A 227,769-nucleotide genomic window follows, 5' to 3' on the forward strand; every position below is an offset into this window, starting at 1 on the left:
TCGCCGCCAGGTCCCCTCGCTCACCCACCCCCATAAAAACCACCCACCAACGCGGGGTGGAGCAGCCCGGTAGCTCGTCAGGCTCATAACCTGAAGGTCGTAGGTTCAAATCCTACCCCCGCATCCATACCCACAAAATCAGATACCGCCAGATAGCCATGGTCCTCCCGTGGGTCCACACGTTCCCCAACCATCTGTCATGAATAGAGGGAACAGACTCCACGAGGGGATATGACCATCCTCATGTGAGAATCGATATCTTGTGTGCTGTGGATGCAAAGAACCACAGCATCTTGTGTTTCTAAAACCTGATTCTCTGGCTTATAGAAAACTTTAATAACGTCAATAACTGGCTGTTTTTGTAGCTCTTTGCGTATTTTTGCCGGGAGAGAGGGGATTCAGGTCGCATCTTTCTGTTGAAAGTGAGAAGAGTTCTCATCTAACGTCATTCGTGAAGCAACTCGCAGAGAGAGGGAGAGGCCTCATGAACATCATTCAGATTGCCGAACGGCGTGACACCATCCATGACGCTTCCATGAAGACACTGGCGCGGGAGGAGCAGACGGCCCTGTGGGCCCTGCGGTATCTGCTGGGGCCGAGCTGCTGGCGGCGCTCCATGTCTCTGTCTGGGCTCCTGGGGCAGGAGGCAGAGCGCCTTCAGGAGCGGTTCAAGGCGCTTTTTCTTCATGCTGTCTGTGCAACCGCAGCCTTGGAATATTCGGCCACGGAGGAACATCTTCTGAACATTCTGTCAGATATGCAGAATGCTCCGGAGGAGCAGACTCTACATTCTGAGCTGGGCGAAGCGCTGATGCATCTTGGGCAGGCTCTGGCTGCTTATGGGTACTGGCTCCCCGTGCGCAAGAGGATGCAGTCTGTGGCCGAGAGGATGCCAATGCCGGCCTTGGCTCAGGATAACTATCCGGAAATGCTGGAAGCAGCGGAATAAGCAGTTTTCGGAACGATGCCGTGGGCTCCGTGCTTATTCTGTCTTGAAACCATGAGTATGGCAGTGTTTTTATACGGGTTTCTCGTTACAGACAGCCGGAGCCGATGTTGGAAGTACAGTCTATCACTTTCCCTGAGGGGATGACCCTTCAGTGTGGGGAGAAGATCGCTTCGCTGGATATTGCCTATCAGACATATGGTGAGCTTTCTCCCACAAGGGATAATGCCATCGTCATATGTCATGCTTTTACCGGCGACCAGTATGTGGCCAGCCCGCATCCCGTTACGGGGAAGCCGGGCTGGTGGTTCCGTATGGTCGGTCCCGGTTTGCCTATCGATACGGACCGTTTCTTTGTCATCTGTGCCAACGTGCTGGGTGGCTGTATGGGGACCACCGGCCCCACAACGGTACGGGCCGGGACAGAGCGGCCATGGGGGAAGGATTTTCCTCCAATCACCATGCACGATATTGTGGCCGCTCAGGTAAAGCTGGTGGACCATTTTGGCATTGACAGGCTTTTTGCTGTCATTGGTGGCTCCATGGGTGGGATGCAGACATTGACATGGGCCACGGATTATCCAGATCGCGTCTTTGCTGCCATGCCGATTGCAACATCGCCGTTTCAGTCAGCCCAGAACATTGCGTTCAACGAGGTCAGCCGTCAGGCCATTTATGGTGATCCGGACTGGCACGGGGGGGATTATCAGGCCCATGGCGTCATCCCGGCCCGTGGTCTGGCCGTGGCCAGAATGGTTGGCCATATCACCTATCTTTCGGAAGAAGCCCTGACCAGGAAGTTCGGGCGGGAAATCCGTCCCGGCACCATGCCGGCCCCCCATGATCCACTGGCTGCCCTCCCTTTTGGGGGCATGTTCCAGGTGGAAAGTTACCTGCGCTACCAAGGGTCCAACTTTACGCGCCGCTTTGATGCTCATTCGTATCTGAGTATTTCGAGGGCCATGGATTTTTTCGATCTGGGCAGCGAGCATGGAGGCAGTCTTTCGGAGGCGTTCCGAGGCGTGAAAACCCGTTTCTGTGTTGTGTCTTTCAGTTCTGACTGGCTGTTTCCGACATCCCGTTCCCGGACACTGGTTCGGGCCATCACCCAGGCAGGAGGGCATGTGTCTTTCGTAGAAATAGACAGTGACCGGGGGCATGATGCGTTTCTTCTGGAAGAGCCGGATTTTGACAGAACGGTTCGTGGGTTTCTGAATGGAATGGCCCGTCAGGCCGGTCTGGCTGAGGGAGACCATCATCATGCGCTTTGATCAGGAGTTGATTGCCGCCATGGTGGCTCCCCATAGCCGGGTGCTGGATATCGGGTGTGGCGACGGAAGCCTGATTGGCCACCTGTCCAGGGAGAAGAATTGCGACGCCCAAGGGCTGGAGCTGGACATGAAAGCGGTCACGCAGTCGGTAGCCCATGGTCTGCCCGTCATGCATGGTGATGCCGATGTGGTGCTGGCTGATTATCCTGATGGAACGTTTGATTACGTCGTTCTGCAAAGGACGCTTCAGGCAGTGGACTGTCCACGGGATGTCCTGAGGCACATGCTGAGGATAGGTCGGCTGGCGCTGGTCTCTTTTCCCAATTTTGGACATTGGCGGCTGCGCTGGCATCTGTTGCGGACGGGGCGGATGCCGATGACATCCGTCTGGCCTACCCCTTGGTATGAAACGCCGAACATCCATCCCTGTACGATCTATGATTTCTTTGCATTGTGTGAGGAAGACGGGTACGAGGTCTGTCAGTGGATGGTCGTGAACGGAAACCGTCAGTCCCGTCTGGCAGGGTGTTCGCCCCATCTGGCCAATCTGTTCGGGGAGCAGGGACTGTTTCTTCTTCGCCGCAAAAGTGAACAGAAATAGAATTCACGGAGACGTTATAAGGCAGTTTGTAGGCCCTAACGATCTGTTTTCATTGTTTTTTATGGAAACAGAGGTGGCCTGCCTTTTTTGCGAAATAAGGTCATAAAAAGACATCGTCTTTTTCCTCTTGTTATAAGACAAATAGAGTCCTATTTTTGGGCGAGACGAGCGGAACGCCTCAGGAAAGAGGGGTTCAGGCGTTTATTTTATGCGGTGTTGCCAGATCAGAGTGCTGGAGTAACGCCGGTTTTGAGGAAGAATCATGAGCAGTTTCAAAGCGCTCGGTCTGGCGGTCCCAATTTTGCAGGCGCTGGACGGAGAGGGCTACACCACGCCAACCCCCATTCAGGCTGGGGCAATTCCCCATCTCATGGAGGGACGGGATCTTCTCGGTCTGGCGCAGACAGGAACGGGCAAAACAGCAGCATTTGCTCTGCCCATCCTCCATTATCTTCTGGAACATCCCCACAAGGCGGCCCCTCGTAGTGCGCGTGTTCTGGTGCTGGCCCCGACGCGGGAGCTTGTGGCGCAGATTGCCGACAATTTTGCCGCCTATGCCCGGCACATGAAATTCTCCCATGCGGTGATCTTCGGTGGCGTGGGGCAGAACCGGCAGGTGGAAGCCATGAAGCGTGGCGTTGATGTCATGGTGGCGGCCCCCGGCCGTCTGCTGGACCTCGTCGGGCAGGGGCATATTGATCTTTCCACGCTGGAGATTGTCGTGCTGGATGAGGCAGACCGCATGCTGGACATGGGGTTTGTTCATGACATCCGTCGCATTGTGGCCCGTCTCCCGGAGAAGCGACAGACATTGCTGTTCTCGGCGACCATGCCGCCATCCATCCGTGAGCTGGCCCATTCCCTGCTGAATGACCCTGAAACTGTTCAGGTCACGCCGGAATCCAGTACGGTGGATCGCATCCGGCAGGCTGTCCTGTTCGTGGATTCCACAGCGAAGAAAGAAGCCTTGATGATGCTGGTCAATAATGACCGTGTCGTGCGGGCCGTTGTTTTTACGCTGATGAAGCATGAAGCCAACAAGGTGGCGGAATATCTCAGCAAGAATGGGATCCCGGCAGCCGCCATTCATGGGAACAAGTCGCAGGGGGCCCGGGAGCGTGCCATGCAGGGCTTCCGCGATGGCAGTGTCCGCGTGCTGGTCGCTACGGACATTGCCGCCCGTGGCATTGATGTGGATGAGGTCTCTCACGTCTTCAATTATGACCTGCCAAATGTGCCGGAAGCTTACGTCCACCGTATCGGTCGGACGGCCCGTGCTGGTCGGGAGGGCTGGGCCGTGTCCCTTTGTGATGCTGAACAGCGTGCCTGGTTGCGGGATATTGAGAAGCGTATCGGCAAGAACGTGCCGGTGATTACGGATCACCCATACCATTCCACAGAGGCCCAGAACTCGACCCTGCCACCGCCTGTGCTGGGTGGTGGACGTGGCGGCCGGGGAGGGCGTGGCGGTAGCGGCGGTGGACGTGGTCGTTCCTCACGGCCGCAGACGTCCTCCCGCCCTGCTGCTGGTGGGCGGGCAGCCCCCGGAGCCAGAAGGCGGCGCTCCTCCTGATTCTTCTGTCAGTCATGTTCCAGATGAGAAACAGCCCCGTGTCATGCGGGGCTGTTTCTGTATGGAGTGCAGGATAAAGTGCAGGGCAGACCTATTCATCAGTCCGGCAGAAGGAGACGTCATGATGGTTGAAAAAACAGGAAAGCCGGTTGATCTGGTCTGGGGCCATGGAGCCCGGAAGATTGAGGTCTTTCTGGAACCAACCTGTCCTTTCTGTGTTCGTGCTTCCAGAAAGCTCATGTCGTTTCTGGAGCATGTGGGGGAGGACAGGCTGACGCTTCAGGTGCATCTTCATTCCCAGCCGTGGCATCTGTTTTCGGGTATTCTGGTCCGGTGCATTCTTGCTGCGGCGACCCTGCCTGATGGCCGGGATACGGCCTGGCAGACAGTGCGGACGATCGGTGATCACAGGGAGGAGTTCGAGTTTTCCCATCATTGTGAAGGGCCGAACATGCAGACCACGCCCGACGATCTGATCAGCCGGCTTGAGGGTCATACCCGTCTCAATCTGGCAGTGCCTTTTCGCCTTCCCAGCGTGACGGATGCCATGAAAGCCCATGCCCGCTACGCACGGCAGCACGGCATTCATGTTTCACCAACTGTCATGCTGGATGGAAAGGTGGATGACCGTTTTCAGAGCGGGCAGTCCGTCGAGGAATGGGTGGCCCTTCTGAAGTGAGATGGGGCTGCCGGAGGCTGTATGGTCATTACGCAGTCTTCATGGGGCAGCAACATGGGCCACATGCGGCGTAGTGTAATGACGGGGAACGGGTGATCTGTTCAGGGAGACATGGAATGAAACGTGTGGGTATTTTGCTGGTCATGGGATGGCTGGGGGTTGTTGGCCCGGTGAGTTCTGCCGGGGCGCAGATGTTTTCCGGCCATGTGCAGCAGATCAGTGATGTGCGGGACCGGAACGGGTCTTACGTGGGGAGCATCGACGGGGACGGAACCCTGCGGGACCGTAATGGTTCTTCCATTGGCAGCCTTGAGCAGGATGGCCTCATCCGTGACCGGAACGGTGCGTCTTTCGGCAGTATGGAGGATGATGGAACCGTGCGTGACCGGAATGGCTCGTCTGTCGGCAGTCTGGATGATGATGGAACCGTGCGGGACCGGAACGGGTCTTACGTGGGGAGTATCGACAGGGACGGTACCCTGCGTGACCGTAATGGTTCGTCCGTTGGTAGTATTGATAAGGATCGTCTGGGGGAACAGCTCTCCAGGGAAGACCGGACGACGGGTGCTCTGATCCTGCTGCACCGTCTGCCCCGGTAAGCCGTGTCACACCATCAGCAGGCCAGCCCTGCATGAAGTGCACTTGTTGTCCGGTTGGCAAACTTTCACCGTGAAGACGGGGCGGTGATGCCCCTCTCCAACAGGGGATAACAGACCCTGTCCCGGCAGGGTCTTCATAATGAAAGGCTGGGAACATGCCGACAACAGCATCTCATGAGCACAAGGCACCTCATGCCAGCAGCTCTCTGCATGAGCTGGCCCGCAAGGCCATCCATACACCGAAGCTGCTGACAAAGGATGAGGTCATCCGACTGGCAGATCATGTTCTGAAGAGTGGTGAGCACGCCACGGACGCAGAACGTGACATCGCCCGGAAGGCTCACCACAATCCCGAAGGGCTGGAAGCCTCTCACATCACGGCGCTCGGCAAGCGTGCTGAACACGATCACCGAGGCTGATCGGTTCCATGCGTGAAGACTGCCGCAGGCCTGCCATTCCCTGAGGGAGGGCAGGCTTTTTTTGATGCTTTCAAGGGGCAGTCGAGGCCCCCGGCTGAGCCCCCGTAGTGCCTGCCTGACCGGCCTCAAAGAGGAGGTCAGCACGAAAGACACGCCCCAACGGACCGGTTTCCATCAGGCGTTGAAAGATGATCTTGTGAGAAGTCTGCCTTATGGCGGATGGGGTGGGATTCGAACCCACGGTACGCTTCCACGCACGCTGGTTTTCAAGACCAGTTCCTTAAACCGCTCGGACACCCATCCGTTCTGCCTTCCCATGGAGAAGGCAGGCACGGCCCCTGATACTGATTCACCCGTTGGGCGTCAAGCTGTGAAGCTGCGCCCGTTTCAAAAGGATGGGGCCAGACATTACTCTCCATCTTCTCTCAGTGTTGCGAATTTCGCCTTCATGGTCGCATTCCCCCGTGTGAGCCGCTTGATCGTGACGTCCTGCGCCTTGTCGTTGGCCAGACGCAGGTTGTTGTCTGACTTCAGGAGATTGTCCTTGATCTTCTGAAGATGGGAGATGGATTTGTCTATCTCTTCAACGGCTGTGTTGAACTGTTTGTGTGCGAGGTCATAGTTGCGGGCGAAGCCGGTCTTGAACGTCTCCAGCTTCTCCTCAAAGTTGGTCACGTCGATATTCTGCTGGCGTGTCAGTTCCAGCTCCCGCTTGTAGGTCAGCGCATTGGTGGAGGCATTGCGGAGCAGGGAGATGATCTGAAGGAAGAACTGCGGGCGGATGACGTACATCTTCGGGTAGCGGTGGGACACGTCCACGATGCCCGTATTGTACAGTTCGCTCTCGGGTTCCAGCAGGGAGACAAGCACGGCATATTCGCATTTCTTCTCCGTGCGGTCCTTGTCCAGTTCTTTCAGGAAGTCTTCATTCTTCTTTTTGGTGGCGGTGCTGTCAGCCTCGTTCTTCATCTCGAACATGATGGAGATGATTTCCGTTCCGCCTTCATCCGCATCCCGGAAGATGTAGTCCCCCTTGCTGCCGGAGCGGGCGTCATTGTCCTTCTCGAAATAGGCCCGTGGGAAAGCCATCGCCCGTGCCCGGTTGAACTCCACCTCGCAATGCTGCTCCAGCGTCTCACCGACCATCTTGGTAGAGAGGCGGGCCTTCATGTCTTTCAGCCGTTCGATGTGGTCATCACGGTCCTTCAGCTGAAGTTCGTAATGCTCCTTCAGCTGGGAGGCGGCGAGAGTATTTTTCAGCTCCAGCTCTTTCAGTGTGTTTTGCAGGGTGTCCCGCTCCTTCTGGACAGCCTCAACCGCTTTCGTGACGGCCAGTTCCTTTTCCGCCGTACCGGCAGCCAGTCGGGCCTGAAGCTGATGGATCTCCGTCTCCCTGGCCTGCACGGCTTCCTGCAGCTGGGCTTTCCTTTCAGCTTCAGCAAGACGGGCGGCCGTCTGCTGGTCCGTTTCGTGTCGCTCAATCTGACTTTTCAGGGCCTGTATTTCAGCATCACGGGCATGGAGGGCCTGATGCATTTCCTGCTCATGGGCAAATTTTGCCCGTTCTGCGGCAAGCTGCTCTTCCTGTGCCGCCGCTTCCAGTTTTTCCTGTACCTGCCGGGCAAACTCCTTGTCCCGCACCTGTTTGACGATGTCGGCATAGCCTGCATTGTCGAGTGAAAATGATTTATGGCAGTGGGGGCAGGTGATGTCGTGTGTGGTCATGATGGAAACTCTTTCAGGATTGTGGAAGGTAGTTGGGAGACAGTTTTCTGATAGTTGGAGAGAAGGGAAGCAGGCCGGCTCATTACGGAGTGGCCTTGCTTGATCCCCGCAAGGGCGGGGAACACATTTTTAATGGAACCAATAAGGTGATCGGCTATCGGTTCATCCCCGCAAGGGCGAGGATTGGATTGTTTGTAATCTAATTTTGCTGGATGACAAGAGATTCCTTATAAATTGATCAGCTATCTTGTTATTTTATGGATAAAAGGAGGCAGATAGAAACGGTAGGGTAAAAAAGTGAGCTGAGGGCAGTTATCCTGCCTTCTGCCGAGACGGGAAAAGCTTGACGGAACTCCAGAGAGGCCGTAAAGGCGTAGGAAGTTTACGGACACGTCACTCCGCGAGGGTTCGCGCAGTGGCGCGTTTGTCATGGAATTAAGGATAGCCCGTGTTCGAGCAGCTCTCTGGCAGAATGTCGAAAGTTTTCGAAGGTCTTTCCCGCGGGGAGAGGCTTTCGGAGGGTGACGTCACCGAGGCCATGCGCGAGGTCCGTCTGGCCATGCTGGAGGCCGACGTGGCCCTGCCGGTGGTGCGTAGCTTCGTCAGCAAGGTGAAGGAGCGTGCTGTCGGCGGTGAGGTGCTGGATGGCGTCTCGCCCGGTCAGGCCGTGGCGAAGATCGTCAATGATGCGCTGATCGAGGCTCTGGGTGGTGCTGGTGCGGTGCCGCTGAACCTGTCGGCTCCGGCTCCAATTCCTTATCTTCTGGTCGGCCTTCAGGGGGCGGGCAAGACCACGACTGCCGGCAAGCTGGCCCTCCGTCTCGCCAGCCGTGAGCGGAAGAAGGTGCTGCTCGCCAGTCTGGACGTGCAGCGTCCGGCGGCCCAGCTCCAGCTCCAGCAGATCGCCGAGCAGGTGGGCGGACGCACGAATGGGCTGGTCACCTCCCTGCCGATCGAACAGGGGCAGGGGCCTGTCGAGATCGCCCGCCGTGCGCTGGATGCAGGGCGCCGTGAAGGCTTCGACATCGTCATTCTCGACACCGCAGGGCGTCTGGCCATTGACGAGGCCCTGATGGATGAGGTCCGTCAGGTTCGTGACGTGGCGAAGCCTGTGGAGACACTGCTGGTCGTCGATGCCATGACCGGGCAGGACGCCGTCAATACCGCACAGTCCTTCAAGGACCAGATCGGCCTGACCGGCGTCATCATGAGCCGCATGGATGGTGATGCCCGTGGTGGTGCCGCCCTCTCCATGAAGGCCGTGACAGGAGAGCCCATCAAGTTCACCGGGTCCGGTGAGAAGATGGAGGCTCTCGAAGAGTTTCATCCCGAGCGTGTTGCCGGGCGCATTCTGGGGCTGGGCGATGTCGCCGGGCTGGTGGAAAAGGCGTCCGAGCAGCTCGATCAGGAAGAAGGTGAGCGTGTTGCCAAGCGGATGCTCGCCGGCAAGTTTGATCTGAATGACTATGTCTCGCAGATCAATCAGATCAATCGCCTTGGCTCCATTTCCGGCATTCTTGGCATGCTGCCGGGCATGGGCAAGCTGAAGGATAAGCTGGCGGGGAAGGATCTGGACACGTCCATCTTCAACCGTCACAAGGCGATCATTTCCTCCATGACAGCGCAGGAGCGCAGCGGACCGGAGATCATCAAGGCGTCACGCAAGAAGCGTATCGCCCTTGGGTCCGGCACGAGCGTTCCGGAGGTCAACCGGCTGCTCAAGCAGTTCAGTGAGATGTCCACCATGATGAAGCGGCTCAACAAGATGGGCGGCCTGTCTGGTCTGATGCGTGGCATGGGGGGTGCCGGTGGTCTGGGCGATATGTTCAAGGGGATGGGAGGTCCGGGAGGCCGTCCACCTTTTGGCTGAGTGTCCTCTTGGCTGTCTGTCTTTTTGTAATGTTCTGATGATGCAGGAGTTGTTATGAGCCTGAAGATCCGTCTGTCCCGCGCAGGTGCGAAGAAGCGTCCGTATTACCACATCGTGGTTGCCGACAGCCGCAGCCCGCGCGATGGCCGTTTTGTTGAGAAGGTGGGTGCCTACAACCCGATGCTGCCGTCCGACCACGCCGACCGCGTGCGCCTGAATGACGAGCGCATCAAGCACTGGCTGGAGCAGGGTGCCCAGGCAACCGACCGTGTGGCCCGTTTCCTCGGCCATGCCGGTCTGGCACCGAAGCCGGCCTTCCGTGAGCAGCCCAAGAAGTCCGCTCCGAAGAAGAAGGCCCAGGAGCGTGCTGCCAAGGCTGCTGAAGCCGCCAAGGCAGCCGAGGCCTGATCAGGCCTGAGCGGGAGATTTCTTCTTGTCACACCGTCCTTCACATCAGGATGTTCTGGTCGCCACGATAGGGCGTCCGCATGGCGTGCGGGGGCTCGTGCGCCTGCACCCGGCAACGGAGCATCCCGAGACGCTCGAGGAACTCGGGCCTCTTCATGATGAGACGGGCAGCGTGTGGCAGATACGCTGGAAGGCACCGGGCATTGCTGCTGTCCTGGGACAGGACGGACAGCCCCTGCCGGACCGGACGGCGGCAGAAAAGCTGGTGAACCGTAAGCTCTATGTTGCCCGTGAGGCTCTGCCGGAGGTGGAAGAGGACGAGTTCTATCATATCGACCTGATCGGTATGGAAGCCGTCCTTGCTTCCGGGGAGACTGTGGGGCGTGTTGTCAGTGTCCATGACTATGGGGCTGGCACCAGTCTGGAGCTGGAAGCGGGGCAGCTGATTCCTTTCACCATGGCCTGCGTGCCGGAGGTGGACATGAAGGCGAAACGCCTCGTGGTCGTCCCGCCGGAAGCCGTGGAAGTGGAAGGGGATCTGGCTGGTGAGGTGGAAGTCCGCTCATGACATGGCAGGCTGACATCCTGACCCTCTTCCCGGAGATGTTCCCCGGTCCGCTGGGCTGCTCCCTTGCAGGGCGTGCCCTGGAGCGGAACCTGTGGGCCTGTAGAACGCATGACCTCCGTCCGTTCGGGCGGGGTGTGCACAAGGCCCTGGATGATGCGCCATTTGGCGGGGGCGCAGGGATGGTCATGCGGCCGGACGTGCTGGATGACGCCCTGACCAGCGTGAGGCAGACAGATGATGGCCGCCCGGTGATCTATCCGACACCACGGGGCCATCGTCTGGAGCAGAAGGACATTGCACGGTACGTTCAGGGAGAGGGCGTTGTCATTCTCTGTGGACGGTTTGAAGGGGTTGATGAGCGGGTGCTGGAGAAACATGCGGTCGAACAGGTCTGCATGGGGGATTTTGTCCTTTCCGGGGGAGAAATACCGGCACTGGCACTCCTTGATGGCTGTGTGAGACTTCTGCCGGGTGTGATGGGGTCAGCCCTGAGCGGGGAGGAGGAAAGCTTCTCTGCCGGACTGCTGGAATACCCCCAGTACACGCGGCCTGCCACATGGGAGGGGAGGGATGTCCCGCCCGTCCTGCTTTCTGGCAATCATGGGGAGATCGCCCGCTGGCGAGATGAGAAATCCATCGCTGTGACCCGTACACGTCGCCCGGACCTCTGGGCCATGTATGAACAGCAGCAACAGAGTTGAGTTTTTTTTCGGGAGTTTGAAGCATGAACATCATTCAGCAGTACGAGGCGCGCGAAATGGAGCGTCTTTCCGCCATTCGCAGCGTTCCTGAATTCGCCGCCGGTGATACCGTGCGTGTTGGCGTGCGCGTTGTTGAAGGTACACGCGAACGTGTACAGGTCTTCGAGGGTGTGGTGATTGCCCGCTCAAACCGTGGTCTGGGCAGCAGCTTCACGGTGCGCAAGGTCTCCAACGGTGAGGGTGTGGAGCGTGTTTTCCCGCTTTTCTCCCCGACGATTGCTGATATTACGGTTGTTCGCCGTGGTAAGGTCCGTCGTGCGAAGCTATACTACCTCCGTGGCCGCTCCGGTAAGTCCGCCCGTATTGCCGAGCGTCCGCGTGATGTCAAAAAGGAGGGCTGATTTTCAGCTCTCATAAGGAGATGAGAGAGAATGCAGAATCCGGTTACCCCTAGAACTTTGTATGACAAGATCTGGGACGATCATGTGGTGAAAGCCCTTGAGGACGGAACGAGCCTTCTCTACATCGACCGCCACCTCCTCCATGAGGTGACCAGCCCGCAGGCCTTCGAGAGTCTGCGGGCCGCAGGGCGCCCGGTGCGGCGTCCTGATGCCACGATGGCCGTGGCAGACCACAACGTCCCGACCTCCGACCGCTCCCAGCCGGTGGAAGACCCGCAGAGCCGCCTCCAGATCGAAACGCTGGAAGCGAACGTCAAGGAGTTCGGCGTTCCCTATTTCCCATTGCGGTCCCGCCAGCAGGGCATCGTGCATGTTGTCGGACCGGAGCAGGGCGTCTCCCTGCCGGGCATGACGATCGTCTGTGGAGACAGTCATACTTCCACGCATGGGGCCTTTGGCTCGCTGGCGTTCGGCATTGGCACGTCCGAGGTGGAACATGTCCTGGCCACCCAGACCCTGCTCCAGAAGCGCAGCAAGAACATGCGCGTGCGAGTCGAGGGTGAGATTGCTCCCGGCGTGACAGCCAAGGACATCATGCTCAGCATCATCGGCCGTATCGGTACGGCAGGCGGCACCGGTCATGTGATCGAGTTTGCCGGCTCGGCCATTCGCAAGCTGGACATGGCCGGACGCATGACGCTCTGCAACATGTCCATCGAGGCTGGTGCCCGTGCTGGTATGGTGGCCCCTGATGAGACGACGTTTGAGTATGTCAGGGGGCGTCCTTTTGCGCCGCAGGGTGAGGCTTTCGAGCAGGCCGTGGCGTACTGGAAGACCCTCGCCACGGATGAAGGTGCCCATTTTGATGAGGAAGTGGTGCTGGATGCTGCCGAGATCAGCCCGTCCGTCACATGGGGCACCAGCCCCGAGGATGTCCTGCCCATTACCGGCACCGTGCCTCGTCCCGAAGATTTTGCCGACCCGGCCAAGGCCGAGCGCATCCGCCGCACACTGGCCTATATGGGGCTGGAAGCGGGTCAGAAGATTGCCGGTACGCCGGTGGATGTCGTTTTCATCGGGTCCTGCACGAACAGCCGCATTGAGGACCTCCGGGCTGCTGCGGCCGTGCTGAAAGGCCGCAAGGTGGCAGACGGCGTACGGGCCATGGTCGTGCCGGGTTCCGGTCTGGTCCGCCATGCGGCGGAGCAGGAAGGGCTGGACAGGATTTTCCGTGATGCCGGTTTTGAATGGCGTGAGGCGGGCTGCTCCATGTGTCTGGGCATGAATCCCGACAGGTTGAGTGCCGGGCAGCGTTCTGCTTCCACTTCCAACCGTAATTTTGAGGGGCGTCAGGGGCCGGATGGCCGCACCCATCTCTGTTCTCCGACAATGGCTGCTGCGGCTGCCGTGACGGGGACACTGTGCGATGCACGGGACCTGCTGGAGCCGACAATGGCAGAAGGAGCCGCCTGATCATGGAAAAATTCACCCGTCTGACAAGCGTTGCTGCCGCCCTGCCACAGGAGAACGTGGATACGGACCAGATCATCCCGGCCCGTTTCCTCAAGACCATCCGCCGAACAGGCTTGGGCGAGCATCTTTTTGCAGGCCAGCGTTACGATGCTGATGGCCGGGAAAATCCGGACTTCGTGCTCAACAAGCCGGCCTATCGCAAGGCCGGCATCCTGATCACGCTGGATAATCTTGGCTGCGGGTCATCCCGTGAGCACGCCCCCTGGGCCTTGCTGGATTTCGGCATACGCTGCGTGATCGCTCCCAGCTTTGCGGACATTTTTTACAACAACTGTTTCAAGAACGGCATCCTGCCGATCCGTCTTCCCCGTGAGCAGTGTCTTGCCCTGATGGAGGATGCCAGCCACGGCGAGAATGCCCGCCTGACGGTTGATCTGGAAAAGCAGGAAATCCATCGCCCGGATGGTGAGGTCGTGTCTTTCGAGATGGACCCGTTCCGTCGCCAGGTTCTTCTGGAAGGGCTGGATGATGTGGCCCAGACACTGAAGAACCATGAGCAGGCCATCCGTGAGTTCGAGGCCCGTCCATCCCGTGCCTGGGTGCCGTCCACGAAACAGCCGGGTCGCCCGCAGAGTGTCATTGGTAGCAAGGGAGAGCAGGCATGAGCGCAAGACAGAAAATCCTGCTGCTGCCGGGTGACGGCATCGGCCCGGAGATCATGGAGCAGGCCGTCAGGATCATCGACTGGCTGAAGGCCGAACGTGGTCTCGATGTTGACCTGTCGGAAGACCTCGTCGGTGGGGCCTCATTGGCGAAGCATGATGTACCCATCCGGGATGAGGTGATCGCCAAGGCCAAGGCTGCTGATGCCGTACTGTTCGGCTCTGTCGGTGATCCTGCGTGGAAGGACGTGCCGTTTGACCGTCGGCCGGAGGTGGCCATCCTGCGCCTCCGCAAGGAGCTGAACCTGTACGCCAACCTGCGTCCGGCCAAGCTGTTCGACCCGCTGCTTTCCGCCTCTGCGCTGAAGCCGGACGTCGTGCGTGGGCTGGACCTGATGATCGTACGGGAGACGGTCGGTGGCGTCTATTTCGGGGAGCCTCGTGGAATCGAGACCCTGCCGGATGGCACGAAGCGTGGCGTGAATACGGAAGTCTATACGACCGCCGAGATCGAACGTGTGGCCCGTGTGGCTTTCGACCTCGCCCGTCTGCGCAGTGGCCGTGTCTGCTCCGTGGAGAAAGGCAACGTCATGGAGAGCGGCCTGCTCTGGCGTGAGGTGGTCACGGACCTGCACAAGCGTGAGTATTCCGATGTGACGCTGACGCACATGCTGGCGGATAACTGCGCCATGCAGCTCGTGCGTGATCCTCGCCAGTTTGACGTGATGGTCACGGGCAACCTCTTTGGCGATCTTCTGTCAGACCTCGCCTCCATGCTGACCGGGTCTCTGGGGATGCTGCCTTCTGCCACGCTGGGCACGCCGGAAGGGTCGGACAGGCAGGCCGCCCTGTATGAGCCGATTCATGGCAGTGCGCCGGATATTGCCGGGAAGGGCATTGCCAATCCGCTGGCGCAGATCCTGTCTCTGGCCATGATGCTGCGTTACTCGCTGGATCGTGGTGCGGATTCCGAGCTGATCGAGCAGGCCGTTTCCAACGTTCTGGCTTCCGGGCTGCGGACGGCGGACATCGCTGCTGCTGGTGAGAGCCGTGTCAGCACGGCGGAGATGGGAGAAGCCGTGCTGAAGGAACTTCAGAAACTCGCCTGATCTCCGGGTGATTGTGCTATGAACTGCCATGCGCCCGCCTGTGTATCACGGGCGGGCGTTTTTTTGAGATGTAAGAGGAACGACATGTCACTCGCTGCCGAACGGATGGGGCGTATCCTGCCAAGCCAGACCATCGCCATCACGCAGAAGGCCAGAGCCCTGAAAGCGGAAGGGCGGGATGTCATCAGCCTGTCTGCTGGTGAGCCGGATTTTGATACGCCTGATTTCATCAAGAAGGCAGCGATCGAGGCCCTCCAGCGTGGCGAGACGAAATATACCGACGTTGCCGGCACGCCGGCTCTCCGCAAGGCCGTGGCAGAACGGCTGAATGCTGATTTCGGTCTGGATTACCGGCCGGAGGAAATCTGCGTGTCCACGGGGGGCAAGCAGGTCATCTATAATGCGATGGTGGCAACGCTGAATGCGGGGGACGAGGTTGTCATCCCCGCTCCGGCCTGGGTGTCCTACCCGGACATCGTGCAGCTGGCGGATGGCAAGCCGGTCATCGTGCCGACCACGCCCGAGACGGGCTTCCGCCTGACAGCCGAACAGCTCAGCAGGGCCATCACGCCCCGGACCCGTTGGCTGGTGCTGAATTCTCCCTGCAATCCGACAGGCAGTGCCTATTCCCGGGATGAGCTGAAGGCCCTGACGGATGTCCTGCTGGAGCATCCGCAGGTCTGGATTCTGACGGACGACATTTATGCGAAGCTGACCTATGAGGGGCGGGAAGCCTGCACGGTCGTGCAGGTGGAACCCCGCCTGCGGGAACGGACCCTGACGATGAATGGCGTCAGCAAGGCCTATGCCATGACGGGCTGGCGCATCGGCTTTTCTGCCGCCCCCGTATCCCTGACAAAGGAGCTGATCAAGCTGCAGGGGCAGAGTACAAGCAATGCCTGCTCCATCGCCCAGGCCGCCGCTCTGGCTGCCGTGTCCGGTCCGCAGGATTTCATTGGCGAGATGGTGGCTGTTTATCAGAAGCGGCGTGATCTTGTGGTGGATGCCCTTTCTGCGGTTCCGGGTCTCTCCTGTGCCCGGCCGGAAGGGGCTTTTTATGTGTTCGTGTCCGTACAGCAGCTTCTGGGCAGGCGCACGGCAGGCGGGCATGTGCTGGAAAGTGACGAAGATTTCGTCAAGGCCATGCTGGAGGAGGTCGGGGTGGCCGCCGTTCATGGCACGGCCTTCCTGTTGCCGGGTTATTTCCGGGTGTCCTACGCCACCAGCACGGAGCTTCTGGAAGAAGCCTGCCGCCGCATTGCCCGTTTCTGTGGAGGGCTGGCCTGATGTTCAGACCGTCCCGGCGTCTCGCCACATTGCCCACGCCAGCGACGATCGCCATGGCGGCCCGTGCCCGTGAACTGAAAGCGCAGGGCAAACCGGTCATTTCTCTGGCTCTGGGGCAGCCTGATTTTCCATCTCCTGCGGCAGCTCTTGATGGAGCCGTGGCGGAAGTGAAGGCTGGCCATACCGGCTATCCGCCCATTCCGGGGCAGAAGCCGCTGCTGGAGGCCGTTGCCGGGAAGTTCCGGCGGGATAACGGGCTGGACGTCTCGCTGGACCAGCTCATGGTCTGCAATGGTGGCAAGCAGGCCATTTTCAATGCGTTCATGGCCTCGCTTGATGATGGGGATGAGGTCATCGTTCCAGCACCATACTGGGTCAGCTATCCGCTCATTGCCCGGATGTTCGGTGGCGTGCCGGTGGAGATTGCCTGCCGGGAGGAAGACGGTTTCCGGCCCCAGGCCGAGGCCATCCGCAAGGCCATCACGCCCCGGACCCGCTGGCTCGTGCTGAATTTCCCCAACAATCCGACCGGTGCCATTCTGGAGCGGGACGATCTGGAGGCCATTGCCGCCGTCCTGCGGGAAGCTCCGCATGTCATGGTAATGAGCGACGAGATTTATGAGCACCTGACCTTTGATGGCAGGCATCATCTCTCCCTGCTCAATGTCGCTCCGGACCTTGCCGACCGTATCCTCATCATCAATGGCATGAGCAAGGCTTATGCCATGACAGGCTGGCGGGTCGGGTTTGCCTGCGGCCCGGTGCCTCTCATCAGGGCGATGATCAAGGTGCAGGGCAATACGACATCAGGCATCTGCACGCTGGCACAGGGTGGTTCCGTGGCAGCCCTGAAAGAGGATATTGCCGGGGTTCAGGCCATGCGTGAGACCTACGAACGGCGGCGTGGGCTTGTGATTGATGCCTTGCGGCGAATCGAGGGGCTGAGCTGTGCCCTGCCGCAGGGTGCTTTTTATGCCTATCCGGGGCTGTCTGCCCTGATCGGGCGGAAATCTGCCGGGGGGCGTCTGCTGAGTGATGACGTGGCCTTTGCGGAGGCCCTGCTGGAGGAGGCTCACGTGGCAACCGTGCCGGGTTCAGCCTTCGGCTATGGGCCGCATCTGCGCCTGTCCTTTGCGGCGTCTGACGAGGAACTGGAAGAAGCCTGCCGGCGGCTGGCGGGCTTCGTGCAGGGAATCACGGACTGACAGAGACGGGGGCCATGTCTGCTGCTGGCAAAGAATGGCCCCCCCCCCTCCGTTTTCAGGGACGCTGGTTCCACTCATTCAGGAGGGTGATGACGGATTGCGGAGCCATCTGGCGGGCCGAACCGAGGGCGAGGGTGCCGTCAGGGTTCAGCAGGCGGCCCTGGGGTGTGAGGATCAGGACCGTCGGGACGGCCTTGATGGTCACGCCATACTGCTGGGCCAGCTCCATGTTGGTATCAAGATGCCCGACATTGACGGGGACGATCACGAAATGCTCGTCCAGCCACTGGCTGACGGAGGGAACGGCAAAGATGCCTGCAAGAATGCGGCAGTCCGGGCACCAGTTCCCTCCGAAATCCAGAAGGACACGCCGGTTGGTTCTGGCGGCGGTCAGGAAGGCTTCATGAACCTGTCTGGCAGCCAGGTCAGCTGGCGGGTAAGGCTCATGGGCGGGAGTGATGGTGGTCATTCTGCTGATGTCTGGCAGGGGAGCGGGTGCTGTTGGGGCTGGGCTGGTACCCTGCGCAACACCGGAGGAGAGGAGAAGGCCCATACCGGCAAGAGCCAGGGCGGAGTGGTAAAAACGCATGATCTCTCCTGAGACAGTGGGTTTGTGAAGAATTCGTTCCCTATTGTTAGCGGCAAGGTAACAACAGGACGTTAAACAGGGGGCGGACGCCGAGCTTTTCTTGATAAGCCATGAGGTCATGAATTAGGGTAGAATCTTGGGTTTGATAAGGCGATGGTGTGCTTGTGGTGAGACGGAAACGGCCAATTTTTTATACTGCTTCCCGCAAGGAGGTTTCAGTCCTTTCGACATTGGGGCGGATGGTCGTTCTGCTTGGGCTTACCTGTGGCCTGCTGCTGGTGGTCAGGTTCTACCAGCCTGCAACCCGTCTCATGCAACATGCTGTCAGCACGGCATTGTGGCAGCGTCTTTATGGTCTGTTTCATGTCGAAACGGCCTTGGGGCGTGAGCAGCTGATCCTGATCGGAATCGTCCTTTCCTGTTTCCTGCTTGCCCTGCTGATACAGCTTCTGGCCCTGTGGCTCATGAATTGGGTCCGCCGCCGTTAGGAGCCTTTCAGTGGGGAACGGATGAAGGCGGCCGAAGCGACGCAGAGCCACGAGAGGATAAGTAGCGTCCCCCCTGTCGGAGCCAGCCGTGCCGGGAACAGGATCCCGAAGCCATGCAGCGTGACAGGGATGCTGAACAGGCTGGTCCCCAGTGCCAGCCCCGTGCAGCCGAAGGCGAGGCGTTGCGGGTGGAGGTAGCGGCTGGCCGGTGTCAGGGCACAGAGGGCGATGCCGTGCCAGAGGGCAATATCAGCAGCCATGTGCATCATGCTTCTGCCATTGGGGACAGGAAAGACCGTATCTGGCAGATGCGTGGCCGCAGCCTGACAGGCAACGGCCAGACTGGCATAGAGGGCTCCGAGACTGAACAGGCCTCTCAGCAGGAAGGCAGTTCGGGAAGAAATTGCCCTGTCATGATTCTGCATATTGATTATAACCCGGCTGAAAAGGAGATGCGGGCATTGTCTCAGCTGCCCGAGAGGATGAGAAGGGGGAACGTCGTATGAAATTTCGTTTTGTGGTTTGTGCAGGGCTGCTGTCTCTGGGGGGGTGTGGTCTCACGCCGCCTTCAGCTCCGCGGGTTCCGCCTTTGCCAAAGGGGCCTGTCACGCCCGTACCGAAGCTGGCTGCCGATGATGCCGTGCTGTTGCAGCAGATCAACCTGCGTGCTGCCTATATGAAGGCTGCGACCGATCTGGCTGCGTTGCATAGTGGTGATGAGCTCATCAAGGGGTTTGCGGCCCAACAGTCCAAGGATTACGACAAACTGCATGCTGATGCCCAGAAGGTGGCAACAGCCCATACGCTTTTATTGGTCGAGACGCAGTCTGGCATACAGCAGAAGCGTCTGGCCACGCTGGGCCGGTCATACGGGCGGCCTTTTGACAGGGCTCTGCTTTATGCGTTGACCCATGCTTCCACGGCACGGGAGAGGGCTGCGCTGGCACAGGCTAAAAAAAGTGGCAGCACGGCAGACATGAAAAGTCTGGCAGGAACAGCGCTGGACCTTCTAAACCGCAGCCAGGAACAGGGCCTGGGTCTGATTCGCCGGTGATGCACTTTGGCGTCATGGGGGCTGATGCGCCCTCCTATAATATGGCAGAAATTTGTCATATTTTTGACGTTTTATTGATGGTGTGTTAAAGGGCTAGTATTGAGAGTAGAAGACCTGTCCTGATATCTTTCTGTACAAATGCCGTACCGGTTCTTGTCTTCCTGAGAGCAGGTGATGCTCCTGATGTACAGGAAAAAGGAAGAGGTTTTTCTGTTGTGACATATCATCAGGATCGACGAACCAGGACATGCAGAACGATTCGCCTTTGACTGAGAATTCTCTTCGCAAGGCTCTGGAAAAAATGGGGGGCGGGCCAGCTGCCGTAGAGGCCGGAGATGGGGCACCGGGCCATGGTTACAGGGGCCATTCTGTGCCCCGTAGCCGATCTGCTCAGCAGGTGGGGCGCCGCCGTCGTTTTTCCGGGGATGATACGGTTGTTGTGGAGCATCAGTCACTGGGGCGCCCTACGCAGAAGAGGGCTGCGAATCGTGTGATGGCTGCCTCAGAGGCCGGGCAGGAGCAGGAAAGGCTGAAGCAGAGCCTGCAAAGGGAAAGGCGTCGGGTTCATGATGTAGAGGCTGAGCTTGCTACGTTGAACAAGCGGATTCAGGCCGTGAATACCCAGATGACACATCTGCGCCTCCAGGTGGAGGAAGGCAGGAAGGCTCTCCAGCAGCGTGATGAGAGCATCTTGCGCCTGCGGGCCGAGCTGCATCAGGCCCGGGAGCATCAGGCACGTCGTGCTGCCAGCCCGACCAGGGCAAAGCCAGCCGCCCCTGCGGAGGTGGATGACGAGGGCCAGAAACCTGTGCAATGGTGGGCGGACTGATCAACCATGCCATGATGACTGCACGTTCTTCTGCCATGGCTGGGTTTCCGGCAGCCGGAATGGGGGCAGCGATGGTCGACAGGATATGGCACGGGGGGGAATGGCAGACGGCACATCCCCTCAAGATCGTTCATGTTGGGGACTTTTTTTTCAGCCTGAAGAAAAAGGCGCCGACCCAGTTCAGTGTGGGGGGGAAACTCTCCAATGGCCTGATACGGAATGGCCATCACGTTATCAATTTTCCTTACAGGGATGTTGCACGCTCCGGTGGCTGGTTTGGCAGCCGCAAGATGGGCCGCCATCATCTTTTCCGGGCGCTGAAGGAATTCGTGGCGTTCAGTGCGCCTGACATTCTTCTGCTGGGGCATGGGTACATGATTCCCCCTTTCGTCATTGAGGAGCTGCGTCAGCAGCAGCCCGGCATGACAGTGGTGCAGTGGAATGTTGATGCCCTGTTCGTGGAGAGCAATGCCAAAGACTTTGCGGCCCGGCATCAGGTGGTGGATGCCAGTTTCATCTCCACGGCGGGGCCGGTTGTCCGGCAGGTGGTAGGGGAGAGGGGGCATGTTGGGTATCTTCCCAACCCGGTGGATCGCAGTGTCGAACGGGGACAGGCTTTTGCGCTGTCATATCCGGAAGCGGATGTTTTCTATTCCTGCGGGAATCCAGCCCGGTTGCGGACCATTTGTGGACGGGACTGGAATATGGAGGAATTTTGCGAGACGCTGGAGGAGCGGCTGCCCCCATCGGTGCGTTTTGCCTATGCGGGGGTCCGTCGGCAGCCTTATGTCAGTGGAGCTGCTTATTCCCTTTTGCTGGAGCAGACAGCGATGGGGCTGAATATCAGCCGCAGGGCAGATTATTATCTCTACAGTTCAGACCGTCTTGCACAGATGATCGGCAACGGCCAGCTTGTCTTCATGGAGCGGCAGACAGGTTTCGACCGTATCTTCTCTGATCAGGAGATGGCCTTCTTCAGCAGTCTTGATGAACTGGTGGAGCTTGTCAGCCAGTACCACAAGGCGCCGACCCTTCGTAAGGATGCCGCCCGGGCGGGATGGCAGCGCTATCATGCCCTTTTCAATGAGTGCGCCGTGGCCGATTATATCATCGGCCAGACGCTGGGCACTCTGCCGGAAGAAGCCCATGCGTGGCGTCATTTGACCAACCTGTGAGGGAGAGGATTCCGGTTTCAAGAACTTTGTGTGATCCTGAAATCGGAGAACAGGGTTGTCCATCCGGCCAGCTCTTCTTCTTTTGAGCAGGTGTCCGGTGTTTTTGTGTTGGCGAAGATCATGCGCTGATCGGCGGTGGCAGCATCACCGAAATTGACGAACATGACCTTGAAGTCCAGCGCAGGATAGCGGGTAGCCAAGGCCTCTACCAGAGCTGTGAAATTGGCAGTGGCTGTATGGGCAGGACGATGCTGTCCGCCATAAAGATGACCATCCCGCCAGCTGCGGATGAACAGCACACGCCGGGACTGCCGGCAGAGCGTGTCAATTTCCTGGATCATGCCATGGAAACGGTGCCGTAAAAGAGGCAGCTGCTCATGGAATTTTTCTACGCTGGCCGGTTCTTCTTCCGGCTTGTCCAAACAGTTGTGGTAGGTGATCAGCGTGTCCCGGCAGCGCAGGGCCTTGTGATGGCCATAGAGGCAGTTGGTGGAAAGCAGCCCGGCAAAACTGTTCTGGAAGAGTGAGACCAGAGTGTGGAATGGCACAAGAAACTGGTCGAAAAGACCAGGGCCAGGGCGGCCGAAGTATCTGTTGAGGGCCTGATTGACTGTCTCATCCCCACCCAGAGAGATGATGCTGTCAAACTGCAGGCTTTCTCCGCCCGGTTCGGGAGAGGGGCGTGAAAGGGCTGCGGCGATTTCTTCACGGAACTCGAACATCTGCTCGTCGGTCCGCCAAGGGTGGCGGTAGAGCGGTTCATGGCGGATGGCATCATGGATGGCCTGGTTCCTCATGGCCAGCTCATGATTGCCGTGGCTGTGGGAGGGAAGGGTGTTCAACCCGCCTCTCAGATAGAAGAGCTGGCCACGTTCCGGGCTGAGGTGCTGTGCCAGGCCGCCATAGCCTGCCCGGAGAAAACGCTGGGTGTGTTCAACATGCTCTTCCCCGTATTTCTCGAACCGGACATCCAGATACCCAACGTGGGACAGGGCTTTTGCGTGATAGCCAACGCAGAAGGCCTGATGCATGGGGGCAATGAAAGGATCCTCTGGCGTGCCGCTGCCGGAGGAAATGTCATTGTCGATCTCTATGGTGATTTCCGGCATGAAATTGATGTGGCCATAGCGTTCAATGGCTTCAATCCAGGGCAGCTCCCAGCCGAAGACGGTAGGGAAGCAGTCATCCTCCAGGATAAGGATCCAGTCGCACCGTTTTTCTTCCTTGAGGTACCAGAGGACACGGTTGCGGTTCCACGAGATGCCCTTGTTGCGCCCGGTGACACAGGGAACATTCAGCTCCTTCAGCATGTCGGGCGTACCATCGGTGGAGCCATCATCCGCAACGACAAATTCGAATGTCGTGCGGGTATGACGGCGGATGCTGGCGATGACCTCCTGCAGGATGTCCTTGCGGTTATAGGTAATGATGCCGATGCCCAGTTTCCCGGCCATGAAATGCCTCGCCAGTCTGTCATTGAGTGAAAGAGAAGATGAAACCTGCTGTACCGGGTACCGGGGCCCTAGGGAAAGGCCCTCAGCACATCCCCGAGCAGCCGCCGGAAATCTTCTGCGTATGGGCCATCCCATCCTGTCCATGGTTTGGGGAAGCCGGAGAAATGCACGGCAAAGGGATTGGCCAGCCCGTCATCGTAAATTTTCTTCCACTCTGCCGGGAGGGTCTCACTGGCCTCGACACAGCCCGGCCCCCAGCAGACATTCCAGTTCTGGTGAATGAAATGGACCTTGCCATAGAAGATGCGGTTGAGGATGTCCTGGTCGCTCATCCAGAACAGAGTGCTGCACAGGTGGCCACATTCTTCCGCCTGCGCCTGGCTGATCTCGGCAATGTTGAAGACAAGAACGCCATTCTGGAAGTAATTGTTCGAGTCCAGCACACCAAGGGCCCCGCAGTGATAGTCTACCAGCGGGGGGCCCCCAGCAATGGCCTGCGGCAGGCGGAAACCGTTGGTCTGGGCCGGGATGAGGAGCAGGTCCCGCGTTGCACCGATCTGCGCCGTGGCGGGGATGCTGTAATAAAGCAGGCTGGGGCAGGCCCGCAGCAGTATGTCATCGCTCAGATAGACAATGCGGGAAAAATTGGCGAACAGGGTTGGCACAGCAAGGCTGTAGAATGTCGTGCGGTCTGTCGTGTCGAGATAGGCCGGGTTGTATGTCTGCATCCATTCGGAGACATCCACGAAGTGGATCTGGGAGCGTCTGCCATCAAAAAGACGCCGGCCTGCTGTCATGGTTTCCTCCGGCAGGCCCTCATGCAGCATGTAGAGGGCAAGCCTCACTCCTGGCAGAAGGTTGTTGATCCCGGAGAGGATGGTAGCATACGCATTGGGTGCACTGTGCTCTGTCAGAGGCAAAGCGACAGGAATGAATTCTGCAGGTGGTGGAAGAACGGTTTGCATAAACAGGCCAGATTATTTAACAGACTCCTGTAGATAATAGGAGCATCCTGAAGGGTAGGCAACATGATGCTGGAAGGGCATGGGGTGGTAAAGGTGGCTTTTCATTATCTGGAGACAGCACATCAGGGTTGGCTGGCTGTCCGGCGCAAGGATCATGGAATCTGCCATGTCCGTTCCGACGAGATGACACGCCGGGATGAGGATGGTGAACCTCTTTATGTTCCCCTGCTGGCGATGACGCTCTCCGACCAGCCAGATTACGTCTTTCTTGTCATGGGCCCGGAAGGTGGGGAGCCTCCGCTCCTCTGGATCAGGCATTTCTCTTACAGGGGGGCCGTGCTGCCCTTCCGCCGTGTCGATATCGTGGGGCATGAGGGGCGCATAGGACTGCGGAACCTCCTGCGGTCCAGCCTGTGCTGTACAGCCCAGCCCTGGAACAGCCAGGGAGGTGTCAATGAGTTTCTTGGGGACTGCAGCCATCTGATGGGCTGGGAGCAGTTCCAGCTGCATGAGGTTGCGGCAACAGAGGAACTGCAACGCCTGGGCGAGGACATGGCTGCCCATTTCAGGATGTTCCCTTCAGCGGATGATCTGGAGCAGTTGATAGACACATATGAGGGGAGCCATCTGGTCTGGCTGCTGGATGCCATGATGCCGGTGGCGGCCTGGTCTGCTGTCCGTGAGGTGGGGCAGAGGCTGCTGGAGCGGCCTTCCCTGCGTGAGGCCCTGCTCCGTCAGGCGGGGAGCAGTCCGTGGAGGGATGGTTGGCAGTGTCTTGCCCGTTGGCTTGAGGACAGGGAGAGTTATCCTGCAGCCGAACGGGGCTGCCCGCTGGGGGATGACGTGCTGACATGGGGGCAGGCGGATGCACCGGCTGGCTTCATCCATGCAACCCTGCATGCGGCCCGGGCCAGCGTGAAGCCACGCAAGCGGGTCTGCATGATGTCTACGATCCGTAATGAAGGCATCTATGTTCTGGAATGGATCGCCTATCATCGGAGCATAGGGGTCGAGCATTTCTTCATTTACAGCAACGACAACAATGATCGCTCGGACCTGCTTCTGAAGGCCCTGCATGATGAGGGGGTCATCACCTTCATCGAGAATCCCGTCCAGCCAGGGATGTCCGCCCAGACGAAGGCTTACGGGCACGGGTTGAACGTGCTGCCGAACATTCTGGATTATGAGTGGTGCTTCATTCTGGATGGAGATGAGTTCATCACGCTGGCACCATCCTACCGGACGGTGGGTGAGTATCTTCAGGGCTTCTCCCGCTGGGAGAGTGATGCCATCGCCCTGAACTGGAAGTTCGTGGCTTCCGAGGTCAACCGGGATGGGCTGGCGGACCTGGTCCGGCCGTTGACACAGCGGAATCGTGACATTGTCTCCCGTGGTGGGATCGGTGAGGGCTGGCGGCTGGTCAAATCTGCCGTGCGGCCCGGTCGGGCCATACAGTCCCGGCCGCATCATCCGGTCTGGCTGCAGGCAGACAGATTCACATACAGGCTGTCAGATGGGTCCATTCACAGTTACCGCAATCCACCACCCGGCATCGGGGCGGACCCTGCTTTTGCTGACGGCGGTCATTATGAAGATATTTACATCTCCCATTACTACTACAAGTCGATCATTGAATGGGTCTGGAAATATGCCCGGAACAGCGGGCTGGACGGTGCCATGTCCTTCGGTGTGGAGCGGTACGCCGACTATTGGGCCAATGCCTTCATCTGCCAGATGAATGACCCGCATGAGGGGCAGAATGAAAATGTCCTGAACCGTGCTGATGGACTGCTGGAAGAAATGGTGAAGCTGCGGAGCATCACCGCCATTGCACAGGCCGAGAACATCGTGCGCGAAACCTGGCAGGAGCGGCTCTTGGCCCTGCTGGACATGGTGGAGGAAGCTGACGTGGCCTCCCGCCTGAAGGAGGAGTGGCGTTATGTCCTTGATCCTCTGGCGGAGGAGCGGCTTGGCAGCATTCCGCTGCATCAGGTGTAACAGGGAAGGGCCCTCCAGGACTTGGAGGGCCCTTTGTTCATGGGGCGTGCAGGTGGCTGCCTGTCTGGTGCCAGTTACTGCACATGTTCGTGGAATTGCGCTGCACGCAGGTGGCTGCGGTTATAGTCCAGTTCGCTGTGATTCAGCTGAAGGCCGATCTCCATGGAGTAGGGGCTGATCTGCGGATTGTTGCCTGTCGGCACATCAATGAATCGCAGTGGCGTGCTGCTGTGGCTGACAGAGACGGTTGGAGGCAGCTTCACTGTTTCGGTAAAGACTTTTTTGTCCACGATGGCCCCATCCTGAAGGATGGCCACGAAATAGGGAACCGTCACACTGTCGCTGCTGGTGGCAGGGCCACGCTCCAGCTGGAGGTTCAGGCTGACACGAACACGGGTCATGGGCCGTTTCTGTGCATCCTGCGGGCCAGTACGGCAGTCTCCCTGAACACCCAGAATGTGGGTGGAGGTCAGGCGGTGGGCGGCATCAAGCCCTTTTCCATCATAAGTGATGCGGTCCGCCACCTGGCCGGGAACATCGAACCTGGGGCAGGCCGGAGCGAAGGTATGGGTGGTATCCGCCTCCTCGCACCCGCTGAGAAAACCAGCCAGCATGAGGGAGCCGAGGCCCGCTGCAAGGCGGGGAAAGATGCGGGATGAGGGGGAGAATGCAGGCATCGGACTCAGAAAACTCCACAAGAAAATGGCGCAGGACATTGCAGCAGACGGCAATACGGACGATATAGAGGCCCAGAATGGTGGTGCAGGATAGCCCATGACCTTGCATGGAGCACCACCGGACCGTTCAATATCGTATCGTTCATCGCCTGCCTGGGGAAGATTATGTCAGAACAGACGACGCCTGTAACCTCCAACTCTGCCGTCCCCGGAGCAGATTCGGCCACTGGCAAGCCGCCACTGAAGATTCTGCTGGCTGGACCACGCGGTTTCTGTGCCGGGGTGGATCGTGCCATTCGGGTGGTCGAGGAGGCTCTGCGCCGTTATGGGGCACCCGTCTATGTCCGCCATGAGATCGTGCATAATCGCACTGTCGTGGAAGGGCTGGAAGCCAAAGGTGCCATCTTTGTCGAGGAGCTGGATGAGGTGCCAGAGGATGGTCACGTCGTGTTTTCAGCCCACGGCGTGCCCAAATCCGTTCCGGCAGAGGCACAGCGCCGCAATCTGCTGTACCTGGATGCGACATGCCCGCTTGTCTCCAAAGTGCATCGTGAGGCTGAGCGTCATTTCGCCGGGGGTGGCCCGGAGCAGCGCCATATCCTGATGATCGGTCATGCCGGGCATCCTGAGGTGGTCGGCACCATGGGGCAGCTGCCGCCAGGGGCTGTTACGCTGATCAATGATGCGAAAGAAGCGGCCGAGGTCCAGCCGAAGGACGTGGACCGTCTGGCCTTCATCACGCAGACGACCCTGTCCGTCGATGACACGGCAGAAATCGTGGACATCCTGCGGTCCCGTTTTCCCAACATCGTGGGGCCCCGCCGGGAGGACATCTGCTACGCCACGACAAACCGTCAGATGGCCGTGAAGGAACTGGCTGCGGAGTGTGATCTGGTCATCGTCATCGGCTCACCGAATTCTTCCAACTCGCAGCGTCTGCGGGAGGTGGCCGAGCGGTCTCTGGCCAAGCGGGCCCTGCTGGTGCCAAAGGTTTCCGACATGGACTGGAATGAGCTGGAGGGTGTCAGGACGCTGGGCATGAGTGCCGGTGCGTCCGCTCCGGAGAGCCTTGTGCAGGAAATGATAGAGCAGCTTTCTGTCCGTTATGACGTGACAATCGAGGAGCGTATCGTGAAGGAGGAAAACATCAATTTCCGCCTTCCCCATCCGCTTTCGGATGCGGTCTGATCGCTCATGGCGGTTTATACGGACCTCCATGAAGGGGACTTGCGGGGCTTCCTGTCACTTTATGACATAGGGGAGCTTCGCTCTTTCATCGGGATTGCGGAAGGAATAGAGAACAGCAATTTTCTGGTGAAAACCACTCAGGGGCGCTTCATCCTGACGTTGTTTGAAAAACGCATGAAACCGGAGGAGCTCCCGTGGTTTCTTGGGCTGATGGCGCACCTGGCGGGAGAGGGGATAGCCTGTCCACAGCCTGTCGTGGCGAAAGACGGGGTGGCTCTGCGCCAGCTGGCAGGTCGGCCTGCCATTCTGGTCAGTTTTCTGGAGGGGCAGTCTCTGGAGGTGGTAACCCCGCAGGCCTGTGAGCAGGTCGGGCGGAGTCTGGCACGTCTGCATGAAGCCGGGCTGGGGTACAGGGCCGAGAGGGCCAATGCTCTGGCACCGGAAGGTTGGGTTGAGCTGTTTTCCCGGTGTACGGATGGTGGTGATGAGGCGGTGAAAGCCCTGATGGCGGAGGTCCGCACAGCTCTTTCAGCGCTTGTGGCAGCGTGGCCGGAGGCCGGGTCCCTGCCTCGTGGGCAGATTCATGCTGACCTGTTCATGGATAATGTCTTTTTCCAGAATGGTCATCTCTCTGGCATCATTGATTTCTATTTCGCCTGTACGGACTTTCTTGCTTATGACCTGGCCATCTGTCTGAATGCCTGGTGTTTTGAGGACGAACGTCATTACCGGGAGGACAGGGCTGAGGCACTTTTGCGCGGGTATGAACAGGTTCGCCCGCTGAATGTTGCCGAACATCAGGCTCTGCCGATTCTGTGCCAGGGAGCGGCCATGCGGTTTCTGCTTACACGTCTGTATGATTGGGTGCACACGCCAGAGGGGGCTTTGGTAACCAAAAAAGACCCTTGGGCCTATCAGAGACGGCTGCATCATTTCCGGAAGGCAGGCCATGTCTGACAGGGCGGAGAAAGGGGACGCAGCTCCCAGCACGCAGGTGGATATCTGGACGGATGGAGGCTGCAAGCCCAATCCTGGACCAGGTGGCTGGGGTATCCTGTTCCGTTGTCAGGGTCATGAGCGCACCATGAAAGGCGGGGCGGCGGAAACGACCAACAACCGCATGGAGCTTACGGCGGCTGCCGTTGCTCTGGAAACGCTGACACGCCCCTGTGTGGTCAATCTTTACACGGACAGTGAGTATCTGCGGAATGGCATCACCCGGTGGCATACGGGCTGGGTACGGCGCAACTGGCGCAATGCATCGGGAGACCCTGTGGCCAACATGGATTTGTGGCGGCGTATCCTGGAGGCAGCCAAGCGGCATCAGGTGGGCTGGCACTGGGTAAAAGGTCATTCCGGGCATGCAGAAAATGATCTGGTCGATCAGCTGGCGACTGAAGGGCGGGAAGAGCTGGAAGCCGGTTCTGCTGCCGGGGATTGACGGTATTCGGAAGATTCTTGCCGAGAAATCTTTTCTGGGGCTTTACCTGCCGGGGGAGATTGGCTAGACAGGCTCCAGCTGATCCCGAATAGCTCAGTTGGTAGAGCAAGCGACTGTTAATCGCTGGGTCGTAGGTTCGAGTCCTACTTCGGGAGCCAGCCTTTCATTCAGGTCCGGGCCATATGGCTGCGGGCCTTTTCTGTATCCGGAGCGGATACGGGTGAAATTATTTTCTAATTTGCTGAAAAAAGGGGCTTTACCTGCCGGAGGAGATTGGCTAGATAGGCTCCAGCTGATCCCGAATAGCTCAGTTGGTAGAGCAAGCGACTGTTAATCGCTGGGTCGTAGGTTCGAGTCCTACTTCGGGAGCCAGCCTTTCATTCAGGTCCGGGCCGTATGGCTGCGGGCCTTTTTCATGCTTCCCATAAAATAAAACAGCATGTTGTGGTTCTGCCAGTTTCTGTCTTATCGTATGATAAGGGTGTGGAATAATGCATGATTGAAGGGCACGAACAGAGCATGACAGGCACCGTACAGACGCAGGGTTCGCAGAGCATCAATTATGCGACGGTGACGTGGGACCAGCTGCATCGGGATGCCCGCCTTCTGGCCACGGAGCTGATGCGCAAATATCGTCCGTTTCGTGGCATTGTGGCCATCACGAGGGGAGGGCTGATTCCAGCGGCCATTCTGGGGCGGGAGCTGGGATGCCGTCTGATCGAGAGCGTGTCTGTCGTCAGTTATGCAGGTGAGGAAGGAACCCAGCAGGAACCAAAGCTGCTGAAAGCCCCGGAAGCCGCAGGTGATGGGGAAGGGTTCCTGATCGTGGATGATCTTGTGGATTCGGGGGTAACGGCCCGTTATGTGCGGGAGATGCTGCCCAAAGCTGTTTTTGCCTGTTTGTATGCCAAGCCGGATGGGCGGCCCTGTACCGATCATTTCGTGACAGAAGTGCCGCAGGATACGTGGGTTCTCTTCCCATGGGACATGGCGCCGCAGTTTGTTGCGCCATTGAACCGCAGTCACAAGGCGTAATTTTTTGAAAAAACACTTTTTTCATGCAAGAAAGTCCCTTGCCTGTACGGTGAAGTCCCTTTAAGAAGGCATCACGTCGTCGGGGCGTGGCGCAGCCTGGTAGCGCGCCTGTTTTGGGTACAGGAGGCCCCCGGTTCGAGTCCGGGCGCCCCGACCACGTCATGCAGCAAGGCAGGAGCGCCCTTAGCTCAGCTGGATAGAGCAACAGCCTTCTAAGCTGTGGGTCGCTGGTTCGAATCCAGCAGGGCGCACCATTATGCCGCCTTGTAGTGTCGCTCCGTTGCAGAGTAGTCTCCCTATAAAATATCCGTTGGGCTCATGTAGTTCTGGCCTGTCGCCTGCATGCAGGTGCGGGTGGTGGATGTGCGTTACATAGTAAAATCTGTCCATAATGTGCTTCTGGCTGCCCTGAAGAGGAAGCGGGACGTGATGGTGCGTAAGCATATTGTTATCTGGAGAAGAGATGGAGGTGCGAGGGAAGGTTGAAGCAGGGACGTGGTGGTCTATTATCATTATGTTTTTTTTATTTAGTACATTATTCTTTACTGTTTTTTGTTAACAAATTTCTTTCATGAAAGGGGATGTTTACATTTTTTCTGCCCTGTTATAACTTGCTTCATAACCTGATGTAATGAGGTGTTACCATGAGTGAGAATCGTTTGCAGCGTCTTTGGGTCATGGACTGGTTCGGTCATGTGATCGATCAGCCTTCAGAGGGTGGTCCACTGATCCGCGATTATCTTTCTCCGGGGGCTTATCCGGACACGTTTGTATTGTCTTCCTGGCCGCTGAAAACGCCGGCCCGTGTCATGTTCCGCCATACGTCGAGCGTTGCCCAGAACCTGCCGGATGCCCAGTTTGTGGCTGCAGGTGAGAATCTGGTCGCTCTTGAAGACCAGGATTCCGGCACGTTCTTCTCGATCAATCCGCGCAATAACGATACACACTGGAATTCTCCGGCTGTTTATGACTGGGAGCGCTTCATCCTTCTGACCAAGGAGATGCTGGATGGCTTTGCCGTCCTCCAGGATCGTTCTTATGGTGAGGTGCAGATGAGCGGGCATCCGGTTCCTGCTCTGGTATGGCCTTCCGTTGCTGAGAATATCGGCAATTTCGCCTGGCTGGGTGGGTTTGCATTCTCCATCACGCGCAATCTGGAGAATCTGGCCAAGATTGGTGCGACTGCGCCGGGTAAATCTGTGGATGTGACCCTGGTCAGCCCGCATGGTGATATTGCCAAGCTGTCCATTGTTCGTTCAGAGAAAGAACTGTAAGAAATTTCGTCCCATCCCTCCTGCGAGGGATGGGATTTTTTACGTTAGACAGAACTGTCATTTGCGAGCCAGAGAGTTTCAGGCGAAGAAATTTCAAGTGGATTTGATGCTGTTTTTGGGGAAATGAGTGATGTCCGGGGACGTTTTGCCTTACTCATTTGATAAAGTCTGGTTCATGGACTGTTTCGGGCACGTTTTGTGCTATGCGCCGTATCGTAAGGTGCTGGCGCGGGTTCCGTTACAGGGTTCTTTTCTGAGTGGGTTCGTGTCAGGTCCCTGTCCTTTTCCTAATAATTTCATACCGCAGTGGCGTAATATTTTTAACAGCCTGGTTGAGTTGTCTCCGTTCAGGATATGCCCACAGGATGGGGGGCTGGTAGCCTTACATAATGAAAAGACAGGTCATTACCTCAGCATAAATCCGTCGAACAACAAGACCGCTTTTTCTCCGGTTATCGCCGACTGGGAGCTGTTCTGCCCTCTTCAGTACGATGTTTATGTGGGGCTGCTCGTTGTTACGGACCCCGGCATGGCCGAGATTTTCTGTGAAAATGACGAACGGGAGGTTTCGGGGCTTTATTTTCTGGGGCCGGGTGACAATAAGCCGTTTGTTGCCAGTTTTGATAGAAAACGCATTGGTTTTCTGGAGAACCTTTCTACATTTGCGAGAATAGGTCGCCTGAAAAAGGGAGAGACTGCAAAGTTCCTTTTCAGGGGATTTATATCCGGGAAAGAGTACACCATGCGCATCACGCGCCTTAAAGAGATAGCGTTCTGAGGGGCATCATGTTTGTTTCCCGCTACAATACTTATCTGGCCGTTATCGATCGTGAGATCGTACAGAAATTTTTATGCACCTATTACGAGGATGATGCCCCACCGGCTGCAACAGAAGACGATATTGAGGCTGCGGGGTTTGAGGTTCATCGGCAGGTTGTTACGCGCGTTGGATTTTACAGGAAGGGGCAGGGCTACCTTTCTGCCAGACCGGATCTGTCCAACGGGTACAGCAATGTCATGCAGGATCGTGAGACGTTTCGCCTGATTGATCCTTCAATCCTGCCACCTCCTGTGCCGGAAATGCCAGAAGAAGCCCACATTGCTCACAAAATCCACCAGATCGGCATTTTCCCCAAAGAACCGGGCGTCTATCCGGAAGCATTCATAGAGAACAGAAATAACATTGTCGCCCTGAATCAGAATTATACATTCTATTTCTGGTCGGAAGGTGGCTATTATGACATCGAGGAATTCATACAGAAGCACTATGGTGAGGAAATACTGAAATATTACAGGGCGATAAGTCCTGATTATCTGGCTGCCAGAGCTGACTTTTTCCGCTACCTGTGCCTGTACGCCATCGGTGGCGTGTATCTCGATCTAAAAACCGCCATGTCATATCCTTTGGACTTGGTCGTGAGGCCGGAAGACCGGTTTCTGCTGTCATTCTGGTGCCATGGTGCCCGTCCGCATACGGAAATCGAGCACATCCCGTATGGCGAGTACGAACAGTATTACATCATCTGTGCCGCGGGTCATCCGCTGATGCGCCGTATCATACAGCAGGTCCTGTGCAGTATTGCCCTCTACAAACGTCCCATTCATGGGACAGGGGCTTATGGCATCCTGCGGGTTACAGGGCCTCTGCTTTATTCAATGATCGTGCATGAATACCGTGACCGGTATGAAGATATTGTGAGGCAGATTCACAGTTTCTCCAACGGGATCGAATATACCATCTTTGATGATAACATGGCCCATCATGAACATGTGGGGAAGGATACGCATTACAGCCGGAGGGAGTCGAACATCATCAACTCCGAGATGCTGATCTGATCCCTGTGTGACGATGTGATGTAGAGGAGATGGTGCCCGTGACGATGATTCAACCTGTGGGCCGTATTTCCAGAGGCCTGCGGATGCTGCTGGCCGGGATTGGCCTTTCTCTTTCATTTTGCGGTGGCGTGACGGGCGCCAGAGCCGATGATTACTCCCTGTCATCTCAGGACAGCATTTTCTTGAGTGATCTGGAGCATCGAACCTTCAACTGGTTCTGGGAGACGGCCAATCCCAGGAATGGTCTGGTGCCGGACCGTGCTCCCCTGCCACATGGGGCTGCCAGTATTGCCAGTGTAGGATTTGGTCTGACAGCTTATGGTATCGGGGTGGAACGGGGTTATATCACACGGCAGCAGGCCGTGGAGCGGACCCTCCTGACCTTGCGGTTTCTGGTGGCGTTGCCACAGGGTGATGAGGCCAAGGGTACGGCAGGAACCCACGGCTTCTTCTATCATTTTCTGGACCCGGAGACGGGGCTGCGGGTGGCAGACTGGTCGGAGCTATCCAGCATAGATACGGCACTGCTGATGGGCGGTGTTCTGTTTGCACAGTCCTATTATGACAGGTCCGACAGGCAGGAAGCTGAAATCCGGACACTGGCCGAGACATTATACGGTCGGGTGGACTGGCAGTGGATGACCGGTGGCAAAAGCCCTTGGCTGAGCATGGGGTGGATGCCGCCGGGTCATTTCCTGTCTTCACAGTGGACAGGATATAATGAAGGGCTGATGCTGTACCTGCTGGCTCTTGGGTCTCCGACACATGCCCTGCCTGCTGAAACATGGGACCGCTGGACGGAAACTCACAAGGGGCAGCAGGGGAGTTTTTATGGGCGTGACCTGCTCAATTTTGCTCCCCTGTTCGGGCATCAGTATAGTGAATGTTGGGTAGATTTCCGCAATATTCTGGATAAGGCAAGTCGGCAGCGTGGTTATAACTACTTCCAGAACAGCCAGAGAGCGGTCTACGCACAGCGAGAGTATGCCCGCCAGAATCCGGGACATTGGAAGGATTATGGTTCAGACATCTGGGGGTTGACGGCTTCGGATGGACCGGGGGATGCCTACAGGGATGTTGATGGTCAGCGGCGTCATTTTCTGGCGTACAGCGCCCGTGGGGCCGGACGGGATTATGTGTTGGATGACGGCACGATTGCGCCTACGGCAGCAGGTGGGTCTGTAGCTTTTGCGCCAGAAATTGCCTTGCCGGCACTTCAGGCCATGAAGGCCCGATACGGCAGTCGGGTTTATAACCAGTACGGTTTTCTTGATGCATTCAATCCCAGTTTTTCTGATGGGAAGGACGGTTTCTGGGTTGATGGCCAGCAGCTGGGGATTGACCAGGGGCCCATCCTGCTGATGACCGAAAACCTTCGTAGCGGGCTGGTCTGGAATGTCATGAAGAAGAACCCGTTCCTGCAAAGGGGACTTCAGCAGGCAGGATTTGAAAAACGTTAGTCCGCCCTGTCAGACGAGTTTTATGGACTCTTCCAGCAGGGAGGAGGCTGATAGTGGCCTGATCCCTGCTGAGGCCTGCTGTATGATGAAGGTCTCAAATCCAGCCCGTACAGCATGACGGGCTGAGGCCAGAACGCAGACATCCAGCGCCACGCCGCACAGAAAAACCCGTGTGGCGCCAAGGCCGTTCAGCAGGTCTGTCAGGCCAGTGCTGCGTCCGCTATCGTCATGAAAAGCAGAGTTTGAGTCCGCATCGGTTGCTGTTCCTTTGCGGATGATATGGGTAATGCGTCGCTGGTCCAGCCCCCCTACCAGAGCAGCGCCGTCTGTCCCGGCAATGCAATGGGCAGGCCATGGGCCGTTCTGCTCTTTGAAGGAACAATGGCCCATGGGGTGCCAATCCTGGGAAGCGACGACGGCCCTGAAATTCAGATGGCTGAGGCCATTGATGGCGTGCAGAAGGTCATGCCCGCCGGGAACGGGGAGGGCGCCGCCGGGCATGAAGTCATTCTGCATGTCGATGATCAGCAGTGCATCTTGGGCGCTTATGCCATGAGGCAGCAGGATGTGGCTGTTCATGCTTTGCCAGAGGGTTTCATACGGGTGACCAGAAGCTGGTTGATGCGGAAACGTTCGACATCCACCACCTCAAAACGGAAACCGGCCACCTCGACACGGTCTGCCTTGCGGGCCATACGGCGCAGACGATGGGTGATGAAACCGGCAATGGTGTCAAACTCGGAATTGTCATGGAAGAGGGGGATATCCAGCTCCCGGATAACATCCAGAATGGGAGCGGCTCCGTCGATGAGCCATGAATCAGCATCACGGCGGACGATGGCCTGCTCTTCAAAAGGATTGGCCAGTCCATCCATCAGGGCACCCATGATGTCTTTGTACGTGATCAGTCCGACAACCAGCCCATATTCATTGAAGATGAGCGCAAAACCGGCGCCATGCGTATCAAATTGGGCCAGTGTCTCCCACAGGTTCAGCGTATCGGGCAGGGAGAGGACATCCCGGCGCATGTTGAATATCTGTTTGGGAGGGGCCTTCTGCGGGTCGGTCAGTGTGGTGGGTTCATCAACAACAGCGACCAACACATCTTCCGCACGGATGGAGCCGACAACCCTGTCCAGCGATCCATCGCAGAACGGGTAACGGGAATAGGGGCGGACCCGCACCTTGTCGCGCTGGCTCTCCAGACTTTCATTGACATCCAGATAAACGATTTCGTCCCGAGGTGTCATTGCAGATGTCACGGAACGGTTTTGCAGGGCCATGACATTCTGGATCATCTGATGTTCCTGCTCCAGAAGAACGCCGGAGGCCGTGCCTGCGGCAAGAATGGCCCGGAGATCTTCTGGCGTGACGGCCTCTACCGTGGCCGTGGCCGGGATGCGCAGCAACCTCAGGATCAGGTCGGCAATATGGGAGAAAAGCCATACGGCTGGATAGAGGAGCTTGAGGATGAGGGCAGGGAACCAGCCTACGGCCAGAGCAATCCTGTCCGGTGCGTTCATGGCCGTGCGCTTTGGCAGAAGGTCAGCAAAGAGAACGAACAGCCCGGTGACAAGGATGAAGGAGCTGAAAGAGCCGACCTTGTCTGCCAGAGGTGCCGACAGGCCCAGATAGTGCAGGCCCTCGGCGAAAGGTTCACTCAGCAGGGCATCTCCCACCACACCGCCCAGAATACCGACGGCATTGAGGCAGATCTGTATGGCTGTCATGACCTGCCCGCTATTGCGTCGGAGGCGCAGAAAAGCGCGGGCCCTTTTGTCGCCTTCTTCAGCCAGGGCACGCATGCGGGTTTCCCGTGCTGCGGCGAATGAGATTTCAGACAGGGAGATGAGAATGGAGACACCGATGAGTACGACCGTAACGAGGAGGCCGACAATCAGCATGATGAAGGGATGATGACTGGATGATGTGGTGGGCATGCGTTCTCTCTATGGCCACCCCGCCAGGGCCAAGGCGGCAATTATCGGCGGCATGATAATGCAGTTGGGGCAGGTTTCAATTGCTTTGTGTGAGGAGGATGGAAAATAAATTTATCATGCCGGGGTAGTAACGTTCAAAAATCCTGTCTCTTCTGCAGGGGGCAGACCATTTTGAGGAAGCATCTTGGAAATTATTACGAAACCCTTTATAAGATCGAAGGTTTGATTCAATGAGGTTGTGATGAGTACCTTTCCAATAGTTGTTTCATTTGACAAAAAATATTTGATACCGGCTCTTGTCACAATCAAGTCCATACTTGACCATTGCTCAGATACCAGCAGGATCGAGTTTTTTGTTTTATATCGGAATCTCGATACGACACTCATACGGCTCACAGAACAGGTTGTTGCCTCTTTTGGAAGCGTCATATCATTCATTGACTGTTCGTCTTTCATGGAAAGCCTGAATTTTGCCAATAATGAAAATCGGCCACTGGAGACTTATGTTCCTTTATTCATCCCGACGATTTTCAAGGGATATGAGAAGGTTCTGAGCATTGATGTTGACATGCTGGTGCGGGATGATGTGTTGAAAATCATCAACGAGATCCCTCAGAATAAAAAATTGGGAGGGGTTCGCTGTCTGATCCGTAATCATAGAAAATATGAAGATTTTGGAGATTTCAATAAATTCAGCCGTAACATGCTGGGAATAAACAACCCTTATTTTTATGTAAATAGCGGTCTCATTCTTTTCAATATGGACGCCATAACAGATGCAGATGCAGCCTACTGCATAGAGTGCATCAAGAAGAAATGGCTTTTTTATGATGAGTCAATACTCAATCATGTCTTTAAAGATTCTCTTCATCATTTCAGCCAGAGCTGGAACCTGTATGCAGAATATCTTCATACAAATTATCTTGAGTTTGAATATAGTATGCAGGAGCAGGTGAAGAAGGCGCAGGAGGATGCGTCAATTATCCATTATGTCGCTGATACCAAGCCCTGGGATCATCCGGCTCCTGACACGACTGATAAATACAGGCTGGAATATCGTGCCCTGGTGGCGGCGGTGAAGGATGAAATCAGGAATATCTTGCCCAGGACCATCTGTGGCGTCATGTGGAACAGGGTCGACAGAGCCTGACGGATGAATCCGGGGCTTATGTGAAGGGGAAAATTGGGGCGGTCCGGTCCGCAGGTATCTGTCAGTGTCCCGCCCCTCAGGGGGGGCGGGACACGATTTTATTCAGGGCTGGCAGCCTAGCGTATCCATGTATTCTTTCATCCGTTCTACTTTCTCTTCTGAAGAGAAGCCCCAGAAATGAACGAGGCCCAGACGCCTGTTATGTGCAGGGCCCTGATAGGCGGTGAATGACGTCAGGGCATTGGAATTGACCCCGTTCGTCTTGATGGCCAGATAGTTATAGGCCTCCTGGTCGGCCCAGCCATTGAATGAGCGCCCGAATTTGAAGACCAGATTGGTAACCAGATGGCGGATCTCATTGATGAAACGGCGGATTGTATCACTTTCCGTATTGGGGAAAAGGATTGTTCCCCCGTTGATGCCTGGTGTGAAGCGCCCCGGAATATCATCCATCGAGAACAGGGAGGATCCCACTGGAATGTGGGATTGTATCGGATGGAACTCTTCAGCCGGCGAACATATCTTGCCGCTTGAAAGACCACGGATCAGCAGGGGTTCCAGAGGATTGTCTATGATGATGTCCGGGTCCAGATACAGGAGCGGCTGATAACCTGCAAAAGTTTCTTTGTCCGTTATTTCGTATTTGGAGCAGACAAAGGAAAGGAAGTCCTGTGGGTACAGGTTGTGAATGATGAGGTTATCCGTATATTCTTTTTTCCCTTCAAAAAGATTGTCTATGTAGGCTTGGTCCTTGTCTGTCATGAGGATGATCGGCCCGGTGAATTTCCCCATTTTCCGCAGTGAGACAACGCACATCTTGCATTGTTGCATGACGGATTCTTTATTGTAAGCCGTGATATAGACGGCAGGATTGTAGAAATAGAGCGTTTCACGCTTCCATCCGTCAAAATAGAGCGTGATGTTGTATTTGTTCCAGTATCTGAAAAGCTGATATCGCATGTCGACATCAAAATGGTTGATCTTCAGTTTGAAGACGTCAACGGCCTCGATGTCTTTCCCATCAATGATTGTCTGTGTTTTGGGAATGACCCACCTGTTGGTGAGGAGGTGCCTCAGTATGTCAATTTCTCTCTGCGAAAGCAGCAGGAAGCCTTCCCAGAAGGAGGGATGTTCCCTGGAAAAAGAAAGTGTATGACAGTCAAAGCACAGGAAAAGCCCGTTCTTGTCCCGCAGGTTCCAGACACGGACGTCAGAATTGAAGGTTATTTCGATATCGTCGACATGATAGGGGGCAATCTCTTCGCCCTGTGGGATGAATGTATAATTTGCGCCGACATCATCTTCGTGAAGTTCAAGAGCGAAAGCGTCGGTAGGGAAGTGGTCCTCCAGTTTGGAGCAATAAAGGGCTTTACTTGTGGCATCCTGTCGAACGATCTGGAAATCCCATGTTAGAAAATACCTTTTTTCACCCACTGTGTTAACCTCCGGAAACTCTTGGCGAAATTCCGTATAGAAGGGACCTGTAGGAAAGTCTATCCATTTGATGTTATTTTAAATAAGTATTAGGCATAAATCATAAATAAGAAAATAACTTTTTCTTGAGTAAATAAAATACAAGAAATTGTCATGTAAGGCATTTTTCGCAATTTGATGAAAATGAAATAGATTTATAATAAAATAATTAATAGTTTAATAAAAATTTTAACTTTTTTCACTTCATATTTCGCCGTTGTGGCAGGATTTATTTTTATTGTACTTTGCAAGCCTGCCACTTGATGTCTGCTTCAGTCTGTCTCGGCCAGCCCGACCATGCCGCGCCACCCCATTTCATCAAGCGTGCGAATGTTCAGCTCGTGGGCTTTTTTGGCTTTGGAGCCAGCTTTTTCTCCCAGTACGACCAGTGTCGTGCGACGGGAGACGCTGTCTGTCACCTGTGCGCCCAGACGTTCGGCAATGGCCTTGGCTTCGGCTCGGGACATGGTGGTGAGAGACCCCGTGAACACCATGACCTGACCAGCCAGAGGCGCTGGACCCTCGTCATCAGCATCAGGACCGGTCTCCTCGCTGATGGTCAGGGAGGGGGTGAGATCATCCAGCGCAGCCCGGTTATGTTCCTCATCAAAGAAGGCGGCAACTTCTTCAGCAATGGCAGGGCCGATGCCCATGATGGCACTCAGGGCGGTCCGTTCTTCGCTTTCGGGCCTGATGGCTGCCAGCATCGCCGCATGCCAGACGGGAAAGCTCTGGTAGTGGCGGGCCAGAAGCTGGGCATTGCGCTCGCCAATGCGCCGGATGCCGAGCGCGTAGATGAAGCGGGGGAGGCTGATGGTCCGGCGGTCCTCAATGGCCTGAAGCAGGTTGTCGACCGACTGTGTCCCCCAGCCTTCCAGTTTCTGGAGGCGGTCCCGATGCTCATGCAGGCGGAAAATGTCTCCCGGCCGCTGGACAAGCCCGAGGTCATGAAAACTGCGGATGCTGCGCTCTCCCAGCCCGTCAATGTCAAACGCTTTGCGGGAGACGAAATGGATGAGCCTTTCGACCGTCTGGGCCGGGCAGGTCAGGCCCCCGGAGCAGCGGCGGACCGCTTCATCGCCGATGCGTTCGGCATGGGCGTGGCAGACGGGGCAGTGATCGGGAAAATGGAAGGGGGCGGCCCGGTCCTGCCGGTCTGCATCCACGACGCCCAGTACCTGCGGGATGACATCCCCGGCCCGCTGGATGCGCACGAGGTCGCCGGGGCGGACATCCAGACGGCGGATTTCATCTTCATTATGCAGGGTGGCCCGGGATACGATGACACCGCCGACATTGATGGGTTCCAGATGCGCCACGGGGGTGAGGGCACCGGTCCGCCCCACCTGAATTTCAATCTCATTCAGTCGGGTGATGGCCTGTTCCGCCGGGAACTTCCATGCAATGGCCCAACGAGGGGCACGGCCTACAAAACCAAGGCGTGTCTGAAGGTCTATGGCGTCAATCTTGAAGACGATGCCATCAATGTCATAATCAAGGTCAGGCCGTTCCCTGGCCAGGGTCTCCACATAGGCAGGCACGTCACTGGCATGGTTTATGGCCCGGGAGAGTGGATTGACAGTGAATCCCCATGTTTTCAGCTGGTCCAGCCAGTCCGAATGGGTCTTGACGGTTATGCCGGTATTGTAACCCAGCCCGTAGGCGAACAGCCCCAGAGGGCGGCGGGCTGTGACAGAGGCGTCCAGCTGGCGGAGCGACCCGGCTGCGGCATTGCGTGGATTGGCAAAGGGCTTTTCGCCCCGCTCTTCCTGCTGTCTGTTGAGAGCCAGGAAGTCGGCCCGGCTCATGAAGATTTCGCCCCGGATTTCCAGCAGGTCAGGAAAAGGAGCGGGCAGGGTCTGGGGAATGGAGCTGATGGTCCGCACGTTGGCGGTGACATCCTCACCCGTCGTGCCATCGCCCCGGGTCGTGGCAACCGTCAGCTGGCCTTTTTCGTAGGTCAGGCTGATGGAAAGGCCGTCAATCTTGGGTTCGGCTACAAATTTCAGCCCGTCCGTCTGGGCCTCGTCAAGCCCGAGAAACCGGCCGATCCGGCTGACGAACTGGGTGAACTCCTCCTCGCTGAAGACGTTGTCCAGCGAGAGCATGGGGGCACGGTGCTTCACTTTGCCAAAGGCCGGATTGGGAGCAGCTCCGACCTGTGAGGAGACACCATCCCTGCGCTTCAGTTCCGGATGGCGGGCCTCCAGCATGACCAGCTCCAGCCGGGCATTGTCATACTCGGCATCGGAGACTTCGGGGTTGTCCTGTCCATGATAGGCCTCGTTCCAGCGGGCGATCTTTTCTTCCAGTTCGGCATGACGCTGGGCGGGGGTGGGGGTTCCGGTCATTTTTCTGCAGGTCCAAGAAGGCTGTCTGCCGCAGCACGGGCGGCATCGGTTACGGTGTCGCCAGCGAGCATGCGGGCCAGCTCCTCACGGCGTTCCTCATCTGTCAGCGGGGTGGCACTGGTCTGTGTCTGGTTGTTGACGACCTGCTTGGCAATGCGGAGCTGATGGTCTCCATAGGCCGCCACCTGCGGGCTGTGGGTGATGGCCAGCACCTGGACATCCCGTGCCACACGGTTCAGACGTTCGCCAATGGCCGAGGCCGTGGCTCCGCCGACACCGGAATCCACCTCGTCGAAGACCAGCGTCGTGAGGGAGGAGCGGCCCGCCAGCACGACCTTGAGGGCCAGCATGAGGCGGGAGAGTTCCCCGCCGGATGCCACCTTGCCGAGCGGTCCCGGTGGCTGGCCGGGATTGGCGGCGATGAGGAAGGCCACTTGTTCCATGCCATGGCGGTTCCACTGCTCGGCAGGCAGAGGGGCCAGCTCGACGATGAAACGTGCCCGCTCCAGCTTGAGGGGGACCAGCTCGGCCATGACCCGTTTCTCGATCTGACGGGCGGCCTTGCTGCGGGCCGCACCCAGCTCCTGCGCAGCGGCTTCATAGGCGGCCCGGCTCTCACGGACCTGATCTTCTAGCCGGGCCAGGGCCTCTGCGCTGGAATCAATGCTGGCCAGCCGCTGGTTCAGCGTCTCGAGGAAGGAGGGCAGTTCACTGACGCTGATCTTGTGCTTGCGGGCTTCGGCCCTCAGGGTGAAAAGCCGTTCTTCCGTCTCTTCCAGCAGGCGGAAATCTACCGTGGTATCGACGGCCAGACGGGAGAGCAGGGTTTCGGCCTCGGCCAGATATTCCTCGGCCTTTTCCAGGGCCGTAAGGGCTTCCTGTGCCTGTTCCTGCTGGGCGGAGGGTGTTTCCTGCTCCTCGCTCTGTGCCCGGTCCAGTGGGGAGGGAAGCAGCCGGGAAAGGGCACGGTTGGCCGAACGGAGGGCATTGGCCGGTGTGGACGTCCGGCGGTCCCGGGGGGTCAGTTCGGCAAGGGCGGCAGCAACGGCCTCGCCCCGGCGTTCATCCTGCTGGAGCCGGACCCGCAGGGCGGCAAGCTCGTCCTCCTCGCCTTCTCGGGGAGCAAGGGCAGTAAGGTCTTCCGTGATCTGCCGCAGCCAGTCTTCTTCCTTGCTGGCCTCTTCAACATCCTTCCGGGCCTTGTTCAGGCTGCGCAGGGCGTTCTGCCAGTCATCCCAGCAGCGGGCGACCTGCTGGCGGAGCTGCTGTGGCACACCAAAAGCATCCAGAAGGGTCTGGTGGGCACTTTGGTTCGCCAGTCCCATCTGCTCATGCTGGCCCTGTATCTCCACGAGCAGCGAGGCCACTTCCCGCAGGACACTGATGCCGATGGGCTGGTCGCAGATATAGGCACGGGAGCGCCCCTCTTTCGTGACGATCCGCCGCAATACCAGAGGTTCGCCTTCTTCGATGGAGGCGATGTCCTTGTTGTGAAGCAGGCCATAGACGGGATGCCCCTTGTGCAGCTCGAAAACGGCCGTCACGCTGCTCTGGGTCGCTCCAGCGCGGATGATGCGGCTGCTGGTCCGCTCCCCCAGGGCGAGGCCGAGACTGTCCAGCAGGATGGACTTGCCAGCCCCGGTTTCTCCCGTCAGGGCTGTCAGACCACCATGGAAGGGGAGGTCCAGTTTTTCTATCAGAACGACATCACGGATGGAGAGATGTGTCAGCATGGGTGCAGCCTCCAGAACCGGCAGAAGCAGTCGGATTGGGCTTCTGTTGTGGTTTGCAGAAAATGCGGTGTCCGATAGTCAGAAAGAAACAGGCCCAGTGCAAGAGGCTGCACGGGCCGGACAAGGGCAAACGATGTGAAGTCGGAAGATTCCGGCTCCACATGCTGCTTTTCAGTAATGGTTACGGCATGCAGGTCACAATATCCCAGAGGGGGCTACCGTGTTTTCTTTCCGCCAGCCTGCTGGTTGGCGCCTGGGGCTGCCGTTGATGGTACCGGGGGAATCTCGACGGAGGCCACCGGCGCCGACTGTGTTGTGGACACAGGCTGCACGATGACGGAATCCGGGGAGACAGGTGCCTTGGCCTGCACAGGCGGTGCCGCACCGTCACGGTGTTTTCTTGAGCGCCTCTCATGCTTTTTCTGGGCATGGGACGGCTTGGGCAGCTGCGGCGTGAGCTGATGGTTGTATTTCAGCTTGTTGTAGGCGAGGCGGTACCAGCGGCTGTCAGGCGCATTATAGCCGAGGACAGCTGCTGCCTGACGGGCTTCATCAGGCAATCCCAAGGCCAGATTGACCTCAACCAGACGTTCCAGCGCTTCCGGCACATGGTTGGTGGTCTGGAAGTCCTGGATGACCCGCTGGTAACGGCCATAAGCTGCCTGATAGTCTTTTTCCCGCTGATAGTAACGGCCCACATACATCTCCTTGCCGGCCAGATGGTCACGGCAGAGGTCGATCTTCAGCTGGGCATCCCGGGCGTAAGAGGTCTGGGGGAAGCGGGTGATGACTTCCTGAAGAGCATCCATGGCTTCCAGCGTGCCGAGCTGGTCACGGGACACATCACCGATCTGCTCATAATAGCACAGGCCCCGCAGATAGTAGGCGTAGGCAGCATCCGGGCTTGTAGGGTGGAGCTGGAGATAGCGCTCCAGCTGCTGGACGGACAGCGCATACTCACCCTGAAGGTAGTAAGCGTAGCCTTCCATCAGTTCGGCACTGCCCGTATAGCCGGAATAGGGGAAATTCTGCTGGAGAAGCTCGAATTCACTGCTGGCCAGCTTGTAATGCCCGCCATGAAGAGCGTCGATCCCGTAGTTGTAGAGGGTCTCGGCATCCGCCGTGCGTGGCAGCTTTGCCTGTATGTCGGCGTCGGAGCTGGAGCAGCCCGAAAGAAGGGCAAGTCCGAGCAATGCCGGGGCCCCAAGGGCGGGGAGACGGAAACGGGATGGGATCATGTGGAATTTCAGGATGCTGCTGACCATGATTTTCTTATAGCATGGGAGTGTTCAGGGGAAAGGGGGTTCTTGCTCTCTGGTCTGATATTCTCAGCCGGGAGAGGGCATGACAGGCGGGCTGCCATCGGAGAACCGCCAGTTTTCGGTGGACGCAAAAAGAGCATGCAGAAGCTGGCTGTTCAGCGCATGGCCTGTCCTGTGTCCTTCAAAACGGGCTGAAAGCCGGAACCCGGTACAGTACAGGTCGCCTACCGTATCCAGCATCTTGTGGCGGACACATTCATTATCGAACCGTAGTCCGCCGGGGTTCAGGACACGATCATGCTGGATGACCAGCGCATTGTCGAGTGATCCGCCTAATGCCAGTCCCTGCGCCTGGAGGGCGTCAATATCCTGATGGTTCACGAAGGTCCGGCAGGGGGCGATTTCTTGGGCGAATGTCTCTTGGGACAAGACCATCTGGAACGACTGCTGCCCGATGGCAGGGGCGGGGAAGTCGATGTCGACGGAGAGGTCGAGTGTGTCGGGCTGATGGGCGGGGAAAAGGCTGGCATGAGCACCGTGTCGCCCTTTCACATGAACTGGGCGAAGCACTTCAATGCTGCGGCGGGGGGCCGCCTGGCCGCTGCGGCCAGCTTCCTCAAGAAGAAACATGAATCTTCTGGAGCATCCATCCAGAATGGGTAGTTCCGGCCCATCCAGCTGGATCAGAAGGTTGTCCACTTCGCAGGCATGAAGAGCAGCCATGAGATGCTCTATGGTAGCGACTGTCAGCCCCGGTGTAAGGGGAGAAGCGGCCACCGTGGCCAGAGGGCTGGAAATGATGCAGTCATGCGTCAGGCGGAAGGCGGGGGTGTCTGCCATATCCAGCCGCTGGAGCCTGATGCCTGTATCCGGCGCTGCCGGGACAAGGCGGACCGTGGCAGGCCTGCCACTGTGGAGGCCCCACCCCTGGCAATGGACGGCCTGCTCCAGTGTGGTCTGTGCCTGCTGTAGGTGGGCTGTATTCTGGAGGGGCGGCTGATGAGGCCGACAGCATGTGGTCTCTGGCATGAGGGCAGGTGCTCGGGCATGGGCGACCTTACCCGGTGAGGCAGGACGCTTTCCCCCATGGGGGAGGTGGATGAAGCCCCCTGCCCACAGGGGAACCGGGGGCTTTAATCAGACCCGGTTACTTCGGGCCACGGCGCAGATAGGTGGGAATGCTCAGCTCGTCATCCTCGGCAGGTGGGGTGACGCTGTCATGCTGCGGTTTCCGCTCATCAGTCGCAGCGTGTGTATCCCGGCGCTCCTGTTCTGGCGAAGGACGGGTACGGAAGAAGCGGCTGAACAGCCCCCCGCCCGTTTGCCCGGTCTCCTCCCGTGGGCGGATCGGCTCCGATACCGTGGGGGCAGAAGCCTGCTGGTTCGGGCCGAGATGAGGGTCGTAATTGGGAAGAGGCGATGCCTCCTCGGCTGGCTGGCCTGCTCCTTCGGGGGCAGGGTCGTGTTCCGGGGCTTCTTCGTTCTGCCCGGTGTCTCCCGCGGAGGCAGTTGGATGCTCCGTTGCCTGGTCCGTGTCCGGTGTGTGAGCCACGGTTTCAGCGGGGGCATGAGTCTGGACTTCGACCGGTTCCTCCTCGGAGGCTTCATGGCGTCTCCGGCCATTCAGCCCCGTGGCGATCACGGAAACCTGCACCTTGCCTTTCATGTTCTCATTGACGACGAAACCGCTGTTGATTTCTTCGTCTTCGCAGTTTGCCGTCTCACGGATGAGATTCATGATCTGGTTATAGGCCAGCAGGCTCATGTCCGGACCGAGCGTGACGTTGACAAGAAGTGCCCGTGCCCCGGCAATGGTGGTTTCCTCCAGCAGCGGGTTGGAAATGGCCCGCTCGGCGGCGGTGATGGCCCAGTCTTCACCATCTTCCTCGGCCGATGCCATGCCAATGCCCATCATGGCCTTGCCCATGCCACTCATGACGGTACGGACATCGGCAAAGTCAAGATTCTGATACCCGGCTTCCACCATCAGGTCCGTCACGCTGCGGACACCACTGTACAGGACGTCATCCGCCATGGCGAAGGCTTCGACCAGCGAGGTTGTCAGCGAGGCGCTGCCGAAGAGGTTCTGGTTGGGGATGACCAGCAGCGTGTCCACGTATTTTTCCAGCTCGGCAATACCGGCTGCGGCAGCCCGGCTACGGCGGGAGCCTTCAAAATCGAAGGGTTTGGAGACGACGCCGATTGTCAGGGCACCGACTTCATGGGCGATCCGTGCCACGACGGGGGCTGCTCCCGTGCCGGTGCCGCCACCCATTCCGGCCGTGACGAATACGAGATCAACCCCTTCCAGATGCTGGCGGATTTCATCTTCTACTTCTTCGGCTGACTGGCGGCCGACTTCCGGCTTGGCTCCGGCCCCCAGACCACGCGTGAGGGTTGGGCCGAGCTGGAGGCGCGTCTCAGCCTTGGAGAGAGCCAGCTGCTGGGCATCGGTGTTGGCGGCGATGAAAGTCACGCCACGCAGCTTGCCGTCGATCATGTTGTTGACGGCGTTGACCCCGCCACCACCAACCCCGATGACAGTGATGCGCGGGGGACTGACAGCACTAACACCAGGGGTCGTTGGGGTCAGGTTCAGTGACATAACGGTCTCGCTTCGGCCAGGGTGGACATTATAGATGGGTCTTTGGAAGACAGATTTACGGGCAGAGTAGCATCTGGAGAGAAATATGTAATGCTAAATATCGGGTATTGTGCCCGTTTATGACTTCCGGCGCAGGAAATTGGCAAAGCGCCAGGCAATGCCTCGTGGGGCTGCTTCATGTTCCGCAAGGCAGAAGCGGTCTCTGGCCCCGGCTGCCCAGGCGAGAAGACCGGCGGCGGTGGAGAATCCCGCCCATATGGAGGGATGATCCGATTCCGGCAGTCCCCGTATGGTGGCTGGAGACCGGACCTGCACAGGCCGGTTCAGGATCTCGGCAGCCACGGCATCAATGCCGTTCAGCAGGGCGCCGCCGCCCGTCAGGATGACACGTCCTTCCGCCGGGCGCCCGAGGCCGGCACCGTCCAGCTCGTAGCGGAGCATTTCCAGCGTTTCCTCGACACGGGGGGCGATGGCCCGGACCAGATCGGCCCGGGTGATCTGCCGGACAATGTTGCGATGTGAGACAGGCAGGGCGATGGGAATGGATGTGTCATCAGCCGAGGCATAGGCGACCCCGTAAAGGGTTTTGAGCCGTTCTGCTGTTTCAAGCTGGATGGACAGGGATTGAGCAATGTCCCGGGTGATGTGATCGCCGCCGACCCTGATATGCCGTGTATAGAGCACCCGCCCACGGGCGAAGACGGCAAGGGTTGTCGTGCCCGCTCCCATGTCAACGACGGTCACCCCGAGGTCACGCTCATCATGGTCCAGCACAGCAAGGCCGGAGGCAATGGGGTTGGACAGCAGGTCCACGGCCCGCAGCTCGGCCTTGCGCAGGACAGCATCCAGCGTGTGGAGGGCACTCGTCTGGGCATCCACGATGTGGAACTTGCCCACCAGTCTCTCGCAGCGCTGCCCGCAGGGGTTGAGGACCGTGAGGGTCTCATCGATATTGAAACCCAGCGGCATGGCCTGGACGATCCTGCGGTCATGCTCGGTTGCCTCGTGGCGGGCCTGCCCGTAGAGGTGGAGAATGTCGTCCTCGGTCACCTCACGCCCGTTGGAGGCCAGAAAGGTATCCACGTGATAGCTGCGGGGGGTTCCGCAGGCGAGATTGACGGTCACATCCCTGATGCGGCGGCTGATTTTCCGTTCGGCATCGCCCACTGTCGCCCGGATGACACGCTCCAGCTGGATGGTGTCCACGATGGCCCCGGAATTCACTCCTTCGGAGCGTCGCCAGCCCCAGCTCAGGACACGCAGACCACCATTTTTCAGTCCCTGGCCAATCAGGCAGGTGGTTTTGGTGGAGCCAATGTCCAGAACGGCCTTGAGCCCCGGCGTCCAGACAAAGCCCTGCTGTTCTTCTGACGGGAGAATGGGAAGAACGGCCCGCTTCTGCTGGGGAGCGGGCGGATAATGCCGGGACGGTGAAACGGAACGGGACATAGGGATCAGTTTTCAGATAGCGGCGTTGCAGGCGGAGCCTCCTGATCGGCTCCCTGAGGCGTGGCAGGGTGAATGACCATACGGTCGGATAGCCGCATGTCAATGGTTTTCAGGGGGCGGTCCAGGAGCTGGTAATCGTTCTGGTAATCATGCAGACGGGAGAGAGCGGCGCTTTCTGCTCCCTCCGGGAGCATGAGGGTCGTACCGTTCTGCATGAGGATGTTCCAGCGCCGCTGCCCGATGCGGATGAGGGCCAGCGTATGGCTGTTGATATCGGGAAACTGGTCGAGCAGGGTGATGATGGCATTTGCCTCCAGGTTGGCACCTGCGCCGACAACAAGGGGAAGCTTGCGGAAGACCGAACTGTTTTTGGCTGTCAGTTCCTGACGTGAGACAGTGTCTCCTTTCTGGTTGATAAGGACGAAATGGCCTTCCATCTGCCAGATGGCGATGGGATTTTTTTCCTCCACGGTGATGTTGATCGTGTCCGGCAGGTGGCGCTCGACCGTGGAATGCTCGATGAAAGGCAGCTCATCAATGCGCTGGCGTGCCGCCTCCACGGAGAAGCTGAAAAGCGAGTGGTTCAGGCCTGTCCCCAGCGCCTCCATGATGTCGCTCTCATCCGTCAGGCGCCGCCCCGTGATGACGATGTGCTGGATCTTCAGCGGGTCCAGCGCAGACAGGCGGGTGCGCAGGCTGTCTGCCAGCCTGTGTCCCCCCTGGCTGCTCCAGGCCAGCCAGCCAGCTCCAGCCATCAGGAAACAGACGAGCCCCAGAATGCTGAGCCGCCGCAGGATGGCCTTCTGCCGCTGCCAGAAGAGGGACATGCTGGAGGGGCGGTCCCCGTAAGGGTCCACGGGGGCCTGGGGGCGTTTCCTGAAGAAGGACATCATGGGCCGTCAGCGGGCTCAGGCTGGGGCACCGGATGGAGGGAGAGGGACTCTGCCCGCCCTAGGGCATCCATCACCAGCCAGTGGCAGAGCAGGGGATAGCTTACGCCACGGGCGGCGGCCTGTTCTGGCAGCAGGGATGTGGCCGTCATGCCCGGCTGGGTGTTGACCTCCAGAATGACGAGTTCGCCCTTATCACCATCATAGCGGTAGTCGGTCCGGCTGGCGCCCCGGCATCCCAGTGCCTGATGGGCCCTCCGGGCCAGTGTGAGGGCCTGGTCCGTGATGTCTGCTGGCAGGGGAGCGGGGATGACATGGCGGGAGCCATTGGCCTGATATTTGGCTGCAAAATCGTAGAAACCACCGCTCTCTGGCGTGAGGATTTCCGTAACGGCGAGGGCCTCGTCGCCCAGTACCGCAACGGTCAGCTCACGCCCGGGGATGAAACGCTCGGCCAGAATCTGGGGGCCGAAGGTCCATGACCCGGCAATGGCATGGCGTTTTGCGGCATCATCTTCATGGAGAATATGGACACCGACGGATGAGCCTTCCGCCACGGGCTTCAGAACGTAGGGGGCCGGCAGGGGGGCCCGTTCCTTCAGTTCGTCTGGCGTGATGAGGCAGCCTTCTGCAACGGGGAGACCGGCGGCCTGAAGGGCCATGCGGGTGCTGGCCTTGTTCATGGCGATGGCAGAAGCCAGAATCCCGGAATGGGTATAGGGCAGGCCCAGCCATTCCAGAACGCCCTGAATGGCCCCGTCCTCCCCGCCAGGACCGTGCAGGGCATTGAAGACGGCATCCGGTTTGCAGGCTTTCAGGGCCTCGATGGTGGCGGTGATGTCCGGCCCGGCATCAATGGCATGGACATGGTGCCCGGCCTGCTTCAGGGCCTCCATGACGGCCCTGCCGCTGGACAGGCTGACGCTGCGCTCGCTGGAGGTTCCTCCCATCAGAACGGCGATGGAAAGAGGTGTGGGTGTGGGAAGAATGGTCTTGTCTGTCATGCCCGGATGTTTCCTTGTCAGGAAGGGGAGGCGGGAGAAAGGGGACGGCCCAGCCGTCTGATCTCCCAGTGCAGGGTGATGCCGCTGCTGTCCAGCACACGGGCACGGACCATCTCGCCCAGCTCTTCCAGCTCCGTGCTGGTGGCGTCGCCCGTATTGAGCATGAAATTGCAGTGCTTCTCGCTGATCTGTGCGCCACCGTGCCGCAGCCCCCGGCATCCGGCGGCATCGATCAGCTCCCAGGCCCTGTGTCCTTCGGGGTTGCGGAAGGTGGAGCCGCCTGTCCGGGCCCGCAGGGGCTGGCTGGCCTCACGGCTGGCCCGCATTTCCTGCATTGTCTGCTGGATGGTGGCGGGGTCTTCCGCACCGTGGGCTTTCAGGCGGGCACGCAGCACGATGCTGCCTTCCGGCAGGGAGCTGTGACGGTACCGCATCTCCAGTGCCGGGGCGGGCAGACGCTGGATGGTGCCCTCACGGGTGAGGATTTCCACCCAGTCGAGCAGGGTGGAGAGGTCACCCCCATAGGCTCCGGCATTCATGCAGACGGCTCCACCAATGGAGCCGGGAATGGTGGAGAGGAAGGCGAAGCCGGCCATGCCTGCCTGCGCCGCCGTTTCCGCCACGCTGCTGTCCAGTGCGGCGGCTCCGGCGATCAGCCCGTCTCCATCCGTTTCAATGTTGGCAAAACCACCGGCCAGACGGATGGTCAGCCCGGGCAGCCCTCCATCACGGATGATGACGTTTGAGCAGGCTCCAAGGACCGTCATGGGCAGGTCGGGCGGGCACTGGCGCAGGGCCGTGGCGAGGTCTTCGGCATCCTGCGGCACGAAGAGCCAGTCGGCGGCCCCGCCCGTGCGGAACCAGCTGCGGGCGGCCAGCGGGGCCTGTTCCTTCAGCCGTCCCCGTGCCTGCTGGAAAGGTGCAGCCGTGGTCATGGTGCGTCCTTTCTGAGGCTGTCCAGCTGCTCGGGGAGAGCCTGTGCCCAGTGGGTGATGGACCCTGCCCCCAGACAGAGGACATAGTCACCCGGCACGGCCACGTCGGCGACGACGCTGGCCAGATCATCCGGCGAGGCGAGGGACAGGACATGGCGGTGCCCACGGTCCCGCAGCCCTTCGACGAGCTGATCCCGTCCGATGCCCTCGATCGGGTTTTCTCCGGCGGCATAGACGTCCGCCACGATGACGGTGTCCGCATCATTCATGCAGGTGCAGAAATCATTGAACAGTGCACTGAGGCGGGAATAGCGGTGCGGCTGGATGACGGCAATGACATGCCCTGCACCGGCCTGCCGGGCCGCTTTCAGCACGGCAGCGATCTCGACGGGATGATGGCCGTAATCATCAATGATCTTCACGTCATTCCATGTGCCGGTCAGGGTGAAGCGACGCTGCACGCCCCGGAAGCCGCCAAGCGCATCGGCGATGACATGATCGGGGATTTCCATTTCCTGCGCCACGGCGATGGCCGCCACGGCATTGAGGACATTGTGGTGCCCGAACATGGGCAGATGGAACGGTCCGGCCAGACGCTGGCTGCTGGTCGTCCGGTCCGTGATGGTGACGTTGAAGGTCACGCCCTGGCTGTCCGTGCCGGTGACTTCCGCCCGGACATCTGCCTGCGGGCTGAAACCATAGGTGACGACGCGGTGATCGGAGAGCTGGGGGATCATCTGCTGCACCCGGGGATGATCCACGCAAAGGACGGCGAAGCCGTAGAAGGGAATGTTGGAGACGAACTGCCGGTATCCGGCCTCCATCGCCTCATCGGAGCCCCAGTGATCCAGATGCTCGGGGTCCATGTTGGTGACAACGGCAATGATGGCAGGGAGACGGAGGAAGGAGCCATCGCTCTCATCCGCTTCCACGACCATCCAGTCGCCGGACCCCATGCGGGTATTCGTGCCGTAGGCCTCGATGATGCCACCATTGATGACGGTCGGGTCCAGCTTGGCCTGTTCCAGCACGCAGGCCACGAGGCTGGTCGTGGTGGTCTTGCCGTGTGTCCCCCCGATGGCCACGGCCCAGCGCAGGCGCATCAGCTCTGCCAGCATCTCCGCCCGCCGGACGACGGGGATGAGCCGGGCACGGGCGGCCATGACCTCCGGATTGTCCCGTTTTACGGCGGTGGAGATGACGACGACCCGTGCTTCCCCCAGATTGGCCTCATCATGGCCGATATGAACGTGGATGCCTGATTTCCGCAGACGCTTCACGTTGGCATTCTCGGCAATGTCGGACCCCTGAACCTTGTAGCCGAGCATGTGCAGCACCTCGGCAATGCCGGACATGCCGATGCCGCCAATGCCAACGAAGTGGATCAGACCAAGGTTGAGAGGTAATGCACGCATCAGGGGAACTCCGGCGGGGGTGGGATGAAGGGAGGGCAGATAATCAGGCTTTGATGGTCGTTTCAACCAGATCAGCCAGTTTTTCGGCAGCACGGCGCTGCTGGAGATTGCGGGCGCCTTCCGCAGCCCGTGCCAGCTCGTCAGGATGGCTGAAGAGGTGGGTCAGATGCGTGCAGAGTGCTGATGAGGAAAAGTCACGCTGCCGGACCATCCAGCCACCACCGGCCCGTTCCATTGCCTGTGCGTTGACACCCTGCTCATCAGAGGCGGCAATGGGCAGCGGGACAAGGATGGAAGGGCGGCCTGCCATGGCCAGCTCCGCAATGGATGAACCACCGGCCCGCCCGATGACGAGATGGGCTTTCTTCAGTTCAGCTGCCACATCCTCGATGAAAGGCGTGACCGTGGCCTTTATGCCGACCTGCGCATAGATGCCGGACAGGGCAGGGACCATCTCCTCATGGGCCTGCTGGGTCACATGCAGCCGGGTCCGCAGCCCAGGGGGCAGGTTGCACAGGGCCTGCGGCACGATGGAGCTGAAAATCTGCGCCCCCAGTGATCCACCCCAGACAAGCAGATGGATCGGCTCCTCGCTGAACAGGCTTGGGCTGACATAGGGTTCATCAGCCAGAGCTTCGATGGCAGGGCGGACTGGCATCCCTGTCTGCATGACCTTCCGGCCTGCGGGCAGACGGGCCACCCGGGGGTAGGATGTGGCAATGGCATCGCTGAACCGGGCGAGGAGGGCATTGGCCTGCCCGAGGATGGCATTGCCTTCATGGATGATGAGGGCAGGGCGTTTACCCAGACGCAGGCGACTGCCGAGAAGGGGAGGAATGGAAGGATAGCCGCCAAAGCCGACTACGGCGGCGGGCCGGTATCTGGCAACAATCTGACGCCCGCCAAGGCAGCTCCAGAGAAGCTGGCCGATCCCCCTGAGTTTGTCGATGGGCTTTTTACCAGCCACGCCACTGCTTTTGAGGACATGGCGGGGGCTGTCCGCAAATACGCTCAGTCCGGCCCTGCTGTTGCGGGCATCCGTTACGAGGATGGTCTGGTGACCACGGCGCTGGAGTTCTGCCCCCAGTGCCTCAGCCGGGAAGAAGTGCCCCCCGGTACCGCCGGCGGCAATGAGAATTGGTGCTTGTTTCATCAGATGTGATCCTTCCGGGATGACATGGTCAGACGTGGGGCTGTTTCAGCAGGGGATGGCGGCGGCGTAAAGGGGCCTTCCTCTACACGGTGGCGGGTCAGTGCCAGGGCCATGCCGATGGTCAGGGCAACGGAAAGGGCCGAGCTGCCCCCGTAGGAGATGAAAGGCAGTGTCATGCCCTTTGTGGGGATCAGATGCAGGGAGGAGCCCATGTTGACGAAGGCCTGAAGGCCGAAGCCGGTGATCAGGCCGCTGGCAGAGAGAATGATGTAGGGTTTCTTTTCTTCCAGCAGGCGGTTGAGAGTGGAGAAAACCAGCATGGTGAAAACGGCAATGATGAACAGGCACATCACGAAGCCATATTCCTCTCCGGCAACGGAGAAGACGAAGTCGGCATGGGCATCGGGCAGCAGGTCCTTCACCCGGCCTTCACCCGGTCCCCGGCCCAGCAGTCCCCCATTGCCAAAAGCCCGCATGGAGGTATCGATCTGGTAATGGTCCCCCACATCAGGATGCAGGAAGCGCTGCACGCGGGAATGGACGTGCTCGAACACCATATAGGCTATCCCGAACGCTCCAAGCGCTGCCGAGACCAGCATGCCGAATACGATGATGGGCAGGCCGTCGATGAAGAGCTGGGTGATGAAGACCATGCTGATGACCGAGAGCATCCCGATATCCGGCTGGGCCTGAAGCAGGGCTGCAATGACGAGATAGACCCCGCATGCCACCAGTCGCCCCGGGAACCGCCAGCCATTGGAAAGTCTCAGCGTATGACGGAGGCTCAGCAGCAGGCCGGTCACGACGGCAAAGCAGGGTTTCAGGAATTCAGAAGGCTGGACGGACATGAGGGGCAGGGCGATCCAGCGTCTGGCCCCCTTGATCTCCATGCCGTGAACAAGCGTCATGAATGTGGCGCCCAGCGCCACGATCCCCCCCATGACGGCAATCCGCCCGATCGTGCGGGGGGTCAGCCGGGATGTCACGACGACGACGGCACTGGCAAGGGCCAGAAAGACCACCTGCTTGAGGATGAACATGTTCCGGGAGGCCCCGATGCGGTGAGCCACGGCGGGGCTGGCAGCCAGCATGAGGATGTACCCTAGGGCGACCAGTATTCCGACGCAGCTCAGGCTGACATGGTCAAGGCTGCGCCACCACTGGGCCTTCCGGGAGCTGTCTGACCTGTCGGAGAGTGCCATGATGTTTCAGTCCTCCCCGCAGAGGCTGCGGGCCAGTGTGGCAAAGGCCGTTCCCCGTTCCTCGAAATTGCGGAACTGGTCAAAACTGGCACAGGCCGGGGACAGGAGTATGGGCATGGCCTCGTGTGTCCGGGCATGGTCCCAGGCGGCCCGTGTTGCCTGCTCCAGCGTTCCGCTGATCTCGAAAGGAACATCATGGGCTGTCAGGGTTCTGGCCAGCAATGGGGCATCCTGCCCGATGAGGAAGGCACGGCGCACATGGCCGAACAGTGGTGCCAGACTGTCGATTCCTCCTTCTTTGGCCATGCCTCCGGCAATCCAGAGGCTTTTGGGGAAGGCTTTTAGTGCATGGTAGCTGGCTTCCGCATTTGTGGCCTTGCTGTCGTTGATGAAGCTGATTCCATCAGCCTGCGCCACGAGCTGGAGGCGGTGGTCCAGCCCGGTGAAGCTTCTGATGCCCTCGGCAATCTGTTCCTCGGAGAGGCCAAGATGGCGGGCGATGGCCCGGCAGGTCTCTATGTTCTGGGCATTGTGCTGTCCAGGCAGAAAGGGGGCGTCTGTTTCTGGAACAGGCTGGGTGATCGAGAGTGTCCGTACCGTCACGCCCTGCCGCTCAAGCCGCTGGTGCAGTCCGTCCGCCCAGGAGGCCTTTTCGCCCAGAATGGCAAGGTCGCCTGCGGTCATGTTGTCAAAGACATGCGCCTTGGCATCCAGATAGCCCTGCATGGAGCCGTGCCTGTCCAGATGGTCCGGTGTCAGGTTGAGCAGGGCAGCGGCACAGGCGTGATAGTCCTTCAGCCGTTCCAGCATGTAGGACGACATTTCAATGACATAGACGCCGTCATCCCCCAGAGCGGGCAGGGCGAGAGAGGCCGTGCCAAAATTGCCGCCACAGCAGGCCGGGATGCCGGCCTGTGTGAGAATGTGGGTCAGCAGGGCCGTGGTCGTGGATTTGCCATTTGTACCCGTGATGGAGACGAACCGCGCGCGTGATCCTGCCTTGCGAGCCACCTGCCAGAGCAGTTCTGCATCGGAGAGGATCGGCACATGCTGCTCCCGTGCCAGCAGGGCAGCAGGGTGTGGCCGGGGCAGATGGTGCGGGATGCCCGGCGAGAGGATCAGGGCATCCATGCCGGTGAGGTCAGTCAGGGGCGCCAGTGTCAGGCGGGGATGTGAGGACAGGGGAGCTGGGAGCTCCGGCCTGCTGTCATCCCAGGCCTGTACGGTTGCTCCCATGTCCAGCAGGGCCTGCACGACGGCAGCACCGTTGCGGCCCAGCCCGCAGACAGCATGATGCTGACCGGTCAGGAGCGTTGCAGGCCATTTCTGGGGGGGAGGAAAGGGCAGGACAGTCATCAGCGCAGCTTCAGTGTGGCCAGACCACACAGCCCCAGAATGATGGCAATGATCCAGAAACGGACGACAATTTTCGGCTCCTGCCAGCCTTTCTTTTCAAAATGATGGTGCAGCGGTGCCATGAGGAAGATGCGTTTCCCCGTGCGGCGGAACCAGAAGACCTGGATGATGACGGAGATCGTTTCCACCACGAACAGGCCCCCCACGAGGCAGAGCACCAGCTCATGCTTCACAGCCACGGCCACGGCCCCCAGGGCACCGCCCAGTGCCAGAGACCCGGTGTCTCCCATGAAGACCTCTGCCGGTGGAGCATTGAACCAGAGAAAACCCAGTCCGGCTCCGATCAGGGCGGCGCAGAAGATGCTCAGCTCCCCCGTGCCGGGAACATGATGGAGCTGGAGATAGTCGGCAAAGACATGGTTGCCGACCAGATAGGCGATCAGGGCGAAGACGAGGGCGGCGATGATGGAGGGCACCGTGGCCAGCCCGTCCAGCCCGTCCGTCAGGTTCACGGCATTGCCGAAACCCGTGATCGTCACCATGGCGAAGAGCGGGAAAATGTAGCCCAGATGCAGCACGAAGGTCTTGGCGAAAGGAAAGGCCACGGCATTGCGCAGGTCCGGTGGTGTCAGGGCTTCCATGGCAATCCCGGCAAGGCATGAGATCAGGAATTCCCCGCCCAGCCGTATTTTTTTGGAAACCCCTTTGCTGTTGCCCTTGGCCAGTTTGAGATAGTCATCCGCAAAGCCTATGGCGCCAAACCCCAGGGTCGTGAGGAGAACAGCCCAGACAAACCCGTCAAACAGGTCCGCCCAGAGGAGGGTGGAGCAGGTCAGGGAAAACAGGATGAGACCACCGCCCATGGTGGGGGTACCGGCTTTCTCCAGTATATGCCGTTCCGGCCCGAGGGTCCGTATGGGCTGCCCTTGCCGCTGGATGCGTTTGAGCTGGGCAATGAAGGGCTTGCCGAGCAGCAGGGAGATCACCAGCGCTGTCAGGCAGGCGCATCCGGCCCGGAAGGTCATGTAATGCAGCAGGTTGAGAAGGCCGCCATGGGAGGAAGAAGGTGCAGCAAGAAGGTTGAAGAGCATCAGGCGGACTCTGGGGCGTGTGTGGTGGTGGACATGGGCTGCTCCAGCAGCGCAATGAGGGCACGCATGTTACTGCCCAGGCTTCCCTTCACGAGCAGCACATCCCCTTTTTGCAGGGCAGGGTGCAGCAGGGAGGCAAGCTGGACTGAATTTTCAGCATATCCTCCCTGTAGGGAAGGAGGAAGGGCCTCGTAAAGGGATTTCATGTGCGGGCCGCAACAGAATGTCAGAATGTCATGCTTCATTAATGGTTCAGCCAGAGCCCGGTGTTCGGCTTCGGCAAACTGGCCCAGCTCCCTGATGTCGCCCAGGGCGGCCAGATGGCGTCTGGCGGGCATGAGGGCGAGCGTGTCCAGGGCTGCACGGACACTGGGGCCGGAGGCATTGTAGCTCTCATCCAGCAGGGTGATGCCGCCGGGCAACAGGCGCTGCTGGCCCCGTCCGGCTTCCGGCTGGAAATGGCGCAGGGCCTCGGCTCCGGCTTTCGGGTCCAGCCCCAGCGCAGCGATGGCCCCAAGAGCCAATGCGGCATTGCGGGCCAGATGGGGGCCGGGGGCCGCCAGCCTCACGTCGGTGTCGCCCCGTGGTGTGGTCAGATGGAACTGGCTGCCGTCTGCCGTGCAGGTGAGGTCTGTTATCCGGATGGTGGCGCTGGTTGTCACGCCTGCCTGCCAGAGCGAAACACCTGTCGGCAGGGCCTGTTTCAGGCGGGCAAGTCCCTGTGAGGCCTCCGGGCAGAGGGCCGTGCCGGATGACGGAAGGGCGGCAAAGAGGGCCGCCTTTTCGTCCGCAATGGCGTCGATGCTGCCCATATGCCCCAGATGGGCGCTGCCAATGGTGGTTATGAGGCCAATATCCGGGCGTATCTGGGCGGCGAGCGGGGCGATCTCGCCGGGGTGGTTCATGCCCACCTCGCTGATGCAGAAGGCGGCTTCTTCTGGCAGGCGGGCGAGTGTCAGAGGCACGCCCCAGTGGTTGTTGAAGGACGCCACGGAAGCATGGACCTGCCCGTAAGGTGCAAGAGCCGTGGCCAGCATGTTCTTGGTGGTTGTTTTTCCCACGCTGCCTGTAACGGCGATGACCCTGCCGCTGAACTGTGCCCGCCTGTAGCGGCCCAGAGCTTCCAGCCCTTGCATGGTGTCATCGACCTTCAACAGGCGGGGATCATCCGTCAGACCGGCCGTGCTGATGGCGGCCTCATCATGGGCCATCACGCAGCTGGCTCCAGCCTCCAGGGCCTGCCTCAGATAGCGGTGTCCGTCTGAATTATGGCCGATCAGGGCGATGAAGAGGTCACCGTGTTTCAGGGTGCGGGTATCGATGCAGACGCCGTGGACCTTCACGTCACCGGCAAGCTGCCCTCCCGTGGCGGCCTGAAGGTCCTTGCGGGTCCAGAGGATGGTTGTATCGGGCATCAGGCAAGCTCCCTGGCGAGTGCGGCCGTGATGGTACGGTCATCGAACGGATGTATTTCCCCCTTGATGATCTGGCCTGTTTCATGCCCTTTCCCGGCGATGAGTAGGACATCGCCTTTCTTCAGACCTTCCAGAGCGGTACGGATGGCCTGCCGACGGTCGCCAATTTCTTGTGCCTGCGGGGCTGTGGCGAGAATTTCGGCCCGGATGGTGGCCGGGTCCTCGCTGCGGGGGTTGTCATCCGTGATGATGACTTCATCGGCCAGATGGGCGGCGATCTGTCCCATGAGAGGGCGCTTGCCCCTGTCACGGTCCCCGCCCGCACCGAAGACCACGACCAGCCGCCCGCTGGTGTGGGGACGCAGGCTGAGCAGGACGTGCTCCAGCGCATCCGGCGTGTGAGCATAATCCACGTAGGCGCAGGCTCCATTTGGCAGGTGGGCGACCGGCTCACAACGGCCGGGCACGTCCTTCAGGTGCGGCAGGAGGGCAATGATGGATTCAGCTTCTTCATCCCGTTCCCAGCAGAGGGCGGCAGCCAGCAGGGCATTTTCTGCCTGAAAACGTCCCGGGAGTGGAAAGTGGAGTGCGGGCAGGGTACGGCCATGCAGCTGGAGTGTCAGGTCCATGCCCTGCGGGGTGGGTGTGGCCTCAAGAATTCGGATGGTCTCGCCTGTTGTGCCAATCGTGCGGAGGTCCAGTTTCCGGCGGGTGGCAATGTCACGGAGGGCCTCTCTGCTTTCGGCATCCATGTCGCTGTTGATGACGGCCCGGCCCCCTTCGGGCAGCAGCGTTTCAAAGAGATGCAGCTTGGCCTGCCGGTAGGCTTCCAGCGTGTGGTGATAGTCCAGATGGTCTCGGGTCAGGTTGGAAAAAGCGGCGGCCGTGATGGCAACGCCGTCCAGCCGGTGCTGCTGGAGGCCATGGGATGAGGCCTCCAGCGCTACATGGGTGATGCCATGCACCTGCAGGGCTGCCAGAGTGTTGGCAAGGGTGACGGCATCCGGTGTGGTCAGGGGGGGGAGTGATGGCAATGCCACGTCACTGATGAGCCCCAGAGTACCGAGGCTTGCAGCCTTCTGGTGACGCAGCTGGCAGAGCTGGCGGAAGAAATCTGCCGTGCTGCTTTTGCCGTTTGTTCCCGTGATGGCGGCAATATGGTCAGGCTGGGCCCCTGCCAGCAGTGCAGCAGACCGGGCCAGGAAACGGGCCGGGTCGGGCAGGGTGATGATGAGGGCCGTGTGGCCGTTTTCCGTCTGCTCTGGCAGATGATGCTGGCCTGGGGAAGCGGCGAGGACGATTGCGGCGGCCCCTTCTGCGATGGCCAGAGGAATGAAGGTCCGTCCGTCCTGTTTCGTGCCCTTCAGCGCCACGAAGAGGCAGCCGGGGCGAGCTTCCCGGCTATCGGCGGTGATGCTGGAAATGTCCGGGTCTCTGGTGAGGTCTCTGGCAAGACCATGATGGCGGAGCAGGGAGGACAGTTTCATGACGGAGACCTTTGAGAAGGGGCGGTGAGGGTTCAGTGGCTGTGATGGGCCCCGTGTTTGGTGGCCAGTCGGTTGACGGTGACAGCCCCGGGGTCATTGCCCGGGCCGAGTGGATGGCGGACACCGGGGGGGACGGGCGGAGAGAGAGACAGGGCGAGCTGGTCGTCAACCTGCTGGGCTTTGGTCGGCTCCAGCGGGAAGAGGCCCAGCATGGGGGCGGTGCGTGTCACGATTCTGGAAAATGTCGGAGCAGCAATCCAGCCAGCAGTCGTCCAGCCATGTGTTTCTGCCGTCCCTTGTGGGGCATCCAGCATGACATAAAGGGCATATTTGGGATCATTCATAGGGAACATGCCTGTAAAGGCCGTGATGTTGACATGTTTCAGATACCCCCCGTGGGCGCCGATCTTTTCTGCTGTCCCGGTCTTTCCACCAACGATGTAGCCGGGGCTTTCCGCTTTTTTCCCGATGCCCTTGGTAACGACGAGGCGCAGGATTCGGCGGAGCAGCTCTGAATTCTTGGTGGAGATCAGATGCGGCCCCTTCTGCTCTTCCGCCATGACGACATCATCATTGAGATGCTCACGGGCCAGCAGGGTGGGTGTGACAAGATACCCCCCGTTGCCGGTACAGGCGGTCCCGCGGACAATGGCCAGCGGCGATTCTGCCACGCCATGGCCAAAGCCGACCGTCATGACCGTGGTTTCGCCCCAATTCTTGAGGGACGGGACCAGCGGGCGTCCTGCCTCGGGCAGCTCAACGGGAACACGGTCCAGAAATCCCATGTTTTTCAGCCATTCATGCTGGCGGTCCCGCCCGACATCCAAGGCGATATGGGCTGAGGCCGGGTTGGAGGAATAGGCCATGACAGAGGGCAGCGCCAGCCATGGGGCGAAGTGGTCCGTCTTGAGGTCGGAAATCTTGAAGCGGCCGACATGGATGGGAATGGTGGAGAACTGGTCCCAGGGGTGGGCCACGCCAAGCTCCAACGCCATGGCGGCTGTCTGAAGTTTGAAGGTGGACCCTGGTTCATACATGCCGGTAACGGCCCGGTTGAATCGGGCATCGTCTGCCGCATGGGCAAAATCGTTGGCGTCATAATCGGGGAGACTGACCATGGCCAGGATTTCCCCGGTATGGACGTCCATCAGGATGGCGGAAGCCCCTATGGCCCGGAAACGCAGCTTGGCGTCATTCAGCTCGTCCCGCACGGCAGCCTGCACGCGGGCATCGATGGAAAGACGGAGCGGTGCATGGTCTCCCAGAAGGCGCTGGTTGAAGAATTTTTCCACCCCGGCAATGCCATGATTGTCAATGTCAACGCTACCAAGGATCTGCGCTGCCACGTTCCCCAGAGGATAATGGCGCTGCTCGCCATTTTCGAAATAGATGCCGGGGATGCCAAGATTGTTGATGGCCAGCTCGTCTGTCGGGGCGATGTTGCGGGCGAGGTAGACGAACTGTTTTTTCTGTTTCAGGCGGCGGATGGTCTCTGCCATGTTGAGGTTGGGCAGGATCGTATGGAGGCTTCGGGCAACATCTTCAGGCTCGATGATTTCCATGGGATTGGCATAGACCTGCACGACAGGCAGCGACAGTGCCAGAGGCTGCCCATTCCGGTCCACGATGCTGGCCCGTCTGATGTTGGGCAGGACGAACCCATTGCCTGCCATGGCTTTGGGGTCCGGATGGGGGATGTCCGGTATGGTGCTGCCGACCTGGTTGGGCAGAGGGGCCATGGGGGCCAGAATGGTTGCAAACAGCGCCTTTATGGCCACGCCACCATAAAGGAACAGGAAACCCATGCCGAGATAGACCAGCCTGTTGCGGCTTTTTTCCAGCCAGCTCATGGGGTTTCGTCTGCGTTCGTCCCACCGGGCCCACAGACGTCTCAACAGGGACGGCTTTCCGGGTGGCCCGTCCTTATGGTCTGATCCAGGCTGGTTGGTCTTGCGGGACGGTCTGGAGGCCATGGGGCACGGGCTCGGCATAGGAAAGGAAGGAACACAGGCGGAAGCCGCCAGAGGGTCAGTCTGTCAGAGGAACAGGGGGCGGAAGGGGGGCAGGCTCGTCTGCCGGGGCCGAGACTGTGTGGATTCCGCCCATGTGGCCGTGCTTGGCAGACTGGTGGACAGGGTGCCAGGCCACATCCTCCGTGGGTTCGCTGCGGGAATGGTCGGGCACGGCATGGGCCTTCCTGCGGGTCTGGCCCGTCGTACTATCCGCCGGGGCATGGAGACGATGCCGGGGCATGGCGTCTCCATCCGACCCGCTCAGGAGTGCCAGGCTTCGCTCAAGCTGGCGGTCTGCTTCACCCGTGTCATCCTTGTGGATGCGAGGATGGGAGGGTCTGCGTTCTGCGTGGTCGGTACTGGCCACGACATCACGTACTGGCCGGGGCGTTGTGGCAGGCGCCGCCGTGGCCTGATGTGCCGGGGCCGTGAGGGATGCCAGCTCTCTCTGGGCCTGTCCCCGGCCCGGGGCCATGGGGATGATGCGATGATCAATGGCGGGAAGACGCTTCCGCAGGTCTACCAGCTGCACGAACTGCGTGGGGTCGACCTGGCTCATCTCCGGCAGAACCCGCTGCGCCAGGGCGCTGAGCCGGTCCGGCTGGTTCAGCAGGGCCCACTGGGTGCGCAGAATGGCTGTCTGCTGCTGGATGCGGCGGGTATCTTCAATGGTTTTCCTGATATCCTGGTTTAGTACGAGGGTTTCATGCTTCTTCGTGTAGAGGAAGAGGCCGGAACCAGCCGCCATGACGGCACAGAGCAGGGTGACAAAACGGATCATGCGGAAGCTCCATGAGCGGGAAGGCGTCGCAGGGCACGCAGGCGTGCGCTGCGGGAGCGGGGGTTGAGATTCAGTTCCTGATCGGACGGTGTACGGGGCCGTGTATGCAGGAGTTCAAAAGACGGGGCTTCTGTCTGCTGCATGGCAAGAGGGGTATGACGGGATGGACCAGCCATGCGGCCAGCCAGCCGGGCGAGGGCCCGTTTCGTCATGCGGTCCTCCAGCGAATGGAAGGTCACGATGCAGAAGATGCCGCCCGGTGCGAGGAGGCCCGGTGCGGTTTCCAGCGTACGTTCCAGTTCGCCCAGCTCATCATTCACGGCAATGCGGATCGCCTGGAAACTGCGGGTAGCAGGGTCGAAATTGGGACGTTCTTTCGGGACGGCTTTGCGGATGATGTCGGCCAGCTGCCCCGTCGTCTGGATCGGGCCGCTCTGGCGGGCCTCGATGATGGCCCGGGCGACACGGCGGGAGCGGCGTTCTTCTCCATAATGGTAGAGGATGTCGGCGAGAGCCTGCTCTTTCTCACCATTGACGATATCCGCCGCACTCAGGCCATCGGTGCTCATGCGCATGTCCAGCGGGCCATCATGACGGAAGGAAAATCCCCGCTCTTCCTGATCCAGCTGGAAGGAGGACACGCCGAGATCCAGCACGATCCCATTGAAGGGACCATGATGACCGGCCAGCTCTTTCATGGCGCTGAAGGTTCCCTGGTGGAGATGCAGCCGCCCCTCCGAGGCTGCCACGAGAGGCTGCCCGCGTTTTATGGCATCGGGGTCACGGTCAATCGCATGGACAGTGCAGGAGGCCGAGCGGAGCAGGGCCCGGCTGTAGCCACCCCCGCCGAAGGTGCCATCCAGATACACGCCTCCATCCTGCGGGGCCAGTGTGTCCAGCACTTCTGGCAGCATGACAGGGAAGTGTCCCTCCCGCTGCATGTCCTCAGCAATCTGATGGGCGTGGGTCACGGTGCGGTCTTCTCCCTGTTTTCGGAGCGTTTACGCTGGCCGAGTTCCCGTGTGCGGCTGCGAGCCTGCCTGCGGCGTTCTTCGGCAAGGCTGGGATTCCATATCTGGAACACACGCCCCAGCCCCATGAAGCTGACATCATCTTCCAGTCCGGCATGGTCTTTCAGGGAGCGGGGGAGGCTGACACGGCCTTCCCTGTCGCAGTCCAGCGGGTAGGCATCGGCATAGAGGCTGGTCGCCAGGTCATCATGGTCGGCCGAGAAGGGATCATACTCATCAAGAGCGCCGGAAAAAGCGAAAAAGGCAGAGGCGGACCAGCATTCCAGGCAGTCATGAAGGTGGGATGGCCTGATGATCATCAGGGCCTCTCCGGGGCGGGCCTGTTCCCGCAGGGCATTCCGGAATGGTGAGGGAATGGAAATGCGTCCTTTGGCATCAACACGGCTGGCATGGGTACCGAGAAACATGGTCATGGTCTGCAATGTCCCTCCTTCCCTGCCTGCCATGGTGGACACATGTCCGCACCTTCATAGTGGGATTTCATGGGGTATCATGGGATTTTATGGGACGTCAAAGTTTTATTATAAAAAATGGCACAGGGATGCGGTTTTATTGTGTAGATATGGGCAGGGGTGTCTTTTTGTTAATAAAGTAAATAATTGGTATATTCTTCATTGCCACCATGGAAGCGGGGCAGGTGGGCAGAATGGCTGGAAGAGGATGGCAGTGAAGAGGCCTGGCCCTGTACGTCAGCCTTGTGTGTCGGAGCGTCATGAAGGCTCTGGTTGCAGTATCCAGATGCCGTTTTCTGGGGGGCTTGCAGTAATGTAAGGGGCCAGATGGTCTGTAAGCCGGGTTCTGTCCTGCCTCATACATGGTGAGGCGGGGCGATCATTCCTCTGGGATGTGTTTTGCAACACACCTCACGCAACCAACCCGAATGACAGGGCAGGACCCCTCAGCCACGGATGTGGCCCGTCATTCCTATTCGGTCTTGCTCCCGGTGGGGTTTACCATGACCGCCGCTGTTGCCAGCCGCGCGGTGCGCTCTTACCGCACCGTTTCACCCTTGTCCGCATTTTCCCACCATGACGGGGAGAAAACCGGCGGACGGTACTGTTTCTGTGGCACTGTCCCTGGGGTCACCCCCGCCGGCCGTTAGCCGGCACCGTCTTCCTGTGGAGCCCGGACTTTCCTCCATGTCCCGCAGGGGACACAGCGATCGCCCGACCATCTGGCTGGGGGCGTTATGCCGCTTGCCGTGTGGCGGGTCAAGCGGCGGTGGCAGGGAGGCCCGTTCAGGGGGTGAGGGGATGATACATGTCAGGTGAACCGGCGTCGGTCATGATGCTCTGGCCAGCACGGTCTACCCGGACATGGAAGAGAAGCTCTGCTGATGGCGTGTCGCCGGGGCAGCCATTCCCATGCCGTCCCAGGACGTCGATCGTGGGGGTGTTCACACTGCCATCACCATTGACGACCATGACAAGGCAGCGTCGGGGCAGAGGGGTCAGCCTCTTGCGGGTGATGATGGTCCGCAGATGTTCGACAAGGGCGGTATTATCGAACCAGCTCAGCTTGCTGAAGGTGAACTGGTCATAGAGGTTGTCCAGCACACCAGTCCTGACGAACAGGAACATGAGCAGGAAGGTCGGGACCAGCACGACAAGCCGTCGGATGATGTGCTGCTTCAGGGAGCGGGGTGGCCTCGGGCGGCGGCGGCCGAGACGGGGAGGGGTGGTTGGTTCGGTCATGATGGGTCTGCCCCGTGGTCATGGTGGAGACTGCGATGCCTGAACAGGCAAAACCGCCCTGCCGGCAGGGGCAGGGCGGTCTGTGAAGCCGTATGCGGATAGGCCGGTCCTGATCCGGGTAGGATCAGTCTGCCATGTCCTCGTGCCAGGCATCGCCCGTCGTGGCGATGAAGCGGCGTGCTTCTTCCGGCCCGTAGGACCCGGCGGCGTAATGGGCCATCGGAACCTTGTTGGCGGCCCATGTTTTCAGTGTCGGTTCGACCCATGCCCATGCGGCTTCCACTTCATCACGACGGATGAAGAGGGCCGGATAGCCACGGACGGCATCCAGCATGAGGCGCTCGTAGGAATCCGGAATGAGGGAGCCGTCGGCCGGAGCGAATTTGCCGGACATGGTGCCGTGCTGAAGCTCAAACCCGGCGGCAGAAGGGTTCTTGATGTTCAGGGCCAGCCCGAAACCTTCATCCGGCTGGAGGCGGATGACCAGGCGGTTGGTGGCGGCAGAGGTGCCAAACAGGGCGGAAGCAGACTTCCGGAACGTCACCACGACTTCGCTCACCTTTTTGGTCGAACGCTTGGCTGTGCGGATGTAGAAAGGAACATCCTTCCAGCGTGGTGTATCGACATAGGCCCGCATGACGGCGTAGGTCTCGGTGTGGCTGTCTTCGCCCAGCTCTTCCAGATAGCCCGGAACGGGTTTGCCGTTCATGTCCCCTTTGACGTACTGGGCACGGACCGTCTCGCTGGCCACCTTGTCCTCCGGGATGGGACGCAGGGCCTTCAGAACGTTCACCTTGGCATCACGGACAGTATCTGCCTCAAGGTTAGCCGGGGCTTCCATGGCGCAGAGGCTGAGGACCTGGAGCAGATGGTTCTGGATCATGTCCCGCAGGGCCCCGGATGTGTCGTAATAGGCAGCACGGCCTTCCACGCCCACGGTTTCGGCGGCGGTGATCTGGATGCTCTGGATGTGCTCGGCAGACCAGACGGCGCTGAAGAGCGGATTGGCAAAGCGCAGGGCGATGATGTCCTGCACGGTTTCCTTGCCCAGATAATGGTCGATGCGGAAAATCTGCCCTTCTTCGAAGAAGCGGCTCACACCGTCATTGATGGCTCTGGCGGAGGCACTGTCTGTACCGATTGGTTTTTCCAGCACGACACGGGAGTGCGGGGTGATGAAACCGAAACGGTGGAGGTTTTCGCTGATGGCCTCGAAGAGCTGCGGGGCTGTGGAATAATAGAAGACACGGATGCGGTCGGCCGGTGACTGGTCCAGAACAGCCTTCAGCTCATCCCAGTTATGGTCGCTTTTCGTGCCGTCCAGCGTGACGTAATGAATTTTCTTGAGGAAACGCTCGATCAGCGCCTCATCCCTGTGCTGGGCGGGGAGGAAGGTTTCCAGAGCCTCACGGGCACGGGTGATGTAGTCCTCGCGGGACAGTGAGGAGCGGGCAGTCCCGATGATGCGGGCTTCTTCTGGAACATGTCCGATGCGGAGCTGGTTGTAGAGAGCTGGAAGCAGTTTGCGCATCGTCAGATCGCCCGTGGCGCCGAAGATGACGTAGTCAAACGGTGCGGTCTGCTGAGAGTGGGCCATGGTGAGGCGTACCTTTTCTGTCTGGAAACTCGGGTGAGGCATCAGTCTGCCTCCGGTCTTGTTTCTGACCTCCTTTTAGAGCCTGTCCGATGTCCCGTTCAAGCCATAACAGGATGGATGGAAGAGCGGCCGGGAGCGGGGGCGTGCTTCAGGTCATGCAGGTAGGGCGGCAGGTGGCAGGATGCTGCGGAAGGACGTGACGGCAGAGGATTGGGCCTTATGTAATGGCATGTTCACATTTGCGTTTTTCCGTCTTTGTGGCTTTTCTGGCAGTGAATATGGGCTGTCTGTCATTCATATGGGCGGGAAGGGGAAGTGCCTTTCCGCTGGATGGTATTGACCACGGCCATGAGGGAGCGATAAGCCGCCCAGAAGAACCGGCATCCGGGCAGATTTGAGGAGTATGGTGTATGGATATGGGAAATGGTGATGAAGGTGCCGTGACAGGCGGCATTGCGGTTGATCGTCTGCGGTCCATTATTGACCGTGTCGAACGTCTGGAAGAAGAGCGCAAGGCACTTGGGTCTGACATCCGCGATGTGTTCACGGAGGCAAAATCGGCCGGGTTTGATGTCAAGGTCATCAAACAGCTGATCAAGCTGCGCAAGCAGGAGCCTGCCGAGGTGGAGGAGCAGGAGACCCTGCTGGACATCTACCGCCGTGCGCTGGGCATGTAAGCAGATCACGTCTCTGACGTATGGAGAAAAGAGAGCCTTTCCCTTCTGGTTCCTGCGGCCAGAGGGGGAAGGCTTTTTTGCGTGTCTGATGGTCAGTCGGGGAGCGTCAGATGGGTTTTGCAGGCCTGCTGGAGGACTGTGATGAAGTGATGGATGAGCGGTGGCTGCTCCCCCGTCCGTATGCCGATGGCCAGCGTGGCATGAGGGGCGGGGCGGGCGATCCTGTGGAAGGTCACGCCGCCTGTATGGAGCTGGTGGAGCGACTGGGGAACGATGGAGACCCCCAGCCCGGCAGCCACAAGTGGGATGGTCCCGGCAATCTGGGGGGCCTGTTGCCCGAGGGATGGGGTAACACCGGCGTCCCGGTAGGCCGCCAGGATGGCATCAAAGAAGCCTGGCCCCAGCTCACGGGGGAAGATGATGAGTGGTTCCGCCGCCAGACGGCTGAGATGTATTTCCGGCAGGCTGGTGAAGGGGTGGCCTTTGGGCAGGGCGATCAATGTTGGCTCATCCAGCAGGGGGATGACCTTCACGTTGGCCTGATCTGGCACGGGAGGGCGCAGGATCGTGATGTCCATGCGATAGGAGAGCAGGGCTTCGCAGAGGGCGGGAGTATTGCTTTCTTCCAGGGACAGGGTCACGCCCGGTGCAATTGTGCTGAACTGCCGGATGGCAAAGGGGATGCTGGGCAGCAGCGGTACGGCTCCGGCCAGCCCGATGCGGAGGTGGCCTTTCTTGCCCTGGGCCAGCCCGTGGGCATCTTCAATGAACTGGCGGCGCAGGTCGAGGATCAGCCGTGCATGGGGCAGGAGGGTCAGCCCGGCTTCTGTCAGGCTTACCCCACGAGGCTGGCGGCGAAAGAGTGACACGCCCAGAGAGCTCTCCAGGCGACGGATCTGCTGGCTGAGTGGTGGCTGTTCCATGCCCAGTTTTTCAGCCGCTTTGGTGATGTTGCCGGTTTCGGCGATGGTGACGAAATAGCGGAAATGTCGGATATCCATGACCCATATATAAAATGTATGGAGACAATGGGAACTATATATTTGTCTGAATTCATCTCCTGCCTTACAGAAAGGACCATTCACAACACAGGGGGCAATATGACTCGACCTTCAGGTGTAAAGCCAAACCGTCTTTTCCAGACATCCACGATGGCAGCTCTGCTGGACGCTGTTTACGATGGTGAAATGACGTTGGGTGAGCTGGTCCAGCATGGTGATTTCGGCCTGGGGACGTTCGATGCCCTGGATGGCGAAATGATTGTGACGGAAGGTGAGGTCCGCCAGTTCCGCTCCGAGGGGATTGCCTCCGGTACGACAGCGGATATGAAAACGCCTTTCGCCTGTGTGACCTATTTCGAGCCGGAAAAGACGGTCACCATCGACCGGCCGATGGGTAAAGAGGAGTTCGAGGAGCTTGTCGACGGGCTGATCGACAATCCCAATCTTTTCGGGGCTGTCCGTTTTACGGGTGAGTTCGAGAAGGTCGATACCCGGACCGTTTTCTGCCAGCACAAGCCCTATCCGGGGATGCTGGAAGTGGTGGCCAAGCAGCCTACCTTCAGCATGGGAGAGATTAGCGGGGTGATGCTGGGTTTCCGTACGCCGCCCTACATGCAGGGGATCAATGTGGCAGGGTATCACCTCCATGTTCTCAGCGATGACCGCAAGCATGGCGGCCATGTGACGAATTATCGTGTGAAATCCGGCAAGCTGGAAGTTGCCCGCATGTCCGATCTGGAGATTTCTCTGCCGAAGACGGAAGAATTTGCCAAGGCAGACCTTCAGCCCGCTGGCCTGCATGAGGCCATCCGCACGGCAGAGGGTGGCTGAGGGGCCGGTCGCTCTCTTCGGTCACATTATGATTACACGGCCCGTCTGGTATTTTCAGGGCGGGCATGATCAGGAAAAAACATCATGACACAGAAAAAATCTCACAAGGCAGCACAGACAGCCGCCGATCTGATCGTCCGCAATCTTGAGGCTCATGGCGTTGATCACATTGTTGGCATCCCGGGTGCCAAGATCGACCGTCTTTTCGAGGCGCTGGAAGACTCTCCCATTCGTACGATCGTTGCCCGGCATGAGCAGAATGCCGTCTTCATGGCCGGAGGTATCGGCCGCATCACGGGGCGGGCTGGTGTGGCCATTGCCACATCAGGCCCGGGTGTGTCCAATCTGGCAACGGGTCTGGCCACGGCAACGTCCGAAGGTGACCCGGTACTGACGATCGGTGGAGCTGTCGGTCGTGCCGACCTGCTGAAGCTGACCCATCAGAGCATGGATACGGTCAGCATGCTGCGCCCGGTGACGAAGTACAGCGCCGAGATCGGTGCTCCAGCGGCCACGTCGGAGGTCATCGGCAATGCGTTCCGTGCGGCTGAGAGCCCCCGGCAGGGTGGCGTGTTTGTCAGCGTACCGATGGATGTCCTGAATTCCGAGATCACGGAAGATTATCCGGTGATGGGCAACCGTAATGCCGTCAAGGCCGGTCCTGCACCGGAAGACGTCATCAAGGAGGCTGCCGCTGCCCTGAAGAAGGCCAAGAAGCCGGTCGTCCTGCTGGGCATGAAGGCCAGCAAGCCGGAGAATGCCGAGGCCATCCGTGCTTTCGTCAAGCAGACGAACCTTCCGGTTGTTGGTACCTATCAGGCTGCTGGCGCTGTTTCCAAGGATCTGGTCTCCCGTTTCGGTGGCCGTGTCGGTCTCTTCCACAACCAGTATGGTGATTACCTGCTGGATGAGGCTGATCTGGTCGTGGCCATCGGTTACAACCCGATCGAATATGATCCGTGCCTGTGGAACAGGAAATCAGCCCGCCCGATCATCAATATCGATGTTGTTCCGGCCCAGCTGGACAATGCTTTCAATCCCGAGATCGAGCTGATCGGCTCCATCGCCCTGAGCGTGCAGCACCTGACCAGGGAGACAGGCGCCCTGACATCCGGCGCTGCGCTGGACAAGATTCTGGAGGTTTATCGTGCCTCCCAGAAATCTGCCTTTGCCAAGGCCAAGAGCACCCAGCAGGGGATGCTCCATCCGCTTGAGATCATCAAGGTGATGGAAGATTTCGTGGCGCAGGACATCACGATCTGTCTGGACATGGGGTCCTTCCACATCTGGCATGCCCGTTTCCTTGAGGTCTTCCGTGCCCGCCAGATGCTGATCAGCAATGGCCAGCAGACGATGGGCGTGGCTCTCCCATGGGCCATGTCTGCCAGCATCGTGAACCCGGCCCAGAAGGTCATTTCCGTCTCCGGTGACGGCAGCTTCATGATGTCCTCCATGGACCTTGAGACCGCCGTTCGCCTGAAGAGCAACCTGATCCACATCATCTGGGTGGACCAGCACTTCAACATGGTCCGTATTCAGGAAGAGAAGAAGTACGGGCGTGATGCTGCCGTGGCCTTCGGCCCGATCGACTTTGCTGCTTTTGCCCGTTCTTTTGGCGCCAAGGGCATCAACGTCAATAGTGTGGACAGCCTGAGGGCTGCCCTGCGTGAAGGAATGGAAACGCAGGGACCGGTGGTCATCGCCGTGCCGGTTGATTATGCCGACAACCCGGCCCTGATGAACCCTCTGCCGGAGCTGAGCAAATAAGATAGCTCGCACTTCTGCTGAAGCAGAAGGGTGGATGAGGAGAGGGGCGTCATGGACGCCCCTTTTTTCTGAGGGTTATCCAATTAATTGATAATAAGTATCATTTAAAAAATTGTATTTCTTCTATTTAAATGAGATTTTTTGCAGTAGAGATTGTCAGTCACGTTTTGTTTTATTGTTGAGTGGGTGATATTTTTTTATAATCACCCATTATGAAGATAGGTTTATTCATTCCCTGTTACATGGATGCCTTCTATCCCCAGACGGGTATTGCCACGCTGGAATTGCTGGAAAAGCTGGGGCAGGAAGTTGAGTATCCCATGGACCAGACCTGTTGTGGTCAGCCCATGGCGAATTCCGGGTGCAACCGTGATGCCAAAGAGACGGAAGCTCTCTTTATCCGTAATTTCTCGAAATATGATGTGATTGTCTCCCCCTCAGGGAGTTGCGTGCATCATATCCGGGACAATTTTGATGCCATTGAGCAGACGGATGAGGTCCGGCATGTGCGCAAGAACACATATGAGCTTGTCGAGTTCATTCATGATGTTCTGAAGGTGCGTGAATTCCCGTGGGCGGAGTTCCCTCACAAGGTTGGGCTGCATAACAGCTGCGCCACATTGCGGTCCCTGCGGACGGCCAGCATGTCCGAGCTGGGCGAGCCTTTTTTCTCCAAACCCAAGACCCTTCTTTCCGCCGTGAAGGGCATTTCCTTTGCTGCACCACGACGCCCGGATGAATGTTGTGGCTTCGGTGGCACCTATTCCGTGACGGAAGAGGCCGTCTCTGCCCGCATGGGGTTGGACAAGGTGACGGATCATCATGATGCCGGTGCGGAGTATATCGTCTCTGCCGACACGTCCTGCATGATGCACCAGCAGGGCTGCGCCGAGCGCAATGGCGTGCCCATCCGCTTCATCCATATTGCTGAAATTCTGAATGGAGCGAGGGCATGAGCAACAGACCGGTCCCTCACGCCAAACTGGCGGCGGAGTTTCTGGAGGATGAGCCGCATCGTCACTTTCATGATGAACGCTTGTGGGACATGCGCCAGAAGCGTGACGAGCAGATGCACATCATGCCGGAATGGCAGGAGCTGCGGGAGCAGGCATCCCGGCTGAAGGAACATACGCTGGCCCATCTGCCCCAGTATCTGGAGCAGTTTGAGGAGAATGCCCGCCGCAATGGCATCCATGTCCACTGGGCCAGGGATGGTGCGGAACATAATCGCATCGTGGAGAAGATTCTCAAGGATCACGGCCACTCATCCATCATCAAGAGCAAGTCGATGATTACCGATGAGTGCGAGATGCGGGAGTATCTGGAGCCAAAGGGCGTCAGCGTGACGGAGACGGACCTTGGCGAACGTATCCAGCAGCTGGACAACCAGCTGCCCAGCCATGTGGTCGTTCCGGCTGTCCAGAAGCTGACAACGGATGTGGCAAAGACCTTTGCCAAATATTACAATACCGACCCGAACATTGATGACCCGCACGCTCTGGCGGAGGCGCAGCGCAATGCGGCCCGTCCGGTCCTGCTGAGTGGCGATACGGGCATGACGGGAGGCAACTTCCTTGTGGCGGAGACGGGCAGCTTTGTCGTCTGCACCAATGAGGGGAATGCGGACCTCAGTGCCAATCTGCCCAACCTGCATATTGCTACGCTGGGGATTGAACGTCTGGTCCCCCGCATGGCGGACCTTGGCGTGTTCATCCGCCTTCTGTCCCGCAGTGCGCTCGGCTCACCGATCACCCAGTACACGACCCATTTCCGCAGGCCGAAGAAGGGCGGGGAGATGCATGTCATCCTCGTGGATAATGGTCGGTCCGAACGGCTGGGGATGGATGATTTCTGGACCTCTCTGAAGTGCATCCGCTGTGGGGCTTGCATGAATACCTGCCCGGTCTATCGCCGGTCTGGTGGGCAGTCTTACGGGTCCGTCTATTCCGGGCCGATCGGGGCGATCATTGACCCGACCTTCAACGCCAGAAAATTCAGCACGCTGCCCTTCGCCTCCACGATGAATGGAAGCTGTACCAATGTCTGTCCGGTCAAGATCGACATCCACGAGCAGCTCTATAAATGGCGGCGTGTTCTGGCAGAACGGCATGAAATTCCGTTCGTCAAACGGGAGATCATGAAGATGGCGGGGCGGCTGCTGGCCCAGCCGGCCATGTACCGTCTGGCCATCAGCGGGACGGAGGTTGCCCTGAAGACCATGCCCCGTTTCGTGCTGTACAATTATCTGAATCCGTGGGGCAAACATCGGGAGCTGCCTCATCCGGTGAAGGAGACATTCCACAGCTGGTACAAGAGAAACCGTCTGAACAGGACCAAGGCACAGCATGAGGAGACACAGGCATGAGTGACGAGACGATGAGTGCCCGTGATGTCATCATGCAGCGTCTGAAGGAAAAAAAGTCTCCGCAGGAAGGGGCCTATCCGCTGCCGCCTGTCGTGACATTGGGGGATCAGGACGCCAGCCCGGAACGGTTCGAGGCCAGTCTGGCCCTGATGGGCGGCAGGATGCTGCCTTTGCAGGATGGAGAAGGGATTGAGCAGGCGATCAAGCGGGCTTTCCCGGAACTGCGCAACCTCTGCACTGCCGTGCCAGAGGTAGAAGGGACGCTGCGGATTGAAGACCTGGAAACGCACGAACAGGCCGACAAGGTTGATGTCATGGTCGTGCGGGCTGCTTTTGGTGTGGCGGAAACTGGTGGCGTCTTCCTGAGCGAGGTGGAGCTGAAAGACCATCTGGCCGATGTCCACCTGGCGCAGCATCTGATCGTTCTGCTCTCGAAGAATGAGCTGGTGGGCAACATGCACAATGCCTATCAGCAACGTTCCGAGTTTCGGACGGCAGGCTATGGCGTGCTGATGAGCGGCCCTTCCGCCACGGCGGACATTCAAGGCGTCCTGATCCGTGGGGCGCAGGGTGTGAGGAGCCTGTCTGTCATCTGGGCCTGACGGCTTCCGGGAACAGGATACAGAAAAGGCCGTGCGATACTATGTCGCACGGCCCTTTTTATTGGGGGGACTTAGAGACCTTCGTTGCGGGAGGCCGTTACACGGTCCTGAAGATGGCGCAGCAGTTCCGGCAGGCCGTCCCGGCTGACGCCTGAAAGTAGGTGAACTTCTGCACCAGAAGCAGCTTCTAGAGCAGCCTTTCGCTCCTCGATTTCTTCCGGCAGCAGGGCGTCACATTTGTTCAGGACGAGAACCTCCGGCTTGGCTGCCAGCCCCTCATCATAGGCCTTCAGTTCCTTACGGATCAGCTTCCAGTTCTGGACGAAGTTTTCATCCGTCCCATCAACCAGATGGATCAGAACGGCACAGCGTTCCACATGGCCGAGGAAGCGGTCACCCAGACCCGTTCCTTCGCTGGCACCTTCAATGAGGCCGGGAATGTCGGCAATGACGAATTCTTCCACGGCATTGAGGCGCACGACGCCAAGCTGTGGATGCAGGGTCGTGAAGGGATAGTCCGCAATCTTGGGGCGGGCACGGGAGGCCACCGAGAGCAGGGTGGACTTGCCCGCATTGGGCAGGCCGACAAGCCCGACATCGGCAATCAGCTTCAGCCGGAGCCAGACCCAGCGTTCCTCCCCGGGGAAGCCCTTGTCGGCCCGGCGTGGGGCACGGTTGGTGCTGCTCTTGTAATGGGCGTTGCCCAGGCCACCATCGCCACCCTGACAGAGCAGGACGGTCTTGTTTTCCTCATCAAGGTCCGCCAGCAGGGTCTCACGGTCTTCATCGAAGATCTGCGTGCCGATGGGAACATCAATAATGACGTCCTCAGCACCCGCCCCGGTTCTGTTGGAGCCAGCCCCGTTGCCACCCTTGCGGGCACGGAAGTGCTGCGTATAGCGGAAGTCGATCAGCGTGTTGAGGCTCGGCACGGCACGGAAATAGATGTGGCCACCCCGGCCACCGTCACCGCCATCCGGCCCACCGAATTCGATGTATTTTTCCCGGCGGAAGGCGACAACGCCATCTCCTCCATCACCGGAGCGGACATAGATTTTGGCTTGGTCAAGAAACTTCATGGGAAGGCCGCCACAGCAAGGGGGAGGGGAAAGGGACAGGAAGAAAAAAGGCCGGCACCATTGATGGTAGCCGACCCTTCTTCATGCTCTGTGCCCGTCAGGGCAGGCAGAGTGCGTTATTCGGCAGCTTCTGCCAGGGCAACGGAAACGTGCACCTTGCCACCAGCACGACGCTGGAAGCGCACGCGGCCATCAACCAGTGAGAAGAGGGTGTGGTCACGCCCCATGCCAACGTTCTCACCCGGGTGCACCTTGGTGCCACGCTGACGGATGATGATGTTGCCGGCGATGACGCTCTGGCCACCGAACTTCTTCACACCAAGACGGCGGCCCGCACTGTCGCGTCCGTTACGGCTGGAACCACCTGCTTTTTTTTGTGCCATGACTGTGTCTCCTTAGGAACGGGCGAAATTACGCAGCGTTGATTGCGGTAATGCGCAGAACGGTGACCGGCTGACGATGGCCGTTCTTGCGACGGCTGTTCTGACGGCGGCGTTTCTTGAAGATGATGACGGTCGGCAGACGGTCCTGTGCGACGACCTCGGCGGTCACGCTGGCACCCTCGACCAGAGGGGCACCGATCTTCGTGCCAGCCTCACCACCGACCATCAGAACGTCGGAGAAGGTGACTGTGCTGCCAGCCTCGGCATCCAGCTTCTCAACCTTCAGGATGGCGTCCTTGGCGACGCGGTACTGTTTCCCGCCCGTGCGGATGACTGCAAACATGCAAAACTCTCTTTATGTTACCGAAGCCTCTGGCCGTATTCCTTCCTTTCTGCGAAGGGAGGATGGCCTGCTCGCTTTTTGTCATTGGTTCAGACAGTGCCCCGCCAGCAGCGGAAAACCGTAGGAACAGAGGGGTTCTGTACTGCTTTTCTCCTGCACCGTCAATAAAAAAGCAGGATTTGTGGCGGGCAGGCGGGATGGAAGAGGGCTGCCTCTTGCCAATCCTGTAAAATCCCGCCATAACACCGGCCATCAGCTGGTGATGGTGGGCGCTGCCCCTGTTCCATTCCAGTTCCCCGGAGAGGTGCCAGAGTGGTCGATTGGGGCGGTCTCGAAAACCGTTGAGCGTGCAAGCGTTCCGAGGGTTCGAATCCCTCTCTCTCCGCCATGATGATTGTTCCCTTTGCATGTAAACTTTCGGTGCCGGGCGTTGTTCACCGGCAGGCTGGCCTGTGGCCTGATAGCCCGTTAGTTTGATACCCCGTAAGATATGGACTGCCTCCTTCAGACTGGTTTACGGAGGTCATGGTCCCAAACCGGGGCCTTTGGGAGAGAACAACATGCAGATGTCCGAACTGATGGTCGGCACCGTCATCATTGTCATCGTGGCGTTTCTGGCGGCCGGGTTGGGGTATCTGCTGGCCATGAGGCGGGCCGGGTTGAAGATATCTGATCTTGCCATGCAGGTCCGGCAGATGGAGGTGGCTTTCCAGCAGGCCAGTGACCGGAATGACAGGGACGGAGCGGAGCTTGTCCAGCTCAGGAACAGGCTTCATGACACGGAGCTTGCGGAGAATACAGCCCGCACGCAGCTGCGCAATGCCCATGAGACGGTCCAGCGGCTGGATGCGGCCTTGACGGAACGGGGCGGACAGTATGAGGCCCTCCTCCAGAAATATGGCATGCTGGAAAAAGAGCATGTGGAAATCAGAACAACGCTGGAGCGGAAAGAGGAACATTTTCGGGAGCAGATGCAGCAGCTTGGCGAGGCCAGGCAGTCGCTGGGGAAAGAGTTCGAAAATCTGGCCAACAGGATATTCGAGGAAAAAGGTAAGAGCTTCGCTGATGCCAGTCAGGTCAGTCTGTTGTCCATGCTGAAGCCGTTCCGGGAGCAGATCGAAGGGTTTCAGAAGCGGGTCAATGAGGTGCATGATGCGTCCCTCCAGGGGAACAGCACCCTCAATGCGGAGATCAGGAAGGTTCTGGAGATCGGCCTGAAGATGAGTCAGGAGGCCACCAACCTGACATCAGCCCTGAAGGGGGATTCCCAGCAGCGTGGTGCCTGGGGGGAGGCGCAGCTTCGCCGGACCCTAGAGATGAGCGGTCTTGTGGAAGAAGCCCATTATGAGGTCCAGAGTTCCTTCCGGGATGCGGAGGGGCGGCAGAAGCAGACGGACTATCTGATCCGGCTGCCCGAAGGCAAACACATCATCATCGACAGCAAGGTGTCACTGAATGCCTATGACCGGGCTGTGGCGGCGGAGAGCCAGACGGAGCACGAGGCCGCTCTCAGGGAGCATGTGAAATCCGTCCGCCGGCACATGGATGATCTGGCCTCCAAGGATTACACGAACCTGATCGGGATGCGCAGTCCCGGTTTTGTCCTCATGTTCATGCCGATCGAGCCGGCCTACATCAGTGCCCTGAAAGCAGACCGGGACCTGTTTGACTATGGGTACAGGAAGGGCATCGTGCTGGTGTCCCACACGACACTCATTCCCATCCTGCGGACGGTCGCCAATCTGTGGATGATCGAACGGAGCCACCGGGAAGCCCGTGAGATCAGCGAGAGGGCGGGGGACATCTACAATTCGGTATGCCTTGTGGCCGAAAGGTTGAATAAGCTGGGTGGAAGTCTGAACACGGCAAGTAACCATTACAACAGTGCCGTCAGGGCCTTGGCCGGGCAGCAGGGGCTGTATGGCCGGGTGGACCGTTTCAGGCAGCTTTCAGCCAAGGTCAGCAAAAATCTGCCCCGGCTGGAGGCGGCTCATATGGATTTTGAAACGGAACGTCTGGGCCTGATAGTGGAGCCAGTGGAAGATGATACCGGACAGCCGGTACCAGTGACCGGTCCCTGAACACGCCGCCCTTACTGGAAGAGGGACAGGATGTTCTGTGACTGGCCATTGGCGATGGACAGGGACTTGATGCCGAGGGACTGTTTGGTCTGGAGAGATGTCAGTTTGGCAGACTCGGCAGACATGTCAGCATCCGTCAGCGCACCGGATGCCGCCGTGAGGGAATCGGACGATTTCTGCCCATAGGCACTCATGGAGCTGATGAGCTGCATGTTGGCGCCAAGGTCGGATGTGACGTTGGTCATCGCCTGGATGGCGTTCTGCGTGATCTGGATCATTCTGGGAAGACGCTGTGCCGTGGCCGCCGCATTGAAACCGTCGCTGATGCGGGCACCGTCAGGAGTGGCCGTCAGGAAGTTGTTCACGGTGGGGTCTTCCCCAGGCATTGCGCTGCCAGGTGTCATGCCGAACAGTTCCGTCATGATGTGGCCGATCCCGTAACCGGTCGTGAGGCCGATCATGTAACCGTAGCTGTTCAGTGTCTGCGTGTCTCCCTGGAGGCTGGTGACAAAGGTCAGGCTGTTGGAGGTAATGCCCATTCCGTCCCCCGTGCCGCTCAGCGTGCCGCCGGAAAGAAGATTGACGCCTTTCACCGTGGCGTTTCGGGCGATGGTGTCGATGCTCTTCATGTAACCTGTCAGCTCTTTGTTGAGCTGGCCGAGAGATGATTCATTGCCGATGTTGTTGCCAACGGTTGTCACGGCATTCTGGACATTCTGAAGAACCTTGATGATGCTGTTGGCCGCAGAGTTGGTAGCGCTGAGAACCTGGGAGGCATAGCTTAGCCCGTCATTGACAGCACTTTGTCCTGCAATGTCCCCGCCAATCTGGGAGGCAATGCCGAAAGCGGCTGGATTGTCGGAGGCATTCGCTACTTTCTTGCCAGTGGAAACAGCGTTTTCCGTGTGGGCCAGATCCGTCTGTGTCGTGTTCAGTGTTTCCAGGGCAGCCAAGGAAGACTGGTTGGTGTTGATGGAAAGACTCATGGCCCTTTCTCCCAGTTCATTAAGCGGAACCAACGGACATCTGCTGGCGGATGCAAGGAAACACGAAAATTTTACAAGCTTCTTAAATTTTGAATGAAAAATGGTTCTTCACTTGTTTTATGAAAGTCACATTAGAGCGCCATTAAGATTCATCATGTTGAGAGCTGATTGTTTATAATAGAGCAATATGAGTAATGTTTTAATTATATGAGATGGATTTCATGGCGACATGTCGTGAAAATGGCATATGTGCATCTCAACTTCATGAGCCAAGGACCGTCAGGATGACATGGGTTTCTTCCGGTCCGGTATTGTGAAACCAGTGCTCCATGTCCACGAGAACAATGGCCATCCAGCTGGTGGCAGGTGAAAATGGCGCGGGCAGGCGGTGGATTCAGAGGACAGTTCTGTAAGTATCTGTTTCTGTCATTCTGTCTTTCATGGGGTTGTTCTGTTTTTTCATCGTGTCCATCGCACGAGTGTCTGCTTCTGTTCCCCCAGCCTTTCAATGCCCAGCCGCATTTCGTCACCTTCCTGCAACCACAGGGGCGGCTTGTGTCCCATCCCGACACCGGGCGGTGTTCCGGTGGCAATGATGTCGCCGGGCAGGAGCGTCATGTACCGGCTGAGATAGGCGATGATCTCACGGACAGAGAAGATCATGGTGGCTGTCGAGCCGTCCTGACGACGGGTTCCGTTCACGTCCAGCCAGAGGCGCAGGTTCTGCGGATCAGCGATCTCATCAGCCGTGACAAGGAAGGGGCCGACAGGTCCGAAATTGTCGCAGCCCTTGCCCTTGTCCCATTGTGAGGACTGCATCTGGAAACTGCGTTCTGACACATCATTGACGATGCAGTAGCCTGCCACATGCTCCAGAGCCTTCGCTTCCGTCACATGGCGGGCTGTGCTGCCGATGACGATGCCCAGCTCGACTTCCCAGTCCACTTGTGAAGCATGGGGCGGGATGGGGATGTCGTCATGGGCACCGCAGAGGGCGGAAGGAGCTTTCAGAAAGACGATTGGTTCCTGCGGGATGGGAAGACCGGCTTCTTCGGCATGATCGGCATAGTTCAGGCCAATGCAGACGCATTTGGAGACATGGCTGATGGGTACGCCGAACCGGGGAGAGCCTTCCACGGCTGGCAGGGTCGCTGCATCAATGGCTGCCACCTGAGCAAGGGATTGTGGGGAGAGGCGCTCCGGCGTCAGGTCACTCCAGAGTCCCGAAAGGTCACGCAGTGTACCGGAACTGTCGATCAGTCCGGGCTTTTCAGAGCCGGGGCGGCCATAGCGGCAGAGTTTTGTCATGACGGGGTTTTTCCTGAGGGGTGCGGGGTGGTCATCCGCTCCAGTTTCTCAACGATTTTTCCGCATCGTTGCGTGAAGGCTTCCCGGCTGTAATGCTGTTCGATGTAACGTTTTGCAGCTTTGCCGTAGTCGTTCAGCAGGGCCGGGTTCTGAAAAATTTCTGCCAGCGTGTCGCAGAAGGTTTCAGGAATCCTGTCAGGTTGCAGCAGGAATCCTGTCTGACCGGGCTGGACGCTGTTGCGCATTTCCCCGACAGGTGTCGCCATGACAGGCAGGCCCATGTTCATGGCCTCATGGGCAGCCAGACACATGCCCTCATAACGTGAGGGCTGTGCGTAAAGCTGGAGCGTGCGGAGAAAGGCCGGAACATCCGTCTGGAAACCTTTCAGTGAGACGTGGTTTTCCAGCCCGTGCTGCCGGATGAGGGTTTCAAGCTCCGCCCGCTGGGGGCCATCGCCTGCAAAGGACAGGTGCACGAGGTCTGCCCACTGGGGATGACGTGCGCGGAACAGGGCCAGACCTTCGATGAGCAGGGGATAGTTTTTCACCTCATGCAGTCGCCCCGTGCTGCCGATGTGCAGAGGTGTCCCGCCATTCCAGTCCGGGGCCGGGTGGTTTTCGGGGGCGGCCACATAAAGAGGCCAGGACGTGATTTTCTCCGGCGGAATGCTCATTTTTTCCCGAAGGAAACGGGCCACATAAGCGGAATCTGCAACCCATAGCCGGGTAATGCGACGGCCTGCCGTGGTGGTGAAACGGATGCTGGCACTGTTCTTCCAGCTGACAACGGGAATATTGAGGAGTGCTCCGGCCAGCTGGCCCAGCAGTGTGGCCCGGCTCAGGGAGGTCCAGATGATGTCGGGCCGGTTCCGGCGGAGCAGGCGCAGGAGACGGATCAGCGTGAGGAAGAAACTGCGGCGCCGGCTGTCCAGAAGATGGTAGGGGATTCCGGCCTGTTCCAGATGGGGAGCTGCCCCCATGTCCCGAGGCTCGCAGGCGGTGACATCCACCTGATGGCCGAACTGTTCGAGGGTTTTTACGATATCCGGGATGGCAAATTCAGCCCCACCCGTTTCCAGGCTTGTGACAACATAATGGATCTTCATGGAGACGGCAGAACCTCGGACAAGGGCAGGGAGGCAGAAGTCTGGCTGCCCACAGGCAGGAGATCAAGCCCTTTGCGGGTGGCCTGCGTATGAATCCTCATCATGGGGCAGGGGGATGGGGCCTTCACCACGGAAGGGCTTGCTGGCATCCAGAAAATTCTCGTTTGTCCGCAAGGTGTGTTCGATCACCACAAGATGGGCCAGGGCACGGGTTATTTCCAGCCGGATGATGGCCTCATGGTCCTGTGTGTCCAGCTCACGCAGGCGGCGTATGGCGGCCCGGGTCAGGCGGGCTGCCCGGTCATGCCGGCGGGATGAGTGTTCAATGTAATAGAGAACCAGCGTGATGGGGCGGCGGGCGCTTTCCGGCAGATACTCACGGTTGAGCAGCCCTCGCAGGCGGATGATGTTCAGCCCGAGTGTCAGGGTAGCCAGCGTACCCTGAATACCGGCCTCCACAAGGGGGGACAGGGTGGTGGCGTGGCTGAGAAGGCGAGAGAAGCGGTCCGTACTGTGGCCAATCCATGCGCTGATCTGCGGTGTGCTGCTCAGGCTGGCAAGATTGCGCAGCTCCCGCAGTGTGGCACGGCGCAGCCGGAATTCTTCGGCCTTGCGGTTGAAAGGCAGGATGCTGCGGAAGATCAGCACGGCCGTTACACCTGCAAGGATGATGGCGAGGTTGGTGTTGTAGAATTTCGTCTCGTCAATGACATGATGATTCTGGATGCCCAGCATCAGGGGCATCAGCAGGTTGAAGGCCGAGGCTGCCGGGGCTGTGGCGGGGTTGGCCCGGGCTAACCCTCCGATCATCATCACGCAGGACAGGATGAGCACCAGAGGTTCATATGTCGTGACCATGGGAATGAAGATGAAGCAGAGCAGCCAGGCCACGCACCAGCCTACCGCAAGCCCTTTGAGGAATTTGATTGTTCCCAGTACGGGGTCTTCCTTTGTGGCGAAAAGGCCGCAGATCAGGGCCGTGATGCTGATGAGTGTGTTGCCATTGGACCATGCCGTGATTTCATAAATGAAGGATGTGACCAGAATGGTCAGCGCCGCACGGAACCCGTTATTGAAGGCAAGTCGCCCGTCCCGGTGCGTATGGCGCTGGAACTGGAAATGGTCACCACGCACACTGTGCGTGCTGGCGTGATATTCCGTGATGGCTTCTTCCAGATCACCGATCAGATCCCCAAGGGATGAGAACAGAATACGTTCATCCAGTGCGGAATCAGTAATGATGGTGGTCTTGTCCCGTAGAGGGGTTAGTGGGCCAGAGGTGGAGATGATCTTTTGCCGGTGCGGGGTTGCATAACGGCGGCAGATGTCCCGGAGGTGCTGGAGCTCGGCGAGAAGTTCCGAGATTTCGGCTTCCTGGGGAAGGCGGCTGGAGAAGTCCTTCAGAAAATGCCGGAACGCCCGTGCTACTGTGTCAAAATCCTGATGGTTGGAGGAGAGCAGCTCTAACCGTGTAGCCATACCGAAACTGCGGGAGAGCAGGGCGGATACGGCGGCCAGGGCGGCACGGGCATGGTCGCCTTCATGACCATGCGCACCCATTTCCAGTTCCGCAAATTCGATCTGGTCGTTGATGGAGAGGATGGTGCCGAACAGCTTGCGGGCTTCTGTCAGGGCGCCGGTGTCCCTCTGGAGAATATGGTGGAGGGTGTCGGCCACCAGTGTTAGGGCCGATTCCAGTTTCTGCCGTATCTTGAGATGGGCTACACGGTCCTGGTTGAAGGCGAAGAGAAGCCCGATGAAGGCCTCACACAGCACGCCGAGGATGATGTAACTGGCACGGGATACGGCAAACATGAAGATGCTGCCCGTATGCGGGACGACATCCATGCAGATGATGGCGCAGGTGTAGCCGGAGAGAACCAGCGCATAGGAGCGGAAGTTGCTGACAAAGGTGGCCAGCCCGCTGCAGAGGCCAATCCACAGGGCAATGATCGGGAAAAACAGCCAGGGAGCCTGCGGATATATGCCGACGAAGATCAGGGCCGCCACACCGCCAGCCAATGTTCCTATGATGCGCCAACGGGCTTTGGAGAGGCTTTCTCCTCGTGTCAGCTGCGCTACGGACCAGACCGTCATGGGGGCCCAGATGGGACTGTCCAGCTCCAGCCAGAGAGCGATCCCCAGAGACAGACAGGCTGCAATGGTAGTCCGCAGGGCGAAGAGAAATCCATCCAGAGACGGGGTGAAGATCCAGTAGAAAAAGGACGGGGTCCTGAAGTTCAGAAAACGGGTGATCATTGCGCATCCAGTGGCTTTCAGGACGGGAGATTACTGCCCTTTACGCATGGATGCGAGGGGTCACACTTATAATTGAACAAAAATATCGGAATGATTTCAGAGGGAATATTTTTTTCATTATCGTGGAATATTTCTCTTTTTTGTTTAAAGGAAAAATAGTAAAACTTTTCTGAAAATTCTGCTGAAGACTTGTAGCTGCAAAGGTTATTCAATGACGGACAATACTCAGGCTGAAGGAACTCAGACGGCCCCGAATGAAGAGCGCAGAAAGCTGCTGGAGCTGACGACTGATATTGTCGTCGCAAAGTTGACTGGTTCTGATGTCTCTGCTGACAGCCTGCCGGGACTGATCCGCCAGGTTTATGAGGCACTTGCCGGGCAGGGGGGAGAAAGCGGTGACGTAGTGGAGCAGACCCGGCAGCAGCCGGCCGTGCCCGTGCGCAAGTCCGTCTACCCTGATTATATCGTCTGTCTGGAAGACGGAAAGAAGCTGAAGATGCTGAAGCGGCACCTGAAGAGCACGTATGACATGACGCCGGACCAGTATCGGGAGAAGTGGGGTCTGCCTGCGGATTACCCGATGGTGGCGCCAGCCTATGCTGCACGGCGGTCCGAGCTGGCCAGAACGATTGGGCTCGGGCGTAATATTGGTGTCTCAGCCGAGAATAAACGGGATAATGGCAGTAAAAACTGAAACCGTTTATTAACATCAATCTGAAAAAAGCCGGGCGTAAACCCGGCTTTTTTCATAGTAGAGCATTTTTTCTTGACGTTTCTGGCGTCCTATTGTCACTCTTCGGAAGAATGATCAGTGACGGAGAGTTTGGATGACACGCTCGGAATTTGTCGCTTTACTGACCTCCCGCCTGGAGGGTGTTTCCAGAGATAAGGTTGATCAGGCTGTTGATGGGATATTTTCCCGTATCGCTTCTGGCCTTGCAGCAGGGAACAGGGCCGAACTGCGTGGCATAGGCAGTTTTGGAACACGCCAGCACACTGCCCATCAGGGACGGAACCCGAGAACGGGTCAGTCAGTGGCTGTCAGGGCGAAGCGTGTTCCTTTTTTCCGGGCTGGAAAAGACCTGCGCGAGAGGGTCAATCAGCCGAAGAAATGAACGGCTCTGCGCTATGTGAGGGGGTTTCTTTCCCCGTACGGGCCGTATTGAGTTCTTCCAGCAGGAAGTCCCGGAAGACTGAAATCCTTTTGGAGCTTCTCAGCTCTTCCGGATAGACAAAGAACGCCTCTGCCAGCGGGCCATGCACATCTGGGAGAATACGGACAAGGTTAGGATGGGCGGAAGCCGTGTAGAAAGGCAGGGTTCCGATGCCGTTGCCTTGCGCAATGGCCATGCCGACCGCCGCAATGTTGTTGACGGCAAGGCGGACCTTGGGGTGGAGGATGATTTTGTCCTTCACGAGCCGTTCAATCAGCCAGTTTACATGGGGTAGGGGAAGGTGCCAGCCAGCAAAGCCGATCAGATTGTGGTCGGCCAGATCCTTCAGTGTGGTGGGGGTACCGTGTTCTTCCAGATATTCCCGGCTGGCATAGATGGGCATGTGAAAACTGGCCAGGTGACGCTGGATGAGGTCGGGCTGGGTGGGAGGATGGAGACGGATGGCGACATCAGCTTCCCGCATGCTCAGGTCAAGATCGGAATCCTCAAGCAGGAGCGTGACTTCCACATGGGGATGACGTTCCATGAAATGATGGAGACGGGGTGTCAGCCAAGAGAGGCCAAAGCCTGATGTGGTCGTGACCTTGATCTTCCCGGCCGCTTTCTCCCTGTTTTCACTCAGGAAAGCCTGGGTCAGGGCTAGTTTGGAGAAGACCTCCCGGGCCGTGCGGTGGAGCACCTCGCCCTGCTCGGTCAGGATAAGCCCACGGGCGTGGCGATGGAAGAGAGGCACGCCCAGTACGTCTTCCAGTGCAGAAATCTGCCGGGAGACAGCAGACTGGCTCAGGTTGAGACGATCACCGGCATGAGTGAAGGAGCCGGCTTCCGCCACGGTATGAAAGATACGGAGTTTGTCCCAGTCCATTTTCTGATTCCCGTACGCCCCTTCGCAATAATCATGGCCAGCTCTGCTCATAACGCCCCGCATCGTAACCTTAACCGTCTATCTATTTCATGAAAAATTCCCGAAAAGAAACGATCGGTCAAGGGCAGAATGCCTCTAAAGTTGGTTATATTTTCGTTAAATGAAGATGAAAGGCCATGAAAAGGCTAGAGTTTAGTCCATTTTAGCTAGTGTTGACTGATAGAGGGCAGATCATCTTTCAGCAAGGCGAAAATGAGAGATGGTCTGCCCCTGTGCAGGTCTGTCAGGCACCATATTTTTTTTCGGCAAGGTAACGTTCCGCTTCCAGAGCGGCCATGCAGCCCGTACCGGCAGCCGTGACAGCCTGACGGTATGTCTTGTCCTGAATGTCGCCGGCTGCGAAGATGCCGGGAATGGACGTTGAGGCAGTTCCCGGCTGGGTTGTGATGTAGCCTTCTTCATCACAGAGGACTTCATGCCGGAAGGGGCCTGTGCTGGGGCTGTGGCCGATGGCCACAAACACGCCATCCACGGCGAGACGCTCCGTTTTCGTGTTATCCTGCGTGTCTGTCAGCTCAAGGGCCGTCACGACGGCGGGTGAACCTTCACCGATGATTTCGCGGACAGACCGGTTCCAGTGAACTTTGATCTTGGGATTGTCATGCAGGCGCTTCTGGAGGATGCGTTCGGCTTTCAGGCTGTCACGCCGGTGGATGAGATGCACGGTAGAGGCGTGGTGGGTCAGATAGAGGGCTTCTTCCACGGCCGTATTACCCCCGCCTATGACGGCAACGTCCTTGCCGCGGTAGAAGAAGCCGTCGCAGGTTGCACAGGCAGACACGCCAGCACCCTGATATTTCTTTTCAGAATCGAGACCAAGCCACTTGGCCTGGGCGCCCGTGGCAATGACGACTGTACGTGCCAGGAACAGGTCGCCAGAATCCCCTTTCAGGTGGAAATAGCCTTCTGCATCAGGGCCCTGCTTGAGGGAGGCTTCCGTGATGAGGTCATAGAGCAGCTTCGTCCCGACATGTTCAGCCTGTTCCCGCATCTGTTCCATGAGCCATGGCCCCTGGACAGGTTGTGCAAAACCGGGAAAATTTTCGATTTCATCCGTGATGGTCAGCTGGCCACCGGGCTGCATGCCGGTAACCAGAAGAGGCTGCATGCCAGCCCGGGCGGCATAGATGGCTGCTGTATAGCCTGCCGGTCCGGCCCCGACGATCAGCATGTCGGTATGATGTGTCTCTGCCATTGAAAGCTCCGTGGTAAAGGGATCATCTTCCCGGCTAGGGGGATGAGAGGAATGGTTTCGAAGGGGCGGGGTGATCTTAGGTCCGCTACGGGCTGGAGGATAACAGATATAGTATATGAAAGATTTCGGTAAAAATAATTATCTTGCGAAGAAACGAAATATTATTTCTCTTTTCCATGGGAAGAGTTTTCACATAAGAAAGATCAGTCTATACAGGCGGGGATAACCCCCTGCGGATGAGCCCGTTCCCCATCCGGGCCGCATGGGGGTTCTGTGAGCAGAGTTGCTGGAAACCATATGAGCATTGCAGACCTTGATGAGATTGACCGCAGTATCCTGGCGGAGCTCCAGCAGGATGGCCGTGTTACCAATGTGGAGCTGGCCCGACGGGTGGGAATTTCTGCGCCGCCCTGTCTGCGTCGTGTCAGGCGGCTGGAGGAGATGGGGCTCATCCAAGGCTATCATGCGACGCTGGCTCCGGCGATGCTGGGTTGGTCCATCACATTTTTTGTTCTGGTCGGGCTGGACAGCCAGAAAGGTGCCGTGCTGGCAGAGTTCGAGGCCCTGGTCGCAGAATGGCCGGAAACGCAGGAATGCCACATGATCCGGGGAGGGGAGGATTTCCTCCTCCGTCTCATGGCCCGGGATGCGGAACATCAGAATCGTCTGACACGGGACCTGATCGAGGTAACGCACGTCGTACGGGTACAGACTTTCCAGGTCATCAGGACAAGCTGTGAGAGAGCCGGCGTTCCGCTCTAGGAGCGGATCATGCTGAAACCTGTCCGCTTTTTCAGGCGCTGGAAGCCATTGCATATCCTGTTCTGCTGTGCGGCTCTGGGGTTCATGGTGCGGCTTTTTCTGGCTGCTGAAGTACCTCTCATACCTGATGAGGCCTATTACTGGCTCTGGTCCCGCCATATGCAGGCAGGGTATCTGGACCATCCCTTCATGGTGGCGTTGTGGATTCGGCTGGGAACCCTCTTGTGGGGGGATACGCCGTTTGGCGTACGGTTCTGTGGTCTGGTCGGTTTTGTCTGTGCCAACATATGGCTTTTTCTGGCCGCCCGTCGTTTTTTCCCTTCTCGTGACAGGGTGGGAGTTCGGGCGATTCTACTGTTGAATGTGACCCTGATGGCGTCTGTGGGGCTTGTTCCGGCCACGCCAGATGTCCCTCTGTTTGTTTTCCTTTGTCTGATGTTATGGGCTTTGTCTGGAGCCCTGCAGTCCCATGGGGCGGCAGCCTGTGGCTGGTGGGTGCTGTGCGGTATTGGTCTTGGTCTGGCAGCCGATTCCAAATACACGGCTCTTCTGCCGGGGCTCGGTCTGCTGGGGTTTGTTCTGTTTGGCGGCCGGGGGGCTTGGCGTATGGCCGGCCCCTGGTTGGGGGGAGGGGCAGCAGCCCTCATGGTGCTGCCAACCCTGGTCTGGAATGAAAGGCATGGCTGGGCGGGTTTGCTGAAACAGGGCGGACGGGCTTCGTACTGGCATCCTGAACGGGCCGGGCAGTTTCTGGGGGAACTGCTGGCGGGGCAGCTGGCCCTGTTGACCCCTTGGGTTGCTGTCCTGTGTTTCATGGGGCTATGGCGTGCCCGCCATGGGCAGCATGTGCTGTTGTGGCTGTCCGCTCCTGCGCTGCTGCTGTTTCTGGTGAATGTGACGGGAGAGCGTGTCCAGCCCAATTGGGTCTGGGTGCTGTATCCAGCCCTTATCCTGGCCGGGGCCGCTTATGCGGGTCGGCTCAGGGGAGCCTGTATGACGGGGGGCATCTGCACGGTTCTGGTCTATGCTCAGTGTCTGACGGGATGGTTGCCACTGCCCCCGCATATGGATCCCATCGCAAGGTTGGGGGCAGGTTGGAGTGATCTGGCAGCAGCGGTCGCAGAAGAGGCCGAAAAGGCAGGGATTTCATGTCTGGCAACGGACGATTATGCCCTGGCCTCAATTCTGGCGTTTCAGAAACCGCAAGGTCTTGCGGTGCTGGGAAAGGATTCCCGATGGGGCTATGTGGCAGGGCTTCCTCATGAGACGGTCAGGACGGTCCTGTATCTGAAGGATGGTCGGTATGGACCGGTGCCCGCAGGCGGCTGGGCCGTATGGCGGAAGGACAGGAAGCGGCCTGTAAGGGTCTATCTGCTGGAAAAACGGCACGACCTTTCCGGCTGGATCGTGCAGCGGCCTTGATGGGCGGCATGAAGGCAGACATGAAAAAAGCCATCCGAACATGGATGGCTTTCTCATTCGTACAAATACGAACAGGCTGACTTCAGAAGCCCTCGCGCTCCAGGCGCTTGCGCTCCATCTTGCGGGCGCGACGCACGGCCTCGGCAACCTCGCGGGCGCGGCGCTCGGATGGCTTTTCAAAGTGGCGACGGAGCTTCATCTCACGGAAGACGCCTTCGCGCTGCATTTTCTTCTTGAGGGCTTTCAGCGCCTGGTCAACATTATTATCACGAACGAGAACCTGCACGGTGTCGTCATCTCCTTTGGGGTTCTGATCCTTCCCGAGCGGTGTCTGTAGCATCACCCATTGAAGGACGCGGATCCGATTACAGTGTGAAGTGGCCTATCATACTCCAAAACGACAGACAATAGTTTCTGATGGGCATAAAGGGTGGAGGCCCTCTTTATCTGTGGATTATTTCGCCTGTCTGATGGTTCCTCATGGCTGGTGGGCGTATGGTGCATGTGGATGAGTGTGTGGTGAACAGGAGGAGGACGGGATGGGGGTACAGAATGACAGGCGTACCATGGTGGATGCGCACCTGTATCTGCGTGAAAATTCCATCAGGCAGTCCTTTGAGGGGCTCCTGGCCCTCTGGCGGTCCCTGTCCGCTGCTTGTGAAGGAGGGCTCGACTCTCACGGTCTGGGGCCTGCCCATTACCGGATCATGTTTTTTCTGGGCAGCCATGGCGGATTGCTGCCCAGTGAGCTGTGCAGGCGGCTTGGCATTACCAAACAGTCGCTGGGCCGGGCTCTTGGCGAGCTGAAAGCGAAAAAACTGGTCGAGCAGAAACAGGATGAAGGGGACCGGAGGAAGCGGCCCGTTTTTCTGACAGATGAGGGCAGACAGCTTGAGGCAGAACTTTTTGCTGCCATTCGCACTGTCCTGACACGGGCATACAGGCAGGTTGACGGAGCCGCTGTTGATGGGTTCCGCAGGGTCTTGCATGTTGCCGAATATGGCGGGCCGCTCTCGGAGGGGGGATAAGAAAAGGGGAAGAGCCGGACAAAGACTCTTCCCCTTCATGGAAAGGATTTTTCAGCCCGTTAGCCCGTCACCAGGCTGCTGGATGGATCAGGGCATCGAGTTGCCGACGCCCCCATTGCCGGTGCCCTGGCCACTCATCGGGCCGGCACCCATGCCACCATTTCCCAGTCCGCCGAAGGTGCTGCCCATGCTGCTCATCGGGTTGTAGCGGCCCACATTGCCCAGCAGCTCCCGCAGAACAGAAATATGCGTGCCCGGTGTCGGTGTAGCTCCGCCTGCCATGGAGACACGGATGGCATCATGCCTGTCCAGCACGTTCATCTTGCGGAGAACGCCAGCATTGTCGAAATTCAGGACCAGGACCTGCTGCTTGTCCACAACCGGATGAGCCAGCGGCACGAGGTCCTTCGTCATGGAAATGTAGATCCATGTATTGTCATTGAAGGTTGCATGGGCTGTCGGAGAGCCCAGTATGCTCAGGGCATCATTCTGGGTGCTGGAGTTGAGGACCAGCTGGTCATAATCCAGTTTCTCGATCAGCGCCCCGCGCGGGATGGGCGGCGGGCTGATGGCCTCACAGCCGCTGAGCATCAGCACCCCACCGGCCAGAAGGCCTGTCCAGCAACGGCGTCGCAGTGCCATGAAGCGGGCCAGACGGGGGAAGGGGGAGCTCTTGTCCGGGGTGGAGGCAGTAGAGAAGCTGGTCATGAAGGGCAAACTGTCCTGATGATATGCGGGCAAGCCATACGTGCTCTTTCCGGTGCCTCAGAGAGGGCAGCATGTCAATCTTTTTCGTGGATTGTCGGGCTGTGGCTGTCCGGCAGCAGTTTAGGCTTGACTTCATGGCGTCAGCCCCTTCTGAAAGAGGCACCCTGGTAAATTATCGTGAGGTCATGATGTCATCTGGAGGCAGAGCAGACGCCGGAACACAGCCAGAAGAAAGGATTGCGCCAGAGTTCTCGCGCCGCATTCCACTGGCAAAGACGGGCCGCCCTCTTGAAGAGCATGTGGAGGCCAATGCTGAGGAGAGGGAAGGTCTGCGGAAGCGCTTTGGTCTTCTGTCTTTGAAGGAGCTGTCCTGCACTTTTGCGCTGAGGCGGGGGGCGGAGAATATCGTACTGGCGGAAGGTCATATCCGGGCGGAGGTGGAGCAGGCCTGCATCATCACGGGTGAACCGGTGAAAGAGGTGATCGACGAGCCGTTCAGTCTACGTTTCGTCCCGGTTTCCGAGATGCCTGATGAAGAGGATATCGATATTGAGGCTCTTCTTCAGGAAGATGCCGATGATGTTCCTTATGATGGCCGCATGATTGATCTGGGCGAGGCTGCAGCAGAACAGCTGGCCCTCTGCCTGACTCCTTATCCGCGGCGGGCAGGAGCAGGGCTGGAGCAGTTCGTGGAGGTCACACCGTCTGATGATGAGCTGGATGCACGGCCCGGCGCAGCCCGGGAAAATCCTTTTGACGTGCTGAAAAAACTCAGGAAGGAGCCGTGAAGGAGTGGTAATCTTTCCGCCTTTCTGGTAAAGGCAGGGAGTAAGGAGCGATGCCGTAGTGGCATTGATGCTTGCAGAGAGATGCTCTCTCTGCTAGAGCCCCACGCCTGAGCACCGTGGCTTATGGCGGTGGTGAAGACCTAATGAGATTTCTCTGGCTTGAGGCCGCGCCGTGCGGTAGCAGAAGCCGGATACGCAACCCAGTGAGAGGCAGATACCCATGGCCGTCCCTAAGAGAAAGACTACGCCGTCCCGTCGTGGCATGCGTCGCAGCCATCAGGCTCTTCGTGTTGAGGCGCATGCTGAATGCGCCAACTGTGGCGAGATGAAGCGTCCGCATCATGTGTGCAGCCATTGTGGCCATTATGATGGCCGTGAGGTTGTCAGTGCAGAGGGCCGTGCGCTGAAGACAGCCGTTCGCGCCTGATTGCCCGTATCCTGAGGGATACTGCCGCCCCGGGCTTCCGGTCCGGGGTTGCATTTTCGTGCATCCTGCCTGAGCAGGAAAAACAAGGAATTTCTGGGGGCTGCACTCATGACGGAGGCGTCTGGCGTCAGAGCTGAGGGTGGAGTCGAAAAGCAGGCTGCACAATCCCCGGCTCCTTTTACTCTGGCCGTTGATGCCATGGGGGGAGATAACGCCCCCGAGATCGTTCTTGCGGGACTGGAGATGACGGCCATCCGTCACCCGGACATCCGGATTCTTCTCATAGGTGATGAGAAGGTCCTGAACGCATCACTCGTAAATTATCCCAAACTTTCTGGAATCTGCACCGTGCGCCATGCGCCGGAAAGCATTCCCATGGAGATGAAACCCACTGCGGCGCTTCGCGTGCGGGGATCCTCCATGCGGGTCGCCATGGAGGCTGTTGCCTCTGGTGAGGCTCGTGGCGTCGTGTCCGCCGGGAACAGTGGTGCGATGCTTGCATTGGCAAAGATCATCGTAAAAGCCCTGCCCGGTATTTCTCGCCCGGCCATGGCGGCTGTCCAGCCATCCGCCCGTGGTGATGTCGTCATGCTCGATCTGGGTGCGAATATCGTATGCGATGCCCGCAATCTGGTCGAATTCGCCATCATGGGGGAGGCCTTCGCACAGGCGGCCCTGTCCCTCAAGGCGCCCAGCATCGGGCTGCTCAATGTTGGTTCGGAAGAGCTGAAGGGCGACGAACGCCTGAAGCAGGCTGCCGAGCGCCTTCGGGACAGTGTGTTGTCTGACCGTTTCCACGGTTTTGTGGAGGGGCATGACATTACCGCCGGTGTGACCGATGTTGTCGTGACGGATGGTTTTACGGGCAATGTGGCACTGAAGACTGGTGAAGGGGCGCTGAAGCTGGCTTTCGGGTTGCTCAGGAGCGTGTTCATGAGTAGCTGGTTGACCCGGATCGGCTACCTTCTGGTCCGCCCCGGTCTGCGCCGCATGAAGGAATGGATCGATCCCAGCCGCTATAATGGCGCCGTTTTTGTGGGGCTGAATGGCATCGTGGTGAAGTCACATGGTGGGGCAGATGCCGAGGGTTTCGCCTCTGCGGTGGATGTTGCCGTGGATGCGGTGGAAAACAGGCTGAATGACAAGATCCGCCATCGTCTGGATCAGCTCGGCATGTTGGGGCAGTCTGGAGAAAGCAGAGAGCAGGAGTGACGTCTTCCATGGCGCAGGATAAACAGGTCCGGGGAGCGGCAGCGGGTGCCCGTCTGACAGGTGTCGGCAGTGCCCTTCCGCAGCGTGCTTTCAGCAATGAGGAGCTGGCTGCCGAATTCAGACTTGATACGTCGGATGAGTGGATCAGGACCAGGACCGGAATCCGTCAGCGGCATATTGTGTCTGGCGATGAATCCGCCGTATCCCTTGCGCATCTGGCAGCCCAGCGGGCGCTGGAACATGCTGGCAGAACAGCAGATGATGTGGATGCCGTCATCGTGGCAACATCAACGCCGGATCAGGTATTCCCTTCCGTTGCCGTACGTGTTCAGGCGGCTCTGGGCATGGAACGTGGTTTCGGGTTTGACGTCAGCGCAGCCTGCTCTGGTTTCGTGTATGCGTTGACAGTGGCTGATTCCATGATCCGCTCCGGTCAGGTCAGGCGTGCCATGGTGATCGGTGTGGAGGTATTTTCCCGTCTTCTGGACTGGGAAGACCGTTCCACCTGTGTGCTGTTCGGGGATGGCGCTGGTGCGGTCCTGCTCGAGGCAGGCGCAGGTGAGGGAGAGGGTATCCTGTCCACGCATCTTCACGCAGATGGCCGCTTGGGTGATCTGCTCTATGTTGATGGTGCCGTTGGCTGTGCGTCTGGCAAGGTGGCGTTGAAAATGCATGGGCGGGAGGTGTTCCGTCATGCTGTCGTCAACCTTGCTGCTGCTGTTGATGAAGCGCTGGAGACAAACGGTCTCAAGGGCACGGACATCCAGTGGCTGGTGCCGCATCAGGCGAATCTGCGGATCATTGATGGCATGGCCAAGAAGCTTGCCCTGCCGTCGGATCGTGTCGTGGTGACGGTAGACAGGCACGCCAACACGTCGGCGGCATCAATCCCCCTTGCTCTGGATGAAGCGGTCCGGGATGGGCGGATCAGGCAGGGCGATCTGATCCTCATGGAGGCCCTTGGTGGTGGCCTTACATGGGGGTCTGCTCTGGTGAGAATGTAAGGCCTTTCCAGGCGGAAACAGCGCTTCTGAAACTCCCCTGATTTATATGCAGGGGAGTTCGTTTTTTCAGTGTGCTAATCAGATGGCTCGTGATACCTTTTCCCATTATGGAGACAATTGCACGCGCTGATCTGATAGAGCTCCTCCAGGAGGAGCATGGCTTTTCCCGGCAGCAGGCTACCCTGTTTCTGGAGAAAATGTTTGAGTTGTTCATCCAGACTCTTGAGCAGGGCAAGTCGCTGAAGATCAGCGGCTTCGGTACGTTCGCTGTACGGGATAAAGCAACCCGTCTGGGGCGGAATCCCCTGACAGGGAAAGAGGCCATCATCTCGGCCCGGCGTGTGCCGTTCTTCCGGCCATCCCGTCTTCTGCGGGACAGCGTCAATGGCAGACCATCAGCTCAGGATGCCCATCAATGATGTCCACTGATTCATCTCAGCCTCAGCATGGGGGCTTGAGGACAGCCATCAGCGTTGCAGGGGAGCTGGGGCTGCCTCTGTACCGTCTGCATTCATGGGAAAGTCTTTATCCTGTTTTCAGGGTAAAGCAGGGTGAAGACGGGCAGAGTTATTACGATGAGCAGGCTGTCACGGTCGTGCGCAATATCGCCCGGCTCCTTTATCAGGATGGTGCCAGAAGCCATGAGGTTGTTCCATTGCTGAAGCGTGAGGGGATTATCAGTGATGGCACGCCGCTTTCCGTCTCGGGCGGGGCGGAGACAGCTGGTCACGGCGAAACCTCTTCACCTGACCAGCTGAAGGAGTTGCAGAAGGAAAACAGAACGCTCAGCGATCGTCTTGAGGAGTTTGGTCAGATTGCGCTCTCCCTCAAGACACTGGAAGATGAGAATGCTTCCCTGAAGGAAGCGCTGGAGCAGTCCCGGTCTGCCCCGCAGCCTCAGAAGGACGCAAAGGGTGGTTATGTTGCAGAGCTGGAAGAAGAGAATCTGGCTTTGCAGGAAACGGTTGAGCGTCTGACGGCGGAGACGGCCACGTATCAGCAGGCGGTTGCCGATGGGAAGGAGCAGCGGCTCCAGCTGGAGACGCTGCGATCAGAGCTTGCCGGGTTGCGGGCGGAGCGTGACAGGGCGTCGGTCCTGCATGAGGAGCTTGAGGCCGTACGGGCGGACATCAGGCGTCTTGAAACCGAGAACGGGGCGCTGCGTGCGGCTGGGCAGAAGCAGCGTGAAACGGAAGCCACTCAGGGACGTGTTCTGGAAGAGCGTAACGCCGAGTTGCAGAAAACTGTTGATCGCCTGATGGCTGAAGCCAGAGAGCATCAGAAAGAGGCAGAATCCCGGAAGGAACGTTTGAGCCAGCTGGAAGGGCTGCGGGTCAAGCTGGCCGACATGCAGGTCGAACATGGGCGGATACAGACCCTGAGCAGGGAGCTGGAAGAAGCCCGTGCTGAGGCAGAACGGTGCCGGGGGCTGGAAGCTGAAATCGAGACACTGCACAGGGCTGCCATGGAGCGACAGACAGCGGGTCAGGCCAGACAGCAGGAACTGGAAAAGCAGGCTGCGTCTTTGCGGGAAACTGTTGATCGGCTGAAAGCTGACGCCAGAAAACAGGTGCTGGCAGAAGAAGCCAGGCGGAATGAGGTGCAGGCTCTTCAGGGGCAGTTGAAAACCCTGCAGGCAGAGCATGAGCAGGTGCAGACCTTGCAGTCGGAAGGCGCTGCCCAGCAGAAACAGCTTGCCAGTCGTCTGGAGGCTGTAGGGGCAGAGCGGCAGGAGCTTGTGCGGAAGCTGGAACAGTCTGTTCTGATCATGCAGTCCCTTGAGGATGAAAATGTCCGTCTCAAGCGTTCCCTGAAAGAGAGTGAGGAAAAATTGGCAGCACAGGCTGTCATCGTTGGCAGGGTGGAGCATCTTGAAGCGGAAAATGGCGAGCTGAAGCAGGCGCAGGCCGGGTTTGCCGGTGAGCGTGAACGCCATGCCGAGGCAGTGGAACGTATCCGTACCCTTGAGGGGGAAGGCGTTGTCCTGCAACAGAAGCTGACAGCCCAGGATATGGAAAACCGTCTCCAGGTCCGGCGGAAGGATGAGCTGGACAGGCTGCTGCATGATCTTCTTGGCGAGCTGGCCGAGATGAAAAAAACCCTTACCCTCTGAAAAAATATTAAAAAAAAGCCCCGGGCCATTGCAGGAATGGGCCGGGGCTGCTAGAGCTTCCTCACCGCAGGACGACGGGCAGTAGCGCAGTCTGGTAGCGCATCAGTCTGGGGGACTGGGGGTCGTGGGTTCGAATCCCGCCTGCCCGACCATCTCCTGCGGTTCACTCCCTCACAATATGTCCCGTACGCTGGCCAGAAACCTTGTTGCTGGTCCAGAGTGTCCAGAGCAGGTGCAGGGCTGCCATGATGGCTGGTCCGATGAACAGGCCCATCAGCTGCCATGTTTCCGCACCGCCCAGAATACCCATCAACACCCAGAGGAATGGGACTTTCGTGCTGCCGCCTATCAGGACAGGGCGAATGAAGTGGTCTGCCACGAACAGCACGACCGCACCAATCAGCCAGACGATGGCGGCGGCCAGCATGCTACCTTTGAAGGCGATCAGCAGGCATACGCCTGTCACGGCGATCCAGCCGAGCAGAGGGACCATGGCCGCAATGGCTGTCGCCAGCCCGAAGATGAGCGGCTGTGGGGCCCCGGCAACCACGTAGCACACGCCCATGATGGCCCCTTCACCCAGCCCGACCAGAACCAGGCCGGAAACCGTGCCATGAATGGAAGCAACAATCTGTCGTGCAAGGCTTTCTCCCTGCGCTCCGAAGAGACGCTGCGAGCCGATCATGCATTTCCGGATGATGCTGTCGCCATCTTTCAGCAGGAAGAAAAGTGTCAGCATGGAGAAGCCGAACAGGATTCCCCGGTGCAGGACTTCCGAACCGAACTGTTTGCCCACGGCCATGCCATGTCCCAGATTCAGGGAATGGAACAAATCGTTCAGGGCATCAGGATTGCTGAGATGCTCGGTCCAGAGGGCGGTGGCCGGTCCGGAAGCCACTGGCAGGCGGTCCAGCCAGGCGGGGGCCGGCAGCCCCTGATGGCGGATCGTATCAAGCCACAGGAAAGCCGAATGGATTTCGTCAGCCGTCTTGATGCTGATGAAGGAAACAGGGACGAGGAAGATCAGCGCCAGTACACCGGTAAAGAGCAGGGGAAGCCATATCGTGTGGCCGAACCGCCTTGTCGAGCGTTTGTATAGCGGCCAGAGGGCAATGGCGAAGATGCCGCCCCAGAGGAGAGCTGGCAGCATGTGTCTGAGTGTCCAGAGGGCTGCCAGCACGAAAAACAGTGCCAGAAAACCACGGGCCCGTTTCTGTAGGGTCTTGGAGGGCGGAGAGAGCCGCAGCGGTTGGGTGGTTCTGTGGTGTGGATGGGTCATGGTGCGTGGTGTCTCGGTCAGCGTGCCAGAATGGAATGAAGCAGCCACATCAGTGGGCTGGTCTGGAAAGGGTGGTCATGTGGGGTCACCCGTGTAAAGTTTCTGCCAGAATCAGACTATCCTGCTTATCGAACATCCCAAGTCGAAGGAAAAGGTCCAGAAGGACAAGATTAACGTTAAATTTGAAATCGTCTGTGTCCCGGACCAGCTGGAAGACGTTTTCGACAGGCATGAGATGGAAGGATTCCACTTCACCATCATTGGCCTGGGGAACGAAATCTTCCGGGAGCATGAGATCGTAACAGTAAAGCCGGTCGCGTCGCAGCCCCTCCGGACGTGTCATGGCGTAATGGAGCGTGCTGGCGTGGCGGGCCTGCCGGGCAAGGGCGGTGGGGATGGAGGCTTCTTCTCCGGCTTCCTTGACGAGTGTTTCCTCTGGGGTGAGGCCGCTGCTCATCCCGCCGGCAACCAGATGGTCGAGTTTGCCTGGGTCCAGCCGTTTCTGTGGGCTGCGGCGGGCAACCCAGAGGTGCAGCCCCGTTTTTTTCTGGACAAGGCCATTCATGTGGACACCAGAAGCTTCCACACCAAAAACCGGGATCAGAGCCCGGTCAATCTGCCCGATGATTGTTCCATCAGGTGAGCGGACATCAAACCATTCATGGAAGGGCACATAGCGTTCCTGCTCGGCCAGCATGTGGCTTATCTGGGACAGCCCCTGTCCATCGGGCAGGGTGATGTGCCCGTCCCCTATTTCCAGCAGGCCCATCTCGGCAGGAGCGGCCAGCCAGCCAAGGCAGGCAGGGTCGACCAGACCGATGGACAGGCCGTCATGCAGCAGGGGGATGCGCCCCGCCGGGAGGGTGACATTGCGGCACCGCTCAATATGGCGGAGAAAGGGAGAGGCAGCGGAGGACAGCATGGGTTCTCTCTGATGTTCATTCATGATGGCACGGAGGACGGACAGCAGCGGAGAGCCTGCCTGTCTCTGGGGCATCATTCAATTGGCAAAGGCTGGCAGGATGGGAAGGACCGTGTAAAAGCTCCTCCGGCAACAATGCCAGACATGGCAGCAGATCATCTATCAGGTTTTTATGGCATCAACAAAGATCGGACATCTGCCTTTGCGGGCTTTCTGGCGGCTGGTTCGCCCGGCTTCCCTGAGGAGCTGGTTTCTGCGCTTCTTCTGTTCCTGTGTTCTGCTGGTCGTAGAGAGTGTGACGGCCGTTGCCACACCCTGGCTGTTCAGCGACATGGTGGCCCGGCTTTCGGGGAAGGAAGCGGTCATGGCGGCGGTCATGGCCCTGCTGGCGTCCTATACGGTCCTGCGCATGGCAGGTGCTCTGGCCGGGCCGTTGCGCAGCCTGCTCATGGTGCCGGTGAGGACGGCCCTGCGGGAGCGGATCAGCCTGCTGGGGCTGGAGCATGTCCATCAGCTGGGGGCCCGGTTCCATCAGCAGCGGCAGACAGGTGCGCTGACCCGTATCATCGATCGTGGCGCTGATGCTGCCAGCATGATCGTTGACATGACCTTCTCCAACGTCATGCCGAACCTTCTGGGGCTGGCCCTGACTTTTCTGGTCGTCTTGCGCGTTTTTGATGGCTGGTACCTGGTGCTGCTGTGTGCCACGCTGATCCTCTATTCCGCTGTTTCTTTCCTGTTTACCCGCTGGCGGATGCAGGCCAGACGGGAGCGCAATCAGGCGAACAACCATGCACATCGGCATCTGGTGGACAGTCTGCTCAATGCGGACATTGTCCGCATGTTCGGCAATGCCGCCCATGAATGCAGACGGCAGGAGGGGGCCTGGCAGGCGCTGCGCACGGCCGAGGCCCGTTTGCAGGGGCTTGTTGGAGGTTCCCAGGCCATTCGCAACAGTCTGATTGCCCTCGCCACGGCTGTATTGCTGGGGATGGCCATACGGGATATTCATGCGCATCGACTCGGTGTTGCACAATTCGTGTTGATGGGCACGTATCTCCGGAGTGTTTATGCCTCGGTCGGGGCGTTGAATTATGTCGGTGCAGGCTGGCGCAATGCCCGTGTCGACATGGAAGCCTATCTGGAGCTGATGGGGCTGGTACCAGAGATACAGTCTCCGCCAGCGCCTGTCCCCCTGCCTGCCGGACAGGCACATGGCGTGACGCTGGACATGCAGCATGTTTCTTTCGGATATGACCCGGAGCGGCTGATCCTGCGTCATGTCAGTTTCACGCTGGCGGCAGGGAAAATGCTCGCCATTGTCGGGCGGAGCGGGTCCGGAAAGTCCACAGTGGCGAAGCTCGTCAGCCGGCTGTATGACCCGCTGGAAGGAACCGTGCGAATGGAAGGTGTGCCACTTCCGGCACTGTCGCTTGATGCCCTGCGGGGGCAGATCGGCGTGGTGGCGCAGGAGACCTCACTCTTCAATGCCACGATTGCCGAGAATATTGCTTACGGGCGGGCAGGGGCCAGCATGGCGGAGGTCAGGCAGGCAGCCGAGGCGGCCCAGCTTGGTCCTTTTGTGGACAGTCTGCCGGACGGGTTCGATACACTGGTCGGTGAGCGGGGGGTGCGGCTGTCGGGCGGGGAGAGGCAGAGAATGGCGATTGCCCGTGTCATCCTGCGCAATCCCCGCCTGCTTGTGCTGGATGAAGCCACCAGTGCCCTGGACAGTCGGACGGAAGAGGCCATCCAGAAAGAGCTGGAGAGCCTTTCCTCTGGCAGGACAACGCTCGTGATCGCCCATCGTCTCTCCACGATACAGAGGGCAGACCATATCCTTGTGATGGAGAACGGAGAGGTGGTGGAAGAGGGAACCCATCGCCAGCTGTTGGAAAAAGGTGGCATTTATGCAGGAATGTGGAGATTGCAGGCAAGAAGGGGTTCCGTTGAAAGTCATTCGGATGTAGAGGGGTAGCGGGCTGCTTCTGTCGGTATGAAAGGCAGGAAAGACTTGACGTATCAGCGTCAGTAAGTCATAAGCCCGCCTTATTTACGGAACATGCAGGTCTGCCTTGCGGCCCTGCGTATCACAGTATCGAGGAAGTTCTATGTCTCGCCGTTGCCATGTCACGGGCAAAGGGGTACTGACGGGCAATAACGTCAGCCACGCCAACAACAAGTCCCGTCGCCGTTTCCTGCCGAACCTTCAGGAAGCCACGCTCCTGTCCGATATTCTCGAGGCTCCGGTGCGTATGCGCCTTTCCGCCAAGGGGATCCGTACGGTCGAGCATAATGGAGGGCTTGATTCCTTCCTGCTGGGCACACCGAACCGGAAACTGACGCCAGAAGCTCTGGTCATCAAGCGTCGCATCCTGCGTGTGCAGGAGCGCAAGGCTGCCCAGTCAGCTGCCTGATCAGGCAGCTGAAGCCCGTTCTCTCCGCAGGACGGGCGGCTGTTCCGGGGTGGCTCTGCCGGGGTAGTCTGTTTTTCTGGTATTCATACAGGGCCTGATGAGGGTGCCCCGGCGCAGGCGGTGGCACCTTTCCTTGCATTTTGGAGGTTTCCCGTGACCGACGACAGCGTTCAGGGCGCGAAGTCCGCTCTCTCAAAGATTCGCAACATCGGTATTACCGCTCACATTGATGCCGGTAAGACGACAACAACAGAGCGTATGCTCTATTACACCGGTATGTCCCATCGTATCGGTGAAGTGCATGACGGGAACACCACAACCGACTACATGGAGCAGGAGCGTGAGCGCGGCATCACCATCACGTCTGCTGCCGTGACCTGCGAGTGGGACGGCCACCGCATCAACATCATCGACACCCCTGGCCATATCGACTTCAACATCGAGGTGAACCGTTCCCTCCGTGTGCTCGATGGCGCCATCTTCGTGATTGAAGGTGTGGCTGGCGTGCAGCCGCAGTCCGAGACCAACTGGCGTCTGGCTGACCGCTACAACGTGCCCCGCATCATCTTCATCAACAAGCTGGACCGTACCGGTGCCGACTTCGACTACGCCTTCAGCACACTGAAGGAGAAGCTGGACATCGTGGCCATTCCGCTTCAGCTGCCGATCGGCTCTGAAGAGAACATGGTCGGTGTGGTGGACCTGGTGGAAATGCGTGCCATCGTCTGGGAAGGCGGTGAGCTGGGCGCCAAGTTCCACTATGAAGAGATTCCGGCCGACATGAAGGAGCGTGCCGAGGAAGCCCGCCAGAACCTGCTCGATACCGCCCTGAGCGTCGATACCGCCGCCATGGAAGAGTATTTCGAGAAGGGTGAGGTGGATGTCGCAACCCTGAAACGCTGCATCAAGAAGGGCACCATCGCTGGTGAGTTCCGTCCTGTGCTGTGCGGTACGGCCTTCAAGAACAAGGGTGTGCAGCCGCTTCTGGATGCCGTGGTGGATTATCTGCCAGCACCGGACGAAGTCGAGGGCATCCGTATTGCTCCGCCGGAAGACAAGGAAGTTGACGAGAGCTTCCTGCCGATCATCCCGGTGGACCCGGAAGGTAAATTTGCTGGTCTGGCCTTCAAGATCATCTCCGACAAGTACGGTACACTGACCTTCGTCCGTGTCTATCGTGGCGTGCTGAACACGGGTGACACCGTATTGAATACCACCAAGGGCACGAAGGAACGCGTTGGCCGCATGTTCCAGATGCACGCTGACAAGCGTCAGGAAGTGAAGTCTGTTGGTGCTGGTGACATTGCTGCCTTCGTTGGTCTGAAAGATACCGTGACAGGTGACACGCTGGCCGATGCAGCTGATCCGGTCATTCTGGAGCGCATGCAGTTCCCGGTTCCGGTGATCGACATTTCTGTCGAGCCGAAGACCAAGGACGCCGTCGAGAAGATGACGCTGGCTCTCCAGAAGCTGACAGCCGAAGATCCGTCCCTGCATCTGCGGACAGACCAGGAAACGGGTCAGACCATTCTTTCCGGTATGGGTGAGCTGCATCTGGACATCATCGTGGACCGTCTGCGCCGTGAATATGGCGTTGATGCCAACATCGGTGCCCCGCAGGTTGCTTACCGTGAGACGATTACCCAGTCTCACACCGAGACCTACACCCACAAGAAGCAGTCCGGTGGTTCCGGTCAGTTCGCTGAGGTGAAGATCACCTTCGAGCCGCTGACGGAGAAGGGTGCCGAGGAGATTCTGTTCGAGAACAAGATCGTCGGTGGTGCCGTGCCGAAGGAATATATCCCGGCTGTCGAAAAGGGCGTGCGCATGCAGTCCACGACGGGTGTACTGGCTGGCTTCGATACGGTGGGCTTCAAGTTCACTCTGGAAGACGGTAAGTACCACGACGTTGACTCTTCGGCCCTGGCCTTCGAAATCGCTGCCAAGGCCTGCTTCCGTGAAGGTATGAAGAAGGCCGGTCCGGTCATTCTGGAGCCGATCATGGATGTGGAGATCACCACGCCGAACGATCACGTCGGTGACGTGGTGGGTGACCTCAACCGTCGTCGTGGTATCATCCAGAACCAGGAGACCTCGGGTTCCACGGTTCTGATCCGCTCCCAGGTGCCGCTGAAGGAAATGTTCGGGTACATTTCCCATCTGCGTTCTGCCACGAAGGGCCGTGCGTCCTTCACCATGCAGTTCCACCACTACGAGCCGGTGCCTCGTAACGTGCAGGATGAGATCATCGCAGAGCGTAGCTGATACGTTCCCTGCTGACTGTTCTGTGAGGGAGGCCCTCCGCCAGCGTGCTGGCGGGGGGTTTTCTTTTTGCGTCTGCTTGACAGGTATTATGGGATCGTGTTTTTGAGAGGGAACGGTGATGGATTGCCACCGGGTTCCTTGTGGGCCGAACCGCCACCCGGTTGCCGGGGAAGGCTGATGATTCCTGCCAACAGAATCCCTCGCAGTGATCGGTGAGGGTGCGTTAGGGGGAATTTGTCATGTTGTTTTTCCAGAAAAGCGTTTCTTTTTTGTCCCGTCTGTTTCAGTGGTTCTGTGTACTGGTACCGCTGGCAGTTGTGGTGGGCAGTTTTTGCGCTCTTTTCCTCTGGATGCTGGAATGGGTGACGCAATACCGGTTTGACCATCCTGACATTCTCTATGGATTGCCTCTCGCCGGTGTGGCCGTGGCCCTGTCCTATTACTGGTGGGGCGGTCGTGCAGGAGGCGGTAATAATCTCATCCTTGATGAAATCCACAAACCTTCGGAAGGGGTACCGCTGCGCATGGCCCCGCTTGTGTTCATCGGGACAGTGGTCAGTCACCTTTTTGGGGCATCCGTGGGGCGTGAAGGCACTGCCGTGCAGATGGGTGGAAGTCTGGCCAGCAGTTTTGCCCGACTGTTCCGGCTGGACAGCCGCAACACGAGCATTCTGCTGACAGCTGGTGTAGCCTCCGGCCTTGGCGCCGTGTATGGCACGCCCATCACGGGGGCGGTCTTTGGCCTGGAAGTCCTGACCCTTGGTACGTTGGATTATTCTGCCCTGCTGCCTGTGGCTGTTACGTCCATCATTGCGGACTGGACATGCCATCAATGGGGGATACATCATGCGGTCTATTCCGTTACATTCAGGGGATTGGCAGCCCCAGGGCAGACGCCTTTCCATGTTGATGCCCTGCTGTGGGTAAAGGTTGCTGTGGCGGCTGTGGCTTTCGGGTTTGCCAGCCGTGCCTTTGCGGAGGGTGTGTACAGGCTTGGTCCGGTCATCAAGAAAATCTGTCCGACACCCTGGTTGCAGCCAGCCATTGGCGGTGTCGTGACCATTCTGCTGGTCTGGCTGCTGGGAACACGGGATTATCTGGGCCTTGGTGTCGTGGCACCGGAGGCGGGCGGAGCGTCCATCGTCAATTTTTTCAGCACGACCCATTATGAGTGGAGCTGGCTGCTGAAGCTGGTTTTCACAGTCCTGGCTCTTGCCACAGGCTACAAGGGAGGAGAGGTTACGCCTCTGTTCTTTGTAGGAGCTGGACTGGGAAATGCCCTTGCACCGGTGCTCGGTGTGCCTGGTGATCTTCTGGCCGGTGTGGGGATGGTGGCCGTGTTCGGTGGAGCCGTCAATACGCCTCTGGCCTGTACGGTCATGGGGGTGGAGCTGTTTGGTGGGACGAACATTGTCTATTACGCCACGGGCTGTTTCATCGCCTATCTCTGCTCAGGGCATACGGGGATTTACCTGTCCCAGAAAGTGGGGGTGCCCAAAATATGGCGACCTGATTTTGTCCCTGGTATAGCGCTGCGCCGTACGAGGGAAGGTATCTGGACAGAAGACTGAACGTCTCCAGAATGGATGGAGAGGAACGTGGGAAGAGTGTGGATCGTCTCCGTTTTGCAAGTCTGTGAGGATAGAAAAAGGGCCTCTTTCCACTGGGAAGGAGGCCCTTTTTCATGGTCGTGTTTCGCCTGATGGAGGAATGTCAGCCGAAGCAGTGATTGGCGTGCATGATGGCCACGCCGACCTCCCGGAGCAGGTCGAAGGCGTTTTGCAGTGGCTGGAATATCTCCCGATGCTCACGGGCAAAGCCCTGTGCCACAGCAGCGCCACCCGGTTCACCGAAATCGAGATCGGCAATGCTGGGGGCCGTGATGGGGAAGAGGTCATCCAGCAGGCGGAGAGCCCGTGGCACATCAAGACACAGGATGAGTGTCGTGATGGCTTCCCGTGTCAGAGTACCACGGGGACCGAAATAGGGGATGTGTGTTCCCAGGGTCCAGATGCGGTCCATCAGAGCAAAGCGGATGACGTGCAGGAGCTTTTCATCCACATCCATGCGAGGGGCTTCAGGCCATGCAGAGCGCAGGGCGATATCTTCCCTCTGGATGCGCCGGAACAGGGCCGGGACGCTCTTCCAGAATTCCAGCTCCTCAAGGTCACGGGCAATGTTGAGGAAATGGACCCGATCATCAGCATTGTCGCAGTCCGCAGCCCGGTTCAGCCATGTACCGGGGTCCAGCTGATGGATGGTGGCCCGGAGGACATCAAGGTCTGAATGGTTCAGAGCCTGGGAGGCAAAATCCATAAGCTGGCGGAAGCGGGGCGAGCTGTGACGCAACCGTTCAAACTGCTCTGTATGGCGGCGGGCAGCACTGCCGAGACCATGCAGGACATTGGCCCACCAGCCCAGCTGCTGGAGAATGGCATTGTTGGGGATGGCCCGGATCTGGCTTGGATGGGTTATGCGTGTTACCCGTGCTGTATCGGACTGACGTGCAGAGGGGCGGGAGCCGGTCTTGTCCACCAGTGCCGGGCCGAAGGCGCTGAGGAGGGCGGTATAGCCCGGGTCGTTCACCAGGTCACCCATCTTCAGGGCGATGGTGGAGAAGAAGTCCATGGCGAAATCGGGTTTGTTGAAAAGTGGATCATTCAGCTTGTCAGCCGCAATGGGCTCGCCCTGGGCTGCCACGAATTCAGCCAGTGTTGCAATGGTGGAGGCCGCCAGCCTGTCCGTACCGAAGGCGAGGTAGCCGTCCCCTCCCTGAAACGCAGCTTCAACCCGGCTTGTAATGCCCGCCTTGTGCAGCGCCTGCCTTGTGTTGGCCGGAGAGAAATATTCCAGACGCTCTTTCAGGCTGAAAGGATGGGCACCGCGGCCAATGCTTTCACCATGGGTATCGAACATGGTCAGGGCGATGTCTTCCAGCCCATGTTCTTTCATCAGCTCCAGTGTCCGCAGGCGCAGGCGTTCCACCATGGGGCCGGCCGCCAGCTGGCCGACATAACGCCCGGAATCCGAATAACCGAACTGGAGGGACAGGCGCCCATTGGCCCGGAGATAGGCCCGCCAGTGTGGTGAGCGGAAGGCTTCCTCCAGAATCTCGGCACCGTTCTCCAGAGCCGTTTCCGTTTCGAAGAGTGGGGAAATCTCGATCTGGTCATCACGGATGCCAAAGAGCCGGGCCAGCCATAGTGTGGCCAGCAGGGTGTAGCCGCTTTCCGTCTCGGCAATCAGGAAGCGGATGGGGGAGCCGGAATCCACATGTTTGAGGATCTGCGCCATCGTCATCATCAGGCGTGAGGCGGCACTGGGCTCTACCAGCAGGGCCCCGAAATCGATGGCCAGCGGCTTGAGGTCATCCATGGCGGCATCAATATGGGAGAGAAGCGCCCGACGATGGAAAGGCAGGGTCGGATCATCTGTCAGGCCCAGCCTTGTACGGGCCACGTTGTAAATCTGGGCTGCATTGAGGCGGGTATGGATGTGGGACAGTCCAAGCCCGTGATTGAGGAACCCCGTACGCATGACATCCAGCCGATGGGCTTTTTCACCATCCAGCCGGGCTGCCTCCTCACGGAAGAGAGGGCGTAGCTCATCAGCATTGAGCAGGGCCGTTTCCCGCAGGTCGATGAGGACATGGGCGAAGCGGGCGATGTCTTCCGGTTTCATGGTCTGGCCGGGGACAGAGCGGGGGCAGATGTCACGCTGCTTTTGCGTGGCGGCAAGGGCTTCGGCCACACGCCGGCTCAGCACACCTTCTTTCAGCCCGATCTGTTCCAGTCCTTCAAGCAGACGTTCCAGCTGGGCAATCTTGAGGCCAAGACGGATGCGGATGGTGTCCCACCAGCCAATGTCATTGCGGCCATCCGTATCAAACCCGACCCAGCTGGCCAGCCGGACAGGGGCAGGGGTCATCTCGTTGGCTTCAGGCCAGCGGCGACGGGCTGTCTGGAGGATCTCCATGGTAAGGCTGTCCAGCGCATCCCGCCCACGGGTGATGGCAGCCAGGGCAAGAGACTGTTCTTCATCCAGTGTTGGAGGCGCACTGCGGCGATGCGTTGGCAGGGTGGGAACAGGGCAGGACGGATCCTCCGCCCGACGGGCCAGAAGTTCGTACACATCATTGGCCAGAGCGAAGGTGGGATGAGCGGTGAAGACAGCAGCAAAACCGGTGACGGAGAGGTCATCCGGTGTCCGTGCCTGTGCGACAAGCTGCTCGGCGACCTTGCGCAGCCGGGGCTCCGGCGGGCATTCGGCTCCGTCATGCTCCAGCCCCACATACCGGCGCAGGGCGTCGGCCCGGGTCATGAAGTTGCGGTCCCGTAACAGACGTACGGTCTGACCGATTGCTTCCAGACCATTTTCCGTACCTGCCTTTTTCGCAAGGGAAATGATCAGGCTGGAAAAATCATGCGGAGAGTATGTCAGCGCAGTGGTGCAGGATTCAATCAGTTCAGCAGGCGATGCGTCAGTCTGGGAGGCGCAATCTGGCATGGGGAACAGTCTCGCTTGTCTTGGTCTCATATGGGCCGGGAACGGTGTGGCTCCATCGCCGGCGTGATCGTTCCTGTATAGGCTCAATTGTGATAAAGCGCCAAGTCTTGTTAATAAGAAGTGCTTTCTGTTCGGCCTGCCTGAAGTTGGCAGGAGGGCGGCAACCAACGGTCATGCAGGAGGGCAGTCCATCGTCATGTTTCTTCCGGTGAGGAAAAACGGGGCCTCTCTCTGGGCAGGCCTGTTGCTGGTGGGGACGTCCGTGCTGGCTGTCATCAGCCGTCTGAGCGTCTGGCAGAAGCTGTTTGGCCCCTCACTCTGGCTGGAAATGCTGCGGGCTGGCAGCCAGGCGGGTGTCGTGGGGGGGCTTGCAGACTGGTTTGCCGTTACGGCCCTGTTCCGGCATCCTCTTGGGCTTCCCATACCGCATACGGCCATCCTGCCACAGAGAAAGGCCCAGCTGGGGGATGCGCTGGGCCGTTTCATGGCTGAGCATTTCCTGACAGAAGAAGAAATGCTGCGCCTGCTGGAAGGTGCCGATCTGCCAGCGGCCTTGGCCCGTCTTCTTCAGAAAAAGGAGACGGAAGAGGTTCTGCTGCGTCACCTTCGTGGTCTGGCCCCGGCGGTGCTGGAGCGCATCGGAGATGGACGGGGAGGCTCTTTTCTGGTCACCCTTTTTCCGACCCTAATGAAAAGGGATGACGTTACGGCACTTGTCATCCGTGCCCTGAGAGCCATGGTGGATGAGGATATCCATCAGGAAGTCTTTTCTTTCTTTCTGGCGCAGTTCAAGGAGTTGGTCAGCACGAAGGAGGATGACCTGCACCGGTTTGTGGAGAGGCGGGTGCGTGAGCAGGGGGGGCGGCTGGTTGGCTGGGCCATCGGGGCCTCGGTGGCCACGCAGGTGCTGACAGCCCTGAAGGCGGAGCTGGGCCGGGTGGACCCCATGGATTCCGATATCCGGCATGGGTTTACACGCTGGGTAAAACGGAAAATCCAGGATCTGGACGATGACCCGGAGAGCGCCCGTCAGCTCATGGGCAGCATCACGTCTTTTTTCGCACACGAGAGTGTGAAGGAATGGGGTGGCGGTTTGTGGCGGCGGCTCTGCCTGATGGTGGAGGAAGATAGTCGGCGGGATGATGGGTTGAGTACGCAGGCACTGCGGACTGCCTACCAGCAGCTGACGGGGACGCTCCTGCAAAGGACAGACCTGGCCAGCCAGCTGGACAGGGCGGTCCGGCAGGCTATCGTGAAATCCCTGCCGCAGATGCGGAAGAATGTAGCGGGGATGATTGCCCGTGTTATCGGACGCTGGGATGCCAAGAGCCTGTCAGCCCGGCTGGAGGCTGGTATCGGGAAAGATCTGGCCTATATTCGTGTCAATGGCACTGTCGTCGGCTTTGTGATAGGTGCCGTGCTGGAGGGGCTGCTTGTCTGTCTTGTTCCGTGATTGGGTATTTTTTAACAAAATATGAAAAACGCTTTATCCTGGCGGCACATAAGGCTTGACCATCGGGAAAATATGGGTCACTCCCTTGAATGGGGACCTGTTGGGTCTTAAATAGAGAATCATTGATATAGGATGTAGGTTTTTCATTGTGCTGAGACTGTCCAAACTGGCTGATTATGCGACCGTTGTTCTCGTGCGTCTTGGTGTGCGTGGTGATCTGGCCACGGCAGCGTCTTTGGCGCAGGAGACGGGGGTGCCAGAGCCAACAGTTGCCAAACTGTTGAAAGGGCTGGCAGCAGGTGGGCTGGTTGTCTCTTTCCGTGGTGCCCGGGGCGGCTATCGCTTGGCCGAGGAGCTGGCCGACATCTCCGTGGCCCGGGTCATCAGCGTGGTGGATGGTCCCATCTGCGTGACAGCCTGCTGTGATGGCAAGGAATGTGCACATGGTGAGACCTGCGGTCTGTCAGGGCAGTGGGATATGGTCAATGCAGCGGTCCGGCAGGCCCTGGAGACCATCACTCTGGCCGATATGGCCAACCCCGATCTGAAATTCGATCCGTCCTCTGCCACATCGGTGGAAGCGACAATGCATAGGCCTGAGGAACAGGGAGAATGTCATGCCGGCTGTGTCAGAAACCCGTGAAGCGGTCGAGAAACTGGCAAAGTCCAATTACGAATGGGGCTTTGAGACCAATGTGGAGATGGACCTCGCCCCGAAGGGGCTGAATGAGGACATCGTCCGGCTGATTTCTGCCCGCAAGAAAGAGCCGCAGTGGATGCTGGACTGGCGGCTGAAGGCCTTCCGTGCCTGGCAGGACATGAGCGAACCGGACTGGGCGAAGATCAAGCATCCGCCGATCGACTATCAGGACGCCCATTACTTCGCCCAGCCGAAGAAGAAATCAGGCCCGAAGAGCCTTGATGAGGTCGATCCCGAACTGCTCAGGACATATGAGAAGCTCGGCATCCCCCTGCATGAGCAGGAAATGCTGGCCGGCGTGGAAGGGGCAGGGCAGAAGACACCCGTTGCTGTTGATGCGGTGTTTGACAGCGTGTCCGTGGCCACGACCTTCCGCAAGACCCTGGCCGAGGCCGGGGTGATTTTCTGCCCGATTTCCGAAGCCATCATCGAGCATCCCGAGCTGGTGAAGAAATACCTGGGCACGGTCGTGCCAGTGGCGGACAATTTCTTCTCGGCCCTGAACTCGGCCGTCTTTACCGATGGTTCCTTCGTGTACGTGCCCAAGGGGGTGCGTTGCCCGATGGAGCTGTCCACCTATTTCCGCATCAATGCCCGCAATACGGGGCAGTTTGAGCGGACGCTGATCATTGCCGAGGACCAGGCCACTGTTTCCTATCTGGAAGGCTGCACGGCCCCGCAGCGTGATGAGAACCAGCTTCATGCCGCCGTGGTCGAGCTGGTGGCGATGGAAGATGCCTTCATCAAATATTCCACGGTGCAGAACTGGTACCCGGGGGATGAGAACGGCAAGGGCGGCATCTACAACTTCGTGACCAAGCGGGGCATCTGCAAAGGTGATCGTGCCCGCATCTCATGGACACAGGTCGAAACCGGTTCTGCCATCACGTGGAAGTATCCGTCCTGCATTCTGGCGGGGAAGGGTTCTGTCGGTGAGTTCTATTCCGTTGCGGTGACGAATGGACATCAGCAGGCCGATACGGGTACGAAGATGATCCATCTCGCCCCGGATACACGGTCCACCATCGTGGCGAAGACCATATCCGCTGGACAGTCGGACAGCACCTATCGTGGGCTTGTCCGGATGCAGCCCAAGGCTCGCAACGGTCGGAACTTCACGCAGTGTGACAGCCTGCTGATCGGTGACCAGTGCGGTGCCCATACGGTGCCTTACATTGAGAGCCGCAACATGAGTGCGCGCATCGAGCATGAGGCGACGACATCCAAGATTTCCGAGGACCAGCTCTTCTACTGCCGGTCCCGTGGTTTTTCAGAAGAAGAAGCCGTTGGCCTGATCGTGAACGGTTTCTGCCGGGAAGTCCTCAAGGAACTTCCGATGGAATTTGCTGTGGAAGCACAGAAGCTGCTTCAGATCAGCCTGGAAGGGAGCGTTGGTTGAGCTATGAGTGATTTTCTGAAGATTGAGGGGCTGAAGGCCCAGATCGATGCTGACGGCACCCCCAAGGAAATTCTGAAGGGTCTGGACCTCACGATCCCCAAGGGAGAGGTTCACGCCATCATGGGGCCGAACGGCTCTGGCAAGTCCACGCTCTCCTATGTTCTGGCGGGGCGTGAGGATTACGAGGTGACAGGTGGTTCCGCCCATTTCAAGGGGCAGGACCTGCTGGAGCTGGAGCCGGAAGAACGTGCGGCACTGGGTGTGTTTCTGGCCTTCCAGTCCCCGGTGGAACTGCCCGGTGTCAACAACGCCAACTTCCTGCGGACGGCAGTAAACGCCGTGCGCAAGGCCCGTGGTGAGGAGGAGCTGGATGCCGTGTCCTTCCTCAAGCTGGCACGGGAGGAAACCAGCCGCCTTTCCATGTCCGGCGAGATGCTCAAGCGGGCCGTGAATGTCGGCTTCTCCGGTGGTGAGAAGAAGCGCAACGAGGTGCTCCAGATGCGCCTGCTCAAGCCTTCTCTGGCCATTCTGGACGAGACGGACAGCGGGCTGGACATCGATGCGCTGCGTATCGTGGCGGAGGGTGTGAACTCCCTGCGTGGGCCGGACTTCTCATCACTGGTGATTACCCATCACCAGCGTCTGCTGGAATATATCGTGCCGGACCGTGTGCATGTCATGGCGCACGGACGCATCATCCATAGTGGCGGCCCGGAAGTGGCAACACTGCTGGAAAAACAGGGCTACAAACAGTTTCTTGAGGCGGCAGCGTGAGTGAGAACAGTGCAGCAGCCTGGCAGGCCCTGACGGGGCGTGCCGGAGAGCGTGCAGCCCTGCTGGGAGCGGAAGGGCTGCCAACACGTCGGGTGGAGGCATGGCATTACACGCCACTCCAGTCCCTGAACGGGATTGCCTGGCAGGAGGCTCCAGCCCTTGAAGCCGCCACCGTGAAGCAGCGTGTGGAAGCCCTGAACCTGCCAGAGCATGATGGCCTGCTGGTCTTTGCCAATGGCCGGTTCTGCAAGGAGCTGTCCCACTTGCCAGACTGCATGGACGTGCAGGAATATGGTGACGGTTCTGCCGTGCAGCCGCTGCTGGCGGGGCGTTTCTCTGCCGGTCTGAATGCGGCCCTCCGTCAGCCGGGGGCACGGCTTCATGTTCCGGCCGGGACGGATGCCGGGCTGATCGTCATGGTCAGCCTGACGGAAGGGGATGGCGTGTCCACCCATCTCCATCACAGTGTCACGCTGGATGAGGGGGCGCAGCTGACCCTGCTGGATGTCCAGCTTGGCACGGGGCAGTATCTGACCAATCCGCAGGTGGATGTCCATTGTGCGGACAAGGCGCATCTCAGCCACATCACGCAGCAGGCTGAAAGCCATGAGGCCGCCCGTCTGGCCATTGTCGGGGCCCGTGTGGGTGAGCGTGGCAATTATGACAGCTTCACGCTCAATCAGGGGGGCGTGCTGGCCCGTCAGGAAGTCGTCACCCAGCTGTCTGGCCCGTTCAGCAACACGAACGTCAATGCGATCCAGCTTGTCGATGGTGCCCGGCTGAACGACCTGTCTTCCATGATCCATCATGCGTCACCGGACTGCACGTCCCGCCAGACGGTGCGGAGCGTGCTGTCGGAAAACGGACAGGGTGTCTTCCAGGGGAAGATTCTGGTGGACCAGATCGCCCAGAAGACTGATGGCTACCAGATGAACCAGGCCCTGCTCCTGTCCGAAAAGGCACAGATGAACAGCAAGCCGGAGCTTGAGATTTACGCTGATGACGTCAAGTGCAGCCACGGTGCGACCGTTGGTGCGCTGGATGAAGACCAGCTTTTCTATCTCCGCTCCCGTGGGGTCCAGGAGGAGCAGGCCCGTGACATGCTGGTTCAGGCCTTCCTTCTGGAAACGGTGGAACTGGTGGAGCATGAAAGCCTGCGGGACTATTTGCTGAAAGCGTTGCCCGGCCATGTCTGATAACGTGCGTGCCCGCTTCCCCATCCTGTCCGAAACGGCTCATGGCCGTCCGCTGGTCTTTCTGGACAGCGCAGCCTCTGCCCAGAAGCCGGACTGTGTCATCGAGGCGATGAGCGAAGCGGCACGGCACTGTTACGCCAATATCCATCGTGGTCTGTATGACATGAGCGAGCGGACCACGCAGGCTTATGAAGCCGTGCGTGATGATGTGGCCCGGTTCCTCAATGCGGCGGACCGGCGGGAGATCGTGTTTACCAAGAACAGCACGGAGGGCCTCAATCTGCTGGCCCATTCGCTGGGCAGCCAGCTTAGGCCCGGGCAGGCCGTGCTGATCTCCGCTCTGGAGCACCATGCCAACATCGTGCCGTGGCTCATGCTGCGGGACAGGCTGGGCATCGAGCTGCGTGTGGCCCCCATCAATGCGGATGGGGACATCGATCTTGCCGCTTATGAAGAGCTGCTGGGTGATGGCCGTGTTGCGCTGGTTTCCGTCACGCACATGTCCAACGTGCTGGGGACCATCACGCCCGTGAAAAAGCTGGCGGAGCTGGCCCACAGGCACGGGGCGAAAGTCATCGTGGATGGCTCCCAGTCCATCGTCCACCGCAGGGTGGACGTGCAGGCTCTGGGGGCGGATTTCTTCGTCTTTACCGGCCACAAGCTTTATGGGCCTACGGGTGTCGGCATCCTCTGGGGCAGGCTGCCCCTGCTGGAGGAGATGCCGCCTTTTCTGGGGGGAGGGGACATGATCCGCTCCGTCTCGTTCGAGAAGGCAAGCTGGGCCGATGCGCCGCACAAATTCGAGGCTGGCACGCCCGCCATTCTGGAAGTGCTGGGTCTGGGAGCCGCCATCCGTTTCGTGGAGGAGCTGGGGGCAGACGTGATTGAAGCACATGAGCGTGATCTGGTCTCTTATGCCCAGAAGGTGCTTGAAAAGACGGATGGTGTGAGCATCATGGGAAACCCGGTGGAGCGGGGCGGTGTCTTCTCATTTCAGGTGGAGGGGGCACACCCGCATGATCTTGCCGTACTGCTGGATCAGCAGGGCATTGCCATCCGGGCCGGGCAGCATTGTGCTGAACCGCTGATGCAGGAGCTGGGCGTGCAGGCAACCGCCAGAGCCAGTTTTGCCATTTATACGACACGTGACGAGATAGACGCTCTGGCCCACGGCATTGAGCGTGCGCGTGCCTTACTTGCGTGAGGATGTCATGACAGAAACAGACGAGCTGAAGAGCAGAGATGAGGCGGTTTCTTCCGCTGTGGAAGAGAACGTTCCCGCCGGGCCGTCTGTTCCGACACGGGAGCAGGCCTATGCGGGGCAGGAGGAGCTTGTTCCACCCCCCGTGGATGCGCCGCCACAGCAGGATGAGGTCATCGCCGCCATCGAGACCGTCTTTGACCCGGAGATTCCGGTCAACGTCTACGAGCTGGGGTTGATCTACGCCATTGACCTGCATGATGACGGGCGTGTGGATATTGAGATGTCCCTCACGGCCCCGAACTGCCCGAGTGCGCAGGAGCTGCCCCAGATGGTGCGCTATGCCGTGCTGTCCGTTCCGACCGTGCGGGAAGTGACCGTCAAGGTGGTCTGGGATCCGCCGTGGGACATGAGCCGGATGAGCGACAATGCCCGTCTTGCCCTGAACATGTTCTGATCCTGAATGAACACGCTGGAAACTGAAGATCGGGAGGGTACCCTCATGACAGATACTGCCCCCAAACGCAGCCTGCCACCCCTGATGACCATGACAGACCGGGCTGCCGCCCGCCTGAAGACCCTGTATGAGGGAGCCGAGAAGGGAAAGTTCCTGCGCATCAGCGTGGGCAAGCGTGGCTGTTCCGGCATGTCTTACGAGATGAATTTCGTGCCGGAAGTCCAGAAAGGGGATGAGCGGATCGAGGATCACGGGCTGACCCTGCTGGTGGACAGCAAGGCGACGCTCTTCCTGATCGGCACGGTCATGGATTATGAGGTGAAGGAGCTGGAATCAGGATTCACCTTCACCAACCCCAATGAGAAGGGCCGCTGTGGCTGCGGGGAGAGTTTCCACGTCTGATGGTGGAAGCAAGCGCAACGTGATGAAGCGGGAGGGAGGTTATCCCTTCCGCTTTTTTTCGGCTTTGCGGATGCGTTTCGGATCTCTGGAAAGAACCAGCACGGTCTCGACATCCGTGGACCAGAGAAACTGGTCGATCACGGTCCATGACAGCACGGCAAAACCGGCCTGCTTCAGGGCGGGGAGTTCTTTTTCCAGCGCAGCTGGATTGCAGCTGACATAGACCACATCCTGCACTTTGGAGCGCAGAAGGGAGGCCAGCTGCTTGCCTGAGCCAGCATGGGGCGGGTCCAGCACGACAACACGGGCCTGATTCAGTTCAGGCGGCAGGAGGGGCTGGCGATTCAGGTCCCGCTCGGAGCCTTCTGCACGGCTGCCGTGGGTAGCGGCACGGAGGGAGGCGATAGCCGCCCTGTCGCCCTCATAGGCCTGCACGAAACCGTGCTGGGCCAGCGGGAAGGTCAGGGTTCCGCATCCAGCATACAGCTCGATGATCCGGTCCTTCCGGTTCAGCGGCGGCAGACCGGCAAGAACGGCTTCACGGATGGCCTGCTCACCTTCCTGACTGGCCTGAAGAAAACTGGCTGGTGGGGGTGAGACCCTGACACCGCCAAAATGATGGAAGACCGGCCCCGTCTGTGCAGCCGTTTCCATCACCCTGCCGGGAGCCGGACGCCATGTGATGCGTGGAATCCCATGGTCCCGTGCAAAAGCGGCCAGTTTTTCCCTGTCAGAACCACTCAGGGGAGCGGGTGTCTCCAGCGTCAGGTCCGGGCCGCTGTCCAGAAGGTTGATGGCCAGATTGCCACGCCCTGTCAGGGCACCAAGGGAGGAGAGGCACTCACGGAGTGGAGGAAGCAGCTTCAGCAGTTCCGGGCGGATGAGGGGACATTCCGTCATGTCCACCGGGTCACCACCCCGTTGATGCAGCCCGAGAATGATGCCCCCCGGTACCCTTTGCAGGGCTACGTCCAGCCGCTGGCGGCTGTGAGGGGGCGTCTGGTACAGGGCAGGTTCTGGCAGGTCCGTAAAGCCGCTTCTGTTCAGGGCACGCTGGACCTGATCCTTTTTCCACTCCAGCAGGGCGGTCTGGTCCATGTGCTGGAGGGCACAGCCGCCGCAGAAGTCGGACAGGGAGCAGGGCGCTTCTACCCGATGGGGGGATGTGCTTTCCCGCTCCAGAAGTTCCGCTTCGCCGTCATGGAATCGCAGATGCAGTTGCTCGCCCGGCAGGGTTCCGGGAATGTACCAGGCCCGCCCCTCATGACGCACCATCCCGTCTCCCGAACGGCCGAGCTGTTCGACAGTGGCGTGAATCTGCGTGGACGTTTCCATCATGAGTCGGACGGATCACGTGGTTCCGGCAGGAAGCTGACCTTCATGAAAGCAGGTACATTCTCGCCAAAGCCATCCTGCATCCCGTTCTTTTCCGGTACGGGTGGCAGCAGTTCGGCTCGGCCGGACCGCTTGTGGTCATGCTTGCGGGCTTCCGGCAGAGGATCACGCTCCGGCTGCTTCTTGCGGGCCGGACGGTCTTCCTGCTTCGGTTCGGCAGTTTTCCTGTTTCTGCCATTCCGCTGCTGACCCTTGCTCTCATCCTTGGCGGAGGCAGGGGAGGCATCCTCCTCTCCACGCCATTCAAGATGGCGGAAGCCTTTTACAGTCAGTGGCTCGATCGTCTTGCCTGTCAGGCTCTCGACGGCCTCGAGCAGCTTCTGCTCATCAGGTGTGGCCAGACTGTAGGCCTTGCCTTCCTTGCCGGCACGGCCCGTGCGGCCAATACGGTGGACGTAATCTTCCGCATTGAAAGGCAGGTCATAGTTGAAGACATGGGACAGCCCGCCAATGTCAATGCCACGGGCCGCCACGTCGGAGCAGACGAGAATCTGGAGATCACCTGTGCGGAAGCGCTCAAGGGTTTCGAAACGCAGGTCCTGCGTCAGGTCGCCATGCAGGTGGCCGACAGAGAATTTCTGCCGTGTCAGATGGCGTTCCAGTGTGTCCACGTCACGCTTGCGGTTGCAGAAGATGATGGCGTTCTGCACGTCATCCTGCCGCAGCAGGGCGCAGAGGGCACGGCTCTTGTCCTTCTTCTCCACGACCAGCAGGCCCTCGGTAATGGTGCTGGCAACGGAGGACTGGCGGGCGACGGTGATTTCCTTGGGACTGTTCAGGAAATTGTCGGCCAGACGGCGGATCTCCGGAGCCATGGTGGCGGAGAAGAAAAGGGTCTGGCGCCGTCTGGGCAGCAGGCTCACGATGCGCTCAATATCGGGAATGAAGCCCATGTCCAGCATACGGTCGGCCTCATCAATGACGAGAAGGTCAGTCTGCGTCATCAGCAGTCCGCCCCGTTCGAACATGTCGAGCAGCCGCCCCGGGGTGGCGATGAGGACGTCCACGCCACGGTTGAGCAGTTCCTTCTGCTCGTTCATCTTGCCGCCACCGATCAGCAGAGCGTGGGTGAGGCGCAGATGCGCCCCGTACTGCTTGAAGTTCTCGGCAACCTGGAGGGCAAGCTCACGGGTGGGTTCCAGAATGAGCGAACGGGGCATCCTGGCCCGGGCTCGGGATTTGGAGAGCTTCTCCAGCATCGGCAGGGTGAAGGAGGCCGTCTTGCCGGTGCCAGTCTGCGCCACGCCAAGGACGTCACGCCCGGTCAGAATCTCTGGCACGGCCTGTGCCTGGATGGGCGTGGGATGAGTATAGCCCATTTCCTCCACGGCCCGGAGGATCGGTTCGGAAAGACCAAGATCGCTGAAGAGGATACGGCTTTCCGAGCCGGTCTCGGTGGGTGTTCCCTCAGCTGGTTTTTCTGTCTGCGGCTCAGCCGTTTCTGCTTCAGCCTTCTTCGCTCTTTTCCGGCGAGGCTTGGCTGGTGTGGCGGATGCCTTGTCTTCCGTTCCGGCTGGTGCGGCGCTGCCTGCCGTGGTTTCGACCGTTTCTTCAGCAGCTTTCCGACGGGTGGAAGGGCGGCGTGTTGGAGGGGTAGCCGACTCTTCGTGGCCGTCCACGGTTTCCGTGGCCGGTGTGGCTTCGGCCGTCTTTTTGCGGCGTGTGCGAGGCGTTGCCGGTTTTTTTTCCGGGACGTCGGCTTTGGCAGTTTCTGTTTCGGCTGTTTTTCTGGTGCGGGTAGTCGCCCTGCGTTTGCGTGCGGGGGGAGCTTCCTCACTCCCGGTATCTGCTGTGGGGTCTGCCGGGGCAGATGCTTCCTCAGCAGTGGCAGCCTTGAGGCGGGTGCGCTTTACCGTTTTCTTTGCCGGAGTGGAGGCGCTGCTTTCTGTCGCCTCATCTGGGGAGGGAGCATCTTCTGGCGTGGGTTTCACGCTGCGGCGGCGCGTCGTGCGCTTGGGTTTCTCGGCAGGCTCCGCAGCTTCAGCAGCCGGGGCTGTCTCATCAGCAGCCGTGGCGGCTGGAGTCGTGGCTTTCTTCCTGGTACCGGCTGTCGTGCTGCGGCGTCGCGTGGCTGGCTTGCGGGCGGCAGTGGTGGTGTCATCCTGCACAGTATCGTCCGCTGGGTGTTCCGTCCCGGTTTCTGTCCCGGTGCGGGGTGTCTTCGTGCGGGGAGTGGACGTTTTCCGCACGCGGCTGGTGCTGCTGCGGGTCTTGGACGGACCAGAGGATGGTTTACTGCTCAAATGACTCTCGGAATGTTTCTGTTACAGGGCAGGCTGCCCGGCAGCCTGTCGGGCAGATGAAAGGCAACCGGAGAGGAAGGGTATCAGCCTCTCCGGTTCGTTAATATCCGTTATCGTCAAATGCCGTTTTTGGCAAGGTAATAGGCGGTCGCTCACGGTGAAGAGAGCTGGATGTCAGGCGCCGCCACCAAGAGCACCGGCGATGATGGCGATGATGCCTGCCAGCGCCATGAGGGCTGCCCGCCGATGCAGGGAGCTGAAAAGCTGCGGCTGAGGGCGGATGGCACGCCGTGCTGCCCGCAGTGGGCCGAAAAGCATGCTCAGGAAAATAACGATCATCACCAGCCCGCAGAAGGCCATGAGGTGGAACGGCCAAGGCAGATAGGCGCCTGCATGGATGATGAGGGCGATTCCGCTGAGGACAGCCACAGGGACGACGTGGCAGAGCGCCTTGAGATAACGGCCATAGGTCTGAAGCAGAACCGTGTTGGCCTGCTGTGCTTCCAGCAGGCGGACGCTGCGGCGGGACTGGAGGCAGAAGATGGCGCCACCGACCCAGTAGGTGATGCAGAGGAGATGCAGGGCGAGGATGAGCCCCCAGAGAATGGAACTGGTCATGGTCAATCCGTAACGTGTAACTGAGTGATTGGCCACGTCTTATAGAGGGAAGATTCCATTATGTCCTGTTTTCCGTATCAGGAAGCCCTGTCGCAGGCTCTTCTGGCTCCTGAGGATACACGGCGGATGGATCATGCCATGGCATCGACTCTGCCTGTAATCATGGAGAGAGCTGGCATGATGGCTGCCCGGGCTGTCTGCCAGCATGTCCGGCCCTGCCGGGCTCTGGTGGCCTGTGGGCCAGGGAACAATGGGGGCGATGGCCATGTGCTGGCCCGTCATCTGGCCGAGCGTGGCTGGCCTGTGTCCGTGGCGGTGCTGCATCCGCCTGAGCCTGGCAGTCTGGCTGACAGGATGGCAAAGCGCTGGCATGGGCCGGTGGTGGCTTTCACGCAGGAGGAGGCCCGACGGGCTGATCTGGTGATTGATGCCGTATTCGGTGCTGGCATGAACCGGTCCCTGCCGGAATGTGTCGAAGATTTCTTTGCTGCGGCACGGCAGATCATTGCCATTGACGTTCCATCTGGTCTGGACGGTGCTACAGGGGCGTGTTCGGGGCGTGTGGCAGCCTGCCGGATGACCATTGCCCTGATCCGCAAAAGGCCGGGCCATCTGCTGGAACCAGGGCGGTCGCTCTGTGGTGAGGTTGTCTGCGTCGATCTGGCGGCGCCTGCCGCTGCCATGATCCAGATGGAGAGTGTCCGGCTGTGGGAGAATGCACCGGGTTTATGGCGGCTCCCGGCGCAGAGGCCTGGGGACCACAAATACAGACGGGGCGTGGTAAGCATCTGTGGTGGTGCTGCCATGCACGGTGCCGCCTTGTTTGCGTTCGAGGCAGCCCGGCATGTCGGTGCCGGGCTTGTCCGCCTTACGGTGCCAGCCGAGGCTGCCACGCTGTACCGACTCGCTTCACCGGCTGCTATTGTGGATGCACAGCCCATGGAGCAGGCGCTGGAGGATGAGCGTCGGCACGTCTGGGTCTGTGGCCCCGGCCTGTGTCTGGAGGAGGTGGAGCGGACACTGCCATGCCTTCAGAAGTCTGGTCGAACAATCGTGGCTGATGCCGGTGCGCTGTCATGGGCGGCCGGGCACCCCGAGCGACTGAAGGGGGTTTCCGTCATGACGCCGCACATGGGTGAGTTTTCCCGCCTTTTCGGGCAGGTGGAGGGGAGCCGTCTGGAGGCCGCACGGCGCGCTGCAGCCCAGTTGGGTGTCGTGGTTGTTCTGAAGGGAGCCGATACGGTCATTGCGGCTCCGGATGGCCGTTTGTCCATCAACGTCCACGCCACGCCAGCTCTGGCCATTGCCGGGGCAGGGGATGTGCTGAGTGGGCTTGTTGGGGCCTTTCTCGCCGCAGGGCTGCCCGCCTGGGAGGCTGCTGCGGCGGCTGTCTGGGTTCATGGTGAGGCAGGACGGCGTGCTGCCCGCAGGAAAGCAGGCTGGATCGTACCGGAAGACCTTTTTGGAGAGCTGGGGGCGGCCCGGCATGCGGCTTCCAAGAGGCCTGAAGGGGACAGTGTGTGCGTGAGGGCAGAATAACAGGACCGCCCATGGCAGAAATGACATCTTTGCAAAGAGAAACCCTTGCCGATGCCTGTCTCATGCGCTAAATCCGCAGACTGATGAAGGGTCCGTGCCTGCCTGTCAGGGAGGTGCGGATGCTGGAGAACAGGTCGTATGGTTCATGCGGGCGTGGTGAAATTGGTAGACACGCCAGATTTAGGTTCTGGTGGCGCAAGCTGTGGGGGTTCAAGTCCCTCCGCCCGCACCAAGGCAGTCTCCTCCTGAGTACAACAATGTCGATGATCCCCTTGTCATAGAGAAGGAATAGCGGTTTCATGCAGGTTACGCCCACACTCACCGAAGGCCTGAAGCGGTCCTTCACCGTAGTTATTCCCGCTGCTGACCTGCAGGGCCGTTGCGATGCCCGTCTGGCTGAAGTGGCTTGTGATGTGAAGCTTCCCGGCTTCCGCCCGGGCAAGGTTCCGGCCTCCGTCGTCAAGCAGCGCTTTGGTGAATCCGTCCAGGCGGAAGTGACGGAAAAGCTGGTGCAGGAGAGCGTGAAGTCCCTGCTGGAAGAGCGTGACATCCGCCCGGCCATGCAGCCGAAGGTTGAGATCGTTTCTGGTGGAACTGAGGGCAAGCCCTTCGAATTCACGCTGGAGATGGAAATCCTGCCGGAAATCCCGACCCCGGACATGGCAGGCACGAAGCTGACCCGCTACAGTGCCAAGGTTGCTGATGAGGTTGTGGACAAGGCTCTGGCCGAGGTTGCCCAGCGCAACCGCAAGTTCGAGACGGTGGATGAGAACCGTCCGGCTGGCAAGGGTGATGTGCTGAACGTCAATTTCGTTGGCAAGAAGGATGGCGTGCCGTTTGATGGTGGCACGGCCGAGGATGTCAATGTCGAGATTGGCGGTGCTGGTTTCATCCCCGGTTTTGCCGAGCAGATGGAAGGCATGAAGCCGGGTGAGGAACGCACGATCACGGTGACCTTCCCGGAGAATTACCAGGCCAAGGAGCTCGCCGGTCAGGAAGCTACATTCGAGATCAAGGCCAATGCGCTGAAGAAGCCGGTCGATCCGACGATTGATGATGAGTTTGCCAAGTCTCTGGGGCTGGAGGGCGTCGAGCAGATGCGCAAGCTGATTGCCGAGCAGGCAGAGGGCGAGTACAAGCAGCTTTCCCGTATGCGCATCAAGCGGGACCTGCTGGACATCCTGTCCGAGAAGGTTGACTTTGAGGCACCGCAGAGCATGGTGGATGCCGAGTTTGGCCAGATCTGGAGCCGTATCGAGGCTGAGCGCAAGAATGGCAGCCTTGATGAGAAGGATGCTGCCAAGGATGAGGAAACCCTGCGGGCCGACTATCGCAGGATTGCCGAGCGCCGTGTGAAGCTGGGTCTGCTTCTGGCCGAGCTTGGCCGCAAGCAGGACATCCAGGTCTCGCAGGAAGAGCTGCTCTCTGCCATGCAGCAGGAGGCTCGCCGGTACCCGGGGCAGGAGCAGGCCGTGTTCGAGTTCTTTACGAAGAATCCTCAGGCCATCGATAACCTGCGCGGGCCAATCCTTGAGGATAAGGTCGTCGATTATCTGATCGAGCTGGCTGAAGTGACCGACAAGGAAGTGACGGCAGAGGAACTGGCCAACATTCCGGATGCTGACTGATTGCTGCATCTGAGGAAGGAAGGGGCAGCAGCCGCTGCCCCTTTTTTTTGCTCTTGGCAGGAAGATTCCTCTGATATTAGTCCATTCTGTGCGAAGACACGGGCAAAGAGGGTGTGCTAGGCTAGGGGGAGTTGTAAAGGAAAATACCTATGGGCATTGAAGACCGTAATCCTCTGGACGTGTTCAATAACACTCTTGTTCCAATGGTGGTGGAGCAGACCTCAAGGGGTGAGCGCTCTTTCGACATCTATTCCCGGCTTTTGCAGGAGCGTATCATTTTTCTGACAGGCCCGGTCTATGACCAGGTCTCGTCTCTGATCTGTGCGCAGCTGCTCTATCTTGAGAGTGTCAGCCCGACCAAGGAAATTTCTTTCTATATCAACAGCCCTGGTGGGGTCGTCTCTGCCGGTCTGGCGATGTACGACACCATGCAGTATATCCGTTCACCGGTCAGCACGGTCTGTATCGGTCAGGCAGCGTCCATGGGGTCACTGCTGTTGGCTGCCGGTGAGGCGGGCCGCCGTTTCTGCCTGCCCAATGCCCGTGTCATGGTCCACCAGCCTTCCGGTGGAGCGCAGGGGCAGGCGTCGGACATCGAAATTCAGGCCCGTGAAATCCTGCATATCCGTCGCCGGCTGAATGAGATCTACCGTGAGCATACAGGGCGTGCGCTGGAGGAAATCGAGGAGGCGCTGGAGCGTGACCGTTATCTCTCTGCTGCGGAGGCCAAGGAGTTCGGGCTGGTGGATGAGGTTGTGACACGTCATCCCGCGGAGAAGAAAAGGGCCTGATCTGATTGTTGAACAGGGCATTCAGGGGTCTGAACATACCCGTCTCCCATACGGGTTTGAGGAGCTGTAATGAGCGGAAAAGATAGCGATTCAAAGAATACGCTTTATTGTTCATTCTGTGGGAAATCCCAGCATGAGGTGAAGAAACTCATTGCCGGGCCAACCGTATTCATCTGTAATGAATGTGTTGAACTGTGCACGGACATCATCCGTGAGGAGCGGAACACAGGCCCTGTGACCAGTGGTGAAGGGGTGCCAACTCCACGGGAAATCTGCCAGATACTCAATGATTATGTCATTGGCCAGAGTGAAGCCAAGAAGGTGCTTTCGGTGGCGGTGCATAATCATTACAAGCGGCTGGAGCAGTCCGAAAAGGCTGGTGATGTCGAGATCGGCAAGGCCAACATCATGCTGATCGGTCCAACGGGAACGGGGAAGACCCTGCTGGCCCAGACACTGGCCCGCATTCTGGACGTTCCCTTCACCATGGCCGATGCCACGACACTGACAGAAGCTGGCTATGTGGGAGAGGATGTTGAGAACATCATCCTCAAGCTGCTTCAGGCCTGTGACTATAATGTTGAACGTGCCCAGCGTGGCATTGTCTATATTGATGAGATCGACAAGATTTCCCGCAAGGCGGAGAATCCGTCCATCACCCGGGATGTCTCTGGTGAAGGCGTGCAGCAGGCTCTGCTGAAGCTGATGGAAGGTACGGTGGCCTCCGTTCCTCCGCAGGGAGGGCGCAAGCATCCGCAGCAGGAGTTCGTGCAGGTCGATACGACCAACATGCTCTTCATCTGTGGCGGGGCCTTTGCCGGGCTGGACAAGGTCATCAGTGCCCGTGGCAAGGGCAGTGGCATTGGTTTTGGGGCGGATGTGCGCTCCGAGGATGACCGCAAGCTGGGAGATATCCTCAAGGATATCGAGCCGGAAGACCTCATGAAATACGGCCTGATTCCGGAATTCATTGGTCGTCTGCCGGTCATCGCCACGCTGAATGACCTTGATGAGGCCGCTCTCGTCCAGATTCTGACAGAGCCGAAAAATGCTCTGGTCAAGCAGTATCAGCGTCTCTTCCAGATGGAAGGGGTGGAGCTGGAGTTTGAGGAAGAGGCCATCAAGGGGATTGCTGCCCGTGCCATCGAGCGGCAGACCGGGGCCCGGGGTCTGCGTTCCATCATGGAAAAAATCCTGATGGAAACGATGTTTGACCTTCCAGGCCGGAAGAATGTCGACAAGGTTGTCGTCACCCGGGATGTGGCGGAAGGCCGTGCAGAGCCTGTCTATGTTCACGGCCAGCAGGCTGAGGAAGAAAAACAGGCGGACTGAAAGAGGCGGACGCTGGCAGATTTCCATCATCTGCCAGCGCTTCGCAGCGCCAGGGGTATTGTCCCTTGTGCCTTGATACCCCACATAGAGATACAGAATGAAAGAGCCCCTTGCCGTGCCACTTTTTCAGGGCGGCGGGGGTTTGATCGTCCGTTATGGAGATCCTGAAGCATGAGTGACGAAAAGAAACCAAAGACAGCCCGCCGCAAGACTGCTGCCAAGGATGCCGACAAGGGTAGCGTCGCCCGGACGCGGCGTACGGCTTCCACGTCTGCTACCCGTAAAGATGGAGAGGCCAAGGCTTCTGCGGTTCCTCGCAGGAAGGCTGCGTCCTCCAAGGCTGAAAGCGGCAAGGCTACAGTGGCCGCTCAGTCGCCCCGGAAGGAAGCGCCTGTCATGCCGGTGCTGCCCCTGCGGAATATTGTCGTCTTCCCACACATGATTGTTCCACTCTTTGTGGGACGTGAGAAATCAATCCATGCTCTGGAGCAGATGCCGGAGGATGTCCGTGAGATCATTCTCGTGTCCCAGAAAGATGTGGGCAAAGATGAGCCGACTGTTGATGATGTGTTCCGCATCGGGACGGTTGCCAGCGTCCTCCAGCTTCTGAAATTGCCCGATGGAACGGTGAAGGTTCTGGTGGAAGGGCTGCGCCGCGTCCGTCTTGTTGGCCTGAAGGAGCAGGATGGCTATTTTCAGAGCTCTGTGGAAGACCTTCCTGATGAGCTGGGTGCCCGTGGTGGGGAACGTGAAGCTCTGGCCCGTTCTGCCGTAAAACGGTTTGAGGATTATGCCCGGCTGAACAAGAAGGTGGCGCCGGAGGTACTGGCCTCGGTCAGCCATCTGGAGGATCCGTCCCGTCTGGCGGATACGATTGCCAGCCACCTCAACCTGCGGATTCCGGAACGGCAGGAGCTGCTGGAAACCCTCTCCGTGGAGGAGAGGCTGGAGCGTGTCTTTGCGGGGATGGAAGCGGAAATAGACGTTCTTCAGGTGGAGAAGCGTATCCGCAGCCGTGTGAAGAAGCAGATGGAGAAAACCCAGCGGGAGTATTATCTGAATGAGCAGATGAAGGCCATTCAGAAAGAACTGGGTGAAGGCGAGGATGGCCGTGACGAACTTGCCGAGATCGAAGAGAAGATCGAAACGCAGGGGCTAAGCCAGGAAGCTAGGGAGAAGGCCCGTGGCGAGCTGAAAAAGCTGCGGAGCATGAGCCCCATGTCTGCCGAGGGCACAGTGGTCCGCAGTTATCTGGACTGGCTGGTCAGCCTGCCATGGAAGAAACGCTCCAAACTGGCAAAATCCCTCCAGAAGGCGGAAGACGTTCTTGAGGCTGATCACTATGGGTTGGAGAAGATCAAGGAACGTGTCCTCGAGTATCTGGCCGTCCAGAGCCGTGCGAAGAAGCTGAAGGGGCCGATCCTCTGTCTGGTTGGCCCTCCGGGTGTTGGCAAGACCTCTCTGGCGCGGTCCATCGCCAGGGCGACAGGGCGGAAATATGTCCGCATTTCCCTTGGGGGGATGAAGGATGAATCCGAGATACGTGGTCACAGACGGACCTATATCGGTGCCATGCCGGGCAAGATTGTCCAGGGTATCAAGAAGGCCGGGGTGAGCAATCCACTCTTCCTGCTGGATGAGGTGGACAAGCTGGGGTCGGACTGGCGGGGGGATCCGTCTTCCGCCCTGCTGGAGGTGCTGGACCCGGAACAGAACAACACGTTCGGGGACCATTACCTCGAGGTGGAATATGATCTTTCTGACATCATGTTCATCGCCACGGCCAATTCTCTCGACATGCCCCAGCCGTTGCTGGACCGCATGGAGATCATCCGCCTTTCTGGATATACGGAACAGGAGAAGCTGGAGATCGCCAAGAGGCATCTGCTGGCCAAGCAGGCGAAAGAGCATAATCTGAAGCCTGGTGAATGGCACGTGACAGATGAGGCTCTTTTGGCGCTTATCCGGTCTTATACACGGGAAGCCGGGGTGCGCAGTCTGGAGAGGATGATCGCCCGTCTGGCGCGTAAGGCCGTGCGTGAGATTCTGTCTGGCAAGGTGAAAAAGATCGAGGTGACGCCAGAGACGCTGGAGGTTTATGCCGGTGTCCCACGTTACCGTCATGGTGAGGCTGATCAGGAGGATCAGATCGGTATCGTGACGGGCCTGGCCTGGACACAGGTTGGCGGAGAGATACTGACCATCGAGAGCCTGACCATGCCGGGCAAGGGCACGATCCGTCATACCGGCAAGCTTGGTGATGTGATGAAGGAGAGCGTGTCTGCGGCTTTCTCCTATGTGAAGTCCCGTGCCGAGACATTCGGTATCGACCCGGCCGTGCTTGAGAAAACGGACATTCACGTGCACCTGCCAGAGGGGGCCGTGCCGAAGGATGGCCCTTCTGCGGGCTCAGCGCTGACCACGTCTCTCGTCAGTGTGCTGACACGCATCCCGGTCCGGCATGATGTTGCCATGACGGGGGAGGTGACCCTGCGTGGCCGTGTTCTGGAGATTGGTGGGTTGAAGGAGAAGCTGCTCGCAGCTCTGCGGGCTGGCATCAAGACGGTTCTCATCCCGGAAATGAATGTCAAGGACCTGGCTGAGATTCCTGAAAATGTGAAAGAAGGGTTACAGATCATTCCCGTCCAGCATATGGATGAAGTGCTGAATATTGCCTTGACAGAGCCGCCGAAGGCTTTGGCAGCGGGGCAGATGGCGGGCAGGAGTGCCAAGAAAGTGAACGGGGAAGGAATTTCTCGCTCAATTCAACATTAAGTAAGGGTATTCTTGGCTTCAGGCTGTTGACGCGGACGAAAACCGCTTCATAGTGCAGGTGTAAATCGCAATATGTGATTCTGGCCTCTTTGCGAGGCTGTCTCACCAAACGTTGAAAGGCTTACCATGGAGAAACCTCTGAACAAGCAGGAACTCATTGCTTCCGTTGCCGAGGCCGCTGATCTTCCCAAGGCGAAGGCTGGTGATGTCGTGGATGCCGTGTTCGGCACCATCGAGAAGACCCTGGCCAAGGGGCAGGAAGTTCGCCTGGTAGGCTTTGGCAGCTTCGTGACAGCCACCCGCAAGGCTGCCAAGGGCCGCAACCCGCGTACGGGTGAAGAGATCGACATTCCGGCTTCCACGTCCGTGCGTTTCAAGCCGGGCAAGGGCCTGAAGGATGCCGTCAGCAAGTAAGCTGGCATCGTGGAAACGGGGAAGATAATTTTCTGAAAAAAAATGAGAATTCCCCGTTGCGCTCCGTGAGGCTTTTGCCTATAAACCGGGGCGGGCAATTAGCTCAGCGGTAGAGCGTCTCGTTTACACCGAGAGGGTCGGCGGTTCGATCCCGTCATTGCCCACCATCTTACATTCAAGTTTTTTTATGACCTGGCGTTTCGAATATCATGAAACGCTGGCATCCACTTCCGATCTCTGTCGGAAACGGGCTGAAGCCGGCGAAGAAAACAGGCTGGCCGTTGTGGCAGAGCGACAGAGCGCAGCCCGGGGAAGCCGGGGGCGTAGCTGGCAGAGTGGCGAGGGAAATCTGGCATTTTCCTTTCTTTTCCGTTTTTCCGAAAATCAGGCCATGCGGGCGGTTCTGCCCTATATGGTGGCTCTGGCCCTTCGTGATGGGCTCGTGGCCGCAGCGGATCTGTCGGGGGAGGCTTCAGCCTCGCTATGGCTGAAATGGCCGAACGATCTTCTGCTTTCAGGCCGGAAAATGGCAGGTATTCTGATTGAAACCGGTTTTTTGGCAGCCGGGGCAAAGGGGCTGCCCTGTTGGGCGGTCATAGGCATGGGGGCCAATCTGCGGCAGGCTCCGATCATGGAAGGCCGGACACTCGCAGCCCTTTCCGAGGTCTGCTCTCCGCCGGATGCCCAGGCCTGCGCCCAGGCCATCGTGCGAGCGTTCGATGGATGGATGGAACGCTGGCAGCGTGAGGGCAACGGTGTGATCTGGGAGAGCTGGATGGAGCGTGCTCATCCTCTGGGTACTCGACTGATCCTTCGAAGACATGGTAGGGAAGTAGCAGGACAATTCGCCGGGCTTGATGCGCAGGGACATCTTCTGCTCGCACTGGACGATGGTGGCATGACCTCGGTTGTGACGGGTGATGTGATCTGTGAGTAAGGGAGGGGATGTGCTGCTCGTCATTGATGCTGGCAATACAAATGTGGTTTTTGCCGTTCATGATGGCGAAGCATGGGTAGGACGCTGGCGCATCTCGACGGATGATCGCAGAACGGCGGATGAATATGCCGTCTGGCTGCTGGCCTTGATGGAACGGGCAGGTCTGGGTCCGGATTGTGTAACGCAGGCCATTATCGGGACGGTGGTTCCGGCTGCGTTGTATGATCTGCGGCGCCTGTGCCGTAGCTGGCTGCATGTGGAGCCTCTTGTGGCCAATCATGAGCTGGACTGGAACATGGATGTGCTGGTGGATACGCCGGCAGAGCTTGGGGCTGACCGCCTGCTGAACGGCCTTGCCGCCCGGCAGCTTTACGGCGGGGGCCCGCTGGTGGTTGTGGATTTTGGTACGGCGACAACCTTCGATGTTGTCGATGCTCGGGGCCGCTATTGCGGTGGAGCGATTGCACCGGGGGTCAATCTCTCGATGGATGCCCTGCATCAGGCAGCGGCCCGTCTGCCCCGTGTCAGTGTTGGCCGGCCGGTGGAAGCAATAGGCCGCAGCACAAGTGTTGCGATGCGATCAGGCCTCTTCTGGGGGTATGTAGGTCTGGTCGAAGGGATTGTTCACCGCATTGCCGGTGAGATGGATGGACGTCCCCGGGTTGTGGCGACGGGCGGTCTGGCTCCGCTCTTCTCCGAGGGGACAACGTTATTTGATGAAGTGGCACCCGACCTGACGCTGGAGGGACTGCGCCTCCTGGCCGGGCAGAACAGGGACCGTTTCATCACCGATTTTTCCGGGCAACAGGCCCATACCGCCTTCGGGCACCCTGATAATTCTTGAACAGGAACTGATGCGTTTATGACAGACCAGAAGAGTGATTTTGCCTTCCTTCCCTTGGGAGGGACGGGCGAGATCGGCATGAATTTCAATCTCTACCGCCTGCGCGAAAATGGTGAGGAACACTGGCTGGCCATCGATTGTGGCATCGGCTTCTCCGGCAATGATACGCCGGAAGCCGACGTGCTGATGTCCGATCCGACCTTCATCGCAGAACGGAAAGACAGTCTGCACGGGCTGGTCATTACCCACGCCCATGAGGACCATGTGGGGGCTGTAGCCCACCTCTGGCGGCAGATGCGCTGTCCTGTCTACGCCACGCCGTTCACGGCAGCCGTGCTGCGGCGCAAGCTGAGCGAGGCGAACCTTCAGAACCAGGTCGTCATCCACATCATCATGCCGGGTTCCCGGTTTGAGGTCGGGCCGTTCGATCTCCAGTTCATCCCGGTAACCCACTCCATTGTGGAAGCCCAGTCCGTCGCCATTCGCAGTCCGTATGGCATTGTCATTCATACCGGGGACTGGAAGCTGGACCCGACTCCGCTTGTCGGCCCCGTGACGGACGAGGATGCCTTCCGTGCATTGGGTGATGAAGGCGTGCTGGCCATGGTGGGTGACAGCACCAATGTCATGAAGGAGGGGCGGTCCCAGTCTGAGGCGGATGTCCGTGTCGGCCTGACGGAAATGATCGCCGGGCTGGAAGGACGTGTGGCCGTGACGTGCTTCGCCAGCAACGTGGCCCGTGTGGAGAGCATCGCCAAGGCTGCGCTCGCTTCTGGCCGTGAGGTGATGGTGGTGGGACGCTCCCTGCGCAATCTGGAGGCCGCCGCCCGGGAATGTGGCTACTTTGCCGATCTGCCGCCTTTCCTGACGGAATATGACATCAAGGATGTTCCTGATGAAAACCTGCTGATGATCATTACGGGGAGCCAGGGTGAGGCCCGCTCCGCCCTGTCTCGTATCGCCTGTGATACCCATTCCACCATTTCCCTGGGGGAAGGGGACACGGTGATTTACAGCTCCCGTGTCATTCCGGGGAATGAGCAGGCCGTCATGACGGTGCAGGACAATCTGACACGCCGTGGCGTGACCGTGCTGACGGACAAGGATGGCATGGTGCATACATCCGGCCATGCAACGGGTGGGGATATCCGCCATCTCTACAGCCTTGTTCGCCCCCGTTACAGCATTCCCACCCATGGGGAATGGCGCCATCTGACAGCCCACGGGGCTTTGGCCCGTGAGGCCGGTGCTGAGGCCGTGCTGCTGGAGGATGGTGACATCCTCAATCTGGGGCCGGGGCCGGTCGAGGTGGTCGATACGGCTCCGACGGGCCTTCTAGCTCTGGATGGTGACCGCCTTCTGCCCATGACGGGCGGTGTGCTGGCGGCCCGTCGCCGGATGCTTTTCAATGGCGTGGTGCTGGCCAGCTTTGCCGTGGATGATGAGGGCTATGTCATTGGCGAACCACGCATCAGTGCACCAGGTCTTCTGGAGCGGGATGACCCTGAAAGCACTCGCATCCGTGAAGAATTCGCCTATGCCATTGATGAGATTCCTGATGAATTCCGTCAGGACGATCAGGCCTTCCGGGATGTGGCACGCACAGCCCTGCGGCGGGCACTCGGCCGCAAGCTGCGGAAGCGTCCGCTGGTTGATGTCCATCTCCTGCGCGTCTGAGGGAAAAAGAACATGCGGTTAAGTCAGGCATTCCAGCCTACTCTGAAAGAAGTCCCCGCCGAGGCGCAGATTGCCTCACACCGGCTGATGCTGCGGGCGGGGCTTGTGCGGCAGACATCCTCGGGCATCTATACATGGCTGCCCGCCGGGCTGCGTGTCCTGCGGAACATCGCCACCATCGTGCGGCAGGAGCAGGACCGGATTGGCGGACAGGAAATCCTGATGCCGACCGTTCAGTCCGCCGATCTGTGGCGGCGTTCCGGCCGTTATGATGCGTACGGACCGGAGATGCTGCGTCTTGAGGACCGGCACGGGCGTGAGATGCTTTACGGCCCGACCAATGAGGAAATGGTGACGGACCTTTTCGGCAGCACGGTGAAATCCTACCGTGAGCTGCCGAAGATGCTCTACCACATCCAGTGGAAGTTCAGGGACGAGGTCCGCCCCCGCTTCGGCGTGATGCGTGGCCGTGAGTTCTACATGAAGGACGGTTACAGTTTCGACCTGTCCTATGAGGATGCGGTGAGCAGCTATTATCGCATTATGCTGTCCTACCTGAAGATTTTCCGCCGTCTTGGTGTGCAGGCCGTGCCGATGGCGGCCGATACGGGGCCGATTGGTGGCGAGCTGAGCCATGAGTTCCTCGTTCTTGCTCCGACAGGGGAGAGTGAGGTCTTCTATGATGCTGGCTGGGACGAGATTGACTGGGACAGCATCGGCCTGGACCCGCAGAAGGAGGAAGACCTTCAGAAACTCCGTGAGATCGTGAAGACGACCTATTCCGCCACGGATGAAAAACATGACCTTTCCGCTTGGGAGGCTGTGCCGGAAGACCGCCGTCGTGGTGGCCGGGGCATCGAGGTTGGCCACATCTTCTATTTCGGCACGAAATATACCGAATCCATGGGTGTGGAAGTGAGCGGTGCCGATGGTGCGCCCCTGCATCCGCACATGGGGTCCTATGGCATCGGGGTGTCCCGTCTGGTCGGGGCCATCATCGAGGCGTCTCATGATGAGGCCGGGATCATCTGGCCGGAAGAGGTGGCTCCCTATCGGGCAGTTCTGCTCAACCTCCGCCCCGGTGACGAACTGTGTGACCAGCTCTGTGAATCCATCTATAGCCGTGACCCGGAAGGGCTGCTCTATGATGACCGGTCCGACCGTGCCGGGGTGAAATTCAATGATGCCGACCTGATGGGTCATCCGTGGCAGATCATCGTCGGTCCCCGTGGGGCCAAGGCGGGCATGGTGGAGCTGAAGCACCGTGCCTCCGGCGAACGCAGTGAACTGCCTCTTGATGAAGCTCTGGCGAAACTGGGGCTTGGCTGAGCATGTTCGGGCGGTTTGAGCGAACGGTTGCCCTGCGTTATCTGAGGGCCCGCAAGGGGGAGCGTTTTGCGTCGGTCATTGCGCTGTTCTCCCTTGTCGGCATCTCTCTGGGGGTGGCGACGCTCATCATCGTCATGGCCGTGATGAACGGCTTCAAGGCCGACCTCATGGGCCGGATTCTCGGCCTGCATGGAGACCTGAATGTCTATGCCTATGGGCAGGTCATCCGGGACTACAAGGATGATGCCGCATTGATCCGCAGGGTGCCCAGCGTGACGCAGGTCCTGCCCATGACGCAAGGCACGGTCCTTGCGGAGGCGGGGCGTTATTCCACCGGGGCGATGCTGGAAGGGCTGGCACAGGAGGACCTGCGGAACTGGAAGGCTCTCAGCGATGGAATCATGGAAGGCAGTCTGGATGACTTCCAAGGGGATTCCGCCGTTGCCGTGGGGGTCACGCTGGCCGAGCGGGCCGGGCTGCATGTCGGTTCGTCGCTGACCATTCTCTCGCCCAACGGGCAGGCCACGCCATTCGGCACGATGCCACGGGTGCGGAAACTGCACGTGGCCCTGGTCTTTGATGCCAACTGGAATGATTACAACAGCAACATCATTCTCATGCCGCTGGCAGCCTCCCAGAAATTCCTGATGATGGGAGACGGGGTCTCGCTGATGCAGGTCAGCACCTCCGACCCGCTGAATGTCAGGCCGGTCAGCCGCCAGATCACGGAGGCCTTGAATGATCCCCGTCTTCAGGTGCTGGACTGGACACAGAGTGCCAACGGTTTTCTGGATGCCGTGACGGTAGAACAGAACGTGATGTTCCTCATCCTTACGCTCATCATTCTGGTGGCGGCCTTCAACGTGATCTCCTCGCTCATCATGATGGTCAAGGACAAGACACGGGACATCGCCGTCCTGCGGACTTTCGGAGCCAGCCGGGGCAGCGTGATGCGCATTTTCCTCATGTGCGGAGCGTCTGTTGGCGTCGTGGGGACCGTGGTGGGGACGGGGCTGGGCATCTGCTTCGCCCTGAACATCGAGCGGATCCGTCACGTTCTGGAATCCCTGACGGGCACGGACCTGTTCAATCCTGAGGTCTATTTCCTGGCCCGGCTGCCGGCCCGTCTGGTCTGGTCGCAGGTTGTGGAAGTCGCCGTGCTGTCGCTGGCCCTGTCCCTGCTGGCCACGCTGTATCCCTCATGGCGTGCGGCGAAGACCGACCCGGTGGAGGCCCTGCGTCATGAGTGACACGAAACAGACCACGGTTCTGACGCTTGAGAAGCTGGGGCGGTCCTTCCGTTCCGGGGATGAAGAACTGCACATTCTCCGGGAGGCTGATCTTTCCCTGAAAAGTGGTGAGCTGGTTGCCCTCGTGGCCCCGAGCGGCACGGGCAAGTCCACGCTGCTGCATCTGGCTGGCCTTCTGGAACGCCCCGACAGGGGAGAGGTTCTTATCAGGGAGAAGGCCACATCCAGACTGGGCGAGGCGGGACGGACGGCCTTGCGGCGGGATGAAATCGGCTTCGTGTATCAGTTCCATCATCTGCTGCGGGAATTCACGGCCGTGGAGAATGTCATGCTGCCCCAGCTTGCGGCAGGCGTGAAACCTGCCGAGGCCCGGAAGCGGGCAGAAGACCTGCTGGTCCGTTTTGGGCTGTCCCATCGGCTGGAGGCTCTGCCGGGACGCATGTCCGGTGGGGAGCAGCAGCGTACGGCCATCGCCCGTGCGCTGGCGAACCGGCCCAGCCTGCTGCTGGCTGATGAGCCGACGGGCAATCTGGATACGAAAACCGCCGATCTCGTCTTCGCCGAGCTGATGCGTGTGGTGCGGGAAGAGGGTGTGGCGGCTTTGATCGCCACCCATAATGAGGCTCTGGCGGCGGCGATGGACCGTACCGTCACGCTGGATGAAGGGCGGATCGTTCCTTTTCAGGGGTAGGGCGTTTTCTGTTCCGCCCCGGTGCGGGGGCGTGGTAAATGGGCGGCATGTCCTATGCCAGCTTTGTCCATCTCCGTAATCACTCCGCCTATTCCCTCAGCCAGGGGGCGATTCGTGTCTCCGAGCTTGTGGAGCTGGCCAAAAAGAATGCCATGCCCGCCGTCGCCCTGACGGACAGCGGCAACATGTTTGGCGGGCTGGAATTTTCCCAGAGCTGTCGCAAGGCCGGTGTGCAGCCCATCATCGGGTGCCAGCTGGCCCTGCCGTCAGCTTCGGGCAGGCCCGGCGTTCCGGCGGAACCGCTGGTCGTTCTGGCCCGGACGGAAGAAGGGCTGGAGAATCTTCAGTATCTTTCCACGCAGGGCTTCCTGAATGGGGATTCGGCAGACCCGTCCATGCCGCTGGACGTGCTGTGCAGCCGTGCCGGTGGGCTGTTCCTGTTGACGGGTGGCAACCGGGGGCCGATCAACCGGCTCCTGCTGGGGGAGCAGAGGGCTGCGGCGAAGCAGATGCTCGAGCGTCTCAGGGAGGCCTTTGGGGGGTATGTGGCCGTCGAGATCAACCGGCTGGATGAAGCTGGTGAGGAGATCACGGAGCCGCAGCTGATCGCTCTGGCCGATGAGCTGGACCTCCCGCTTGTGGCGACCAATGAATGTTTCTTTCCCCGACCGGAACTGCATGAGGCGCACGATGCGCTGCTCTGCATCGCCCAGGGGCGTACCATGGCGGAGGAAGACCGCTGGCGTGTTTCCCGTCAGGCATGGTTCAAGACTCCGGATGAAATGCGGAAGCTCTTCCATGACCTGCCGGAGGCCTGCGACAATACGCTGGTGATCGCCCGTCACTGTGCCGTGGCGGTGAATACCCGCAAGCCGCTCCTGCCTGTCTGTCCGAAAGTTCGTGAAGGCAGCACGGAAGAGGAAACCCTGCGGGCCATGGCGCAGGAAGGGCTGGAGAAACGTCTGGCTGTCATGAAGGATGGGGAGAACCGTCGGGCCGAGTACGAGGAGCGGCTGGAGACCGAGCTGAAAATCATAGCCGATATGGGCTTCCCCGGTTACTTCCTCATCGTGGCGGACTTCATCCAGTGGGCCAAGGCGCATGACATTCCGGTGGGTCCGGGGCGTGGGTCCGGTGCTGGATCACTGGTAGCCTATGCGCTGACCATCACGGATATTGATCCCATTCCGTTCGGGCTGCTTTTCGAGCGGTTCCTGAATCCCGAACGTGTATCCATGCCGGACTTTGATATCGATTTCTGTCAGGACCGGCGGGATGAGGTCATCCGCTACGTGCGGAATGAATATGGCCACGAGCGTGTGGCGCAGATCATCACCTTCGGGAAACTCCAGGCCAAGGCGGCCGTGCGGGACGTAGGGCGTGTGCTGGGTCTGCCTTATGGCATGGTCAACCGTGTGGCGGAGCTGATTCCCAACAATCCGGCCAAACCGACACCACTGGCCCAGGCCATTGAGGAAGAACCCCGGCTTCAGGAGATGCGGGACACGGATGAGATGATCCGCCGCCTGCTGGAGATCGCCCTTCAGCTGGAGGGATTGTACCGCCACGCCTCGACCCATGCGGCCGGTGTGGTGATCGGGGACCGTGATCTTGTGGAGCTTGTGCCTCTCTACCGCGATCCACGAAGTGAGATGCTGGTCACCCAGTACAACATGAAGTTTGTGGAGCAGGCCGGGCTGGTCAAGTTCGACTTTCTGGGGCTGACGACCCTGACCATTCTCAAGCGGGGGGTCGATTTCCTGCGGGAGCTGGGGGAAGAGGTGGACCTCTCTCATATTCCGCTGGATGACAAGAAAACCTTCGAGATGATGGCCCGGGGAGACACGGCGGGTGTGTTCCAGTTCGAAGGGGCGGGCATGAGGGACATGCTCAAGCAGATGGCTGCCAGCCGTCTGGAAGACCTGATTGCCGGCGTGTCGCTCTACCGCCCCGGCCCGATGGAAAACATTCCTGAATATTGCCGCCGCAAGCATGGGGCACCGTGGGAGCCGCCTCACGAGGAAATCCGCCCGATTCTGGAAGAGACCTACGGCATCATGGTCTATCAGGAACAGGTGATGCAGATTGCCCAGAAGATGGCGGGCTACAGCCTTGGCGGGGCCGACCTGCTGCGGCGGGCCATGGGCAAGAAGATCGCCTCGGAGATGGAGAAACAGCGGGCCATTTTCTGCGAAGGGGCTACGAAGAGGGGCATCCCTGCCGAGAAAGCCGAAGAGGTGTTCGACCTCATGGCCAAATTCGCCAATTATGGCTTCAACAAGTCTCATGCTGCCGCTTATGCCTTCGTGTCCTATCAGACGGCCTGGATGAAGGCGAACCATCCTGTTCCCTTCCTGGCAGGCTGCATGTCTCTGGCACGGGAAAAGACGGAAAAGCTGGCGGCTCTCTGCCAGGAAGCCAGACGCATGGGGATCCCTGTCCTGCCGGTGGACATCAATAAATCCCAGGCCGATTTTTCCATCGAGAGGATGGAGGACGGGCAGCTGGGCATCCGTTACGCCCTGGCAGCGGTCAAGCGGGTTGGTTTCGTGGCTATGGAAGGGCTGGTGCAGGACCGTGGAGAAAAGCCGTTCTGCGATCTCACCGATTTTGCCGAACGGTGTGATTCCCGGCACATCAACAAGATACAGATGGAGAGTCTGGCCAAGGCAGGTGCGTTCGACAGTCTGGAGCCAGACCGTCACACCGTGTTTGCCAGTGCGGAGATCATCCTGCGGCGGGCGCAGTCCCGGGCGCAGGAGAAGGAAGTGGGACAGGCCGGTCTGTTCGGTGGGGGTGTCGATAGCAGCCTGCGGGAGGTCCTGCGGTTGAAGAAGGTCCGTCCCTGGCCGGATTTTGAGCGTCTCTCTCATGAGGCCGGGGTAATCGGGTTCCATATGAGTGCCCATCCGCTGGATGCTTACAGGCAGGTGCTGCGCCGACTGGGGATCACGCCTGCTCTCCAGCTGGAGAGCAGGGCGCATCAGGGTGTATCACGTGTTTCCATTGCGGGCTGTGTGGTGGACAAGAAGGAGCGTCCCACCAAGACCGGCAAGAAGATGGCATGGGTCACCCTGACGGATGCCAGCGGTGGCTGCGAAGTCACGTTATTTTCGGAAACATTGCAGAGTTGCCGGGACATGCTTGTGGCTGGGCAGGCTGTCCTGGTGCAGGCGGAGCTGAAATTGGATGGAGATGCCCTGCGTATCACGGCCAATAGCGTGCAGGACCTGGAAACAGCCGCAGCCAATGAGCAGGGAGAGCTGCGTATCTGGATTGATGATGAGGCAGCTCTGGCCCCCCTTCATGACATGCTGGCAGAGGTCAGGGGCGGGCGGGGGCGTGTCGTGCTGTTGCCTACTCTTGAGGAGACGCAGGCGATTGAGATCAGGCTGCCGGGTTTCTATCGTGTCACACCCCGTCTGGCGGAGCAGATGCACACACTGGAAGGAATCAGAAAGCTGGAACAGGCCTGAAACAGAAAGCCCCGCCTGTCAGGGCGGGGCGCTGTGGCATCAGAAGGGGACGGGAAGTTCGACACCATTGACCTTGACGGTGCCATTCTTCACGACGATGTGCCAGCCAACATGGTGGTCGGGCTCTCTGGCGCTCATGAAGCGGGCAATGAGCAGGGCGGCTTTGAGTTCTGTCGGGGCTACCCTGTTGACCCGATCGATCATTTCGCCGATCCGCCCAATGGAAAGGTGAACATCCGCCTTGAGGTTTTTTGTTCCTTCACCTGCCACGACCGTGCCCGTTCCAGTCACATCGCTGCCGTTGATGACGGTCTGGAACCTGTTGATGGTCAGATGATAGGGGGGCTGGGCTGCTGGTGTGAAGCTGACATCGCCAGACAGGGTCGGTGGCAGCAGGATGGCGCCGGGGGAATGAAGACCACTGGCATCAAACACGACATGAATGGTCGGTGTGGTGCTGAGGACATTCACATGTGCCGAGCTGGCGGTGGAGACCCGGTCTGGCCGGGTCATGGTGATGCCGCTCCAGTGCAGTTCCGGCAGGGTGTTTTTCACCTCTTCCACTTCGGGCAGAGGCTGTGTGGAGCAGACATCCGTCATGCCACGGTGATAGGCTGTCAGGGCAGCATAGGCGACCGCCGCATTGAGGCGGGTCAGGGCGGCCTCATCCATTTTCTGCTTATGATCAACAGCCGTGGCGGAGACGACCGAGATGCGGTGCTGCGTGCCTGTCAGCTCGGCTTTCATGCCCTGGATGGTTACGCCATGGCCGGTCCTGATGACCTGGCCGGGAGAGTAGGTAAAACAGTCCGCCGAAAGGTGCGGCAGCGTATCGGCCGCTGCCGTGGGCAGGAGGGACTGGCTGCTCAATGCCAGCAGGGAGAGGCTGGCTGCAGCGGCCAGCGTGCGGAAAGGACGGGCAGGATGATGTCGCATGATGTTTTTGAGAGTGGCGGAGTCCGGGGCGCCTGACAATGGGGGAGAGGAAAATTATCCTCTCCGTCCCTGCCGGGCAGAGCGTGGGGCAAAAAGGGCTGTCAGCTGGGCTACCATGGTGTCCCCCAGGTCTTCGGCTGAACTGATGGTTACGCTGTTGGCGTAATATCGTGTGACGTCATGACCGATGCCAATGGCCAGCAGTTCCCCGGATGGATCATTTTCCAGCTGATGGATGACACGGTGCAGATGCAGGTCCAGATATTCTGGCCCATTGGCGGAGGAGGTACTGTCATCGACTGGTGCGCCATCGGAAATCACCATGAGGATGCGACGATGTTCCGGACGGTGTCTCAGGCGTTTCCATGCCCAGAGAAGGGCCTCGCCATCGATGTTCTCTTTCAGCAGGCCTTCCCGCAGCATGAGGCCGATGTTGCGGCGTGCCCGCCGCCATGGCGTGTCTGCCGATTTGTAGATGATATGGCGTAGATCATTCAACCGTCCCGGTTTTGGTGGCCTGCCGTCCTGTGTCCATTTCACACGGCTTTCTCCGCCCTTCCATGTCCGTGTGGTGAACCCGAGAACCTCGACCTTGATGCCGCAACGTTCCAGCGTGCGGGCCAGAATGTCCCCACAGATGGCCGCTGTCGTGATGGGACGGCCCCGCATGGAGCCTGAATTGTCGATCAGCAGTGTGACGGTCGTGTCCCGGAAGTCGATCTTGCCTTCCTGCTTGTAGGAGAGTGGCAGGGAGGGGTTGCTGATGATGCGGGGCAGACGGGCTGCATCAAGAATGCCGTCTTCCTGATCGAAATGCCAGCGACGCTGCTGCTGGGCCAGCAGCTTTCGTTGTAGCCGATGGGCCAGACGGGAAACAAAACCTTGCGTCTGCTGGAGCTGCTCATCCAGTCTTTCACGGAGCAGGTCCAGCTCGGCCGGGTCGCAGAGATCGCTCGCATGGACCTCTTCGTCAAATTCCTGCGTATAGGCCTGATAGCCCCCAAGCCCCTTTACGGGACAGGGCCGTTCCTCTTCCGGCTGGGCAGAAGGACCTGCTGGCTGTTCGTATCCATTTTCACCCTCTGTCAGGATGGTTTCCATCTCATCAGAGGACAGACCTTCCGGGTTTGCTGATTCGTCGGAATCGTCGCTCAGGGCTGCCTGGGCATCTTCAGCCGTGCTGTCTTCTTCTTCCTGCCCGTCCGGGTCAGGGGCAGAGGATTCGCCACTTTCTGTCTGGTCGTCCTGGCTCTGCCCACGGGATTTTGAAGGGTCCGGCTCTTCTTCGGCTTCGCCTGTCTCCTTCAAGGTAAGAACATGCACGAAACGCTGGGAGGCTTCATTGAAGAGTGTCTGGTCGTTCTGCACGTCAGCCAGACGGGCCAGAGCCTCACGGGCCCTGGGGGTAAGGGACTGGCGCCATGCGGCCAATGCCGGCCCGGTCATGCTTTCCGGCAGTTTGCGGCCAGAGAGGGCCTCCCGTGTCAGCAGTTCCAGTGCGAGCGGCATGGGCATGTCGTCCTGCACAATCATTTTTGCGCTGTTGAGGGCATGAAGCCGCCGCCCCAGATAGTCTTCCAGATTGGCCTGCACCCCGGCCATGTGGCGGGCCCCATAGACCTCACAACGGGCCTGCTCCATGCCATCGGTGATGGTCTGGGTCTGGGCATCGGGGATGGTGATGCGTTTTTCCGGGTCGTGGTGACGCTGGCGCAGGGCCACGGCATCGGTGGCCCCCCGGATATAGGTCTTGTCCTCGGGAGTGAGAGCCGCACGCTCCAGAGAAGCCAGAGCGGGTGTCATGGGAACATCCTGATGACCACTCAGGGCGCGCTGCGTGGCAAAAGTTGCCTTGCGGAAGAGTTCGTGCGGATCGGACATGAGACTTAACCCAGCGGCGAGGCGTTGAAGCAGCGCTGATAATATTCAGCCACGATGCTGCGTTCGGCTTCATCACATTTGTTGAGGAAACTCAGGCGGAACGCGAAGGGAACATCATTGAAGATCGTGATGTTTTCTGCCCAGGAGAGGACCGTCCGGGGGGAGATGACGGTGGAGATGTCCCCGTTCATGAAACCGGCACGGCTCAGGTCGGCCAGTTCCACCATCTGGCCGATGAGGGTCTCCTCCAGAGCATCGCCCATCTTGGCCTTGATGATGCGGATTTCCTGTTCCTTGGGCAGGTAATTCAGGGAGGTGACAATGTTCCAGCGGTCCATCTGGCCCTGGTTGATCTGCTGGGTGCCGTGATACAGCCCTGTTGTATCGCCCAGCCCGACCGTGTTGGCCGTGGCGAAGAGGCGGAAAGACGGATGTGGGTGGATGACGCGGTTCTGGTCCAGCAGGGTCAGGGCCCCGTTGGCTTCCAGCACGCGCTGGATGACGAACATCACGTCGGGCCGTCCGGCATCATATTCGTCAAAGATCAGGCTGCATGGATTCTGGAGACACCATGGCAGCAGACCTTCACGGAATTCCGTGACCTGCTTGCCATCTTCCAGCGTGATGGCGTCCTTGCCGATGAGGTCGATGCGGGAGATGTGACTGTCGAGATTGATGCGGACGCAGGGCCAGTTCAGCCGTGCGGCGATCTGGTCGATATGGGAGGATTTTCCGGTCCCGTGAAAGCCCTGCACCAGAACACGGCGGTTATGCATGAAACCGGCCAGAATGGCCCGGGTCGTATCCCGGTCGAACTGGTAGGCGGAGTCGATCTCGGGGACATGGTCCGTCTTCTGTGACCAGACAGGGACTTCGAGATCAAGGTCGAGCCCAAACAGCTCCCGGGCGGATTTCAGGCTGTCAGGTGTCTGGGGCAGTGTCTCGGAGAGGGACTGTGCTGAAGGGAGAGCCATGACATGATTCCTGTCACTAAGTAGGGTGGTACATGGAAGACCGAATGAGTGTCTATCCTATTAAGGACTCTACAGGTACGATTACACAATCACCCGGTCATGAAAAGATGCAGGGAAGGCAAGGCAGCTATCCGGCTCCGGCTGTTGCCTGCTCAGTGCTGTTGGCAAAATGGTCCCGCAATGTGGCGTAGGCCGTTCCGATGACCTTGAAGCGTTCTTCCGCTCTTGGGTCGTCCCTGTTGGCATCAGGGTGATAACGGCGTGCCAGGACACGGTAGCGGGTCTTGATGATTTCAAGCGTGGTCGGCCATTCAAGATCAAGCTGGGCCAGGGGCTCACGTAGGGCTGGCGGGGCCTGCCGTCTTGTTTCGGTTGCCCGGGAAGGGCGACGGTGCCGGTTCAGGATGTCCAGAGGATCATGCAGATCATCCAGTGTGAAGGAAGCCCGTGCCGAATCGTTGCCTGGCGTGCCCATCTTCCATGAAGGGCGCTGCCAGGAGGTATCTTCCCGCAGGTGGCGTTCGATCTGCCCCGGCGTCATGCCCCGGTAATAGTCCCAGCTGGCATTGTACTGGCGGACATGCTCCAGGCAGAACCAGTAATAGCTGCGCAGGTTGTCCCGTCCCCGGGGGGCCCGGTACCCTGCCGGCCTGTCACAGTCCGGGTGGTCGCAGCATTGCTGGGGGGCGTCCGGGTCCGGTGCGAAGGCTTTGTGTCTGGATGGTTTGCATTGCATGATGGACGATATGGGGAGAGGTCTGGCATGGATGCAAGCATCCTTTTCCTGGTGGGGAAAGATTCCTGTTATGGGCAGGACAGATGGAACCTGTAACTCCGTGGATGAGCGTGGAAGAAAACCGATGAAAAGAGTCGACCGCATGAGGGCAGTACTGGAGGAGGCCCTGAGCCCGTCCATACTGGAGATACGGGATGACAGTGCACGCCACCGGCATCATGCAGCCATGCGTACCCAGGCCCAGGAAAGCCGGGGGCCGGAGCAGGTGGGCGAGACGCATTATCATCTGCATGTCGTCAGCCGCCGGTTTGACGGGATGAAGACCCTAGCCCGACACAGGCTTGTGAATGACCTGCTGGCCGGGGAGTTCCAGACGGGCCTTCATGCCCTCTCCCTGTCTCTGGAAGGGGAGAGCCAGCCATGAAGCGCATGATGGCAGGCAGCCTGCTGTTCTGGGCCGGCATGGTGGCGGCTCCGTTGGCTGTTTCTGGTCTCACGGGGTGTGCCACATCAGGCTATGATCATCTTGTCACGAATGACAGGCACGATATCCGTCGGGTGGAGACCTATCTCAACGGGTTGTCGTCCCTTCAGGCGTCATTTGTGCAGGATGGTCCGGCCCAGCAGCAGGGGGATGGACATTTCACCTATGTGCCCGGACGGTTCGAGATGGTGTATGAGGTTCCTCATGCCATGAGGGCCGTGGCCCGTGATGGTCGGTTTGTCCTCCGGAATGCTGATAATGGTGCCGTGACGCACCTCTCTCTCAAGCGGAATCCGCTCGGACTTCTGCTCCGTCATCCTGTCAGTTTTGACAGGGATGTTCAGGTGACGAATGTCTCCCGTGGGACAGAATCGCTCCAGCTTTCCGTGGCAGAGGCTGACAATCCTTCCCAGGGGCTGCTGACCCTCCAGTTTTCTGACGTGCGTGGCCATCTGACCCTTGTTGGCATACAGGGGGTGGATGCCCGTCACCATCATTTTGGTCTCTCCCTGTTCGACGTGCAGGAGAACCAGCCTGTTTCCGAAAGCAGCTTCAGTCTGCCGGAGTAGCAGCTGGATGGATCACAGGGCCGAACAGGGCCGTCCAGCTTTTCAGCAGGGCCCTGTCGGCATCTTCCATCTGTAGGGCTGGGTTGAAGCGTTGCAGGCTGGTCACGCCATAGTCCCGGATGCCGCAGGGGATGATCCCGTCAAAGTCACTGAGTCGTGGCGAGACATTCAGTGAAATTCCGTGCCAGCTGACCCAGCGTGTGACACGGATTCCCAGAGCGGCGATCTTGGTTTCCAGCCCGCTTTCCCTATCGAAACACCAGACGCCGATACGGCCTTCCCGGGTGAAGGCGTCAATTCCCAGCTCCTGAAGGCTCATGATGAGCCAGCGTTCCAGCAGCTGGACGAAGGCCCGTATGTCCCGTGCGGGGAGGGGGCCGTGCGGCTGCGTGAGGTCCAGCATGACATAGGCGATGCGTTGTCCGGGACCGTGATAGGTCCACTGGCCACCCCGTCCGGCTTCGAACGTTGGATAGCCCTGAGAGTTGATGAGGTCTTCAGCCCTGGCAGAGGTTCCGGCGGTATAGAGGGGGGGGTGTTCTGTCAGCCAGATACGTTGGGGGGCCTGCTGATGGTGGATGGCCTCCACCTGCTGGCGCATGAAGGACAGGGCTTCGGGATATGGGCAGATTTTTTTATCCGCCTGCCAGATAATTTCTTTATAAAACCGTGTCATGACCATTGCCCTCCCTGTTCTGATGGGCTATAGGCCATTTTACCGAAGCGGTCACGCCTCAGACGAGGGAAAACGGGACTGCTGATCACGGAGCGGCCGTGGCGGAATGGTAGACGCGCAAGCTTGAGGTGCTTGTGGGGGAAACCCCGTGGAAGTTCGAGTCTTCTCGGCCGCACCATATTTCTTCTGCAATTTGAGGATATGGTCTGTAACATGGGTTCCACCGTGTTACGTCTTTTTCATGAAAAACTGATTGTTGGCATCGGGATGGCCCCTGTATCGAAGATGTACTTTAGGTTACATCTTGGATGGTGGTCTGTTTACCTGTGAACAGCCGCCTTGTGCCGAGATTGATGGATGAGTGCTCTGTCGGATGATGGAAGGCAGGGCAGACAGACCGAGAGAGAGCCGAGATGATCAAGCCATTGAAAAAAGCCGTTCTGCCTGTCGCAGGTCTGGGAACACGCTTCCTGCCGGCGACGAAGGCCATGCCGAAAGAGATGCTGCCCGTCGTGGACAAGCCGCTTATCCAGTATGCCATCGATGAGGCCCGTGCTGCCGGCATTGAGGAGTTCTGTCTGGTTACGGCCCGTGGCAAGGACAATCTGATTGATTATTTTGATATTGCCTACGAACTTGAGAGCACTCTGAGGGAGCGGAAGAAGATATCTGCCATCAAGGCTCTGGAAAGCAGCAGTGTGGAGGCTGGTTCACTGGTGGCTGTGCGCCAGCAGAATCCTCTGGGGCTTGGTCATGCCATCTGGTGCGCCCGCAACTTCATCGGGAATGACCCATTCGCCATTCTTCTGCCGGATGACATCGTCCAGGGTGGGCGCAGCTGTGTGGCCCAGCTGGCTGATGTCTACCATCAGACAGGGGGAAATGTGGTTGCTGTGGATGAGGTCCCCCGGGAGTGGACGGACCGCTACGGTATTCTGAAAATTGGCGAGGATGATGGGCGCAAGGTGGAGGTCAAGGGACTGGTTGAAAAGCCCGCTCCGGCAGATGCTCCTTCCAATCTTGCCATCATTGGCCGGTATGTCCTGACAGCTGACGTGCTCAAGCCACTGTCCGCTCTGAAAACCGGCGTGGGTGGTGAAGTGCAGCTGACGGATGCCATGGCCGAGATGATCGGCAAGGTGCCGTTCCATGGTCTGCGTTATGAAGGCACGCGGTTTGACTGTGGCAGCAAGCTGGGCTTCCTCGAGGCTCAGGTTGCTCTGGCGCTCCAGCGTGAAGACCTGGAAGATGACGTGCGTGCCTTCCTGAAGAAATATGCCTGAGAGGATGTGAGCTCATGACGGGATTCAAGCATCATTTTGAGCCGACCAGCCTGCGGGAATACGACATTCGCGGCATTGTGGGGAAAACCCTTCATGCCGAGGATGCCTATGCGCTGGGCCGTGTTTTTGCGAGCATGATCCGCCGGGACGGTGGGAGCGTGGTGACGGTGGGCTATGATGGCCGCCTGTCATCGCCGGAACTGGAGGAGGCACTGGTCCGTGGTGCCGTGGATTCCGGTGTGACGGTGCGCCGTGTCGGGCGTGGGCCGACCCCGATGCTGTATTATGCGGCTGTCACGGGGGAGTCTGACGGTGCCATCATGGTGACGGGCAGCCACAATCCACCGGATCATAACGGCTTCAAGATGATGCTGAAGGGCAAGCCGTTTTTTGGCGAGCAGATCCGTGAGGTTGGCCGTCTGGCCGCAGCGGGTGACGTCGTGCCCAAGGCAGAAGGGAAGGTCGAGACGATTGATCCTTCTGAAGCCTATATTGAGCGTCTTCTCAAGGATTATGACGGGGAGCGGCCGCTGAAGGTCGTGTGGGACAATGGCAACTCCGCTGCTGGTGAGGTGCTGACCCGCCTGGTGAAGAAGCTGCCTGGTGAGCATACGGTCCTGTACCCTGAAATTGATGGGACCTTTCCGAATCATCATCCAGACCCGACCGTCGAGGGGAACCTGCAGGATCTGATCAGGACCGTCCGTGAGAAAAAAGCGGATATTGGCGTGGCCTTTGATGGCGATGCCGACCGGGTTGGCGTCGTGGATGGCAAGGGAGAGATTCTCTGGGGGGATCAGATTCTCGTTCTGCTGGCCCGTGACGTGCTGAAGAAACACCCGGGAGCGACCATTATTGCAGACGTCAAGGCCAGTCAGGTGCTGTTTGATGAAGTCGGCAAGGCTGGTGGTGAGCCTCTGATGTGGCGGACCGGGCACTCCCTCATCAAGAGCAAGATGGCCGAGACGTCGTCCCCTCTGGCGGGTGAGATGTCCGGGCATATCTTCTTTGCCGATAAGTGGTATGGATTCGATGATGCCCTCTATGGGGCGATCCGTGTTCTTGGGATCGTCGCCCGTCTGCCCGGCACTCTGGCAGACATGCGGGAGGCCCTGCCACAGATGGTCAACACGCCGGAGCTGCGCTTCCCTTGTGATGACACCCGCAAGTTTGATGTCATCAAGGAAGTGGCTGAGCGCCTGAAGAAGGAAGGGGCTGATGTGTCTTCCGTGGATGGCGTGCGTGTGAATACGCCTGATGGCTGGTGGCTGCTTCGTGCTTCCAATACGCAGGCGGTTCTTGTCGGGCGTATTGAGGCGCAGTCTCATGAGGGGCTGGCTCGCCTGAAGAAGGCGTTTGTCAGTCAGCTGGAGGCCTCTGGGCTTCAGGCGCCGGATTTTGACGCTGCCGCTGCCGGACACTGAGACCTCGGGGGAAGCACCGCCATCTCGTTTCTGAGGATGGCGGTGCTCTGAGAAAAGGTGGACTGGCTTTGCAGAAGTAAATGGCTTGGGCGGAATGTGCTGGACTGGCTCATTCCGCCCAATTGCGTTTCATGCGGGGAGGAAGTGGCGTCGGGTGGTGGCTTTCTGTGTGGGCGCTGTTTTGCTGGGCTCCGGTTTGTCCATTCTCCCTTCTGTGATGCCTGTGCCCTGCCCATCACGCAGGAGGAGATGGCCGAGCGTGGGATGCTTTGTGCAGACTGTGAAAGGTCTCCACGGCCATGGCACAGGGCACGGGCGGCTTTTCTGTATGAAGGACAGGCCCGCAGCCTTGTCATGGGACTGAAATATGGAAGCCGGACAGAACATGCTGCAGCTCTGGCCCATTTCATGGCCCGGGCAGGGGGGGACCTGATAGGACCGGATGTGGTGCTTGTGCCTGTTCCTGTGCATCGTGGGCGTTTGTGGCAGCGTGGATATAATCAGGCGGCCCTGATGGCCATGGCCCTTGCCCGACGGGAAGGGCTTGCCTGTTATCCAGATGCGATGCAACGGCGGTTCAGGACTGCATCTCTCGCAGGGCTCTCCCGGCAGGGGCGGCGGAGGCAGATGGCGGGAGCTGTCACGCTGCGGCCCCGTTACTGGAGTTTGCTGCGTGGGCGCCGGGTCGTGCTGGTTGATGATATCCTGACAACAGGGGCTACGGCAGAGGTCTGTGTAAAAGCATTGCTTGAGCATGGCTGCCTTTCCGTGGATATTCTTGTGGCAGCCCGGGTGACACTGGCATGACATCCGGCTTTGAGACCAGAAAGGATTGTTACATGCCAAAAGTTGAAATCTACACGCAGCCAGGGTGCCCTTACTGTGTCCGGGCCATCAGCCTGCTTCAGTCCAAGGATGTTCCCTTTGAGGAAATCCATGCCCCTCGTGGTTCTGCGGAGCGGGAAACAGCCCGGGAACGTTCAGGAGGAGGGACGACAGTGCCGCAGATTTTCATTGGCGGCAAAGCGGTAGGAGGGTGCAGTGAGCTCATGCAGCTGGAGCAGGATGGACAGCTTGATGCCTTGCTGGGCCGCGGCTAGGGCGTTGTTCGCCGCTGTTCTTGTTCTTGCTGGGGGTGTGATGGTCACGGTATCCCGTGCGCAGGCTCAGGCGGCATCCAGTCTGGTCGGGACATGGCTGGTAGAGGAAAAAGACGGCATTTTCAGTATTGCGCCCTGTCCGTCGGATGCCAGCCGTCTCTGCGGCTGGCTGGTGGGCATGGATTATACGGAGGCCGAGCCGGAAAAGGATGTCTGGGGACGTTCGGAATGTGGGCTCGAGATCATCAGCAACATGAAGCGCCGCAAGAATGGACAGTGGCATGGGACGATTCTGGACCCGAGGAGCGGGCGGACCTACCAGGCGATCATGTGGCAGGGGAAGGGAGATACTCTCAAGCTGCGTGGCTATGTAGGGCTGAGTCTGTTTGGTGAAACGCAGACATGGAGCCGCATTGCGGCCCCGGTGATCGGCAGGCAGTGCCGCATGAAGATAAACTGATTGATTTTCCAGTCATTTTTCTTCCTATGATGAATGGCTCTTATGGAGAGAGGCCTTTTTTGGTAGCGTTGGCCCGTTCTTCCCGTAGGGGCAAAGTTGAAGGAGAGTAATACGTTATGTCACAGAGTCTTTCCCGGCGCCGGTTTACTCTGGCGCTTGCTGGATTAGGGGCCGCCACGGCCCTGTCGCCTCTGCGGGCAGCCCAGGCCCAGAAGGGGCCGTTGCCCCGTATCCTGTGCTTTGTTGGTGGTTATACGGAGCATGGTCCTCCGGGGGGAGCTGGTAACGGCAAGGGAATCTCTGTCTTCGAGATGGACCGTGATACCGGGTTTCTGACACCGGTTGCCACGTTCATGGACATTCCCAGCCCATCCTTCATTACGTTGAGCCGCAACCGGAAGTTCCTGTACGCTCTCAGCGAGATCAATGATTACGACAAGGCTGGCAGTGGCTCTGTGACGGCATTCTCCGTGGATACCCGCAATGGGACACTGGCCAAGATCAACACTGTCAGCTCCGGTGGTGCTGTCCCGGCCCATCTGAGTGTCCATCCATCCGGGAAGTATCTGCTCGTTGCCAATTACATGGGTGGCAGTGTGGCTGTCCTGCCCATCCATGCTGATGGGTCACTGGGCAAGGCCACGGATGTGGTCCACAACAGCGGGCCGAAGCAGCCGGAACGGGCGGCAGACAATCCGGAAGGCAATTTTGCCGTTTCCGATCATTCCAGTGCCCATCCGCACATGATTGCGACCGATCCGAGCGGTGCGTTCGTTCTGGTGGATGATGCCGGGCTGGACCGTGTCTATGTCTGGAAGCTGGACCTGGCCACAGGCAAGCTCATCCCGGCACAGAAGCCGTTCTACGACATGGAACCGGGTTCTGCTCCCCGTCACTTCGTGTTCGATCATTCGGGTCGTGTGCTGTACAACCTCTGTGAGCAGAACTCCAAGGTCGTGGTGTCCAAGTTTGATCCGCAGACAGGCGCCATCACGCAGATTCAGTCCGTCAGCACCGTGACCTCCCACTTCCGCGGGTCCACGCTGGCTGCGGAAATCCTGATCGCTGAGAGCGGGCGGTTTGTCTATGTTTCCAACCGTCTGGGTGACTCCCTGGCGGTCTTCTCCGTTGGCATGGATGGCACGCTGACGCTGGAGGATGAGGTCTGGATGCATGCCGACTATGGCCGTGCCATGATGTTCGACCCGAGCGGCTCATTCCTGTTCTGTGCCAACCAGCGCTCTGACTCCGTCACGGCTTTCCGTGTGGATCGTGAGACCGGCAAGCCTGTCTTCATGAACCACTTTACCGCCGTTGGCAGCCCGACGACGTTTGCCTTCATGGTGGCGGATTCCTGAGAGGTCTCTTCCCTCGTGAAGTAGAAAAGGCGCCCGTTTGTGGCGCCTTTTCTTTTGGTAGTGTCAGTCTTTCTGGAAGAGGGCGATGTAATTGATGCTGGTATCGTGGCTCTCCTGCCAGTGTGGCGGCCGGAAGGACAGCCCCTTGAGGTCCAGCAGGCGTAGCCCGACCTGCCTGGCCATGCTGTCCAGTTCTGTCGGACGGATGAATTTTTTCCAGTCATGGGTACCGACAGGGAGAAGGCGCAGCACATATTCCGCCCCCAGCTTGGCCATGAGGAATGAGCGCAGACTGCGGTCCATGGTGGAAATGGCGACATACCCGCCCGGCTTTGCCAGGCCTGATAGCAGGGAGAGAAAGACTTGCGGGTCCCGTACATGTTCAATGATCTCCAGGGCAGAGATCACGTCAAATTGCCGACCTTCCTCAAGAAGGGTTTCGGCACTGCTGCATAGATAGTGCAGGGGGGCGGCCTGCGGCGGCAGGGGGTGAAGGGCGACGTGTGCCCGGGCGGCCTGTATGCCGTCTTCGCTGGCATCAACGCCCAGAGTATCAAAACCAAGCGTGGCGAAGCGCTCACTCGCCAGTCCGGCACCGCAGCCAATATCCAGCAGGGTTGGCAGTTCGGGGAGATGGAAAAGCGAGGCAGGCAGATGCCGGACAATCCAGGAGGTGCGCAGAGGGTTCATGGCATGGAGCGGGGCCATGGGTCCTTTCGGGTTCCACCAGTCTTTGGCCAGTGCACTGAACTGAATTATTTCATCATTGATAACAGATGATGTTCCGTTACCTGCTCCGTTGGATGATGATGGTGATGAAACAGACATTCTTGGCGGTCCTCCCGGCTTTCATGGTGCTTTTCTGCCATGTTGTGGCTAGACGCGAAAGGGCAGGAGAGCTATGTGGAACGGATATTTATGTGATGCTAGCCTTATTGTTGGAGCTTTCTCCCCGATGTCCATACACGACTGTTCGGATGATGTAACACGATCTGCGCCCCGCACGGTCGTGATGAAATTTGGCGGGACGTCCGTCAAGGATCTGGAGCGCATCCGCATCGTGGCTGAGAAGGTCCGGAAGGAGAGAGCCAGAGGACAGCGCATTGCGGTTGTCGTCTCTGCCATGTCGGGCGTGACCAACCAGATGGTGGATTATTGCCGCTCGCTGGATGCACAGGCTGATCCGGCGGAATATGACGCTGTTGTGGCGTCTGGCGAGCAGGTGACGAGCGGTCTGCTTGCCATTGCTTTGGGGGCGCTGGGTGTGCCGGCCCGTTCTTTCCAGGGGTGGCAGATTCCCTTGCTGACGGATGAAGCCCATGGCTGCGCCGCCATCGAGGATGTAGATGGGCGTGCCCTGCGGGAATGCATGGATGAAGGTATCGTGCCCGTGATCGCCGGGTTCCAGGGAGTGGATGCCAGAGGCCGTATTGCAACACTGGGCCGTGGTGGCTCCGATACGTCCGCCGTTGCGCTGGCGGCTGCCATCAGGGCGGACCAGTGTGACATCTATACGGATGTGGATGGCATTTACACGACCGACCCAAGGATTGTTAAGCAGGCCCGCCGTCTCGAGCGGATCACTTATGAGGAAATGCTGGAGCTGGCATCCGTAGGTGCCAAGGTTCTCCAGACCCGCAGCGTGGGGCTGGCCATGCGGGAAAAGGTGCATGTGCGTGTCCTGTCCTCTTTTGTGGAGACGGATGACAGCAGCGGAACCATTGTAGTGGATGAGGACGAAAGCGTGGAAAAGAAGCTGGTGACCGGTATTGCGTATTCCATGGATGATGCGAAGATCACCATCCGACAGGTACCTGACGAGCCGGGCATTGCGGCAAGAATCTTCGAACCTCTTTCCGCTGCAGGGCTGAATGTGGACATGATCGTCCAGAGCATCGGTGCGGATCGCAGCACGAACATGACTTTCACGGTCAGCAAGGGGGATGAGAGCCGGGCCTGCCAGATTTTGGAGGCAATGCGTGCCGAGATCGGTTTTGGCGGGTTGAGCACATCCCAGAATGTCGTGAAGATCAGCGTGGTCGGCGTGGGGATGCGGTCCAATACGGGCGTGGCCACCACCATGTTCCGGACACTCGCCGAGAAAGGGATCAACATTCAGGTCATTTCCACCAGCGAGATCAAGATTTCCGTTCTGATCGATGCAGAATATATGGAGCTGGCCATGCGGGCGCTGCACACCGCCTATGGGCTTGATGCCTCCGAGGGAGCACAGGCATGAGCGGGGAAGTAAACGCACGCGAGACGCTGGACCAGCTCTGGAAACCGGGATGTGATTTCCTGGGCAGTCGGTATGCCATTCTGGGCGGGGCCATGTCCTGGGTCAGTGAACGGAATCTGGTATCGGCCATTTCCAACGCAGGCGGCTTTGGTGTGATTGCCTGCGGTGCGATGGAGCCAGAGCGGCTTGAGGAAGAGATCGTTGCCACGCAGGCGCTGACAGACAAGCCTTTTGGCGTCAATCTCATCACCATGCATCCGAAGCTGGATGCGCTGGTGGATGTCTGTCTGGCCCACAAGGTGACCCACGTCGTGCTGGCTGGTGGTGTTCCGACCGGTGCGACCATCCGCCGGGTGCGGGATGGCGGCGCCAGGGTCATGGGGTTTGCTCCGGCGCTGGCTCTGGGCAAGCGGCTCGTGAAGCTGGGGATTGAGGCTCTGGTCATTGAGGGATCCGAGGCGGGCGGTCATGTCGGCCCGGTTTCCCTGAATGTTCTGGCGCAGGAAATCCTGCCCAACATCACGGAAGTGCCCGTTTTCGTTGCGGGTGGCCTTGGCCGTGGTGATGCCGTCCTGTCCTATCTGGAGCAGGGGGCAGCCGGTGGCCAGTTCGGGACAGTGTTTGCAGCCTCCCGGGAAAGCATCGCCCATGAGCGTTTCAAGGAGGCCTTCCGTCGGGGTAATGCCCGTGATGCCGTGATGTCCGTGCAGCTGGATGAGCGCTTTCCTGTCATTCCCGTGCGTGGCTTGGCCAATGCAGCTACGCGTCATTTCATGACCCATCAGGCGGATGTGATCGAGCGTTTCCGCAAAGGAGAGATCGAGCGGGAAGCTGCCCAGCTGGAAATCGAACATTTCTGGGCTGGGGCTCTGCGCCGGGCCGTCATTGAAGGTGACGTGGAAAACGGATCCATGATGGCCGGGCAGTCTGTCGGCATGGTCAAGGAGATCCGCCCGGTAGCGGATATCATCACCACGCTGGTGGATCAGGCTGTAGAAGCCCTCCAGAAGCGTGAGAAACGCCTCCATGCGGCGGTTGCACGGTAACGGCAGGATACTGGACAGACAGCGCTGTGTTCGGACTGGAGCTCTGGTCAGATGAGGAAGAGGGGTGACGTGATGGACGATAAAGCAGGGCAGAATATGGCCGGTCAGTCATCGGCCACTCTGGGAGCTCGCCTGATGGCCCGACGCAAGGAGTTGGGCTGGAGGCTTGAGGATGTCGAGGCTTACCTGAAGGTAAGACTTGCAACACTTCAGGCCATTGAAGGCGGGCGTTATGCCGAGCTGCCAGACAAGGTCTATGCCCTTGGTTTCATCAAGAGCTATGCCCGTCTCCTGGGGATGGAGAGCGAGGAGTTCATGCAGCAGGCCAGGCAGGAGCTGTCGTCTCTTGCGCCGCCACGTCAGAGCGTCCATCTGGTTCTTCCCGGCCCTCAGGAAGGACGTTCAGCCGGTCTCTGGGTGTTGTTGGCTGTTGGTCTGGTGGTGATCGCCGGGGGATATGCCGGGTGGTATCACTTCTCTTCCCATGGGCAGCTGGCTTCGTCCGTTCTGCCGTCCCATCTGGCAGAGACTGGTGAAACGCCAGCGGCTGCGGTACCGCCTGTTGCCACACAGCCGACTGTTCCGTCTCCAGCAGCCGGGCAGTCTGCCACGGCGCAGCCCACAGCACCGGTTCTGTCTTCTGGTGCCCAGGGGGCGGCCACGGGGGCAGGGGATACTCCGAAAGATACGCCTGATCTGCCGCCAGCGCCGGAGGCTGTTTCTCCTGCTGCTACGGCCATGCCTTCTACTGTTGATGCAGCGGGTAATGAGGTGCCCCGCAATGAGGGTGATCACCCGGCCGGTTCGTCTTCTGGTGACAGTGTGACGGGGAATGCCCCGTCTGCCATGGAGACATCGAAGGCCCAGTCCCCGCAGCCGACGCCAGCGCAGCAGGCTCCTGCTCCGAGTCAGGAAGCAGCTGACAGAGTTGCAATACTGGCCCGGGAAGACAGCTGGGTGCAGGTTACGGATGCCTCTGGCAAGGTTCTGCTGGTTCGTGTGCTGAAGAAGGGAGAGAGCTGGCAGGGGACTGCTGGTGAAACCTATCGTGTGACGAGCGGCAATGCCGGGGGTGTTGTTTTTCAGGCGGGGAATGTTGTAAGCGCTCCCCTAGGGCTGCGTGGCAGGGTTGTCCGTAACGTGACGGTCGATGCAGCATCTGTGGAGCAGGGCCATTATGGTTACGGTTCCCTGGCCACCGGGGCCGGTGAGGTGCCGGGACCGGCGGACAAGCGCAGCCAATAAAATTCTGTGACCGTCCATGAGGCGGTCACGTTTATCATGGGTCAGTCCAGTCAGGACCCGGAGAGGTTATTGATGAGCAGTTTACGTCCCTATCAGCATATTGAACGCCGTAAATCACGGAAGATCTATGTTGGTAATGTTGCCGTTGGTGGCGATGCACCTGTTTCGGTGCAGACCATGACCAACACGCTGACAACGGATATCGAAGGAACGATTGCTCAGATCCGCAAGGCCGAAATGGCCGGTGTGGATATCGTCCGTGTATCCTGTCCCGATGAGGCCAGCACGAAGGCCCTGAAAACCATTGTGGAAGAAGTCAATGCGCCGATCGTGGCGGACATTCACTTCCATTACAAACGGGCTATCGAGGCAGCGGCGGCCGGTGCGGCCTGCCTGCGCATCAATCCGGGTAACATTGGCAGTGCCGATCGTGTGCGTGAGGTCGTCAAGGCAGCGCGTGATCATGGCTGCTCCATCCGTATTGGCGTCAATGCTGGGTCTCTGGAGCGGCATCTGCTGGAGAAATATGGCGAGCCGAAGCCGGAAGCACTGGTGGAAAGTGCGCTGGAACATGCGAAGATTCTGGAAGATCATGACTTCCATGAATTCAAGATCAGCGTGAAGGCTTCTGACGTTTTCATGGCCGTGGCGGCCTACAAGCAGCTGGCAGAATGCTGTGACCATCCGCTGCATATCGGCATTACGGAGGCTGGCTCCAAGCGGGCGGGGACGGTGAAGTCTGCCCTCGGGCTGGGCAATCTGCTCTGGGCTGGTGTGGGTGACACGATGCGCGTTTCCCTCTCTGCTCCTCCAGAAGAAGAGGTGCTGGTGGGCTGGGACATTCTCAAATCGCTCGGCCTGCGTCACCGTGGTGTGAAGATCATTTCCTGTCCGTCCTGTGCCCGTCAGGGTTTCAATGTGGTGGATACGGTCCAGACGCTGGAGGACCGTCTTCAGCACATCAAGACACCGCTGACACTTTCCATCATCGGTTGTGTGGTTAACGGGCCTGGTGAGGCGCTGATGACGGACATCGGTGTGACAGGTGGCGGGTCTGGTCGGCACATGGTCTATGCAGCGGGCAAGCAGGACCATACCATGCCGGCTGAGAACATGATCGACCATATCGTGGAGCTGGTGGAAGCCCGTGTGGCTGCCATTGAGGCCGGAACGGCCGAGAAGGCAGCGCACTGATGGCACGGTTTCAGCCGCCACGGGGGACGAGGGATCTGCTGGGCGAGGAGATGCGTCGCCACCAGCATGTTGTTGGTACGGGCAGGACGGTCTTCCGCCGTTATGGTTTCAGCCAGTGGGCCACCCCCATTTTTGAGGACACCCATGTTTTTGCCCGCTCTCTGGGGGAAAGCTCGGATGTTGTTTCCAAGGAAATGTATACGTTCGAGGATCGGGGAGGGGAGAGTCTGACCCTGCGTCCGGAGGGAACGGCGGGTGTGGCTCGTGCGCTGGTTTCCAATGCGCTGACACAGGCCCTGCCACAGAAGATTTTCTATACGGGCCCAATGTTCCGCTATGAACGGCCGCAGAAAGGGCGCTTCCGCCAGTTCCATCAGATCGGTGCGGAGCTGATCGGTGCGGAAAGTGCCTTCCGTGATGCCGAGATCATCGCCATGGCCCGGGACTTTCTGGTCTCGCTTGGTCTGGCGGATGATCTGCGTCTGGAGCTGAACACGCTGGGTGACAAGGCCAGCCGCATGGCATGGCGGGAGGCTCTGGTGGCCTATTTCCGCCAGCATGAGGATCGCCTTTCCGAGGACAGCCGGTCACGGCTTGAAATCAACCCGCTGCGGATTCTGGACAGCAAGGCAGAGCAGGACAGGGCCCTTCTGGCCGATGCACCAGCTTTTGATGACTATCTCAATGAGGAATCCCGTACATTCTGGGAGGAGCTGAAGGCTGGTCTGAAGGCTTTCGGCGTCTCTTTCGTGGAGAATCCCCGAATTGTTCGTGGGCTGGATTATTACAGCCATACCGTATTCGAGTTTGTTACGGACAAGCTTGGTGCGCAGGGGACCGTTCTGGCCGGTGGCCGGTATGAGGGGCTGGTTGAAGAAATGGGCGGCCCTGCCGTGCCCTGCATCGGCTGGGCCGCTGGTGTTGAACGTCTCGCCGCTCTGATTGATGCTCCGGCTGAGGAGGTCAGTGATGTGGCCATCCTGCCGATGGGGGAAGCTGCCCTGCTCAAGGCCGCTTCCATTTCCCGGGCGTTGCGGGATGGTGGTCTGGCTGTCTCGATCGAGACACGGGGCAACATGAAGAAACGCATGGACCGTGTTGTGCAGTCCGGGGCGACACATGCGCTCTTCCTGGGGGATGATGATCTGGCACGGGATGTCGTGCAGCTGCGTCATCTGGCATCACGGGAACAGGAAGAAGTGCCCGTGACGGACATCCTTGTTATCCTGGAGCGTGCCCGAGCCTCATGAGTGCGGCTATGGAGCATAAGCTGGAGCAGATCATTGCCCGCTTTGAGGAAATGCAGGCAATGATGGCCTCTGGTGAGGCCAGTGGAGACGAGTTTGCCCGTCTTTCCCGGGACTATGCTGCCATGGAAAAACCTGTGGCAGCCATCCGGGCGTGGCAGGCTGCTCAGAAGCGTCAGAAAGAGGCGCAGGCTCTGGTGCAGGACCCGGAGATGAAGGAGCTTGCCCAGCTTGAGCTGGAAGAGGTCGAGGCCGTGATGCCCGCTCTGGAGCAGGCCATGCAGCTGGCGCTTCTGCCTCGGGATGATGCTGATGAACGGAGCGCCATTCTGGAGGTCCGCCCCGCTGCCGGTGGGGATGAAGCAGCGCTGTTTGCGGCAGAACTCTTCGAGGCCTATCGTCGGTTTGCCGAGAGCAATGGCTGGCGTTTCGAGGTCATGTCCCTGACGGAAAGTGAGCTTTCTGGCATCCGGGAAGGCATGGCCACCATTACAGGGCGAGGCGTGTTTGCCCGTTTCAAATATGAGTCCGGCGTGCATCGTGTCCAGCGTGTCCCGGCGACAGAAAGCCAGGGACGCATCCATACATCTACCGTTACCGTTGCTGTGCTGCCGGAAGCGGAAGAGGTTGATGTGCAGGTGAATGAAGAAGACCTGCGGATTGATGTGTTCCGGGCCTCCGGTGCAGGGGGACAGCATGTGAACAAGACGGAGAGTGCTGTCCGTATCACGCATCTGCCGACAGGTGTTGTCGTGGCCATGCAGGAAGAAAAAAGTCAGCACCGCAACAAGGCCAAGGCCATGCAGATTCTGCGGGCCCGCCTGTATGAGGCGGAACGGCAGAAGGCGCATGACAGCAGGGCGGCCGACCGTAGATCCCAGGTTGGTACAGGAGACCGGTCTGAACGGATAAGAACCTACAACTTCCCCCAGGGGCGGGTGACGGATCACCGCATCAATCTTACTCTGTACAAGATTGATCAGGTCATGGGTGGCGAGTTTGACGAGATTGTCAGCGCCCTGACCCACCATGAGCAGATGGCCCTGCTGGCGGCGGAAATCGGCAGTTCCTGACAAGTCCCCTGGGCAGGGTGATCAGCTGTTGGAGGAGAGGCAGCGGGAGGAGTTGCCGTTGTGGTGATCGGTAGCAGCCGGATCGTTTTCATCCATCAGGAAGAAATCTCGGAAATTTTCGCTACCCACGGCTTCGAAATAATGGCCGTCCGGATTATGGAGGACACCATCTCCGCTCACGTCCCGTGTTTCGGCCTTGCCATCATGCATGACGGTAACGGTGCCGCAAAGAGTATAGGGAATATCAACACGGCCCAGAGGCAGAGGGATCACGGCACTATCATCAGCATGGGCGAGGTCAAGGTGGAATATCGCTGCCAGATGACCATTGAGATAGAGGCGTGTCGACTCTGACACCTCATCGGGCGCACGTCCGTCATGAACGGTGAAACTGCCCCCCGTTGGTCCATCCGGCATGGGCCCGACAGTTTCACCCTTTGCGGCTGGCAGCATCAGGATGCCGAGGCAGAGTGAAACAGGCAGGGAGCGCAGGAAACGGGCTATGGTCATCGTCTGGTTTTCCTGGATGATGGGAGGCGACAGGTCAGGGAATGAAATTCATGCGTAAAATAGACCTTTTGCAGCAGGCCGGGGAGAGGCTTTTTCAGGCCGGGATTGAAGAGGCAGCATTCGAGGCTCGCTTGCTGCTCTGCTGGGCCTGCGGGTGGACCCGGATGGAGCTGATGCAGCATGACGGGATTCCGGCCGAGGGTGTGGACCGCTTCCAGCGTGCCATTCAGCGCCGCAGCCAGCGGGAGCCGGTTGCCTTCATTACCGGGGAGCAGGGCTTCTGGACACTGGATTTTCACGTTTCACCGGAGACATTGATCCCCCGGGGCGATAGTGAGACCCTGCTGGAAGCGCTGCTGGACCATAAGCCGGATCGTCAGTCTGTCAGATCCATTCTGGACCTTGGAACGGGCACAGGCTGCCTGCTTCTGTCTGCTCTGAGTGAATATCCACGAGCCTGGGGGATGGGTGTGGATATTGCTCCCGCCGCCGCCGCCCTTGCCCGACGGAATGCAGGCCGCAATGGCCTGTCGGACCGGGTGGCTTTTATGGTGGGAGACTGGGCTGCTGCGGTGGGAGGGCGTTTTGATGTCGTGTTGTCCAATCCTCCCTATATTGAACATGCGGACATGGCCCATCTGATGCCTGATGTTGCGGCATATGAACCGCATCGGGCTCTGGATGGGGGAGATGATGGCTTGGTGGCCTATCGCATCCTGTGCCGGAGCCTGCCACATCTGCTTATGCCGAACGGGTGTGCCGTGCTGGAGCTGGGGATGGGACAGGCAGATGCTGTCACAGAACTGGCCGAGGCGGAAGGACTTGCGGTGCTGGAGTGCCGGAAGGACCTGGGAGGTGTGGAGCGTGCCCTGGTGCTTGCCTTTTCTTAGGAAAGCAGTTGGCTTATGGGCTGATGCCTGATAGATTGCCGCAGGAAGATACAGGGGATGGACAGCGTTACGGTGATGGCTGTCGGTCAGGCGGTAAAGTGTCGTTTCCTCTGGGAGTGATGTTTCTTCGGACAATATGGGAAGAAACGGCAGATTGGCTGCTGAAGGCGCCATTGTGACAAGATTGCAGGTTTGAAAATATGAAGCGAATGAGGAACCGTCATCATCGTTCAGGCGGCGGTGGAGGAGCATCCCGTGGCAATAATGGTCAGATTCCTCTGAACCGGAACCATGTTTTTGAGAGCAACGGGCCTGATCTGCGCATTCGTGGCACTGCCCAGCAGCTGTTCGAAAAATATCTTCAGCTGGGTCGTGATGCCACCGGTACCGGGGACCGGGTGCAGGCGGAGGCCTATTTCCAGCATGCCGAGCATTATTTCCGTATGCTCAATGCCATGAATCAGGCAGCTCAGGCGGCCCAGCAGGAGCGTGCCGAACGGCAGCGCAATTATGAGCAGACACGTCAGGAGCGCCGGGAACGTCAGGAGCATGAGGACGAGGCGGCAGCTCCGGCCCCGGCGAGTGAGCGTCGTCCGTCCGAGCGTCGTCGTCGTGCTGAAAAGCGTGATGAAGAGGCCGAGCAGGACAGCGAGGACTGAGGCCACTTTCCCGACCGTACGGCACCAAGAGAGGGCGGGTTGGCTCAGGTCAACCTGCTTTCTTTTTATGGGCTGTCAGTGTTCTGAAATTATGGGGAAGATATCTGCCAGCGCCAGATGCACGGCATCCGCAACGGCTCATTCAACAAATTTTCAGGGGATGGAAGAAGGGAAGATGGTAGCGGCGGACGGATTTGAACCGCCGACCAAGGGATTATGATTCCCCTGCTCTACCGCTGAGCTACGCCGCCATCATGTCCTTCAGGAGGCATCTGCCTTCCGACGAAGGTGCTTTTATGGCAGGCAGATGAGGAAGTCAACAGGGAGGTGGGCCATCTTCATGTTTTTTTGTTCTTTTCTATTCACTTCCTGAGGAGAGGCTGTCATTTTTCGCTGACAGCCTGTTACACCTTCAGTCAGAGGGCTTTTCCTTTTGTCCCAGCATTTCACAAACATCCTCTTTGCGTTCAGCAATGCGCTTTCCTGGTTGCCACCTGCGATCGTATCGATCCTGATGCTCGTGATCGTTGGTCTGACAGCGTTTTATGCCGGACACGGGGCGAGTGCGCTGATCCTGCGTATTCCTGGTACACGCAGCGGGGCGATGATCCGAAACACCGTCAGCGTGTTGCGTCGGCCCATGCAGGTCATGGTTACATTGCTGGTCCTTCTGGCAGCGCTGCCAGCGGCCACGGGCTTTTCATATGAGGAGGAGCAGAATCTCAGGCTGTTCTTTTTCTTTCTGCTGATTCTGGTTTTCGGCTTTTCTCTCATCAGCATGTTCCGCCTGATGTCAGAGGCATATCTGAATCGTCTGGCACGGTTGGATTATGCGGATGACATCATGGCCCGTGCTCATCAGACACAGATCAAGGTGCTGCGGCGGCTTGGAGAGATTCTCATTGGCCTTGTGACGGTTGCTTCGGCCCTGATGCTTTTTCCGTCTGTCAAACAGTATGGTGTGTCCCTTTTTGCTTCTGCCGGAGCGGCCTCGCTGATTGTCGGTCTCTCGGCGCGGGGACTTCTGACGAACCTGATAGCGGGGGTGCAGATCGCCATCACCCAGCCCATCCGGATGGAGGATCTGGTCGTCATCAATGGTGACTGGTGTTGGGTGGAGGAAATCACGGCAACGTATGTCGTGCTGCGTGTCTGGGACTGGCGACGCCATATCGTGCCCATTTCCTATTTTCTTGAAAATCGCTTTGAAAATTGGACGCACAACTCGGCCGCCATAACCGGCGTCGTGTTTCTCTGGCTTGATTATGATGCCCCAATGGATGAAATCCGGGATATGCTGAGGGAGATCGTGCGAAGCTGCCCGCTCTGGGATGGCAAGGTGTTCGATGCCCAAGTGTCGGACTGCACAGATCAGGCCATGTCGGTCCGTGTCATTGCCAGTGCCCGCAATGCCATGCAGAGCTGGGATCTGCGTTGTGACATTCGGGAAAAAGCCATTGCCCGCATCCGGGCGGAGTTCCCGCAGGCGTTGCCACGGCGGCGTGTTGCGTTCGTTTCGCCGGAAACAGGGGCAAAACTGGATGTGACAGACCCGGATACCCTTTTGTCTCCTCCAGTACATCGCCCGCCACCGGGCAGTTACATGGGGCCCGGTAGCAGGGCCGATGGGCGCAGATAGTGTGGCGAAGGAGGGTCCCCCATCAGTCTCGGGCAAGTCAGGACTGATGGGGGCGGTATTATTCTGCTGAGGCTGACGGATTGGCCATGCGGGAGTTGTGATACCCGTAGAAGCGATAGGTCAGCGCACCGATCAGGAAGTAGGTGACCAGCAGAATGACGGGAACAGGATTGCCGCCCAGCAGGGCGTGGATCATGTTGAAGATCAGTGGCAGGATCATGATCAGGCAGAAAATGATCCCCAGAACAGGCGTAAGGCCAATCCAGAATCCCCGGATACGGATTCCTCCCAGTGGCACGCTGAAGGGGCGCCGGGTATCGGCAGCATAATTGCGCTGCCAGATGACCGTAAAGCAGACCATGGCGAAGGCCAGTGCCGTCCCGAGGGAAACGAGATCGCTGATGATGTCGATGGGCAGGGTGGCTGTCATCAGGGCAATGATGGCCCCCATGATGAATGTCCCACGGGCTGGCGTGCGGTAGCGTTTGTGGATCCTGCTAAAGACGGACGGGATGAGCCCGTCCCGCCCGGTGGTCAGCAGGATGCGGGACTGACCATACATCAGGCCCAGCAGGACGGAAGAAAGGCCGATGGTGGCGCCGCCATTCACCAGTAGGGCCAGCCACGGTTTGCCCATGGCCTGTGTGGCAACGGCCAGGGGGTCAGCCACATTCAGCTTGCTGTAGGGCACGATTCCCAGCAGTACGGCTGCTACGGCAACATAGATCAGCGTGCAGATCAGCAGGCTGCCAATGATGCCGATGGGAATGTCACGTGTTGGATTGCGGGCCTCTGATGAAGCAGTGGAAACGGCTTCGAACCCTCCATAGGCAAAGAATATGATGGAGGCTGCCCGGAAGATGCCAGCCACACCAAAGTGGAAATGGGCCTGGGCCGGTGGAATGAAGGGGAACCAGTTGGCCGGGGTGATGTAACTGACACCGATGATGAGGAAGAGGAACAGGACACCAATTTTCAGGGCGACAACGAGAGAGTTGAAACGGGCGGATTCTTCAACACCACGGGCCAGCAGGGCGGTTACCAGCAACACGGAGATGAAGCCGATCAGGTCCAGCCGGAATCCGGCTGTCAGCGCTGTTCCTTCGGAGCCGGGCACCGGCTGAAGGCTTGTCTGTGTCAGCCAGACTGGCAGATGGATGTTGAAAATGCCCAGCAGGGAGTTCATGTAGCCCGAAAGACCAGCCGCCACAGCGGTGCAGGATATGCCGTATTCAAGCAGCATCAGCCAGCTGACATTCCATGCTGCCCGTTCCCCCATGGAGATGTAGGCATAGGAGTAGGAGGAGCCGGATACCGGGAAGGTGGAAGAGAGCTCCCCATAACAGAAAGCCGTGAAGAGACAGGCTGCCGCCGCTACAAGGAAGGAGAGCAGCACGGCAGGTCCGGCATATTCAGCCGCCGCCGTACCCGTCATGACATAGACGCCCGCCCCAACGGTCGTTCCGACCCCCATGAGCAGAAGCTGCGTGGCTGTCAGACTTCTTTTGAGCGTGACGGAATCATTTTCTGCCGTGATCTGGCTCATGGTCTTGCGCCGTGGATCACGACGCCTGGCGGAGGAGGAGGAACGTTTACGCATAAAGAGGGTGGATCATCCAGAAATAGACAGCGGACTTGATGGATGGGCAGGTTGCCCCTGCGGCCATCCTCGCCTCGTAATCGGAAATGGAAACCATGCAGCAGCCTGCGCCCTTCAGGATGGAGGCTGCTTCATGGTCGAGTTATGCCGTCCATAGAACAGATAGGTCGCAAAACCCAGCCCTGTATAGAGGATGAAGAAGGCCAGCGGGATGATGTTACCCTGCAGGGTGACGTGCAGTATGTTCAGCCCCAGGGGAACAATCATGCAGAGGCAGAAGAAAATGCCCAGCATGGGCGTGATGCCCAGCCAGACCCCCCGGATGCGGATTCCCCCGAGTGGCACCTGGAAGGGCCGGTGTGTCTCCGGTGCCCTGTTGCGTTGCCAGATGACAGTGAAGCAGACGATGCTGAAGGCCAGTGTGGTGCCAATGCAGAGCAGATCCCCCAGCAGTGCGATGGGCATGGTGGCGCTCATCAGCCCCAGGATGAGGCCCAGCAGCAGCGTGGCCAGCCATGGTGTCCTGAAGCGTGGATGCACGACGCTGAAGATGCCCGGCAGAAGTCCGTCATGGCTGATGGCGTGGACCATGCGGGAAATTGCATAAAGCAGACCGATAAGAACGGAGAACAGCCCGACCGTGGCCCCTGCATTGATGAGAAAGGCCATCCACGGCTGATTCATGAGGCCCGTTGCGATGGCCAGAGGGTCTGGCACATCCAGCATCTGATAGGGCGCAATGCCCAGCAGTACGGCCGCCACGGTGACATAAACCAACGTACAGATGATGAGACTGCCGATGATGCCTATGGGCACATCCCTGGTGGGGTTGCGGGCTTCTGCCGCTGCGGTGGAGACGGTTTCGAAACCACCATAGGCAAAGAAGATGATCGAGGCAGCCCGGAAGATGCCAGCCACGCCGAAATGGAAATTCCCTTCCGAAGGCGGGATGAATGGGTGCCAGTAGGCAGGATGGAGATAGAACAGGCCCACTCCGACAAACAGTGCCAGCACGCCGATCTTGATGCTGACGAAGGCCGTGTTGAACCGTGCTGCGACCTCAATCCCACGGGTCAGGACCAGGCTGATGAACAGCATGACAACCAGGCCGATCAGGTTGAAGCTGGGATGAAAGGCCAGCAGGCCGGTACTTGAATGAGGGATGGACTGAAAGGTTGTCTGGGAAATGACAGCCGGAAGATGGATGCCGAACCCACTGAGCAGGGATGTCAGGTAGCCCGAAAAGCCGGCCGCCACGGCGGTACCGGCAATGCCATATTCCAGTATGAGCAGCCAGCCGGTCACCCATGCCATTTTCTCGCCCATGGAGAGATAGGCATAAGCATAGGCTGACCCGGAGACAGGGAAGGTGGAGGCCAGCTCCCCATAACAGAGTGCCGTGAACAGGCACGCCGCAGCGGCAATCAGGAAAGAGAGAAGGACGGAAGGCCCGGCATACTCTGCTGCCGCCGTCCCCGTGATGACGTACACGCCCGCTCCAATGGCGGTCCCCACGCCCATGAGCAGGAGCTGCGTGGCGCCAAGGCTGCGCTTGAAGTTATGCTGTTCACCAGCGGACTGTATCTGGGAGAGGGTCTTGCGGCGCGCCTTGTTCATGGCGTGGTCAGCTGGGGCATGAGTGTCACGATTCCTGCATAACGGGGCTGGAACGGTATGATACCGGAATGTTTTTATTCATGACTCCTTGGAAAGCCTTTGTAAATTATGCTTGCGGAGTTTTTCTGTGCTCAGGGGTGAAAATGGAGAAGGCAGGCGCTGCCAAGGCCGGCAAGGATGCAGTAAATGCCGAATCCTGTCAGGGTGTGCCGGTTGTCATCATGGAAGAAGCGCAGCAGGAGCCGGGAGCAGATGAGGGCCGTTACGCCAGCCACGACAGCGCCAATGAGGGACTGCGTGATCATGCTGCTGGAGAGATGGACATGGCGGAGCTGCCAGGCCTCTTTGGCCGTGGCTGCCAGAATGATCGGCTGGGCCATGAGCAGGGAAAAGCGTGTCGCTGTCAGATGGTCCAGTCCCCGCATCAGCCCACCATTAATGGTGGCACCGGAGCGTGATAGCCCGGGGAACAGGGCCAGACATTGCCAGAGGCCGATGATGAGGGCATCTTTCCAGGAGAGTTCCTGTGTCTGGTAGGCATTGTCCTGTTCATGCCGGAGGGCCCGGCGGCGCATGATCTCCGTCAGGATGAGCAGCAGGCCGTTGAGGGTCAGGAATCCTGCCACCATGAGCGGATTGGCAAAAACGAGCCGCAGGTGATGCTCAAACAGTCCGCCCATGATGACGGCTGGTATTGTGGCCACGACAAGCAGGCTGCACAGGTGGATCGCCTTGTTGCGGGTTCTGGCTGTCCTGCGGGGGGAGAAGAGGCCGAGCAGGATAGCCCGCCAGTCCCCCCAGAAGACATGCGCCAGAGCCACCAGCGTGCCGACATGCAGCATGGTCAGAAAGGGCAGGAAGGTCGGGCTGTGTTCATCCAGCGACCAGTGAAGGATTCCGGGCAGAAGGACCGCATGGCCAAGGCTGCTGACAGGGAAGGGTTCCGTGATGCCCTGGATGATGGCGAGGATGAAGGCCTGGAGATCTGTCATGCGGAACCATGGTCTGTCTGGAGGTGGGGGAGATTGAGGAAAAGCCGTGACGGATGCTGGTGGGAAAGTCCCATCTATGGTAGCGGTAACGTTCTGTTGTTTTTCATGAAATCAGCTTCTCCGGTCGCAAGGCTAGCAGACTGGGGCGTGAATTTCGAGGTATCTATGTGGGCGATCCTTAAAGGGCGTGGCGGAGCATTCATTGCCAGCAGCTGTGTTCTTCTGGCAGCCGGCGGGTTCGTTGCCTATGGGCTGGGCCTGCTGGAGGGGCCGGATCGCCACATGACAGGCTATCATGCGACATTCAGTTCCGCGAACGGTCTGGATGAGGGGGCTGACGTGGACCTTGGCGGTGTAACCGTGGGGCGGGTGCGTTCCATCACGCTGAATCCGGAAACCGCCATCGTGGACGTGCAGTTTGCCGTACGGGATGATCTGAAGCTCCCGCAGGATACGGCTGTGGCCATTGCGGCACCGACCATTGGCGGGGACAATGCCCTTCAGCTGCTGCCCGGCAAGGCAGGGCAGACATTGCCGGCTGGTGCCACCATTCTGGATGCCCACCCCCTGCTGTCTCTGGAGCAGCAGATCAGCAATTACATATTTGGTGCGGGCAGGCTTTAGGCTGTGTTTTCCCGCCGGGCGGTAAAGGACCGGCGGGGTCTGTCCCGGTTGTTGCCTGCCTCAGTCGTTGGTCGGGTAGGATGCCAGCAGGCGCCGCTGCTTCAGCCAGGAGCGGAGCATCCCCAGAATGCCGGAACTTTTCCAGCCTTCTTTCTTTTTTGCAGCACCGATGAGGAAGGCCTGCCGGTAATGGTAGATCTGGGTGCGGTAGGCTTCTATCAGAGTCGTGCGCCGGTCCCAGATATGGATGGCCTCTGACCCGACCCCATTGATCTCGATGATCTGAAAGTCTTCCCCACGCTTCAGAGCTTCTGGTGAGGTCATCTTGAGGTCGATCCGGCCGAAATGGAAGTCCGGTATGTCCAACATGATGGCGTTGATGCGTTCCGTGAGTGCCGGAGTGATGTCCGGCCTCCCATTCCGGAAGATGGACCCCTTGCAGTGATTTCCGGCAAAAACCAGTGACAGCGTTTCTCCGGCGGGCAGAATCTCGGTTTCACGGCCACTGATACGGGGCAGATAGAGCTGTGGCACCTGTCGCATCCGGGGGTCGGCCATGATGAGCTCTTTGAGTGTGGAGCGACCATTGCCGGTCAGGACAGGGGCCTCCTTGTAAGTGAGGGAGGTGATGCGGCCGACAGGCTCATCAGGATGACGGATATAGAAGATGCCTGCTTCCATCGGGTAGGTGATGAGCTGCTGCACCATCAGGGCCACACCCGCCGGGAAGAGTGGCAGCACCTCGTGGAGCATGGCCAGGGAGGTGATCAGCCTCACTCCCGTACCGTTACAGCCGATGTCAGGCTTGAGCACGACCGGGAAGTCGATCCCCATTTCCTTCATGGCGGCCAGCACATCCCGGGCTGCATCAGCTCCGTTATGAATGATCCGATACGGGGCAATGGCCTCTCGGGCCGTGGGGCCGACCATGTCCAGAATGGAGCTTTTGCTCTCGCCACAGAGGCCACCTGTTTCGATACGGGGATTGGCAGCCGTGGAGATGCTGAGGTCTCCATGACGTAACCCCATGAGAATCCAGTAGATGACGATGGGGGTATAGAAAATGCTGTCGGGCCAGAACTCGAAGAGGGACAGCGTCTTGTGATGGGAAGAAGGTGCTGTCATGGACTATGTGTTCCTACGTTGCAGGTGGCTGATGAAACGTCCCATCAGGAAAATGCAGAGGATGAAGCCGATGATTCCCGCCCAGCGCCAGCCACCCTGATGCGCCAGAAGCCACCCGCCAACATGCAGTGCCAGCAGGAAGAGCAGGCTTGTCCAGACCAGCGTTGCGCCGATGGCCGTCAGGGCGAAGGCCAGAAAGGGCGCACGGAAGAAACCGCAGGCCGTATAGAGCGGCAGGCGGCTGCCTGGAACAAAGCGGGAAATGGCCACAACCCCTATGATGTTGCGGGAGAACCACCGTTTTGCCTGCTCCTCGCTGGGGAGGGTCAGGAAACGGCGCAGGAACGTCCATCGGCTTCCTGCCAGACCGAGGGCATAAAGGCCCATGTCACCCAGGGCCACCCCGGCATAAAGGCTGCCAAGTGCCAGAGGGATGGAAATCTGGTTTCCTTTGGACGCAATGGCCGCCAGGACGGTTGCAACATCTTCCAGGATAAAGGTACCAAGGATGACAGAAAAGGCTTTCAGCCAGACAGGCTGGGACGCCATGATAGCGCTGATACGGATCACAAAGAACGGTCCTGGCTGTGGTTGGCGGGACTGTGCCATGAAATGCGTCTGTCCGCAATCGGCAGTGCCGGGTATATCGGGGCGTTCCTTTGGATGATGAAGGGGAGATCAGGCGTGATGGGAAGTGGAATGATGAAGAGGCGTCATTTTCTGGCTGCCATGGCGGGAGGGTTGATGATGGGCGGTCTGCCTGCCTGGGCAGGTGGTCGGGCGGTGGCCTCTCGGGGGATGGCCGATTATGCAGCGTTCCTGGGAGGTGTGCGGCAGCAGGCCCTGTCGGCTGGTGTGCCGTCGGCTATTGTGGAGCAGTCCCTTGCGCTGGCTCAGGCCCCCAATCAGGAGGTTTTGCGGCTGGACCGGCACCAGCCGGAATTTACCCTGACATGGGCGCAGTACCGTGCACGCGTGATCTCGTCTGCCCGGGAAGAAAAAGGGCGGCAGGCCTGGCAGAGGGTGCGGGGGACACTGTCGCCTTTGGGGCAGACGCTGGGCTGTGATGACAACGTCATCATGGGCATATGGGGGCTGGAATCAGGGTTTGGAGAGCATCAGGGCCGTTTTAATGTCATCGAGGCCTTGGCCACTCTGGCCTTTGATGGCAGGCGGGCTGCCTTTTTCCGTAGCGAGCTGATCAAGGCCATGCAGATATTGGCTCAAGGGGCCATCAGTCCGGCCAGCATGCTGGGCAGCTATGCCGGTGCCATGGGGCAGCCTCAGTTCATGCCGAGTGCCTATCTGCGTTTTGCGGCGGATGGTGATGGTGATGGAAAGGCGAATATCTGGAGTTCCGAAGCGGATGTTTTTGCCTCCATTGCCAATTACCTGGGACGGTCGGGCTGGCGGCGTGGTGAACCCTGGGGAGAAGAGGTTGTGGTCCCGCTGGGGAGCAATGGGCAGTTCACGGCTCTGGCTGCCACGAAATCCCGCCATGCCCCCGTGCATCCTGTCAGCACGTGGCAGGCTATGGGGGTGAGGCCGGTCCAGTCTTCCGGGTTCCTGGCACCGCAGGCTACGGGCAGCCTGCTCCAGCCGGATGGACCTGGTGGACAGGCCTTCCTCGTTTATCATAATTTCCGTGCGATACGGGCCTACAATCCTTCCGATTATTATGCATTGGCGGTCGGGATTCTGGGCGATAGGATGACCCGATAATCACGCCGTCCGGCATGGTGCCGGGTGGCCCGCATGGCGGGCATCGCAGGTTTTTTCATGAAGGCCCCGCCGGTATGGCGGGCATGCAGTGCGGGGATTGACGTGCAGACAAGACGTTCTCTCATGGGGGGAGTTGCCGGTTTTACGGCATGTTCCCTGCTGGCATCATCACGGGCCGGGCAGGCCGCCGGGCTGCACAGGCAGGGGCGGGGGCGTCCGGCAGGGCAGGTGAAGGAAGCAGGTCCGGCCACCGATTCGGTCGTGGGGGATGCCGTGACTCCAATGGGCCCCATGCCGACCTCTGCCCGTTGGGCCTATATTCTCGACAGCACGACGGGGACGGTGTTGCTGAGTCGCAATGCGGAAGAGCGGATGCCGCCATCATCCCTTACCAAGATGATGACGGCCTATGTCGTTTTTGCTTTTCTGGCCTCCGGGCGTATCCGGCTGGAGCAGGAATTCCCTGTCAGCTCCAGGGCCTGGAAGATGGAAGGTTCCCGCATGTTTGTCCCGCTTGGCAGTTCTGTCAGCGTGGAGAATCTGATCCGTGGCATGCTCATCCAGTCCGGCAATGATGCCTGTGTCGTGCTGGCGGAGGGGATTGCGGGGTCTGAAGAGCGTTTCGTGGCCTTGATGAACGAGGCAGCCCAGCGCATTGGCTTACGCAACTCTCATTTCATGAACGTGACCGGTCTGCCGGATGCCAGCCATTACATGTGCGCTCAGGATGTGGCCATGCTGGCGCAGCATCTCATTCGTGATTTCCCCCGTTATTACGGGTTCTTCGGGGAGAAGGAATTCACCTTCAACCATATCCGTCAGGGGAACCGCAATGTGCTGGTCGACAAGGGGCTGGCTGATGGTCTGAAGACTGGCCATACCGATGCAGGGGGGTTTGGCCTGTGTGCCAGTTCAGAACGGAACGGCAACCGTGTCATTGTCGTCATCAATGGGACTGCCTCGACCAATGAGCGTGCTCATGAGGGTGAGCGGCTGATGAGCTGGGCATTCTCCAGTTTTGAGACGGTTCAGCTGCTGCACAAGGGGCAGGTTGTGGAGCCGGCCGCTGCCGTGTGGAATGGGGAGCATCGCACGGTTGGTCTGGCTGTTGCGGAGGATGTCAGCCTGACCATCCCTGTCGGCTGGTCCTCGAAAGTGCAGATCAGCGTGGATTATCCGTCTCCCATTCCGGCACCGGTGGCAGCAGGGCAGAAGTCTGGCCATGTTTCCGTTGGCCTGCCAGGTCAGCCCAGGGTCTATTCACCACTTTATACGGTGTCTCCGGTCGGTGAGCTTGGCTTTGCAGGGCGGATCCTGTCACGGTTCGGTCATGCTCCGCAGTAAGACCGGGGGAGTGTTCATTACATTGGAAGGGGGGGAAGGTGCGGGCAAAAGCACGCAGCTGGCCCGCCTTTCCGAGCAGCTGGAAGGCGCAGGTTTCCCGGTTTTCCAGACGAGAGAGCCCGGTGGGACGCCAGCAGCCGAAGCGTTGCGGAACCTGCTCCTTTTTGGGGAGGAGAGTTTCTGCTGGCAGGCGGAGATCATGCTTCATATGGCGGCCCGGGCGGATCACCTCGCCAAGGCAATCCGACCGGCTCTGGCAGAAGGGAAAATCGTCCTCTGTGATCGATTCCATGATTCTACATGGGCCTATCAAGGGTATGGAATCGGAGAGGGCCGGGCAGAAGTTCTGGAGTATATCCGCTCCTTGCGCCAGGTCGTGGGAGGAGAGCCTGATGTAACGTTATGGCTGGACCTGCCCTGCGAAGTGGCCCGTCAGCGTATTTCCCGGCGGGGTGGAAAGCTGGACCGGTACGAGGGACAGCAGATGCAGTTTCATCAGCGTGTGCGGGCTGGTTTTCAGGATATTGCCGAGAAGGATCCTGCCCGCATCCGGCGGGTTGATGCCAGCCAGTCGCTGGAAGAGGTGCAGGCGCACCTATACGCTCTCGTGCGGCAGCATATGGCTGGAGAGGGCGCTGCGTGAGGGGGACCCCGCCTGAACCACGTCTGGCAGCCCATGTGTATGGGCATCAGGCAGCCATACAGCAGTTTGAAGAGTCTTTTGCGTCTGGCAGGCTGCATCATGCGTGGCTGATTTCTGGCCCGTCCGGTGTAGGCAAGGTGACATTGGCGTTCCATCTGGCCCGCAGGCTGCTGGGGGGCAGCGATCTGGAAAGTCCTGCTGGACGGCGCATCTCTGCGGGGACGCATGGAGATCTGTTGACGATTGCCCGGAAGATGGACCCCCGCAAGGGACAGCTGAAGGGGGAGATCACGGTTGCTGATGTCCAGCCCATCCAGAATTTTCTGCATCACACGGCCACGGAGGGTGGCTGGCGGGTCGTGGTCGTGGACGGGCTGGAAAGTCTGAACCGTTTTGCCGCCAATGCGCTGCTGAAGATTCTTGAGGAACCTCCGCCGAAGACCGCTCTCTTCCTGACGACTTCTTCACCGGGCACATTGCTGCCGACATTGCGGAGCCGTTGCCGTGTGCTGGCCCTGGCCGGGCTGGATGAGGCTGACATGAAGGCCGTTCTGCCTGACGTGCCGGATGATGTCCTGCACCGTGCCCATGGGTCTCCCGGTCGTGCCCTGTTTCTGGCACAGGACCGGGACGGCATCTGTGCCGGGCTGGTGGAGCGGGCACTGGCTGGTGAAGAGCTGGATCATGAAAATTGGGTGATCGTCAGCCAGATCGCTCGTGAAGCAGAGGGTTTTGCGTTAGTGTGCGATCTGCTAGGCGAGGCACTGGCCGGTCAGGCACGGGATGCCGCCTTTGCGGGAGATCTGCCCCGGGCAGCTCTCATGGCGGATCGGGCCGGGCGGTTGGGGCAGATGCGGATGCAGAGTGAGCGCTTCAGCCTTGACAGGGCCGAGGCCATTCGGGAAGTCCTTGCTCTGGCCCGCCAAGGGTAGCAGGCCCGGTTGTGGGTTTTGGTAAAATTTGGACGACAGGACAGATAGATCATGAAGCGGCATTTCACCATCACGACTCCCATTTTCTATGTGAATGGTGCGCCGCATATCGGCCACGCTTATACCTCCATCGCCTGTGATGTGATCGCCCGTTTCCATCGGCTGGATGGCAACGATGTTCTGTTCGTCAGCGGGACGGACGAGCATGGACAGAAGGTGGAGCAGAGCGCAAAGGCGCAGAATGTTCCTCCGCAGGATTTTGCGGACCGCATCTCCCAGAGCTTCCGCCAGATGCAGAAGGACATGGCGGTCCAGACGGATGAGTTCATCCGCACGACAGAAGCCCGACACAAGAAGGCAGCCCAGACCCTTTGGGAGAAGGTTGCCGAAAATGGTCATATCTATCTCGATGCCTATGAAGGCTGGTACTCCACCCGGGATGAGATGTTTGTCGGTGAGGATGAGATCACCCGGCATCCCGATGGCAGCCGGACGGCACCTTCCGGTGCGCCGCTGGAGTGGGTGCGGGAACCATCCTACTTTTTCCGCCTTTCCGATTTTCAGGACAGGCTGCTGAAGCTGTATGAAGAAAATCCCGATTTCATCGGCCCGCATGGTCCGAAACGGGAGGTGGTCAGCTTCGTGAAGCAGGGGCTGCGGGACCTCTCCATCAGCCGGACCAGCTTCCGCTGGGGCGTGGAGGTGCCGGGTGACCCGGACCATGTCATGTATGTCTGGTTCGATGCGCTGGCGAATTATCTGACAGCCGTTGGTTACCCGGACATGAAGGATCCCCGGCATGTTCACTGGCCCGCCGACGTGCATGTGGTGGGCAAGGAGATCATACGCTTCCACTGCATCTACTGGCCGGCCTTCCTTATGGCTGCTGGTCTGCCGCTGCCGAAACGGGTTTTCGCTCATGGCTGGTGGACGGTCGAGGGTGAGAAGATGAGCAAGTCTCTCGGCAACGTGCTGGACCCCAAGGCTCTGGCCGATGAGTTCGGGCTGGACCAGCTGCGCTTCTTCCTGATGCGGGAAGTGCCCTTTGGTGGGGATTCCAATTTCAGTCGCCGTTCCCTCATCACACGGATGAATGTCGAACTGGCCAACGACCTTGGCAATCTTGCCCAGCGGACGCTCAGTCAGGTGGCCCGCAATCTTCAGGGTGTCCTGCCGGAACGTGGTGCCCTGACAGAGGATGATGAGAAGATTCTGGCCCAGGCCACCCTGCTGCCGTCTCTCACACGCACGCATATCGAGCGTCTGGCCATCAGTGATGCGCTGGAAGATATCTGGAAGCTCATCCGGGAGGCCAATGCCTATATCGACCGGCAGGCCCCCTGGGTGCTGAAGAAGGAAAATCCGGCCCGCATGGCGGATGTGCTGCGGGTTCTGGTGGATGTGATCCGCACCGTGGCGACGCTCCTCCAGCCCTATATGCCAGATACGATGGAGAAGATGCTGGACCAGCTGGGTGTGGAGAAGGGCGAGCGTCATATCGCTGCGCTGGAAACACCACTGCCCGGTGGGCGTACCCTGCCCAAGCCACAAGGTCTGTTCCCCCGTTTCGTGGAGGAAGAGAAGGACGCATGAAGGGGCTGATTGACACGCACTGCCATCTGGACCGTCTGGAAGACCTCCCTGCCAGTCTGGATTTTGCCCGGCAGGCTGGTCTGGCGGGAATGGTCACGATCGGGACACGCTGGTCAGAACGGGCCAGGCAGAAGGCCCTGACGGAGCATGACAGTCCGGACCTGCGTATCTGGTGTGCGTTGGGCACACATCCCGATCATGCCCATGAGGAGGCTCTTCCCAGTCTTGATGACATGCTGGCAGAGCTTGAGGCTCCGCAGGTAGCGGCCATCGGAGAGTCTGGCCTTGATTATTTTCATGGCACGGAGGAGGTGAAACCAGTCCAGCATGCATCCTTCCGCCGTCATATCGAGGCAGCCCGTGTGACGGGTCTGCCGCTGGTCATCCATACGAGACAGGCGGATGATGACACCATCGCCATTCTGCGGGACGAGCATGAGAAGGGGGCTTTCCCTTTTCTGATCCATTGCTTTGCCTCCGGTCCGAAGCTGGCCGGAGCCGCTCTGGAGCTGGGGGGGTACCTGAGCTTTTCCGGGCTTCTGACCTTCAAGAAGTGTGAAGAAATCCGGGACGTGGCCCGTCATGCGCCGGAGGACCGTATCCTCGTGGAAACAGACAGTCCTTTTCTGGCCCCCGTTCCCAAGCGGGGCAAGCCGAACACGCCGGGCTATGTCGTGCATACGGCGGCTCGTCTGGCCGAAGAACGTGGTCTGACGGGTGAGCGGCTGGTGGAGATTACGCAAGCCAACACACGGCGTCTCTTCACACGGGTAGCCGTATGAAGATCACGATTCTCGGTTGTGGTGGCTCTGCTGGCGTCCCCATGATCGGGGGTGAGGAAGGGGCCGGAACGGGCCTATGGGGTGCGTGCGATCCGACAGACAGACGGAATCGCCGTCTGCGTTCATCCATCGTGATCGAGCATGAGGGGTTCCGTCTTCTGGTCGACAGTGGGCCAGACCTGCGGCAGCAGATGCTGGCAAACGGGCTGACCCATATTGATGCCGTGTTCTATACGCACGCTCACAGTGACCATATCGGTGGGCTGGATGAATTGAGGGCTGTCAATCGTGTGATCGGTCGGCCGATCCAGCTTCTGGCCACGGCAGAGGTTCTGGCCGAGCTGCGGCAGCGTTTCGACTACGCTTTCCGGCCGTGGGAGGGAGGCACCTTCTATCGTCCTGCTTTTGACGTGCAGGAAATTCCCACCCATGGCCCGCTGAAGGTCGGCCCGCTGGAAGGCTGCATCTTCCCGCAGAAGCATGGCTGGACGACAAGTCTCGGCCTGCGTCTCGGGTCGTTTGCCTATTGTACGGATGTTGAGAGTTTCCCCACAGAATCACAGGCCGTTCTGCATGGCCTGTCCTGCTGGGTCGTCGGGTGCTTCCAGCGGGAGGCACATCCATCTCATGGCTGGTTGGGGCGTGTCATGGAATGGCGGCAGCAGTTCCGGCCCCGGCATACGGTCCTGACCCACATGGGGCCGGACATGGATTACGGCCAGCTCTGCGAAAGCCTGCCCGAAGACGTCCGCCCAGCCCGGGATGGCCTGGTCCTGACCCTCTGACTGGGGGAGACTGCCTGTTCAGGCAGCGTTTAATCTGTCCCGTTCAAGAACCACAGGTTCAAGATGCACGCAGAAGAGCCCCCGTACCCAGCGGGGCATGGGTGGGAGGCCGACCCAGGCAGTTCTGGCCTGGTTGCTCTGTCTGGGAGAACGGGTGAGAGCAGAAGGAACGGGTAGAGACCATTCCTGAGCCCCCATGAACAGGATCACGTCTCTGATGGTCTGATCCAGCAGGGTAGTGGCCGTCATGTCCAGGAAGACATGAGGTGTTTCAGCGGGGAGAAGGAAGTTGAACCATCCCCTGTGGTGGTGTTGGCAGGGTATGACGTTGCCTGTCGGGCCGAGCAGGCGAAGTTCTGTTTTCATGGCAGGAGAGACCCAGAAGGGAGTCGTGTTGCCAGCCCGCATGTACTCATAACGGGCTGGATCCTTCAGAATGATTTCTGTCAGCGTTACCATCATGACCACTCCATCCTGAACAAGGCAGATTGCAGGGTCACTCTAGGAAGGTCATCTTGATAAAGCGTGAAGAAAGGAGAATCTTTTATCTGTTATCAGTCATTCTTATTGGTAAATAGCCAGTTTTTGCGGTCAATGCCCTGTAATCATGAGAAAAGGTGAAAGCAGGAACTCCCACTTTCACCTTTCTTGATAATCTCTCGCATGATTTCTGAAGAATCACATCATTTCATTCTGGCGGATATATCTGCGGATACGTCACTTTCTCAGACGGGCCGGGAGGCTTGGGAGCCCCCGGTCGGCCGCAGGCGCTCAGTCCCAGCAGGAAAACGCCACCCATGAGGGCCAGAACGGCCTTCGTCATGAAAGAGGATTGAAGCCGATGCATGATCATCTCTCCGTTCAGGCCTGTCCAAGCCGTTCCAGCCACCCCTTGGCCTGTGCCTGCACATTGGCTGGTGCCGTGCCGCCGTGGCTGGTGCGGGAGGCGAGGGAGGAGTCCACGGTCAGGACGTCATAGATGGACCTGTTGATGCCTGATTCCACGGCCTGCATGTCTTCGAGTGAAAGGTCGGCCAGATCGCAGCCTTTCTGCTCGGCCAGACTGACAAGACGCCCTGTGACATGATGGGCCGTGCGGAAGGGCAGACGCAGCTCCCGCACCAGCCAGTCGGCAAGGTCCGTGGCGGTGGAGAAGCCTGCACCTGCCAGCTCCCGCATCCGTTCCTTGTTTGGTTTGAGGTCCCGGATCATCCCTTCCATGGCGGCCAAGGACAGGGTGATGGCCGTCGTGGCGTCAAAGACGGGTTCCTTGTCTTCCTGCGTGTCCTTCGCATAGGCCAGTGGCAGACCTTTCATGACCGTCAGCAGCCCGATCAGATCGCCGGTGATGCGGCCCACCTTGGCACGGACCAGCTCGGCAGCATCCGGGTTGCGCTTCTGTGGCATGATGGAGGAGCCGGTGGTGAAGGCGTCGGACAGATGGACGAAATTGAAGGCCGCAGAGGCCCACTGCACGATCTCTTCCGAAAGGCGGGAGAGATGCATGGCCTCCATGGAGAGGACAGACAGATATTCCAGCGCAAAGTCGCGGTCGGACACGGCGTCCAGCGAGTTTGACGTCGGGCGGTCGAAACCGAGGGCCTGCGCCGTCATGTCCCGGTCGATGGGGAAGGACGTGCCTGCCAGGGCGGCAGACCCCAGCGGGCATTCATTCATTCGGCGGCGGGCATCACGCAGGCGGGAGGCATCACGGGCCAGCATTTCCACATAAGCCAGCAGATGATGACCGAAGGTGACGGGCTGGGCGACCTGAAGATGGGTGAAACCCGGCATGGGGGTGTCATGATATTCCAGTGCACGGCGGGCGAGGGTGCGCATCAGGGCTTCCGTCTGTTCCACGATGCCGTCGATGGAATCCCGGACCCAGAGGCGGAAGTCCGTGGCAATCTGGTCATTGCGGGAACGGGCGGTGTGCAGCCGCTTTCCGGCTTCCCCGATCCGCTCGGACAGGCGGGACTCGATATTCATGTGAATATCTTCCAGTGCCGGGGAGAAAGCGAAGCGGCCTTCTTCGATTTCCGTGGCAATATCGGCCAGACCCTGCTGGATTTCGGCTTCTTCCTGTTCTGTCAGCAGGCCAACCTTGCGGAGCATGGCAGCATGGGCGAGGGAGCCACGGATATCCTGCCGCCAGAGAATTCTGTCGAACCCGATGGAGGCGTTGATCTCCTCCATGATGGCTGCCGGACCGCTGGCGAAACGGCCACCCCACTGGGGGTTGGCAGCGTCCGTGCTGGCGGGTCTGTTTGCAGGGGAGGCGTTGCTGGTATTATTGTGCGTCATGAGGACCGATATGATCAGAAACTGGAAAAAGATTCGTACATGCGCCGTTCTGGCGGGCTGGCTGAGTGTAGCGGCTGCGGGCCTGTGGCACAATTGTGTGCGGGCTGAAGCGTTGCAGAGTTTGCAGGAGCTGGAGCCGGAACCGGCCCTGTCAGCCCCGGTCACGCTGGCCATTGCGGGGCTGGGCGGCACGAAGGCAAGCCTGCCCATGAAGGCGGGGAAGCCGTACATGCTGCATCTCTGGGCCACATGGTGCACACCCTGTCGGGAAGAGCTGCCCCAGCTGGCCGCTTTCCTGGACAGAAATCCCGATCTGCCCGTGATCCCCGTTGCTCTGGACAGTGGTTCACCGGAGCGTGTTCAGGCAGCCCTGCCCCGTCTTCATGCCGAGGGCCTGCCCGTCTGGACGGCGGAGCGTCAGGCTGTGGATCCGTTCCTGAAGAGTCTTCGGGAGCCCGGGCTGCCCATGACGCTACTGATTGATGCCCAGGGGCAGGTGCGGGCCATTTCTGATGGCGGCGTGGAGTGGAAGGACGCCGCTGCGGCCAGCACGGTCCGCTCCCTTCTTCATCAGGTTGAGTGAGGCTGGGCGTGATGAACAGGCAGACTGAGGCCATGCCCCTTCTGGGGGAGAGTGAGGCCCGCCCTTATCATGTCCATGCAGCGGTGACGGACAGTCCTTTTGTCATGATCAGCGACCATGCGGGCCGTGCCGTGCCAGAAAGGCTGGGTGATCTTGGCCTGCCCGTGGATGAATGGGACAGGCACATCGCCTATGATATTGGCATCCGGGAAGTGGGGAGGCACCTCCAGCAGGCTCTCGGTTGCCTGCTTGTGGAGCAGGTCTATTCCCGCCTCGTGATCGACTGCAACCGGGCCGCCGGGCATCCGACCTCCATTCCTCCCGTCAGTGACGGTGCGCCCGTGCCGGGGAATCAGGGCCTGTCAGCCGTGGAGAGACGGCAGCGGGAAGAGGCCATTCTCCATGCCTATCACGATGAGATAGAACGCCATCTGTCCCGGCGGAAGCCGGAAACGACGCTGTTCGTGTCCCTGCACAGTTTCACTCCTGCCATGCAGGATGGGCGGAGACGCCCGTGGGACATCGGGCTGCTGCACGATCATGACCCTCACTCCGCCCGCCTGATGCGGACATTGCTGGAGGAGGAAGGCGGCCTCCATGTGGGGGACAACCAGCCCTATGTGCTGAACAGCCAGAATGAATACAGCGTGCCCTATCACGCCGGACGGCGGAATCTGCCAGCCCTTGAGATTGAGATAAGGCAGGACCTCATCAGTGATGAAGTGGGGCAGAAGCTATGGGCGGAGCGTCTGGCCCGTCTGCTGCCCCGCTTCTGGGAAAGACGGAAGGAGATGGCGTGACGATTGATGGCAGGACCAGACTGGCTGGCGTGATAGGCTGGCCGGTCGATCATTCCCGGTCTCCCATGCTGCATAACCACTGGTGCCGGGTGCATCAGGTCAACGGGGCCTATGTGCCGCTGCCGGTCAAGCCGGGACAGCTGGAAATGGCTCTGAAGGGGCTGGCGGCAGCGGGGTTCCGTGGGGTGAATGTCACGATTCCACACAAGGAGGAGGCTTTCCGCCTCTGTGACGAACTGACAGAAACGGCCCGCCGGGCCGGGGCAGCCAATACGCTGCGTTTTGTGGAGGGGCGGGTCATTGGCGACTGCACCGATGGCACCGGCTTCTGCGACAATCTTCTGGCTCATGGCGTGAGGCTGGAAGGGCGTGCTCTCATCCTCGGGGCGGGGGGAGCCGCCCGGGCCGTAGCGGCAGCGTTGCAGGATCGTGGCTGTGAGGTCTTCATTTCCAACCGTACAGCTTCCCGGGCCGAGGCTCTGGTGCAGGCCCTGGGGGGCGGAATCGTGCTGGACTGGACAGACTGGCCCAACAGGCTGGGAGAGATGAATCTGCTCGTCAATGCGACATCACTGGGCATGGGAGGACGTGATGACACGGCATGGTCCAGCCTGCTGCAGAAGGGGCAGGAGGGGCTGAGTGTGACGGACATCGTCTATACGCCTCGGCAGACACCTCTGCTGAAGGCAGCGCAGGAGCGTGGCTTCCGCACCGTGGACGGGTTGGGCATGCTGATCTGTCAGGCACGGGCCGGGTTTCAGGAATGGTTCGGTGTGCTGCCAGAAGCCGATGAAGCCAGTTTTGACCTTCTGGCGCAGGACCTCGCCCGGCATGGCCTTTCCTGACATGGTGATGGTCGGGGCCTGTTCGTGAAGGTTCTGGGGCTGACGGGTGGCATGGCCGCCGGGAAGAGTACGGTGGCATCTCTCTTCCGCAGGGCGGGTGTGCCTGTTTTTGATGCTGATGCCTGCGTCCGTCATCTTCAGGCCCCTCATGGGCGGGCGGTTCCTGCCCTGCAGAAGGCGTTTCCCGGCATCGTGCATGATGGCGTGCTGGACAGGGCAGCCCTGCGCCGTCTCATAGCGGCGGATCCAACCGTCCTGCCCCGGCTGGAAGCCATCATCCATCCGATGGTCCGGCAGGAGAGACAGGCTTTTCTGAGGCGTTGCCGGTCCCGTCAGGTGCCGTTCTGTGTTCTGGACATTCCCCTTCTGTGGGAAACGGGGGCGGATCGGGACTGTACGCTCGTCATGGTGGTGTCGGCTCCGCTGTCTGTCCGTCTGTCCCGCATCCGGCGGCGTTACAGGAGGGGTGGGCAGATGAGCGAGGCGGATGCGAAAGCCCTGCTGGCCCGGCAGATGCCGGACAGGGAGCGGCGACGCCGGGCCGATATCGTGATAAGGACGGGCCTCTCCCGTGCCTGTGCGGCCCGTCAGGTCCGTGCCATTCTGGCCTCCCTGTGGCAGATGCGTGAAAGACGATGACATGACCCGTTCCATTCTTTTTGATACCGAGACGACAGGGCTGGACCCGGATACCGGGGACAGGGTGATCGAAATTGCCGCCCTGGAGCTGGTGAATGACCTGCGGACGGGGAATTATTTCCATGTGCTGGTGAATCCCGAACGGGACATTCCCCCCGAGGCCACGAAGGTGCATGGTTTCACGCTGGCGGACCTGGAAGGGAAACCTCTTTTCGCTGACATTGCTGATGAGTTCCTGGAGTTCATCGGTGACGGGAAGATGATCGCCCATAATGCACCGTTCGACTTCAAGTTCATCAATGCGGAGCTGAAGCGGGCCGGACGTCCCGTGCTGGATTATGACAGTCGGGCCATTGATACCGTCATCATGGCCCGGAAGAAATTCCCCGGGATGCCTGCCAATCTGGACGCCCTCTGCCGCCGTTTCGGGATCGACCTCTCCGAGCGTGGCACCCACAATGCCCTGCTGGACTGCCGCCTGCTGGCCGACGTGTATGTGGAGCTGATCGGGGGGCGGCAGCGTGGCCTTGGTCTGGGCAGTGACCGGCAGCAGGCTGCCGGCCCGGGTGGGGCGGGAAAGCGCAGGGCCGTGACGGGTCGCAAGGCCCGCCCCATGCCATCACCGGATGAGGCCACTCTGGCCCGTCATGCCGAATTTCTCGCAACCCTGTCAGACCCGATCTGGTTGCAGGAGTGAAACGCATCCTCTTCATCACGGCGCATCGTCTTGGTGATGCCGTGATTGCCATGGGGGCGCTGGCCGGGATGATGGAGCGTCATCCTCAGGCCCGATTCACCATCGCCTGCGGTCCGGCCGTGCAGGACCTGTTCCGGTACATGCCCCGTTGCGAGCGGATCATCGTGGTGGAGAAGAAGCCTCATAACAGGCACTGGCTGGCCCTGTGGTGGCAGGTTGTGCGCCATCGCTGGGAAGTGGTGGTGGATCTCCGTTCATCGCCTCTGGCCTATGGAGTATGGAGCCGTTCCCGTCATGTCGTCAGGGGGGGCAGGCGGACAGGGCTGAAGCTGGAGCAGCAGGCCCGGTCGCTGGGCTTCAGGCAGCCCTTCCGTCCGCATGTCTGGCTGGGACCGGAGGAGCAGGACATGGCCGCCCGCCTCCTGCCCGGTGATATCCGCTGGCTGGCTCTGGCTCCGACAGCAGGAACGGAGACGAAACTCTGGCCTGCCTCATCTTTTGCGGCTCTTGCAGACCGGCTGGGGGCAGAGGGGATGCGTCCTGTCCTGTTCTACGGTCCGGGAGAGCGGGAGGCGAGGCTGGCCGCTCCGGCCCGGGCTGCCATGCCGGAGGCTCTGGACCTTGGCGGGAGATATTCACTGGCGCAGGTTGCAGCCCTGCTGGTCCGCTGCTGCCTGTTTGTCGGGAGTGATTCAGGGCTGATGCACCTGTCAGCAGCTCTGGACGTGCCAACGCTGGGCCTGTTCGGTCCCAGCCGTGCCGCAGAATATGCGCCTTCTGGCCGCTGGACGGCTGTGGTTGAGGCTCCCGGCCCGCCCGGTGCCGGAAACATGGAGGGCCTGAAGGCTGAAGATGTCTGTCAGGCCGCCCTTTCCCTTTATGAATGGTCCGGAGAGGGGTAAGAACCGGTCATCACTGTGATGAAACGATGACAGATTTTTCAGGGAGACATCATGCATTTTGATCTCATAATCCGTAATGGACGGTGCGTATTTCCATGGGGTGAGGCACAGGCCGACATCGGCATCCGTGATCAGCGGATCGCTTCCCTGTCCGTTTCCGCCAGTGATGAGGCTGACCGTGTCATTGATGCCACGGGCCTGCATGTCCTGCCCGGGCTGATCGACTCTCACGTGCATCTGCGTGATCCCGGCAAGCCGGAAGCTGAAACGCTGGAGACAGGCACCCGGGCGGCGGCTCTGGGTGGCATCACGGCTGTGTTTGACATGCCGAACACCAATCCGACCATCACGGACAGGAAGATGCTGGACTGGAAGCGTCAGCATATCGTGGAGACGGCGAATATTGACGTCGCCATGTATATTGGTGCCACCCGGGAGAACACGCCCCTTCTGGCCGAGTTCGAGCAGGAAGAGGGTGTCTGTGGCGTCAAGGTTTTTGCGGGGTCTTCGACCGGCGATCTCATGATCGAGGATGATGAGGGGATCGAGGCGGTCCTGCGCTCCGGTCATCGCCGTGTGTCCTTCCACTCGGAGGATGAATACCGCCTGCGGGAGCGGCGGAAGCTCTTCGAGCCGGGGCAGCCCTACCACTGTCATGCCGAGTGGCGGGATGCGGAATGTGCCATTCGGGGTACGCAGCGTATCCTGGCCCTGTCCCGCAAGACGGGGCGGCCCATCCATATCCTGCATGTCTCAACGGAAGAAGAGTTCATTCTTCTGGGCGAAAACCGCCGTCATGCCACGGTGGAGGTTCTGGTCAATCATCTGACCAACGAAGGGCCGGGCTGTTATGAGCGTCTGGGCGGCAAGGCCGTGATGAACCCTCCGCTGCGGAATGAGCGGCGTCATTTTGAGGCAGGCTGGGCCGCCCTGCGGGATGGACGGGTGGATGTGGTGTCTTCCGACCATGCGCCGCACCCCAAAGAGGCCAAGGAACTGCCGTGGCTGGAATGTCCGTCCGGCCTGACGGGCGTGCAGACGATCGTTCCGCTGATGCTGGATCACGTCAATGCAGGGCGTCTGAGCCTGACCCGGCTCGTGGACGTTATGGCCGCTGGTCCGGCCCGGGTCTATGGGCTGCCGAACAAGGGCCGTCTGGCCGTCGGGTTCGATGGTGACATCACCCTTGTGGACATGAAGAAGCAGCGGACCATCACCAATGACTGGATCGCCTCTCCCGCAGGCTGGACACCTTATGACGGAAAGACCGTCACGGGCTGGCCCGTGGGGACCATCGTCCGGGGGCAGGTCGTGATGCAGGATGATGAGATCGTCACCAGCAATGTGGGGCGTCCCATCAGCTTCCAGCCCTGAGGGGAGAAAAGAGGGGCTCTTCCGGCGGGAGGGGCCCCTTTCCGGTTAGTGGAGGCTGCGTCCTTCGGGAAAGCCATACATCAGATAATGGGCCAGTGGTCCTGATTCATAGCCTGCCACATCAGGGTGACGGGCCAGATAGGCGTGGCTGTTCCAGACATGAATCCTGCCAGACCGGGAACGGATCAGGGGCAGGCCCTCACGAAAATAGATGTGAACCTCATCCCGGTAGAGAGTCTCATACTCGTCATGGGAGCGGAGAAGCATGTGGCAGAGATGACTGCCCGGGCAGTGTGGTCTGGAGAGGTGAGCAAGAATCTTCTGCCGGTCAAATACATCGTCAGGGCTCTCCATTTCGGGCATCAGTTTCGCCCGGGAGAGGTCGATCATTTCCTGATAGGGCCGGTTGTGGCTGTGGAGATAGACAAAACGTGTCATTTTCACATCCGTGGTGTTGGCCAGAGCAGGGGCATGGTGCCCATTGTCGATGGTGGCGTCGTGGTAGGCGGGCACGAAGCCTTTGTGAAAATGACGGTTGGGGGCGTACCAGCCTTCATGTCCGTCCCCAGGCAGGTTGAACAGGCTCAGCTCGATGCGGAAGGGGCAGCCCCAAGGCTTCAGGCGTGCAAACTCGGCCAGAATGTCTGCCTTTCCTAGAGAAAGCCCGGTCTCCGTAAAAACGCAGAGCAGTTCATCGCAATCTACCGGCAGGGCGAAATCATACTCTGCATCCTGATTCAGGGAGCGTATGACGTTCGTGAAATGCCCGCCCTTGTTCTGGAAATCAAACGCCGTATCCAGATCCCGCCGGACATGGGCGCCGCATCGTTCGGCTTCATCCAGCAGGGCCAGAGTGGTGACCTCTTCCGATCCGTTATCAAAGATGAGAAGATTTTCCATGCCGAAGAGGCAGGCATAATGGGTCAGCCAGCGGGCAAGGCGGGGCCCCTCATCCTTCTGCATCATCATGACCTTGACGATGGGGGGGCGGGTTGGAGCGGTAATTTTTGTCGGGGAGGATGTTTGCCGCTGGTCCGTCATGCTATAGGAGTGTCAGAATTATCATGATTGGTCCAGCAAGGATATGGCGTGTCAGACGATTTGATTAAGGAAGTGGAAGAAGAGCAGCGTCTCCTGCGGCTCAGATCCATGGCCCTCCGTGTGGGCGGCGTGCTGGTGGTTCTTCTGGTGCTGGCTGGTGTTGCCGGTGGTGTATGGGGATGGCAGCAGCACCGGCTCCATACGGCTCAGGCCGTGGCGTCGGACCGCTATTTCGAGGCCATGAAGCTTCTTGGTGATCTGAATGCTCTGCCGTCTGCTGAAAGTGATGCACGACAGAAGGCCGAAGGCATTTTCTCGGATCTGGCCCAGTCCGCCCCGCAGGGTGTACGCAGCTATGCCGCCATGTATCTGGCCGAGCTGAAAGAGCAGGATCATGACCGTTCCACAGCGTTGAAGCTGTGGCAGCAGGTGGTGGATGATCGAGCTTCCGAAAGGTCTCTGGCGTTGATGGCGCAGTATCGCCTCCTGAATGCCCGGATGGGTATCGCTCCCAGGGATGAGCTGAGGCGTGGTTATCAGGCGCTCGTTCAGACAGGGGGAAGCTGGGTCCCTCTGGCGAAGGAAGGGTTGGCCGTGCTGGACCTGAGGGACGATGCCAAACCGGAGGAACGGGCAGAGGCACGCCGCCTGCTGCTGGAGGTTCAGACATCAGCGGACAGCACGGATGATTTACGGCGTCGGGCCGGATTATTGTTGCAGACTTTGGGAGAGGCTGGATGAACCGCCATTTTTCTTCACTGCCGGGGATGGGGGGCGTAAAGGCTTCCCGTCGTTCTCTTCTCAAGGGCGCCTGTTCATTTGCTGCCATGACGGGGCTGGCGGGTTGTGGTGCCTTCTCGGACGATCCGAAGAAAACGGTTCTGCCGGGCAGACGGATTGACGTTCTGTCAACCGGGGCAGGTCTGGCCGTGGACACGCATGATACAGCCCCCATCACCCTGCCTGCCGTACAGCCCGTCACTGCATGGATGCAGGAAGGGCGGACAGCGTCGCATGAAGCGGTCAATGCAGTCTGGAATGGTACGCGACAGCTATGGAGTGAGTCGGTTGGCTCCGGTGTCAATCGGGTTGGCTGGCTTTCCATGGTGGCGTTTGTCCCCAATCGCAAAGGGGCCTTGCAGTCCCCGCCCGTGATTGGCGATGGTCGCATGTTCACGGTGGATGCCCAGGGCGTCATCCGGGCCTGGAGCTGGCCGGAGCGCAGGCAGCTCTGGCACCTCCAGCCAGCCCGCAAGACCCGTTCTACCAATATTGGCGGTGGCCTCGCCCTGGTGGGGAATACGCTTTATGTCGTTGATGGCGTGGCGCAGGCCCTGGCGCTGGATGCTGCCACGGGTCGACAGAAATGGGCCGTGGATATCGGGACGCCGGGGCGCTCCGCCCCGACTGTTGTCGGTGGTCTGATGGTTTTCACGACCATTGATGCCCGCCTGTACGCTCTGGATGCGGTAACGGGCCAGCAGCGCTGGACCTATCAGGCGACCGATGTCAGCACGACCCTCTTCGGGGCTGGGGCTCCGGCCATTGTCAATGACATTGTGGTGGCTGGTTTCGGCAGTGGTGATCTGGTGGCCCTGCGTGCAGCTTCTGGCGAGGTTGTCTGGAGTGACAGCCTTGGCGGAGGCAACGGGCTGGGCGCCATGTTGGATTTCGCCTGCGTGCGTGGGGGGCCTGTCGTTGTTGGCGGGACAGCTTATGCCATATCTTTGTCTCGTGTGCTTGTGGCCATCGACATGCGCTCGGGGCGTCGTCTGTGGGAGCGGGAGGTCAGTGGTCAGTCGCCGCTCTGTGTTTGTGGCGAATGGCTGTATCTCATCTCCCTGGACCAGCAGCTGGCCTGCCTGGACCGTGTGACGGGACAGGTACGGTGGGTCAAACAGTTGCCCCGTTTCAAAAAACCGGAGCATGAGAAGGGTCCCATCCAGTGGATGGGACCGATCATGCTGAACAACAGGCTTGTCTGTCTTTCCAGCATGAACCGTGGTGGCATGGTGATCGTGAATGCCAGGACGGGCCAGGAAGAAGGAAAGATAGAAACACCGTCATCCTGCCAGGTACAGCCGATTGTCTGTGATGGACAGCTGCTCGTTCTGAGTGAAGATGGTGTTCTGCGCGCTTATGGTTGATCCCGCTGGGACAGGCAGGCTGCCTGTCGTCGTTATCGCAGGGCGCCCCAATGTGGGGAAGTCTACCATCTTCAACCGGCTTGTCGGGAGGCGTCAGGCGATCGTGTCGGACGAGCCCGGTGTGACGCGGGATCGCAAGGACGGCGTGGCCATGCTGCGTGGTCGCCGTGTGCGGCTCGTGGATACGGCAGGGCTGGAGGAAGCAGCTCCCGAGACGTTGTTTGGCCGTATGCGGGCTTCGTCCGAGCAGGGGATCGCACAGGCTGATCTGGTTGTTTTCTGCGTGGATGCACGGTCTGGCATCACACCTGCTGATGCACATTTTGCCAACTGGTTGCGGCGGCAGAACCGGCCTGTCCTCCTCGTTGCCAACAAGGCCGAAGGCCGGGCCGGTGCAGAAGCAGCCATGGAGGCCTTCTCTCTTGGGCTGGGAACCCCGCTTGCCATGTCTGCTGAACATGGTGAGGGACTGGCCGACCTGATGAGCGAGATCGTCAGCCTTCTGCCGGATGAGGAGACACTCGCCGAGCAGGATGGAGAGAAACCGCTGCGCCTTGCCATCATTGGCCGTCCGAATGCTGGAAAATCAACGCTTCTGAACAGCCTTCTGGGCGAGGAGAGGATGATCACGGGGCCGGAAGCTGGCCTGACACGTGATGCTGTCAGTGTCATGCTCGAGGACGAGGCCGGGCCGATCGAAATCGTTGACACGGCTGGAATGCGGAAGCGTGCCCGTGTTCAGGAAGGGCTGGAGCGTGTCTCTGTTTCAGCCTCTATTGAGGCCATGAAAATGGCTGAAGTGGTTGTGCTGGTTCTGGATGCAGATCGTGGTGTTGATGAGCAGGACCTCCAGATTGCCCGTCTGATTGAGCGGGAGGGGAGAGCCTGTGTTCTTGCTCTCAACAAGTGGGATGCCGTCAAGGAGCGTCAGGCAACACGCAAGGCGATTTCTGATCGTATCGAAATTTCACTGGCGCAGATGCGTGGGATCGAGGTTGTGACATTCTCGGCTCTGACAGGCGAGGGGCTGCACCGCCTTCTGCCGGCCGTCCGAAGGGCCAGCGAGGTCTGGAACGCCCGTGTGGGCACGAGCGATCTTAACCGCTGGTTTGAGGAGGCGGTGGAACGTCATCAGCCGCCGCTGGTGGATGGGCGCCGACTGAAGTTACGCTACATGACACAGGCCAAAAGCCGCCCGCCAACCTTTGTGCTGTTTGGCACAAGGGCGGAGCAGCTGCCGGACAGTTACAAAAGATACCTCATAAATGGGTTGCGGGAGACCTTCCATCTTCCCGGCACGCCGATCCGGCTTCTGCTGCGGGGGAGCCGTAATCCATTCGTGAAGCAGGATGAGCGATAATTTATTGAATTTGGAGCAATAACGTCCATAATCGCCGCACGCCCCGATGCCGGAGGGGTGTGTGACCTTTATGAATGAGGAGTTATCATGGTAGGAGTAACGCCGGCAGCCAGGAGTGGGGGCGGTGCCTCTTCGTCTCAAAAGACGACAGGGCGTGCTACGTTTCTTGGCATTCTTGCGGCCCTTTCTGGGTTGATGTTTGGGTTGGATACAGGCGTTGTCGCTGGTGCTTTGCCGTTCATTGCGACTGATTTCCATGCTGGTGCTGCCATGCAGGGGTGGATCGTGTCGTCCATGATGGCTGGTGCTGCTGTTGGTGCTACATTTGCTGGTCGCATTTCCGTTTCTTTTGGTCGCCCGGGTGCCATGCTGGGCGCTGGGATCCTTTTTCTGGTTGGTACGCTTTTCTGTGCGTTTGCTCCCGGGGTGGCCCTGCTCATCACAGGGCGTGTCCTGCTTGGTCTGGCTGTTGGCGTGGCAGCATTTGCAGCTCCGCTCTACATTTCTGAGATCACGGTCGAATCGGCCCGTGGTGCCATGATTTCCTTCTACCAGCTGATGGTTACGCTCGGGATTTTTCTGGCATTCGTGTCCGATAGCATCCTGTCCGAAGGTGGGCACTGGCGCTGGATGCTCGGGATCATGGGCGTTCCGGCGGCCCTGTTCCTCGGTGTAGTGCTGATTCTGCCGCACAGCCCCCGCTGGCTGATGATGCGTGGTGATACGGAGCGTGCCCGCAAGGTGCTGCGTATGCTGCGTTCTGACGAGGAAGTGGCGGAAGCAGAGCTGGCCGATATCAACGACCGCCTCTCCAAGAGCAGTGATGCCGGATATGGGCTGTTTCGCAGCAATCCGAACTTCCGTCGTTCCGTGTTTCTGGGTATCACCCTCCAGATCATGCAGCAGCTGAGCGGAATCAACGCCCTGCTTTACTACGCACCGCGCGTGTTCGAAGCTGCCCATTTCGGGACCAATGCTGCCGTGTGGGCCACGACACTGGTCGGGCTGACCAACATGGTTTTCACAGGTGTGGCCATCCGATACGCCGACAGGTGGGGCCGTCGTCCGCTGCTGTTGACGAGCTGTGTCATCGTCGGTGCTTCGCTGGTTGGTGTCGGTGCAGTGCTGGCTTTTGGTGGTGGCAGCCTGGCCGCTTCCATCCTGCTCTGTGCTCTGATCCTTGTCTTTGTGGCCGGTTTTGCCATTGGTGAGGGACCGCTTGTCTGGGCCCTGTGCTCCGAGGTTCAGCCGACACGTGGCCGTGACTTTGGTATCGGCTGTTCCACGGTGACAAACTGGGTGGCCAACTGGGTTGTTTCCAGCATTTTCCCGCTGATGATGCTGGCGATGGGTGCGTCTTGGACCTTCATCCTGTTTGCAGCGTTCAATGGCCTGTTCGTGCTGATTACTCTGGGTTTTGTCCCGGAGACGAAGGGTGCTTCGCTGGAGCGGATCGAAGCGAATCTTTTTGCAGGGGTGCCCCTGCGTAAATTGGGAGAACCAGAGGGTAATGGGCAGTAAGATGGCAGATCCTAGCCTTGAGGGAGAATACGACCCGGAGAGGCACGCAGGCCTTTACGGGATGCAACGCTTCAAGGCGATGTCATCTGTCATTCTGGCATTGATGCTTTCGATCCTGGATTATTCCGTTGCGAATGTGGCCCTGCCCACCATCGCAACGGATCTCCACTCTTCTGCTTCGCAGGCGATCTGGGTCATCAATGCCTACCAGCTGGCCAATCTGGCCTGTCTCCTGCCATTGGCCGCCATTGGGGCCAGGGTTGGTTTCGGGCGGATGAGCCAGCTGGGAATTGTCCTGTTTCTCATTGCGTCTGTGGCCTGTGCCATGTCGCAGAACATGCTGGAGCTGACGCTTGCCCGGGCTCTTCAGGGTGTTGGCAGCTCCTGCATCATGAGTGTGAATATTGCGCTTGTGCGCTTCATTTATCCGCACAAGCTCATAGGCAAGGGGATTGCGCTCAACGGGCTGTTCATCGGCCTGGGTGTGGCTCTGGGGCCGACCATCGGCTCCTTCATCCTCTCCATTGCCTCCTGGCCCTGGATTTTCTGGGTGAATCTGCCGCTGGGTGGCATTGCCATCCTTCTAGCCAGCAAGGCTCTGCCCAAAACGCCGCGGAGCGACGTGAAGGTCGATATCCCTGGTTCCTTGCTCACGGTGGCCTCTTTCGCGCTGCTGGGGATCGGGCTGGACAGCCTCATGCATGGTGATCTGGGCTGGGGTGCCGGGTTGACGGGCTGGAGCCTTGTCAGCTGGTGGCTTCTCCTGCGCTGGCAGAAAAAGCGGCAGGAGCCTATCGTGCCGCTGGACCTGCTGAAGCGTGTGCCCTTTCTGCTGGCCTGTCTGGTCAGTTTCTGTGGGTTTGTGGCTTCGAATCTGTATATTGTGGCCATGCCTTTCACGCTGGCAGTGGCTTTTCATAAAAATCCGGCCACAGTCGGTCTGTTGATTGCACCGTGGGCTGTGGGCGTGGCGGTGATGTCTTTTATTGTCGGAAAGATTGCAGACCGTTTTCCGGCAGCTCTGCTGTCTTCCATTGGGCTGCTGGTGACATGTCTTGGCTTTGTGCTTCTCTGTACCCTGCCGCTGGATGCCGATAACACGGCCATTGCTTGGCGGACGCTTCTGGCTGGCATGGGGTTTGGCTTTTTCCAGCCACCGAACAACCGGGCCATCATGGTGACAGCCCCTCCCGGCCGGGAGGGCGGTGCAAGCGGGATGCTTTCCGTGGCCCGTCTTTCAGGGCAGACGACAGGGGCATTGCTGGTCGCCGGGCTGTTCACCCTGTTTCCTCATCCTGCGTTCATCTGTCTCGGAGCCGCCGCTGCCGTGGCTTTCTGTGGAGCAGCATTGAGTGCAGGGCGGACGCTTTTCAGAAGGCGTACGACCTGAGCAGGTCGCTCGATACAGGTCAGTCTGTTGTATGAAAAATCCCCGGGGTGCTGGTTCTGCCCCGGGGATTTTTCATGTCGGCCCTCTCACGCTCATGGAGCAGATCAGGTTTAGTGCCAGAATGTCGGGCTGGCCCCCAGGATGAAGGCGGCTGCCAGGACGAAGCCTATTGCGACGTTCTGCCGGAAGAAGTGCAGACAGAGAGGAGCATCATAGGGCGAAAGCCGGACAGTCTGACGGCCCAGCAGGAGGCAGGCCAGCAGGAAAGGCAGCCAGAAGAGTGGGTGCAACCCGGCCTGTAGAGCCGAGAGTGCAAACAGGCAGAGGGCTAGGGCGTAACAGCTGCCTACGAAGAGGCGGGCATGGTTCAGCATCAGGCGGGAGGTGGATTTGACCCCGATACGGGCATCATCCTCCATATCCTGAAAACCATAGATGGTATCGAATCCCAGCTGCCAGATGATGACGCCGCCGTAGAGCAGCAGGCCCGGCAGGTCCAGAGTGTTCTGGCTGGCCGCATAGCCCATGGGGGCGCCGAAGCCGAAGGTGAATCCCATGACAAGCTGGGGCCACCATGTCAGCCTTTTTGCGGCCGGGTAGAAGGCGACAAGGATCAGCGCCAGAGGTGCCAGCATCCAGCAGATGGGCGGCAGGGCGAGCAATACGGCCAGCCCTCCGAGTAGCAACACGGCCAGCAGAGCCAGCCCCTGTGTCAGGTTGAGTGCGCCGCTGGCCAGGGGCCTGCCTGCCGTGCGTGAAACCTGGGCATCAATTTTGCGATCCCAGATGTCGTTGATGACACAGCCCGCCGAACGCATGAGCAGCGATCCGATGGCGAAGAGCGCCGTATAGAAGAGCCGGCGTTCCAGAGGGGGCCCTTGTGGGGCAAGAAAGATGCCGAACACGCCGGGCAGCAGCAGCAGCCATGTGCCAACGGGACGGTCCAGCCGGGCAAGCAGTGCATAGGATCGCCAAGGGTCTGGCAGGCGGCCGATCAGGCCATTGCTGCGGATATCGGTATGAAGATGGGTCTGGGACATGGGATGAGTGATTGGCCAGAAACAGGATGAGGTCAATATTTTATCGCAGATGCTGGAAAGTGAGTGGGGAAAGCGGTATGCCCGAAACATGAGCCGTACTGATCCACGCCTTTTTATTGTTGATGCAGAGTCTCCCTGGCAGGAAGGGGAGACGGTGTCCCTGTCTGCCGGTCAGGCCCATTATCTGGGCAAGGTCATGCGTCTTCAGCCGGGCGATGGTGTGGTGCTGTTCAATGGCCGGGATGGCGAGTGGCAGGCGACTGTCGAGGGGCTGAAAAAAAATCAGGCCACGGTGCGCGTTACGTCCTGTCTGCGGCCCCAGCAGGATACAGAAGGGGTGGAGCTTCTTTTTGCGCCACTCAAGAGGGATGCGACGGAGCTGCTCATCCGCATGGGGACAGAGCTGGGTGTGACACGCTTTCGCCCCGTCCTGACAGCCCGGACAAACACACATCGCCTGAATCTTGAGCGGTTGGGGCTGATCGCACAGGAAGCTGCCGAACAGTGTGAGCGGCTGGATGTCCCGACCCTCATGCCGCTGGAGCCTCTGGCGGCTGTTCTGGCCCGCTGGCCGGTTCGGCGCAGGCTTGCCGTGGCGCTGGAGCGCCATGGGCAGGGAGGGCCTCCCGCTGGCTGTGATGCATTGCTCATCGGGCCAGAAGGAGGCTTTGCGGAGGAAGAGGTCCAACGGCTTTCCCGGCATGAGGCCATACAGTCTTTTTCGCTCGGCCCCCGGATATTGCGGGCAGATACGGCAGCCTGTGCTGCCTTGGCCCAGATCGGAGCAGCCAACCGGCAGGCATGAACGGCCCGAGGCTGCTCGAATATGTGTCGGTTCTCTTGAATGAAGGTAAATATGCCCCCTAGTATAGGGGGTATCTGGCTTACGGACAGTCTGAGCGTCCTGCGGCATAGCGTGGTGAATTTTAGCCGATAAGGGTTTGTGCATGTCCAATCCAGGTGAAAGCAATACGACACTGATCGAGAGCAGGGCGCAGCTTGTCGAGGTTCTGGCTCGTGGCTGCAAGCCGAAGGCTGAATGGCGTATTGGGACAGAACATGAAAAGTTCGGGTTCCGTCTGCCAGAACGGGCCAGAGGAGAGCTGAAGCCGTTTGCGCCACCAGCGTATGAGCCGGATGGCATCGGTGCCCTGCTTGGCGCTCTGGAAGGGCCGAACTGGCAGGCCATCCGTGATGATGGCCATTTGATAGGCCTGAAAGGTGCGGGCCCGCACAAGGGGCGGTCCATCTCTCTGGAACCTGCGGGACAGTTTGAGCTCTCCGGTGCGCCTGTCAGGACGGTGCAGGAAACCGAACAGGAGATGATTGCCCATTTCAGGCAGATCACCGGGCCTGCGCAGGAGCTGGGCCTTGGTTTTGCGCCTCTTGGTTTTCAGCCTCTCTGGCCCCGGGAGGCCATGCCGTGGATGCCCAAGAGCCGGTATGCCATCATGCGCCGCTACATGCCAGAGGTCGGGCGTCGTGGGCTGGACATGATGACACGGACCTGCACTGTGCAGGTGAATCTGGATTTTTCCAGCGAGGCAGACATGGCCCGCAAAATGCGGGTGTCGCTCGCTCTCCAGCCTCTCATCACGGCCCTGATGGCCAATTCGCCGTTTGCTGATGGCAGGCCGACGGGGCGTCTGTCCAACCGGGCCTATATCTGGCTGGATACGGACAATCAGCGCAGTGGTCAGCCGACGTTCTTTTTTGAGGAAGGCTTCGGGTTTGAGCGCTACGTGGACTGGGCGCTGGATGTTCCGATGTATTTCGTCAATCGTGAAGGGCGGAATATTGATGCCGCAGGCTGTTCGTTCCGTAAATGGCTCGATGGTGTCGAGCAGGAGCCGTTGGCAGGCCTGCGCCCAACGGTCGGGGATTTTGAAGACCATCTGACGACACTGTTCCCTGATGTCCGGCTCAAGCAGTTTCTTGAGATGCGTGGTGCCGATGCTGGACGGCCAGACATGATGGTGGCCCAGTCTGCGTTCTGGGTGGGGCTGCTATATGACGAAGACGTGCTGGCTGAAGCCGAACGGGTGGTGAAGGAGCAGTCTTGGCTGCATTATCAGTCTCTGGCGGAGCTTGTTGTCGAACAGGCCATGGATGCTCCTTTCCCGGGCGGGCTGCGTCATCTGGCAAAGCGTATTCTGACACTGGCCGAGCAGGGACTTCAGAAACGGGGCCATGGGGAGGAGTATTATCTTGCTCCGCTCTATGAGATTGCTGATGGTGCCAAAACACAGGCGGAGCGGTGGCTGGAGCGGTACCATGATGTCTGGCAGGGTGATGTCCGGCACATTTTCCGGGAAGCGGATATTTCCTTGTGAGGAAAGGAAGCGTGGTGATGGTGGTGCGGCGTCTTGTCATGGCCTGCGGCGTGGCTTTTGCTGTGGGGGGGATGGGTCTGCTGGGGAATCCGGCACTGGCGGCAGGAGTTCCCCTGACCCAGGCCCAGCAGGGGTGGGTTCACAGAATTGAGTCCAGCCTTGCGGCGACGAAGACATTTCAGGCCCGGTTTGAGCAGGTGACCGAGCATGACGGGACATCCACCGGGACAGTTCTGCTGGAGCGGCCGGGAAAGATGCGGTTTTCTTACGACCCTCCCAGCCCGCTTCTGCTTGTGGCCAATGAAGGCAAGGTCGTGTTTCAGGATCGCAGCATCGGTCAGATCACGACAATCCCTCTGGATCATACGCCATTGGGTCTTCTTCTGCGGCCGGATCCCCGTTTCTCGGGGGATGTATCCATTCTGGGGTACGAACAGCAGAATAGCGAGATCCAGTTGCGGGTGACACGGACGGAAAATCCGGGTGAAGGCGAGATGACGCTCTTTTTCTCCACCCGTCCGCTCAGTCTGAAAGGCTGGACAGTGCTGGATGCCCAAGGGCACAGGACGGTCGTGCATTTTTCCAGCGTGCAGACCGGCATCAGCGTTCCGGCTTCAAGTTTTGTCCTGCCAAAGGATGAGGACTAACCGCCCTTTTTCTGTCTGGCCAGCTCAAGTGCCCGGTTATAGACGGTGCGCTTGGGCAGGTTGACGATCCCTGCTATCAGCGCTGCGGCATCCTTGACGGAGTGGGTTTTCAGGGCATCCTGCAAGGCCTGGTCGAGCTCCTGTGCTCCCGTATCGTCTGCGGCTGGTGGACCAAGAAGCAGGGTGATCTCTCCCCGTGGGGCTGTTTCTTCAAAATGGGCAATGAGTTCGGCAAGACTGCCCCGGATCATTTCTTCAAAATGTTTTGTCAGTTCACGCCCTACGGCCGCAGGGCGGTCTGAGCCGAATACCTGCTGCTGTGTTTTCAGTGTTTCCAGAAGTCGGTGCGGTGATTCATACCAGATGAGCGTGGCAGCCAGACCAGCCTGTTCGGCAGCACGCAGGGCGGTAAAGCTGTGTCGGCGGGCCTCTCCCCGGGGAGGAAAGCCCAGAAACATGAAGGGAATGGGAGGCAGGCCGGAGAGTGTCAGAGCCGTGACGGCAGCATTGGCACCGGGCAGGGACGTGATGGCGATATTTTCTGCCTGTGCGGCCCGGACGAGGCGGTATCCGGGGTCCGAAACAATGGGTGTACCGGCATCAGAGACCAGGGCCAGACATTCTCCCTGCTGGAGGCGCTCAATGAGGGCGGGGATGCGGTCCTGTTCATTATGGTCGTGGAGAGGGAAGAGCTGGTTGCTTATGCCATAATGCCGCAGCAGTTTTGTGGTAACGCGGGTATCTTCACACAGGATGGCATCAGCGGTCCTTAAAGCATCAAGGGCACGCTGGCTTATGTCGGCGAGGTTGCCGACAGGCGTTGCCACCAGCACGAGCTGCCCGGTAGAAGAAGGAAATGTTCCGTGATCGGGGGGAGTATATGGTTTCTCAGACATCGTTATCCTCAATGAGCCGCTCTGGCCTTTATAGCCGTGGTGGGCGGGGGCGCGGCAAGAGAGGAAACGGCCAGGCAGCATTGGCCGTTGGTATTTTCATGTTTCTGGGAGCCTGCTCCGGGGAAAATGGTCATGAAAGGAAACTGGCCCCGGTGGCAGCCGCTCCGCAGCCAGTGGAAAAACCAGCCCGTGTCGGGCTGATCGTACCGTTGAGTGGCCCTCATGCTGCCATCGGCCTGCGCCTGAGGGATGCGGCCCGGCTGGCTCTGCCGGACAACCAGCCTCCTCCCATGGATGTATTTGACAGTGCCCAGCCAGCAGGGCCTGCCCATGCCGCCCAGCAGGCTCTGGAGGCCGGAGACAGTATTGTTCTGGGGCCGCTTACGGCAGGTGATACGCAGGCCGTGTCCTCTGTCCTGCAGCCAGTGAATGTGCCGGAGCTGGCTTTCACCAGTGATGTGGCTCAGGCCAGACCGGGTGTCTGGGTCATGGGACTGACGCCAGAGCAGCAGGTTCGTCGTCTTGTTGACGCTGCCCGGGTAGAAGGACGGAAGCGTTTTGCTGCGTTTCTGCCAGATACGGCGCTGGGGCACGCCATGGGGGAAGGGCTGACCCTGGCCTGCCAAGAGGCTGGGCTGGATGTCCCGCAGATTACGTTCCACAGCAGTGACATCAATGACATCACGCAGAAAATGGCGCAGCTGAGCCGTCGGCCGGTTGCATCTGCCGGTACTGCACAGGGAGCGGCCACGGCGGAGAGCGGACCTTCTGCCATTGACCCTCTGAATGAGGGTGATGAAATGACGGTTTCTTCCTCCCGGCCAGCCCAGAAGGATCAGACCGCTTCGGCCCCTTCGGAGGTCAGCCCGCCGCCATTTGATGCCCTGCTTCTGGGTGATACCGGGCTGGATTTGGCCCGTGTGATCGATGCGCTGAAGAACAACCAGCTTCTGGTTCCTCAGGTTCGTATTCTTGGTCCGATGCTCTGGCGTTCCTTTGACGCCAAACTGGGGGACCTGCGCGGTGCCTGGTATGTGGCGTTTGATGAGAAACAGCGCAGTGGCTATGTGCAGAGTTATCAGAATGCCTATCAGCAGAAGCCTTCTCCTGTCGCAGATTTTGCCTACGATGCGGCCGCTCTGGCTGGCGCCCTGATCCGCCAGAACAAGCTGAATGTGGCAACACTGACCCAGCGTGAAGGCTATCTGGGCGTGAATGGTCTCTTCCATCTGCGTCCGGATGGCCGGATGATTCGGGCGCTGGGCATCTATCAGATTGCTCCGGGTGGGGGCAGCCAGCTGATCGTCCCAGCCTCCCGTGATCTGACATCGCCATCATCTCTTTCCGTAGGGCCGGCCGTGCCGGGGCGGGGGACTGCCTCGGCATCGGCTGATATGGCCGTATGGTCACCTGCGAAGCAGACAGCTGGAGCAGTACCGGCACAGGTTCAGGCTGGGAAGAAACCGGCCGCTCCTGATGTGGCGGTCTGGTCGCCATCCCGTCATGCGGGTGCTGGGAGCGGCACGTCCTCAACACCCTGACAGGTTTTGGCTTTTTACCTGCTTCCATGGAAAAACCCCCGTCTGCATGCCAGACGGGGGTTTTTCTGTAGGACGAAGAATCGTTTCAGCAGGACGTCATGTCAGGCTGATGCATGCAGGGGCAGAACGGGACGGATGGTATGAAGTGCTTCGGAGAAGGTCCGGTAACGGCCAAGCTCGTTGTCTCTCAGGCAGTCCGTGAGAACCCAGTAGGGACCACGCAGGCTGATGAGGTAGGCAGGGTCGGCATTTTCCCGAACCCAGATGACCACCAGGCTGGGATCGGCTGTCTGCTGGTCCGGAGATGATTCAATGGAGGCATCAAGAATGCCCATTTTCTCGCTGGCAATGAGCCATGTGGCCAGGTAGTGGCGATGATGGGAAAGGAGCTTCTGGCGGAACGGGACGACAACACCGCCCGCATGTTTCCGGGCGCTGGAGGAGGGGGCCGTGGCGTGTTCTGCCACGCGGAATGCTTTCTGAGCCATGTCAGCATCTCCTTCATGGGAACAGGGAAACCCCTGCTGCATCACAATCAGAACAACCCATGGTGCCGAAGCGCGCTATCTGAAAACTGAACAGGAAGGCTTGGCTGCTATGATCTTGCTCTCATTTTGCAATCCTACCATGTTTCGGACGCATGGCTAGGTAAAATTTACTTTTTCTTATTCCGGTAACAGGATTTTGCCCATCGCCGATGCAACCAGAGCCAGTTTTCCGGGCGTTTCGTAATCCATTGTTCCAGCTCATCATTCAGGAGCTGGGTCAGGTGACGAATCATGTCATGGCGGGAACGGGCTGTGCTGGCATGATCTTTCGGGTCAAGGCAGGACCCCACCTCCAGAACCAGACGGGCCGGGCCTTCCCGCCAGACATGCCCTGTAATGATCAGAGCATCGAATCTGAGGGCCAGTGCCGCAGCAGCCGGGGCTGTCATGGTAGGATGGCCGAAGAAGGAAACCTCAATCCCATCGTTCATTTTCTGGTCCCCCAGCACGCCAAGATATCCACCTCTGGCGAGATGGCGGACAGCATCCCGTGCCCCCTGCTTCCCTTTTGGGAAGAATGAAACGGGTGTGCCGACAATGTGGCGTCGCAGCCGACAGAGCAGCTGGTCAACCAGAGGGTTGTTGGGGGCACGGTAGAAAGGGGAAAAAGCCATGCCATAACGGGCAACAATCAGGGGCATGAGTTCCCAGTTGCCGAGATGGCCTGAAAAGAAAATGACAGGGCGCCCGCTTTTGCGGGCCTGGTGCAGGAGTTCATCATTCAGGACACGCCAGCCGGGACCTGTAGCAGCCCCTTCCGGCAGGTCAGGAAGGTGGGGGAGTTCTCCCAATGTGCTGCCAATGTTCCACCAGCAGCCTCTGACGAGCCTCCGGCGTGTCTTTCGGTCCATCGTGGGAAAGGCACGGTGCAGGTTGATGTCGGCAATGCGGGATGAGGGAAGGCACGGCCCGACAAGAGCTGCCACGGTTCCTCCCAAACGGGAAGACAGACCCGCAGGCAGCTTGCTGGCAAACCAGAGAAGCCCCTTCAGGCCCCATGCCTCAAGATAATGTTTCATGGGTGCGGGGCCGGGACATGAGAGGGGCAGTTACTCTGCCAGAAAGTGGTCAAGAAGTTCATCCATCAGCCTAGGGTTGCTCCATCGGGGTTCAACATCAAGGCTAACCACGAAATTCTGGAAGAGTGGGGGCAGTTTTACAAAATCTTTTTCCGTCGTGACCAGAACGGTCTCTGGCATATGGGCCAGCTGGGCCAGTTTCTTCAGTTCACGGGCCGAGTAGATGTGATGGTCAGGGAATGTGAGAGTCCGCAACAGGGTAAGGCCTGCATCCTGAAGGGTGGAGAAGAATTTCTGGGGGCGACCGATCCCGGCAAAGGCAATGAGCTGATAGCCCCGCAGCTTCTGGATGGCGGCGCCAGGGGAGAGGGTTCCTTTCAGGACAGGAAGGGACGGAGGCAGCTGCCCGGCGATATGCTGGCGGTCGTCACCGAGGATGACAGTGGCGTGTAGCCGGGGCAGGAGATCAGGAAGTGATTCCCGCAATGGCCCGGCAGGAAGCAGGCGCTGGTTGCCCAGCCCCGCCGGACCGTCAATGACCAGCAGGGAGAGGTCTTTGTGGAGGGAAGGGTCCTGTAGACCGTCATCCATGACCAGGCAGTCTGCCCCTGCTTCGATGGCCCGCAGGGCATTGGCTCTGCGGTCCGGTCCTCGCCATGTGGGGGCAAGGCGGGCCAGCAGGATGGTTTCATCGCCGACATCAACGGCCCTGTCCAGTGTGGGGGAGATCAGTCCTGTCTTTTTGGACCGGCCACCGTGACCACGGGTTAGGGCATGGGGAGTCCGTCCTCTCTGGATCAGCTTTTGGAGCAGATGGAGGCTCATGGGCGTTTTGCCAGTTCCGCCTACGGTGATGTTTCCACAGCAGAGAACAGGAACGGGCAGCCTGAGTGAAGGCTGGGTCTGACGTTGCCTGGCGACGAACCCCGTCACTTTACTGAAAGGCAAAAGAAGATTGGAAAGCATGGTCGGGGCAGGGGTCTGCCAGAAAGAAGGGGCCGTCAGTTTCATCAAAATGCCTTTTTAGTCAAAATTGTGTCCTTAATAAGGCGAATTGCCTGCCTGCCTGCCTGATTCTGCTGAGGGGGCCTGGGGCTGGGAAGATGGCGGGCTTTCAGCCAGCGTGCGAGTGCCTCCTGATGCTCAACAGGATGGAGTGAGCCTGCATGACGGGCGCAGAGTGCTGTCCAGTTCTGCATGTATGGACCGATGGCCGTAGGGCGGCGGAAATGGAGGGATTCCAGAGGGTTGTGGCCTCCTCCGGGTGGGACAAGGGAATTGCCGATGAAGACCCGCTCGGCAAGCTGAAAGAAGAGGCCGACTTCTCCCAGCGTGTCGATGATCCATACATCATCCCCACCTCCAGGAACCTGTCCCTTGGAACGGCAGGGAGCCTGATGGGTCTGGGCCAGTTCTTTGCCTCTTTCAGGATGACGGGGGATGATGACGGTGAGCAGGTCAGGGCGTTCTTTTTTGGCCTGCCGGGCGGCTGCAATGATGATCTCTTCTTCGCCCGGATGCGTGGAAGCCGCCACAAAAATGGAGCGTTCCTCAAGTTGCCTGCGCAGGGTGACAGCCTCGGATGCATCAAAGGGCAGAGGGGGCGAATCTTCTTTCAGATCCGCCGGGGGCAGGAGTGGCCCGATTCCGAATCGGGCAAAAGCCTGCGCATCATCCATGCTTCGGGGCATGATCCAGTGGCAGGCTTCCAGGAGGTGGCGCAGCAGGGGTGATGCCCACCGCCAGCGTGCGGCAGAACGGGGCGAGAGACGTGCATTGAGCAGCATGACAGGCAGTTTTTTTTGTCGGCTCAGGCAGAGCAGGCCCGGCCAGAGTTCACTTTCCGTAAGAACCAGCCCGATCGGTTGCCAGTATGCCATGAAACGCTCAAGGAGATGCGGGGCATCATAGGGGATGAGCTGATGGATCAGCCGCCCCGTGTGACTGGCCGGATGGGCGGCGACCGTTTCTCCACCGGTCAGGGTGGCTGTTGTCATGAGGATGGTCAGCTTTGGGCTGTCTGCCAGAAGCTGACTGACAACAGGCAGGATGCACCGGCTTTCTCCCACACTGGCAGCATGAACCCAAAGGAGCGGTCCGTCATGGGAGGGGCGGGGCATTCCTGCCCGGGCGAAACGTTCCGGCAGGCGGGTTCTGTTTTCCCTGCCCTGCTGCAGCCTTTTGCGGGCATGACGGCGGAGCCATGGCATGGCGGCATGGCCGATCAGCGACCATATTGTGAGAAGGGGGGCGGCCAGAGGCGTGAAGGAAGGGTAACGGCCCATTGCGTGTTCCATGCGGCACGGGTGGTGCATTTTCGCATCATCTCCCCAGCACAACGCAGAGGGAAGCGTAAAAACGTTTTCCTCGTGACGGGAGGGCCTTGCCGAGTGGCCAGCCTTGTGCGACGAGATGACCCACTTATTATATATCCAGGATTATCCTCAAGGGGGCTGACCATGTCAGAAACGGAAGCGCACACGCAGCAGGAAACAGCCAAGGGAACACTCATGGCTGGCAAGCGTGGTGTTGTCATGGGTGTGGCAAACAAGAACTCCATTGCCTGGGCCATTGCCAAGGCCTGTGCGGACCAGGGGGCTGAAATCGCCTTCACCTATCAGGGTGAGGCTCTGGGCAAGCGTGTACGTCCGCTGGCAGAAAGTGTGGGGTCCACCATGGTCCTGCCCTGTGATGTGAGTGATGACGCTGCTATCAATGCCACGTTCGATGAGGTCGAGAAGGCCTGGGGCAAGATCGACTTTGTCGTTCATGCCATTGGCTGGGCTGACAAGCAGTATCTGCGCGGGCGCTATGTGGATACCCCCCGTGAGGCTTTCCTTCAGGCGCTGGATATTTCCTGCTTCTCTTTCACGGCAGTGGCCCGTCGGGCTGCGGCCATGATGAATGCCGGTGGCTCCCTGCTGACCCTGACCTATCTGGGGGCAGAGCGTGTCATGCCGCATTATAATGTGATGGGTGTTGCCAAGGCAGCACTTGAAGCCTCCGTCCGTTACATGGCGGTGGATCTGGGTCGTGATGATATCCGTGTGAACGGCATTTCTGCCGGACCGATCATGACACTGGCAGCCAATGGCATCGGGGACTTCCGCTACATTCTGCGCTGGAATCAGGTCAATGCTCCGATGGAGCGCAATGTGTCCCTGAAGGATGTCGGTGGTTCCGGCCTGTATCTGCTGTCAGATCTTTCCAGCGGTGTGACGGGTGAGGTGCATCACGTGGATTGCGGTTACAACATCATTGGCATGAAGAACCCGGAAGCTCCCGACATGAGCCTCTCCTCTGGGGAATAAGAATAATGTCTGAAAACAGTTTTGGGCGTCTGCTGCGTGTTACGACATGGGGAGAGAGCCACGGTCCAGCGATTGGCTGCGTGATTGATGGCTGTCCGCCACGCCTGAAACTGTCGGAGGATGACATTCAGCCCTGGCTGGAGAAAAGGCGGCCGGGCCAGTCCCGTTACACGACGCAGCGGCGTGAACCGGATGAGGTGCGGATTCTCTCCGGGGTGTTTGAGGGGCAGACGACGGGCACCCCCATTTCCCTGATGATTGAGAATACGGATCAGCGGTCCCGGGATTATGGGGAGATTGCCCGGCAGTATCGGCCTGGCCATGCAGATATTGCCTATGATCTGAAGTACGGCATCCGTGACTATCGTGGTGGCGGGCGGTCTTCCGCACGGGAGACGGCCATGCGTGTCGCAGCGGGAGCCGTGGCACGGGTCATCCTGCGGGAGCTTGTCGGGCCGCAGCTGCTCATCCGTGGTGCCCTTACGGGTATTGGTGGGCAGTCCGTGAACAGGGAACGCTGGGATTGGGATGAGGTGGAACGGAATCCGTTCTTCTCTCCAGATGCGGGAATCGTTCCGGCGTGGAGCGAGCAGCTGGAAGAGGTGAGAAAGTCCGGATCCTCCATCGGTGCGACGCTGGAGGTCGTGGCGGAAGGCGTTCCTGCCGGGCTGGGGGCGCCTGTTTATGGCAAGCTGGACTCCGAACTGGCTGGCGGCCTCATGGGTATCAATGGTGTGAAAGCGGTCGAGATTGGTGATGGCATGGGGGTTGCCGCCCTCCATGGCGAGGAAAATGCGGATCCCATCCGTCCCTCCGATAATCCGATGGAGCCTGTATTTCTCAGCAATCACGCCGGGGGTATTCTGGGGGGTATCTCCACGGGGCAGCCTATCGTGGCCCGCATGGCGATCAAACCAACCAGCTCCATATTGCTGCCCGTACCGAGCATCACGCGGGATGGTGAGGCGGTGGATGTCCGGACAAAGGGGCGGCATGACCCCTGCATCGGCATCCGGGCCGTACCGGTGGCCGAGGCCATGATGGCCTGCATCCTGGCGGACCAGTTGCTGCGTAACCATGCCCAATGTGGGTGGCTCTGAAAACTGTTGTTATTCAGCAGGAAGGGTGAGAGCTCGTTACAATATATAGTGTTCATTGTGAACGGGTTAACCCTATATATGCGAAAATGCATAAAACCTGACGAAAAACAAGCCTTGAAATATGCCCTTCATCCATGGGAGATGGGAGGACTGTTTAAGCCGAAAATGATGCTGAAATGAGGGGCTCGATTCATGACCATGCATGATGCGCAGACGTTCGCTCACCCGCTGGGTGGGACAGAAGAACCCGAGCTCTTCCCCAATGTTGTTCAGCTGCCGGGGCATCCGCCTGTGCGGACGACGCCGGAACGTGACGAGCGCCTGACAGACTTCGGTCGTGCCACTCTGGATGACCGCTACCTGCTGGAAGGTGAGACATATCAGGGGCTGTTTGCGCGCGTGGCATCCCGGTATGGAGCTGATGAGGGGCATGCACAGCGTATTTACGATTACATGTCCCAGCACTGGTTTATGCCAGCCACACCTGTTCTTTCCAACGGCGGGACGAATCGTGGTCTTCCGATTTCCTGTTTTCTCAATGAATCGGAGGACAGTCTCGAGGGGATTGTCGGGCTCTGGAATGAGAATGTCTGGCTGGCTGCCAAAGGAGGGGGGATTGGTTCCTATTGGGGCAATCTGCGGTCTATCGGGGAGAATATCGGCCGGAATGGTAAAACATCCGGTGTGATCCCCTTCATTCGGGTGATGGACAGCCTGACGCTCGCCATCAGCCAGGGCAGCCTGCGGCGTGGTTCCGCTGCAGTTTATCTGCCTATCTGGCATCCCGAGATTGAAGAATTCATCGAGATGCGCCGTCCCACTGGTGGTGATCCCAACCGCAAGGCCCTCAATCTGCATCATGGTGTGCTGCTGACGGACGATTTCATGCGGGCCGTGGCGGGTGATGAGGAATGGCCACTCGTTTCCCCCAAGGATCATAGCGTCATTCGCAAGGTGTCGGCCCGTGGCCTGTGGATACGCCTTCTGACAGCACGCATGGAACAGGGCGAGCCCTACATCGTGTTTTCGGACACGGTGAACCGTGCCCGGCCGGAACATCACAGGCTGGCAGGGCTGGAGGTGAAGACCTCCAACCTCTGTGCCGAGATCACCCTGCCGACGGGGATTGACCATCATGGCAAGACCCGTACGGCTGTCTGCTGTCTTTCATCCCTGAATCTGGAATATTGGGATGAATGGAAAGATGACCCGCACTTCATCAAGGATGTGATGCTGTTCCTCGACAATGTGTTGCAGGACTTCATCGACAATGCGCCGGATGACATGGCCCATGCCCGTTATGCCGCCATGCGGGAGCGGTCGGTCGGGTTGGGTGTGATGGGTTTCCATTCCTTCCTTCAGTCCAGGATGGTGCCCTTTGGTAGTGTCATGGCGAAGGTGTGGAACAAGAAGTTCTTTGAGCATATCTCGAAGCAGACGGCTGAGGCATCCCGCGAGCTGGCAAAGACACGGGGCCCGTGTCCGGATGCTGAAGAATATGGTTTTCAGGAACGGTTCTCCAACAGGATGGCCGTGGCGCCGACAGCGTCCATTTCCATCATTGCGGGCAATGCCAGCCCGGGGATTGATCCCATCAGTGCCAACGTGTTTCTCCAGAAGACACTGTCCGGCTCCTTCACGGTGCGGAACCGCCATCTGGCGAAGCTGCTCCAGAAGTATGGGCGGGATACGGATGAGGTCTGGTCTTCCATCACATTGAGCAAGGGGTCCGTACAGCATCTCGATTTCCTGACACAGGATGAGAAAGATGTTTTCAGAACGGCCTTCGAGATTGACCAGCGCTGGGTGATTGAGCATGCTGCCGACCGTGCTCCGTTCATCTGCCAGTCGCAGTCGGTCAATCTGTTCCTGCCGGCGGATGTGCACAAGCGTGACCTTGTCCGCATCCATTACGAGGCATGGAAGAAGGGCGTCAAATCGCTGTATTATTGCCGCTCCCTTTCCATCCAGAGGGCCGATACGGTGTCCAATGTTGCCGTGAAGCGTGACATCATGGAGGGGGATGACGATCATCTTCCGCAGGCTACGCCACGCCATGCGGAGAGTGGTGCCGGGAGTTATGAGGAATGTCTCTCCTGCCAGTAAGGCGGAGGGTGTGAGGTGGGGCCTGCCCGGCATGGCCTCATCTTTGGATATTGGAGGGATTCAGCCTGGAAGGGCTGTGTCTCAAGGGAAAAAGGTTTCGCGAGATGACAGATGGCACTCCATTGCCGCCGGCCCCGGAAGCGGCCGAGCAGGCCAATCTTCTGGTTGAAAACCCGGTTTACAAGCCATTCCGCTACCCTTGGGCCTATGATGCCTGGTTGACCCAGCAGCGTCTGCACTGGCTGCCGGAGGAAGTTCCGCTGGCCGAGGATGTGAAGGACTGGCACCGTAAACTTTCAGAGGCCGAGCAGAATCTCGTCACGCAGATTTTCCGCTTTTTCACGCAGGCGGACGTGGAAGTGAACTCCGCCTACATGAAGTATTACAGTCAGGTTTTCAAGCCGACCGAAGTCCTGATGATGCTCTCCTGTTTCTCGAACATCGAGACCATCCATATTGCGGCCTATTCCCACCTGCTGGATACGATCGGGATGCCGGAGACGGAGTATTCCGCCTTCCTGAAATACAAGGAAATGAAGGACAAGTATGATTTCATGCAGTCCTTCAACATCAACAGCAAGCGGGATGTTGCCAAGACGATGGCAGCCTTCGGAGCCTTCATGGAGGGTCTCCAGCTGTTTGCGTCTTTTGCCATCCTGCTGAATTTCCCCCGCTTCAACAAGCTGAAGGGGATGGGACAGATCGTTTCATGGTCCGTGCGTGATGAAACGCTGCACTGCCTCTCCATGATCCGGCTTTTCCGCACCTTCATTCGGGAAAATCCGGAACTCTGGACGGAAGAATTCCGGGCTGAACTGGTGGAAATCTGCCGTCAGACAGTCGCCCACGAGGATGCCTTCATCGAACTGGCCTTCGAAATGGGGCCTGTGGAGGGCCTGTCTGCCGGGCAGGTGGAGCGCTACATCCGCTTCATTGCTGATCGCCGGCTGATCCAGCTTGGTCTGGACCCGATCTATGGCATCGAGGAAAATCCGCTGCCATGGGTGGATGACATGCTCAATGCGGTGGAACATACGAATTTCTTCGAGAATCGTGCGACTGAATATTCCCGTGCTTCCACGCAGGGGACATGGGAAGATGCCTTCGAAAGTGGTGTGTTCTCCTGAGAGGAAAGCAGGGAAATTACCCGTTATCTGAATGGTTTTTATGACAGGGCTGTCTTGACCGGGCCTGCTTTGCTGCTCATATGGACGGAAGTATTTTCTAATAGGGGTATGGGCTGCGTTCTGCCCGGCCATACGTTCTGAAAAGACGTATCCCGGAGGAAAGGCAGCCGCCCGAGACTGTCTGCTCCAGCGTGCTGGAGCAGGGAGAACTGGAGTTGTGCGTTTTGGTTTCTTCCTCATCAGAGCCCAACACTGTATCTGGCGGTGAGGCTGCGGGTAGAGAGGTCAAAGGGGAAGATGCCCTGAAGGCCCTTTCCGCCTATCTGGCCGATGACATGACAGCCTGCAATCAGGCCATCATTGACAGGATGCAGAGCTCTGTTCCGTTGATTCCCCAGCTGGGAGCGCATCTCGTGGCGGCTGGTGGAAAGAGGCTGCGTCCATTGCTGACGCTCGCTTCTGCCCGTCTTTGTGGTTATGGGGAGAAGGAGGGGGAAACACGCCATATCGGCCTGGCGGCCTGTGTGGAGTTCATCCATACAGCAACGCTGCTGCATGATGATGTGGTGGATGAAAGCACGCTGCGGCGTGGCATGGCCTCTGCCAATGCCCTTTTTGGCAACAAGGCTTCCGTGCTGGTGGGGGACTTCCTGTTTGCCCGCTCGTTTCAGCTCATGACGGCGGATGGATCGCTGGAGGTCATGGCCATTCTTTCAGCTGCTTCGGCAACGATTGCTGAAGGTGAAGTTCTCCAGATGTCCACCCAGAATGATCTTTCTACCCCGATAGAGCGTTATCTGGAGGTCATCCATGGCAAGACGGCGGCCCTGTTTGCGGCGGCCTGTCGGGTAGGCGCCGTCGTGGCCGGGCATGGTCGTGAGGCTGAGCTGGCGCTGGAGCAGTACGGAACCAGCCTGGGTATGGCCTTCCAGCTTGTGGATGATGCGCTGGATTATGCAGCGGATCAGCAGGTGCTGGGGAAGACGGTCGGGGATGATTTCCGTGAAGGGAAGATCACGCTCCCGGTGCTGGCTGCTTATGAGCAGGGTACGGAGGAAGAACGCCAGTTCTGGAAACGTGTGATCGAGGATAATGAGCAGACAGAGGCTGATCTGCCTCATGCTCTGGAGATCATTGCCCGGAGGGATGCCATCCGTAAGACGATTGAAAAGGCCCGGGATTATGCGGCGCAGGCCGTGGAGGCGTTGTCCTGTTTCCCGGAGAGCGGGTTGAAAAATCTGTTGCGTGAGACGGTGCTTTATACGGTCGAGCGGGCCCGTTAAGAAAAAACGTCCCAGCCATTGGCGAATCCCAGCCAGGCGATGTTTCTGGCAAGCTCCTCTCCGTTCTGTGGATGAGCTGTCAGGAAGAAGCGGTCCGCCGGGCTGGACGGGCTGGCGGGAAGCGAGGCTTCCGTTACATCACATAACCGCCGGAGGGCCTGCTGGGCGACGGCGGGGGCGGGGTCCAGCCACATGATGCCCGCAGGGCCGAGGCGCTGGAAGTAGGGTAGCAGAAACGTATAGTGCGTGCAGCCCAGCCCAACAGCGTCAATGTCATTTCCACCGGGCTGCTGAAAGAGGCATGCGAGTTCCTGCTGCACTTCAGCCGGATCCAGCTGCTCGCCCCGAAAAGCCCGCTCGGCCAGATTGGCCAGATGGCGGGAGCCATGTATGAGCAGTCGGCAATCGGCAGCAAATTCGTCATGAAGCTGTTTGAGATAGGGGCGTCGTGCCGTGGCGCTTGTAGCCAGCAGACCGATGGTGCGGTTGGCAGAGACCCGTCCGGCCCAGCGGATGGGCGGGACACAGCCTACGACAGGCAGATCGAGCCGCTCCCGTAATATGGGCAGTGCCAGGGTGCTGGCCGTGTTGCAGGCAATGATGGCCAGAGCCGGTTCCAGTGTATCGCAAGCCTTGCAGACGAGGTCGGCAATGCGCTCCCGCAGGATATCATCCGGCTGTTCCCCATAGGGAAACAGGGCCGTATCGGCGAGGTAGTCTATTGTCAGGGAAGGGGCCAGACTGCGCAGCGCCTGAACAACACCCAGCCCGCCGATGCCTGAATCAAAGACCAGAATGCGGGGAGAGGATGGTGCAGGCATGGGCGTATCCGCTGAGACGTGATGGTGGGGCCTGAAAAGGAGAGAAAGGTTGCCCTCTTTTCATCGTCCTTTTCAGGCTGGGTGTGAAACGGTCAGCCCCGTTTGAAGGCAAGTGCTTCTTCTGCGCTGCCGACACCGCCATGGGCTTTGGACCAGCTGCATGGGTCCTCAAGGAAGCGGCGAACTTCTGCGCTGTCTTCGGCAGAGAAATATTGGCCATCGGCGCAGGCTTCCAGTACATCCCACCAGGTGCAGAGTGCATGCAGGCTGATGCCCATGTCCTGAAGGGTTTTCTGGGCGCCGGGGAAGACGCCGTAGAAGAAGACGACAAAGGTGTGATCCACGATGGCACCTGCTTCACGCAGGGCATTGGCAAAACGGATCTTGGAGGCGCCGTCTGTTGTCAGGTCCTCTACCAGCAGGGTGCGCATGCCCTCTGGCACGTCACCTTCAATCTGTGCATTGCGGCCAAAGCCTTTAGGCTTCTTGCGGACATAGGCCATTGGTGTCATCAGCCGGTCAGCAATCCAGGCGGAGAAGGGAATACCTGCCGTCTCACCGCCCACGACAGCATCAATGCTTTCATAGCCGATGTGGCGGCCAATTTTTTCAACGGCCAGTTCCATCAGTTTCTTGCGGGCGCGGGGGAAGAAGATGATCTTGCGGCAGTCGATATAGACGGGGGATTTCCAGCCGGATGTCAGCGTGTAAGGCTCGCTGGGCCGGAAGTTGATGGCTTTGATTTCCAGAAGAATGCGCGCCGTTGTCAGCGCAGCATCACGGTCCCACTGTGTGGGGCGGATGCCCAGATTTGATGCTGTGCCAGATGCAGGCATTATTCTCTCCGTAATCTCGAAAAATGGTTCCTTTGGAGACATCTACCCGTTAGAAGGAAGGAGGGGTAGGGCAAAGATGTCTTTTTTGCCCATTCTCTTATTGGTGACGCTTTATTCTGTTATTGGTAGGGCTGATGATAGTGGCCCGCCTTTCCTGATGGAGGTTTTTCCTGGGGAAAACAGGGTATCGTAGGGGTTATGGGATATGAAAATCGACACCGGGCACATTGGTCGCAAATGCGAACGCGCCGTAATTACAGCTTATCAGGAGCTGCATGATATGGGGCAAAGCGAGATGAGTATTTTTGCTGCCTGCACAACCCTGTATCGCATCCATCATCCAGAATCGTCCCTGCCAGAAGCCCGGCTGCTCGTCTCGGAGTGGATAGATCATCACATCGTCCGGCGTTCGGCTGCGCCTACGCGTGGTTGTAACTGCCCTCCAACCAGGCCACATTGAAGCCACAACATGGCCTGATGCTGTCCTTCGCTTTTTGGGCCAGAGACACATGATGAAGCGGGGTGCCGGATGGCTCTCCGCTTTTTTGATATTTTCAGTTTTGATCAAATCTCTCAGGCCCTCTGGCTGTCCGGAGAAGCAGACAGCCAGAGGGAGCAGATCATTTTGTTGCCTGCTCTGGCAGGGTATAGACAACCAGCTGATCGGAAACAGGTGTCCCCATGAGGTGGTGCCCCCCGGCCATGATGGCGACATATTGCCGACCATTGACGGCATAGGTCATGGCGTTGGCCTGTCCTCCACCGGGCAGCACGTCAGTCCAGAGTGTCTTGCCTGTCTTGAGGTCGACGGCGTGGATCTGGTTGTCGGTTGACGCCCCGATGAAGGCCACACCGCCAGCCGTCATGACAGACCCGCCATTGTTTGGCGTGCCGATTTCGATGGGCAGACCTGTCGGCAGTCCCCATGGACCATTGGCACGGGCCGAGCCGAAGGGCCGCTGCCACAGAACCTTGTGTGCCTTGAGATCAATGGCGGTGAGCATGCCGTAGGGAGGTGCGTTGCACATTACCCTCGTGAATTCGTTCCAGAAGGGACCAACCAGAGTGCCATACGGCGTCTCAGCCTGGGCGGCATTGCCGGCTGTCATGCCATGGCGTGGCGTGTATTCGGGAACATCCACAGGGATCAGTCGCAGCTGGTCCGCCGTTTTGCGGTTCACAAGCTGGTTGTACATGGGAACATTGTTCCAGTTGGCCAGCATGATGCCCGTCTGCGGGTTATAGGAGATGCTGCCCCAGTCACTGCCCCCATTATAGCCGGGGGATTCAATCCATGGCTTTTTGAGGGAAGGGGGTGTGAACTCGCCAACATAACTGGCCCGACGGAACTTGATGCGGCAGGCCAGCTGGTCCAGCGGCGAGACGCCCCACATGTCCGATTCCTTCAGGTCTGGAAAACCGAGGCGGGGAACCCCGACAGACCACGGCTGCGTTGGCGTACGGGGATCATCCTTCATGACACCGGCGGGGGCCGGTTTTTCCACGACGGGGAAGTCTGGCAGCGGCTTGCCTGTCCGACGGTCGAGGATGAAGGTCTGGCCCCGTTTTGTAGGCATGATGAGGGCCGGGATGATGCTTCCGTCATCGGCATGATAGTCGAACAGCGTTGCCTGGGAACCAATGTCGTAATCCCAGACATCCTTGTGGACGGTCTGGAAGACCCACCGGGGTTCACCCGTGCGGACATCAAGCGCCACTACGGCGGATGACACCTTGTTTTCCGCATCGCTGCGCATGGCGCTGTAATAGTCAGCCGAGGAATTGCCCATGGGGACATAGACCAGCCCCAGGGCATTGTCGCCCGTCATGGCCGTCCATGAATTGGGTGTTCCACGGCTGTAATAATGGTCCTTGTCCGGCTGGTGGTGGTTGTCAGGATTATTGACATCCCAAGCCCAGAGGAACTTCCCACTTTCAGCATCATATCCCCGGATGACGCCTGATGGTGCCCAGCGGCGCTGACCGTCCAGCACTTCATGATTGACCACGATCACGCCATTGATGATGGGAACCGGACTGGTCACCCCAACAAAACGGGGCACGGACCAGCCCATGCCCTGCATGAGATTGACCTGCCCGCCATGGCCAAAGGCCTCGCACGGTTTGCCATCTTCGGCATCAACGGCGATCATCCGGTTGTCCAGCGTGGCCTCAATGATGCGGTTATGGCAGGTCTGCCCATCCGCTGCGGTGGATGACGTGTAGTAGGTGACGGATTTGCAGGCAGAGGTGAAGGGAATGGCATCGTAGCTTTCATGGGCATGGAAGTGCCATTTTTCCTGCCCCGTAGCGGCATCGACACGCATCATGTCATTCGTGGCGGAGCAGAGATACAGGGAATCACCCACCTTGATGGGGGCCGTTTCCGGCGCCAGTCGATTCAGTTTGCCTTTTGGTTGCAGGACTCCGGTATGGTAGACGAACGCCCGTTGCAGCCTGCTGACATTCTCCGGTGTGATCTGGGTCAGCGGGGAATAGCGTGTGGCCCGGTCGTCCCGCCCATAGGCAGGCCAGTCCTCAGCTTTGGGATTGGCACTCTCCTGAGGGACGGCCTGGGGAAGCTGGTCGATGGGGAGCTCATCAATATCCGGCAGGTTGGCGGCATTGACGCCTGTGGCCTGGGGTGTGTTGGGAGCAGGGGGATGATAGATGGTGGAAACCGTTTCCTCCGCAGGTGCCGTCTCGTGAGACGTGCTGGGGGAGGCGGCCTCCTGGGCTTTTACGGCGGATAGTGATGTGCCGAGGATGGTACCTCCCAGAAGGAGACCAAGAAGACGGACTTGATTACGCATCGGGAGTGACTTTCTGGTTGCGGAGGAGACGGGGAAGAAAAGCAGCGACCACGATGGCCAGCAGGGTGGGCCCGAAGAGGCGCGGCAGCCATCCCCAGAAATTGAAACCGACCTCGTAGATCGTCCAGGGAATTGTCAGGGCCCAGGCGAGAAGATAGGTCCAGGCACCCACAGGGCTCTGGCGGAAAAGATAGATGCCTGATAGGCAGAGGAGCAGTCCGCAGAGGGTGTAATACCAGGACCCACCCAGCAGAATGAGCCATGAGCCGAAAATGACGAAATAAAGCCCGAAAAGCAGAATCAGCAGGGCAAATGCCCAGATGGCTATATCTGCGCCTTTGGGTTTTTCATTGGGATAAGAGAGAAAAGACACAGTTCCATCTCCAGTTGACCAGAAAATATCAGGAAACCATGGGGATACACGCTTCGGATAAAAACGGATTGACAAGATCAACCCATATATTTGGTCAGGGAACTCAGGTTGATACACTGGACATGCCGGTTACATGATTTTTTCATGCAACCGGCACGATCCCGGGGTTACTTGCTGTCTGCCTCTGGCAGAGCATAGACAACCAGCGCATCAGACACCGGGCTGCGCATGAAGTGGTGCCCCCCGGCCATGATGGCGACATATTGCCGACCATTGACGGCATAGGTCATGGCGTTGGCCTGTCCCCCACCGGGCAGCACGTCAGTCCAGAGCGTCTTGCCTGTCTTGAGGTCAATGGCGTGGATCTGGTTATCGGTCGATGCTCCGATGAAGGCGACACCGCCAGCCGTCATGACAGGACCGCCATTGTTGGGCGTACCGATTGTCAGCGGCAGGTGCGAGGCGATGCCCCACGGGCCATTGGCACGGGCCGAACCAAGCGGCTTCTGCCACAGGACCTTGTGCGCTTTGAGGTCAATGGCGGTGACCATCCCATAGGGCGGCACATTGCACATCATCTGGGTGAAGCTGTTCCAGTACGGGGTGACGACAATTCCATAGGGAGTCTGCGCCTGTGCCCCGTTACCTTCAGCCCCACCAGCGCCAGCTTTGAACTGGGGTGAATCAATGGGAATCAGCCCCATTTTGTCAGCTTTCTTGCGGTTCACAAGCTGGTCATACATGGGCAGGCTGCTCCAGTTGGCCAGCAGGATGCCCGTCTGCGGGTTATAGGAGATGCTGCCCCAGTCACTGCCCCCATTATAGCCGGGGTATTCCAGCCACGGCTGCTTGATGGTAGGCGGTGTGAACTCGCCGACATAATGGGCCCGACGGAATTTGATGCGGCAGGCCAGCTGGTCCAGTGGTGAGATGCCCCATGTGGCGGCTTCTGTCAGCTCCGGGAAGCCAAGACGGGGAACCCCGACAGACCACGGCTGCGTTGGAGCCCGTGGATCACCCTGGACGAAGCCCGGGCTGGGAGCCGGTTTTTCCACGACGGGGAAGTCTGGCAGCGGCTTGCCTGTCCGACGGTCGAGGATGAAGGTCTGGCCCCGTTTTGTAGGCATGATGAGGGCCGGGATGATGCTTCCGTCATCGGCATGATAGTCGAACAGCGTTGCCTGGGAACCAATGTCGTAATCCCAGACATCCTTGTGGACGGTCTGGAAGACCCAACGGGGTTCGCCCGTGCGGACATCAAGCGCCACCACGGCGGATGACACCTTGTTTTCCGCATCGCTGCGCATGGCGCTGTAATAGTCAACCGCAGAGTTGCCTGTGGGCACATAGACCAGCCCCAGGGCATTGTCGCCCGTCATGGCCGCCCAAGAATTGGGTGTTCCACGGCTGTAATAATGGTCCTTGTCCGGCTGGTGGTGGTTGTCCGGATTATTGACATCCCAAGCCCAGAGGAACTTCCCACTTTCGGCATCATATCCCCGGATGACGCCTGATGGTGCCCAGCGGCGCTGGCCATCAAGCACTTCATGATTGACAACGATCACGCCATTGACGATGGGCGGAGCTGTTGTCATGGCCACGAAACCGGGCACGGACCAGCCCATGCCCTGCATGAGATTGACCTGCCCGCCATGGCCAAAAGTCTCGCAGAGCTTGCCATCTTCGGCATCAACAGCAATCAGCCTGTTGTCCAGTGTCGATTCAATGATGCGGTGATGGCAGGGCTGCCCATCCGCTGCGGTGGATGATGTGTAGTAGGTGACGGATTTGCAGGCCGCCGTATAGGGAATGGCATCGTAGCTTTCATGGGCATGGAAGTGCCATTTCTCCTGCCCCGTAGCGGCATCGACACGCATCATGTCATTCGTGGCGGAGCAGAGATACAGGGAATCACCCACCTTGATCGGCGTGGTTTCTGCAGCCCACTTGTTGGCCTTCCCTTTGGGAGGGAGGCTGCCGGTATGGTAGACGAACGCCCGTTGCAGTCTGCTGACATTTTCCGGCGTGATCTGTGTCAGCGGGGAATAGCGTGTCGCCTGGTCATCACGCCCATAGGCAGGCCAGTCCTCAGCTTTGGGATTGGCACTCTCCTGAGGGACGGCCTGGGGGAGCTGGTCGATGGGGAGCTCATCAATATCCGGCAGGTTGGCGGCATTGACGCCTGTTGGCTGGGGGGTACCCGGCTCAGGGTCGTGGTAGATGCTGGAGCTCGTCTGCGCTTCGCTGTCATTGTCCGGGCCGGGGGTTTCCAGCGAGGGAGGAATCTGGGCATGGGCCACATGGACCGGGAGCGAGGTGCCAAGGATGGTGCCACCCAGAAGAATACCGAGAAGGTAAGCCTGGTTACGCATTGTAGTGTTCCTTCTGGTTGCGGAGAAGGTGAGGCAGGCAGGCAACAACGGCAACCGCCAGCAGGGTGGGCCCGAAGAGGCGCGGCAACCATCCCCAGAAATTGAAACCGACCTCATAGATCGTCCAGGGAATTGTCAGGGCCCAGGCGAGAAGATAACTCCATGCTCCTGTGGGGCTCTGGCGGAAGAGATAGATGCCGGAAATGCAGAGAAGGAGTCCGCAGGGGGTGTAATACCAAGACCCACCCAGCAGAATGAGCCATGAACCGAAAATGACAAAATAAAGGCCGAAAAGCAGGATCAGAAGCGCCAGTGCGTAAGTCGCCAAGCTTGCCAATCCTTGCTTCGGTCTGGAGGACGATGATGGTGACACGACATTATCTCCAGTCTAGCAGAAACCATGTCGTAACTATGAGGCCATCTAGGATGGGAGAAAAATAGATAAATAAAGTTAATTTATATTTATGATAGGTAAAATGGATCAATCTATTCTTTATTCAGGTCGGGATTTTGTGGCGTATCCTGAAACTGTGCAGCAATAGCTTTATGATTGGCAATGACCTCCCCAACAAGAAAGGCAAAGAACTTTTTTGTGAAGTCAATGTCCAATCCGGCATCCTGGGCCAGAGCATGCAGGCGGGTCAGCTGCTCTTTCTCCCGGGCCGGGTCGCAGGCAGGGAGGTGGGAGGAGGCTTTTAGAGCCCCGACATCGGCTGTGCAGCGGAAACGTTCTGCCAGCATATAGATGAGGGCAGCGTCGATATTGTCGATACGCTGGCGGAGAGCGGTCAGCCGACGGGTTGGATCAGGCAATGTGTCATTTTTAGAGGTCATTGAGGTCAATCCATGCGAGATGGCCGCCTTTGCCGGCGCCGAGATCCATGAAAATGGCTTTTCCTCCCAGCCGGCCAGTTCGGTGCAGTGGGCGGCCATCAAGGGACCGTCTGTCATGCCCGACATAAACGGTTATACCTTCTGGAATACGGTTGATCCAGCTCAGGCGTCGTTCTGGATACCCGTCCGGCTGGAGGCGGCTTGTCGTTTCTCCGAAGAGTGCCCGTGAAAGAGGGGCGGACATGTCGGCAAGCCCTGTCTGTGGCGGGGGGCCGGAGAGCATGGCCGTGTGGAACCCACCATGAACGAAGAGCATGTTGCCCAGCCTCTGCCATGCCGGTGCCTGAGCGACGGCTTTGAGGGAACGGTTAGCGAGGTCTTCGGCTGTGGAGGTCTGAATCTGTTTCAGGGTGGTTTCCAGCGGGAGGTCACGGCGCAGCCGCCGCCCCTCCAACGCTCGGCCCAACTTGCGGTCGTGATTGCCGAGAACGAACATGCCCCTGTGCGTCTCCAGCAGGTCCAGCATGGTTTCCAGCACGCCAGCACTGTCCGGCCCGTGATCGACGAGATCTCCCAGCTGGATGATGAAGCGCTTTGTGGCTATGGCATGGCGGAAAGCGTTGAGATCACCGTGCACGTCTCCCACAATGCGAAGACCATGCTCGCGAATGCGGGATAAAACCGATTCGTCAAGCCGTGGTTCTGAAAAGATAGGTCGATCGCTCACGGTTTTGTAAACTCAGCCTCCAGTTGCCTTAAAGGGCACTAATTGTCTGATGATAATGGGAGAAGGTCAACCATTTACCATGCGGATGCTTTCATCCAGATTGACAGAGAGCAGGCGGCTCACGCCCCGTTCCTGCATGGTGATCCCATAGAGACGGTCCATATGGGCCATGGTCAGCTGGTGATGGGTGATGACCAGAAAACGGGTGCCCGTTTCTTTGGTGATGTCACGGATGAGCGTGCAGAAGCGCTCCACATTGGCATCATCAAGGGGGGCATCAACCTCATCCAGAACGCAGATGGGAGCTGGCGTGCAGTGAAAGGCTGCAAAAATGAGCGAGAGGGCTGTGAGAGCCTGCTCTCCGCCGGAGAGAAGAGACAGGGTTGAGAGTTTCTTTCCGGGGGGCTGGGCAAATATTTCCAGCCCGGCCTCCAGCGGATCGTCGCTGCCAACCATCTGGAGATGTGCCTTGCCTCCACCAAACATGCGGGTGAAGAGCTTCTGGAAATGCTCATTGATGTCCGCAAAGACGGCCATGAGGCGCTGTCGGCCTTCCCGGTTGATCGCCCCGACCCCGCCACGCAGGCGGGCAATGGCGGTTGAGAGGTCCTGATGCTCCCGGGCGATTCGTTCGGATTCTTTCTGGGCTGTCTGGAACTCGTCTTCGGCACAGAGATTGACCGGGCCCAGATCATCACGGCGCTTCAGGGCCCGTTTCAGGGCCTGCCGCAGGGCCTGTTCAGCATCGGCTGAAACAGTGTCCGGGGCTTCGGCATTGTCTGGCAGGGGGGAATCATGGCGCAGGAGAGCCAGAGCCTCTTCTGCCTGTTCGGCCCGTTCACCAAGCCGGATGGTGTCTTCACGGTAGCGGCTGCTGCCATCCTTGTGGTGGTCCAGCAGGGCCTGCTGGTCATGCAGGGTGGCTTCGGTCTGGGCCAGGTGGCTGGTGAAGACCTTCTCTTCTTCTTCCAGCGTTCTGAGCGTTTCCATATTCTGCTGGAGCTGCTCTTCATGGCGGGCAAGGCTGCAGTCTTCCGCCTGCTCCGGGGTGGCCGTCATCAGGGCTGCGTGGCGGTCCGTCAGGTCCTTGATGAGGGTCTGGAGCTGGGCATGCCGGTCGGCCTGTTTCTGGCTGTCCGTCAGCAGATGCCCGTGTCGTTCTTTTAGCAGGGAAAGAGTCTGCGACAGGGTGTTATGGTCTGCCCGGTGCTGCTGAAGGGCATCCGTGGTGCTGGTCAGCCCGGCCTTCGTCCGGTCGAGTTCTTTTTTCAGAATGGCGATGTCCGGCAGATCGGACTGATTTTTCTGGCAGGCTGCCTCATCAGTCAGGCGTTTTTCCAGAGTGGTCTTCAGGGTCTGGATCTGCTGCTGGAGGCTTTCCCGCCGGGCTTGCAGGCCAGCCAGAAGGCGGCTTCGCTCCTGAAGGGCCTGTTCCTGTCGTGTGGCCTCTTTGCGGACTGTTTCGGCCTTTTGTATGGCCTCTGCTGCGGCCTGTCGGGCATGATGGAGTGCGTCTTCTGCTGTTTTCAGAGCCGACTGAAGAGCTGGAAGGTCGATCTTTGCCTGTGTGTCCAGTACGGTCTGTTTCTGTCCGCTCAGCTCCCTGATGTCCTGCTCCAGCTGGTCGATGGTCTGTGTCCGTTCAGCGAGCTGTTTCTTCAGGGCATCGTTCCTGAACAGGGCCTGTTGTCGCTCGTTTTCAGCTTTCTGGTGTTGGGAGCGGGCCTCTTCAGAGGCCAGTCGGGCTGACTGTTCTTCATCCCGGATGGTCTGGAGTACTGCCGCAGCGTCGGAGACGGCCTTGTCTGAAACGGGAAGGGCCTTCAGCTCTGACTGTACCGCAGCAAGCTGTGACTTTGTCCGGTTCTGCTGTGCCTCATGGCCGGAGGCTTCCTGTTGGAGAAGGGAGATCTGCTCCTGCTGGAAGGCATGGCGTTCCGTAAGCCCTTCCAGCTGGTGCTTCTGCCGTGCCTGTTCGTCACGTTCGTTTTGGGCAGACTGGCGCTGTTCTGCCAGTGCCTGTGCCAGTGTTTCACACTGTGTGTGCAGTGTGTCGGCGGCAGCTTTCTGGACAGCGTGCTGCTGGTCGAGTGTCTGAATGGCGGCAGCGGTCTTCTTGAGGGCCTGTGCCTGCTGGAGGCGTACCATTTCTGCCGTGGGCGTGTTGGGCTGGCGGATGAAACCATCCCAGCGCCAGAGGCCCCCTTCTTTTGTGACGAGGGCCTGACCAGGCTGAAGATAGTGGTGGAGGGCAGGGCCGTCTTCAATCTTTTCCAGCAGGAAAATGGCCCGGAAAGCCCGCTCAAGTGGAGCCGGTATATTGATAAGGGATGCCAGACTGGGCAGGGCCGCCAGTGCCTTGACTGCGGGTGTCTGTTTCCCAAGCGGGGGCAGAGGGCGCCATTGCCGTGGCGTATCAGTCAGGGGTTCTCCCTCAGGGGGGAGAGACGCTTCCAGCCCATCTGTCAGGGCGCTTGCAACGGCCCTGATGAGGGCGTCCGGGATTTCCAGCTGTTCCAGTACGGGATGGGGGATGGCGAGGAGACTGCCTTGCAGGGTGCGTTGCAGCCCTTCATGCTCGCTCTGGTAACGCAGCCGGTCCGTTTCGATCTGTTGCAGGGCCTGCCGTGCCTCTTTTTCCTGTTCCAGAAGAGCATTGTGCTGTTCTTCGGTCTGGGTGATGGCTTCGAGGCGGGAGTTGATCTGCTTTGCCAGCATGTTGAGACGGGTCCGTGCGGCATCGAGCTCTTCGATGCTGATCGCACGGTCAAGGGCGTCCTTCAGAGCGGCCTGCGCTGCTGTGGAGCGTGCCTGCTGGTCTGCCAGCTGTTCGGTCAGGCGTTTGACGTCCTGTTGCAGAAATTCGCGGCGTTGCTGGCATTTTTCCAGCGCAGCCTGCTCGCTGAGCCAGAGCTGCTCTGCCTGTTCACGCTTCTGTATCAGACCTTTTTCAGCAAGGGCGGTCTGTTCTGCCAGTGTCCGTGTGGTCTGACAGGCTGCCTGAAGTCGCTCTTCTGCGGTCTTGTCAAGCAGGCCGTGTCTGGTTTCCTGCTTCTGGGTTCGTTCCGTTTCCAGACGGGACTGCTGCCTGGTCACTGCCTGGGTCAGTTCTTTTTCACGCTGTTGCAGCTGTTCAAGCCGGGTTCTGGCTTCATGCAGATCACGCTGTGTGCGGTCGGTGAGAAGTCTCTGTTCCTGAAAATGAGCTTCGGCCTCCCGGGCGTTGCGTTCGCAGCTGCTGGCTTCCTCCATGCTGGCGGAGACCTGCTGGCGCAGCTGATCAGCAATTGCTTCCCGGGTGCAGTCCTGTTCGATGGCCTGAAGTTCGATTTCCAGATGGCTGAGGTTTTCCCTGTCATCAGCAATCTGACGTGCCAGCTCCTGCTGGCGGCTCTGGAGCCGTTCATGCTGGAGTGTTCCATCCTGATAACGGGATGACAGCGCAGCATGGTCGGCCCGCTGGGTGGCTTCTGTCTGTTGCAGGGCTGTGATCGTCTCTTCCAGCGCAGGGAGCTTCGTGGCGGTGGCCCGTTGCTGGTCCATGATCTGTTCCAGTGCCAGCCGGGTCTGAGCCTGCTGTTCTTCCAGCTGGCTCAGCTCTTTTTTCTGTCGGGCCAGATCATCTTCCAGCTGGGCCCGCTGTCTGGCATGGTCGGCCGAGGCCTGCTGCAGGTGCTGGAGGGCAGCTTCTGCTACGCCGACATGGATGCGGTACTGCTCCAGCCGCTGGCGGAGCGTGGCCAGGGCTTCGCTTTCCTGCTGGCGTTTTTCTGCCTGTAGTTCAACATGCTTTTTGGCATCCAGAAGAGCCTGCTCATTTCTGGCCAGGGCTTCTTTGGCTTTTTCCAGAGCGGTCCGGCGGCTCTGGACGAGCTCTTCGGCTCTGGCATGTTGAAGGATGAGCAGGGACCGTTCATGCTGGCGTATATCCTCTGATGCCTGCCGGTAGCGTCGGGCCTGTTCGGACTGGGTGGAGAGGCTGCTGAGCTGCTGGTCCAGCGTTCTGCGATGCTCTTCGGCCCGTTCCAGATTGCTTTCAGCCTGACGCAGTTTCAGCTCAGCGTCCCGGCGGCGGACATGCAGGCCGGTGATCCCGGCGGCTTCCTCCAGCAGGAGGCGACGCTCTTCCGGTTTGGCAGCGATGAGCTGGCTGACACGGTTCTGGCTGATGATGGATGAGCTGCGGGCACCGGAGGACAGGTCCGCAAAGATGGTCTGTACGTCTTTGGCCCGCATGACACGATTGTTGATACGGTAGGTGCTGCCCGCACCACGTTCTGCCTGACGGGAGACTTCCAGCTCTTCCGATTGCTGGAAGGGCGGCGGCGCAAGACCGGCAGCCGCACCAAGATGGAGGGTGACACGGGCCAGATTGCGGGCCGGGCGGCTGCCTGTCCCGGCAAAGATGAGGTCATCGCTCTCTCCACCACGTAGGGCACGGGCGGAGCTTTCCCCCATCGTCCAGCGCAGGGCCTCGACAATGTTGGATTTGCCGCAGCCATTGGGGCCGACAATGCCGGTCAGGCCCGGCAGGATGTCCAGATGGACCTCATCAGCAAAGCTTTTGAAGCCGACAATATCGAGGCGGGTCGTGATCGCCTTGTGCTGTGTCATTGAACCCCGTGTGGACTGTGGCGATGGAGGAAAGCGGAAGAGGGGATCAGGCCTTGCTGACGAGCTCGGCAAATTTCTCCACGGTCTCAGGGTCCTGAGCGAATGGTGTGCTGTTGAAGCGGAAGTAGGGTGTTCCCTTGATGTCGTAGGTCTGTCCGTCCTGCTGGGTCAGCTGATACAGTTCCTGCCCGAAGGTCATGTCCTTGCTGATCCTGTCGAATTCATCCGGGGCAATTCCGGCCAGGGCAGCCTCCTGCTTGAGGTGGGCAACGGGGTCTCCACCAGAGAAGGCCCACTGCATCTGGCGGGAGAAGAGGGAGCCGATGAAGGGTAGGTAACGTTCTTCAGGCAGGGAGCGTGCCACCATGGCAGCAATCATGGCAACCTGATCCAGTGGGAAATCGTGGAACTGATAACGGATCTTCCCGGTATCGATGAACTGTTCCTTGACCTGGGGGAAGATGTCCGTCGCAAAATGGGCGCAGTGGGTGCAGGTCAGGGAGAACCATTCCTGAACGAGCACGGGAGCCTTGGCATCACCGATGATGCGGGGAGAGAGGCGGGGGTCTTTCGGTGCGGCAGCCTGTGTCTGTGCCAGAGCGGGACTCTGGGCAAGGAGGGTGCCGGCAGTCAGCCCGGTTGCCAGCAGGGCAGAACCACTGGTCAGAAAATGACGGCGTGAAAATGGGTGGTGGGAGGTCATGACGGCTCCTTTGTTCTGGGGGAAAGGCTACGGTGCGGTATCGGTCAACGGTTCATCCTGCCATGAACGGCAAGAGAGGTGGTACCGTCAAGAGGATGGGCCGGTGGAGGGTGTCTGCCCGTCCGCCGTTTCCGGCTGCCGCCGCAGGTGGGCAGGGACACGCATCCGCAAGGTCAGGATATGCCGGGCATCGGAATCGATCACCCGGAACTCCAGCCCGCTGGGATGAACCAGCACTTCATCACGGGCCGGGACATGCTCGGCCAGATGGAAGACAAGACCACCGACAGTTTCGATTTCTGCCTCCCGTTCCTCCCGTGTCAGAACAGGGCCAAGGCGCTCTTCCAGCTCCTTGACGGGTAGCCGGGCATCAAGGTCGATCGTGCCATCGGGACGGTTGAACCATGGTGTGGTGACCGGCTCGTCATGTTCATCAGAGATGTCGCCAACAATGGTTTCGATGAGGTCTTCAATAGTCACAAGGCCATCGATGCTGCCATATTCATCAATGACAAGCGCCATGTGGGTACGGCGCTGACGCATCTGGAGCTGGAGGTCCAGCACCGGGATGCTGGGTGCGACGAGCAGAGGCTGGCGGAGAAGGGAACGCAGGTTGAAAGGTTCTTTCGTACCGATATGGGCGACAAGGTCCTTGACGTGGATCATCCCGACGATGTCATCCAGCTCATCATGGTAGACGGGCATTCGGGAGTGGTTTTCCTCCCGCATCAGCCCCAGAGCCTCATCAAAGGAGAGATCATCCGACATGGCGATGATGTCGGCCCGGGGGATCATGACGTCATCAGCGGTGATGGTACGCAGGCGCAGTACGTTCATGATGAGCGCCCGTTCCTGTCTGTCTAGCTCGGGAGAGTCAGGATTGGTCTTCCCCAGACTGGCGGCTTCCCGGACGAGGTCAGCAATATGCTGCCTTATGGTCTTTGTGCGTGCCTTGCGGTGGAAAAGTTTCATCGGGTGCGGAACGTTCCTGTTTGCGGGCGGAAGAAAAATGTGACGGTTTTTCAGGGATCAGCGGCGGGAGTGAGGGCGTGGCCTCCATGGGTCGCCGAACCCCATCCGGCAGAGAATGAAAGTTTCCAGCCCTTCCATCTGCCGGGCTTCACCGGGATGATGATGGTCATGTCCGGCCAGATGGAGCAGGCCATGAACGATCAGATGTGCCGTATGGGCCCGGAGGCTCTTGCGGGCCTGTAACGCCTCCCGGTGCATGGTCTGGTAAGCAAGGATGATGTCTCCACCCAGCATGGGAGCAGGGGGCTCGAATGTCAGGACATTCGTTGGCTTGTTCTTGCTGCGGAACTGCGCATTGAGCCGCTGGATGTGGCGGTCGTCCGTAAAGACGAATGAAGGGCCCGGCCTGCCTTGAGGGAAGACATTCCCATAGCGCTGGGCCATCTGGCAGGATTGTCGGACAAGCCGCTCCACATCTCCCAATGCAGCCCGCCAGCGTGGATCAGAAACCAGAACCTCAGCGTGGGGAGTAACGGGGCGTTTCATCATCTGTCCGGTAGGAGTGGTAGGGGTTGGCCGCTGCATCGACACCCTTCTGATCGTAGGCTTCGACGATGCGGGCGACAAGGGGGTGGCGGACAACATCGGCTGCCGTGAGCGGGCAGACAGCAATGCCTTTGACCCCTTCCAGCGTGGCCACGGCGTCCCGCAGGCCGGATGTCACACCACGCGGCAGGTCTATCTGGCTCAGGTCGCCCGTAATGGCCATGCGGGTACCAGCCCCCATGCGGGTCAGGAACATTTTCATCTGGGCAGGGGTGGTGTTCTGGGCCTCGTCAAGAATGACATAGGCATGGGCCAGTGTCCGTCCCCGCATGAAGGCCAGTGGCGCCACTTCGATTTCTCCACTGGCCATGCGGCGTGAGACCTGGTCACCGGGCATCATGTCGTGGAGGGCATCGTAAAGGGGGCGCAGATAGGGGTCGATCTTTTCCCGCATGTCGCCGGGCAGGAACCCAAGTCTTTCTCCGGCTTCAACGGCAGGGCGGGAGAGGATGATGCGATCCACCTGTCCTGCCTGGAACATGGCAACGGCCTGTGCCACGGCCAGATAGGTCTTGCCTGTACCCGCAGGCCCAAGGCCGAAGACAAGCTCTTTGCTGGCCAGAGCCTTCATGTAGGCGCTCTGTCCGGGGGAGCGGGGAGCAATGGCTCCGCGTTTTGTCTGGATATGCGGGAGATTGTCCAGTGAGGAAGCATCCATGGGTGGAGCAGTTTCTTCAGCTGTGGGGCGGCGTGGGCTACGGCGATGGGATGGCAGGGCTGTCAGCCTGATGACGCCATCAACCTGGTCTCCATCCAGTGTCACGCCTTTGCCAGCCTGCTGGTAGAGCGCCTGGAGGACGGCCTGCGCCCGATTGACGGCATCCGTCTCTCCGGAAATGGCCACACGGTTGCCGCGGCAGACCAGTCTCGTGCCGGTTCCCTGTTCCAGCCGGATGAGGTGACGGTCATGGTCCCCGAGGACTTTCTGCAGGCGATGATTGTCCTCGAAGCGGAGTGTCGTCGTGCGGTGTCCTTCCTGACCGGAGGAAAAGGACGCTGGGGCGGAGCGGCTCAAATGGCTGTGCTTTCCTGTTCATGAAGGTGGCCACCAAGGGAATTGGTGAAGGGCGCTGTAATGCGAACCTTGACGATCTCGCCGATCAGGGAGGGGGAGCCCTCAAAATGGACAGGCTGAAGATAGGGTGATCGTCCGTTGAGTTGCCCCGGCTTGCGACCGTGGCCTGTGACGAGAACATCCTGAACCGTACCGACAAGGGAAGCATTGAATGCATCCTGCTGTTCTCGCAGAAGAGCCTGAAGGGCTGCAAGCCGTTTTTCCTTCACATTTTCAGCCACCTGGAAAGGCTGTCCAGCAGCAGGCGTGCCGGGGCGCTGGGAGTATTTGAAGCTGTAGGCACTGGCGAATCGTACATCTCGCACCAGCTGCATGGTGGCTTCAAAATCCTCATCTGTTTCGCCGGGGTGACCGACGATGAAGTCGGATGTCAGGGCTATGTCAGGACGGGCCTCTCTCAGACGTCTGATGATCTCCCGGTATTCATCAGCCGTATGGCCACGGTTCATGGCTTTCAGCACCTTGTCGGACCCGCTCTGGACTGGCAGGTGGAGGTACGGCATGAAAATGGGATTGCTCCGGTGGGCATCTATCAGTGCCTGCTCCATATCCCTGGGATGGGACGTTATGTAACGCAGACGTTTGAGCGCTGGAATCTTTTCATGCAGGAGGGCGGCCAGTTCCGGCAGGGAGGCCGTGCCGCCGTTCCAGTCGCCATGGAAGGCATTCACGTTCTGTCCCAGCAGGGTGATTTCCTTGACACCACTGGCGACGAGCCGTTCGGCTTCGGCCAGGATGGAGGCGACAGGGCGGCTTGTCTCGGCCCCGCGGGTGTAGGGGACCACGCAGAAGGAGCAGAATTTGTCACAGCCTTCCTGGATTGTGAGAAAAGCGGTCAGGTTGCCTTCATTCTGCGGGGCGGCTTCCTCCGGAAGGAGGTCGAATTTGGATTCAACGGGGAAATCCGTATCAATCACGCTGCCACCGGCACGGGTGATGCGGGCGACCATCTCCGGGAGGCGATGGTATGTCTGCGGGCCAAGCACGAGGTCCACATAGGGGGCCCGGGCCAGAATCTCCTTGCCTTCTGCCTGTGCCACGCATCCTGCGACAGCGATGAGGGTCTCTTTCCCCTCCAGCTTGCGGGCCTCACGGATCTGGCGCAGCCGCCCCAGTTCCGAGAAGACCTTCTCGGCCGCCCGCTCACGGATATGGCAGGTATTGAGGATGATCATGTCCGCATTGTCGGGCAGGTCCACCGGGCTGTAACCCAACGGACGCAGAACATCCGCCATACGGGCGCTGTCATAGACGTTCATCTGGCAGCCCCATGTGATGATGTGCAGGCCCCGTGATGGGGAGGTGGAAATCTGTTCTTGCATGATGATCGCAGTCTGTCCGTGAATCAGCGGGCTATGAAAGAAAGAAGCAGGTCATGAGCGGGTGGAAGGGGTGATATCCCGCAGACGGTTCTGCCGCAGGTCTTCGCTGCCCTGTTCGATGGCGGCCCGTGCAGCATTGGAGAGGGCCTTGCGGGACGGGTAATCCTCCGGCTTGATGGGAGGGTGGAACACGACAGTGGCCCGCATGGAGCGCCACTTGCCAAGGCCCATCAGATGGGGGCCAAAATCCATGTCTCCGAACCACGAAAAGACGAAAGACCGTCTGTGCCGCCCTACGGGCAGGCCCTCCAGCTGGTCATAA

At 59.1% G+C, this 227,769-nt stretch carries 207 protein-coding genes, 12 tRNA genes, 1 other RNA gene and 1 riboswitch (1 of these 221 only partly in view); of the genes, 132 read left to right on the top strand and 88 right to left on the bottom strand.

Translation table 11 applies throughout. The annotated features are described in order from the left end of the window. Positions 1-50 precede the first annotated feature (50 nt). From CO583_RS00005 to CO583_RS00040, 8 genes are all read left to right on the top strand, one after another. Positions 51-127, top strand: a tRNA-Met gene (locus tag CO583_RS00005). A gap of 357 nt (positions 128-484) precedes the next feature. Further along, entirely contained in the window at positions 485-949 is a 465-nt protein-coding gene (locus CO583_RS00010) for a hypothetical protein (RefSeq protein WP_043559754.1), read from the top strand. A gap of 104 nt (positions 950-1,053) precedes the next feature. Further along, positions 1,054-2,217, top strand: a complete 1,164-nt coding sequence (locus tag CO583_RS00015) for a homoserine O-acetyltransferase (protein ID WP_248630559.1) — start codon at positions 1,054-1,056, stop codon at positions 2,215-2,217. Continuing rightward, the gene (gene metW / locus CO583_RS00020; RefSeq protein WP_043561041.1) at positions 2,207-2,818 is read left to right on the top strand and encodes a methionine biosynthesis protein MetW; all 612 of its coding nucleotides are present in this window, start codon (positions 2,207-2,209) and stop codon (positions 2,816-2,818) included. The genes CO583_RS00015 and metW overlap by 11 nt, the downstream gene beginning before the upstream one ends. A 262-nt stretch (positions 2,819-3,080) precedes the next feature. Next, positions 3,081-4,391 carry a DEAD/DEAH box helicase gene (locus CO583_RS00025; RefSeq protein ID WP_248630558.1) on the top strand — a complete coding sequence of 437 codons (1,311 nt, stop codon included), beginning with the start codon at positions 3,081-3,083 and terminating at the stop codon, positions 4,389-4,391. A gap of 121 nt (positions 4,392-4,512) precedes the next feature. Further along, positions 4,513-5,070, top strand: a complete 558-nt coding sequence (locus CO583_RS00030) for a thioredoxin domain-containing protein (protein WP_348984441.1) — start codon at positions 4,513-4,515, stop codon at positions 5,068-5,070. A gap of 116 nt (positions 5,071-5,186) precedes the next feature. Then, a complete protein-coding gene (locus tag CO583_RS00035) occupies positions 5,187-5,669 on the top strand; it encodes a 4-fold beta flower protein (protein WP_081563274.1) in 483 nt (160 codons plus the stop codon). Positions 5,670-5,824: 155 nt separating this feature from the next. Then, positions 5,825-6,088, top strand: a complete 264-nt coding sequence (locus tag CO583_RS00040; RefSeq protein ID WP_248460882.1) for a hypothetical protein — start codon at positions 5,825-5,827, stop codon at positions 6,086-6,088. 213 nt (positions 6,089-6,301) lie between these two features. On the opposite strand, the gene CO583_RS00045 is transcribed toward CO583_RS00040, so the two are convergent. Beyond that, a tRNA-Ser gene (locus tag CO583_RS00045) sits at positions 6,302-6,391 on the bottom strand. A gap of 105 nt (positions 6,392-6,496) precedes the next feature. Beyond that, positions 6,497-7,813, bottom strand: coding sequence for a DUF2130 domain-containing protein (locus tag CO583_RS00050; RefSeq protein ID WP_248630552.1), 1,317 nt, complete (start codon positions 7,811-7,813; stop codon positions 6,497-6,499). Positions 7,814-8,261: 448 nt separating this feature from the next. On the opposite strand from CO583_RS00050, the gene ffh reads away from it, so the two are divergent. The 10 genes from ffh (at position 8,262) to CO583_RS00100 (ending at position 17,497) form a co-directional block, all read left to right on the top strand. Next, positions 8,262-9,683, top strand: a complete 1,422-nt coding sequence (gene ffh, locus CO583_RS00055; protein WP_249102940.1) for a signal recognition particle protein — start codon at positions 8,262-8,264, stop codon at positions 9,681-9,683. A 54-nt stretch (positions 9,684-9,737) separates the two neighbouring features. Beyond that, entirely contained in the window at positions 9,738-10,091 is a 354-nt protein-coding gene (gene rpsP, locus CO583_RS00060; protein WP_043559767.1) for a 30S ribosomal protein S16, read from the top strand. A 25-nt stretch (positions 10,092-10,116) separates the two neighbouring features. Continuing rightward, positions 10,117-10,659, top strand: a complete 543-nt coding sequence (rimM, locus tag CO583_RS00065; protein WP_043559769.1) for a ribosome maturation factor RimM — start codon at positions 10,117-10,119, stop codon at positions 10,657-10,659. Next, complete coding sequence (gene trmD, locus CO583_RS00070; RefSeq protein WP_043559772.1) at positions 10,656-11,360, top strand: tRNA (guanosine(37)-N1)-methyltransferase TrmD; 705 nt, start codon at positions 10,656-10,658, stop codon at positions 11,358-11,360. Before rimM ends, trmD begins: the two co-directional genes overlap by 4 nt. Before the next feature lie 23 nt (positions 11,361-11,383). After that, positions 11,384-11,761 carry a 50S ribosomal protein L19 gene (gene rplS / locus CO583_RS00075; protein ID WP_043559775.1) on the top strand — a complete coding sequence of 126 codons (378 nt, stop codon included), beginning with the start codon at positions 11,384-11,386 and terminating at the stop codon, positions 11,759-11,761. A 30-nt stretch (positions 11,762-11,791) separates the two neighbouring features. After that, positions 11,792-13,234, top strand: a complete 1,443-nt coding sequence (gene leuC, locus CO583_RS00080) for a 3-isopropylmalate dehydratase large subunit (RefSeq protein WP_043559777.1) — start codon at positions 11,792-11,794, stop codon at positions 13,232-13,234. Positions 13,235-13,236: 2 nt separating this feature from the next. After that, positions 13,237-13,899, top strand: coding sequence for a 3-isopropylmalate dehydratase small subunit (gene leuD / locus CO583_RS00085; protein WP_043559780.1), 663 nt, complete (start codon positions 13,237-13,239; stop codon positions 13,897-13,899). Continuing rightward, entirely contained in the window at positions 13,896-15,005 is a 1,110-nt protein-coding gene (gene leuB / locus CO583_RS00090) for a 3-isopropylmalate dehydrogenase (protein ID WP_043559783.1), read from the top strand. Before leuD ends, leuB begins: the two co-directional genes overlap by 4 nt. 84 nt (positions 15,006-15,089) lie before the next feature. After that, positions 15,090-16,292 (top strand): pyridoxal phosphate-dependent aminotransferase, encoded by a 1,203-nt coding sequence (locus tag CO583_RS00095; protein ID WP_248630551.1) that lies wholly within the window; start codon positions 15,090-15,092, stop codon positions 16,290-16,292. Further along, positions 16,292-17,497: a pyridoxal phosphate-dependent aminotransferase gene (locus CO583_RS00100; protein ID WP_248630550.1), complete on the top strand. Its 1,206-nt coding sequence runs from the start codon at positions 16,292-16,294 to the stop codon at positions 17,495-17,497. The genes CO583_RS00095 and CO583_RS00100 overlap by 1 nt, the downstream gene beginning before the upstream one ends. 55 nt (positions 17,498-17,552) lie before the next feature. Here CO583_RS00100 and CO583_RS00105 read toward each other — a convergent pair whose 3' ends face one another. Then, on the bottom strand, positions 17,553-18,086 hold the full coding sequence (locus tag CO583_RS00105; RefSeq protein WP_248630549.1) for a thioredoxin family protein: 534 nt from the start codon (positions 18,084-18,086) through the stop codon (positions 17,553-17,555). Between the two features lie 167 nt (positions 18,087-18,253). Here CO583_RS00105 and CO583_RS00110 point away from each other — a divergent pair, with 167 nt between their 5' ends. Then, a complete protein-coding gene (locus CO583_RS00110) occupies positions 18,254-18,574 on the top strand; it encodes a hypothetical protein (protein WP_227449715.1) in 321 nt (106 codons plus the stop codon). Here CO583_RS00110 and CO583_RS00115 read toward each other — a convergent pair. Next, complete coding sequence (locus tag CO583_RS00115; protein WP_043559796.1) at positions 18,571-18,999, bottom strand: DUF423 domain-containing protein; 429 nt, start codon at positions 18,997-18,999, stop codon at positions 18,571-18,573. The two genes, CO583_RS00110 and CO583_RS00115, sit on opposite strands and share 4 nt — an antisense overlap. A gap of 77 nt (positions 19,000-19,076) precedes the next feature. Here CO583_RS00115 and CO583_RS00120 point away from each other — a divergent pair, with 77 nt between their 5' ends. From CO583_RS00120 to CO583_RS00130, 3 genes are all read left to right on the top strand, one after another. Next, on the top strand, positions 19,077-19,628 hold the full coding sequence (locus CO583_RS00120; RefSeq protein WP_043559799.1) for a DUF4142 domain-containing protein: 552 nt from the start codon (positions 19,077-19,079) through the stop codon (positions 19,626-19,628). 265 nt (positions 19,629-19,893) lie between these two features. Then, a complete protein-coding gene (locus tag CO583_RS00125) occupies positions 19,894-20,457 on the top strand; it encodes a hypothetical protein (protein WP_249102942.1) in 564 nt (187 codons plus the stop codon). An 11-nt stretch (positions 20,458-20,468) separates the two neighbouring features. After that, positions 20,469-21,632 (top strand): glycosyltransferase, encoded by a 1,164-nt coding sequence (locus tag CO583_RS00130; RefSeq protein WP_193599741.1) that lies wholly within the window; start codon positions 20,469-20,471, stop codon positions 21,630-21,632. A gap of 17 nt (positions 21,633-21,649) precedes the next feature. On the opposite strand, the gene CO583_RS00135 is transcribed toward CO583_RS00130, so the two are convergent. After that, positions 21,650-23,086 carry a glycosyltransferase family 2 protein gene (locus CO583_RS00135; protein ID WP_248630547.1) on the bottom strand — a complete coding sequence of 479 codons (1,437 nt, stop codon included), beginning with the start codon at positions 23,084-23,086 and terminating at the stop codon, positions 21,650-21,652. 68 nt (positions 23,087-23,154) lie between these two features. Further along, positions 23,155-24,051 carry a glycosyltransferase gene (locus tag CO583_RS00140; RefSeq protein WP_043559804.1) on the bottom strand — a complete coding sequence of 299 codons (897 nt, stop codon included), beginning with the start codon at positions 24,049-24,051 and terminating at the stop codon, positions 23,155-23,157. Between the two features lie 63 nt (positions 24,052-24,114). Here CO583_RS00140 and CO583_RS00145 point away from each other — a divergent pair, with 63 nt between their 5' ends. Continuing rightward, entirely contained in the window at positions 24,115-26,049 is a 1,935-nt protein-coding gene (locus CO583_RS00145; protein ID WP_081563265.1) for a glycosyltransferase family 2 protein, read from the top strand. 74 nt (positions 26,050-26,123) lie between these two features. On the opposite strand, the gene CO583_RS00150 is transcribed toward CO583_RS00145, so the two are convergent. Continuing rightward, positions 26,124-26,726, bottom strand: a complete 603-nt coding sequence (locus CO583_RS00150) for a hypothetical protein (RefSeq protein WP_043559806.1) — start codon at positions 26,724-26,726, stop codon at positions 26,124-26,126. A gap of 165 nt (positions 26,727-26,891) precedes the next feature. Between CO583_RS00150 and ispH the strand changes: the two genes are divergently transcribed. The 12 genes from ispH to CO583_RS00210 all read left to right on the top strand — a co-directional run bounded on the left by ispH (position 26,892) and on the right by CO583_RS00210 (position 34,960). Next, complete coding sequence (ispH, locus tag CO583_RS00155; protein ID WP_086431485.1) at positions 26,892-27,914, top strand: 4-hydroxy-3-methylbut-2-enyl diphosphate reductase; 1,023 nt, start codon at positions 26,892-26,894, stop codon at positions 27,912-27,914. Between the two features lie 6 nt (positions 27,915-27,920). Then, on the top strand, positions 27,921-28,871 hold the full coding sequence (locus CO583_RS00160) for a homoserine kinase (protein ID WP_248630546.1): 951 nt from the start codon (positions 27,921-27,923) through the stop codon (positions 28,869-28,871). Then, the gene (rnhA, locus tag CO583_RS00165; protein WP_248630545.1) at positions 28,864-29,355 is read left to right on the top strand and encodes a ribonuclease HI; all 492 of its coding nucleotides are present in this window, start codon (positions 28,864-28,866) and stop codon (positions 29,353-29,355) included. The genes CO583_RS00160 and rnhA overlap by 8 nt, the downstream gene beginning before the upstream one ends. A gap of 82 nt (positions 29,356-29,437) precedes the next feature. Next, positions 29,438-29,513: transfer RNA gene (locus CO583_RS00170), tRNA-Asn, on the top strand. A gap of 138 nt (positions 29,514-29,651) precedes the next feature. Further along, positions 29,652-29,727: transfer RNA gene (locus CO583_RS00175), tRNA-Asn, on the top strand. A 147-nt stretch (positions 29,728-29,874) separates the two neighbouring features. After that, positions 29,875-30,390 (top strand): xanthine phosphoribosyltransferase, encoded by a 516-nt coding sequence (gene gpt / locus CO583_RS00180; protein ID WP_043561051.1) that lies wholly within the window; start codon positions 29,875-29,877, stop codon positions 30,388-30,390. Positions 30,391-30,470: 80 nt separating this feature from the next. Further along, a tRNA-Pro gene (locus CO583_RS00185) sits at positions 30,471-30,547 on the top strand. Between the two features lie 20 nt (positions 30,548-30,567). Continuing rightward, positions 30,568-30,644 (top strand) — tRNA-Arg (locus CO583_RS00190). A 390-nt stretch (positions 30,645-31,034) separates the two neighbouring features. Further along, positions 31,035-31,664 carry a hypothetical protein gene (locus tag CO583_RS00195; protein WP_043559812.1) on the top strand — a complete coding sequence of 210 codons (630 nt, stop codon included), beginning with the start codon at positions 31,035-31,037 and terminating at the stop codon, positions 31,662-31,664. A gap of 130 nt (positions 31,665-31,794) precedes the next feature. Next, entirely contained in the window at positions 31,795-32,442 is a 648-nt protein-coding gene (locus tag CO583_RS00200; RefSeq protein ID WP_248630544.1) for a hypothetical protein, read from the top strand. 8 nt (positions 32,443-32,450) lie between these two features. Next, on the top strand, positions 32,451-33,500 hold the full coding sequence (locus tag CO583_RS00205; protein ID WP_052349026.1) for a glycosyltransferase family 32 protein: 1,050 nt from the start codon (positions 32,451-32,453) through the stop codon (positions 33,498-33,500). Positions 33,501-33,544: 44 nt separating this feature from the next. Further along, positions 33,545-34,960, top strand: a complete 1,416-nt coding sequence (locus tag CO583_RS00210) for a glucoamylase family protein (RefSeq protein ID WP_248630580.1) — start codon at positions 33,545-33,547, stop codon at positions 34,958-34,960. A 9-nt stretch (positions 34,961-34,969) separates the two neighbouring features. On the opposite strand, the gene CO583_RS00215 is transcribed toward CO583_RS00210, so the two are convergent. Beyond that, a complete protein-coding gene (locus CO583_RS00215; RefSeq protein WP_248630543.1) occupies positions 34,970-35,539 on the bottom strand; it encodes an isochorismatase family protein in 570 nt (189 codons plus the stop codon). Next, positions 35,536-36,900 carry a hemolysin family protein gene (locus CO583_RS00220; protein ID WP_248460830.1) on the bottom strand — a complete coding sequence of 455 codons (1,365 nt, stop codon included), beginning with the start codon at positions 36,898-36,900 and terminating at the stop codon, positions 35,536-35,538. Before CO583_RS00220 ends, CO583_RS00215 begins: the two co-directional genes overlap by 4 nt. 241 nt (positions 36,901-37,141) lie before the next feature. Here CO583_RS00220 and CO583_RS00225 point away from each other — a divergent pair, with 241 nt between their 5' ends. Beyond that, positions 37,142-38,050 (top strand): glycosyltransferase, encoded by a 909-nt coding sequence (locus tag CO583_RS00225; protein WP_086431481.1) that lies wholly within the window; start codon positions 37,142-37,144, stop codon positions 38,048-38,050. 102 nt (positions 38,051-38,152) lie between these two features. On the opposite strand, the gene CO583_RS00230 is transcribed toward CO583_RS00225, so the two are convergent. Beyond that, positions 38,153-39,010 (bottom strand): hypothetical protein, encoded by an 858-nt coding sequence (locus tag CO583_RS00230; RefSeq protein WP_248630542.1) that lies wholly within the window; start codon positions 39,008-39,010, stop codon positions 38,153-38,155. A gap of 12 nt (positions 39,011-39,022) precedes the next feature. Here CO583_RS00230 and CO583_RS00235 point away from each other — a divergent pair, with 12 nt between their 5' ends. Further along, the gene (locus CO583_RS00235; protein ID WP_143539933.1) at positions 39,023-39,463 is read left to right on the top strand and encodes a hypothetical protein; all 441 of its coding nucleotides are present in this window, start codon (positions 39,023-39,025) and stop codon (positions 39,461-39,463) included. Between the two features lie 332 nt (positions 39,464-39,795). On the opposite strand, the gene ligA is transcribed toward CO583_RS00235, so the two are convergent. The 23 genes from ligA to zwf form a co-directional block, all read right to left on the bottom strand. After that, positions 39,796-41,874: an NAD-dependent DNA ligase LigA gene (ligA, locus tag CO583_RS00240; RefSeq protein ID WP_248630541.1), complete on the bottom strand. Its 2,079-nt coding sequence runs from the start codon at positions 41,872-41,874 to the stop codon at positions 39,796-39,798. Beyond that, entirely contained in the window at positions 41,871-43,607 is a 1,737-nt protein-coding gene (recN, locus tag CO583_RS00245) for a DNA repair protein RecN (RefSeq protein ID WP_043559825.1), read from the bottom strand. Before recN ends, ligA begins: the two co-directional genes overlap by 4 nt. Before the next feature lie 215 nt (positions 43,608-43,822). Then, entirely contained in the window at positions 43,823-44,845 is a 1,023-nt protein-coding gene (locus CO583_RS00250) for an outer membrane protein assembly factor BamD (RefSeq protein WP_227656569.1), read from the bottom strand. 90 nt (positions 44,846-44,935) lie between these two features. Continuing rightward, positions 44,936-45,898 carry a UDP-3-O-acyl-N-acetylglucosamine deacetylase gene (gene lpxC / locus CO583_RS00255; protein WP_248630540.1) on the bottom strand — a complete coding sequence of 321 codons (963 nt, stop codon included), beginning with the start codon at positions 45,896-45,898 and terminating at the stop codon, positions 44,936-44,938. A 118-nt stretch (positions 45,899-46,016) separates the two neighbouring features. Then, entirely contained in the window at positions 46,017-47,474 is a 1,458-nt protein-coding gene (ftsZ, locus tag CO583_RS00260) for a cell division protein FtsZ (RefSeq protein ID WP_248630539.1), read from the bottom strand. Positions 47,475-47,591: 117 nt separating this feature from the next. Continuing rightward, a complete protein-coding gene (gene ftsA, locus CO583_RS00265) occupies positions 47,592-48,923 on the bottom strand; it encodes a cell division protein FtsA (protein WP_052349029.1) in 1,332 nt (443 codons plus the stop codon). Positions 48,924-48,928: 5 nt separating this feature from the next. After that, positions 48,929-49,816: a cell division protein FtsQ/DivIB gene (locus CO583_RS00270; protein ID WP_249102944.1), complete on the bottom strand. Its 888-nt coding sequence runs from the start codon at positions 49,814-49,816 to the stop codon at positions 48,929-48,931. Continuing rightward, a complete protein-coding gene (locus CO583_RS00275) occupies positions 49,813-50,817 on the bottom strand; it encodes a D-alanine--D-alanine ligase (protein WP_249085564.1) in 1,005 nt (334 codons plus the stop codon). The genes CO583_RS00270 and CO583_RS00275 overlap by 4 nt, the downstream gene beginning before the upstream one ends. 17 nt (positions 50,818-50,834) lie before the next feature. Continuing rightward, a complete protein-coding gene (gene murB / locus CO583_RS00280) occupies positions 50,835-51,752 on the bottom strand; it encodes a UDP-N-acetylmuramate dehydrogenase (RefSeq protein WP_249102947.1) in 918 nt (305 codons plus the stop codon). After that, positions 51,749-53,167 (bottom strand): UDP-N-acetylmuramate--L-alanine ligase, encoded by a 1,419-nt coding sequence (murC, locus tag CO583_RS00285; protein WP_086431536.1) that lies wholly within the window; start codon positions 53,165-53,167, stop codon positions 51,749-51,751. Before murC ends, murB begins: the two co-directional genes overlap by 4 nt. A gap of 43 nt (positions 53,168-53,210) precedes the next feature. Then, positions 53,211-54,320 (bottom strand): undecaprenyldiphospho-muramoylpentapeptide beta-N-acetylglucosaminyltransferase, encoded by a 1,110-nt coding sequence (gene murG / locus CO583_RS00290; protein ID WP_043559836.1) that lies wholly within the window; start codon positions 54,318-54,320, stop codon positions 53,211-53,213. Continuing rightward, the gene (locus CO583_RS00295; RefSeq protein WP_043559839.1) at positions 54,320-55,522 is read right to left on the bottom strand and encodes an FtsW/RodA/SpoVE family cell cycle protein; all 1,203 of its coding nucleotides are present in this window, start codon (positions 55,520-55,522) and stop codon (positions 54,320-54,322) included. Before CO583_RS00295 ends, murG begins: the two co-directional genes overlap by 1 nt. 6 nt (positions 55,523-55,528) lie before the next feature. Further along, entirely contained in the window at positions 55,529-56,878 is a 1,350-nt protein-coding gene (gene murD / locus CO583_RS00300) for a UDP-N-acetylmuramoyl-L-alanine--D-glutamate ligase (RefSeq protein WP_248630537.1), read from the bottom strand. Next, complete coding sequence (gene mraY / locus CO583_RS00305; protein WP_043559842.1) at positions 56,878-57,969, bottom strand: phospho-N-acetylmuramoyl-pentapeptide-transferase; 1,092 nt, start codon at positions 57,967-57,969, stop codon at positions 56,878-56,880. Before mraY ends, murD begins: the two co-directional genes overlap by 1 nt. Beyond that, on the bottom strand, positions 57,969-59,384 hold the full coding sequence (murF, locus tag CO583_RS00310) for a UDP-N-acetylmuramoyl-tripeptide--D-alanyl-D-alanine ligase (protein ID WP_248630536.1): 1,416 nt from the start codon (positions 59,382-59,384) through the stop codon (positions 57,969-57,971). The genes mraY and murF overlap by 1 nt, the downstream gene beginning before the upstream one ends. Further along, positions 59,384-60,871, bottom strand: coding sequence for a UDP-N-acetylmuramoyl-L-alanyl-D-glutamate--2,6-diaminopimelate ligase (locus tag CO583_RS00315; protein WP_248630535.1), 1,488 nt, complete (start codon positions 60,869-60,871; stop codon positions 59,384-59,386). The genes murF and CO583_RS00315 overlap by 1 nt, the downstream gene beginning before the upstream one ends. Positions 60,872-60,903: 32 nt before the next feature. Then, positions 60,904-62,844 (bottom strand): penicillin-binding protein 2, encoded by a 1,941-nt coding sequence (locus tag CO583_RS00320; RefSeq protein WP_086431535.1) that lies wholly within the window; start codon positions 62,842-62,844, stop codon positions 60,904-60,906. 55 nt (positions 62,845-62,899) lie between these two features. Continuing rightward, positions 62,900-63,664 carry a hypothetical protein gene (locus tag CO583_RS00325; RefSeq protein ID WP_248630534.1) on the bottom strand — a complete coding sequence of 255 codons (765 nt, stop codon included), beginning with the start codon at positions 63,662-63,664 and terminating at the stop codon, positions 62,900-62,902. Continuing rightward, positions 63,661-64,605, bottom strand: coding sequence for a 16S rRNA (cytosine(1402)-N(4))-methyltransferase RsmH (gene rsmH, locus CO583_RS00330; RefSeq protein WP_043561073.1), 945 nt, complete (start codon positions 64,603-64,605; stop codon positions 63,661-63,663). The genes CO583_RS00325 and rsmH overlap by 4 nt, the downstream gene beginning before the upstream one ends. Before the next feature lie 26 nt (positions 64,606-64,631). After that, positions 64,632-65,108 carry a division/cell wall cluster transcriptional repressor MraZ gene (gene mraZ / locus CO583_RS00335; RefSeq protein ID WP_043561075.1) on the bottom strand — a complete coding sequence of 159 codons (477 nt, stop codon included), beginning with the start codon at positions 65,106-65,108 and terminating at the stop codon, positions 64,632-64,634. A gap of 358 nt (positions 65,109-65,466) precedes the next feature. Then, positions 65,467-65,873, bottom strand: an RNA gene (gene rnpB / locus CO583_RS00340) — RNase P RNA component class A. A 60-nt stretch (positions 65,874-65,933) separates the two neighbouring features. Further along, on the bottom strand, positions 65,934-66,389 hold the full coding sequence (locus CO583_RS00345; protein WP_227449713.1) for a hypothetical protein: 456 nt from the start codon (positions 66,387-66,389) through the stop codon (positions 65,934-65,936). A gap of 124 nt (positions 66,390-66,513) precedes the next feature. Continuing rightward, positions 66,514-67,986, bottom strand: a complete 1,473-nt coding sequence (zwf, locus tag CO583_RS00350) for a glucose-6-phosphate dehydrogenase (RefSeq protein WP_248630533.1) — start codon at positions 67,984-67,986, stop codon at positions 66,514-66,516. 410 nt (positions 67,987-68,396) lie between these two features. Here zwf and CO583_RS00355 point away from each other — a divergent pair, with 410 nt between their 5' ends. Next, on the top strand, positions 68,397-68,663 hold the full coding sequence (locus CO583_RS00355) for a DUF2312 domain-containing protein (protein ID WP_043559853.1): 267 nt from the start codon (positions 68,397-68,399) through the stop codon (positions 68,661-68,663). A gap of 92 nt (positions 68,664-68,755) precedes the next feature. Here the strand turns inward: CO583_RS00355 and CO583_RS00360 are convergent, their stop codons facing one another. Then, positions 68,756-69,664 carry a LysR family transcriptional regulator gene (locus tag CO583_RS00360; protein WP_043559855.1) on the bottom strand — a complete coding sequence of 303 codons (909 nt, stop codon included), beginning with the start codon at positions 69,662-69,664 and terminating at the stop codon, positions 68,756-68,758. Positions 69,665-69,763: 99 nt separating this feature from the next. On the opposite strand from CO583_RS00360, the gene budA reads away from it, so the two are divergent. The 5 genes from budA to CO583_RS00385 all read left to right on the top strand — a co-directional run bounded on the left by budA (position 69,764) and on the right by CO583_RS00385 (position 75,229). After that, entirely contained in the window at positions 69,764-70,495 is a 732-nt protein-coding gene (gene budA / locus CO583_RS00365; RefSeq protein ID WP_043559857.1) for an acetolactate decarboxylase, read from the top strand. Positions 70,496-70,579: 84 nt separating this feature from the next. Then, positions 70,580-72,262, top strand: a complete 1,683-nt coding sequence (alsS, locus tag CO583_RS00370) for an acetolactate synthase AlsS (RefSeq protein ID WP_086441735.1) — start codon at positions 70,580-70,582, stop codon at positions 72,260-72,262. 212 nt (positions 72,263-72,474) lie between these two features. Continuing rightward, positions 72,475-73,218 carry a (Fe-S)-binding protein gene (locus CO583_RS00375; protein ID WP_043559860.1) on the top strand — a complete coding sequence of 248 codons (744 nt, stop codon included), beginning with the start codon at positions 72,475-72,477 and terminating at the stop codon, positions 73,216-73,218. Then, positions 73,215-74,627: a lactate utilization protein B gene (locus CO583_RS00380; RefSeq protein ID WP_248630532.1), complete on the top strand. Its 1,413-nt coding sequence runs from the start codon at positions 73,215-73,217 to the stop codon at positions 74,625-74,627. Before CO583_RS00375 ends, CO583_RS00380 begins: the two co-directional genes overlap by 4 nt. A gap of 11 nt (positions 74,628-74,638) precedes the next feature. Next, entirely contained in the window at positions 74,639-75,229 is a 591-nt protein-coding gene (locus CO583_RS00385) for an LUD domain-containing protein (protein WP_086431532.1), read from the top strand. Between the two features lie 71 nt (positions 75,230-75,300). Here CO583_RS00385 and obgE read toward each other — a convergent pair whose 3' ends face one another. The 3 genes from obgE to rplU all read right to left on the bottom strand — a co-directional run bounded on the left by obgE (position 75,301) and on the right by rplU (position 77,034). Beyond that, a complete protein-coding gene (gene obgE / locus CO583_RS00390) occupies positions 75,301-76,308 on the bottom strand; it encodes a GTPase ObgE (protein WP_248630531.1) in 1,008 nt (335 codons plus the stop codon). Positions 76,309-76,424: 116 nt separating this feature from the next. Then, complete coding sequence (gene rpmA / locus CO583_RS00395) at positions 76,425-76,691, bottom strand: 50S ribosomal protein L27 (RefSeq protein WP_043559867.1); 267 nt, start codon at positions 76,689-76,691, stop codon at positions 76,425-76,427. 28 nt (positions 76,692-76,719) lie between these two features. Then, positions 76,720-77,034 carry a 50S ribosomal protein L21 gene (rplU, locus tag CO583_RS00400; RefSeq protein WP_043559869.1) on the bottom strand — a complete coding sequence of 105 codons (315 nt, stop codon included), beginning with the start codon at positions 77,032-77,034 and terminating at the stop codon, positions 76,720-76,722. A 298-nt stretch (positions 77,035-77,332) separates the two neighbouring features. Here rplU and CO583_RS00405 point away from each other — a divergent pair. Together CO583_RS00405 and rmuC are read left to right on the top strand one after the other, a co-directional pair. Beyond that, a tRNA-Ser gene (locus CO583_RS00405) sits at positions 77,333-77,422 on the top strand. Between the two features lie 178 nt (positions 77,423-77,600). Further along, on the top strand, positions 77,601-79,115 hold the full coding sequence (rmuC, locus tag CO583_RS00410) for a DNA recombination protein RmuC (RefSeq protein WP_249102950.1): 1,515 nt from the start codon (positions 77,601-77,603) through the stop codon (positions 79,113-79,115). An 11-nt stretch (positions 79,116-79,126) separates the two neighbouring features. Here rmuC and CO583_RS00415 read toward each other — a convergent pair whose 3' ends face one another. The 4 genes from CO583_RS00415 to CO583_RS00430 all read right to left on the bottom strand — a co-directional run bounded on the left by CO583_RS00415 (position 79,127) and on the right by CO583_RS00430 (position 84,774). Beyond that, entirely contained in the window at positions 79,127-80,101 is a 975-nt protein-coding gene (locus CO583_RS00415; protein ID WP_086431468.1) for a flagellin, read from the bottom strand. 459 nt (positions 80,102-80,560) lie between these two features. Further along, positions 80,561-81,409, bottom strand: coding sequence for a fumarylacetoacetate hydrolase family protein (locus tag CO583_RS00420; RefSeq protein ID WP_248630529.1), 849 nt, complete (start codon positions 81,407-81,409; stop codon positions 80,561-80,563). Beyond that, positions 81,406-82,515 (bottom strand): glycosyltransferase family 4 protein, encoded by a 1,110-nt coding sequence (locus tag CO583_RS00425; protein WP_248630528.1) that lies wholly within the window; start codon positions 82,513-82,515, stop codon positions 81,406-81,408. Before CO583_RS00425 ends, CO583_RS00420 begins: the two co-directional genes overlap by 4 nt. A gap of 63 nt (positions 82,516-82,578) precedes the next feature. Then, positions 82,579-84,774, bottom strand: a complete 2,196-nt coding sequence (locus CO583_RS00430; protein WP_081847696.1) for an FUSC family protein — start codon at positions 84,772-84,774, stop codon at positions 82,579-82,581. 211 nt (positions 84,775-84,985) lie between these two features. Between CO583_RS00430 and CO583_RS00435 the strand changes: the two genes are divergently transcribed. Both CO583_RS00435 and CO583_RS00440 read left to right on the top strand, forming a co-directional pair. After that, positions 84,986-85,468, top strand: coding sequence for a MucR family transcriptional regulator (locus CO583_RS00435; RefSeq protein WP_086431465.1), 483 nt, complete (start codon positions 84,986-84,988; stop codon positions 85,466-85,468). 133 nt (positions 85,469-85,601) lie between these two features. Beyond that, on the top strand, positions 85,602-85,889 hold the full coding sequence (locus CO583_RS00440) for an HU family DNA-binding protein (RefSeq protein ID WP_103765590.1): 288 nt from the start codon (positions 85,602-85,604) through the stop codon (positions 85,887-85,889). Here the strand turns inward: CO583_RS00440 and CO583_RS00445 are convergent. Together CO583_RS00445 and trxB are read right to left on the bottom strand one after the other, a co-directional pair. Beyond that, a complete protein-coding gene (locus CO583_RS00445; RefSeq protein WP_052349033.1) occupies positions 85,870-86,814 on the bottom strand; it encodes a LysR family transcriptional regulator in 945 nt (314 codons plus the stop codon). The two genes, CO583_RS00440 and CO583_RS00445, sit on opposite strands and share 20 nt — an antisense overlap. 283 nt (positions 86,815-87,097) lie before the next feature. Further along, a complete protein-coding gene (gene trxB / locus CO583_RS00450) occupies positions 87,098-88,069 on the bottom strand; it encodes a thioredoxin-disulfide reductase (protein ID WP_103765589.1) in 972 nt (323 codons plus the stop codon). Positions 88,070-88,366: 297 nt separating this feature from the next. On the opposite strand from trxB, the gene CO583_RS00455 reads away from it, so the two are divergent. Together CO583_RS00455 and CO583_RS00460 are read left to right on the top strand one after the other, a co-directional pair. Beyond that, positions 88,367-88,831 (top strand): Lrp/AsnC family transcriptional regulator, encoded by a 465-nt coding sequence (locus CO583_RS00455; RefSeq protein ID WP_043559880.1) that lies wholly within the window; start codon positions 88,367-88,369, stop codon positions 88,829-88,831. Between the two features lie 9 nt (positions 88,832-88,840). Continuing rightward, entirely contained in the window at positions 88,841-90,253 is a 1,413-nt protein-coding gene (locus tag CO583_RS00460) for a glycosyltransferase family 39 protein (RefSeq protein WP_103765588.1), read from the top strand. An 82-nt stretch (positions 90,254-90,335) separates the two neighbouring features. On the opposite strand, the gene rpsU is transcribed toward CO583_RS00460, so the two are convergent. Next, positions 90,336-90,539, bottom strand: coding sequence for a 30S ribosomal protein S21 (gene rpsU / locus CO583_RS00465; protein WP_026294133.1), 204 nt, complete (start codon positions 90,537-90,539; stop codon positions 90,336-90,338). A gap of 253 nt (positions 90,540-90,792) precedes the next feature. Here rpsU and CO583_RS00470 point away from each other — a divergent pair, with 253 nt between their 5' ends. Continuing rightward, positions 90,793-91,281: a MarR family winged helix-turn-helix transcriptional regulator gene (locus CO583_RS00470; protein ID WP_052349035.1), complete on the top strand. Its 489-nt coding sequence runs from the start codon at positions 90,793-90,795 to the stop codon at positions 91,279-91,281. Between the two features lie 87 nt (positions 91,282-91,368). Here CO583_RS00470 and CO583_RS00475 read toward each other — a convergent pair whose 3' ends face one another. Continuing rightward, positions 91,369-91,989: an outer membrane protein assembly factor BamE gene (locus CO583_RS00475; RefSeq protein ID WP_373364574.1), complete on the bottom strand. Its 621-nt coding sequence runs from the start codon at positions 91,987-91,989 to the stop codon at positions 91,369-91,371. 185 nt (positions 91,990-92,174) lie between these two features. Here CO583_RS00475 and CO583_RS00480 point away from each other — a divergent pair, with 185 nt between their 5' ends. From CO583_RS00480 to CO583_RS00510, 7 genes are all read left to right on the top strand, one after another. Then, positions 92,175-92,777 carry a DUF177 domain-containing protein gene (locus CO583_RS00480; protein WP_166651601.1) on the top strand — a complete coding sequence of 201 codons (603 nt, stop codon included), beginning with the start codon at positions 92,175-92,177 and terminating at the stop codon, positions 92,775-92,777. Positions 92,778-92,997: 220 nt separating this feature from the next. Beyond that, positions 92,998-93,204 carry a 50S ribosomal protein L32 gene (rpmF, locus tag CO583_RS00485; RefSeq protein WP_043559883.1) on the top strand — a complete coding sequence of 69 codons (207 nt, stop codon included), beginning with the start codon at positions 92,998-93,000 and terminating at the stop codon, positions 93,202-93,204. A gap of 108 nt (positions 93,205-93,312) precedes the next feature. Further along, positions 93,313-94,416 (top strand): phosphate acyltransferase PlsX, encoded by a 1,104-nt coding sequence (gene plsX, locus CO583_RS00490; protein ID WP_043561104.1) that lies wholly within the window; start codon positions 93,313-93,315, stop codon positions 94,414-94,416. A gap of 8 nt (positions 94,417-94,424) precedes the next feature. Next, on the top strand, positions 94,425-95,420 hold the full coding sequence (locus tag CO583_RS00495) for a beta-ketoacyl-ACP synthase III (RefSeq protein WP_081563496.1): 996 nt from the start codon (positions 94,425-94,427) through the stop codon (positions 95,418-95,420). A gap of 107 nt (positions 95,421-95,527) precedes the next feature. After that, positions 95,528-95,839 (top strand): integration host factor subunit alpha, encoded by a 312-nt coding sequence (locus CO583_RS00500; RefSeq protein ID WP_043561110.1) that lies wholly within the window; start codon positions 95,528-95,530, stop codon positions 95,837-95,839. Continuing rightward, positions 95,836-97,533 (top strand): MerR family transcriptional regulator, encoded by a 1,698-nt coding sequence (locus CO583_RS00505; protein WP_248630527.1) that lies wholly within the window; start codon positions 95,836-95,838, stop codon positions 97,531-97,533. The genes CO583_RS00500 and CO583_RS00505 overlap by 4 nt, the downstream gene beginning before the upstream one ends. A gap of 75 nt (positions 97,534-97,608) precedes the next feature. Then, positions 97,609-97,685, top strand: a tRNA-Pro gene (locus CO583_RS00510). Between the two features lie 11 nt (positions 97,686-97,696). On the opposite strand, the gene CO583_RS00515 is transcribed toward CO583_RS00510, so the two are convergent. Together CO583_RS00515 and CO583_RS00520 are read right to left on the bottom strand one after the other, a co-directional pair. Beyond that, positions 97,697-98,812 (bottom strand): AI-2E family transporter, encoded by a 1,116-nt coding sequence (locus CO583_RS00515; protein ID WP_043561113.1) that lies wholly within the window; start codon positions 98,810-98,812, stop codon positions 97,697-97,699. 85 nt (positions 98,813-98,897) lie between these two features. Continuing rightward, positions 98,898-99,734, bottom strand: coding sequence for an NUDIX domain-containing protein (locus CO583_RS00520; protein ID WP_244978044.1), 837 nt, complete (start codon positions 99,732-99,734; stop codon positions 98,898-98,900). 172 nt (positions 99,735-99,906) lie between these two features. Here CO583_RS00520 and CO583_RS00525 point away from each other — a divergent pair, with 172 nt between their 5' ends. The 4 genes from CO583_RS00525 (at position 99,907) to CO583_RS00540 (ending at position 105,987) form a co-directional block, all read left to right on the top strand. Continuing rightward, on the top strand, positions 99,907-101,712 hold the full coding sequence (locus tag CO583_RS00525; protein WP_052349037.1) for an ABC transporter ATP-binding protein/permease: 1,806 nt from the start codon (positions 99,907-99,909) through the stop codon (positions 101,710-101,712). 133 nt (positions 101,713-101,845) lie between these two features. Next, positions 101,846-102,151 carry a 50S ribosomal protein L28 gene (rpmB, locus tag CO583_RS00530; protein ID WP_043559888.1) on the top strand — a complete coding sequence of 102 codons (306 nt, stop codon included), beginning with the start codon at positions 101,846-101,848 and terminating at the stop codon, positions 102,149-102,151. Positions 102,152-102,304: 153 nt separating this feature from the next. Then, positions 102,305-104,416 (top strand): elongation factor G, encoded by a 2,112-nt coding sequence (gene fusA, locus CO583_RS00535; RefSeq protein WP_043559890.1) that lies wholly within the window; start codon positions 102,305-102,307, stop codon positions 104,414-104,416. 105 nt (positions 104,417-104,521) lie between these two features. Next, positions 104,522-104,610: riboswitch (Fluoride riboswitch) on the top strand. A 45-nt stretch (positions 104,611-104,655) separates the two neighbouring features. After that, on the top strand, positions 104,656-105,987 hold the full coding sequence (locus CO583_RS00540) for a voltage-gated chloride channel family protein (protein WP_408902054.1): 1,332 nt from the start codon (positions 104,656-104,658) through the stop codon (positions 105,985-105,987). Positions 105,988-106,129: 142 nt separating this feature from the next. On the opposite strand, the gene CO583_RS00545 is transcribed toward CO583_RS00540, so the two are convergent. Further along, positions 106,130-108,922, bottom strand: coding sequence for a phosphoenolpyruvate carboxylase (locus CO583_RS00545; RefSeq protein ID WP_248630525.1), 2,793 nt, complete (start codon positions 108,920-108,922; stop codon positions 106,130-106,132). A gap of 196 nt (positions 108,923-109,118) precedes the next feature. Between CO583_RS00545 and CO583_RS00550 the strand changes: the two genes are divergently transcribed. The 8 genes from CO583_RS00550 (at position 109,119) to CO583_RS00585 (ending at position 116,504) form a co-directional block, all read left to right on the top strand. Beyond that, on the top strand, positions 109,119-110,375 hold the full coding sequence (locus tag CO583_RS00550; RefSeq protein ID WP_081563235.1) for a DUF445 domain-containing protein: 1,257 nt from the start codon (positions 109,119-109,121) through the stop codon (positions 110,373-110,375). Between the two features lie 148 nt (positions 110,376-110,523). Then, entirely contained in the window at positions 110,524-111,018 is a 495-nt protein-coding gene (locus tag CO583_RS00555) for an SUF system Fe-S cluster assembly regulator (protein ID WP_081563234.1), read from the top strand. Beyond that, a complete protein-coding gene (gene sufB / locus CO583_RS00560) occupies positions 110,993-112,474 on the top strand; it encodes a Fe-S cluster assembly protein SufB (RefSeq protein ID WP_086441718.1) in 1,482 nt (493 codons plus the stop codon). Before CO583_RS00555 ends, sufB begins: the two co-directional genes overlap by 26 nt. A gap of 3 nt (positions 112,475-112,477) precedes the next feature. Continuing rightward, on the top strand, positions 112,478-113,248 hold the full coding sequence (gene sufC / locus CO583_RS00565; RefSeq protein WP_043559896.1) for a Fe-S cluster assembly ATPase SufC: 771 nt from the start codon (positions 112,478-112,480) through the stop codon (positions 113,246-113,248). Further along, positions 113,245-114,444, top strand: coding sequence for a Fe-S cluster assembly protein SufD (gene sufD / locus CO583_RS00570; RefSeq protein WP_248630524.1), 1,200 nt, complete (start codon positions 113,245-113,247; stop codon positions 114,442-114,444). The genes sufC and sufD overlap by 4 nt, the downstream gene beginning before the upstream one ends. Beyond that, complete coding sequence (locus CO583_RS00575) at positions 114,437-115,648, top strand: aminotransferase class V-fold PLP-dependent enzyme (protein ID WP_248630523.1); 1,212 nt, start codon at positions 114,437-114,439, stop codon at positions 115,646-115,648. The genes sufD and CO583_RS00575 overlap by 8 nt, the downstream gene beginning before the upstream one ends. Positions 115,649-115,655: 7 nt before the next feature. Continuing rightward, on the top strand, positions 115,656-116,102 hold the full coding sequence (locus CO583_RS00580; protein ID WP_081563230.1) for an SUF system Fe-S cluster assembly protein: 447 nt from the start codon (positions 115,656-115,658) through the stop codon (positions 116,100-116,102). Between the two features lie 45 nt (positions 116,103-116,147). Then, the gene (locus CO583_RS00585; protein WP_043561127.1) at positions 116,148-116,504 is read left to right on the top strand and encodes an iron-sulfur cluster assembly accessory protein; all 357 of its coding nucleotides are present in this window, start codon (positions 116,148-116,150) and stop codon (positions 116,502-116,504) included. A gap of 39 nt (positions 116,505-116,543) precedes the next feature. On the opposite strand, the gene CO583_RS00590 is transcribed toward CO583_RS00585, so the two are convergent. The 3 genes from CO583_RS00590 to CO583_RS00600 form a co-directional block, all read right to left on the bottom strand. Then, positions 116,544-117,842, bottom strand: a complete 1,299-nt coding sequence (locus tag CO583_RS00590; protein ID WP_248630522.1) for a class I SAM-dependent RNA methyltransferase — start codon at positions 117,840-117,842, stop codon at positions 116,544-116,546. After that, on the bottom strand, positions 117,839-119,830 hold the full coding sequence (locus CO583_RS00595) for a DEAD/DEAH box helicase (protein WP_248630579.1): 1,992 nt from the start codon (positions 119,828-119,830) through the stop codon (positions 117,839-117,841). The genes CO583_RS00590 and CO583_RS00595 overlap by 4 nt, the downstream gene beginning before the upstream one ends. A gap of 486 nt (positions 119,831-120,316) precedes the next feature. Next, on the bottom strand, positions 120,317-120,760 hold the full coding sequence (locus tag CO583_RS00600; protein WP_043559900.1) for a hypothetical protein: 444 nt from the start codon (positions 120,758-120,760) through the stop codon (positions 120,317-120,319). 60 nt (positions 120,761-120,820) lie between these two features. On the opposite strand from CO583_RS00600, the gene CO583_RS00605 reads away from it, so the two are divergent. The 15 genes from CO583_RS00605 to dnaE all read left to right on the top strand — a co-directional run bounded on the left by CO583_RS00605 (position 120,821) and on the right by dnaE (position 139,443). Further along, positions 120,821-122,299: an NAD(P)H-hydrate dehydratase gene (locus CO583_RS00605; RefSeq protein ID WP_248630521.1), complete on the top strand. Its 1,479-nt coding sequence runs from the start codon at positions 120,821-120,823 to the stop codon at positions 122,297-122,299. Positions 122,300-122,446: 147 nt separating this feature from the next. After that, positions 122,447-122,531, top strand: a tRNA-Leu gene (locus CO583_RS00610). A 67-nt stretch (positions 122,532-122,598) separates the two neighbouring features. Then, entirely contained in the window at positions 122,599-123,927 is a 1,329-nt protein-coding gene (gene tig / locus CO583_RS00615; protein WP_248630520.1) for a trigger factor, read from the top strand. A 149-nt stretch (positions 123,928-124,076) separates the two neighbouring features. Further along, positions 124,077-124,718, top strand: a complete 642-nt coding sequence (locus tag CO583_RS00620) for an ATP-dependent Clp protease proteolytic subunit (protein ID WP_043559905.1) — start codon at positions 124,077-124,079, stop codon at positions 124,716-124,718. A 69-nt stretch (positions 124,719-124,787) separates the two neighbouring features. Next, entirely contained in the window at positions 124,788-126,050 is a 1,263-nt protein-coding gene (gene clpX, locus CO583_RS00625; protein ID WP_043559908.1) for an ATP-dependent Clp protease ATP-binding subunit ClpX, read from the top strand. Between the two features lie 171 nt (positions 126,051-126,221). After that, a complete protein-coding gene (lon, locus tag CO583_RS00630) occupies positions 126,222-128,825 on the top strand; it encodes an endopeptidase La (RefSeq protein ID WP_192848254.1) in 2,604 nt (867 codons plus the stop codon). A 126-nt stretch (positions 128,826-128,951) separates the two neighbouring features. Next, positions 128,952-129,239 (top strand): HU family DNA-binding protein, encoded by a 288-nt coding sequence (locus tag CO583_RS00635; protein ID WP_043559910.1) that lies wholly within the window; start codon positions 128,952-128,954, stop codon positions 129,237-129,239. A 92-nt stretch (positions 129,240-129,331) separates the two neighbouring features. Further along, positions 129,332-129,406, top strand: a tRNA-Val gene (locus CO583_RS00640). A 20-nt stretch (positions 129,407-129,426) separates the two neighbouring features. Further along, positions 129,427-130,176, top strand: a complete 750-nt coding sequence (locus tag CO583_RS00645; RefSeq protein ID WP_248630518.1) for a biotin--[acetyl-CoA-carboxylase] ligase — start codon at positions 129,427-129,429, stop codon at positions 130,174-130,176. Positions 130,177-130,186: 10 nt separating this feature from the next. Next, the gene (locus CO583_RS00650; protein WP_043559914.1) at positions 130,187-131,020 is read left to right on the top strand and encodes a type III pantothenate kinase; all 834 of its coding nucleotides are present in this window, start codon (positions 130,187-130,189) and stop codon (positions 131,018-131,020) included. 18 nt (positions 131,021-131,038) lie between these two features. Beyond that, entirely contained in the window at positions 131,039-132,697 is a 1,659-nt protein-coding gene (locus CO583_RS00655) for a ribonuclease J (RefSeq protein ID WP_043559916.1), read from the top strand. Positions 132,698-132,709: 12 nt separating this feature from the next. Further along, positions 132,710-134,026, top strand: a complete 1,317-nt coding sequence (proS, locus tag CO583_RS00660) for a proline--tRNA ligase (RefSeq protein ID WP_103765578.1) — start codon at positions 132,710-132,712, stop codon at positions 134,024-134,026. A gap of 2 nt (positions 134,027-134,028) precedes the next feature. Next, complete coding sequence (locus CO583_RS00665; protein ID WP_248630517.1) at positions 134,029-135,276, top strand: lipoprotein-releasing ABC transporter permease subunit; 1,248 nt, start codon at positions 134,029-134,031, stop codon at positions 135,274-135,276. Next, positions 135,269-135,967 carry an ABC transporter ATP-binding protein gene (locus CO583_RS00670; RefSeq protein WP_043559924.1) on the top strand — a complete coding sequence of 233 codons (699 nt, stop codon included), beginning with the start codon at positions 135,269-135,271 and terminating at the stop codon, positions 135,965-135,967. The genes CO583_RS00665 and CO583_RS00670 overlap by 8 nt, the downstream gene beginning before the upstream one ends. Positions 135,968-136,014: 47 nt before the next feature. Further along, a complete protein-coding gene (gene dnaE, locus CO583_RS00675; RefSeq protein WP_086431448.1) occupies positions 136,015-139,443 on the top strand; it encodes a DNA polymerase III subunit alpha in 3,429 nt (1,142 codons plus the stop codon). Positions 139,444-139,482: 39 nt separating this feature from the next. Here dnaE and CO583_RS00680 read toward each other — a convergent pair whose 3' ends face one another. The 4 genes from CO583_RS00680 to CO583_RS00695 form a co-directional block, all read right to left on the bottom strand. Further along, positions 139,483-140,379, bottom strand: coding sequence for a hypothetical protein (locus tag CO583_RS00680; RefSeq protein WP_248630516.1), 897 nt, complete (start codon positions 140,377-140,379; stop codon positions 139,483-139,485). Between the two features lie 54 nt (positions 140,380-140,433). After that, a complete protein-coding gene (locus CO583_RS00685; protein ID WP_248630515.1) occupies positions 140,434-142,260 on the bottom strand; it encodes a cobaltochelatase CobT-related protein in 1,827 nt (608 codons plus the stop codon). A gap of 5 nt (positions 142,261-142,265) precedes the next feature. Then, a complete protein-coding gene (locus CO583_RS00690) occupies positions 142,266-143,234 on the bottom strand; it encodes an AAA family ATPase (RefSeq protein ID WP_043559934.1) in 969 nt (322 codons plus the stop codon). 127 nt (positions 143,235-143,361) lie between these two features. Beyond that, the gene (locus CO583_RS00695; protein ID WP_043561138.1) at positions 143,362-143,970 is read right to left on the bottom strand and encodes a J domain-containing protein; all 609 of its coding nucleotides are present in this window, start codon (positions 143,968-143,970) and stop codon (positions 143,362-143,364) included. Positions 143,971-144,112: 142 nt separating this feature from the next. On the opposite strand from CO583_RS00695, the gene CO583_RS00700 reads away from it, so the two are divergent. Beyond that, entirely contained in the window at positions 144,113-144,394 is a 282-nt protein-coding gene (locus CO583_RS00700; protein WP_227431452.1) for a BolA family transcriptional regulator, read from the top strand. Continuing rightward, complete coding sequence (locus CO583_RS00705) at positions 144,391-145,023, top strand: outer membrane lipoprotein carrier protein LolA (RefSeq protein WP_227449710.1); 633 nt, start codon at positions 144,391-144,393, stop codon at positions 145,021-145,023. Before CO583_RS00700 ends, CO583_RS00705 begins: the two co-directional genes overlap by 4 nt. Here the strand turns inward: CO583_RS00705 and lipB are convergent. Beyond that, a complete protein-coding gene (gene lipB, locus CO583_RS00710; RefSeq protein ID WP_081563491.1) occupies positions 145,007-145,699 on the bottom strand; it encodes a lipoyl(octanoyl) transferase LipB in 693 nt (230 codons plus the stop codon). The genes CO583_RS00705 and lipB overlap by 17 nt on opposite strands. A 92-nt stretch (positions 145,700-145,791) precedes the next feature. Between lipB and CO583_RS00715 the strand changes: the two genes are divergently transcribed. The 7 genes from CO583_RS00715 to CO583_RS00745 all read left to right on the top strand — a co-directional run bounded on the left by CO583_RS00715 (position 145,792) and on the right by CO583_RS00745 (position 151,324). Further along, positions 145,792-145,877, top strand: a tRNA-Leu gene (locus CO583_RS00715). Between the two features lie 235 nt (positions 145,878-146,112). Beyond that, positions 146,113-146,982: a UTP--glucose-1-phosphate uridylyltransferase GalU gene (galU, locus tag CO583_RS00720; protein ID WP_081563219.1), complete on the top strand. Its 870-nt coding sequence runs from the start codon at positions 146,113-146,115 to the stop codon at positions 146,980-146,982. A gap of 14 nt (positions 146,983-146,996) precedes the next feature. Beyond that, positions 146,997-148,406, top strand: a complete 1,410-nt coding sequence (gene pgmG / locus CO583_RS00725) for a phosphoglucomutase/phosphomannomutase PgmG (protein WP_043559940.1) — start codon at positions 146,997-146,999, stop codon at positions 148,404-148,406. A gap of 57 nt (positions 148,407-148,463) precedes the next feature. After that, on the top strand, positions 148,464-149,213 hold the full coding sequence (locus CO583_RS00730; RefSeq protein ID WP_043559942.1) for a double zinc ribbon domain-containing protein: 750 nt from the start codon (positions 148,464-148,466) through the stop codon (positions 149,211-149,213). A 32-nt stretch (positions 149,214-149,245) separates the two neighbouring features. Further along, positions 149,246-149,506 carry a glutaredoxin 3 gene (grxC, locus tag CO583_RS00735; RefSeq protein ID WP_081563490.1) on the top strand — a complete coding sequence of 87 codons (261 nt, stop codon included), beginning with the start codon at positions 149,246-149,248 and terminating at the stop codon, positions 149,504-149,506. Further along, positions 149,484-149,966: a DUF2147 domain-containing protein gene (locus CO583_RS00740; protein ID WP_166651602.1), complete on the top strand. Its 483-nt coding sequence runs from the start codon at positions 149,484-149,486 to the stop codon at positions 149,964-149,966. The genes grxC and CO583_RS00740 overlap by 23 nt, the downstream gene beginning before the upstream one ends. Before the next feature lie 116 nt (positions 149,967-150,082). After that, positions 150,083-151,324 carry a lactonase family protein gene (locus CO583_RS00745; RefSeq protein ID WP_081563215.1) on the top strand — a complete coding sequence of 414 codons (1,242 nt, stop codon included), beginning with the start codon at positions 150,083-150,085 and terminating at the stop codon, positions 151,322-151,324. Between the two features lie 63 nt (positions 151,325-151,387). Here the strand turns inward: CO583_RS00745 and ubiG are convergent, their stop codons facing one another. Further along, positions 151,388-152,152, bottom strand: coding sequence for a bifunctional 2-polyprenyl-6-hydroxyphenol methylase/3-demethylubiquinol 3-O-methyltransferase UbiG (ubiG, locus tag CO583_RS00750; RefSeq protein ID WP_043559948.1), 765 nt, complete (start codon positions 152,150-152,152; stop codon positions 151,388-151,390). Positions 152,153-152,279: 127 nt separating this feature from the next. On the opposite strand from ubiG, the gene CO583_RS00755 reads away from it, so the two are divergent. The 6 genes from CO583_RS00755 (at position 152,280) to prfA (ending at position 159,368) form a co-directional block, all read left to right on the top strand. Further along, entirely contained in the window at positions 152,280-153,563 is a 1,284-nt protein-coding gene (locus CO583_RS00755) for an aspartate kinase (protein WP_043559949.1), read from the top strand. Continuing rightward, on the top strand, positions 153,560-154,609 hold the full coding sequence (locus tag CO583_RS00760) for a nitronate monooxygenase family protein (protein ID WP_248630514.1): 1,050 nt from the start codon (positions 153,560-153,562) through the stop codon (positions 154,607-154,609). Before CO583_RS00755 ends, CO583_RS00760 begins: the two co-directional genes overlap by 4 nt. Before the next feature lie 72 nt (positions 154,610-154,681). Next, positions 154,682-155,854, top strand: coding sequence for a RodZ domain-containing protein (locus CO583_RS00765; protein ID WP_248630578.1), 1,173 nt, complete (start codon positions 154,682-154,684; stop codon positions 155,852-155,854). Between the two features lie 72 nt (positions 155,855-155,926). After that, entirely contained in the window at positions 155,927-157,048 is a 1,122-nt protein-coding gene (gene ispG / locus CO583_RS00770; RefSeq protein ID WP_043559955.1) for a flavodoxin-dependent (E)-4-hydroxy-3-methylbut-2-enyl-diphosphate synthase, read from the top strand. Beyond that, positions 157,048-158,298 (top strand): histidine--tRNA ligase, encoded by a 1,251-nt coding sequence (gene hisS / locus CO583_RS00775; RefSeq protein ID WP_086441698.1) that lies wholly within the window; start codon positions 157,048-157,050, stop codon positions 158,296-158,298. The genes ispG and hisS overlap by 1 nt, the downstream gene beginning before the upstream one ends. Then, positions 158,295-159,368, top strand: coding sequence for a peptide chain release factor 1 (gene prfA, locus CO583_RS00780; RefSeq protein WP_043559958.1), 1,074 nt, complete (start codon positions 158,295-158,297; stop codon positions 159,366-159,368). The genes hisS and prfA overlap by 4 nt, the downstream gene beginning before the upstream one ends. A 21-nt stretch (positions 159,369-159,389) precedes the next feature. On the opposite strand, the gene CO583_RS00785 is transcribed toward prfA, so the two are convergent. After that, a complete protein-coding gene (locus CO583_RS00785) occupies positions 159,390-159,878 on the bottom strand; it encodes a hypothetical protein (protein ID WP_081563212.1) in 489 nt (162 codons plus the stop codon). A gap of 50 nt (positions 159,879-159,928) precedes the next feature. On the opposite strand from CO583_RS00785, the gene prmC reads away from it, so the two are divergent. Next, entirely contained in the window at positions 159,929-160,768 is an 840-nt protein-coding gene (prmC, locus tag CO583_RS00790; protein WP_248630513.1) for a peptide chain release factor N(5)-glutamine methyltransferase, read from the top strand. Between the two features lie 200 nt (positions 160,769-160,968). After that, complete coding sequence (locus CO583_RS00795; RefSeq protein WP_043559964.1) at positions 160,969-161,427, top strand: DUF4167 domain-containing protein; 459 nt, start codon at positions 160,969-160,971, stop codon at positions 161,425-161,427. A 176-nt stretch (positions 161,428-161,603) separates the two neighbouring features. Here the strand turns inward: CO583_RS00795 and CO583_RS00800 are convergent. Beyond that, positions 161,604-161,678: transfer RNA gene (locus tag CO583_RS00800), tRNA-Met, on the bottom strand. A gap of 182 nt (positions 161,679-161,860) precedes the next feature. Between CO583_RS00800 and CO583_RS00805 the strand changes: the two genes are divergently transcribed. Then, positions 161,861-163,066 carry a mechanosensitive ion channel family protein gene (locus CO583_RS00805; RefSeq protein ID WP_081563210.1) on the top strand — a complete coding sequence of 402 codons (1,206 nt, stop codon included), beginning with the start codon at positions 161,861-161,863 and terminating at the stop codon, positions 163,064-163,066. A 58-nt stretch (positions 163,067-163,124) separates the two neighbouring features. On the opposite strand, the gene CO583_RS00810 is transcribed toward CO583_RS00805, so the two are convergent. The 3 genes from CO583_RS00810 to CO583_RS00820 all read right to left on the bottom strand — a co-directional run bounded on the left by CO583_RS00810 (position 163,125) and on the right by CO583_RS00820 (position 167,275). Continuing rightward, the gene (locus tag CO583_RS00810) at positions 163,125-164,666 is read right to left on the bottom strand and encodes an APC family permease (protein WP_043559966.1); all 1,542 of its coding nucleotides are present in this window, start codon (positions 164,664-164,666) and stop codon (positions 163,125-163,127) included. A 114-nt stretch (positions 164,667-164,780) separates the two neighbouring features. Next, positions 164,781-166,283 (bottom strand): APC family permease, encoded by a 1,503-nt coding sequence (locus CO583_RS00815; RefSeq protein ID WP_086431440.1) that lies wholly within the window; start codon positions 166,281-166,283, stop codon positions 164,781-164,783. Between the two features lie 131 nt (positions 166,284-166,414). Further along, positions 166,415-167,275 (bottom strand): undecaprenyl-diphosphate phosphatase, encoded by an 861-nt coding sequence (locus CO583_RS00820; protein WP_043559970.1) that lies wholly within the window; start codon positions 167,273-167,275, stop codon positions 166,415-166,417. Positions 167,276-167,440: 165 nt separating this feature from the next. Here CO583_RS00820 and CO583_RS00825 point away from each other — a divergent pair, with 165 nt between their 5' ends. Continuing rightward, complete coding sequence (locus CO583_RS00825; RefSeq protein WP_043559972.1) at positions 167,441-167,899, top strand: MlaD family protein; 459 nt, start codon at positions 167,441-167,443, stop codon at positions 167,897-167,899. Positions 167,900-167,959: 60 nt separating this feature from the next. On the opposite strand, the gene CO583_RS00830 is transcribed toward CO583_RS00825, so the two are convergent. Both CO583_RS00830 and CO583_RS00835 read right to left on the bottom strand, forming a co-directional pair. Next, positions 167,960-169,024, bottom strand: coding sequence for a D-alanine--D-alanine ligase (locus tag CO583_RS00830; RefSeq protein WP_248630512.1), 1,065 nt, complete (start codon positions 169,022-169,024; stop codon positions 167,960-167,962). Between the two features lie 3 nt (positions 169,025-169,027). Continuing rightward, positions 169,028-169,573, bottom strand: a complete 546-nt coding sequence (locus CO583_RS00835; protein WP_086431524.1) for a DedA family protein — start codon at positions 169,571-169,573, stop codon at positions 169,028-169,030. Positions 169,574-169,726: 153 nt separating this feature from the next. Here CO583_RS00835 and CO583_RS00840 point away from each other — a divergent pair, with 153 nt between their 5' ends. The 7 genes from CO583_RS00840 to CO583_RS00870 are packed head-to-tail and all read left to right on the top strand — an operon-like array spanning position 169,727 to position 176,825. Beyond that, positions 169,727-170,746 carry a lytic transglycosylase domain-containing protein gene (locus CO583_RS00840; RefSeq protein ID WP_408902061.1) on the top strand — a complete coding sequence of 340 codons (1,020 nt, stop codon included), beginning with the start codon at positions 169,727-169,729 and terminating at the stop codon, positions 170,744-170,746. Between the two features lie 57 nt (positions 170,747-170,803). Next, the gene (locus tag CO583_RS00845) at positions 170,804-172,090 is read left to right on the top strand and encodes a D-alanyl-D-alanine carboxypeptidase family protein (protein ID WP_043561153.1); all 1,287 of its coding nucleotides are present in this window, start codon (positions 170,804-170,806) and stop codon (positions 172,088-172,090) included. After that, entirely contained in the window at positions 172,077-172,733 is a 657-nt protein-coding gene (tmk, locus tag CO583_RS00850; RefSeq protein ID WP_043559977.1) for a dTMP kinase, read from the top strand. Before CO583_RS00845 ends, tmk begins: the two co-directional genes overlap by 14 nt. Beyond that, complete coding sequence (locus CO583_RS00855; protein ID WP_043559980.1) at positions 172,730-173,665, top strand: DNA polymerase III subunit delta'; 936 nt, start codon at positions 172,730-172,732, stop codon at positions 173,663-173,665. The genes tmk and CO583_RS00855 overlap by 4 nt, the downstream gene beginning before the upstream one ends. 51 nt (positions 173,666-173,716) lie before the next feature. Then, complete coding sequence (gene metG, locus CO583_RS00860) at positions 173,717-175,258, top strand: methionine--tRNA ligase (protein ID WP_043559982.1); 1,542 nt, start codon at positions 173,717-173,719, stop codon at positions 175,256-175,258. Beyond that, positions 175,255-176,040: a TatD family hydrolase gene (locus tag CO583_RS00865; RefSeq protein WP_043559984.1), complete on the top strand. Its 786-nt coding sequence runs from the start codon at positions 175,255-175,257 to the stop codon at positions 176,038-176,040. The genes metG and CO583_RS00865 overlap by 4 nt, the downstream gene beginning before the upstream one ends. Continuing rightward, complete coding sequence (locus CO583_RS00870) at positions 176,037-176,825, top strand: MBL fold metallo-hydrolase (RefSeq protein WP_192848240.1); 789 nt, start codon at positions 176,037-176,039, stop codon at positions 176,823-176,825. Before CO583_RS00865 ends, CO583_RS00870 begins: the two co-directional genes overlap by 4 nt. 18 nt (positions 176,826-176,843) lie before the next feature. Here CO583_RS00870 and CO583_RS00875 read toward each other — a convergent pair whose 3' ends face one another. Both CO583_RS00875 and argH read right to left on the bottom strand, forming a co-directional pair. After that, a complete protein-coding gene (locus tag CO583_RS00875) occupies positions 176,844-177,287 on the bottom strand; it encodes a hypothetical protein (protein WP_043559988.1) in 444 nt (147 codons plus the stop codon). 399 nt (positions 177,288-177,686) lie between these two features. Continuing rightward, entirely contained in the window at positions 177,687-179,129 is a 1,443-nt protein-coding gene (gene argH, locus CO583_RS00880; protein WP_081563486.1) for an argininosuccinate lyase, read from the bottom strand. Between the two features lie 10 nt (positions 179,130-179,139). On the opposite strand from argH, the gene CO583_RS00885 reads away from it, so the two are divergent. From CO583_RS00885 to CO583_RS00915, 7 genes are read left to right on the top strand one after another with little or no spacing between them, the layout of a single operon-like run. Continuing rightward, positions 179,140-179,712 carry a TlpA disulfide reductase family protein gene (locus tag CO583_RS00885; protein ID WP_181005608.1) on the top strand — a complete coding sequence of 191 codons (573 nt, stop codon included), beginning with the start codon at positions 179,140-179,142 and terminating at the stop codon, positions 179,710-179,712. Positions 179,713-179,723: 11 nt separating this feature from the next. After that, complete coding sequence (locus CO583_RS00890) at positions 179,724-180,512, top strand: N-formylglutamate amidohydrolase (protein ID WP_043559992.1); 789 nt, start codon at positions 179,724-179,726, stop codon at positions 180,510-180,512. Continuing rightward, the gene (locus CO583_RS00895; protein ID WP_249102955.1) at positions 180,449-181,357 is read left to right on the top strand and encodes a shikimate dehydrogenase; all 909 of its coding nucleotides are present in this window, start codon (positions 180,449-180,451) and stop codon (positions 181,355-181,357) included. Before CO583_RS00890 ends, CO583_RS00895 begins: the two co-directional genes overlap by 64 nt. Before the next feature lie 24 nt (positions 181,358-181,381). Next, positions 181,382-181,996: a dephospho-CoA kinase gene (coaE, locus tag CO583_RS00900; RefSeq protein WP_043559995.1), complete on the top strand. Its 615-nt coding sequence runs from the start codon at positions 181,382-181,384 to the stop codon at positions 181,994-181,996. A gap of 1 nt (position 181,997) precedes the next feature. Next, on the top strand, positions 181,998-182,693 hold the full coding sequence (gene dnaQ, locus CO583_RS00905; protein WP_043559997.1) for a DNA polymerase III subunit epsilon: 696 nt from the start codon (positions 181,998-182,000) through the stop codon (positions 182,691-182,693). Then, positions 182,690-183,595 carry a glycosyltransferase family 9 protein gene (locus tag CO583_RS00910; protein ID WP_248460718.1) on the top strand — a complete coding sequence of 302 codons (906 nt, stop codon included), beginning with the start codon at positions 182,690-182,692 and terminating at the stop codon, positions 183,593-183,595. Before dnaQ ends, CO583_RS00910 begins: the two co-directional genes overlap by 4 nt. A gap of 51 nt (positions 183,596-183,646) precedes the next feature. Further along, entirely contained in the window at positions 183,647-184,969 is a 1,323-nt protein-coding gene (locus tag CO583_RS00915) for a dihydroorotase (RefSeq protein ID WP_081563482.1), read from the top strand. A gap of 45 nt (positions 184,970-185,014) precedes the next feature. On the opposite strand, the gene CO583_RS00920 is transcribed toward CO583_RS00915, so the two are convergent. Then, positions 185,015-185,938: a glycosyltransferase family 2 protein gene (locus tag CO583_RS00920; RefSeq protein WP_248630507.1), complete on the bottom strand. Its 924-nt coding sequence runs from the start codon at positions 185,936-185,938 to the stop codon at positions 185,015-185,017. A 120-nt stretch (positions 185,939-186,058) separates the two neighbouring features. Here CO583_RS00920 and CO583_RS00925 point away from each other — a divergent pair, with 120 nt between their 5' ends. From CO583_RS00925 to CO583_RS00945, 5 genes are all read left to right on the top strand, one after another. Next, positions 186,059-186,751 (top strand): tetratricopeptide repeat protein, encoded by a 693-nt coding sequence (locus CO583_RS00925; RefSeq protein WP_143539930.1) that lies wholly within the window; start codon positions 186,059-186,061, stop codon positions 186,749-186,751. Next, positions 186,748-188,157 carry a PQQ-binding-like beta-propeller repeat protein gene (locus tag CO583_RS00930; RefSeq protein WP_248630506.1) on the top strand — a complete coding sequence of 470 codons (1,410 nt, stop codon included), beginning with the start codon at positions 186,748-186,750 and terminating at the stop codon, positions 188,155-188,157. The genes CO583_RS00925 and CO583_RS00930 overlap by 4 nt, the downstream gene beginning before the upstream one ends. Then, a complete protein-coding gene (gene der / locus CO583_RS00935) occupies positions 188,150-189,517 on the top strand; it encodes a ribosome biogenesis GTPase Der (RefSeq protein WP_043560004.1) in 1,368 nt (455 codons plus the stop codon). Before CO583_RS00930 ends, der begins: the two co-directional genes overlap by 8 nt. 87 nt (positions 189,518-189,604) lie before the next feature. Further along, positions 189,605-191,038 (top strand): sugar porter family MFS transporter, encoded by a 1,434-nt coding sequence (locus tag CO583_RS00940; protein ID WP_043560006.1) that lies wholly within the window; start codon positions 189,605-189,607, stop codon positions 191,036-191,038. A gap of 1 nt (position 191,039) precedes the next feature. Continuing rightward, positions 191,040-192,428, top strand: coding sequence for an MFS transporter (locus tag CO583_RS00945; protein ID WP_043561164.1), 1,389 nt, complete (start codon positions 191,040-191,042; stop codon positions 192,426-192,428). Between the two features lie 110 nt (positions 192,429-192,538). Here the strand turns inward: CO583_RS00945 and ubiA are convergent, their stop codons facing one another. Further along, entirely contained in the window at positions 192,539-193,468 is a 930-nt protein-coding gene (gene ubiA, locus CO583_RS00950; protein ID WP_081563198.1) for a 4-hydroxybenzoate octaprenyltransferase, read from the bottom strand. 88 nt (positions 193,469-193,556) lie between these two features. On the opposite strand from ubiA, the gene CO583_RS00955 reads away from it, so the two are divergent. From CO583_RS00955 to CO583_RS00965, 3 genes are all read left to right on the top strand, one after another. Then, positions 193,557-194,273: a 16S rRNA (uracil(1498)-N(3))-methyltransferase gene (locus CO583_RS00955; protein WP_103765607.1), complete on the top strand. Its 717-nt coding sequence runs from the start codon at positions 193,557-193,559 to the stop codon at positions 194,271-194,273. A 142-nt stretch (positions 194,274-194,415) separates the two neighbouring features. After that, on the top strand, positions 194,416-195,801 hold the full coding sequence (locus CO583_RS00960) for a glutamate--cysteine ligase (RefSeq protein WP_043560012.1): 1,386 nt from the start codon (positions 194,416-194,418) through the stop codon (positions 195,799-195,801). Between the two features lie 17 nt (positions 195,802-195,818). Beyond that, complete coding sequence (locus tag CO583_RS00965) at positions 195,819-196,448, top strand: outer membrane lipoprotein carrier protein LolA (protein WP_248630505.1); 630 nt, start codon at positions 195,819-195,821, stop codon at positions 196,446-196,448. Here CO583_RS00965 and rsmI read toward each other — a convergent pair. Further along, positions 196,445-197,344, bottom strand: a complete 900-nt coding sequence (gene rsmI / locus CO583_RS00970) for a 16S rRNA (cytidine(1402)-2'-O)-methyltransferase (protein WP_193699524.1) — start codon at positions 197,342-197,344, stop codon at positions 196,445-196,447. The genes CO583_RS00965 and rsmI overlap by 4 nt on opposite strands. Positions 197,345-197,496: 152 nt before the next feature. Here rsmI and CO583_RS00975 point away from each other — a divergent pair, with 152 nt between their 5' ends. Beyond that, positions 197,497-198,885 carry a penicillin-binding protein activator gene (locus CO583_RS00975; protein ID WP_248630504.1) on the top strand — a complete coding sequence of 463 codons (1,389 nt, stop codon included), beginning with the start codon at positions 197,497-197,499 and terminating at the stop codon, positions 198,883-198,885. A gap of 101 nt (positions 198,886-198,986) precedes the next feature. Here the strand turns inward: CO583_RS00975 and CO583_RS00980 are convergent, their stop codons facing one another. From CO583_RS00980 to CO583_RS00995, 4 genes are all read right to left on the bottom strand, one after another. Next, positions 198,987-199,373, bottom strand: a complete 387-nt coding sequence (locus tag CO583_RS00980; protein WP_248630503.1) for a hypothetical protein — start codon at positions 199,371-199,373, stop codon at positions 198,987-198,989. A 167-nt stretch (positions 199,374-199,540) separates the two neighbouring features. Then, positions 199,541-200,452 carry a lysophospholipid acyltransferase family protein gene (locus tag CO583_RS00985; RefSeq protein ID WP_081563195.1) on the bottom strand — a complete coding sequence of 304 codons (912 nt, stop codon included), beginning with the start codon at positions 200,450-200,452 and terminating at the stop codon, positions 199,541-199,543. Between the two features lie 30 nt (positions 200,453-200,482). After that, a complete protein-coding gene (lpxK, locus tag CO583_RS00990; protein ID WP_043560016.1) occupies positions 200,483-201,463 on the bottom strand; it encodes a tetraacyldisaccharide 4'-kinase in 981 nt (326 codons plus the stop codon). Then, positions 201,463-202,749 (bottom strand): 3-deoxy-D-manno-octulosonic acid transferase, encoded by a 1,287-nt coding sequence (locus CO583_RS00995; RefSeq protein WP_249102957.1) that lies wholly within the window; start codon positions 202,747-202,749, stop codon positions 201,463-201,465. Before CO583_RS00995 ends, lpxK begins: the two co-directional genes overlap by 1 nt. A 162-nt stretch (positions 202,750-202,911) precedes the next feature. On the opposite strand from CO583_RS00995, the gene fabI reads away from it, so the two are divergent. The 5 genes from fabI to CO583_RS01020 all read left to right on the top strand — a co-directional run bounded on the left by fabI (position 202,912) and on the right by CO583_RS01020 (position 209,379). Then, positions 202,912-203,763, top strand: a complete 852-nt coding sequence (gene fabI, locus CO583_RS01000) for an enoyl-ACP reductase FabI (protein ID WP_043560018.1) — start codon at positions 202,912-202,914, stop codon at positions 203,761-203,763. A 5-nt stretch (positions 203,764-203,768) separates the two neighbouring features. After that, entirely contained in the window at positions 203,769-204,863 is a 1,095-nt protein-coding gene (aroC, locus tag CO583_RS01005; RefSeq protein ID WP_043560020.1) for a chorismate synthase, read from the top strand. 198 nt (positions 204,864-205,061) lie between these two features. Then, a complete protein-coding gene (locus CO583_RS01010; protein ID WP_373364576.1) occupies positions 205,062-206,969 on the top strand; it encodes a ribonucleoside-diphosphate reductase subunit alpha in 1,908 nt (635 codons plus the stop codon). 104 nt (positions 206,970-207,073) lie between these two features. Further along, positions 207,074-208,096 (top strand): ribonucleotide-diphosphate reductase subunit beta, encoded by a 1,023-nt coding sequence (locus tag CO583_RS01015; RefSeq protein ID WP_043560023.1) that lies wholly within the window; start codon positions 207,074-207,076, stop codon positions 208,094-208,096. 215 nt (positions 208,097-208,311) lie between these two features. Then, a complete protein-coding gene (locus CO583_RS01020) occupies positions 208,312-209,379 on the top strand; it encodes a polyprenyl synthetase family protein (RefSeq protein WP_373364575.1) in 1,068 nt (355 codons plus the stop codon). Here the strand turns inward: CO583_RS01020 and murI are convergent. Further along, positions 209,376-210,200 carry a glutamate racemase gene (gene murI / locus CO583_RS01025; RefSeq protein WP_081847702.1) on the bottom strand — a complete coding sequence of 275 codons (825 nt, stop codon included), beginning with the start codon at positions 210,198-210,200 and terminating at the stop codon, positions 209,376-209,378. The two genes, CO583_RS01020 and murI, sit on opposite strands and share 4 nt — an antisense overlap. A gap of 92 nt (positions 210,201-210,292) precedes the next feature. Continuing rightward, a complete protein-coding gene (locus tag CO583_RS01030) occupies positions 210,293-211,036 on the bottom strand; it encodes an orotate phosphoribosyltransferase (protein WP_052349051.1) in 744 nt (247 codons plus the stop codon). A gap of 205 nt (positions 211,037-211,241) precedes the next feature. Between CO583_RS01030 and CO583_RS01035 the strand changes: the two genes are divergently transcribed. Further along, positions 211,242-211,496, top strand: a complete 255-nt coding sequence (locus CO583_RS01035; RefSeq protein WP_081563192.1) for a hypothetical protein — start codon at positions 211,242-211,244, stop codon at positions 211,494-211,496. 160 nt (positions 211,497-211,656) lie between these two features. Here CO583_RS01035 and CO583_RS01040 read toward each other — a convergent pair whose 3' ends face one another. The 13 genes from CO583_RS01040 to CO583_RS01100 form a co-directional block, all read right to left on the bottom strand. Then, positions 211,657-213,849: a pyrroloquinoline quinone-dependent dehydrogenase gene (locus tag CO583_RS01040; protein WP_103765563.1), complete on the bottom strand. Its 2,193-nt coding sequence runs from the start codon at positions 213,847-213,849 to the stop codon at positions 211,657-211,659. After that, complete coding sequence (locus tag CO583_RS01045; RefSeq protein ID WP_227431441.1) at positions 213,842-214,222, bottom strand: glycerol dehydrogenase; 381 nt, start codon at positions 214,220-214,222, stop codon at positions 213,842-213,844. The genes CO583_RS01040 and CO583_RS01045 overlap by 8 nt, the downstream gene beginning before the upstream one ends. A gap of 167 nt (positions 214,223-214,389) precedes the next feature. Beyond that, positions 214,390-216,594, bottom strand: coding sequence for a pyrroloquinoline quinone-dependent dehydrogenase (locus tag CO583_RS01050; protein ID WP_248630502.1), 2,205 nt, complete (start codon positions 216,592-216,594; stop codon positions 214,390-214,392). Beyond that, positions 216,587-216,922 carry a glycerol dehydrogenase gene (locus CO583_RS01055; RefSeq protein WP_152332664.1) on the bottom strand — a complete coding sequence of 112 codons (336 nt, stop codon included), beginning with the start codon at positions 216,920-216,922 and terminating at the stop codon, positions 216,587-216,589. The genes CO583_RS01050 and CO583_RS01055 overlap by 8 nt, the downstream gene beginning before the upstream one ends. A gap of 158 nt (positions 216,923-217,080) precedes the next feature. Continuing rightward, positions 217,081-217,428 (bottom strand): chorismate mutase, encoded by a 348-nt coding sequence (locus tag CO583_RS01060; RefSeq protein ID WP_248630501.1) that lies wholly within the window; start codon positions 217,426-217,428, stop codon positions 217,081-217,083. Next, the gene (locus CO583_RS01065; RefSeq protein ID WP_081563190.1) at positions 217,418-218,074 is read right to left on the bottom strand and encodes a metallophosphoesterase; all 657 of its coding nucleotides are present in this window, start codon (positions 218,072-218,074) and stop codon (positions 217,418-217,420) included. The genes CO583_RS01060 and CO583_RS01065 overlap by 11 nt, the downstream gene beginning before the upstream one ends. A gap of 147 nt (positions 218,075-218,221) precedes the next feature. Continuing rightward, positions 218,222-222,769, bottom strand: a complete 4,548-nt coding sequence (locus tag CO583_RS01070) for an AAA family ATPase (protein WP_248630500.1) — start codon at positions 222,767-222,769, stop codon at positions 218,222-218,224. Between the two features lie 46 nt (positions 222,770-222,815). After that, positions 222,816-223,472 (bottom strand): thioredoxin domain-containing protein, encoded by a 657-nt coding sequence (locus tag CO583_RS01075; protein ID WP_248630499.1) that lies wholly within the window; start codon positions 223,470-223,472, stop codon positions 222,816-222,818. 87 nt (positions 223,473-223,559) lie between these two features. Continuing rightward, positions 223,560-224,444: a hemolysin family protein gene (locus CO583_RS01080; RefSeq protein WP_081563187.1), complete on the bottom strand. Its 885-nt coding sequence runs from the start codon at positions 224,442-224,444 to the stop codon at positions 223,560-223,562. Positions 224,445-224,501: 57 nt separating this feature from the next. Then, positions 224,502-224,993, bottom strand: a complete 492-nt coding sequence (ybeY, locus tag CO583_RS01085) for an rRNA maturation RNase YbeY (protein WP_081563186.1) — start codon at positions 224,991-224,993, stop codon at positions 224,502-224,504. Then, entirely contained in the window at positions 224,962-226,065 is a 1,104-nt protein-coding gene (locus CO583_RS01090; protein ID WP_043560041.1) for a PhoH family protein, read from the bottom strand. Before CO583_RS01090 ends, ybeY begins: the two co-directional genes overlap by 32 nt. Further along, positions 226,062-227,447 carry a tRNA (N6-isopentenyl adenosine(37)-C2)-methylthiotransferase MiaB gene (miaB, locus tag CO583_RS01095; RefSeq protein WP_248630498.1) on the bottom strand — a complete coding sequence of 462 codons (1,386 nt, stop codon included), beginning with the start codon at positions 227,445-227,447 and terminating at the stop codon, positions 226,062-226,064. The genes CO583_RS01090 and miaB overlap by 4 nt, the downstream gene beginning before the upstream one ends. A 51-nt stretch (positions 227,448-227,498) precedes the next feature. Further along, positions 227,499-227,769: the 3' portion of a 1-acyl-sn-glycerol-3-phosphate acyltransferase gene (locus CO583_RS01100; protein ID WP_081563184.1), read on the bottom strand. Its footprint extends 689 nt past the window's final position; only the last 271 of its 960 coding nucleotides appear in the window; its start codon lies beyond the right edge, outside the window — the gene reads right to left on this strand; its stop codon occupies positions 227,499-227,501.

The sequence above is a fragment of the Parasaccharibacter sp. TMW2.1882 genome (genome assembly GCF_023337635.1).
Classification (GTDB): Bacteria; Pseudomonadota; Alphaproteobacteria; order Acetobacterales; family Acetobacteraceae; genus Bombella; species Bombella apis.

Excerpts from the sequence above, each read along its gene's own strand:
- CO583_RS00835 (WP_086431524.1), bottom strand. The coding sequence starts at position 169,573 with ATGGCGTCCCAGCCTGTCTGGCTGAAAGCCTTTTCTGTCATCCTTGGT.
- CO583_RS00670 (WP_043559924.1), top strand. The coding sequence starts at position 135,269 with ATGAGTGACACGAAACAGACCACGGTTCTGACGCTTGAGAAGCTGGGG.
- murB (WP_249102947.1), bottom strand. The coding sequence starts at position 51,752 with ATGACCACGGCTGCACCTTTCCAGCAGGCACGGGGACGGCTGAAGGAA.
- CO583_RS00250 (WP_227656569.1), bottom strand. The coding sequence starts at position 44,845 with ATGATCCCATCCCGTTTCCGTCTCCCCGCCCTTGGGGCCCCGGCATTG.
- CO583_RS00620 (WP_043559905.1), top strand. The coding sequence starts at position 124,077 with ATGGGCATTGAAGACCGTAATCCTCTGGACGTGTTCAATAACACTCTT.
- murI (WP_081847702.1), bottom strand. The coding sequence starts at position 210,200 with ATGCCTGCACCATCCTCTCCCCGCATTCTGGTCTTTGATTCAGGCATC.
- CO583_RS00830 (WP_248630512.1), bottom strand. The coding sequence starts at position 169,024 with ATGACAGCACCTTCTTCCCATCACAAGACGCTGTCCCTCTTCGAGTTC.
- CO583_RS00025 (WP_248630558.1), top strand. The coding sequence starts at position 3,081 with ATGAGCAGTTTCAAAGCGCTCGGTCTGGCGGTCCCAATTTTGCAGGCG.
- prmC (WP_248630513.1), top strand. The coding sequence starts at position 159,929 with ATGCGTAAAATAGACCTTTTGCAGCAGGCCGGGGAGAGGCTTTTTCAG.
- CO583_RS00220 (WP_248460830.1), bottom strand. The coding sequence starts at position 36,900 with ATGCCCACCACATCATCCAGTCATCATCCCTTCATCATGCTGATTGTC.
- CO583_RS00680 (WP_248630516.1), bottom strand. The coding sequence starts at position 140,379 with ATGCGACATCATCCTGCCCGTCCTTTCCGCACGCTGGCCGCTGCAGCC.
- CO583_RS00295 (WP_043559839.1), bottom strand. The coding sequence starts at position 55,522 with ATGGCACTCTCCGACAGGTCAGACAGCTCCCGGAAGGCCCAGTGGTGG.
- tmk (WP_043559977.1), top strand. The coding sequence starts at position 172,077 with ATGCTCCGCAGTAAGACCGGGGGAGTGTTCATTACATTGGAAGGGGGG.
- CO583_RS00380 (WP_248630532.1), top strand. The coding sequence starts at position 73,215 with ATGAGCAACAGACCGGTCCCTCACGCCAAACTGGCGGCGGAGTTTCTG.
- der (WP_043560004.1), top strand. The coding sequence starts at position 188,150 with ATGGTTGATCCCGCTGGGACAGGCAGGCTGCCTGTCGTCGTTATCGCA.
- metW (WP_043561041.1), top strand. The coding sequence starts at position 2,207 with ATGCGCTTTGATCAGGAGTTGATTGCCGCCATGGTGGCTCCCCATAGC.
- mraZ (WP_043561075.1), bottom strand. The coding sequence starts at position 65,108 with ATGACCATGTTTCTCGGTACCCATGCCAGCCGTGTTGATGCCAAAGGA.
- CO583_RS00430 (WP_081847696.1), bottom strand. The coding sequence starts at position 84,774 with ATGATCACCCGTTTTCTGAACTTCAGGACCCCGTCCTTTTTCTACTGG.
- CO583_RS00210 (WP_248630580.1), top strand. The coding sequence starts at position 33,545 with ATGATTCAACCTGTGGGCCGTATTTCCAGAGGCCTGCGGATGCTGCTG.
- CO583_RS00225 (WP_086431481.1), top strand. The coding sequence starts at position 37,142 with ATGAGTACCTTTCCAATAGTTGTTTCATTTGACAAAAAATATTTGATA.
- CO583_RS00050 (WP_248630552.1), bottom strand. The coding sequence starts at position 7,813 with ATGACCACACACGACATCACCTGCCCCCACTGCCATAAATCATTTTCA.
- lpxC (WP_248630540.1), bottom strand. The coding sequence starts at position 45,898 with ATGCCAGAGACCACATGCTGTCGGCCTCATCAGCCGCCCCTCCAGAAT.
- CO583_RS00545 (WP_248630525.1), bottom strand. The coding sequence starts at position 108,922 with ATGCCAGATTGCGCCTCCCAGACTGACGCATCGCCTGCTGAACTGATT.
- CO583_RS00015 (WP_248630559.1), top strand. The coding sequence starts at position 1,054 with ATGTTGGAAGTACAGTCTATCACTTTCCCTGAGGGGATGACCCTTCAG.
- ligA (WP_248630541.1), bottom strand. The coding sequence starts at position 41,874 with ATGACCGGAACCCCCACCCCCGCCCAGCGTCATGCCGAACTGGAAGAA.
- CO583_RS00865 (WP_043559984.1), top strand. The coding sequence starts at position 175,255 with ATGAAGGGGCTGATTGACACGCACTGCCATCTGGACCGTCTGGAAGAC.
- CO583_RS00825 (WP_043559972.1), top strand. The coding sequence starts at position 167,441 with ATGTGGGCGATCCTTAAAGGGCGTGGCGGAGCATTCATTGCCAGCAGC.
- ybeY (WP_081563186.1), bottom strand. The coding sequence starts at position 224,993 with ATGATGAAACGCCCCGTTACTCCCCACGCTGAGGTTCTGGTTTCTGAT.
- dnaQ (WP_043559997.1), top strand. The coding sequence starts at position 181,998 with ATGACCCGTTCCATTCTTTTTGATACCGAGACGACAGGGCTGGACCCG.
- CO583_RS00440 (WP_103765590.1), top strand. The coding sequence starts at position 85,602 with ATGACACGCTCGGAATTTGTCGCTTTACTGACCTCCCGCCTGGAGGGT.
- CO583_RS00815 (WP_086431440.1), bottom strand. The coding sequence starts at position 166,283 with ATGAACAAGGCGCGCCGCAAGACCCTCTCCCAGATACAGTCCGCTGGT.
- budA (WP_043559857.1), top strand. The coding sequence starts at position 69,764 with ATGACTCGACCTTCAGGTGTAAAGCCAAACCGTCTTTTCCAGACATCC.
- CO583_RS00360 (WP_043559855.1), bottom strand. The coding sequence starts at position 69,664 with ATGGATATCCGACATTTCCGCTATTTCGTCACCATCGCCGAAACCGGC.
- CO583_RS01060 (WP_248630501.1), bottom strand. The coding sequence starts at position 217,428 with ATGACCTCTAAAAATGACACATTGCCTGATCCAACCCGTCGGCTGACC.
- CO583_RS00765 (WP_248630578.1), top strand. The coding sequence starts at position 154,682 with ATGGACGATAAAGCAGGGCAGAATATGGCCGGTCAGTCATCGGCCACT.
- CO583_RS00385 (WP_086431532.1), top strand. The coding sequence starts at position 74,639 with ATGAGTGCCCGTGATGTCATCATGCAGCGTCTGAAGGAAAAAAAGTCT.
- CO583_RS00690 (WP_043559934.1), bottom strand. The coding sequence starts at position 143,234 with ATGGCTCTCCCTTCAGCACAGTCCCTCTCCGAGACACTGCCCCAGACA.
- CO583_RS00105 (WP_248630549.1), bottom strand. The coding sequence starts at position 18,086 with ATGCGTTTTTACCACTCCGCCCTGGCTCTTGCCGGTATGGGCCTTCTC.
- rpsP (WP_043559767.1), top strand. The coding sequence starts at position 9,738 with ATGAGCCTGAAGATCCGTCTGTCCCGCGCAGGTGCGAAGAAGCGTCCG.
- rpmA (WP_043559867.1), bottom strand. The coding sequence starts at position 76,691 with ATGGCACAAAAAAAAGCAGGTGGTTCCAGCCGTAACGGACGCGACAGT.
- CO583_RS00940 (WP_043560006.1), top strand. The coding sequence starts at position 189,605 with ATGGTAGGAGTAACGCCGGCAGCCAGGAGTGGGGGCGGTGCCTCTTCG.
- CO583_RS00115 (WP_043559796.1), bottom strand. The coding sequence starts at position 18,999 with ATGCAGAATCATGACAGGGCAATTTCTTCCCGAACTGCCTTCCTGCTG.
- CO583_RS00985 (WP_081563195.1), bottom strand. The coding sequence starts at position 200,452 with ATGAAACATTATCTTGAGGCATGGGGCCTGAAGGGGCTTCTCTGGTTT.
- CO583_RS00160 (WP_248630546.1), top strand. The coding sequence starts at position 27,921 with ATGGCGGTTTATACGGACCTCCATGAAGGGGACTTGCGGGGCTTCCTG.
- CO583_RS00120 (WP_043559799.1), top strand. The coding sequence starts at position 19,077 with ATGAAATTTCGTTTTGTGGTTTGTGCAGGGCTGCTGTCTCTGGGGGGG.
- CO583_RS00635 (WP_043559910.1), top strand. The coding sequence starts at position 128,952 with ATGGAGAAACCTCTGAACAAGCAGGAACTCATTGCTTCCGTTGCCGAG.
- trxB (WP_103765589.1), bottom strand. The coding sequence starts at position 88,069 with ATGGCAGAGACACATCATACCGACATGCTGATCGTCGGGGCCGGACCG.
- CO583_RS01030 (WP_052349051.1), bottom strand. The coding sequence starts at position 211,036 with ATGCCTGCATCTGGCACAGCATCAAATCTGGGCATCCGCCCCACACAG.
- CO583_RS00320 (WP_086431535.1), bottom strand. The coding sequence starts at position 62,844 with ATGGCCTCCAGACCGTCCCGCAAGACCAACCAGCCTGGATCAGACCAT.
- CO583_RS00580 (WP_081563230.1), top strand. The coding sequence starts at position 115,656 with ATGACAGAAACAGACGAGCTGAAGAGCAGAGATGAGGCGGTTTCTTCC.
- rnhA (WP_248630545.1), top strand. The coding sequence starts at position 28,864 with ATGTCTGACAGGGCGGAGAAAGGGGACGCAGCTCCCAGCACGCAGGTG.
- CO583_RS00755 (WP_043559949.1), top strand. The coding sequence starts at position 152,280 with ATGTCCATACACGACTGTTCGGATGATGTAACACGATCTGCGCCCCGC.
- CO583_RS00840 (WP_408902061.1), top strand. The coding sequence starts at position 169,727 with ATGAAGAGGCGTCATTTTCTGGCTGCCATGGCGGGAGGGTTGATGATG.
- zwf (WP_248630533.1), bottom strand. The coding sequence starts at position 67,986 with ATGGCCCACTCTCAGCAGACCGCACCGTTTGACTACGTCATCTTCGGC.
- CO583_RS00215 (WP_248630543.1), bottom strand. The coding sequence starts at position 35,539 with ATGAACAGCCACATCCTGCTGCCTCATGGCATAAGCGCCCAAGATGCA.
- CO583_RS00810 (WP_043559966.1), bottom strand. The coding sequence starts at position 164,666 with ATGCGTAAACGTTCCTCCTCCTCCGCCAGGCGTCGTGATCCACGGCGC.
- CO583_RS00605 (WP_248630521.1), top strand. The coding sequence starts at position 120,821 with ATGTCCTGTTTTCCGTATCAGGAAGCCCTGTCGCAGGCTCTTCTGGCT.
- CO583_RS00785 (WP_081563212.1), bottom strand. The coding sequence starts at position 159,878 with ATGACCATAGCCCGTTTCCTGCGCTCCCTGCCTGTTTCACTCTGCCTC.
- CO583_RS00455 (WP_043559880.1), top strand. The coding sequence starts at position 88,367 with ATGAGCATTGCAGACCTTGATGAGATTGACCGCAGTATCCTGGCGGAG.
- CO583_RS00030 (WP_348984441.1), top strand. The coding sequence starts at position 4,513 with ATGATGGTTGAAAAAACAGGAAAGCCGGTTGATCTGGTCTGGGGCCAT.
- CO583_RS00480 (WP_166651601.1), top strand. The coding sequence starts at position 92,175 with ATGATGTCATCTGGAGGCAGAGCAGACGCCGGAACACAGCCAGAAGAA.
- CO583_RS00035 (WP_081563274.1), top strand. The coding sequence starts at position 5,187 with ATGAAACGTGTGGGTATTTTGCTGGTCATGGGATGGCTGGGGGTTGTT.
- CO583_RS00475 (WP_373364574.1), bottom strand. The coding sequence starts at position 91,989 with ATGACCAGCTTCTCTACTGCCTCCACCCCGGACAAGAGCTCCCCCTTC.
- CO583_RS00980 (WP_248630503.1), bottom strand. The coding sequence starts at position 199,373 with ATGGCTCAGAAAGCATTCCGCGTGGCAGAACACGCCACGGCCCCCTCC.
- rsmH (WP_043561073.1), bottom strand. The coding sequence starts at position 64,605 with ATGCAGCGGGAGGGACACTTCCCTGTCATGCTGCCAGAAGTGCTGGAC.
- CO583_RS00745 (WP_081563215.1), top strand. The coding sequence starts at position 150,083 with ATGTCACAGAGTCTTTCCCGGCGCCGGTTTACTCTGGCGCTTGCTGGA.
- CO583_RS00955 (WP_103765607.1), top strand. The coding sequence starts at position 193,557 with ATGAGCCGTACTGATCCACGCCTTTTTATTGTTGATGCAGAGTCTCCC.
- rpmB (WP_043559888.1), top strand. The coding sequence starts at position 101,846 with ATGTCTCGCCGTTGCCATGTCACGGGCAAAGGGGTACTGACGGGCAAT.
- aroC (WP_043560020.1), top strand. The coding sequence starts at position 203,769 with ATGTCTGAAAACAGTTTTGGGCGTCTGCTGCGTGTTACGACATGGGGA.
- CO583_RS00135 (WP_248630547.1), bottom strand. The coding sequence starts at position 23,086 with ATGGCCGGGAAACTGGGCATCGGCATCATTACCTATAACCGCAAGGAC.
- dnaE (WP_086431448.1), top strand. The coding sequence starts at position 136,015 with ATGTCCTATGCCAGCTTTGTCCATCTCCGTAATCACTCCGCCTATTCC.
- rplS (WP_043559775.1), top strand. The coding sequence starts at position 11,384 with ATGAACATCATTCAGCAGTACGAGGCGCGCGAAATGGAGCGTCTTTCC.
- CO583_RS00895 (WP_249102955.1), top strand. The coding sequence starts at position 180,449 with ATGGGCGGAGCGTCTGGCCCGTCTGCTGCCCCGCTTCTGGGAAAGACG.
- CO583_RS00375 (WP_043559860.1), top strand. The coding sequence starts at position 72,475 with ATGAAGATAGGTTTATTCATTCCCTGTTACATGGATGCCTTCTATCCC.
- CO583_RS00235 (WP_143539933.1), top strand. The coding sequence starts at position 39,023 with ATGGTTGATCTTCAGTTTGAAGACGTCAACGGCCTCGATGTCTTTCCC.
- CO583_RS00195 (WP_043559812.1), top strand. The coding sequence starts at position 31,035 with ATGAGTGAGAATCGTTTGCAGCGTCTTTGGGTCATGGACTGGTTCGGT.
- miaB (WP_248630498.1), bottom strand. The coding sequence starts at position 227,447 with ATGCAAGAACAGATTTCCACCTCCCCATCACGGGGCCTGCACATCATC.
- trmD (WP_043559772.1), top strand. The coding sequence starts at position 10,656 with ATGACATGGCAGGCTGACATCCTGACCCTCTTCCCGGAGATGTTCCCC.
- CO583_RS00655 (WP_043559916.1), top strand. The coding sequence starts at position 131,039 with ATGACAGACCAGAAGAGTGATTTTGCCTTCCTTCCCTTGGGAGGGACG.
- ispH (WP_086431485.1), top strand. The coding sequence starts at position 26,892 with ATGTCAGAACAGACGACGCCTGTAACCTCCAACTCTGCCGTCCCCGGA.
- CO583_RS00700 (WP_227431452.1), top strand. The coding sequence starts at position 144,113 with ATGAGGGCAGTACTGGAGGAGGCCCTGAGCCCGTCCATACTGGAGATA.
- CO583_RS00645 (WP_248630518.1), top strand. The coding sequence starts at position 129,427 with ATGACCTGGCGTTTCGAATATCATGAAACGCTGGCATCCACTTCCGAT.
- CO583_RS01040 (WP_103765563.1), bottom strand. The coding sequence starts at position 213,849 with ATGCGTAATCAAGTCCGTCTTCTTGGTCTCCTTCTGGGAGGTACCATC.
- CO583_RS00415 (WP_086431468.1), bottom strand. The coding sequence starts at position 80,101 with ATGAGTCTTTCCATCAACACCAACCAGTCTTCCTTGGCTGCCCTGGAA.
- CO583_RS00520 (WP_244978044.1), bottom strand. The coding sequence starts at position 99,734 with ATGCTGTCCTCCGCTGCCTCTCCCTTTCTCCGCCATATTGAGCGGTGC.
- hisS (WP_086441698.1), top strand. The coding sequence starts at position 157,048 with ATGGCACGGTTTCAGCCGCCACGGGGGACGAGGGATCTGCTGGGCGAG.
- CO583_RS01035 (WP_081563192.1), top strand. The coding sequence starts at position 211,242 with ATGAAAATCGACACCGGGCACATTGGTCGCAAATGCGAACGCGCCGTA.
- CO583_RS00275 (WP_249085564.1), bottom strand. The coding sequence starts at position 50,817 with ATGACAGACAAGACCATTCTTCCCACACCCACACCTCTTTCCATCGCC.
- CO583_RS00500 (WP_043561110.1), top strand. The coding sequence starts at position 95,528 with ATGGAGACAATTGCACGCGCTGATCTGATAGAGCTCCTCCAGGAGGAG.
- galU (WP_081563219.1), top strand. The coding sequence starts at position 146,113 with ATGATCAAGCCATTGAAAAAAGCCGTTCTGCCTGTCGCAGGTCTGGGA.
- CO583_RS00010 (WP_043559754.1), top strand. The coding sequence starts at position 485 with ATGAACATCATTCAGATTGCCGAACGGCGTGACACCATCCATGACGCT.
- CO583_RS00590 (WP_248630522.1), bottom strand. The coding sequence starts at position 117,842 with ATGATGGAAACGTCCACGCAGATTCACGCCACTGTCGAACAGCTCGGC.
- mraY (WP_043559842.1), bottom strand. The coding sequence starts at position 57,969 with ATGCTCTTCAACCTTCTTGCTGCACCTTCTTCCTCCCATGGCGGCCTT.
- prfA (WP_043559958.1), top strand. The coding sequence starts at position 158,295 with ATGAGTGCGGCTATGGAGCATAAGCTGGAGCAGATCATTGCCCGCTTT.
- CO583_RS00040 (WP_248460882.1), top strand. The coding sequence starts at position 5,825 with ATGCCGACAACAGCATCTCATGAGCACAAGGCACCTCATGCCAGCAGC.
- argH (WP_081563486.1), bottom strand. The coding sequence starts at position 179,129 with ATGACGCACAATAATACCAGCAACGCCTCCCCTGCAAACAGACCCGCC.
- sufC (WP_043559896.1), top strand. The coding sequence starts at position 112,478 with ATGAGTGATTTTCTGAAGATTGAGGGGCTGAAGGCCCAGATCGATGCT.
- rsmI (WP_193699524.1), bottom strand. The coding sequence starts at position 197,344 with ATGTCTGAGAAACCATATACTCCCCCCGATCACGGAACATTTCCTTCT.
- CO583_RS00575 (WP_248630523.1), top strand. The coding sequence starts at position 114,437 with ATGTCTGATAACGTGCGTGCCCGCTTCCCCATCCTGTCCGAAACGGCT.
- CO583_RS00875 (WP_043559988.1), bottom strand. The coding sequence starts at position 177,287 with ATGATGGTAACGCTGACAGAAATCATTCTGAAGGATCCAGCCCGTTAT.
- CO583_RS00495 (WP_081563496.1), top strand. The coding sequence starts at position 94,425 with ATGGCGCAGGATAAACAGGTCCGGGGAGCGGCAGCGGGTGCCCGTCTG.
- ispG (WP_043559955.1), top strand. The coding sequence starts at position 155,927 with ATGAGCAGTTTACGTCCCTATCAGCATATTGAACGCCGTAAATCACGG.
- pgmG (WP_043559940.1), top strand. The coding sequence starts at position 146,997 with ATGACGGGATTCAAGCATCATTTTGAGCCGACCAGCCTGCGGGAATAC.
- murF (WP_248630536.1), bottom strand. The coding sequence starts at position 59,384 with ATGCCCGATACAACCATCCTCTGGACCCGCAAGGACCTTCAGGCCGCC.
- plsX (WP_043561104.1), top strand. The coding sequence starts at position 93,313 with ATGACGGAGGCGTCTGGCGTCAGAGCTGAGGGTGGAGTCGAAAAGCAG.
- CO583_RS00420 (WP_248630529.1), bottom strand. The coding sequence starts at position 81,409 with ATGACAAAACTCTGCCGCTATGGCCGCCCCGGCTCTGAAAAGCCCGGA.
- CO583_RS00540 (WP_408902054.1), top strand. The coding sequence starts at position 104,656 with ATGTTGTTTTTCCAGAAAAGCGTTTCTTTTTTGTCCCGTCTGTTTCAG.
- CO583_RS00965 (WP_248630505.1), top strand. The coding sequence starts at position 195,819 with ATGGTGGTGCGGCGTCTTGTCATGGCCTGCGGCGTGGCTTTTGCTGTG.
- CO583_RS00550 (WP_081563235.1), top strand. The coding sequence starts at position 109,119 with ATGTTTCTTCCGGTGAGGAAAAACGGGGCCTCTCTCTGGGCAGGCCTG.
- lpxK (WP_043560016.1), bottom strand. The coding sequence starts at position 201,463 with ATGAAACTGACGGCCCCTTCTTTCTGGCAGACCCCTGCCCCGACCATG.
- CO583_RS00460 (WP_103765588.1), top strand. The coding sequence starts at position 88,841 with ATGCTGAAACCTGTCCGCTTTTTCAGGCGCTGGAAGCCATTGCATATC.
- CO583_RS00930 (WP_248630506.1), top strand. The coding sequence starts at position 186,748 with ATGAACCGCCATTTTTCTTCACTGCCGGGGATGGGGGGCGTAAAGGCT.
- alsS (WP_086441735.1), top strand. The coding sequence starts at position 70,580 with ATGACACAGAAAAAATCTCACAAGGCAGCACAGACAGCCGCCGATCTG.
- CO583_RS00270 (WP_249102944.1), bottom strand. The coding sequence starts at position 49,816 with ATGATGTCCTTCTTCAGGAAACGCCCCCAGGCCCCCGTGGACCCTTAC.
- CO583_RS00445 (WP_052349033.1), bottom strand. The coding sequence starts at position 86,814 with ATGGACTGGGACAAACTCCGTATCTTTCATACCGTGGCGGAAGCCGGC.
- CO583_RS00600 (WP_043559900.1), bottom strand. The coding sequence starts at position 120,760 with ATGACCAGTTCCATTCTCTGGGGGCTCATCCTCGCCCTGCATCTCCTC.
- CO583_RS00515 (WP_043561113.1), bottom strand. The coding sequence starts at position 98,812 with ATGACCCATCCACACCACAGAACCACCCAACCGCTGCGGCTCTCTCCG.
- ftsZ (WP_248630539.1), bottom strand. The coding sequence starts at position 47,474 with ATGTCACTGAACCTGACCCCAACGACCCCTGGTGTTAGTGCTGTCAGT.
- CO583_RS00665 (WP_248630517.1), top strand. The coding sequence starts at position 134,029 with ATGTTCGGGCGGTTTGAGCGAACGGTTGCCCTGCGTTATCTGAGGGCC.
- murC (WP_086431536.1), bottom strand. The coding sequence starts at position 53,167 with ATGCGTGCATTACCTCTCAACCTTGGTCTGATCCACTTCGTTGGCATT.
- CO583_RS01075 (WP_248630499.1), bottom strand. The coding sequence starts at position 223,472 with ATGACCTCCCACCACCCATTTTCACGCCGTCATTTTCTGACCAGTGGT.
- fabI (WP_043560018.1), top strand. The coding sequence starts at position 202,912 with ATGTCAGAAACGGAAGCGCACACGCAGCAGGAAACAGCCAAGGGAACA.
- CO583_RS00525 (WP_052349037.1), top strand. The coding sequence starts at position 99,907 with ATGGCATCAACAAAGATCGGACATCTGCCTTTGCGGGCTTTCTGGCGG.
- CO583_RS00325 (WP_248630534.1), bottom strand. The coding sequence starts at position 63,664 with ATGATCCGTTTTGTCACCCTGCTCTGTGCCGTCATGGCGGCTGGTTCC.
- CO583_RS00315 (WP_248630535.1), bottom strand. The coding sequence starts at position 60,871 with ATGAAACTGTCCTCCCTGCTCCGCCATCATGGTCTTGCCAGAGACCTC.
- CO583_RS00705 (WP_227449710.1), top strand. The coding sequence starts at position 144,391 with ATGAAGCGCATGATGGCAGGCAGCCTGCTGTTCTGGGCCGGCATGGTG.
- CO583_RS00145 (WP_081563265.1), top strand. The coding sequence starts at position 24,115 with ATGATGCTGGAAGGGCATGGGGTGGTAAAGGTGGCTTTTCATTATCTG.
- CO583_RS00585 (WP_043561127.1), top strand. The coding sequence starts at position 116,148 with ATGACAGATACTGCCCCCAAACGCAGCCTGCCACCCCTGATGACCATG.
- rpmF (WP_043559883.1), top strand. The coding sequence starts at position 92,998 with ATGGCCGTCCCTAAGAGAAAGACTACGCCGTCCCGTCGTGGCATGCGT.
- CO583_RS00960 (WP_043560012.1), top strand. The coding sequence starts at position 194,416 with ATGTCCAATCCAGGTGAAAGCAATACGACACTGATCGAGAGCAGGGCG.
- CO583_RS00920 (WP_248630507.1), bottom strand. The coding sequence starts at position 185,938 with ATGATGATGCAGAAGGATGAGGGGCCCCGCCTTGCCCGCTGGCTGACC.
- CO583_RS00355 (WP_043559853.1), top strand. The coding sequence starts at position 68,397 with ATGGATATGGGAAATGGTGATGAAGGTGCCGTGACAGGCGGCATTGCG.
- leuD (WP_043559780.1), top strand. The coding sequence starts at position 13,237 with ATGGAAAAATTCACCCGTCTGACAAGCGTTGCTGCCGCCCTGCCACAG.
- CO583_RS01070 (WP_248630500.1), bottom strand. The coding sequence starts at position 222,769 with ATGACACAGCACAAGGCGATCACGACCCGCCTCGATATTGTCGGCTTC.
- CO583_RS00200 (WP_248630544.1), top strand. The coding sequence starts at position 31,795 with ATGTCCGGGGACGTTTTGCCTTACTCATTTGATAAAGTCTGGTTCATG.
- CO583_RS01010 (WP_373364576.1), top strand. The coding sequence starts at position 205,062 with ATGCATGATGCGCAGACGTTCGCTCACCCGCTGGGTGGGACAGAAGAA.
- CO583_RS00470 (WP_052349035.1), top strand. The coding sequence starts at position 90,793 with ATGGGGGTACAGAATGACAGGCGTACCATGGTGGATGCGCACCTGTAT.
- CO583_RS00890 (WP_043559992.1), top strand. The coding sequence starts at position 179,724 with ATGAACAGGCAGACTGAGGCCATGCCCCTTCTGGGGGAGAGTGAGGCC.
- murD (WP_248630537.1), bottom strand. The coding sequence starts at position 56,878 with ATGACTGTCCTGCCCTTTCCTCCCCCCCAGAAATGGCCTGCAACGCTC.
- sufB (WP_086441718.1), top strand. The coding sequence starts at position 110,993 with ATGCCGGCTGTGTCAGAAACCCGTGAAGCGGTCGAGAAACTGGCAAAG.
- CO583_RS00995 (WP_249102957.1), bottom strand. The coding sequence starts at position 202,749 with ATGGAACACGCAATGGGCCGTTACCCTTCCTTCACGCCTCTGGCCGCC.
- ubiG (WP_043559948.1), bottom strand. The coding sequence starts at position 152,152 with ATGTCTGTTTCATCACCATCATCATCCAACGGAGCAGGTAACGGAACA.
- leuB (WP_043559783.1), top strand. The coding sequence starts at position 13,896 with ATGAGCGCAAGACAGAAAATCCTGCTGCTGCCGGGTGACGGCATCGGC.
- CO583_RS00695 (WP_043561138.1), bottom strand. The coding sequence starts at position 143,970 with ATGCAATGCAAACCATCCAGACACAAAGCCTTCGCACCGGACCCGGAC.
- CO583_RS00425 (WP_248630528.1), bottom strand. The coding sequence starts at position 82,515 with ATGAAGATCCATTATGTTGTCACAAGCCTGGAAACGGGTGGGGCTGAA.
- CO583_RS00140 (WP_043559804.1), bottom strand. The coding sequence starts at position 24,051 with ATGCAAACCGTTCTTCCACCACCTGCAGAATTCATTCCTGTCGCTTTG.
- obgE (WP_248630531.1), bottom strand. The coding sequence starts at position 76,308 with ATGAAGTTTCTTGACCAAGCCAAAATCTATGTCCGCTCCGGTGATGGA.
- CO583_RS00100 (WP_248630550.1), top strand. The coding sequence starts at position 16,292 with ATGTTCAGACCGTCCCGGCGTCTCGCCACATTGCCCACGCCAGCGACG.
- recN (WP_043559825.1), bottom strand. The coding sequence starts at position 43,607 with ATGCTGACACATCTCTCCATCCGTGATGTCGTTCTGATAGAAAAACTG.
- CO583_RS00885 (WP_181005608.1), top strand. The coding sequence starts at position 179,140 with ATGATCAGAAACTGGAAAAAGATTCGTACATGCGCCGTTCTGGCGGGC.
- ftsA (WP_052349029.1), bottom strand. The coding sequence starts at position 48,923 with ATGTCCCGTTCCGTTTCACCGTCCCGGCATTATCCGCCCGCTCCCCAG.
- tig (WP_248630520.1), top strand. The coding sequence starts at position 122,599 with ATGCAGGTTACGCCCACACTCACCGAAGGCCTGAAGCGGTCCTTCACC.
- CO583_RS01050 (WP_248630502.1), bottom strand. The coding sequence starts at position 216,594 with ATGCGTAACCAGGCTTACCTTCTCGGTATTCTTCTGGGTGGCACCATC.
- metG (WP_043559982.1), top strand. The coding sequence starts at position 173,717 with ATGAAGCGGCATTTCACCATCACGACTCCCATTTTCTATGTGAATGGT.
- lon (WP_192848254.1), top strand. The coding sequence starts at position 126,222 with ATGAGTGACGAAAAGAAACCAAAGACAGCCCGCCGCAAGACTGCTGCC.
- CO583_RS00685 (WP_248630515.1), bottom strand. The coding sequence starts at position 142,260 with ATGTCCGATCCGCACGAACTCTTCCGCAAGGCAACTTTTGCCACGCAG.
- CO583_RS00505 (WP_248630527.1), top strand. The coding sequence starts at position 95,836 with ATGATGTCCACTGATTCATCTCAGCCTCAGCATGGGGGCTTGAGGACA.
- CO583_RS00760 (WP_248630514.1), top strand. The coding sequence starts at position 153,560 with ATGAGCGGGGAAGTAAACGCACGCGAGACGCTGGACCAGCTCTGGAAA.
- CO583_RS00945 (WP_043561164.1), top strand. The coding sequence starts at position 191,040 with ATGGCAGATCCTAGCCTTGAGGGAGAATACGACCCGGAGAGGCACGCA.
- CO583_RS00435 (WP_086431465.1), top strand. The coding sequence starts at position 84,986 with ATGACGGACAATACTCAGGCTGAAGGAACTCAGACGGCCCCGAATGAA.
- lipB (WP_081563491.1), bottom strand. The coding sequence starts at position 145,699 with ATGACACGGTTTTATAAAGAAATTATCTGGCAGGCGGATAAAAAAATC.
- CO583_RS01015 (WP_043560023.1), top strand. The coding sequence starts at position 207,074 with ATGACAGATGGCACTCCATTGCCGCCGGCCCCGGAAGCGGCCGAGCAG.
- rmuC (WP_249102950.1), top strand. The coding sequence starts at position 77,601 with ATGTCCGAACTGATGGTCGGCACCGTCATCATTGTCATCGTGGCGTTT.
- proS (WP_103765578.1), top strand. The coding sequence starts at position 132,710 with ATGCGGTTAAGTCAGGCATTCCAGCCTACTCTGAAAGAAGTCCCCGCC.
- CO583_RS00845 (WP_043561153.1), top strand. The coding sequence starts at position 170,804 with ATGAAGGCCCCGCCGGTATGGCGGGCATGCAGTGCGGGGATTGACGTG.
- grxC (WP_081563490.1), top strand. The coding sequence starts at position 149,246 with ATGCCAAAAGTTGAAATCTACACGCAGCCAGGGTGCCCTTACTGTGTC.
- CO583_RS00915 (WP_081563482.1), top strand. The coding sequence starts at position 183,647 with ATGCATTTTGATCTCATAATCCGTAATGGACGGTGCGTATTTCCATGG.
- CO583_RS00130 (WP_193599741.1), top strand. The coding sequence starts at position 20,469 with ATGATGACTGCACGTTCTTCTGCCATGGCTGGGTTTCCGGCAGCCGGA.
- clpX (WP_043559908.1), top strand. The coding sequence starts at position 124,788 with ATGAGCGGAAAAGATAGCGATTCAAAGAATACGCTTTATTGTTCATTC.
- CO583_RS00345 (WP_227449713.1), bottom strand. The coding sequence starts at position 66,389 with ATGACCGAACCAACCACCCCTCCCCGTCTCGGCCGCCGCCGCCCGAGG.
- CO583_RS00150 (WP_043559806.1), bottom strand. The coding sequence starts at position 26,726 with ATGCCTGCATTCTCCCCCTCATCCCGCATCTTTCCCCGCCTTGCAGCG.
- ubiA (WP_081563198.1), bottom strand. The coding sequence starts at position 193,468 with ATGTCCCAGACCCATCTTCATACCGATATCCGCAGCAATGGCCTGATC.
- CO583_RS00230 (WP_248630542.1), bottom strand. The coding sequence starts at position 39,010 with ATGCGATATCAGCTTTTCAGATACTGGAACAAATACAACATCACGCTC.
- CO583_RS01080 (WP_081563187.1), bottom strand. The coding sequence starts at position 224,444 with ATGAAACTTTTCCACCGCAAGGCACGCACAAAGACCATAAGGCAGCAT.
- murG (WP_043559836.1), bottom strand. The coding sequence starts at position 54,320 with ATGAAACAAGCACCAATTCTCATTGCCGCCGGCGGTACCGGGGGGCAC.
- CO583_RS00740 (WP_166651602.1), top strand. The coding sequence starts at position 149,484 with ATGCCTTGCTGGGCCGCGGCTAGGGCGTTGTTCGCCGCTGTTCTTGTT.
- CO583_RS00205 (WP_052349026.1), top strand. The coding sequence starts at position 32,451 with ATGTTTGTTTCCCGCTACAATACTTATCTGGCCGTTATCGATCGTGAG.
- CO583_RS00820 (WP_043559970.1), bottom strand. The coding sequence starts at position 167,275 with ATGACAGATCTCCAGGCCTTCATCCTCGCCATCATCCAGGGCATCACG.
- leuC (WP_043559777.1), top strand. The coding sequence starts at position 11,792 with ATGCAGAATCCGGTTACCCCTAGAACTTTGTATGACAAGATCTGGGAC.
- CO583_RS00795 (WP_043559964.1), top strand. The coding sequence starts at position 160,969 with ATGAAGCGAATGAGGAACCGTCATCATCGTTCAGGCGGCGGTGGAGGA.
- CO583_RS00870 (WP_192848240.1), top strand. The coding sequence starts at position 176,037 with ATGAAGATCACGATTCTCGGTTGTGGTGGCTCTGCTGGCGTCCCCATG.
- CO583_RS00095 (WP_248630551.1), top strand. The coding sequence starts at position 15,090 with ATGTCACTCGCTGCCGAACGGATGGGGCGTATCCTGCCAAGCCAGACC.
- rplU (WP_043559869.1), bottom strand. The coding sequence starts at position 77,034 with ATGTTTGCAGTCATCCGCACGGGCGGGAAACAGTACCGCGTCGCCAAG.
- gpt (WP_043561051.1), top strand. The coding sequence starts at position 29,875 with ATGACAGGCACCGTACAGACGCAGGGTTCGCAGAGCATCAATTATGCG.